Annotated in this window: 211 protein-coding genes, 2 tRNA genes, 1 other RNA gene and 2 pseudogenes (2 of these 216 only partly in view); 107 read left to right on the top strand and 109 right to left on the bottom strand. The window is 57.2% G+C overall.

Annotated elements, in window-relative coordinates:
• Positions 1–23, top strand: the end of a protein-coding gene (gene dapE / locus OVA03_RS14105) for a succinyl-diaminopimelate desuccinylase (protein ID WP_420710428.1). 1,135 nt of this gene lie to the left of the window's left edge; 23 of the gene's 1,158 nt are visible here — the last part of the coding sequence; the start codon falls outside the window, past its left edge; the stop codon is at positions 21–23.
• A 75-nt stretch (positions 24–98) separates the two neighbouring features.
• Here dapE and truA read toward each other — a convergent pair whose 3' ends face one another.
• From truA to OVA03_RS14085, 4 genes are all read right to left on the bottom strand, one after another.
• A complete protein-coding gene (gene truA / locus OVA03_RS14100; RefSeq protein ID WP_267525674.1) occupies positions 99–872 on the bottom strand; it encodes a tRNA pseudouridine(38-40) synthase TruA in 774 nt (257 codons plus the stop codon).
• The gene (gene fmt, locus OVA03_RS14095; RefSeq protein WP_267525673.1) at positions 872–1,801 is read right to left on the bottom strand and encodes a methionyl-tRNA formyltransferase; all 930 of its coding nucleotides are present in this window, start codon (positions 1,799–1,801) and stop codon (positions 872–874) included. Before fmt ends, truA begins: the two co-directional genes overlap by 1 nt.
• A 73-nt stretch (positions 1,802–1,874) precedes the next feature.
• Positions 1,875–2,384: a peptide deformylase gene (gene def / locus OVA03_RS14090; RefSeq protein ID WP_267527732.1), complete on the bottom strand. Its 510-nt coding sequence runs from the start codon at positions 2,382–2,384 to the stop codon at positions 1,875–1,877.
• A 42-nt stretch (positions 2,385–2,426) separates the two neighbouring features.
• Positions 2,427–3,683: a DNA recombination protein RmuC gene (locus OVA03_RS14085; RefSeq protein WP_267525670.1), complete on the bottom strand. Its 1,257-nt coding sequence runs from the start codon at positions 3,681–3,683 to the stop codon at positions 2,427–2,429.
• A gap of 74 nt (positions 3,684–3,757) precedes the next feature.
• Between OVA03_RS14085 and OVA03_RS14080 the strand changes: the two genes are divergently transcribed.
• On the top strand, positions 3,758–4,330 hold the full coding sequence (locus OVA03_RS14080; protein WP_267525668.1) for a VUT family protein: 573 nt from the start codon (positions 3,758–3,760) through the stop codon (positions 4,328–4,330).
• Here OVA03_RS14080 and OVA03_RS14075 read toward each other — a convergent pair.
• The 5 genes from OVA03_RS14075 to OVA03_RS14055 all read right to left on the bottom strand — a co-directional run bounded on the left by OVA03_RS14075 (position 4,299) and on the right by OVA03_RS14055 (position 8,295).
• On the bottom strand, positions 4,299–4,718 hold the full coding sequence (locus tag OVA03_RS14075) for a metallopeptidase family protein (protein ID WP_267525666.1): 420 nt from the start codon (positions 4,716–4,718) through the stop codon (positions 4,299–4,301). The two genes, OVA03_RS14080 and OVA03_RS14075, sit on opposite strands and share 32 nt — an antisense overlap.
• Positions 4,719–4,839: 121 nt before the next feature.
• Positions 4,840–5,655, bottom strand: a complete 816-nt coding sequence (locus tag OVA03_RS14070) for an enoyl-ACP reductase FabI (RefSeq protein WP_267525664.1) — start codon at positions 5,653–5,655, stop codon at positions 4,840–4,842.
• A gap of 21 nt (positions 5,656–5,676) precedes the next feature.
• Complete coding sequence (fabB, locus tag OVA03_RS14065) at positions 5,677–6,900, bottom strand: beta-ketoacyl-ACP synthase I (RefSeq protein ID WP_267525662.1); 1,224 nt, start codon at positions 6,898–6,900, stop codon at positions 5,677–5,679.
• A gap of 57 nt (positions 6,901–6,957) precedes the next feature.
• Positions 6,958–7,476: a 3-hydroxyacyl-[acyl-carrier-protein] dehydratase FabA gene (fabA, locus tag OVA03_RS14060; protein ID WP_267525660.1), complete on the bottom strand. Its 519-nt coding sequence runs from the start codon at positions 7,474–7,476 to the stop codon at positions 6,958–6,960.
• 252 nt (positions 7,477–7,728) lie between these two features.
• Positions 7,729–8,295 carry an SH3 domain-containing protein gene (locus OVA03_RS14055; RefSeq protein WP_267525657.1) on the bottom strand — a complete coding sequence of 189 codons (567 nt, stop codon included), beginning with the start codon at positions 8,293–8,295 and terminating at the stop codon, positions 7,729–7,731.
• A gap of 191 nt (positions 8,296–8,486) precedes the next feature.
• Here OVA03_RS14055 and OVA03_RS14050 point away from each other — a divergent pair, with 191 nt between their 5' ends.
• A complete protein-coding gene (locus OVA03_RS14050; protein ID WP_267525655.1) occupies positions 8,487–9,473 on the top strand; it encodes a 2-hydroxyacid dehydrogenase in 987 nt (328 codons plus the stop codon).
• Positions 9,474–9,704: 231 nt separating this feature from the next.
• Here the strand turns inward: OVA03_RS14050 and OVA03_RS14045 are convergent, their stop codons facing one another.
• Complete coding sequence (locus tag OVA03_RS14045; RefSeq protein ID WP_267525653.1) at positions 9,705–10,697, bottom strand: adenosine kinase; 993 nt, start codon at positions 10,695–10,697, stop codon at positions 9,705–9,707.
• 50 nt (positions 10,698–10,747) lie between these two features.
• Here OVA03_RS14045 and OVA03_RS14040 point away from each other — a divergent pair, with 50 nt between their 5' ends.
• Positions 10,748–11,626, top strand: a complete 879-nt coding sequence (locus OVA03_RS14040; RefSeq protein ID WP_267525651.1) for an ATP-grasp domain-containing protein — start codon at positions 10,748–10,750, stop codon at positions 11,624–11,626.
• A gap of 37 nt (positions 11,627–11,663) precedes the next feature.
• On the opposite strand, the gene OVA03_RS14035 is transcribed toward OVA03_RS14040, so the two are convergent.
• Both OVA03_RS14035 and tsaD read right to left on the bottom strand, forming a co-directional pair.
• Positions 11,664–12,686 carry an NAD(P)H-dependent glycerol-3-phosphate dehydrogenase gene (locus tag OVA03_RS14035; RefSeq protein WP_267525649.1) on the bottom strand — a complete coding sequence of 341 codons (1,023 nt, stop codon included), beginning with the start codon at positions 12,684–12,686 and terminating at the stop codon, positions 11,664–11,666.
• Positions 12,683–13,840: a tRNA (adenosine(37)-N6)-threonylcarbamoyltransferase complex transferase subunit TsaD gene (tsaD, locus tag OVA03_RS14030; protein ID WP_267525647.1), complete on the bottom strand. Its 1,158-nt coding sequence runs from the start codon at positions 13,838–13,840 to the stop codon at positions 12,683–12,685. Before tsaD ends, OVA03_RS14035 begins: the two co-directional genes overlap by 4 nt.
• Positions 13,841–13,942: 102 nt before the next feature.
• Between tsaD and hemC the strand changes: the two genes are divergently transcribed.
• The 7 genes from hemC to OVA03_RS17080 all read left to right on the top strand — a co-directional run bounded on the left by hemC (position 13,943) and on the right by OVA03_RS17080 (position 18,996).
• Entirely contained in the window at positions 13,943–14,887 is a 945-nt protein-coding gene (gene hemC, locus OVA03_RS14025; RefSeq protein ID WP_267525645.1) for a hydroxymethylbilane synthase, read from the top strand.
• Positions 14,888–14,890: 3 nt separating this feature from the next.
• Positions 14,891–15,634 carry a uroporphyrinogen-III synthase gene (locus OVA03_RS14020; protein WP_267525643.1) on the top strand — a complete coding sequence of 248 codons (744 nt, stop codon included), beginning with the start codon at positions 14,891–14,893 and terminating at the stop codon, positions 15,632–15,634.
• A gap of 126 nt (positions 15,635–15,760) precedes the next feature.
• A complete protein-coding gene (locus tag OVA03_RS14015) occupies positions 15,761–16,735 on the top strand; it encodes a COG4223 family protein (protein WP_267525640.1) in 975 nt (324 codons plus the stop codon).
• On the top strand, positions 16,732–18,264 hold the full coding sequence (locus OVA03_RS14010) for a heme biosynthesis protein HemY (RefSeq protein WP_267525638.1): 1,533 nt from the start codon (positions 16,732–16,734) through the stop codon (positions 18,262–18,264). Before OVA03_RS14015 ends, OVA03_RS14010 begins: the two co-directional genes overlap by 4 nt.
• A 114-nt stretch (positions 18,265–18,378) precedes the next feature.
• Positions 18,379–18,454: transfer RNA gene (locus OVA03_RS14005), tRNA-Thr, on the top strand.
• A 163-nt stretch (positions 18,455–18,617) separates the two neighbouring features.
• Entirely contained in the window at positions 18,618–18,815 is a 198-nt protein-coding gene (locus OVA03_RS14000; protein WP_267525636.1) for a hypothetical protein, read from the top strand.
• Complete coding sequence (locus OVA03_RS17080) at positions 18,736–18,996, top strand: integrase arm-type DNA-binding domain-containing protein (RefSeq protein ID WP_420710510.1); 261 nt, start codon at positions 18,736–18,738, stop codon at positions 18,994–18,996. The genes OVA03_RS14000 and OVA03_RS17080 overlap by 80 nt, the downstream gene beginning before the upstream one ends.
• Before the next feature lie 4 nt (positions 18,997–19,000).
• Here OVA03_RS17080 and OVA03_RS13990 read toward each other — a convergent pair whose 3' ends face one another.
• Positions 19,001–19,354, bottom strand: a complete 354-nt coding sequence (locus OVA03_RS13990; protein ID WP_267525630.1) for a hypothetical protein — start codon at positions 19,352–19,354, stop codon at positions 19,001–19,003.
• Positions 19,355–19,561: 207 nt separating this feature from the next.
• Between OVA03_RS13990 and OVA03_RS13985 the strand changes: the two genes are divergently transcribed.
• The 16 genes from OVA03_RS13985 to OVA03_RS13910 all read left to right on the top strand — a co-directional run bounded on the left by OVA03_RS13985 (position 19,562) and on the right by OVA03_RS13910 (position 39,306).
• A complete protein-coding gene (locus OVA03_RS13985; protein ID WP_267525628.1) occupies positions 19,562–20,386 on the top strand; it encodes a beta-1,6-N-acetylglucosaminyltransferase in 825 nt (274 codons plus the stop codon).
• A 266-nt stretch (positions 20,387–20,652) separates the two neighbouring features.
• Positions 20,653–21,081, top strand: coding sequence for a serine O-acetyltransferase (locus OVA03_RS13980; RefSeq protein ID WP_267527731.1), 429 nt, complete (start codon positions 20,653–20,655; stop codon positions 21,079–21,081).
• Between the two features lie 3 nt (positions 21,082–21,084).
• On the top strand, positions 21,085–22,188 hold the full coding sequence (locus tag OVA03_RS13975; protein ID WP_267525626.1) for an NAD(P)/FAD-dependent oxidoreductase: 1,104 nt from the start codon (positions 21,085–21,087) through the stop codon (positions 22,186–22,188).
• Positions 22,189–22,377: 189 nt separating this feature from the next.
• Positions 22,378–23,421 (top strand): NAD-dependent epimerase/dehydratase family protein, encoded by a 1,044-nt coding sequence (locus tag OVA03_RS13970; RefSeq protein WP_267525624.1) that lies wholly within the window; start codon positions 22,378–22,380, stop codon positions 23,419–23,421.
• Between the two features lie 113 nt (positions 23,422–23,534).
• A complete protein-coding gene (gene rfbF / locus OVA03_RS13965; protein WP_267525622.1) occupies positions 23,535–24,317 on the top strand; it encodes a glucose-1-phosphate cytidylyltransferase in 783 nt (260 codons plus the stop codon).
• A 2-nt stretch (positions 24,318–24,319) separates the two neighbouring features.
• A complete protein-coding gene (locus tag OVA03_RS13960) occupies positions 24,320–25,669 on the top strand; it encodes an NAD(P)H-dependent oxidoreductase (RefSeq protein WP_267525620.1) in 1,350 nt (449 codons plus the stop codon).
• On the top strand, positions 25,666–26,217 hold the full coding sequence (gene rfbC, locus OVA03_RS13955; protein WP_267525619.1) for a dTDP-4-dehydrorhamnose 3,5-epimerase: 552 nt from the start codon (positions 25,666–25,668) through the stop codon (positions 26,215–26,217). Before OVA03_RS13960 ends, rfbC begins: the two co-directional genes overlap by 4 nt.
• A 65-nt stretch (positions 26,218–26,282) precedes the next feature.
• Positions 26,283–27,206: a glycosyltransferase family 2 protein gene (locus tag OVA03_RS13950; RefSeq protein WP_267525616.1), complete on the top strand. Its 924-nt coding sequence runs from the start codon at positions 26,283–26,285 to the stop codon at positions 27,204–27,206.
• Between the two features lie 476 nt (positions 27,207–27,682).
• On the top strand, positions 27,683–28,258 hold the full coding sequence (locus OVA03_RS13945; protein ID WP_267525615.1) for an RNA polymerase sigma factor: 576 nt from the start codon (positions 27,683–27,685) through the stop codon (positions 28,256–28,258).
• Positions 28,259–28,353: 95 nt separating this feature from the next.
• Positions 28,354–29,280, top strand: coding sequence for a FecR family protein (locus OVA03_RS13940; RefSeq protein WP_267525613.1), 927 nt, complete (start codon positions 28,354–28,356; stop codon positions 29,278–29,280).
• A 109-nt stretch (positions 29,281–29,389) separates the two neighbouring features.
• The gene (locus OVA03_RS13935) at positions 29,390–32,344 is read left to right on the top strand and encodes a TonB-dependent receptor (protein WP_267525611.1); all 2,955 of its coding nucleotides are present in this window, start codon (positions 29,390–29,392) and stop codon (positions 32,342–32,344) included.
• Between the two features lie 100 nt (positions 32,345–32,444).
• The gene (locus OVA03_RS13930) at positions 32,445–33,635 is read left to right on the top strand and encodes a Ca2+-dependent phosphoinositide-specific phospholipase C (RefSeq protein WP_267525608.1); all 1,191 of its coding nucleotides are present in this window, start codon (positions 32,445–32,447) and stop codon (positions 33,633–33,635) included.
• Between the two features lie 323 nt (positions 33,636–33,958).
• Positions 33,959–35,332 carry an IS1182 family transposase gene (locus OVA03_RS13925; protein ID WP_267525607.1) on the top strand — a complete coding sequence of 458 codons (1,374 nt, stop codon included), beginning with the start codon at positions 33,959–33,961 and terminating at the stop codon, positions 35,330–35,332.
• A 419-nt stretch (positions 35,333–35,751) separates the two neighbouring features.
• Entirely contained in the window at positions 35,752–36,978 is a 1,227-nt protein-coding gene (locus tag OVA03_RS13920; RefSeq protein WP_267525606.1) for a glycerophosphodiester phosphodiesterase family protein, read from the top strand.
• A 74-nt stretch (positions 36,979–37,052) separates the two neighbouring features.
• Positions 37,053–38,849 carry an amidohydrolase gene (locus OVA03_RS13915; RefSeq protein ID WP_267525604.1) on the top strand — a complete coding sequence of 599 codons (1,797 nt, stop codon included), beginning with the start codon at positions 37,053–37,055 and terminating at the stop codon, positions 38,847–38,849.
• Entirely contained in the window at positions 38,836–39,306 is a 471-nt protein-coding gene (locus OVA03_RS13910; RefSeq protein ID WP_267525602.1) for a hypothetical protein, read from the top strand. Before OVA03_RS13915 ends, OVA03_RS13910 begins: the two co-directional genes overlap by 14 nt.
• Positions 39,307–39,401: 95 nt before the next feature.
• On the opposite strand, the gene OVA03_RS13905 is transcribed toward OVA03_RS13910, so the two are convergent.
• Positions 39,402–42,152, bottom strand: a complete 2,751-nt coding sequence (locus OVA03_RS13905; RefSeq protein ID WP_267525600.1) for a TonB-dependent receptor plug domain-containing protein — start codon at positions 42,150–42,152, stop codon at positions 39,402–39,404.
• A gap of 216 nt (positions 42,153–42,368) precedes the next feature.
• Here OVA03_RS13905 and OVA03_RS17000 point away from each other — a divergent pair, with 216 nt between their 5' ends.
• Positions 42,369–44,288, top strand: a complete 1,920-nt coding sequence (locus OVA03_RS17000; protein WP_324291007.1) for an isoaspartyl peptidase/L-asparaginase — start codon at positions 42,369–42,371, stop codon at positions 44,286–44,288.
• Between the two features lie 16 nt (positions 44,289–44,304).
• Here OVA03_RS17000 and OVA03_RS13890 read toward each other — a convergent pair whose 3' ends face one another.
• The 7 genes from OVA03_RS13890 to OVA03_RS13860 form a co-directional block, all read right to left on the bottom strand.
• Positions 44,305–45,558 carry a dicarboxylate/amino acid:cation symporter gene (locus tag OVA03_RS13890; protein WP_267525598.1) on the bottom strand — a complete coding sequence of 418 codons (1,254 nt, stop codon included), beginning with the start codon at positions 45,556–45,558 and terminating at the stop codon, positions 44,305–44,307.
• Positions 45,559–45,620: 62 nt separating this feature from the next.
• Entirely contained in the window at positions 45,621–46,064 is a 444-nt protein-coding gene (locus OVA03_RS13885; protein ID WP_267525597.1) for an Lrp/AsnC family transcriptional regulator, read from the bottom strand.
• A gap of 20 nt (positions 46,065–46,084) precedes the next feature.
• Positions 46,085–47,788: a thiamine pyrophosphate-binding protein gene (locus tag OVA03_RS13880; protein ID WP_267525595.1), complete on the bottom strand. Its 1,704-nt coding sequence runs from the start codon at positions 47,786–47,788 to the stop codon at positions 46,085–46,087.
• Positions 47,785–48,924 (bottom strand): CaiB/BaiF CoA transferase family protein, encoded by a 1,140-nt coding sequence (locus tag OVA03_RS13875; RefSeq protein ID WP_267525593.1) that lies wholly within the window; start codon positions 48,922–48,924, stop codon positions 47,785–47,787. Before OVA03_RS13875 ends, OVA03_RS13880 begins: the two co-directional genes overlap by 4 nt.
• A 220-nt stretch (positions 48,925–49,144) precedes the next feature.
• Complete coding sequence (locus OVA03_RS13870; RefSeq protein WP_267525591.1) at positions 49,145–50,308, bottom strand: acyl-CoA dehydrogenase; 1,164 nt, start codon at positions 50,306–50,308, stop codon at positions 49,145–49,147.
• Positions 50,301–51,812, bottom strand: a complete 1,512-nt coding sequence (locus OVA03_RS13865; protein ID WP_267525589.1) for an aldehyde dehydrogenase family protein — start codon at positions 51,810–51,812, stop codon at positions 50,301–50,303. The genes OVA03_RS13870 and OVA03_RS13865 overlap by 8 nt, the downstream gene beginning before the upstream one ends.
• 133 nt (positions 51,813–51,945) lie before the next feature.
• Positions 51,946–53,220: an NAD(P)/FAD-dependent oxidoreductase gene (locus tag OVA03_RS13860; RefSeq protein ID WP_267525588.1), complete on the bottom strand. Its 1,275-nt coding sequence runs from the start codon at positions 53,218–53,220 to the stop codon at positions 51,946–51,948.
• A 138-nt stretch (positions 53,221–53,358) separates the two neighbouring features.
• On the opposite strand from OVA03_RS13860, the gene OVA03_RS13855 reads away from it, so the two are divergent.
• From OVA03_RS13855 to OVA03_RS13840, 4 genes are all read left to right on the top strand, one after another.
• Positions 53,359–54,255 carry a LysR family transcriptional regulator gene (locus tag OVA03_RS13855; RefSeq protein WP_267525586.1) on the top strand — a complete coding sequence of 299 codons (897 nt, stop codon included), beginning with the start codon at positions 53,359–53,361 and terminating at the stop codon, positions 54,253–54,255.
• Between the two features lie 9 nt (positions 54,256–54,264).
• Positions 54,265–55,155 carry a quinate 5-dehydrogenase gene (locus tag OVA03_RS13850; protein WP_267525580.1) on the top strand — a complete coding sequence of 297 codons (891 nt, stop codon included), beginning with the start codon at positions 54,265–54,267 and terminating at the stop codon, positions 55,153–55,155.
• Positions 55,156–55,241: 86 nt separating this feature from the next.
• Complete coding sequence (locus tag OVA03_RS13845; RefSeq protein WP_267525579.1) at positions 55,242–56,156, top strand: ABC transporter ATP-binding protein; 915 nt, start codon at positions 55,242–55,244, stop codon at positions 56,154–56,156.
• A 168-nt stretch (positions 56,157–56,324) separates the two neighbouring features.
• Positions 56,325–57,086, top strand: coding sequence for an ABC transporter permease (locus OVA03_RS13840; protein ID WP_267525577.1), 762 nt, complete (start codon positions 56,325–56,327; stop codon positions 57,084–57,086).
• A 28-nt stretch (positions 57,087–57,114) separates the two neighbouring features.
• On the opposite strand, the gene OVA03_RS13835 is transcribed toward OVA03_RS13840, so the two are convergent.
• Positions 57,115–58,539, bottom strand: a complete 1,425-nt coding sequence (locus tag OVA03_RS13835) for an HD-GYP domain-containing protein (protein ID WP_267525575.1) — start codon at positions 58,537–58,539, stop codon at positions 57,115–57,117.
• Positions 58,540–58,693: 154 nt separating this feature from the next.
• Here OVA03_RS13835 and OVA03_RS13830 point away from each other — a divergent pair, with 154 nt between their 5' ends.
• Positions 58,694–59,533, top strand: a complete 840-nt coding sequence (locus OVA03_RS13830) for an alpha/beta hydrolase (protein WP_267525573.1) — start codon at positions 58,694–58,696, stop codon at positions 59,531–59,533.
• Positions 59,534–59,538: 5 nt separating this feature from the next.
• Here the strand turns inward: OVA03_RS13830 and OVA03_RS13825 are convergent, their stop codons facing one another.
• Complete coding sequence (locus tag OVA03_RS13825; RefSeq protein ID WP_267525571.1) at positions 59,539–60,717, bottom strand: Yip1 family protein; 1,179 nt, start codon at positions 60,715–60,717, stop codon at positions 59,539–59,541.
• 177 nt (positions 60,718–60,894) lie between these two features.
• Here OVA03_RS13825 and OVA03_RS13820 point away from each other — a divergent pair, with 177 nt between their 5' ends.
• From OVA03_RS13820 to OVA03_RS13805, 5 genes and pseudogenes are all read left to right on the top strand, one after another.
• Positions 60,895–61,593, top strand: coding sequence for a glutathione S-transferase family protein (locus OVA03_RS13820; RefSeq protein ID WP_267525569.1), 699 nt, complete (start codon positions 60,895–60,897; stop codon positions 61,591–61,593).
• A 137-nt stretch (positions 61,594–61,730) separates the two neighbouring features.
• Complete coding sequence (locus OVA03_RS13815) at positions 61,731–64,124, top strand: PAS domain-containing protein (RefSeq protein ID WP_267525567.1); 2,394 nt, start codon at positions 61,731–61,733, stop codon at positions 64,122–64,124.
• A gap of 75 nt (positions 64,125–64,199) precedes the next feature.
• A pseudogene (locus OVA03_RS17075) lies at positions 64,200–64,637 on the top strand (ATP-dependent zinc protease); the annotation flags it as partial.
• A gap of 69 nt (positions 64,638–64,706) precedes the next feature.
• Positions 64,707–65,630 carry a 30S ribosomal protein S6--L-glutamate ligase gene (gene rimK / locus OVA03_RS17070; RefSeq protein WP_420710509.1) on the top strand — a complete coding sequence of 308 codons (924 nt, stop codon included), beginning with the start codon at positions 64,707–64,709 and terminating at the stop codon, positions 65,628–65,630.
• Positions 65,631–65,633: 3 nt separating this feature from the next.
• Complete coding sequence (locus tag OVA03_RS13805) at positions 65,634–66,218, top strand: Smr/MutS family protein (protein WP_267525563.1); 585 nt, start codon at positions 65,634–65,636, stop codon at positions 66,216–66,218.
• A 143-nt stretch (positions 66,219–66,361) separates the two neighbouring features.
• Here the strand turns inward: OVA03_RS13805 and OVA03_RS13800 are convergent, their stop codons facing one another.
• A complete protein-coding gene (locus OVA03_RS13800; RefSeq protein ID WP_267525561.1) occupies positions 66,362–68,410 on the bottom strand; it encodes a glycoside hydrolase family 97 protein in 2,049 nt (682 codons plus the stop codon).
• A gap of 120 nt (positions 68,411–68,530) precedes the next feature.
• Between OVA03_RS13800 and OVA03_RS13795 the strand changes: the two genes are divergently transcribed.
• Together OVA03_RS13795 and OVA03_RS13790 are read left to right on the top strand one after the other, a co-directional pair.
• Positions 68,531–69,349: a DUF6807 family protein gene (locus OVA03_RS13795; RefSeq protein ID WP_267525559.1), complete on the top strand. Its 819-nt coding sequence runs from the start codon at positions 68,531–68,533 to the stop codon at positions 69,347–69,349.
• Positions 69,350–69,370: 21 nt separating this feature from the next.
• Positions 69,371–69,496, top strand: coding sequence for a hypothetical protein (locus OVA03_RS13790; RefSeq protein ID WP_267525556.1), 126 nt, complete (start codon positions 69,371–69,373; stop codon positions 69,494–69,496).
• A 1,102-nt stretch (positions 69,497–70,598) separates the two neighbouring features.
• Here OVA03_RS13790 and OVA03_RS13785 read toward each other — a convergent pair.
• The 3 genes from OVA03_RS13785 to OVA03_RS13775 form a co-directional block, all read right to left on the bottom strand.
• Positions 70,599–70,673, bottom strand: a tRNA-Gly gene (locus OVA03_RS13785).
• Between the two features lie 133 nt (positions 70,674–70,806).
• The gene (locus OVA03_RS13780; protein WP_267525555.1) at positions 70,807–71,223 is read right to left on the bottom strand and encodes an MAPEG family protein; all 417 of its coding nucleotides are present in this window, start codon (positions 71,221–71,223) and stop codon (positions 70,807–70,809) included.
• Complete coding sequence (locus tag OVA03_RS13775; protein WP_267525553.1) at positions 71,220–71,966, bottom strand: HesA/MoeB/ThiF family protein; 747 nt, start codon at positions 71,964–71,966, stop codon at positions 71,220–71,222. The genes OVA03_RS13780 and OVA03_RS13775 overlap by 4 nt, the downstream gene beginning before the upstream one ends.
• A gap of 102 nt (positions 71,967–72,068) precedes the next feature.
• On the opposite strand from OVA03_RS13775, the gene OVA03_RS13770 reads away from it, so the two are divergent.
• The 4 genes from OVA03_RS13770 to hslU are packed head-to-tail and all read left to right on the top strand — an operon-like array spanning position 72,069 to position 75,286.
• Positions 72,069–72,830: a YoaK family protein gene (locus tag OVA03_RS13770; protein ID WP_267525551.1), complete on the top strand. Its 762-nt coding sequence runs from the start codon at positions 72,069–72,071 to the stop codon at positions 72,828–72,830.
• Positions 72,831–72,871: 41 nt separating this feature from the next.
• Positions 72,872–73,429 (top strand): ATP-dependent protease subunit HslV, encoded by a 558-nt coding sequence (gene hslV, locus OVA03_RS13765; protein ID WP_267525549.1) that lies wholly within the window; start codon positions 72,872–72,874, stop codon positions 73,427–73,429.
• Positions 73,426–73,950, top strand: a complete 525-nt coding sequence (locus tag OVA03_RS13760; protein ID WP_267525547.1) for a GNAT family N-acetyltransferase — start codon at positions 73,426–73,428, stop codon at positions 73,948–73,950. Before hslV ends, OVA03_RS13760 begins: the two co-directional genes overlap by 4 nt.
• Before the next feature lie 34 nt (positions 73,951–73,984).
• Positions 73,985–75,286 carry an ATP-dependent protease ATPase subunit HslU gene (gene hslU / locus OVA03_RS13755; RefSeq protein ID WP_267525545.1) on the top strand — a complete coding sequence of 434 codons (1,302 nt, stop codon included), beginning with the start codon at positions 73,985–73,987 and terminating at the stop codon, positions 75,284–75,286.
• On the opposite strand, the gene OVA03_RS13750 is transcribed toward hslU, so the two are convergent.
• Positions 75,283–75,555, bottom strand: a complete 273-nt coding sequence (locus tag OVA03_RS13750; RefSeq protein WP_267525543.1) for a DUF3144 domain-containing protein — start codon at positions 75,553–75,555, stop codon at positions 75,283–75,285. The two genes, hslU and OVA03_RS13750, sit on opposite strands and share 4 nt — an antisense overlap.
• 34 nt (positions 75,556–75,589) lie before the next feature.
• Positions 75,590–76,069 (bottom strand): low molecular weight protein-tyrosine-phosphatase, encoded by a 480-nt coding sequence (locus OVA03_RS13745; RefSeq protein WP_267525541.1) that lies wholly within the window; start codon positions 76,067–76,069, stop codon positions 75,590–75,592.
• Between the two features lie 126 nt (positions 76,070–76,195).
• Here OVA03_RS13745 and OVA03_RS13740 point away from each other — a divergent pair, with 126 nt between their 5' ends.
• Entirely contained in the window at positions 76,196–76,534 is a 339-nt protein-coding gene (locus tag OVA03_RS13740; protein WP_267525540.1) for a phosphoribosyl-ATP pyrophosphohydrolase, read from the top strand.
• Positions 76,527–77,171 (top strand): endonuclease III, encoded by a 645-nt coding sequence (gene nth / locus OVA03_RS13735; RefSeq protein WP_267525537.1) that lies wholly within the window; start codon positions 76,527–76,529, stop codon positions 77,169–77,171. Before OVA03_RS13740 ends, nth begins: the two co-directional genes overlap by 8 nt.
• On the opposite strand, the gene OVA03_RS13730 is transcribed toward nth, so the two are convergent.
• The 3 genes from OVA03_RS13730 to OVA03_RS13720 form a co-directional block, all read right to left on the bottom strand.
• Positions 77,168–77,344 (bottom strand): hypothetical protein, encoded by a 177-nt coding sequence (locus OVA03_RS13730; RefSeq protein ID WP_267525535.1) that lies wholly within the window; start codon positions 77,342–77,344, stop codon positions 77,168–77,170. The two genes, nth and OVA03_RS13730, sit on opposite strands and share 4 nt — an antisense overlap.
• 154 nt (positions 77,345–77,498) lie before the next feature.
• Positions 77,499–78,035: a GNAT family N-acetyltransferase gene (locus tag OVA03_RS13725; RefSeq protein ID WP_267525534.1), complete on the bottom strand. Its 537-nt coding sequence runs from the start codon at positions 78,033–78,035 to the stop codon at positions 77,499–77,501.
• Entirely contained in the window at positions 78,032–78,808 is a 777-nt protein-coding gene (locus OVA03_RS13720) for a creatininase family protein (RefSeq protein ID WP_267525533.1), read from the bottom strand. Before OVA03_RS13720 ends, OVA03_RS13725 begins: the two co-directional genes overlap by 4 nt.
• Positions 78,809–79,080: 272 nt before the next feature.
• Between OVA03_RS13720 and acs the strand changes: the two genes are divergently transcribed.
• Complete coding sequence (gene acs / locus OVA03_RS13715) at positions 79,081–81,030, top strand: acetate--CoA ligase (protein ID WP_267525532.1); 1,950 nt, start codon at positions 79,081–79,083, stop codon at positions 81,028–81,030.
• Positions 81,031–81,130: 100 nt separating this feature from the next.
• Positions 81,131–82,498, top strand: coding sequence for a hypothetical protein (locus OVA03_RS13710; protein ID WP_267525531.1), 1,368 nt, complete (start codon positions 81,131–81,133; stop codon positions 82,496–82,498).
• A gap of 53 nt (positions 82,499–82,551) precedes the next feature.
• On the opposite strand, the gene OVA03_RS13705 is transcribed toward OVA03_RS13710, so the two are convergent.
• The 6 genes from OVA03_RS13705 to OVA03_RS13680 form a co-directional block, all read right to left on the bottom strand.
• Positions 82,552–83,385, bottom strand: a complete 834-nt coding sequence (locus OVA03_RS13705; protein ID WP_267525530.1) for a peptidase — start codon at positions 83,383–83,385, stop codon at positions 82,552–82,554.
• 18 nt (positions 83,386–83,403) lie between these two features.
• Entirely contained in the window at positions 83,404–83,862 is a 459-nt protein-coding gene (locus OVA03_RS13700; protein ID WP_267525529.1) for a DUF350 domain-containing protein, read from the bottom strand.
• A gap of 144 nt (positions 83,863–84,006) precedes the next feature.
• A complete protein-coding gene (rlmN, locus tag OVA03_RS13695) occupies positions 84,007–85,218 on the bottom strand; it encodes a 23S rRNA (adenine(2503)-C(2))-methyltransferase RlmN (protein ID WP_267525528.1) in 1,212 nt (403 codons plus the stop codon).
• 220 nt (positions 85,219–85,438) lie between these two features.
• Positions 85,439–88,918: a hypothetical protein gene (locus tag OVA03_RS13690; RefSeq protein WP_267525527.1), complete on the bottom strand. Its 3,480-nt coding sequence runs from the start codon at positions 88,916–88,918 to the stop codon at positions 85,439–85,441.
• A 281-nt stretch (positions 88,919–89,199) separates the two neighbouring features.
• The gene (locus OVA03_RS13685) at positions 89,200–89,589 is read right to left on the bottom strand and encodes a hypothetical protein (protein WP_267525526.1); all 390 of its coding nucleotides are present in this window, start codon (positions 89,587–89,589) and stop codon (positions 89,200–89,202) included.
• A 70-nt stretch (positions 89,590–89,659) separates the two neighbouring features.
• Positions 89,660–89,989 carry a DUF1491 family protein gene (locus OVA03_RS13680; RefSeq protein ID WP_267525523.1) on the bottom strand — a complete coding sequence of 110 codons (330 nt, stop codon included), beginning with the start codon at positions 89,987–89,989 and terminating at the stop codon, positions 89,660–89,662.
• Between the two features lie 100 nt (positions 89,990–90,089).
• Here OVA03_RS13680 and OVA03_RS13675 point away from each other — a divergent pair, with 100 nt between their 5' ends.
• The gene (locus OVA03_RS13675) at positions 90,090–91,028 is read left to right on the top strand and encodes a hypothetical protein (RefSeq protein ID WP_267525521.1); all 939 of its coding nucleotides are present in this window, start codon (positions 90,090–90,092) and stop codon (positions 91,026–91,028) included.
• Between the two features lie 3 nt (positions 91,029–91,031).
• Here the strand turns inward: OVA03_RS13675 and OVA03_RS13670 are convergent, their stop codons facing one another.
• Together OVA03_RS13670 and OVA03_RS13665 are read right to left on the bottom strand one after the other, a co-directional pair.
• The gene (locus OVA03_RS13670) at positions 91,032–91,754 is read right to left on the bottom strand and encodes a DUF1428 domain-containing protein (RefSeq protein ID WP_267525520.1); all 723 of its coding nucleotides are present in this window, start codon (positions 91,752–91,754) and stop codon (positions 91,032–91,034) included.
• Positions 91,755–91,858: 104 nt separating this feature from the next.
• Positions 91,859–93,238 (bottom strand): PLP-dependent aminotransferase family protein, encoded by a 1,380-nt coding sequence (locus OVA03_RS13665; RefSeq protein ID WP_267525518.1) that lies wholly within the window; start codon positions 93,236–93,238, stop codon positions 91,859–91,861.
• Positions 93,239–93,343: 105 nt separating this feature from the next.
• Here OVA03_RS13665 and OVA03_RS13660 point away from each other — a divergent pair, with 105 nt between their 5' ends.
• The 3 genes from OVA03_RS13660 (at position 93,344) to OVA03_RS13650 (ending at position 96,197) form a co-directional block, all read left to right on the top strand.
• Entirely contained in the window at positions 93,344–94,231 is an 888-nt protein-coding gene (locus OVA03_RS13660; protein ID WP_267525516.1) for a DMT family transporter, read from the top strand.
• A gap of 86 nt (positions 94,232–94,317) precedes the next feature.
• Entirely contained in the window at positions 94,318–95,484 is a 1,167-nt protein-coding gene (locus OVA03_RS13655) for an acyltransferase family protein (protein ID WP_267525514.1), read from the top strand.
• A 149-nt stretch (positions 95,485–95,633) separates the two neighbouring features.
• Positions 95,634–96,197: an OmpA family protein gene (locus OVA03_RS13650; protein ID WP_267525512.1), complete on the top strand. Its 564-nt coding sequence runs from the start codon at positions 95,634–95,636 to the stop codon at positions 96,195–96,197.
• Positions 96,198–96,316: 119 nt separating this feature from the next.
• Here the strand turns inward: OVA03_RS13650 and OVA03_RS13645 are convergent, their stop codons facing one another.
• Together OVA03_RS13645 and OVA03_RS13640 are read right to left on the bottom strand one after the other, a co-directional pair.
• A complete protein-coding gene (locus OVA03_RS13645; protein ID WP_267525510.1) occupies positions 96,317–96,820 on the bottom strand; it encodes a DUF6998 domain-containing protein in 504 nt (167 codons plus the stop codon).
• 21 nt (positions 96,821–96,841) lie between these two features.
• Entirely contained in the window at positions 96,842–98,728 is a 1,887-nt protein-coding gene (locus OVA03_RS13640; RefSeq protein WP_267525507.1) for a sensor histidine kinase, read from the bottom strand.
• Between the two features lie 225 nt (positions 98,729–98,953).
• Here OVA03_RS13640 and OVA03_RS13635 point away from each other — a divergent pair, with 225 nt between their 5' ends.
• Together OVA03_RS13635 and OVA03_RS13630 are read left to right on the top strand one after the other, a co-directional pair.
• Entirely contained in the window at positions 98,954–99,754 is an 801-nt protein-coding gene (locus OVA03_RS13635; RefSeq protein WP_267525504.1) for a sensor histidine kinase, read from the top strand.
• A gap of 39 nt (positions 99,755–99,793) precedes the next feature.
• Complete coding sequence (locus OVA03_RS13630) at positions 99,794–100,204, top strand: SufE family protein (protein WP_267525503.1); 411 nt, start codon at positions 99,794–99,796, stop codon at positions 100,202–100,204.
• Between the two features lies 1 nt (position 100,205).
• Here the strand turns inward: OVA03_RS13630 and OVA03_RS13625 are convergent, their stop codons facing one another.
• The 6 genes from OVA03_RS13625 to cysK form a co-directional block, all read right to left on the bottom strand.
• Positions 100,206–100,682 carry a DUF6456 domain-containing protein gene (locus tag OVA03_RS13625; RefSeq protein ID WP_267525501.1) on the bottom strand — a complete coding sequence of 159 codons (477 nt, stop codon included), beginning with the start codon at positions 100,680–100,682 and terminating at the stop codon, positions 100,206–100,208.
• A gap of 62 nt (positions 100,683–100,744) precedes the next feature.
• Positions 100,745–101,176, bottom strand: coding sequence for a helix-turn-helix domain-containing protein (locus OVA03_RS13620; RefSeq protein ID WP_267525500.1), 432 nt, complete (start codon positions 101,174–101,176; stop codon positions 100,745–100,747).
• A gap of 252 nt (positions 101,177–101,428) precedes the next feature.
• Positions 101,429–101,947: a PAS domain-containing protein gene (locus OVA03_RS13615; RefSeq protein WP_267527729.1), complete on the bottom strand. Its 519-nt coding sequence runs from the start codon at positions 101,945–101,947 to the stop codon at positions 101,429–101,431.
• 254 nt (positions 101,948–102,201) lie between these two features.
• Positions 102,202–102,630 carry a MucR family transcriptional regulator gene (locus OVA03_RS13610; protein WP_189484442.1) on the bottom strand — a complete coding sequence of 143 codons (429 nt, stop codon included), beginning with the start codon at positions 102,628–102,630 and terminating at the stop codon, positions 102,202–102,204.
• A 181-nt stretch (positions 102,631–102,811) separates the two neighbouring features.
• Positions 102,812–104,050, bottom strand: a complete 1,239-nt coding sequence (locus OVA03_RS13605; protein WP_267525498.1) for a DUF2336 domain-containing protein — start codon at positions 104,048–104,050, stop codon at positions 102,812–102,814.
• 163 nt (positions 104,051–104,213) lie between these two features.
• On the bottom strand, positions 104,214–105,179 hold the full coding sequence (gene cysK, locus OVA03_RS13600) for a cysteine synthase A (RefSeq protein WP_267525497.1): 966 nt from the start codon (positions 105,177–105,179) through the stop codon (positions 104,214–104,216).
• Positions 105,180–105,402: 223 nt separating this feature from the next.
• On the opposite strand from cysK, the gene chpT reads away from it, so the two are divergent.
• From chpT to OVA03_RS13555, 9 genes are all read left to right on the top strand, one after another.
• Positions 105,403–106,101: a histidine phosphotransferase ChpT gene (gene chpT, locus OVA03_RS13595; protein ID WP_267525495.1), complete on the top strand. Its 699-nt coding sequence runs from the start codon at positions 105,403–105,405 to the stop codon at positions 106,099–106,101.
• Positions 106,102–106,181: 80 nt separating this feature from the next.
• Positions 106,182–107,819: a S41 family peptidase gene (locus tag OVA03_RS13590; protein WP_267525493.1), complete on the top strand. Its 1,638-nt coding sequence runs from the start codon at positions 106,182–106,184 to the stop codon at positions 107,817–107,819.
• Between the two features lie 14 nt (positions 107,820–107,833).
• Complete coding sequence (locus OVA03_RS13585) at positions 107,834–108,202, top strand: hypothetical protein (RefSeq protein WP_267525490.1); 369 nt, start codon at positions 107,834–107,836, stop codon at positions 108,200–108,202.
• 152 nt (positions 108,203–108,354) lie between these two features.
• Positions 108,355–109,251 (top strand): hypothetical protein, encoded by an 897-nt coding sequence (locus OVA03_RS13580; protein ID WP_267525488.1) that lies wholly within the window; start codon positions 108,355–108,357, stop codon positions 109,249–109,251.
• 202 nt (positions 109,252–109,453) lie between these two features.
• On the top strand, positions 109,454–111,829 hold the full coding sequence (locus tag OVA03_RS13575; RefSeq protein WP_267525486.1) for a chemotaxis protein CheA: 2,376 nt from the start codon (positions 109,454–109,456) through the stop codon (positions 111,827–111,829).
• Complete coding sequence (locus tag OVA03_RS13570) at positions 111,826–112,269, top strand: chemotaxis protein CheW (RefSeq protein ID WP_189484448.1); 444 nt, start codon at positions 111,826–111,828, stop codon at positions 112,267–112,269. Before OVA03_RS13575 ends, OVA03_RS13570 begins: the two co-directional genes overlap by 4 nt.
• 28 nt (positions 112,270–112,297) lie before the next feature.
• Entirely contained in the window at positions 112,298–112,663 is a 366-nt protein-coding gene (locus OVA03_RS13565; RefSeq protein WP_267525483.1) for a response regulator, read from the top strand.
• Between the two features lie 111 nt (positions 112,664–112,774).
• Positions 112,775–113,938 (top strand): protein-glutamate methylesterase/protein-glutamine glutaminase, encoded by a 1,164-nt coding sequence (locus OVA03_RS13560; protein WP_267525482.1) that lies wholly within the window; start codon positions 112,775–112,777, stop codon positions 113,936–113,938.
• Positions 113,935–114,813 carry a CheR family methyltransferase gene (locus OVA03_RS13555; protein WP_267525480.1) on the top strand — a complete coding sequence of 293 codons (879 nt, stop codon included), beginning with the start codon at positions 113,935–113,937 and terminating at the stop codon, positions 114,811–114,813. Before OVA03_RS13560 ends, OVA03_RS13555 begins: the two co-directional genes overlap by 4 nt.
• Before the next feature lie 138 nt (positions 114,814–114,951).
• On the opposite strand, the gene recR is transcribed toward OVA03_RS13555, so the two are convergent.
• The 4 genes from recR to ffs form a co-directional block, all read right to left on the bottom strand.
• Positions 114,952–115,554, bottom strand: a complete 603-nt coding sequence (recR, locus tag OVA03_RS13550) for a recombination mediator RecR (protein ID WP_267525478.1) — start codon at positions 115,552–115,554, stop codon at positions 114,952–114,954.
• Between the two features lie 169 nt (positions 115,555–115,723).
• Entirely contained in the window at positions 115,724–116,053 is a 330-nt protein-coding gene (locus tag OVA03_RS13545; protein ID WP_267527728.1) for a YbaB/EbfC family nucleoid-associated protein, read from the bottom strand.
• Positions 116,050–117,882 (bottom strand): DNA polymerase III subunit gamma/tau, encoded by a 1,833-nt coding sequence (locus OVA03_RS13540; protein WP_267525476.1) that lies wholly within the window; start codon positions 117,880–117,882, stop codon positions 116,050–116,052. Before OVA03_RS13540 ends, OVA03_RS13545 begins: the two co-directional genes overlap by 4 nt.
• 93 nt (positions 117,883–117,975) lie before the next feature.
• Positions 117,976–118,071: signal recognition particle sRNA small type (ffs, locus tag OVA03_RS13535), an RNA gene on the bottom strand.
• 140 nt (positions 118,072–118,211) lie between these two features.
• Between ffs and OVA03_RS13530 the strand changes: the two genes are divergently transcribed.
• Complete coding sequence (locus tag OVA03_RS13530) at positions 118,212–118,412, top strand: hypothetical protein (protein WP_267525474.1); 201 nt, start codon at positions 118,212–118,214, stop codon at positions 118,410–118,412.
• Here the strand turns inward: OVA03_RS13530 and OVA03_RS13525 are convergent.
• Genes OVA03_RS13525 through OVA03_RS13515 form a run of 3 tightly spaced genes read right to left on the bottom strand, consistent with a single transcriptional unit; the run spans position 118,409 to position 120,755 of the window.
• Positions 118,409–119,170 carry a class II glutamine amidotransferase gene (locus tag OVA03_RS13525; RefSeq protein WP_267525472.1) on the bottom strand — a complete coding sequence of 254 codons (762 nt, stop codon included), beginning with the start codon at positions 119,168–119,170 and terminating at the stop codon, positions 118,409–118,411. The two genes, OVA03_RS13530 and OVA03_RS13525, sit on opposite strands and share 4 nt — an antisense overlap.
• A gap of 12 nt (positions 119,171–119,182) precedes the next feature.
• On the bottom strand, positions 119,183–120,028 hold the full coding sequence (locus tag OVA03_RS13520; protein ID WP_267525470.1) for a prephenate dehydratase: 846 nt from the start codon (positions 120,026–120,028) through the stop codon (positions 119,183–119,185).
• A 1-nt stretch (position 120,029) separates the two neighbouring features.
• Positions 120,030–120,755, bottom strand: coding sequence for a 3-deoxy-manno-octulosonate cytidylyltransferase (locus OVA03_RS13515; RefSeq protein WP_267525468.1), 726 nt, complete (start codon positions 120,753–120,755; stop codon positions 120,030–120,032).
• A gap of 222 nt (positions 120,756–120,977) precedes the next feature.
• Between OVA03_RS13515 and OVA03_RS13510 the strand changes: the two genes are divergently transcribed.
• Positions 120,978–121,646 (top strand): c-type cytochrome, encoded by a 669-nt coding sequence (locus OVA03_RS13510; RefSeq protein ID WP_267525466.1) that lies wholly within the window; start codon positions 120,978–120,980, stop codon positions 121,644–121,646.
• A gap of 152 nt (positions 121,647–121,798) precedes the next feature.
• On the opposite strand, the gene OVA03_RS13505 is transcribed toward OVA03_RS13510, so the two are convergent.
• The gene (locus OVA03_RS13505) at positions 121,799–122,665 is read right to left on the bottom strand and encodes an NlpC/P60 family protein (protein ID WP_267525463.1); all 867 of its coding nucleotides are present in this window, start codon (positions 122,663–122,665) and stop codon (positions 121,799–121,801) included.
• Positions 122,666–122,780: 115 nt separating this feature from the next.
• The gene (locus OVA03_RS13500) at positions 122,781–124,205 is read right to left on the bottom strand and encodes a leucyl aminopeptidase family protein (RefSeq protein WP_267525461.1); all 1,425 of its coding nucleotides are present in this window, start codon (positions 124,203–124,205) and stop codon (positions 122,781–122,783) included.
• Between the two features lie 109 nt (positions 124,206–124,314).
• Between OVA03_RS13500 and OVA03_RS13495 the strand changes: the two genes are divergently transcribed.
• The 3 genes from OVA03_RS13495 (at position 124,315) to OVA03_RS13485 (ending at position 126,789) form a co-directional block, all read left to right on the top strand.
• Positions 124,315–125,127 carry a tetratricopeptide repeat protein gene (locus OVA03_RS13495; RefSeq protein WP_267525459.1) on the top strand — a complete coding sequence of 271 codons (813 nt, stop codon included), beginning with the start codon at positions 124,315–124,317 and terminating at the stop codon, positions 125,125–125,127.
• 241 nt (positions 125,128–125,368) lie between these two features.
• Positions 125,369–126,415, top strand: a complete 1,047-nt coding sequence (locus OVA03_RS13490) for a ribonucleotide-diphosphate reductase subunit beta (RefSeq protein WP_420710427.1) — start codon at positions 125,369–125,371, stop codon at positions 126,413–126,415.
• 53 nt (positions 126,416–126,468) lie between these two features.
• Positions 126,469–126,789, top strand: coding sequence for a hypothetical protein (locus tag OVA03_RS13485; RefSeq protein WP_267525456.1), 321 nt, complete (start codon positions 126,469–126,471; stop codon positions 126,787–126,789).
• A 14-nt stretch (positions 126,790–126,803) separates the two neighbouring features.
• On the opposite strand, the gene OVA03_RS13480 is transcribed toward OVA03_RS13485, so the two are convergent.
• On the bottom strand, positions 126,804–127,079 hold the full coding sequence (locus OVA03_RS13480; protein ID WP_267525455.1) for a hypothetical protein: 276 nt from the start codon (positions 127,077–127,079) through the stop codon (positions 126,804–126,806).
• Between the two features lie 157 nt (positions 127,080–127,236).
• Here OVA03_RS13480 and OVA03_RS13475 point away from each other — a divergent pair, with 157 nt between their 5' ends.
• Entirely contained in the window at positions 127,237–128,088 is an 852-nt protein-coding gene (locus OVA03_RS13475) for an alpha/beta hydrolase (protein WP_267525452.1), read from the top strand.
• Here OVA03_RS13475 and OVA03_RS13470 read toward each other — a convergent pair whose 3' ends face one another.
• Positions 128,089–128,508, bottom strand: coding sequence for a translation initiation factor 2 (locus OVA03_RS13470; RefSeq protein WP_267525451.1), 420 nt, complete (start codon positions 128,506–128,508; stop codon positions 128,089–128,091). It abuts the gene before it with no gap.
• A 202-nt stretch (positions 128,509–128,710) separates the two neighbouring features.
• Here OVA03_RS13470 and OVA03_RS13465 point away from each other — a divergent pair, with 202 nt between their 5' ends.
• Positions 128,711–130,213, top strand: a complete 1,503-nt coding sequence (locus OVA03_RS13465) for an AMP nucleosidase (RefSeq protein WP_267525449.1) — start codon at positions 128,711–128,713, stop codon at positions 130,211–130,213.
• A gap of 351 nt (positions 130,214–130,564) precedes the next feature.
• A complete protein-coding gene (locus OVA03_RS13460) occupies positions 130,565–131,992 on the top strand; it encodes an anthranilate synthase component I family protein (protein WP_267525447.1) in 1,428 nt (475 codons plus the stop codon).
• Between the two features lie 9 nt (positions 131,993–132,001).
• Here the strand turns inward: OVA03_RS13460 and OVA03_RS13455 are convergent, their stop codons facing one another.
• Genes OVA03_RS13455 through OVA03_RS13445 form a run of 3 tightly spaced genes read right to left on the bottom strand, consistent with a single transcriptional unit; the run spans position 132,002 to position 133,567 of the window.
• Positions 132,002–132,574: a TadE/TadG family type IV pilus assembly protein gene (locus tag OVA03_RS13455; protein WP_267525445.1), complete on the bottom strand. Its 573-nt coding sequence runs from the start codon at positions 132,572–132,574 to the stop codon at positions 132,002–132,004.
• Entirely contained in the window at positions 132,574–133,137 is a 564-nt protein-coding gene (locus OVA03_RS13450; RefSeq protein WP_267525443.1) for a TadE/TadG family type IV pilus assembly protein, read from the bottom strand. Before OVA03_RS13450 ends, OVA03_RS13455 begins: the two co-directional genes overlap by 1 nt.
• A 4-nt stretch (positions 133,138–133,141) precedes the next feature.
• The gene (locus OVA03_RS13445) at positions 133,142–133,567 is read right to left on the bottom strand and encodes a pilus assembly protein N-terminal domain-containing protein (RefSeq protein ID WP_267525441.1); all 426 of its coding nucleotides are present in this window, start codon (positions 133,565–133,567) and stop codon (positions 133,142–133,144) included.
• 375 nt (positions 133,568–133,942) lie between these two features.
• Here OVA03_RS13445 and OVA03_RS13440 point away from each other — a divergent pair, with 375 nt between their 5' ends.
• The 10 genes from OVA03_RS13440 (at position 133,943) to OVA03_RS13395 (ending at position 143,454) form a co-directional block, all read left to right on the top strand.
• Positions 133,943–134,143: a Flp family type IVb pilin gene (locus OVA03_RS13440; RefSeq protein WP_267525439.1), complete on the top strand. Its 201-nt coding sequence runs from the start codon at positions 133,943–133,945 to the stop codon at positions 134,141–134,143.
• Positions 134,144–134,252: 109 nt separating this feature from the next.
• Entirely contained in the window at positions 134,253–134,444 is a 192-nt protein-coding gene (locus OVA03_RS13435) for a Flp family type IVb pilin (RefSeq protein ID WP_267525437.1), read from the top strand.
• Between the two features lie 56 nt (positions 134,445–134,500).
• Positions 134,501–135,019, top strand: a complete 519-nt coding sequence (locus tag OVA03_RS13430; protein WP_267525435.1) for an A24 family peptidase — start codon at positions 134,501–134,503, stop codon at positions 135,017–135,019.
• 312 nt (positions 135,020–135,331) lie between these two features.
• Positions 135,332–136,246, top strand: coding sequence for a Flp pilus assembly protein CpaB (gene cpaB / locus OVA03_RS13425; RefSeq protein WP_267525433.1), 915 nt, complete (start codon positions 135,332–135,334; stop codon positions 136,244–136,246).
• Positions 136,243–137,673 carry a type II and III secretion system protein family protein gene (locus OVA03_RS13420; protein WP_267525431.1) on the top strand — a complete coding sequence of 477 codons (1,431 nt, stop codon included), beginning with the start codon at positions 136,243–136,245 and terminating at the stop codon, positions 137,671–137,673. Before cpaB ends, OVA03_RS13420 begins: the two co-directional genes overlap by 4 nt.
• A 9-nt stretch (positions 137,674–137,682) precedes the next feature.
• Positions 137,683–138,336, top strand: a complete 654-nt coding sequence (locus tag OVA03_RS13415) for a CpaD family pilus assembly lipoprotein (RefSeq protein ID WP_267525429.1) — start codon at positions 137,683–137,685, stop codon at positions 138,334–138,336.
• Between the two features lie 12 nt (positions 138,337–138,348).
• Positions 138,349–139,917 (top strand): cellulose synthase operon protein YhjQ/BcsQ, encoded by a 1,569-nt coding sequence (locus OVA03_RS13410; protein ID WP_267525427.1) that lies wholly within the window; start codon positions 138,349–138,351, stop codon positions 139,915–139,917.
• A gap of 8 nt (positions 139,918–139,925) precedes the next feature.
• The gene (locus OVA03_RS13405; protein ID WP_267525425.1) at positions 139,926–141,500 is read left to right on the top strand and encodes a CpaF family protein; all 1,575 of its coding nucleotides are present in this window, start codon (positions 139,926–139,928) and stop codon (positions 141,498–141,500) included.
• 4 nt (positions 141,501–141,504) lie between these two features.
• Positions 141,505–142,482, top strand: a complete 978-nt coding sequence (locus tag OVA03_RS13400) for a type II secretion system F family protein (protein WP_267525423.1) — start codon at positions 141,505–141,507, stop codon at positions 142,480–142,482.
• Positions 142,483–142,485: 3 nt separating this feature from the next.
• The gene (locus tag OVA03_RS13395) at positions 142,486–143,454 is read left to right on the top strand and encodes a type II secretion system F family protein (RefSeq protein WP_267525421.1); all 969 of its coding nucleotides are present in this window, start codon (positions 142,486–142,488) and stop codon (positions 143,452–143,454) included.
• 134 nt (positions 143,455–143,588) lie between these two features.
• On the opposite strand, the gene OVA03_RS13390 is transcribed toward OVA03_RS13395, so the two are convergent.
• The 4 genes from OVA03_RS13390 to OVA03_RS13375 form a co-directional block, all read right to left on the bottom strand.
• Positions 143,589–145,409, bottom strand: a complete 1,821-nt coding sequence (locus tag OVA03_RS13390) for a ribonucleoside-diphosphate reductase subunit alpha (RefSeq protein WP_420710508.1) — start codon at positions 145,407–145,409, stop codon at positions 143,589–143,591.
• A gap of 290 nt (positions 145,410–145,699) precedes the next feature.
• Entirely contained in the window at positions 145,700–146,065 is a 366-nt protein-coding gene (gene panD / locus OVA03_RS13385) for an aspartate 1-decarboxylase (RefSeq protein WP_267525417.1), read from the bottom strand.
• A gap of 70 nt (positions 146,066–146,135) precedes the next feature.
• Entirely contained in the window at positions 146,136–146,684 is a 549-nt protein-coding gene (locus tag OVA03_RS13380; RefSeq protein ID WP_267525415.1) for a DUF924 family protein, read from the bottom strand.
• On the bottom strand, positions 146,665–147,333 hold the full coding sequence (locus tag OVA03_RS13375; protein ID WP_189484483.1) for a TetR/AcrR family transcriptional regulator: 669 nt from the start codon (positions 147,331–147,333) through the stop codon (positions 146,665–146,667). The genes OVA03_RS13380 and OVA03_RS13375 overlap by 20 nt, the downstream gene beginning before the upstream one ends.
• Positions 147,334–147,656: 323 nt before the next feature.
• Between OVA03_RS13375 and OVA03_RS13370 the strand changes: the two genes are divergently transcribed.
• On the top strand, positions 147,657–148,730 hold the full coding sequence (locus tag OVA03_RS13370) for a glycosyltransferase family 4 protein (protein WP_267525412.1): 1,074 nt from the start codon (positions 147,657–147,659) through the stop codon (positions 148,728–148,730).
• A 70-nt stretch (positions 148,731–148,800) separates the two neighbouring features.
• Here OVA03_RS13370 and OVA03_RS13365 read toward each other — a convergent pair whose 3' ends face one another.
• The 6 genes from OVA03_RS13365 to OVA03_RS13340 form a co-directional block, all read right to left on the bottom strand.
• A complete protein-coding gene (locus tag OVA03_RS13365; RefSeq protein WP_267525410.1) occupies positions 148,801–149,022 on the bottom strand; it encodes a hypothetical protein in 222 nt (73 codons plus the stop codon).
• A gap of 12 nt (positions 149,023–149,034) precedes the next feature.
• Complete coding sequence (locus tag OVA03_RS13360) at positions 149,035–150,087, bottom strand: PstS family phosphate ABC transporter substrate-binding protein (RefSeq protein WP_267525408.1); 1,053 nt, start codon at positions 150,085–150,087, stop codon at positions 149,035–149,037.
• 122 nt (positions 150,088–150,209) lie between these two features.
• Positions 150,210–151,256: a substrate-binding domain-containing protein gene (locus OVA03_RS13355; RefSeq protein WP_267525406.1), complete on the bottom strand. Its 1,047-nt coding sequence runs from the start codon at positions 151,254–151,256 to the stop codon at positions 150,210–150,212.
• 83 nt (positions 151,257–151,339) lie between these two features.
• A complete protein-coding gene (phnE, locus tag OVA03_RS13350) occupies positions 151,340–152,167 on the bottom strand; it encodes a phosphonate ABC transporter, permease protein PhnE (RefSeq protein WP_267525404.1) in 828 nt (275 codons plus the stop codon).
• A 9-nt stretch (positions 152,168–152,176) separates the two neighbouring features.
• Positions 152,177–153,223, bottom strand: a complete 1,047-nt coding sequence (gene phnD, locus OVA03_RS13345; protein ID WP_267525402.1) for a phosphate/phosphite/phosphonate ABC transporter substrate-binding protein — start codon at positions 153,221–153,223, stop codon at positions 152,177–152,179.
• On the bottom strand, positions 153,223–154,044 hold the full coding sequence (locus tag OVA03_RS13340) for a phosphonate ABC transporter ATP-binding protein (RefSeq protein WP_267525401.1): 822 nt from the start codon (positions 154,042–154,044) through the stop codon (positions 153,223–153,225). The genes phnD and OVA03_RS13340 overlap by 1 nt, the downstream gene beginning before the upstream one ends.
• Before the next feature lie 401 nt (positions 154,045–154,445).
• Between OVA03_RS13340 and OVA03_RS13335 the strand changes: the two genes are divergently transcribed.
• The 3 genes from OVA03_RS13335 to OVA03_RS13325 all read left to right on the top strand — a co-directional run bounded on the left by OVA03_RS13335 (position 154,446) and on the right by OVA03_RS13325 (position 157,306).
• The gene (locus OVA03_RS13335) at positions 154,446–155,714 is read left to right on the top strand and encodes a type III PLP-dependent enzyme (protein WP_267525399.1); all 1,269 of its coding nucleotides are present in this window, start codon (positions 154,446–154,448) and stop codon (positions 155,712–155,714) included.
• A gap of 8 nt (positions 155,715–155,722) precedes the next feature.
• Entirely contained in the window at positions 155,723–156,043 is a 321-nt protein-coding gene (locus OVA03_RS13330) for a hypothetical protein (RefSeq protein ID WP_267525396.1), read from the top strand.
• A gap of 195 nt (positions 156,044–156,238) precedes the next feature.
• Positions 156,239–157,306, top strand: coding sequence for a 1,9-bis(guanidino)-5-aza-nonane synthase (locus OVA03_RS13325; protein ID WP_267525395.1), 1,068 nt, complete (start codon positions 156,239–156,241; stop codon positions 157,304–157,306).
• A 252-nt stretch (positions 157,307–157,558) separates the two neighbouring features.
• Here OVA03_RS13325 and OVA03_RS13320 read toward each other — a convergent pair whose 3' ends face one another.
• The 4 genes from OVA03_RS13320 to OVA03_RS13305 form a co-directional block, all read right to left on the bottom strand.
• Positions 157,559–159,004 (bottom strand): hypothetical protein, encoded by a 1,446-nt coding sequence (locus OVA03_RS13320; protein ID WP_267525393.1) that lies wholly within the window; start codon positions 159,002–159,004, stop codon positions 157,559–157,561.
• Positions 159,005–159,058: 54 nt separating this feature from the next.
• Positions 159,059–159,928 (bottom strand): N-carbamoylputrescine amidase, encoded by an 870-nt coding sequence (gene aguB, locus OVA03_RS13315; protein WP_267525391.1) that lies wholly within the window; start codon positions 159,926–159,928, stop codon positions 159,059–159,061.
• Positions 159,929–160,085: 157 nt separating this feature from the next.
• Entirely contained in the window at positions 160,086–161,153 is a 1,068-nt protein-coding gene (locus OVA03_RS13310) for an agmatine deiminase family protein (RefSeq protein WP_267525389.1), read from the bottom strand.
• A 188-nt stretch (positions 161,154–161,341) separates the two neighbouring features.
• On the bottom strand, positions 161,342–163,798 hold the full coding sequence (locus tag OVA03_RS13305) for a TonB-dependent receptor (RefSeq protein WP_267525386.1): 2,457 nt from the start codon (positions 163,796–163,798) through the stop codon (positions 161,342–161,344).
• 303 nt (positions 163,799–164,101) lie between these two features.
• On the opposite strand from OVA03_RS13305, the gene OVA03_RS13300 reads away from it, so the two are divergent.
• Entirely contained in the window at positions 164,102–165,742 is a 1,641-nt protein-coding gene (locus OVA03_RS13300) for an ArnT family glycosyltransferase (protein WP_267525384.1), read from the top strand.
• On the opposite strand, the gene OVA03_RS13295 is transcribed toward OVA03_RS13300, so the two are convergent.
• The 3 genes from OVA03_RS13295 to acnA form a co-directional block, all read right to left on the bottom strand.
• A complete protein-coding gene (locus OVA03_RS13295) occupies positions 165,743–166,081 on the bottom strand; it encodes a DUF2794 domain-containing protein (RefSeq protein ID WP_267525382.1) in 339 nt (112 codons plus the stop codon).
• 422 nt (positions 166,082–166,503) lie between these two features.
• Positions 166,504–169,086 (bottom strand): bifunctional aconitate hydratase 2/2-methylisocitrate dehydratase, encoded by a 2,583-nt coding sequence (acnB, locus tag OVA03_RS13290; protein WP_267525380.1) that lies wholly within the window; start codon positions 169,084–169,086, stop codon positions 166,504–166,506.
• Positions 169,087–169,197: 111 nt separating this feature from the next.
• On the bottom strand, positions 169,198–171,888 hold the full coding sequence (acnA, locus tag OVA03_RS13285) for an aconitate hydratase AcnA (protein ID WP_267525378.1): 2,691 nt from the start codon (positions 171,886–171,888) through the stop codon (positions 169,198–169,200).
• A gap of 222 nt (positions 171,889–172,110) precedes the next feature.
• Here acnA and ccmA point away from each other — a divergent pair, with 222 nt between their 5' ends.
• Genes ccmA through OVA03_RS13260 form a run of 5 tightly spaced genes read left to right on the top strand, consistent with a single transcriptional unit; the run spans position 172,111 to position 174,895 of the window.
• Positions 172,111–172,767: a heme ABC exporter ATP-binding protein CcmA gene (gene ccmA / locus OVA03_RS13280; protein ID WP_267525377.1), complete on the top strand. Its 657-nt coding sequence runs from the start codon at positions 172,111–172,113 to the stop codon at positions 172,765–172,767.
• Entirely contained in the window at positions 172,751–173,440 is a 690-nt protein-coding gene (gene ccmB, locus OVA03_RS13275; protein ID WP_267525376.1) for a heme exporter protein CcmB, read from the top strand. Before ccmA ends, ccmB begins: the two co-directional genes overlap by 17 nt.
• A gap of 39 nt (positions 173,441–173,479) precedes the next feature.
• Positions 173,480–174,199: a heme ABC transporter permease gene (locus tag OVA03_RS13270; RefSeq protein ID WP_267525374.1), complete on the top strand. Its 720-nt coding sequence runs from the start codon at positions 173,480–173,482 to the stop codon at positions 174,197–174,199.
• Positions 174,200–174,209: 10 nt separating this feature from the next.
• The gene (gene ccmD, locus OVA03_RS13265) at positions 174,210–174,377 is read left to right on the top strand and encodes a heme exporter protein CcmD (protein WP_267525373.1); all 168 of its coding nucleotides are present in this window, start codon (positions 174,210–174,212) and stop codon (positions 174,375–174,377) included.
• Positions 174,374–174,895 (top strand): redoxin family protein, encoded by a 522-nt coding sequence (locus OVA03_RS13260; RefSeq protein ID WP_267525371.1) that lies wholly within the window; start codon positions 174,374–174,376, stop codon positions 174,893–174,895. The genes ccmD and OVA03_RS13260 overlap by 4 nt, the downstream gene beginning before the upstream one ends.
• A 9-nt stretch (positions 174,896–174,904) precedes the next feature.
• Here OVA03_RS13260 and OVA03_RS13255 read toward each other — a convergent pair whose 3' ends face one another.
• Complete coding sequence (locus OVA03_RS13255; protein WP_267525369.1) at positions 174,905–177,661, bottom strand: Tat pathway signal sequence domain protein; 2,757 nt, start codon at positions 177,659–177,661, stop codon at positions 174,905–174,907.
• Positions 177,662–177,862: 201 nt separating this feature from the next.
• Positions 177,863–181,771, bottom strand: a complete 3,909-nt coding sequence (locus tag OVA03_RS13250) for a TonB-dependent receptor (protein WP_267525367.1) — start codon at positions 181,769–181,771, stop codon at positions 177,863–177,865.
• A gap of 767 nt (positions 181,772–182,538) precedes the next feature.
• Here OVA03_RS13250 and OVA03_RS13245 point away from each other — a divergent pair.
• Positions 182,539–184,503, top strand: a complete 1,965-nt coding sequence (locus OVA03_RS13245; protein WP_324291005.1) for a rhamnogalacturonan lyase — start codon at positions 182,539–182,541, stop codon at positions 184,501–184,503.
• A 91-nt stretch (positions 184,504–184,594) separates the two neighbouring features.
• Here OVA03_RS13245 and OVA03_RS13240 read toward each other — a convergent pair whose 3' ends face one another.
• From OVA03_RS13240 to rhaI, 3 genes are all read right to left on the bottom strand, one after another.
• Complete coding sequence (locus OVA03_RS13240) at positions 184,595–185,926, bottom strand: oligogalacturonate lyase family protein (RefSeq protein ID WP_267525365.1); 1,332 nt, start codon at positions 185,924–185,926, stop codon at positions 184,595–184,597.
• 80 nt (positions 185,927–186,006) lie between these two features.
• A complete protein-coding gene (locus OVA03_RS13235; RefSeq protein ID WP_267525363.1) occupies positions 186,007–186,753 on the bottom strand; it encodes a DUF1961 family protein in 747 nt (248 codons plus the stop codon).
• 11 nt (positions 186,754–186,764) lie between these two features.
• On the bottom strand, positions 186,765–188,072 hold the full coding sequence (gene rhaI / locus OVA03_RS13230) for an L-rhamnose catabolism isomerase (RefSeq protein WP_267525361.1): 1,308 nt from the start codon (positions 188,070–188,072) through the stop codon (positions 186,765–186,767).
• Between the two features lie 298 nt (positions 188,073–188,370).
• On the opposite strand from rhaI, the gene OVA03_RS13225 reads away from it, so the two are divergent.
• Together OVA03_RS13225 and OVA03_RS13220 are read left to right on the top strand one after the other, a co-directional pair.
• A complete protein-coding gene (locus OVA03_RS13225) occupies positions 188,371–189,753 on the top strand; it encodes an FGGY-family carbohydrate kinase (RefSeq protein WP_267525359.1) in 1,383 nt (460 codons plus the stop codon).
• 180 nt (positions 189,754–189,933) lie between these two features.
• Entirely contained in the window at positions 189,934–190,755 is an 822-nt protein-coding gene (locus OVA03_RS13220; RefSeq protein WP_267525358.1) for a DeoR/GlpR family DNA-binding transcription regulator, read from the top strand.
• A gap of 33 nt (positions 190,756–190,788) precedes the next feature.
• Here OVA03_RS13220 and rhaM read toward each other — a convergent pair whose 3' ends face one another.
• Together rhaM and OVA03_RS13210 are read right to left on the bottom strand one after the other, a co-directional pair.
• Positions 190,789–191,106: an L-rhamnose mutarotase gene (rhaM, locus tag OVA03_RS13215; protein ID WP_267525356.1), complete on the bottom strand. Its 318-nt coding sequence runs from the start codon at positions 191,104–191,106 to the stop codon at positions 190,789–190,791.
• Between the two features lies 1 nt (position 191,107).
• On the bottom strand, positions 191,108–192,445 hold the full coding sequence (locus OVA03_RS13210; protein WP_267525354.1) for a rhamnogalacturonan acetylesterase: 1,338 nt from the start codon (positions 192,443–192,445) through the stop codon (positions 191,108–191,110).
• A 194-nt stretch (positions 192,446–192,639) separates the two neighbouring features.
• Here OVA03_RS13210 and OVA03_RS13205 point away from each other — a divergent pair, with 194 nt between their 5' ends.
• The 3 genes from OVA03_RS13205 to OVA03_RS13195 all read left to right on the top strand — a co-directional run bounded on the left by OVA03_RS13205 (position 192,640) and on the right by OVA03_RS13195 (position 199,487).
• Positions 192,640–196,536, top strand: coding sequence for a beta-galactosidase (locus OVA03_RS13205; RefSeq protein WP_267525352.1), 3,897 nt, complete (start codon positions 192,640–192,642; stop codon positions 196,534–196,536).
• A gap of 25 nt (positions 196,537–196,561) precedes the next feature.
• Positions 196,562–197,737 (top strand): glycoside hydrolase family 88/105 protein, encoded by a 1,176-nt coding sequence (locus tag OVA03_RS13200; protein ID WP_267525350.1) that lies wholly within the window; start codon positions 196,562–196,564, stop codon positions 197,735–197,737.
• Positions 197,738–197,882: 145 nt separating this feature from the next.
• Complete coding sequence (locus OVA03_RS13195; RefSeq protein ID WP_267525348.1) at positions 197,883–199,487, top strand: MFS transporter; 1,605 nt, start codon at positions 197,883–197,885, stop codon at positions 199,485–199,487.
• 63 nt (positions 199,488–199,550) lie between these two features.
• On the opposite strand, the gene OVA03_RS13190 is transcribed toward OVA03_RS13195, so the two are convergent.
• From OVA03_RS13190 to rhmD, 8 genes and pseudogenes are all read right to left on the bottom strand, one after another.
• Entirely contained in the window at positions 199,551–200,009 is a 459-nt protein-coding gene (locus OVA03_RS13190; RefSeq protein ID WP_267525346.1) for a hypothetical protein, read from the bottom strand.
• A complete protein-coding gene (locus OVA03_RS13185) occupies positions 199,939–200,505 on the bottom strand; it encodes a Panacea domain-containing protein (protein ID WP_267525344.1) in 567 nt (188 codons plus the stop codon). Before OVA03_RS13185 ends, OVA03_RS13190 begins: the two co-directional genes overlap by 71 nt.
• A gap of 91 nt (positions 200,506–200,596) precedes the next feature.
• Positions 200,597–201,733 (bottom strand): FMN-dependent L-lactate dehydrogenase LldD, encoded by a 1,137-nt coding sequence (gene lldD / locus OVA03_RS13180; protein ID WP_267525342.1) that lies wholly within the window; start codon positions 201,731–201,733, stop codon positions 200,597–200,599.
• Between the two features lie 90 nt (positions 201,734–201,823).
• Positions 201,824–202,903, bottom strand: a complete 1,080-nt coding sequence (gene rhaT / locus OVA03_RS13175) for an L-rhamnose/proton symporter RhaT (RefSeq protein ID WP_267525340.1) — start codon at positions 202,901–202,903, stop codon at positions 201,824–201,826.
• 72 nt (positions 202,904–202,975) lie between these two features.
• Positions 202,976–203,881: an amidohydrolase family protein gene (locus OVA03_RS13170; RefSeq protein WP_267525338.1), complete on the bottom strand. Its 906-nt coding sequence runs from the start codon at positions 203,879–203,881 to the stop codon at positions 202,976–202,978.
• Between the two features lie 131 nt (positions 203,882–204,012).
• Entirely contained in the window at positions 204,013–204,759 is a 747-nt protein-coding gene (locus OVA03_RS13165) for an SDR family NAD(P)-dependent oxidoreductase (RefSeq protein ID WP_267525337.1), read from the bottom strand.
• 15 nt (positions 204,760–204,774) lie between these two features.
• Positions 204,775–205,647, bottom strand: coding sequence for a fumarylacetoacetate hydrolase family protein (locus tag OVA03_RS13160; RefSeq protein ID WP_267525334.1), 873 nt, complete (start codon positions 205,645–205,647; stop codon positions 204,775–204,777).
• A gap of 59 nt (positions 205,648–205,706) precedes the next feature.
• Positions 205,707–206,904: pseudogene (rhmD, locus tag OVA03_RS13155) on the bottom strand (L-rhamnonate dehydratase).
• A gap of 149 nt (positions 206,905–207,053) precedes the next feature.
• Between rhmD and OVA03_RS13145 the strand changes: the two are divergent.
• The 3 genes from OVA03_RS13145 to OVA03_RS13135 all read left to right on the top strand — a co-directional run bounded on the left by OVA03_RS13145 (position 207,054) and on the right by OVA03_RS13135 (position 208,761).
• Positions 207,054–207,461 (top strand): helix-turn-helix domain-containing protein, encoded by a 408-nt coding sequence (locus OVA03_RS13145; protein WP_267525326.1) that lies wholly within the window; start codon positions 207,054–207,056, stop codon positions 207,459–207,461.
• 103 nt (positions 207,462–207,564) lie between these two features.
• Positions 207,565–208,326: an SDR family NAD(P)-dependent oxidoreductase gene (locus OVA03_RS13140; RefSeq protein ID WP_267525324.1), complete on the top strand. Its 762-nt coding sequence runs from the start codon at positions 207,565–207,567 to the stop codon at positions 208,324–208,326.
• A gap of 111 nt (positions 208,327–208,437) precedes the next feature.
• The gene (locus OVA03_RS13135) at positions 208,438–208,761 is read left to right on the top strand and encodes a hypothetical protein (protein WP_267525322.1); all 324 of its coding nucleotides are present in this window, start codon (positions 208,438–208,440) and stop codon (positions 208,759–208,761) included.
• A 51-nt stretch (positions 208,762–208,812) separates the two neighbouring features.
• On the opposite strand, the gene OVA03_RS13130 is transcribed toward OVA03_RS13135, so the two are convergent.
• The 8 genes from OVA03_RS13130 to OVA03_RS13095 all read right to left on the bottom strand — a co-directional run bounded on the left by OVA03_RS13130 (position 208,813) and on the right by OVA03_RS13095 (position 214,964).
• Positions 208,813–209,466: a MarR family winged helix-turn-helix transcriptional regulator gene (locus OVA03_RS13130; protein WP_267525319.1), complete on the bottom strand. Its 654-nt coding sequence runs from the start codon at positions 209,464–209,466 to the stop codon at positions 208,813–208,815.
• A 119-nt stretch (positions 209,467–209,585) separates the two neighbouring features.
• Positions 209,586–210,218, bottom strand: a complete 633-nt coding sequence (locus OVA03_RS13125) for an inner membrane-spanning protein YciB (protein ID WP_267525317.1) — start codon at positions 210,216–210,218, stop codon at positions 209,586–209,588.
• Between the two features lie 4 nt (positions 210,219–210,222).
• Positions 210,223–211,170, bottom strand: a complete 948-nt coding sequence (gene ftsY / locus OVA03_RS13120) for a signal recognition particle-docking protein FtsY (protein WP_267525314.1) — start codon at positions 211,168–211,170, stop codon at positions 210,223–210,225.
• Positions 211,171–211,182: 12 nt separating this feature from the next.
• Positions 211,183–212,520, bottom strand: coding sequence for a tRNA (N(6)-L-threonylcarbamoyladenosine(37)-C(2))-methylthiotransferase MtaB (mtaB, locus tag OVA03_RS13115; RefSeq protein WP_267525311.1), 1,338 nt, complete (start codon positions 212,518–212,520; stop codon positions 211,183–211,185).
• Positions 212,513–213,355, bottom strand: coding sequence for a diaminopimelate epimerase (dapF, locus tag OVA03_RS13110; RefSeq protein WP_267525310.1), 843 nt, complete (start codon positions 213,353–213,355; stop codon positions 212,513–212,515). Before dapF ends, mtaB begins: the two co-directional genes overlap by 8 nt.
• 53 nt (positions 213,356–213,408) lie before the next feature.
• Complete coding sequence (locus OVA03_RS13105; RefSeq protein WP_267525308.1) at positions 213,409–213,795, bottom strand: type II toxin-antitoxin system death-on-curing family toxin; 387 nt, start codon at positions 213,793–213,795, stop codon at positions 213,409–213,411.
• The gene (locus OVA03_RS13100; protein ID WP_267525306.1) at positions 213,792–214,013 is read right to left on the bottom strand and encodes an AbrB/MazE/SpoVT family DNA-binding domain-containing protein; all 222 of its coding nucleotides are present in this window, start codon (positions 214,011–214,013) and stop codon (positions 213,792–213,794) included. The genes OVA03_RS13105 and OVA03_RS13100 overlap by 4 nt, the downstream gene beginning before the upstream one ends.
• A 39-nt stretch (positions 214,014–214,052) precedes the next feature.
• Entirely contained in the window at positions 214,053–214,964 is a 912-nt protein-coding gene (locus tag OVA03_RS13095; RefSeq protein WP_267525304.1) for a hydrogen peroxide-inducible genes activator, read from the bottom strand.
• Positions 214,965–215,115: 151 nt separating this feature from the next.
• Between OVA03_RS13095 and OVA03_RS13090 the strand changes: the two genes are divergently transcribed.
• The 3 genes from OVA03_RS13090 (at position 215,116) to ahpF (ending at position 218,183) form a co-directional block, all read left to right on the top strand.
• Positions 215,116–215,685 carry a carboxymuconolactone decarboxylase family protein gene (locus tag OVA03_RS13090; RefSeq protein ID WP_267525302.1) on the top strand — a complete coding sequence of 190 codons (570 nt, stop codon included), beginning with the start codon at positions 215,116–215,118 and terminating at the stop codon, positions 215,683–215,685.
• Positions 215,686–215,782: 97 nt separating this feature from the next.
• The gene (gene ahpC / locus OVA03_RS13085; protein WP_267525301.1) at positions 215,783–216,346 is read left to right on the top strand and encodes an alkyl hydroperoxide reductase subunit C; all 564 of its coding nucleotides are present in this window, start codon (positions 215,783–215,785) and stop codon (positions 216,344–216,346) included.
• Positions 216,347–216,590: 244 nt separating this feature from the next.
• Entirely contained in the window at positions 216,591–218,183 is a 1,593-nt protein-coding gene (gene ahpF, locus OVA03_RS13080; protein WP_267525299.1) for an alkyl hydroperoxide reductase subunit F, read from the top strand.
• A 3-nt stretch (positions 218,184–218,186) separates the two neighbouring features.
• On the opposite strand, the gene OVA03_RS13075 is transcribed toward ahpF, so the two are convergent.
• A complete protein-coding gene (locus OVA03_RS13075) occupies positions 218,187–219,113 on the bottom strand; it encodes a TraB/GumN family protein (RefSeq protein ID WP_267525297.1) in 927 nt (308 codons plus the stop codon).
• 32 nt (positions 219,114–219,145) lie between these two features.
• Entirely contained in the window at positions 219,146–220,012 is an 867-nt protein-coding gene (locus OVA03_RS13070) for a glutamate racemase (protein WP_267525295.1), read from the bottom strand.
• A gap of 144 nt (positions 220,013–220,156) precedes the next feature.
• Here OVA03_RS13070 and OVA03_RS13065 point away from each other — a divergent pair, with 144 nt between their 5' ends.
• The 3 genes from OVA03_RS13065 (at position 220,157) to OVA03_RS13055 (ending at position 224,681) form a co-directional block, all read left to right on the top strand.
• Positions 220,157–222,274: a M3 family metallopeptidase gene (locus OVA03_RS13065; protein WP_267525294.1), complete on the top strand. Its 2,118-nt coding sequence runs from the start codon at positions 220,157–220,159 to the stop codon at positions 222,272–222,274.
• Positions 222,275–222,349: 75 nt separating this feature from the next.
• Positions 222,350–222,475: an entericidin A/B family lipoprotein gene (locus OVA03_RS13060; protein WP_189484540.1), complete on the top strand. Its 126-nt coding sequence runs from the start codon at positions 222,350–222,352 to the stop codon at positions 222,473–222,475.
• A gap of 37 nt (positions 222,476–222,512) precedes the next feature.
• Positions 222,513–224,681: an FdhF/YdeP family oxidoreductase gene (locus OVA03_RS13055; protein WP_267525291.1), complete on the top strand. Its 2,169-nt coding sequence runs from the start codon at positions 222,513–222,515 to the stop codon at positions 224,679–224,681.
• Here the strand turns inward: OVA03_RS13055 and OVA03_RS13050 are convergent, their stop codons facing one another.
• Complete coding sequence (locus tag OVA03_RS13050; RefSeq protein WP_267525289.1) at positions 224,682–225,167, bottom strand: FKBP-type peptidyl-prolyl cis-trans isomerase; 486 nt, start codon at positions 225,165–225,167, stop codon at positions 224,682–224,684.
• A 127-nt stretch (positions 225,168–225,294) separates the two neighbouring features.
• Positions 225,295–226,497, bottom strand: coding sequence for a threonine ammonia-lyase (locus tag OVA03_RS13045; RefSeq protein WP_267525287.1), 1,203 nt, complete (start codon positions 226,495–226,497; stop codon positions 225,295–225,297).
• Positions 226,498–226,778: 281 nt separating this feature from the next.
• Here OVA03_RS13045 and OVA03_RS13040 point away from each other — a divergent pair, with 281 nt between their 5' ends.
• Positions 226,779–228,812 (top strand): NAD(+) synthase, encoded by a 2,034-nt coding sequence (locus OVA03_RS13040; RefSeq protein WP_267525285.1) that lies wholly within the window; start codon positions 226,779–226,781, stop codon positions 228,810–228,812.
• Here the strand turns inward: OVA03_RS13040 and OVA03_RS13035 are convergent.
• The 3 genes from OVA03_RS13035 to OVA03_RS13025 form a co-directional block, all read right to left on the bottom strand.
• Positions 228,803–229,969, bottom strand: coding sequence for an SGNH/GDSL hydrolase family protein (locus tag OVA03_RS13035; RefSeq protein ID WP_267525283.1), 1,167 nt, complete (start codon positions 229,967–229,969; stop codon positions 228,803–228,805). The two genes, OVA03_RS13040 and OVA03_RS13035, sit on opposite strands and share 10 nt — an antisense overlap.
• Entirely contained in the window at positions 229,969–230,274 is a 306-nt protein-coding gene (locus OVA03_RS13030) for a hypothetical protein (RefSeq protein WP_267525281.1), read from the bottom strand. Before OVA03_RS13030 ends, OVA03_RS13035 begins: the two co-directional genes overlap by 1 nt.
• Positions 230,275–230,355: 81 nt before the next feature.
• Positions 230,356–230,686, bottom strand: the 3' end of a protein-coding gene (locus tag OVA03_RS13025; protein ID WP_267525280.1) for a serine hydrolase domain-containing protein. It continues 1,091 nt past the right edge of the window; 331 of the gene's 1,422 nt are visible here — the last part of the coding sequence; its start codon lies beyond the right edge, outside the window — the gene reads right to left on this strand; it ends in the stop codon at positions 230,356–230,358.

Here is a 230,686-nt window from a genome sequence, read left to right as displayed (position 1 = left end):
ATTTCGCGCGGTTCGCCGCCTAAGAACTCCCCCCTGTTGCAGGGGGAGCTTTTATTTGATGAAAACGTCAAATAAAAGAGGGGGTAATTACCCCCGCCCTATATCGAACTGCGCCCCTCAAAATCCGGCTCCGCCTCATAGGTCACATGGGTCAGGAACAGGCCTTCCGGCGGAGCAACCTGCCCGCACGCCGTGCGGTCTTTCGCCTCTAACGCTGTCTTCACATCGTCAATATCCCAGCGCCCGATGCCGACCTCCGCCAACGTCCCGACCATCGAGCGCACCTGACGATGCAGGAATGAGCGCGACGCAAACACCAGATGCACCTCATCGCCGACGCGGGCGACACGGGCAATATCCAGTGTCTTAATGGGCGATTTCGCCTGACATTCTACATGGCGGAAAGTGGTAAAATCATGCAGCCCGATCAGAGCTTTCGCTGCCGTCTGCATGGCAACCGCATCCAGCGGTTTCTTGACATGCCACACCCGCCCCAGATCAAGTGCTGGCGGCGCACGGCGATTAAGGATACGGTACAGATACATCCGCCCGGTCGCTGAAAACCGCGCCGAGAAATCGTCTGGCACCTTAGCGGCCTCCAGCACCGACACCGGCTCCCCCATGAGGTGGGCATTGAGCGCATTGGCGACGACCTCACCGCGATAGGTTTTCTCTAAATCAAACGTCACCACCTGCCCGGTGGCATGGACGCCGGTATCGGTCCGCCCCGCAGCCGTCAGCCGCAGGCGTTCACCGGAAAATTTGAAGATCGCCGCCTCTATAACCCCCTGCACGGTCGGCAAGTTTTCTTGCGCCTGAAAGCCTTTATAGGGCCGGCCATCATACTCAATAAGGCAGGAATAACGCGGCATTAATTCAGACGATCCCCGACCTTCAAGCCCGCACCATTCAGAAACGACAGCGTATCCTGCGCGCCCTTGCCTTCGCGTTGGACGCGCAGCAATTCGATCACGCCGTCGCCGGTCGCGATGCTAAGTCCATTGCCAACAAAGGTTCCGTCGGGCTGATCTGTGGTCATGTCCGATACCCGCGACATCAGAACCTTTAATCGTTGCGGACCCTTGGGCGTTTCCAGCTCACACCAGGCACCGGGAAACGGCGACAGACCGCGTATGTGATAATCCAGGTCTCTGGCCGAACGGTTCCAGTCGATGCGCGCCTCAGCGGGCGTGATCTTGGCGGCATAGGTAACCTTGCCAACCTGCTCAGTGCCCGCGGCCCCGCCCCGTTCAATCGCCGCCAGCGCCACCGGCAACAATGCAGCACCCGTGTGGGCCAGCTTATCGTGCAGGGTCTGGGCCGTGTCATCGGGAGTGATTTCGACGCGTCCGGACAATATGATCGGGCCTTCGTCCAGGCCCTCACTCATGCGCATGACCTGCACGCCGGTATAGGCATCGCCCGCCATGATCGCGCGTTGAATGGGGGCCGCGCCGCGCCAGCGCGGTAGTAACGACGCGTGCAGGTTAAAACACCCAAGACGCGGGTGATCGATCACAGCTTTTTTCAGAATCTGACCATAGGCGACGACGATACAGGCATCGATATCCAGCGCCTGAAACTCAGCAATGGCATCCAGCGATTTCATCGATGCGGGCGTGCGCACTTCGATGCCCAGACTTTCGGCGAAAGCATGAACGGGCGACGGTGACAATTGCTGGCCACGGCCCTTGGGCTTTGGCGGCTGAGAATAGACGCACACGACCTCATGACCTGACGCCACCAGTTCGGCCAGGGCCTTCACCGCAAACTCAGGCGTTCCCATGAAAGCTAATTTCATCACGCGTCCTCAAAACAAAAAGCGCACCGTTAAGATGCGCTTCTTTGGAATATATTGTGCTGCGGATCAAGGCTTATGCAGCGCGCTTAAGCTTCTTGACCTTGGTGATAGCACGGTCGCGCTTAAGCTTGGACAGATGGTCGATAAACAGCACGCCGTTCAGGTGGTCCATCTCATGCTGGATGCAGGTCGCATAAAGGCCGTCGGCATCTTCGATAATCTCTTCGCCCTGATAGTTCAGATACTTGATCTTGACGCGCGCCGGACGCTCCACCTCATCATAGACTTCCGGCACCGACAGACAGCCCTCATCATAGGGTGCCGTCTCTTCCGACGCCCAGACAATTTCCGGGTTCACGAAATAGCGCGGCAGCTTTTCTTCGTTTTCCTGAAGGTCCATGACGATGATGCGGATCGGCTCACCGATCTGGATCGCCGCCAGGCCAATGCCGGGGGCATCGTACATGGTTTCCAGCATGTCATCCATCAGGGTGCGCAACGCATCCGTCACGCCGCCTTCGACGGGCTTGGATATCTGCTTCAGCAGAGGATTAGGAACGGTTATGATTTCACGTATGGCCATAGCGTAAAAATAAGGATCGCGCCGCATAACGTCAAGCGGTGTTCATTCCACCGATGACGATTCCAGTTTATTCAATAGCTTAGTTTGCACTTCAAGCTGGTTTAACTCCGGCAAGGTCTTGCCTTCGTGGTCTACGCTTAAATCCTCGAACCGGCGCGCCTGGGTCAGAACCTTGGTCTCCAGCGATCCCACGAACTGATTATATTTGCCAACCGCGGTATTCAGTGACTTGCCCAGATCGGCGACATGCCCCCCCATGACCGACAGGCGCGCATAAAGCTCACGACCCAGTTCGGCCACGGACTGCGCGTTTTTCATCTGATCTTCGACACGCCAGCCATAGGCCACCGCCTTACACAGCGCAAACAGGGTTGTGGGCGTCACAATAATGACCTTACGGTCCATAGCTTCATTCATCAGGTTCGGCAGCCGCTCCAGCGCCGAGGCCAGAAAGCCATCGCCGGGAATAAACATGGCCACAAAATCGGGCGAAGCGTCCTTAAATTGATCCCAATAGGCTTTCTGTGACAGGTCACGGACATGGGTTTGCAGGGCGCGGGCATGGCGCATCAGGTGCATTTCGCGCGCCTCATCGTCAACCGCTTCCATCGCCTCAAGAAAGGCGGTCAGATTGACCTTGGCATCAATGACAAACACCCCGCCGGGCAGTTTCACGGTCACATCGGGCCGCCGACGCCCTTCTTCGGTGTCAAGATTATGCTGCTCAGTAAAATCAAAGCGCGTAAGCCCTGCCGCCTGCAACACATTGCGCAGGGTCTCCTCACCCCACCGGCCCTGAACGCCCGCGCCGCGCCGCAAGGCATTGGCCAGCTTCGCCGTCACGTCACGCGTGGCGGTAGACGCCGTCATCAGATGTTCGATCTGTTGTTTCAGACCGCCGGTGTCCTTATGACGGTTTTCTTCCATGGCTTTAACCTGAGCCTCAAAGCGCGTGAGCGTTTCCGACACCGGTTTTAAGCTGGAATCCATACGCTCCAGCGCCAGCTTTTCACGCGCCACAAACGATTCTTCGGCACGTTTCAGCAACCCGTCCGCCGTCTGCTCCATCGCCTGAAATGACGCCGCCTTGAAATGCTCGCTCATCGCCGCCTTGGCGTCTTCTAGGTTTCGTGCCCGCTCCTTGACCTGCGCCAATTCGCCGATGGCCGACAGCAAACTGTCGTTCAGGTCTTCGTTTTTAGCGCGCAAACGCCGGTTGTCAGCCACGCTGACATACCATCCGCCCGCAAAGGCCAGCGTGACCACGATAAGAATCACGGGTAAAATAATTTCGTTCATGTTACGTTCTTATTTGATTTTTCCTGATATTGCAAGCATGGTTAAACGGATTCTGAGTATGGGGCGAATGACAGATGCACACGGCTGAATTTTTAAAGAAGGTCTTTAGCGGCCGCACGCCGTGGACTTATTTTTACGTCTTTCTGATCCCGTTTGTGAACTGGTCGTTCGCCCATGTGCCGTCGATCCCAATGCCCGACGGCGGGGCCTGGCCACCACTGGCGATCGTCACCGGCTTTATTCTGGTGGCGCGCGATTTCGCTCAGCGCGAAGTCGGTCACCACATTTTCGTCGCCGTTTTTATCGGCATGGCGGTGTCGTTTCTGATGGCGCCCCCCGCGATTGCCTTTGCGTCTGCAGCCGCCTTTTTAGTGTCGGAAGTGGTAGACTGGGCGATCTATACGTTCAGCAAACGGCCTTTGTCCGAACGGGTGCTGATATCGTCGGTCGTCGCCGCCCCGCTCGATACCACTCTGTTCTGGGGGTTGGCATCTTTGAGCGCTGAGGCTTCTGGTACATTTACGCCGTTGACGCTTGTGACCGCCGCCGCGTCAAAACTGGTCGGGGCCTATGTTGTCTATCTGCTTTTGAAACAGCGTGAGAAAAAAGCCGCGATCACACAGGAAAAATTGCCGGATTTGTTTTAACTTTCAGCGTTGCTTCCAGCCATTCCATATCGTCGTCGGACAGGCCGAAATGATGACCGGCTTCGTGGATCAGGACATGGCTGACAAGGTGATTGAGGTCCACGCCGGTCTCGATCCATTCCTCTAAGATCGGACGGCGGAACAGGTGGATCATGGCGGGCATATCGCCGGTCATCGCCTCAGTCTCGGCCGGTCGTCCGCTATAAAGGCCAGTCAGTTCAAACGGATCCTCAATGCCCAGATCGGCCAGCAGATCTTCGGCCGCAAAGTCCTCAACGATCAGGATGACATCTTTGAGGTAGCCCGCAAACGGTTCGGGCAGCCTCTTTAAAGCTGCCCGCGCCATAAATTCGATATCATCAAGTGAAGGCGCGGAACCAAACTTCATCTTTTAACTCCGCGCTGAAAATCGTGAGATTTGAGTGGAGTAATAGCTGGCAAGCGACGCGGGTATGATTGATACCCGCAAGCGCTGACCGCGTATTAATCCAGCAAAGACCGCGATTTTCCTAAGAAATGTCTTCAGGGAGACCAACCGCATGAAAGCCCGCATCGACGTGGATGACTTCGCCGGTCGTGGAAAAACCGAGGTCGGACGCCAGCCACAGGGCCGCCCCAGCAACCCCTTCCATTGAGGTTTCTTCCTTCATCAGGGAGAACTGGCCGGACTTTGCGTGCAGGCCGCGACCACCGGAAATGCCGGCCAGCGACAGGGTACGCATGGCCCCGGCTGAGATGGCGTTGGCGCGGATGCCCTTGGGGCCGAGGTCGCGGGCGATGTAGCGGGTTGAGGCCTCAAGCGCCGCCTTGGCCACGCCCATGGTGTTGTAGTTCGGGATGACGCGCTCTGAGCCCAGATAGGTCAGAGTCACCAGCGAGCCACCGTTGGGCATGAGCTCGGCGGCGCGGCGCGATACGTCCACAAACGAAAACGCTGAGACGTTCAGGGCCAGCAGGAAGCCTTCGCGGGTGGTGTTTTCAACGAAGGACCCTTGCAGTTCGTTCTTATTGGCAAAGGCCACCGAATGGATGACGAAATCGATCTCGCCGTAGATTTCTTTAAGCTTGGCAAAGGTTGCGTCCATCGAGGGATCGTTGGTGACGTCACATTCGATCAGGTGCTTGACGCCGATCGAAGCGGCCAAAGGCTCAACCCGGCGCAGCAGGCTGTCGCCCATGTAGGAAAACGCCATGTCGGCGCCTTGCGCTGCCAGTTGCGAGGCAATGCCCCAGGCGATGGACTTGTCATTGGCCACGCCCATGACCAGGCCCTTTTTGCCCTTCATCAGGTCGCCCTTGGGGAATTTCCAGCCATCTTCAGACATGTATAAACCTTTGAATTATAATTACAGATCGGCCTGCGACAGGATCAACGACCCGTTGGTACCGCCAAAGCCAAACGAGTTCGACATGATCGACTCCAGCGCACCGTCACGACGTTCGCGTAAGATCGGCAGGCCTTCAAACGCCGGATCAATCTCATCGATATGGGCCGATTTGGTCGCAAACGATGAGCGCATCATCAGCAGGCAATAGATCGCTTCCTGCGCCCCTGCCGCCCCCAGACTATGGCCCGTCAGAGACTTGGTCGAGGAGATCAGCGGCATGGCCTCACCGAACACGTTTTTGATCGCGCCGATTTCACGCTCATCGCCAATCGGTGTCGAGGTGCCATGCGGGTTGAGGTAGTCGATCTTACGGCCACCCGCCATGTCCAGCGCCATCTTCATGCAGCGCTCAGCGCCTTCGCCGCTTGGGGCCACCATATCATAGCCGTCGGAATTGGCGGCATAGCCGACGATTTCAGCCCAGATATCGGCACCGCGCGCCTTGGCGTGCTCATATTCTTCGAGCACCAGCATACCGGCCCCCCCGGCGATCACAAAGCCGTCGCGGTTTTTATCATAGGCACGCGACGCGACCGAAGGGGTGTCGTTATAACCGCTCGACATGGCGCCCATAGCGTCAAACAGGTTGGATAGCGTCCAGTCCAGTTCTTCGGTGCCGCCGGCAAACATTACGTCCTGCTTGCCCCAGGCGATCTGCTCGGCCGCAGCACCTATGCAATGCACAGAGGTAGCGCAGGCTGATGAGATCGAATAGTTGACGCCGCGGATTTTAAACCAGGTCGCCAGCACGCCCGACGGGCCAGAGCACATGGCTTTGGGCACCGCGAACGGCCCGATGCGCTTGGGCGAGCCCTTTTCGCGGGTGATATCAGCGGCTTCGACGATCGCGCTGGTTGACGGGCCACCGGCACCGAAAATAATGCCGGTGCGGTCATTGGAAATGTCTTTTTCTTCAAGACCCGCCATCGCAATGGCTTGATCCATCGCGATATGGCCATAGGCCAGACCCGGCGACAGAAAGCGGGCAGCGCGACGATCGATCAATTGCGTCCAGTCGCCGATCTTTGGGGCGGCATGAACCTGACACTTAAAGCCGCGATCCTTATATTCCGGAGCGGCTATGATACCGGAGCGGGCTTCACGCAAAGATGCGGTGACCTCATCAGCACCCGTACCAATGGAGGACACAATCCCAACACCCGTTACGACGACTCTACGCATATTCAATTATCCTCGCTGATCCTAAATCAATGCTCAGTTTGAGGGTTAATAAGCAAATTATACCAGATCTTTGGCGTCAAACAGACCGACCCGCAGGCCCGACGCGCTGTAGATCAGTTTGTCGTCGGCATAGACCGAGCCGTCGCCAATACCCATGATCAGCTTACCGGCCATGACGCGCTTCATATCAATCTTATAGGTCACTTTTTTAATGGCTGGCGTCACCTGTCCGGTAAATTTCACGTCGCCTACGCCCAGGGCGCGGCCACGGCCCGGATGGCCCGACCAGCCGAGGAAGAAACCAACCAGTTGCCACATGGCATCAAGGCCCAAACAGCCCGGCATGACCGGATCGCCCAAAAAGTGACAGGCAAAGAACCATTGTTCCGGCGTGATATCCAGTTCCGCTTCGATATAGCCCTTATTGAACGCCCCGCCGTCTTTGGTGATCAGGGTGATGCGATCCATCATCAGCATCGGCGGCGCCGGAAGCTGCGCATTACCATGCCCGTACATCTCACCACGGCCACAGGCCAGCAAAGCTTCATAATCAAACGACGAAGGACGATCGGACATACGGCAATAAGACTCCGGGGGCGGCACCGCACCTGCATCACAGGTTGAGGGCGAACCGCTCAGGTTTGTAAGAACACGAAATGATGCGTTACACGACCGCGCGCGTCGTCTCAACCCTTTTTAGTAAGTGGCAACTTACAATTCCCGCTCAAGCCGCCACCAGCGGCGCGGCCAAGGGGGCGGATGCCCCCGCCCGGCGAGGGACTAAAGTAAAGCTGGATCACTATGGTTTTTATTTAAAATCATAGTGATCTAGCGGGCGGCAAAGGGATCGGGCCGCTTACAGACCGGCTGGGTTTGCGTGCCCCACAGGCTGTCCTGGGGCACCCAGCCGCGCTCAGACCCGACCGAAATCCGGCACCAGCCGTCCTTGCACTTATCCAGCGACGCCAGAGCGCGTGGCCGGATAATCGCCTTGGTACGGGACTCTGACTTAGGCGAGGCCTTGAGTTCCAGCTTATGGCCCTCCGGCGTCAGGGCATTGGTCTTACCCGACAACAGATTGGCCGCCACCCAGCCGGTATTGCCGTCCGGATCGCAAATCAGCCGCCATTCGCGGGTCTCAGATATAATCTGCACCGGCAGGCCTTTGACGCGGTAAGCCCACAGGATTTTATGATCTTTGGACGGCCCGGCGCGTGTATAGATCTTGTTAGATCGCATAATGCCCCAGCGCGGCACCGGATTGCCCGACGGCGTATCAGTTGTGACAGCGCTATCATCGGCCAGAGCCAGACCGCCGGATAGGCTCGCCAGCATAAAAATCGCCGCCACAGCCAACATCCGGTTGATTTTCTTGCGAAATAGCAGGTTTTGCACGCTTAAGTCTCGACGGGCGGGGTAAGATTGATTAAGGACTGTAGCAGAAGTTTACGCAACGATGGGTCATTGGGGCTTCGGTCAGATTTAACGGCCGCAGGTTCAGATTTGGTTAACATAATCATAATAACCCGCCACCGGATGACTTCGGCCATTGCTTGCGACTACCACCGGAGCCACAAGACCTCATCATGAGCGCCAAAAAGCTTAAAGTCTTCGTCACCGTCAAACTGCCCGACAGTGTGGAAACGCGCCTGCGCGAACTGTTCGACACGACCCTGTGCCCGGACAAGCGCCCCATGCCGCGCGAAAAGCTGCTGGAGGCGGCACAATCCGCCGAAGTGATCATCTCATCCATCAATGATCAGATCGATGCCGATTTTTTTGCCGCCGCCGGTGAACCGCTCAAAATGGTCGCTAATTTCGGCGTCGGCTATGACCATATCGATATCCAGAGCGCCGCCGACAAAGGCATCATCATCACCAACACCCCCGGCGTCCTGACCGAAGACACCGCCGAGATGACCATGGGCCTGATACTCGCCGTGGCGCGCCGCTTCGTCGAAGGCGCCGAAACGGTTCAGCGCGGTGAGTTTTCCGAATGGTCGCCGACCTTCATGATGGGTCGGCGCATCTATGGCAAACGACTGGGCATTATCGGCATGGGCCGCATCGGTCAGGCGCTGGCTCGCCGCGCCAAGGCTTTTGGCATGAGCGTCCATTACCATAACCGCAAGCCGGTCAGCGCCCGCATCGCCGAGGAAATTGGTGCGACCTACTGGGACAATCTCGACGACATGCTGCCGCGCATGGATGTGGTCTCGGTCAATTGCCCGCGCACGCCGGAGACGTTTCATCTGCTGAACGCCGAACGGTTGGGGCTGTTGTCGCCCAACGCTATCATCGTCAACACGGCGCGCGGTGAGATTATCGATGAGACGGCGCTGGCCCATCTGCTGCGCGAACATAAGATCGCCGGCGTCGGCCTTGATGTCTATGAGCGCCTGCCGGGGATTAATCCGGAACTGTTCGGCCTGCCCAATGCGGTGCTGCTGCCACACATGGCGTCATCAACCATCGAAGCCCGTCAGGACATGGGCGACCGGGTGATCCTGAATATCAAGACCCTTCAGGACGGCCACCGTCCGCCCGACCGGGTTATTCCGGCGATGATATAGGGCCTCGGAGAAAAGTCCTTCGCTCCGCTCAGTGTACTTTTCTCCGCAAGTTTAAGAGAGCCTAAATTTATACTCCCCCGGCGTGCCGGGGGAGGTGGCGCGGCGCTTTAGCGACGTGACGGAGGGGGGCAACGAGCCACCCCCAACGGTGGGGTTAACGGTCGCAAGTTTACCCCCTCTTTCATTTAAGCAAAGCTTAATTGAAAGCTCCCCCTGCAACAGGGGGAGTTCTTAAAGCAGTCCGTACTGTCCGGCTAAATCCTTAAGCGACACCAGCGGCCGCGGGCCATAGTGGCCAATGACCTCAGCCGCCGCCATAGCCCCCAACCGCCCGCAGGTATAAAGATCAAGCCCACGCGACAGGCCAAACATCGCCCCCGCCGCATACTGATCACCGGCACCGGTCGTATCGACCAGACTATCGACATCAAACACCGGCACCAGAACCGTGTCATCCTTGGTCAGAATCACCGAACCCTGATCCGAGCGGGTCACAAAGGCCAGATCTACCTTGCCCCGCAGAGCAGTCTGGGCCGCGAAGAAATCATCGGTTTCATACATGGCCAGCAATTCGGATTCGTTCGCGAACACGATGTCGATGTGCTGGTCAATGAACGGCAGCAAATCCGCGCGCCAACGATCAACCACAAAGCTATCTGACATGGTGATCGCCGTTTTACGGCCTGCCGCGCGCGCCAGTTCGGACGCCTTGACAAAAGCCTCGCGCCCGGTTGGCGTATCGAACAGATAGCCTTCGAGGTAGACAATGTTTGAGGCCTGAATCAGCGCCGGATCAACATCGGCAGGGCCGACTTTCGCCGCAGCCCCTAAAAACGTCGCCATGGTGCGCTGAGCGTCCGGGGTGATATTGATAAGGCAACGCCCCGTGGCGATATCGCCATCAAACACCGCCGTGTCAAACTGTACGCCCTGCGCCTTCATATCGTGGCGGAAGACCTTACCCAGTTCGTCATCGGCGACCTTACCGATATAGCCACATTTGCCGCCCAGCGACGCCGCCCCGGCGATAGTATTGCCGGCCGATCCGCCTGAGGCCAGTTCCGCCTGCGCCATGACGCCGTAAAGGCTTAAGGCGCGATCCTGGTCGATCAGGGTCATCGCCCCTTTGGCCAGATTTTGTGCGGTCAGAAACGCGTCATCGGCGGGGGCCAGAACATCGACAATGGCGTGGCCGACGGCGGTGACATCATAGGGTGCAGTCATGTGATAATATCCGTTTGATTTTCGCTTCCCTCATGCGCATAAAACGCCTCATGAGCAAGTCTTTATTGATCCTGACCCCAAACCCTGACCACCCGTCCCACCACGGGCGCTGGCCCTATGTGCTGGAGGCCCTGCGGGCAGCGCTGTATGACCTTGATCTGGATGTATTCGATCAACCGTGGTCTGAGCCGGTCATCACGCCCTATGATCTGATCTGTCCACTGGTGGCATGGGGCTATCACAATGCGCCGGATGATTTCAGACGTGCCCTGGCCCAGATCAAGGCCAAAGGTCACCGTTTTCTGAACCCCGCCGAGATCGTGGCCTGGAATGTTGATAAGCGGTACCTGCGTGATCTGGCGCAGGCCGGTGTGCGCACCATTCCGACCGCCTTTGTTGATCAGGTAACGCCGGAAAATATGGCCGCCGCGCGGGCTGATTTCGGCCAGGACGCTTTGGTGCTTAAACCCGTAGTGTCAGCCGGTGCTAAAAACACTCTGATCTGGGAAGGGGCTGATGTGCCTGCAGATGCCCCGCAATCTGAGGCCATGATCCAGCCCCTGATGCGGGCTATTCAGACCCAGGGCGAATGGTCTTTGCTGTTTTTCGGCGGCGACTTTTCTCATGCCGTCCTGAAAACGCCCAAGGCTGGCGATTTCCGCTCACAGCCTGATTATGACGCCCATCTGCGGGTTGAAACCCCGCCGGAGGCAGCCCTGCAACTGGCCCATGATGCGCTTGAGTTTGTGGGCCGCGATAGCGTGCTCTATGCCCGCGTCGATATGGTGCGCGATGAGCAAAACCGGTTCTGCCTGATGGAACTGGAACTGATCGAGCCAGATCTGTACTTAAAGTATGATAACGACGCGCCGGAGCGACTAGCCAAGGCCTTCGCCGCCGCCCTGCATATCGGCTGTGGGTGTCACTGAAAACAACTCTGAAATCAAAGATTTCAGAGTGAGGTAACTATATTGCACTCTCGAACTTGAGCGGGCGCGACATCAGGGCCGAAACCGTGTCCTCGACCCCCGCCTCACCAGCCAGAATCGCCGCCACCGCCTCGCAGATCGGCAGTTCGACCCCCAGCTTTTTCGCCAGATGCACCACGGCAGGGGCGGATTCGACCCCTTCGGCGACTGAGACCTTACCGGCCAGGGCCTGCTCAAGCGTCTGACCACCGCCCAGCGCCAACCCGACACTCATATTGCGCGACTGCGGTGACGAGCAGGTCAGCACCAGATCACCCAGCCCGCACAGCCCCGCCACGGTTTCCTTTTTCGCCCCCAAAGCCACGGCAAAGCGCAAAATCTCGGCAAAGCCGCGCGTGATCAGGGCGGCATGGGCATTCCGCCCCAGTCCGCGCCCTTCGGAAATACCGCAGGCAATCGCCAGCACATTTTTCAGCGCGCCCGCCGCTTCCGCGCCAATCATGTCGTCGGAATGGTAAGGCCTGAAGGTCGGCGTCGCCAGGGTGTGAATAATCTGCGCCCCCAGATCGACATCGGGACAGGCCAGGGTCACCGCCGCCGGTAACCCCCGCGCCACTTCGGCGGCAAAACTCGGCCCCGACAGGACGGCGGGCCTCGCATTGGGCAGGGTCTCCGCCAGCACTTCGTTCATCAATGCGTCCGTGCCGCGCTCGACCCCTTTGGCGCACAGCACGATCGGCACACCATCGCTGATGAACGGGGCCAGAGCGTTTAAGGTCGACCGCATATGCTGGGCCGGCGGCACCGCCAGTATCAATTCACACTCTGCCAGATCAGAAAGGTTGGCGGTCGCTCTGACCTGCGGCAACAGGTCGATGCCTTTCAGGTAAATCTCATTGCGTTGGGCCGTGTTGATCGATTCCACCACCTCAGCTTCGCGAGCCTGCAAGATCACCTCGCGACCGGCACGCGCACAGACCTGCGCCAAGGCCGTCCCCCACGCCCCGGCGCCTATAACGCCAACTCGATCAAAATGATCGGCTAATTTAAGTTTCTTCACGCTTTCGCTCCCTTGCGACCGCTTACCTTATGGACGGGCGATGATGCCGCCGCCGCCTCATCCAGCGGCCAGCGCGGCCGCGCCACCGTGGCCATTGATCCCATCATGTCAGCACGTTCAGCCGCATCCATCAGGCTGAACCGTTCCAGTCCGGCCAAGGCAATCATAGCCGCGTTGTCGGTGCAATAGGCCATCGGCGGGGCGACGAACCGAAAGCCATGCTTATCCGCAAGTTTAGTGAGTTCAGCCCGCACAGTTTTGTTGGCCGCCACACCACCTGCCACCACAAAGGCCGGTTTGCCGTCCCCGTGTGCGAAGGCCGTCATGGCCCGTTCCGAGCGCTCACACAATTGCCGCGCAATCGCGGCTTGTACCGAGGCACACAGATCGGACCGGTCCTGCGGGGTTTTAACCTGATCGGTGGCGACCTTGGCGGCGGCAGTTTTCAGGCCCGAAAATGAGAAATCGCAATCCTTGCGGCCCAGAAGTGCGCGCGGCAGGGTAAATCGCGTGGCATCGCCATCCGCCGCACATGCCTCCAGCGCCGGCCCGCCGGGATAGCCCAGCCCCAGAACCTTGGCGATCTTATCAAAAGCTTCACCGGCCGCGTCATCAATGGTGGTGCCAAGGCGCTGATAATCGCCGATACCGCGCACGTTGAGCAACTGACAATGACCACCCGAAACCAGCAGCAGCAGATAGGGAAACGCGACCGGCTCGGCCAAAAGCGGCGACAAGGCGTGGCCCTCCAGATGATTGACCCCGATCAGCGGCAAACCCCGCGCCAGCGCAAAACCTTTGGCAAACGACAGCCCCACCATCACCCCGCCGATCAGACCGGGGCCTGCGGTGGCGGCCACCGCATCAAGCTCGGCCTCATCAAAGCCTTTGGTCTTGGCCTCACTCAGCGCCCGGCGGCACAGGTCATCGATGGTTTCGACATGGGAGCGGGCGGCGATTTCCGGCACGACTCCGCCATAAACCGCGTGGGCGGCGATCTGCGAATGAATGACCGACGATAAGACCTCGACCTGCCCGCCGCGCTTACGCACCACCGACACGGCGGTCTCATCGCAGCTTGATTCCACGCCTAATACGCACAGGTCATCATCCGGTGCGGGCTTTTGCGATGGATCGGAGATTGCTAAGGTCATAAGGCTCTTGTAACGGGGTACATATTATAGATTGGCCACTGTCTTTCCCGTCAGATGGGCGTGCGTCAAGCGTTTTGCCAGCTTTTTTGAGTTTAAGATTCCATGATACGACTGAAAATCGGCACCCGCGGCTCCAAACTGGCCACCACGCAATGCGCACTCGTCCAGCGTCAGATTGTCGCGGCGTTAGGCGAAGATGTGGCCCGCGCCGATGAGATTGCGCCGCTTACCATCATTTCGACCCAGGGCGACCGCATTCAGGATCGCCGCCTGATCGAGGCCGGTGGCAAGCAGTTGTTCACCAAGGAAATCGAAGATGCCCTGCTGCGCGGTGATATCGATGTCGCCGTCCATTCGCTCAAAGACATGCCGGCCAATGAGGTTGAGGGCTTAAGCATCGCCGTCTTTCCGGTACGCGAAGACCCGCGCGACGCCTTTGTCAGCGTGAAATATCAAAGCCTGATGGATATGCCCGCCGGTGCGAAACTCGGCACGGCCAGCCTGAGACGGCAAGCTCAGGCGCTTCATGTGCGACCCGATATCGAGGTCGTCATGTTGCGCGGCAATGTCGATACCCGCCTGAAAAAGCTAGAGGCCGGGGACTGCGACGCTATCCTTTTGGCGGCGGCGGGACTTAATCGTCTCAGCCTGTCGCACCACATCAAATCCTATATCGATCCCGATCAGTTCGCCTGCGCCCCTGGTCAGGGCGCCTTGGCGGTGCAGTGCCGCACCGCCGATATCGATCAGGACTGGATCCGAAAACTGCACCATGTCCCGACCCATATCTGCATCTCGGCCGAGCGTGGGGCGCTGGAGGCACTCGAAGCCTCCTGCCGCACGGCGGTGGGTGCCTATGCCAAACTCAGTGATGACCATACCCTGACCCTGTTCACTGAGGCCTTAAGCGCCGATGGCACAACCCGCTGGCAAAGGCGGGCGAAACTGGCCAACCCGACGGTCGAAAGTGCGCGCACTTTAGGGCTCCGGTTGGGGCACGAAATCCGCGAGGAAGCCGGTGACGATCTCATTCAGTATCTGGGTTAGGCCATGAAGGTATGGGTCACGCGGACGGCTAACCGGGCGCACAAGACCGCCGCCGCGGTTGAGGCGTTGGGGTTTGAAGCCCTGATTGACCCGGTGCTCAAGGTTGAGCGCCTGCCGACTCCGCCCCTACCTGATGTGACTGACGCCATAGCCTTCACCAGCCGCAGCGCGGTTGAGATATTCGCCAAAACCTATACCTTACGCACTGCGACGACGTTTTGCGTTGGTGACGCTACCGCCGATGCGGCCCGCGATCAGGGTTTCTCTACGGTGCTGAGTGCGGCGGGTGACGGACGCGCTGTGTTTGAATTGATCTGTCAGCACAGGCCGCAGGCCGTGATCGTCTGCGCCCCCGAAACCCCCGCCGCCCCCCTGACGCAGTGGTTGACTGACGCAGGCATTAGCGCCCACGAATTACCGCTTTACCGCACCATCACGATCACGCCCCATGCAGCTCTGAACGCCATAGACGACATAGATATTATCCTGCTGCATTCCGCAAAAGCGGCACGGTTCATCGGTGAAATGCTGCGCACAAAAACAGGCCCTGACACCGCAAAACGCCTGACGTTTATAGCCATTTCCAAAGCCTGCGCTGAGGTACTTAAAACTGGCCTAAACCCTCCCTCGGATAGCCACAGTGCCATTGAACGCGAAAATGTGTCTGAAAATTCGCCTAAACTACTGATTTCGCAGTTCCCAGACGAAGCCTCTATGCTTATGCTCCTGAGCGATATCCCGCGTTAGAGCATATTTCGATCAAATTGATCCGAAATATGCTCTAAATATTTGTTTGGTCGCTCTTTCTTATCCAATAAGTGAAGACACTTATTGGGAAAACGCTCTAACCCTTTAAAGATACGCGAAGCCTTGATGACTGACCCAGATACTCCGCCAGTTGATGCTATGTTGCCCACGGGGCCTGATGCGGCCAATCAGAACAGCCGCGCCGTCCTGAAAGAAAAATGGGCGCGCACGCCACTGATGATCGCCATCGCCATACCGCTGCTGTTCATTGTCGCGGCCTTTGTGTTCATGGGGCTGGGCATATTCAAGGATGTGGGGGGCAAATCCGCCCCCGCGACCGATGTTCAAACTCAGGCAGCGATCGCCGAATTGCGCGCCCAGGTTCAGGCACTTAAGGCCCCCACGCCTGCGGTCAACCCCACGACTACCCAAACCACTCCAGCGCCCCTCGATGCCCCTGCCGCCCCGGTCTACAGCGACCCCTCAGCTTTGGCGCGCCTGTCGCAGCGCATTGATGAACTCGAAGCCCGCCAGCGTGAAGTGACCTCTGCCGCCGCCGCCGTTGAGGCTGCCACCGCCCTGCAACTAGCCGCCCGCAGCGCCCAGCCGTTTTCCGCCCAATTGACGGCGGCGGAGCGGACCCTGACCGACCCGTCACCACTGGCCGCCTTACGCCCCCATGCCGACAAGGGTGTCATGTCCGAAGCGGCGCTGGCCATCGAATTCCCGGCCTATGCCGCCAAGGCCCACGCCACGGTCAAGGCCCCCGAAGACCGCAACACCATCTGGAGCGGCGTGCTGGATGCTATTGGCTCTGTGATCTCCATCCGTCCCCTTAACCGCGTCGAAGGCAGTGATGTCGATGCCACCTTGCGCCGCGCCGAACTGCGGCTCAATCAGGGGGATCTGAGCGGTGCCATGACCCATATCGACGCCCTGCCCACCCCGGCCCAGCACGCCCTGTCGCCGTGGCTGGATCAGGCCCGCGCCCGCCTGTTGATTGATGCGACCACCCGCCGGATCAGTGAGACCGCCCTTAAGCAATTGTCCGCGACCGCGCCGCAAACCTCAGCAGCCGCAATCCCCGGAGGCACCCTGTGATCAGAACCTTTCTCATTCTTCTGGCCATTACGGTTCTGGTCACCTTGGGGATTGGGGCGGCCGGCGAAGCAGGCACGGCCAGCCTGATCTGGATGGGTTACCGCGTTGATACGTCGGCGACCGCCGCCATTATCCTGATCGGTTTTCTGGCCCTGACCGCCGTCTGCTTCTGGAATCTGGCCCTGTGGCTGTCGCGTTCCCCGCAGCGTCAGGCCCGCGCAAAAGCTGAAGCCCGCCGCCGTCAGGCTGATGATACTTTAAGCAAGGGCTTTGTCGCTATTGCCGCCGGTGACGGGGCCGAAGCCCGCCGTCATGCCGTCAAGGCTATTGATCTCAGCGACAATGTGCCTCTGGTGCGGGTCTTAGGGGCGCTGGCCGCCGAAACCGCTCAGGACGATGTCGCCACCAAGGCCGCCTATTCGGCCATGCTGAGCGTGCCGGAACTGAAACTGGCGGGCCTCAAAGGGCTGATGACTCTGGCGCAAAAGCAGGGCGACCGCCTTGAAGCCATTCGTCTGGCCGAAGAGGCCTACAGCCAGACCAAACCGGCCATGTGGGCGTTTCGCACCCTGTTTGAAGCCCGCCTGACCGCCGGGGAGTGGGCCGAAGCGCTTGACCTGATCGAAGGCGCTTTGGGCCGCAAGCTGATCTCACCGATATATGCCGAACGGGCGCGGGCCTCACTGATGGCCGCGTCGGCTGCCCGCATGGAAACGGCGGCAGATACCGCCACCCGCGAGCAGGCGCTTGATTACGCCGTGCGCGCCGCCAAGCTCCAGCCGCAGTTCGCCCCCGCCGCCATCATGGCCGGTCGTCTGCTGGCCGCCCACAATAAGCTGGGTCGGGCCGAAGATGTGCTTGAGGCCGCCTATGCCGCCCAGCCCCATCCGGCGATCTGGCTGGCGTACCGCGATCTGGTCAATGACGAGACCCCGCGTGACCGTGCCCGCCGTCTGCAAGGGCTGGTCGACCGCAATCCGGCCCATCGCGAAAGCCGCCTGCTTAACTTAGAGCGCGCCCTGATGACCCACACCAAGGCCGATATCCGCACGGCCATGGCAGCCTTAGAACCCGATCTGGCCGAAGAGGTGGTGACCCGGCGGGTGTGCGGCCTGATGGCCAAGGCGTGCCTGGGGCTTCAGGACATGGACGGGGCCCGCAACTGGGTCGCCAAGGCGTCTCTGGTCAAGGCCGAGCCGGACTGGTCCGACCTTGATCCAGAGGGCAAGGCCTTTGCCTATTCGCCCGCTGACTGGGCGCAACTGGTGTTAAGCTATGCCGAAAAAGGCACGCTGGTGCATCCACGCTTTGAGCGGGATGAACGCACCCTGTCCGAGCTACCCGATCTGGTGTCGCGCTATATGCCGTCCATGCCGTTCGTCAAGGCGGCACAAAAGGCGGCGACCTTCGTGCCCCTGCCGGATGATCCGGGTATCTATGATGACGCCCTGCGCGGCGATGATGCGGAGGCACCGCCGGTCCCGGCTCCCAAACCGCGCGCGAAACGGGCACCTGCCAAAACCAAATAAGAAATCCCGATAAAAATGAGCGCTGCGGCCTTGGCAAAGACCACGGTCATGTGTAAAGAAACGCCCCTGTCGACTGGCCGGGGCGTTTCTTTTTATTCCCCGCCTGCGCAACGTGCCGCATTAGCTCAGCTGGTAGAGCACCGCATTCGTAATGCGGGGGTCAGGTGTTCGAGTCACCTATGCGGCACCACTACCTTGTCCAGCAAAATCCGAGCAAGGTTGAAAAATCCAACAAAATCTGTTACTTTAGGCGTTAGGTGGCCACTAGCGTCCGCCCTCGTCCGCCTGCATTTTGGCGAATTTGGGGGCCTCCGTGGGGGCCTTTGCAAATTGCGAAAATGAAAGGCCCCCAAATGGCACTCACCGATATCGCGTTGCGTAATGCCAAGCCGATGGCAAAGCCCTACAAACTCACCGACGAAAAGGGCCCTCTATCTTCTCGCCACACCTTCGGGTGGACGATTATGGAAGCTGAAATTCAGAAACAAGGCGTGCGCTGGGAAAAAACTCTCTCTCGGAGCGTACCCGGAGGTCAGCCTGAAACAAGTTAGAGAGCGGCGGGACGAAGCCCGGCGCATGCTTTCCAACGGCGTTGACCCTGCTGAACAGAAACGCGTCGATAAGCACACTGCTGAAATCAGCGCCGCCAACACATTCGACGTTGTGGCCAAAGCCTATATCGCCAAGAACCAACGCGACGGACTGGCGGAAGCCACGATTCAAAAGCGATAGTGGTTTAGCCATATTTGACCGTCTCGCTGTCCGGATTGGCGGCCTCTATAATCCGGTTCAAAGGATCGAAACTATTCTGCCAGGTCTTGCCACGCCCATCGACCGTCTGTTTCAGGTTGCTGACCTTGTCATAAGCCAACTGGGTCGGGTTCGTACTTGCTACTCCCAAGGTTTGGATTACCTGAGTGGGCAGATCGAAAACCGTACTCCACGTCGTATTGGTGGTCCGCGCAGATGGTGTACCAAAACCTTCAATAGTCTGAGTAACTTGGCCCTTGGTGTTGCGAGTAAATTTAGTTATCCGCCCCTTGTCATCAGTGGATTGGGTAACCTGATAGTTGGCGTTGTAGGTAAGCAATTACACGCTCGTGGGGTGAAAATTCGCTATACCAATATTGGTCATGCTAAGTTCGTCCTTGAAAATATTGTTAACCATCCCGCCAACAGTTAATGGGTATAGCGCCTTTTTTTATAATATTATAATCGGACAAACGATTGCTACATTTAGGAAAATGCATAACAATGGTAAATATTTAAGGACTATTATAACTTACGATAAGGCACCATGAAGATCGCCGCTATCATAAGGGCACATCATAAACCAGATTTGCTCAAAACCTTGGTGGACCGGCTGTCCGTCACCGGAATGTGGTCGATTTACATTCATGTAAACCGGACTTCAAACATTACAAAATTTCATGACGTTATTGATAAATCTCTGTTTTTAGATTCTCGGCTCACGGTGAGGTGGTCCGGATTCAGTATGGTAGAGGCCACTTTGCTATTGCTCAAAACAGCCTACGCCAATTCGAAAAATACCCACTTTTATCTAATGAGCGGTCAGGATTTCCCCCTCAAAAGTGACGCATACATTCGCGATCATCTCGCGGACAAGGCGTTTGGAAATTTTATACAGGTTTTGCCCATGCCACAATGGCACAAGCCACTGGACCGGCTCAATCGCTGGCATTTTCGCGACCTTCCCGTTATTGCCCCTCAATCGTCCATTCGCGCACGGTTGCGAAGGTTCTCGCCGCCTCGCAACATGGACAATCTATTACGGGGGCTCATACCCTTTGGCGGTTCAGCCTGGTGGTTATTGAGCCGTGATACAGTGGGCAAGATGCTCAGCTATATTGAAAAGAACCCTTGGTACCTTAAGGCGTTCGCGTTCTCGGCGTTTGCTGACGAAATGTTTTTCCAAACCTTATTCGTCCATCTGGATTTGAAAGCTGAGGATGCCGCCCCCACGTCTGCGTACTGGCTGCCCGGGCAGTCAAACCCGGAAATCATCACACATGATATCTATTTTCATATGCAGGAGGGCTGGCATTTCATGGCGCGTAAGTTCGACGAAGTTTACCCCTGGATGTTACCTCTGAACCTATAATAGGACGCCCTGATCATCGCTTCAACAGCAGCAATATAGTCATTTATTCATGTGTAAACATTGTATAAAATTTCACCTAATACGGAAGGGTGCGACACGATATGAGGCGTTGGGAAAACCCACTAATTGAAGCGGTCGGCTTACGAGACTTACTCAAAGAAGACTTCAGGCAGCATCATCGTGACTGGACCCGCCCCGGCTTTCGGGCGTTAGCCGTTTACAGATTTGGAACCTGGGCCCGAAGCCGCGGATCAAAGCCTGTGCGTATGGTATTCTCGCTGCTACATCTGCTCATGTTCCGGCATGTTCGCAATCACTATGGTATAGAAATCTCTTACAAATGCCGGATTGGCCGACGCTTTGAGATCGGTCACCAGCATGGCATCGTCATCCATGAATACGCGACGATTGGCGACGATTGCGTGATCCGGCAGGGTGCCACCCTCGGCATCGGCGGCATCTCCCGCGGTACGCCTGTAGAAGATACAGGGCCCATCATCGGCGACCGGGTTGATATCGGTGCCGGTGTCATGATTATTGGCAAGGTCACCATTGGCAGTGACGTTAATATTGGCCCTAATGCGGTGATCCTCAGCGATGTTCCCTCAAACACCACGGTGCTGGCACCGTTTCCCAAGATTCTGCCCCGCCGCACGCCCCCATCCGCCTCTGACACAACCGCTCAGGCTGAATGACCAATGACTCAGGTGGATACAGTTGTGATCGGCGCCGGCGTTATAGGCCTGGCTGTGGCGCGGGCACTTGCACTGAATGGGCGTGAAACCCTTATTTTGGAAGCCGAAGATAGCTTTGGCACCCAGACCTCCTCGCGCAACAGCGAAGTCATCCATGCCGGGATCTATTACCCGCCCGGCTCCCTCAAAGCCCGGCTATGCCGTGACGGTCGCACACAGCTTTATGACTATGCCAAAAGCCGCAACATTGAGTTTAACCCCTGCGGTAAGCTGCTGGTGGCGACCACCGAGGCGGAACTGCCCAAACTCGAAGCCATCGCCGAAAACGCCCGCTTAAGCGGCGTACATGACCTGATCCGGCTATCCGCAGATGAAGCTCATACGCTGGAACCAGAAGTGACGTGCGTAGGCGGTTACCTGTCACCTTCCACCGGCATTATTGATGTGCATGGGTTTATGCTGGCCCTGCTAGGGGATTTTGAAAATGCCGACGGCACGCTGGTGTGCGGCACCCCCGTCGTAAGTTGGGCCGTTGAGGCCAATGGGTTTGTGCTTGAGACCGGCGGGGCCGATCCGATGACGCTTAGGGCGCGCAGGGTGATCAATGCCGCCGGACACGGTGCGCCGCGTCTGTTGCAGGACTTGAGCGCCTATGCCCCGCCCTGCCCTCAATACTTTGCAAAGGGCAATTACTTTTCCCTGACAGGTCGCTCACCCTTTAAGCGGCTGGTCTACCCGATGCCGGAAGCCGCCGGTCTTGGGGTTCATGCGACGATTGACTTAAGCGGACGGGTAAGGTTTGGCCCGGACGTTGAATGGGTGGCCCATGATCAGGATCTGAAGGTTGATCCCGCCCGCGCGGAGGTTTTTGCCGCCGCCATCAGACGTTACTGGCCAAACCTGCCGAACGGGGCACTGATACCCGACTATGCCGGGATCAGGCCTAAGATACACGCGCCCGATCAACCCATGCCAGATTTTCGCATCGAAGGGCCGCAAAGTCACGGCATCAGCGGGCTTATCAACCTGCTGGGCATCGAAAGCCCCGGTATGACGTCGGCGCTGGCTTTGGCCGCCCATGTGGCGGGTATGCGTTTTGAGACCTGAAGGCTTTAGTTTGGAAAATACGCAGATACCAATTCTTAAGGCTGATATTTAAGTTTTTCTGAAGCATTTGGCCTCATGTCAGGTATGAGTATTGCATTGCATATAAATCAGAAGTTTCGTGTCACATCGGTGTTACGAAACGATCCATTTAAGATAGATTTCCAATCGGGCGCAAAGGGGCGGCTGCCAATGAGAATTTTAATTGCCGGAAACATGGGTTATGTCGGGCCCACCGTAGTACGCCACTTACGCGCCACTCATCCCGATGCCATCCTGCATGGTTTTGACAATGCCTATTTTGCCCATTGCCTGACCGGCAGTGTGACCTTACCGGAGCGGGCTCTGGATGAGCAGTTTTACGGCGATGTCCGCACCCTGTCGGCAGAGCGCCTGAGCGGCTATGACGCCGTGGTCGAACTGGCCGCCATCTCGAACGATCCGATGGGCAATCAGTTCGAAGCCGTGACCTTTGACATCAATCAGGGCTGCGTGGTCTCTATCGCCAAGGCCGCGGCCGCAGCCGGTGTCAAAAACTTTGTCTTTGCCTCTAGCTGTAGCGTCTACGGCATTGCGGCAGGTGGCCCGCGCTCTGAGACCGACCCGCTCAACCCGATCACCGCCTATGCCAAGTCCAAGATCGGTGCCGAAGGGGAACTGTCAGCCCTTGAGACCGACATGGTCATCACCTCGCTGCGCTTTGCCACGGCCTGCGGTATGTCGGATCGCCTGCGGCTTGATCTGGTGCTCAATGATTTTGTGGCCTGCGCCCTGTCGCAAGGCGAAATTACGGTATTGTCCGATGGCTCGCCCTGGCGCCCGCTAATCGATGTGGCCGACATGGCTCGCGCCATCGATTGGGCTGCGACCCGCTCAGCCGATAACGGCGGGCAGTATCTGGCCATCAATGCCGGCTCCAACGACCGCAACTATCAGGTGCGTGATCTGGCCAAGGCCGTGTCCGAAGCCGTACCCGGCACAAAGGTCTCCATCAACCTAGATGCCCCGGCCGACAGCCGCTCCTATCAGGTCTGTTTTGACCTCTATAAATCCCTGGCTCCGAACCATCAGCCGCAGGTTAACCTGAAACAATCGATCGAAAACCTGATCGAGGGCCTGACGCGCATGAACTTCAAGGACGCGCAGTTCCGCAATTCCGAGCTTATGCGCCTGAAGGTACTCCAGGGGCATATTTCGCAAAACCGCCTGAACCTGGCGCTCGAGTGGCAATCCTGAAATACGCCGTCCATAATTGGACCCACAATTCATAAGTACAAGCGTTCCCATCCTTAGCCGCACCCCATAAGCCTTAAACATCCGGGGATGCACAAAACCGCAAAGGGAATAAAGTGGTAAAAGTGGCATTACTGGCCGGGGGCTTTGGCACCCGTCTGAGCGAAGAAACCAGCATCCGGCCAAAGCCTATGGTCGAAATCGGCGGCCGGCCGATCATGTGGCACATTATGAAGCTCTATGCCCATTACGGGCTGAACGATTTTGTGGTTCTGGGCGGCTATAAGGTTGAGTTCATCCGCGACTATTTCCTGCGTTATCAGTCGATGGTCAGCGATTTCACCATCGATCTAGGCACCGGCAAGGTCGACTGGCTGGAGGCCCGCACTGAAAACTGGCGCGTCACTGTGCTCGATACCGGCCCCGACACCATGACCGCGGGCCGCATCAAGCGCGCGCAGGCGCACCTCGGCAATGAAACCTTCTGCCTGACTTACGGCGACGGCGTGGCCGATGTAAATATTGCCGAACTGCTTGAGTTCCATAAAAACCAAGGGCGCTGGTGCACCGTCACTGCCGTCACCCAGCCGGGCCGGTTCGGGGCACTGTCCCTCACGGACGACCGCACCCAGGTGCGCGGGTTCCGCGAAAAGGGCACCCATGACGGCGGCCTGATTAATGGCGGCTTTTTTGTGTGCGAGCCTGAAATTTTCAGCGTCATCGATGGCGATCATCAGATGTGGGAAGAAGCCCCGATGGACCGAATCGTTGAGGCCGGGCAACTGTCCAGCTATCATCACCACGGCTACTGGCAGAGCATGGATTCCCTGCGCGACAAGATGACCCTCGAAAACATCTGGTCGTCGGGCAAGGCGCCGTGGAAGGTGTGGAAAGACTAAGCATGATCATCGTCGATACCGCCCTTAAAAAACGTCACGCCGACAATAATCCGATCCGCGTCGCCATAGTTGGTGCCGGTTTTCAGGGGCGCGGCATAGCGCTGAAAATCATCTCCGCGACCCCCGGCATGGTTCTGGCGGGTATAGCCAACCGCAATATCGACCCGGCGCTGGCGGCCTATCGTGAGGCCGGAGTCGAGCCTGCCACAGCCTCTACAAAAGCCGAAATCGAAGCCCTTATCCGTGAGGGTAAGCCGGTCGCTACCACTGACGCCATTGCGCTCGCGACCGCCGACGGGATTGATGCCGTGGTCGAAGTGACCGGCTCGCTCGAATACGCCGCCCATGTCGTGGTCGCGGCCCTTGAGGCCGGTAAACATGTCGTGCAGATGAATGCCGAACTGGATGGCACCATCGGCCCGATCCTGAAAGTCAAGGCCGATGCCAAGGGCGTGGTCTATTCGTTCTCGGACGGCGACCAGCCGGGCGTGCAGATGAATCTGGTGCGCTTTGTCGAAGGTCTGGGTGTCAAGCCCGTCCTGTGCGGCAATATCAAGGGCCTGCACGACCCCTATCGCAACCCGACCACCCAAAAGGCCTTTGCCGAAAAGTGGGGGCAAAAGCCGGCGATGGTCGCCTCCTTTGCCGACGGCACCAAGATCTCGTTCGAGCAGGCCATTGTCGCCAATGCCACCGGCATGACGGTCGCCAGACGCGGCATGGTAGGCCCTGATTTTTCCGGCGGCAATCCCGGCGCGCCTCTGGTGCCGCTGGAGGATACGGTCAGCGCCTTTGCCGAACATCTGGACCGCGTATTGGCCGAAGGTGGCGAAGGCATAGTTGACTACGTTGTGGGCGCGCGCCCCGGCCCCGGCGTGTTCGTGCTGGGCACGATCGACAATGCCCGTCAGCAGCACTACCTCAATCTCTATAAGCTCGGCACCGGCCCGTACTATTGCTTCTACACCCCCTACCACCTCTGCCATTTCGAGGTGCCGACCTCAGTGGCGCGGGCGGTTCTGTTTGATGATCCGGTATTGACCCCAAAGGCCGGACCGGTTGTGGGAGTTATCGCTTTGGCTAAAAAAGACCTTCAAGCCGGTGAAACGGTCGAAGAACTGGGCGGCTATGAAGTTTATGGTGTGGCGGAAAATATCGATGTCATCCGCCGTGAAAACCTGATCCCCATCGGTCTGGCGCTAGGTGCCACCTTGCGCCGTTCTGTCCCAAAAGATCATGCGCTGACCTTTGATGACCTCGATCTGCCGCCGGGCCGCCTGATCGATCAGCTCTATGCCGAGCAGGAAGCTATGTTTGCGCCCCAAATGGCCATAGCCGGAGCCGCCCAATGATATTTCATGAGACCACGCTCAAAGACGCCTGGCTGATTGAGTTGCAAAAACGCGGTGATGAGCGCGGCTTTTTTGCCCGCACCTATTGCGAAACCGAGTTTGCGGCCCACGGCCTTGTGACCCGCTATGTTCAGCAGAACACGTCGTTTTCCAAGGATAAGGGCACCCTGCGCGGGATGCATTTTCAGCGCGCAGATGCCGCCGAGGCCAAGCTGGTACGCTGCCTGCGCGGCGCAATTATGGACATCATTGTCGATCTTCGTGGCAGCTCGCCGACCTATATGCAGCACGAAGCCTTTGAACTGACCGACGAAAACCGCCATCAGCTCTATGTGCCGCCGGGCTTTGCCCATGCGTTTCAGACCCTGACAGATGATGTCGAGGTCAGCTATCTGGTGTCATCGCCCTATACGCCATCGGCCGAAGGCGGCCTGCGCTATGACGACCCGGCATTAGGTATAAACTGGCCGGTGCCCGTCAGCGTGATTTCGGATAAGGATCGCGTCTGGCCGTTACTGTCGGCCGATGCCGAACCGATTTTTGCGTAAGCGCCGAGGAACTAAAAGCGATGGGCGGCAACTTCCGGTTAATCAGTGATACAGCGGCAAACCCTGTGGGCACAGGGCAGCCTCTGATCACGATCGCTGTAACCACAAACAACCGCTCCCAAAAGGCTGCGGAACTGATCACCGCCCTGCGCCCGCAACTGGACCCTGAGCGCAATGAACTGCTGATCATCGACAGCGGTTCAAATGCCCAGCACGCCCAGACATTGATTGAAACGGCGCAAATGCCGGGATCGAACAGCGCGCGTGTGCGGCTGATCCGGCTGGATGTTTCAGGCTCATCGCGCGCCCGCAATCTGGCGCTGGCCTGCGCGAGCGGAAAATGGGTGGCGTTCATTCATGACGACGCCCTGATCTCCGATGACTGGGTGCAGGCCTTATTCCATGCCATTAACAGCGTACCGGAAAACTGCGCCATCATCGGCGGACCGGTCGTGCCGGAATTCGATGGCGACACCTCTCACCTGACCGATGCGTGGCGCATCCTGATCTACCCCTACCCCGCCCGCGAAGGCGACTGCACCCAAAACCCAATGATCACGGGTGCAAACCTGATGGTGCGCCGTGATGTCGCTATTGCGGTGGGTGGCCATGATATGACTTTGGGGCGTCACGGTGACCTTTTGATGAGCGGCGATGAACGCATCATGGTCAACCGCATGATCGCCAATGGCTGGCGGCTGTGGGTGTTTGCCGAAATGGCCATCCGCCGCATAATTCCCAGCGACCGCCTGACCCTGAAATGGGCGAAACAGCGCATGTTCTGGGAAGGCGTCACTGAGCGCCGCGAAGCGCACCTTATGGGCACTAATCCGGGACTGGGGCGCAACCTGTGGCTAGGCCTGAAACTTGCCGGACACTTCCTGATGTGCCTCATGCCCATAGAAGCGACCAAACACCACCTCAGTCTGGCGTGGCATGAAGGCTATATTCACGAATGGTTGTTCCCCGCTAAAATCCCGCCGGCCTGAGAAGTGTACAAGATCGATATCCCTACAAGTCAAAATGACTGATACATATGCAAGGTATTTACTCTTAAACTGATAACTACAACCGTCACACACAAGTAAATTTGTGGCATCTATTTATTTCACATAAAACTTCAAACCACTGCCCCTCTGGAGCATGCTTCATTCAGACAGAACATGTGGCCTAAAGAGGGAGTATCTGCCCCTGCGCGCCCGGTGCAGACATTCGTCAAAAGCCAAAAAATCCCATTACCGGGCTTTCACGGGATCCACTTCTAGTTCCGCCCGATAGCGAGTATCCGCCCATCAGTTTGTCAACTCGGATGTACTAAATGGCGGGGGGCGATGTCGCTAAACACCTAATCTCCAACTCAGACTATAAACTTTTTCACGCGCGCTTAGCTGTCGCAAAATCTTCATGCACTTTTTCAAAATACTTACTTATAAGCGATCCGCCGCTTGACAATTTGGACGCACCTGTGTCGGACATCCGCGATATAGATATTTGGTTTATCGATGAGGTATTGCCCCATGAGGCGCGTTATCTGTCGATCGCGGCACGATTGACCGGTGATCCTGACGCCGCCGCCGACCTTGTGCATGACGCTTATGCCCGTCTGTTTGAAACCGACGCATGGCGAGTTATAGACAGTCCGCCCGCCTATGTCATGCGCATGGTACGCAATCTGGCTATTGCCAAGCTGAGACGATCACGCATTGTTAAATTTGAGGCACTGAGTGAAACCTACGCCCTGGAAAGTGCGGACCCGACGCCAGACCCATATGAAATTACCAGTGCCCGGCAAAGTCTGCGCCATGTTGCCCACGCGATAGCCGGACTTCCTCAGCGCTGTCGGGAGGTCTTGGAGTTGCGCCGGTTTCATGATTTGACGTCGCGTGAGATTGCCATACATCTTGGACAGAGCCTGTCTACCATTGAAAAGCGACTGGCGCGGGGACTGTTTTTGTTGGCGCAAGCCAAGCACAAACCGCGTTCAAAAGACGGCAAAACAACCCGTACTCGCGCCGATCCTGTAAACAAGTCCATACTTTAGTCAAAAACGCGCCCAAATTTGGCGGAATCGGCTTGTTCAAGCGTCTAACTTATGAACAGTACACGGAATCCTCGCGCCATAGGACACGCCTTCTCTTGAACGATATTCCAGTGCACAAATCGCGGTTGCGCGCGATAGAAGAAGCCGCCGAATGGCGCGCACGCATTGACAGCGGACGTGCCGATCTGCCGGCGTTTGAACGCTGGCGAGCAGACCCCTATAATGCCGCGGCCTATGCGCGTATTCTTGGCACCTGGCGCGACGCTGGCGATGTCGCGCCGACGGCTTCAGTGCGAACGCCCAAACCACCTATATCGCGCCGTGCCGTATTAATGGCCGCTGCAGGACTTGCCGCCGCGGGGGTGAGCGGCACCTTCTGGTTTGCTCAGCCCCGGCCAAACCAAGTCGCAACGGCCATTGGCGAAAGCCGGACCTTGGTGTTGAGCGACAATGTGCGCGTCCAACTAAATACCGATACCGTCATGCGCTGGCACAAGGGTGGCGAAGGCATAATCCTTGAGTTGTTACGCGGTGAAATCGCGGTAACCCTGGGGCAAGGTAGTTTAACGCTGAGAACCATTCAGTACGCGGCTGTGCTCCTCGAAGGCCTGTTCAATCTGCGCCTGGACTCAGAAGCGCTTGACCTCACCGTTATGACGGGACGGGCGCGGCTCGGGAATAGACGTCATTCCGCAACGACGGACGCTCACACGGGTCAGAGGCTGCGGGCCACAAACGCGGGGATCACGCTATCCTCAGTCTCGCCCGATCAGATTCTGGCCTTGGCCGGGTGGCAAAAAGGCGAAATCGTCCTTTTGGATGCCCCCCTGAGTGCCGCCGTTAACGAGTATAACCGGTACTTGTCGCGCAAATTGATAATAGGCGATACCCGGATTGCGGCCTTGCGCGTTGGGGGGCGCTTCAACGCCTCTGATCCCGAGAGCTTTCTAAATGCGCTTGAGGCGTCATTGTCTGTCAAGGCCACCCCTTCTGCTGAGGGCATTATATTAAAGGTCGTATAAAATATGCCGTCATAAATATTTCGTATTTTTTTTTGGCGGCACTGACGGGCCCAAGCATCCTCTATTCAGCGGCGGCAAACACTGTGCCGTTGGGATATGGGGTAATTTAATGGCTATTCGAACTCGCAATACCTGCCTGCTATGGGCATTACTAAGTGTCAGCCCACTGGCTCTGACATTTCCGCTGACGGCACAGGCGCATGAGTCGTCCCAAACCGTCATCTTTTCAATACCCGCGCAAGACCTCGGGACGGCTTTAAACCTTTGGGCCGCCCAGTCGGGGCAGCAGATTTTCTACCCCTCGGCACAGATAGCCGGGCGTAAGGCACCGGCCGTATCCGGAAGCCTGACGCGTGATGAGGCTCTGAAACACCTGATCGCCGGTTCGGGCCTTGTCATCGCCAGGCAGGACCGGGGAATGGTTTCCCTGCGCATTGCCGCAAGGACTGAGACCCCTGTAAAGACGTCATTCGCCGCCCCGCCCTCAGACGTCGATGTACCAATTGAAGAGGTCGTCGTTGTCGGTGAACGCGCCGTAGATCAGGCGAACGTTGCCCGCAAGTATCAGATCGATGAAATCTACGACTCGGTAAACGTCGATGAAGCCGGCCAATTACCTGATTTCAATATTCCTGACGCGATGCGCCGGATATCGGGCGTTTCAGCTATTTTTGATGAGGATGAAGGTCAGTTCAGCACGGCGCGCGGCCTGCCCCTGTCCTATAATCTGACCACCTTTGATGATATGACGGTGGCAACAGTCGGTGGCTATGGCGACGGGTCGCGCAATGTGAATATGCAGGCCATACCGGCCACGGCTCTGTCACGCCTTGAAGTCTATAAATCACACATGTCCGACCAGGACCTGGGCTGGATCGGGGCCCATTTTAACATCAATAGCCGTTCGGCCTTTGATGCCAAAGGCCGCTATCTCGTTGCGCGTGGCAAACTGAACAGCTTCAGTGATGATAAGACGCCCACCGATGTCCAGATCGGACCTGGTAACCATAAAAGTACGCAGGGCAGTCAGGCCGAATTCACCTGGAGCGATCGGTTCGGCGACAACGACCAGTTCGGCGTCATGTTTGCCGGCAGCTATTATTACAAGAGCCGTCACCAGCAAAAAACCCAATACAATACGATGTATTATACGGGAACTGATAGTAATGGCGACGGGGTGGGAGACACACCCGTGGTCGCAGAAATGCGCGCCTACGCCTATACCAACGTCGTCGAAAGATACGGCGGAATGCTCAAGCTGGAATGGAAGCCCTCGCCTCAGACCTACCTGTCCTGGAACAGCTATGTCTATACCATGTTCGAGTCCGAAAACCGCTTCATGCACGGTATTCGCGGCATAAGCCTGGCAAATACGACGGTGACAAGCCCCACAACCGGAACCTTTACTAAAGGCTACGGCGAAATTCAGGCCGCTTATTTCCCCAACGACCGGCGCCAGTCAGGCACCAAGCTTTATGGTGAACATCGCTTCGCCAATGACGGTGAGTTAAGCTTCGATTTAGGGATAAGCCATCACCTTTATCAGGACGATAACTTCCCCGATATCAGCATCCGGACGGCCACGAATCTGGCGGGCACCTACGACACCTCGCAAGACTTAATGACGCTGACCCCGAATGCGACCTCCACGGCGGATTGGTACAATGCGGCTAAATATGTCAATGTTACCGCAAATGATATCCGCTCCCGTGAAAGCCAGGAACGGGTAGTCGATTTCAAAGCCGACTACGACTGGCATACGCGAGGCTACGACGGTTGGGGCTTTAAAACGGGTCTCAAGGTCACCGACCTTTACCGCAAGCGCGACGACGGACGTATACGCGGCAAGCGCGGCACCAGCACGGGCATAAGCGCTTACGATTTCACCTATTTAAGCAATCTGGAAATCGCCGGTCGCGAAGGGCAGCCGCTTCTCATGCTCGATTACAGTCGCTGGCAAGAGGTGATGGGTAAGGTTGAGGATACCGACAGCACCTATGCCTACAACCTTCAGGACGATAATGCCTACAGCGAGACCATTTCAGCCGCGTACGCCATGACAACCTTTACCGGCGAACGCTTCAAGTTTGCGGGGGGACTGCGCTACGAAGATGTCGATGTCGGCGGCTGGTACTATGCCGTCGAAGAAGCGGGCGCACGGGACAACTATAACCGCCAGAGCATAAAGGGGGGCTATAGCGCTCTTAAACCCAGCCTGAGCCTGCGCTACGGCGTCACCGACAATCTCCGGCTCAAGCTGGCCTACAGCGAAACCCTGGGACGTCCAAGCCCGGATCAGGTTTCCATATCCGGCGAGACGGTCTCATTCAATCTTGATGATGAATTGGTTTCCGCCACACGCGGCAATCCTGATCTGAAACCACGTCAGTCGTCTAACTATGACGCCGCTTTGGAATTCTATCCGAATGGGCGCAAAAACCTGATGATGGTCGGGGTCTTTTATAAAGACATTAAGGATGAGATTGTCACCCGAAAACGCGTGATGGACATCGTTTATGACGACATGCTTTATGAAGATGTAACGGTCAGGCAACCTGAAAATGTCGAGAGCGCTTCAGTCCTGGGGGCCGAGGCCCAAATTATTCTCTCCGACATGAGCTTTCTGCCCGCGCCGTTTGACCGGTTAAACTTCAATGCCAACGCTTTGGTGACTGAGGCCGAAATGCAGTACAGCGATACGCTGAAACTGAACTTTCTGCCATATCAGTCGAAATTCGTTGCCAATGTGTCAGTCAGCTATGACTGGACCAAAGCTCTGTCGACCCGTCTCGCTTACAACTATCTTGGCGGTTATCAGGACGGCATCAGTCTGAACACGGATGAAACAGCGGTCGATCTGACGAAGCAAACCCGTTGGAGCAACTGGGAAACCATAGATTTAAAAGCCCAGTATAATCTGAACCGTCAGCTACGTTTTGAATTCGAGATAAAAAATCTGACTGATGCCAACCGCCGCAAAATGCAGGGGCCTGGTTTCAATTACGTCTACGAAGAAAACGAATTTGGGCGGTCCGTCTTCCTTGGCGCCACTTACCGCTATTAACGGTTAAAACTAAAGCTCCGTTCCGTGCCAATCGGAACGGAGCTTACGCTTTGCGCGCTGGCTTTTAACGCTAGCCCAACATTTTTCTGGAAAATCAGACATGCGTAAATACTTTTCGCTCATGGCCCTCACGGTTTGCCTACCGGCATCACTGTGCGAGGCACAAACACCACCCGCCGCCTGCGACCACACGGCCGATATTGAAGGTGTGTGCGCTGCGTGGTTCGACAGCCTGCCTATGAACGCCATTCAAGCCATCGGCTCCCACAACAGCTATCATGTCCGCCCGACTGCGCCGGAACTCAAACTGATTGAGCACCTGCGTCCGGGTAATTCTGCGGGCTGGGATTACGGTAACAAACCCCTGAAGACGCAACTCGATCTCGGTCTCAGGCAAATTGAGCTCGACCTTTATTACGATCCGAAGGGCGGTCGCTACGCCGATCCGCTTGGGCCCAGACTGACCGCTAATACCCGTGGATTTGAGCCTTATGACGCCCGTCAGATGACCGCACCAGGCTTCAAGGTCATGCACATGCAGGATATCGACGTGCGATCAACCTGCCCCACCCTTAAGCTGTGCCTGGGTGAAATCCGCACCTGGTCCGAGACGCACCCTGACCATGCCCCCCTGTTGATCATGTTCAATACCAAGCAGGAAGAGATTAGTTACGACGGCGTTGTCAAACCACTCGCCTTCGACCTAAGCGCTTTCGCCGATCTTGAGACCGAAATTGCATCGGTTTTTTCACGCGACCACATACTCACGCCCGACGACGTTCGACGCGGCGAAGCCACATTACCATTAGCCCTGAAAACGTACGGCTGGCCGACCCTTCGCGAGACCCGGGGCAAGGTTTTTTTTCTGATCGATGAATCCGAAACCGTTACCCGCACCTATATGGGACGCCATAAGGCCCTTGAAGGTCAGCTTTTGTTCGTGAAATCAGTGTCCCCGGAGGCCGCGCATGCCGCTGTTTTCGTAGAGAATGATCCGCTAAAATCCTACGAAAAGATCAAGGGTCTGGTGAGTTCAGGGTTTATTGTGCGTACCCGCGCTGATGCCAGTCTGAAAGAGGCCCGCGCCAATGATCCGACCCGCAAACTGGCCGCCCTCAATTCCGGAGCTCAATATGTTACAACTGACCTTTATCAGCCTCGGACTGACCTGAGCGACTATGTTGTGACGCTTCCCGGGGGGCAGAAGGTGCGGTTAAATCCGCGCGTGCCAGAGGCGACGGCGGCGGGCGCTCACCTGAGTCCTCACCTCCCCAAAAGCGTGCAACAATAGACATGATGGCCGCGGGCGTTCGGCAGCCGGATACCGCCGCATGTTCCGCGGTCACCGCGCCAGGTTTTGCCAATTTATGACCATTCTCGCGGAAAGGGTAATAATCGTGAAAGTGAGCCGCCGAGGATTTGCCGGAGGCCCTAACTCGTGAGTAGATAGGGCTATGACAAAAAAACAATCCCGCTGAAAGGGGGCAGAACGTCCGCTTTTTGCACTTTCAGCACGAACGCTCATGTCTCTTAAGGGCCGATATTGTTGAAAAGTCGGTCTTGCAGTCGGGCTGAAGTGCTGATTCACTCCTTGTGTAACAAGGAGATGCGACCATGATGGGCGAACGGACGGTGATGCAGGCGGCGCTGTTTTACGAGTTCGACCTCGAACGCCATGTACCGACGCATCACCTGATCCGCTCTATCGACCGGTTCGTTGACCTCTCCGGCATTCGGGATCATCTAAGGCCCTTCTATAGCGACATGGGGCGGCCTTCGATTGACCCAGAGTTGATGATCCGCATGCTTTTGGTGGGTTACTGCTTCGGCATCCGATCTGAGCGTCGGCTGTGCGAAGAGGTTCATCTCAATCTGGCTTATCGCTGGTTCTGTCGATTAGGCCTGGACGGCGATGTGCCGGATCATTCGACCTTCTCCAAGAATAGACACGGGCGCTTCCGAGATAGCGACCTCTTGCGCGAGCTATTCGAGATGACGGTGCAACGTTGTATCGATGAAGGCCTCGTCGGTGGCGACGGCTTTGCCGCCGATGCCAGTTTGATTAAGGTTGACGCCAATAAGCAGCGGTCTGCGGCCGCAGCCGATGAAGTCGACTGGCAAGGCCTGGCGGCAACACGCCGTTCGGTACAGGAATATCTTGATGTGTTAGATGATACCGCCTGGGGCGCGGCCAGCGAGACCAAACCGAAGTTCGTGTCAAAGTCTGATCCGGCCGCACAATGGACGGGCGCCATGAAGGGCTTAGCTTTCTTCGCATACGCCACCAACTATCTGATCGATCTGAAGCATGCCGTCATTGTCGATGTCGAGGCTACACGGGCAATACGACAGGCCGAAGTCGGGGCCGTGCGCACCATGATTGACAGGGTCGATGAGCGTTTCGGTCTCTATCCGGAGAGGCCGGCTGCGGACACGGCTTACGGATCAGCCGAGATGCTGGGCTGGCTTGTGTATGAGAAAGGTATCGAACCGCACATCCCGGTGTTCGATAAGTCCCAAAGGGAAGACGGTACGTTCAGCCGCGCCGACTTCGTGTACGACCACGAAAACGATCTCTACCGCTGTCCCGGCGGCAAGGCACTGCGATCGAGCCAGCGAACCCGCGGTCCAACGATCGATGAAGATGGTGTGATACGCTATCGCGCGAGTAAGATGGATTGCAGTGCGTGCGAGCTAAAACCACGGTGCTGTCCAAATACGCCGATCCGCAAGGTGCCGCGATCTATCTATGAAGGCGCGCGTGACATGGCCAGAGACATCGCCGGAACGGACGCCTATGTGACATCCAGGCGAGAACGGAAGAAGGTCGAGATGCTGTTTGCTCACCTGAAACGGATTCTAAGGCTCGACCGGCTGCGCTTGCGCGGCCCGAATGGTGCCAGAGATGAGTTCCTTCTGGCAGCCACAGCCCAAAACCTGAGAAAACTGGCCAAGGTGCTGCCAATACGGCACCCTCAACCCGCCTGAGAGAGCGGTCGCCACGCCCGAGCGACAACCCGAATGATATCAAGGCGACTACAAAACGACTTTTTCAACAATATCCGCCAACTCCAGACGAAAATTGTCGATCTTCACGGGGTAACACAACTCGCACCGACCGTAGAAACTGCTACAAAGGACAGGCTTGGACATTGGTGGGTAGGAATGGATTCGGGACTGTAGCCCGAACAACACATAAGAGATGGGGGCTTATTTGGGGGCTTCGACAGAAATTCGATTACGTTTAGAAAATTGAATTCAAAGGCTTATTCGGGCAATTCGAGTCACCTAAGCGCACCACTTTCCCGTTAAATAATTATGGCTTTTTACGACCAGCTAAGTGACAATTCGCGTCACACACGCGTCACGGCCGCATGTTAAGGACAGGTTTTTGCCGGAGCTTTTAGATGTCCCTCGCCCACACCCGCGCGATCGGTCTGGTGGCCGTCCTGTTTGTGGCCGCACCCGCTATGGCAGGGGAAACCCCGGTTGAGGTCGGTGTGCGTCCCCTCTATCTGATTGACAAGATGGCCGACGGCCCGCTCAAGGACGCCCTCAAAGCCTGTATCGGCAAGCCTGTGCATCGCACCCTGTTTTCAATCGGACACCGCGGCGCACCGCTGATGTTCCCGGAACACACGGTCGAATCGAACCGTGCCGCCGCCTGGCAAGGCGCCGGTATCCTTGAGTGCGATGTCACGTTCACGAAGGATAAGGAACTGGTCTGCCGTCATGCTCAGAATGACCTGCACACCACGACCAATATCGTGACCACGGATCTGGGGAAGAAATGCACACAGCCATTTGTGCCCGCCTCCGGTACGAAACCGGCTCAGGCCGAATGCCGGACTTCTGACATAACGCTGGCGGAATTTCGTCAACTGACGCCCAAGATGGACGGCGCCTATGTGAGCGCCACCACCGCCAAAGATTATCTGAGCGGCACCCCGAATTGGCGCACCGACCTTTATGCGGCTGAACCCGCCAAAACCATGACCCATAGAGAGTCTATCGAGTTGTTCCGCTTTCTGGGGGCCAAATTCACGCCGGAGCTTAAGACACCCGTCGTTGCCATGCCGTTCGACGGTTTCTCGCGGGCTGACTATGCGCAAAAGCTGATCAACGAATATAAGGCCGCCGGTGTTCCGGCCGCCGATGTCTGGCCGCAGAGCTTTGATATTGCCGATATTCGCTACTGGATCGCCCATGAGCCCGCCTTTGGCGCACAGGCGGTATACCTGATCGATGACGAAACTATCCCCGGACTGGACGGCATGAACCCGTCAAGCTGGGGGTTCGATCCGAAGGCCCTGAAGCGTGAGGGCATCAACTATGTCGCCCCGGCCATTACGTTCCTGCTGACGGTGGACGCCAACGGCAAGATCGTGCCATCGCGGCTGGCCTTAGCCCTGAAGGCAGCCGATATCAAGATCATCGCCTGGTCTATGGAGCGTTCCGGCCCCCTGACGGACGGCGGCGGATGGTATTTCCAGAGCGTGGCCAAGGCCGTGCGCGGCGGCGGGGATTATTACACGGTTCTGGATGTGCTGGCTAAGGATGTCGGCGTGACGGGCGTGTTCAGCGACTGGCCGGCCACGGTCAGCTATTATGCCAGTTGCCAGGGCCTGAGATAACTCCCTGAAATAGCCCTTGGCCTGAGCCGCCCCGTCATGCTTCACTTGGCAGGCAGATTCAGAGGGGCAACAGTATGACGGGCGGCAAAAGGTTAAAGGTCAAGGGGCTTGCCCTTATGGCCATGGCGATGGTCAGCAGCCATGTCTGGGCCAAGCCGCCCAAGCCTGCTGATCTGATCCTCACTAATGGCAAAATCTATACGGCCAATGCCAGCGATGCCGTCATGGAGGCCATGGCCATTACCGATGGCCGGATTGTTTATGTCGGTAATCCCACGGACGCCAAAGCGTTTGCGGGTAAGGCCACCCGCACCATCGACCTGAAGGGGCGCTTTGTCATGCCCGGCCTGATCGACGGCCATATGCATCCGCAGTCAGGAGGCCTGCGCACGCTGGGGTGCAACCTCAACTATGAACGCCTGACGCGGGCGGATTTTCTGGCGCGGATAGAGGCCTGTCTCGATGCGGAAACCACAGCCAAACCCGATCAGTGGCTGACGGTGATCAACTGGTTTCAGCAAGACATGATCCCGACCAGCTATGCGCCGACCCGGCACGATCTGGACACTCTAAAAACTCAGCGCCCGGTGATGGTACGCTCATCGTTCGGCCATTCTATTCTGGTCAATTCGCGCGCGTTAGAGGTCGCAAACATCACTCGCGCCACCGCTGATCCCAAGGATGGCAAGATTGTCCGCGACGATAAGGGCGAGGCGACCGGCCTGCTGGAGGAGGGCGCGCAAGGATTGGTGCGCGACCTGATCCCGCCGCCCGATGCCGCCACCAACCTTAAGGCGGCACAGATTGCGCTTAAAATTATGAACGCACAGGGGATCACCAGCTTTCTGGATGTCTATACCGACCCGGAGACGCTGACGGCCTATACGACGATTTATAAGGCGAACGAATTGACGGCGCGGGCCGCCTTTGGCGTGCTGATCGATCCGGTCGAAGGCTATGATGCCGATAAGGCCGTGAATGAAGTCCTGCGCCAGAAAAAACAGTATGAGCAGGTAGCCTTTGGCGCCGCGCCCGGCCTGCGCATCCATACCGCCAAGCTGTTTTTGGATGGCGTGATCGCCGCCCCCGCCTTTACCGGCGTGATGGTTGAGCCCTATTTCGTCAATACCGGCACGGCGGATAAGCCCGTGTGGCGGCCTGGCGAGCATCGCGGGCCAGCGCCTTATTTCACCGCCGCACAGCTGGAAACAACCCTGCTGAAGCTGACCGAGGCAGGTATCGATCCACACATGCATGCCGATGGTGATGGCGCCGTCAGGCAAGCGCTGGATGCCATTGAGGCCGTGCGACGGGGGCACCCGCAAGCCAATCTGCGCCCAGCCATTGCCCATGCTGAGATCGTTGATCCCACCGATTTTGCGCGTTTCAAAGCGCTTAACGCCCTGCCGGTTTTGTCGTTCCAGTGGCAGAAACCGGCGGCAGACACGGTCGAGGCGGTACGCGACTATATGGGCCCTTATCGTCACGCCATTATTGAACCGGCGGGCCTGCTGGAGATTTACGGCGCTACCATAGTCTACGGCAGCGACTGGCCCGTCGATGCGCTCAATCCGTGGTTTGCCCTCAAAGTCGGACTGACCCGTACCGCCAGCCCCGCCGATGCCGCCAAATATCCCGGTCGCTTAGGCATAGATCCAGGCCTGTGCCTGACGACCGCGCTAAAGGCCATGACCATAAATGCCGCCTACAGCCTGCGGGCCGAGACCACCACCGGATCGCTGGAGGTCGGGAAATTCGCAGATATGATCGTGCTCGACCGCGACCTGTTTGCCATAGCCCCAGATAATATCGCCGACACCAAGGTGCTGATGACTATGGTCGGCGGTAAGGTGGTTTATGAGCGTAAATAAAGCCTCCGTCCTGTGGGCACTGGCCATTAGGACGCGCAACTTCCTGCTTCCGGAATGGGCGGACTGGCAGAAGCGGCGCGGCCTGTCGCCACCCGTGCCTTCGACATGGACGTGCGTTCGGTCCAGCATGTTCCTATCGCGCGTTTTAAATGCAGAAGGTTATGACGCCACATGGGTCAATAATATACCGCGCCTGTCAGAGGACGCGCCGGAACTTGGCCCTTACGGCTACTTCACAGGTACGCGCTGGGAAGCCCACGCCTGGGTAATGTATGACGGGTGGATTGTAGACATCACGGCCGATCAGTTTGGTGGCGATGAGGTAACTATTACCGGATTGGAAAACCCACTCTATGGGCTGTCAGGTGTGGATACCGCGCCTGATGAAACAAAGGTAAGTCGGGAAGCGGAAATAGACGCACTTTGGCTCCGGTGGCACCTTATAGGCAACAAGTAAAAAAGCCGGAGGTTTCCCTCCGGCTTTCTTATTTATCAGACGCGCATTTGATTCCGAAAACCGTGAACCTTTTCGGCATACGCTTTAATGCGCTTTTACTTGAACTTATAGGTCAGTTGCAGGAAGCCTGACCGGCCAATGCCATCGTACCAGTTGGCATTATAGAAAGGATATCCGGTCCAGGTTGCATCGCGGATCGGCTGCTCGTTGAACAGATTGGTGATCGCCAGCGACACCTTGGCCTGAGCGTTGATGTCGTACTGCACCGAACCGTTCCACAGGTAATAGCCCTTCACATAGGCGTCTTCGTCATAGTTGGGCAGCTTACCCAGCCATGTGCCATCCACCGTGAATTTCCATGCCCCTGTGGCCAGCGAGGTCGACAGGGACGACTTATCGCGCGGGATATAATAGCTGGAATCGGCGGCGAACTTATTCAGATAGTCATCGCCATCAAAGCGCTGATAGTCGTGGACAAAGGTATGGGTGTGGCTGCCGGACATCGACAGCTTACCAATCGGGGTATCGAACTTGACCCGCACCGCGACGTCGATACCGTCGGTGTCTTCGTTGGCGACGTTGATCGGGTTAATCAGCAGGGTGCGGATATCGCCCGCCTGAGCCCCGGTCGTATAGCGCACGACGCGGGCGATGGCGTCCTGACAGGTCGGGGAGGCGATATCCTGCTGCCCCAGACGACATTCGGCTTCGTTGCGCACTACGTTTTCGGTATCGAGGTCTTCGACCTGATTGGACATCTCGACCTTGAAGTAGTCGAGCGAGATATCAAACATCGATGACGGTGCCCAGACGATACCGGTATTGAACGACTTCGAGGTTTCCGGTTTCAGATCGCGGTTGCCGTCGCGGCGCACCGACACGCGGGTAGTATCGCAGTCGGACGGGTCAGTGGTCGGATCATCGCTGAAGCAGGTATAATAATCCGGTACGCGCCCTTCGACAAAGCCGGGGCCGGAATAGACATAGTGCAGGTCAGGGGCGCGGAAGCCGGTGCCATAGGCGGCCCGGATCAGCAGCGTCTTAAGCGGACGGTATTCCAGCCCGGCATTATAGGTGGTTTCACCAAACTCGCTGCCGGCAAAGCTATAGTTATCATAGCGTGCCGCCAGACCCAGTTGCAGGTTTTCCAGCAGCGGTGCCGAGATTTCACCGCCCAGCGCATAGTGGGTGCGACCGCCCTTACCGTCAGAATCCACCCAGCTAAAATAATAGGGTGTAAGCGCCTTGGGGTCAGGGTTGAGGTTATAACCCTGACGGCCATATTCGGCGACCGCAGCAAAACCTACTGGCCCGGCGGGCAGGCTGAACAGTTCGGTCTTGTTGATGCGGGCGGTCAGTTCGCTGGTCCAGGCCTTGGGCTTATAAAGGCTGGTGGCGGTGATCGACTTAAATTCCGCCGGCGTCAGAGGGGTGTAATAACGGGTCGGGTCGGCATTAAAGATAGCGTAGCCGTCCGAGTCCGTGCCTTGCTGAGCGCCCAGATAGAGCGCATTGGCGGCATCGACCACCACCATCGGGAAGCTGATTTCCGACTGATAGATCGAGGCGTTGAGGGCCACTTCATAGTTCCAGTCGGCGCCGAACGATCCGCGCACGCCCGGCGTTACGGTCAGGGTCTTGGAATCGACCTTACGCATGGCGTTTTGCAGCCCGCCCATTTCTTCGGGCGTGAAGATGCGGTACCAGTTGTCATAGCGATCATCGAAGCTGTTGTAGAACAGGCCGGTGTCATCGCCGGTCGCATCCTGGTACGACCATGACAGCGGGCGTTTCAGCAGCTTTAGTTCCGAAATGCCAAACTGAATGTCGGTAAACAGTTCGATCCGGTCGGTAAGCTGATAGCTGAGGGCCGCATAGCCGTTGAAGCTTTCGCGATCCGAAACAATGGTGCGGTACGCGATCGAACGGTCCGACCCGCAGTAGTAACCGCCGTCGCCGTAATAGTTATAATAGTCGTCATAGGCCCGAACGGTCGTGCCTTCGTTGGTGGCCGCCGTCAGATTGCACTGGGCTTCAGTTGGGTTGATGGAGTCGTCATAGTCATCGGTACGCAGCCAGTTATAGTTGGGCACCTGATTGCCGTCTCCCGGCGCATCGGTGGTCGAGTCCTGACGCGAGCGCTCATAGCCATAGATCGGGTCCTGCTTGGCATATTCGCCGCCAAATACGGCTGAGAACTTATCCTTAGAATAGCCCGTCGAAAGGTTCAGGCGGTTCGATTTGCCGCCGCCATCCTCGGTCCAGCCATAGCGGTAATCGACGGTTGTGCCATCGACCTTTTTCTTGAGCTTGAAATTGACCACCCCGGCAATGGCGTCCGAGCCGTAGATGGCTGACGCCGAGCCCGCCAGGATTTCGACCCGCTCGATCATGCCCAGCGGAATATTGGACACGTCGGTGAAGTTCGATTCGCCGTTATAGGGCATGGGATAATCGGCGATACGGCGGCCATTGATCATGACCAGCGTGTGGTTGGGGCCAAGGCCGCGCAGGTTCACTTGCTGCGCGCCGGGGGAGAAATCAGCCGCATTACCGCTTTGCTGGGACTGGGTTTCGCCACCGTTTTGCGTTACCGTGCGCAACAGGTCAGGGACATTGGCGTAACCACCGGCGCGAATGGCCTCAGCGTCAATCACGGTAACCGGCGCGGGGCCCTCTTTTTGAGTACGCGGAATGTTGGAACCCAGCACCGTCACCGTGGTGATTTCCTCATCCGCGGCGGGGGCGGCTTCCTGCGCCACGGCGCTCAGGCTGATCAGGCTGCAACCCGCCAGCAGACCAAATTTTACCGACGTTCTGAACCGTCTGAAGTTTTCATTTGCCATTCGTCTAAATCCCCTTAGATATGTACATATGCACCGTTGTGATCACGACCGTGCGCGCCCTGCGCCTATTGCCAAACTGCGAAAACTGGCCAATAAGTTGATGAATTGTGATCACAATCTGTACGCATCTGCAAACAATATGTCCTAAGCGCGCTAATTGCGCCCCAAGTGACACATAATTGTAACATTGCGGCAGATCATTTCAGGGGATACCTCATGGGGAACTGGCTCAAAGCTATAGTGGTTGGTCTTACCGCCTTGTGCGGTGCGTTGTCACCGGCCACAGCGCAGGTGCCAACTGATACAGGCTATCAGACCTTTATCATCGGCAAAGAGACGGCCAAACGTACCGGCAAACCGACCCCCGGCGTGCTGATGAGCGGCGGCGGCGAATGGCCCTATGAGGCGTTCCGCTGGTTTGCCAAAAAATCCGGCAACGGTCATATCGTCGTTTTGCGCGCATCAGGTACAACCAGCACAGCCGATGAAATGTACGACAAGATTGGCGGTTTTGCCTCGATCCGCACCTTTGTGTTCCATGACCGTAAGGCCGCTTTTGATCCGGTCATTCTGGCGGCGCTCAAATCGGCTGACGGTATTTTTCTGGCGGGTGGCGATCAGGCCAACTATGTCCGCTTCTGGCGCGACACCCCGGTTCAGACGGCCCTCAACGCCCATATCAAGGCTGGAAAGCCGATAGGCGGCACCAGCGCGGGCCTGGCCGTACAGGGCGAATATCTTTACGGCGCCATGGACGGCGGCAGCGTCAACAGTCCCGAAGCTTTGGCTGATCCATTGGGGCCTGCGGTCACCATCGAAGGCGATTTCCTGCATATTCCTCAGCTTAAAGGCGTGGTCACCGACAGCCACTTCAAGGAGCGTAACCGTCAGGGCCGATTGGTCGCGTTTCTGGCCAAGGCTCAGACCATGACAGATAAGCCTCTGGTCGGTTTAGGCATAGATGAACAGACCGTTCTGACGGTCGAAGGCGACGGCACGGCGCGCGTTTACAGCAATATCGGCGGCTATGCCTGGCTGTTTGAGCCGGTCGATGCCAAAGCCGCCAAGGCCAGCACACCGCTTAGCGTCGATAATATCAAAGCCACCGGCATAGGGGCCGACAGCACATTCAACGTCGTTACCCGTAAAGTGGCGAAACCGGCTTTTGAAAAACGCTATACCGTCACCAATGGCGTGATGCGCGAAAAACAGCTCTGGTCTCTGGCCATCCATGGCGGCGCCGGCGTGATCGAACGCGGCGACCTGACGCCTGAAAAAGATGCCGCCTATCGCGCCAGTCTTAATGAGGCGCTGAAAACCGGACAGGCCATTCTTGAGCGCGGCGGCACGGCCCTTGATGCGGTCGAAGCCACGGTGCGCGTACTGGAAGACAACCCTCTGTTCAATGCCGGTAAGGGCGCGGTCTTCACCGCCGAAGGCATCAACGAACTGGACGCCGCTATCATGGATGGGGCGACGCAAAAAGCCGGAGCCGTGGCCGGTGTGACCCGCACCAAGAACCCGATTACTCTGGCCCGCCGTGTCATGGAAAAATCAGGCCGGGTCATGCTGGCGCGCGATGGGGCGGATAGATTTTCGGTCGAACAGGGACTTGAGCAGGTCGATCCGAAATATTTCTTCACGCAGGAACGCTGGGATCAGCTTAAGGCCTGGAAACAGAAAAACATGGCCGCTGTTGATAACACGCACAAATTTGGAACCGTTGGGGCCGTGGCGCTGGATCAAAACGGCAATCTGGCGGCGGCGACCTCAACCGGCGGCCTGACCGGTAAGAAATGGGGCCGTATCGGGGATTCGCCGATCATAGGTGCGGGCACCTATGCCAAAAACGGCGCGTACGCGGTATCGGCCACCGGATCAGGCGAATATTTCATCCGTGATAGTGCCGCCCGTCAGGTTTGTGATCGCGTGGCCTGGAACCGTCAGGACATCGCTTCGGCCGCCCAAGATACCATCATGTCGGTCGGTGCCATCGGCGGCGACGGCGGTCTGATCGCCATGGACGCCGCCGGTGAGCCTGCCTTCGGGATTAATGATCTGGGCATGTATCGCGGTTTGGTTTCCGCGACCAAATCTGCCGCCACCGCCATCTATGCCGATGAGGTGTTGAAGTAACCTGATCAGGCAGTGCCTAAACCTTCTCAGGCGCCGGCACCTCGTCCTTATCAAGCTGCCCTTCCCATTTAGCCACAACGGCGGAGGCGACCGTATTGCCGACGACATTGGTGGCGGAACGGCCCATATCAAGCAGGTGATCGACCGCCAGCACCAACCCGATCCACGCTTCGGGATAGCCGAAATAGGTCAGGGTCGCCATGATGACCACCAATGACGCGCGCGGCACACCGGCGATACCTTTGGACGTTATCAGCAACAAAAACAGCATGGCGATGATCTGCTGCACCGACAACTGCACGCCGTGGGCCTGCATGATGAAAAGGGTCGCAAAGGTGCAATACATCATCGAACCGTCGAGGTTAAACGAATAACCCAGCGGCAGGACGAACGAGACGATCTTGCGCGGCACACCTGATTTCGGCAGGGCTTCCAGCAACTTAGGATATGCTGCCTCACTTGATGCCGTTGAAAACGACAACAGGGTGGCTTCGCGGATATTGCCAAACAGCCGGAACGCGACCTTACCGGTGATCAGCAGCGCCAGCAGGAACAGCAAGCCCCACAACATCCCCAGCGACAGGTAGAACCCGCCGACAAACTTGGCATAGGTGACAAGCACCGGCAGGCCCTGTTTCGTCACGGTCGCGGCAAGGGACGCAAAAATCGCAAACGGGGCAAACTTCATGACCAGTTCGGTCACTTTCAGCATAATCTCGGCCATCTGCTCAACCAGATGCATGATCTGCGGGGCCTTGTTGTCGAGCATGCTGACCGCCGTGCCGACAAAGACCGCAAACACCACGATCTGCAAAATCTCGTTCCTGGCCATGGCATCGATGATCGACGACGGCACCAGATGAGAGATAAAGCCGGAAACGCTGAAAGTCGTGGCCGTAGGCGCTGTCAGGCCCTCACCGGCGGCGGCGGCCATCTGGGCCATTTCCGCCCCCGGCTGAAGCCATTCGACCATGAGTATCCCCATGACCAGCGACACGACTGAGGCCCCTAAGAACCAGGCCATGGTCTTGGCACCGATGCGCCCGACGGCGGCGGCGTCTTCCATGTGGCCAATCCCGGCCACCAGCGTCGTCAGCACTAACGGGGCGATGATCATCTTGATCAGGCGCAGGAAAATGTCGGTGATGGTCTTGAAGGTCTCAAGCGCTGTGGCGGTATCGGCCTCGCCCAGATACTGATTGCAGTAATAACCAACCCCGACGCCCAGAACCATGGACGCCACCACAAACAGCGCAAACTTGTTTTTCACGAACGACTCCCGACACTTCAATCCTTAACCGTGGCATATAACCGATTGCAGGCGCAACGGTTTTATCGCTCCAGCTTGGTCGCCAGTATCACCGAGGTCGTGGTCCGCTCAACCCCCTCCAACGCGCCGATACGGTCCAGCAAATCATTCAGTTCGACACTGTCCGCCGCCTCAACCATAACGATGACATCATAGACGCCGCTGATGGCGTGGATGGCGCTTATTTCTGAAATTTCAGCCAGTTCGACCGCCACCTGAGCGTTAAATTTCGGCAGGCATTTGATCATGACATGGGCGCGCATGCGGGCCTTGGAAAAGGCCGCCCCTAACCTGACCGTATAGCCGGCAATAATGCCGTCGGTTTCAAAGCGCTCCAGCCGCGTATAGACCTGAGTGCGGGGGATATCGAGTTCCTTGGCCAGATGCGAGATGCCGTGGCGCGAATCTTCACGCAGCATGGCCAGCAGCTTTCGGTCCGTCTCATCCAGTTTCAGCGCGTCGGTCATGGGGCCCTCTCCATGCCAACTTAACCTCCTTCGGAAACCTGTTGCAAGGTCTTAGCCGGTGTAATGGCCTGCGGATCGATGAAACAGTGAATGATGGCCGGTTTTCCGGACGCCTGCGCCCGCTTAAAGGCCGGAGCGAACTCTGCCGTCGTGCGCACGGCTTCACCATGGCCGCCAAAGGCGCGGGCATAGGCCGCGAAGTCCGGGTTTTTCAGGTCTGTCCCGATCGGCCGGTGCGGATATTCCCGCTCCTGATGCATGCGGATGGTGCCCCACATGCCATTGTCTATGACGATGATAATGACGGGGATATCGTATTGCACGGCCGTTGCGAATTCATTGCCGTTCATCAGAAAGCAGCCGTCACCGGCAAAGGTCACTACCGGCACATCCGGGCACTGGCGCTTGGCCATAATGCCCGCGGGCACCGAATAGCCAACACTGCCTGATGTGGGGGCAACCTGCGTGAACGGTTTGTCATGCCTCCAATAGCGATGCACCCAGATCGCATAGTTACCCGCGCCATTGGTGATGACCGTCTCCGGCGGCAGGTTTTCCCGCAGCCAGACCATGACCTCACCATACTGAAACGCACCGGGGATCTGAGCGGGTGTCGTGGTCCAGCCCTGCCAATCGGCATGGGCAACCGCCGCCCTTCCCCCGCCCTGATGATCCAGTGAGGGGCCTAACGCGGTCAAGGCTTTCGCAAACTGATCCGGCGCGCTGACGATGCCAAGTGTCGGCTGATAAACCCGCCCAATCTCTGCGGCATCGGGGAAAACATGCACCAGTTTTTGACGGGGTTTGGGCGCATCGATCAGGGTATAACCATTGGACGGCACCTCGGCCATCCGCGCGCCCAGCAGGATCAGCAGGTCTGCGTCCTTGATCCGTTGCGACAGCTTCGGATTTTGCCCAAAGCCCAGATCACCGGCATAGCCAGGATGGTGAGCCGGAAATAGCGACGTGCGGCGAAACTCGGTCGCCACCGGCACATCAAAAGCTCTCGCAAACTCAGCCACCGCAGCACACCCTTCGACCGTCCAGCGCGATCCGCCCAGGATGATCAGCGGATTTTCCGCACCGTCCAACAGATCGGCAAAGGCCTGCATATCCGCGACCGATGGCGCGGCATCCACCGGCTCAACAGGCGGGGCATCCGCCACCTCGGCCATTTCGGTCAGAATGTCTTCGGGCAAGGACACTACCACCGGCCCCGGACGGCCCTGCAGGGCCTCGCGAAAGGCACGGGCGACCATTTCCGGGATGCGCCTGGGATCGGAAATCTCCACGACCCATTTGGCGATACCTTCAAAAGCGCGCACATAGTCCAACTCCTGAAACGCCCCGCGCCCTAGAAAGGCGCGCTCGACCTGCCCGACAAACAGGATCATCGGCGTGCCATCATGCTGCGCAATATGGACGCCGTGGGCGGCATTGGTCGCCCCGGGCCCACGCGTCACAAAACAGATGCCGGGCTTACCCGTAAGCTTGCCATAGGCTTCGGCCATCATCGCCGCCCCGCCTTCGTTGCGGCAGATCAGCACGTCGATATCAGCATCGTACATGGCATCAAGGGCGGCCAGATAGGATTCCCCCGGCACGCAGGTGATGCGCTCCACGCCGTTGATCTTCAACTGATCAACCAAGATTTGTCCGCCGGTACGCATACGCTCCCTCTCCCCGCCTGCGGGGAGAGGGCTGGGGTGAGGGGCGTTCTTCATGTTAGCGTCTCCCAATCCGATTTCCCCTGTCCCAGTTTTGGCGATGGCCCATCGGCCACCATGCGCTCGCCATTGATAACAATCGGCGATGCCACGCCGGACACCGCCCCCAACTCCAGCTTCATGCCGCGGTGAATAACCTGCGGGTCGTTAAACACATCACCGATGCGATTGATCGGCCCGGCCGGTACGCCCGCCGCCTCCAGTTTGGCGAGCAACTCTGCCCGCGTGTGCATCATCATGAAGGGGGTAAGTGCGGCCTCAAGCTGCACGCGCGCGGCCACCCGTCCGGCATTGGTTTGATATGCAGTGTTTTCAGCCACATAGTCGGCCTCCAGCACCTGACAGAACCGCCGGAACTGATGGTCGTTGCCAACCGCGACAATGACGTGGCCGTCTTTGACCTGAAACACCTGATAGGGCGCAATATTGGGATGGGCATTGCCAAGCCGCGACGGCGATATCCCTGATGTCAGATAATTCATCGCCTGATTAGCCAGCATGGCGACCGCGCAATCCATCAGGGCCATGTCGATATGACTGCCCTCACCGGTCATATCGCGCTGACGCAAGGCCGCCAGAATAGCCGTTGAGGCATAGACACCGGTGAACAGATCGACCACCGCCACGCCGACCTTTTGCGGTTCGCGGTGCGGCTCACCGGTAATATCCATCAGGCCCGACATACCCTGAATGATGTAGTCATAGCCCGCACGGTGCGCATAGGGTCCGTCTTGTCCGAAGCCGGTGATCGACACATAGACCAGACGCGGATTGACGGCTTTTAAGGCGTCGTAATCGAGGCCGTATTTTTTCAAGCCGCCGACCTTGAAGTTCTCAATCACCACATCGGCGTCGGACACCAGCCGCTTGATCGCGTCCTGCCCTTCGGGTGTCGCCATATCTAGACAGACTGAGGATTTGCCGCGATTGGTGGCATGGAAATAGGCGGCCCCCCAGACGCTGCCGTCGGTGTCATGGACAAACGGCGGGCCCCAGCCACGGGTGTCATCGCCCTCAACGTGGCGTTCAACCTTGATGACCTCGGCGCCCAGATCGGCCAGCACCTGACCGGCCCACGGCCCCGCCAGTATCCGCGCCAGTTCTAAGACTTTGATGCCGGAGAGGGGTTTCAAAGCTTATCTCCTCCCCTGCGATCGCGGGGGAGGTAGCAGCCGTAAGGTTGACGGAGGGGGCACGGCTGTAAGTTTCCCCCCTCCACCGCTACGCGGCCCCCCTCCCCCGTAAACGGGGGCGGAGAAAGATGAACACATAATATCATTATCCGTTCCTAATTCTTCCCTTACAGGCAAAAAGTACACTGAGGGCTTTGCCCGAAGGACTTTTGCCTGAGTTTCAATAAAACGCCTGAAGGCCCGTTTGCGCACGACCGAGGATCAGCGCATGGACATCGTGGGTGCCTTCGTAGGTATTGACGCTCTCCAGGTTCTGGGCGTGGCGCATGACGTGGTATTCTTCATGGATGCCGTTGCCGCCGTGCATGTCGCGGGCGTGACGGGCAATCTCCAGCGCCTTGCCACAATTGTTGCGCTTGATGAGCGAGATCATCTCAGGCTGCATCTGTCCGGCATCAAACAATTGCCCCACCCGAAGCGCCGCCTGCAGGCCCAGCGTAATCTCGGTCTGCATGTCGGCCAGCTTCTTCTGGAACAACTGCGTCTGCGCCAAAGGCCGGCCGAACTGCACCCGGTCAAGGCCGTATTGCCGCGCCCGATGCCAGCAGTCTTCCGCCGCGCCCATCACGCCCCAGGCAATCCCATAGCGCGCCCGGTTCAGACACCCGAATGGCCCTTTGAGGCCGGAGGCATCGGGCAGAATGGCGTCGCCACCAACCTCGACATTGTCCATGACAATCTCACCGGTGATCGAGGCGCGCAAGGACAGCTTGCCGTGGATTTTCGGGGCGCTCAGGCCCGTCAATCCCTTGTCCAAAACAAAGCCGCGGATCACCCCGTCCAGCTTAGCCCAGACCACAAACACATCGGCGATGGGGGAATTGGAGATCCACATCTTGGTGCCATTCAGCACATAACCGCCGTCAGTTTTGCGTGCCACAGACCGCATCGAACCGGGGTCAGAGCCGGCATCCGGCTCCGTCAACCCAAAACAGCCGATCCATTCGCCCGACGCCAGCTTGGGGAGATATTTCTGCTTTTGCGCCTCAGAGCCATAGGCATGGATCGGATACATGACCAAGGATGACTGCACGCTCATCATCGAGCGATAGCCGCTATCGACCCGCTCGACCTCACGCGCGATCAGACCGTAAGCGACATAACTGGCCCCCGCGCCACCGTATTCCTCCGGCAGGGTCGCCCCTAACAATCCGCGTTCACCCATCTCGGTGAAGATGGCGCGGTCGGTATCTTCTTCGGCATAGGCTTTCAGCACCCGCGGCATCAGCGACGATTGCGCATAGTCATGCGCCGCATCCCGGATCATCCGATCTTCATCGGATAGTTGAGCGTCGAGCAAAAACGGATCGCTCCAGTTAAACATCAAACTTGACCCCCTGAGCCAAGGGCAGGGTCGTGCCGTAGTTGATGGTGTTGGTGGCGCGGCGCATATAGGCGCGCCACGAGTCTGAGCCCGATTCACGCCCGCCGCCGGTTTCTTTTTCGCCGCCAAACGCCCCGCCGATTTCCGCCCCCGATGGCCCGATATTGACATTGGCGATACCGCAATCGGAACCTGCGGCCGAGACAAACAATTCGGCTTCGCGGATATCGTTGGTAAAGATCGACGACGACAGGCCCGCCCCCACGGCGTTTTGCAGATCAATCGCGTCACGGATATCCGAATAGCGCATGACATAGAGGATCGGCGCGAAGGTTTCCCGCAGAACCGGCCCCATGTGGGCATCCATTTCGACCAGCGCCGGACGCACGTAATAGCTATGAGCACCGTTAATATCGACGCGCTCACCGCCGGTCACCTTACCGCCGACACCGCGCGCTTCATCCAGCGCTTTCTCAAAACCCTGAAACGCGTGCGCATCGATCAGAGGCCCGATCAGAGTGCCGTTTTCGAGCGGATGACCGACCTTGACGGAGCCATAGGCTTGCTTCAGGCGCGGCACGAAGGCATCGTAAATACTGTCATGGACAAACAAACGGCGCAGGGTCGTGCAGCGCTGACCGGCTGTACCCATGGCCGCAAACGCTACCCCACGCAGCGCCAGATCAAGATCAGCGGAGGGGGCGATAATCGCCGCATTATTGCCGCCCAGTTCCAGCAGAGCGCGGGCAAAGCGGGCGGCCAGTTTTGGCCCAACCGCACGACCCATGGCCGTCGATCCGGTGGCCGATACCAGCGCCACCTTTTCGTGATCTACCAGAGCCTCGCCGACCGCTTTGCCACCGATCAGCAGCGCCGACAAACCTTCGGGTGCGGTGAAACCCGCGGCCTTATATTTGGCCAGTGCGCGCTCAAACAGGGCATGGGTGGCCAAGGCAGTCAGCGGTGTTTTCTCCGACGGCTTCCACACGATCGCATCGCCGCACACCAGCGCCAAGCAGGCATTCCACGCCCACACGGCAACCGGGAAATTAAACGCCGAAATAATACCGACGACACCGAGCGGATGCCAGGTTTCCATCATGCGGTGATCGGCCCGCTCCGTCGCAATAGTCAGGCCGTACAGTTGCCGCGACAGGCCGACCGCAAAGTCGCAGATGTCGATCATCTCCTGCACTTCGCCCAAGCCCTCGGAGGTGATCTTACCCGCTTCGACCGAGACCAGCTTGCCCAGAGCGTCCTTGTGCGCCCGCAGTTCTTCGCCGAACAACCGCACCAGTTCGCCCCGCTTGGGCGCCGGAATCAGCCGCCATTGCAGATAGGCCTGATGGGCGGCGTCGATATGCGCGACGGTTTGCGACACTGAGGTTTCGACCACCTCCGCAATCAACTCACCCGTATTGGGCGAATGAACCTTCAACGTCCCGCCCGTGTGGCCAGACGTAACCCCAAGGCTTTCCAGCAAAATCCGTGTATCCGCGCTCATTCTGTCTTCCTTCCATAACCCCCTCTCCCCGCGTGCGGGGAGAGGGCTGGGGTGAGGGGCAACCCCAGTGACGGCCCCTCATCCGGCTTTCGCTACGCTTCAGCCACCTTCTCCCCGCCAGCGGGGAGAAGGATTAAAGCCTGTGCTCAACCGCATGCAGCATTGCCGCACCGGCTTCGTAATAAATCTCTTTTGCGGCCCGTAAGTCCGCCGATTTCGCCGTTGTCACCGGCAAGGGCAGATCGTCTGCGTGCAAGTCTCCGGCGACATGTTCGGCCAGCACGCGCCCCATGACTGTGCCCGGCGCGATGCCACGACCATTATAGCCTGACACCCCCACAGCCCGGTCGGCAAAGCGATGAAAGCGCGGCAGATTATCATCGGTCATGCCGATCCAGCCAAACCATTCATGCTCAAAACCGATACCTTTGAGTTGCGGATAGACCCGCGTCATGGCCCGTTTCGCCCACTCGCGATGCACGCCGCGCGCCCCATGTCTGAGCGCCCCTACCGAGCCCCAGACCAGCCGTCCCTGCGCATCCATCCGAAACGACGACAACACTTCAGCCGTATCCCACGCCCCCTGACCTTGCCGCAAAATGCTGCGCCGGATATCCTCCGGTAAAGGGATCGTCGCCATATTGAAATAGGGCAGATGCACCTGCTCTGTCCGGATAATATCCCACGGTCCTTTGGCATAGGCATCGGTCGCCATGATCACCCAGTTCGCCGTCACCGATCCGCCATCGGTTACCACGCGCCACTGATCGCCCGCAGCTTCAATCGCACTGACCGGACTGCCGGTAAACACCTTAGCCCCCGCCTCAATCGCCGCCCGCGCCAGACCGCGCACATAGGCCAGCGGCTGGATAGTTCCGGCCCGCAGATCCAGCAGCGCCGCCGGATAGGCGTTTGATCCCATCTTTTGCGCGGTTTCCGCCGCATCCAGCAACCGCACAGCCGCCCCCCGCGCCTGCCATTGTTGCGCCCGCTGCTGCAATTCCTTGATACCCGATAGGCCAACCGCACAATGCAGGGTGCCTGCCGTTTGCAGTTCGCAGTCAATGTTGTGCTTAGCCACCCGCGCAAACACTTCCTGCGGCCCGTCACCCAGCACGCTCAGCAGGCGCTCACCATGCACGGCCCCAAGCACCTTCGGCAACTCATCAGGCATAACCCACATACCGGCATTAACCAGGCCGACATTGCGGCCCGCCCCGCCAAAACCAATGTGTTTGGCTTCGATTACCGCCACCGACAGGCCCCGCTCCGCCAGATTAAGCGCCGCCGACAATCCGGTATAACCCGCCCCGACAATGGCGACATCGACTCGCACATCACCCGTCAGCGTCGCCGTGTGCGGGGCATCAGGTGCCGTAGCCTGCCAAAGTCCGTGGGTGAGTGACATGTCGGTTTCCCCGGTGCCCCTGAGATTGGGTTTATACGCAAGATCATTCGCTTGCGTAATGTTACAACCTGTTTTACGCTGACGAAACGCTAATAACAATGACTGTTTTGGCAAAAGATCATTCTGAAATGGCATAACATGCTGTCACCCCGCCGCTTCCTGCCGTCACTGTCGCTCCTGTCGGCTTTTGAGGCCACGGCCCGCCTGGGCTCAATCACCGCCGCCGCGCGTGAACTGAACCTGACCCAGAGCGCCGTCAGCCGCCAGATCGCCGCGTTAGAGGCGCAACTGGAGGTCAATCTGTTCCATCGGGAACGCCAGACCGTGCGCCTGACTTCCGGCGGGGAAACCTATGCCCGTGAAATTCGCGAAGCGTTGAAAACCATCCGTACGGCCTCGCTTAATCTGCGCGCCAATCCGATGGGCGGCACACTCAACCTCGCCATCCTGCCGACCTTTGGGACGCGCTGGCTGGCGCCGCGCCTGCCGACCTTTCTGGCGCAGCATCCAGGCATTACGCTCAACCTTAAGACCCGCATCAACACCTTCGATTTCCGGCTGGAGACCATGGACGCGGCCATTCATTTCGGCCACGCCAACTGGCCCGGCACGGAAATGGCCCTGCTGCGCACCGAAGAGGTCGTACCGGCGTGCAGCCCGCAGCTTAAGGCCCGCTATGATTTCCGCGAGCCCAATGATCTGCGTCAGGCGCCGTTGCTGCACCTAACCTCGCGGCCTGATGCCTGGGAGCGCTGGCTGGCAGCCTATGGCGCGGGGGCTGAAAGCGTGCAGGGCATGTTGCTCGATCAGTTTGCCACAGCCGCTCAAGTGGCCCGTTCCGGCCTTGGGGTGGCGCTTCTGCCGACCTTTCTGATCGAGGAAGAGTTATCGAGCGGCCAACTGGTGCGCGCGCTGGATCTGCCGCTTAAGAGCGAAGAGGCCTATTATCTGGTCTGGCCGTTTGAGCGCGCCCAGCATCCGCCGCTTACGGCCTTCAAGCAGTGGCTGCTCAATGAAACCGCGTCGTTCAGATAGGGGAAAACCATGCGCATAGTCACCGCCGAAGAGGTTCGCCAAAAGCTTAGCTATGACCGTCTGGTCACCGAACTGCCGCCGCGTTTGCGCGCCGAAACCCAAGTGCCCGCCCGCAGCCAGATCACCATCCCGCGCGAGGGCGAAGACGATGCCACTCTGCTGCTTATGCCCGCCTGGAGCCCATCGGTCGGGGGCCTCAAAATCGTCCACGTCACCCCCGGCAATGCCGCCCGCCATAAGGTCAGCGTCAATGCCTCATACCTGGTGTTTGATGGCACAACCCATGAGCATCTGGCCCTGATCGATGGCGCAGAACTGACCGCCCGCCGCACCGCCGCCGTGGCCGCCATAGCCGCCAGCCGACTGGCCGCACCCGATGCCAAACGTCTACTGCTGATGGGCTCCGGACGGATCGCCTCGGAACTTGCCTATGCTTACCGGGCCGTGCGCCCGATCACGCAGGTCAGCGTCTATAGTCCGACCCGCGCACATGCCGAAACTCTGGCCGCAAAACTGAGCGCGGACGGCTTTGAGGCAAGGGTATGCAACGACCTGCCTGCCGAGGTCGCCCGCGCCGATATCATTGCCTGCGCGACCTTAAGCCATCAACCCATAATTCTGGGTGAGTGGCTCAACTCCCATCAGCATCTGGCCCTGATCGGCGGCTTTACGCCGGACATGCGCGAAGCGGATGATGCCGCCCTCCGCAAAGGCCATGTCTTTGTCGATACCCTGACCGCCCTGTCTGAGGCTGGGGATGTCAAGGACTTAAGCTTTGATGACATCAGGGGCACTTTGCGCGACCTGTGTGATCCCGATTTCGATCCGCCCGCAGGCTTTACCGTCTTCAAAAGCGTCGGTGAAGCCTCGCAGGACCTAGCGGCAGCCAGTCTGCTGTAACAAGTTTATTGTAAATTGCGCATTGCGTCTGCCGCCCGCCGCCTTATATTTATCCGAACCGGTACATAATCATATAAGGGGCGGCCGTGGATTCGATTATCGCTATCAAGGGCCTGGAGAAAACCTATGCCAGCGGCCATAAAGCCCTCAAAGGCATAGATCTCGATATCCGTCGCGGCGAAATATTTGCGCTGCTGGGGCCAAATGGCGCGGGTAAGACCACCCTGATCGGCGCGGTATGCGGCTTGGTGCGCCCAACCGGTGGCACGGTCATCGCCGATGGCCATGATATATCTAAGGATTTCAGGGCGGCCCGCGCCAAGATCGGACTGGTGCCGCAGGAACTGGCCACCGACATGTTTGTGACAGTCTGGAACACGGTTGCCTTTAGTCGCGGTTTGTTTGGCTTGAAACCCAACAAAAAATACCTGGAAAAAATCCTGAAAGACCTCAGCCTGTGGGACAAGAAGGACGCCAAGATCGCCACCCTGTCCGGCGGTATGAAGCGGCGTGTGCTGATCGCCAAGGCCCTGTCGCATGAACCGAAAATCCTGTTTCTGGATGAACCGACCGCTGGCGTCGATGTCGAACTTCGGCGCGACATGTGGCAGATGGTCCGCCGCCTGCGTGAACAGGGCGTGACCATCATCCTGACCACCCACTATATCGAAGAGGCCGAAGACATGGCCGATCGCATCGGGGTGATCAATAAGGGTGAGATCATGCTTGTCGAAGACAAGACCGCCCTGATGCGAAAACTGGGGCGCACCGAAGTGGTCATCGGCCTGAAAGAGCCGACCTCGGCGGCACCGGCCATCGACGGTCACACGCCGCTAATCTCTGCGGACGGGCTAACCCTGACCTATGTCATTGACGGCGACGAAAACGACGAAGCCCCGGCCGATCTGATTAAACGGCTGGCCCAGTCGGGCATGGATTTCACGTCCATAAATATGAACCGCTCCTCGCTGGAGGACATCTTCGTCACGCTAGTGCAGTGATGCGGACATTTGATCCACGGGTGCCCCACACTCGATATCAAATGTCCGCATCGTAAACTGCGCTAGAATTAATTAGTTAATAGTGCACTTTTGCCTCATTCATTTGCTCTCAAGGCAGCCGCAAGCTTTAGCAAATGAATGAGGCAGTGCACTAATGGAGGACAAGGCATGAACCTGCACGCCGTATCTGCAATCTACGCCTTTGAAATGGGACGGTTTTTGCGCACCATTTTCCAGAGCATCGCCTCACCCGTTCTGTCGACCTCGCTCTATTTCATCGTCTTTGGCTCAGCCATCGGCAGCCAGATGACGCAGATCGGCGGCGTATCCTACGGCGCATTTATTGTGCCGGGTCTAATCATGCTGACCGTGCTCACGGAAAGCGTATCCAACTCATCCTTTGGCATCTATCTGCCGCGTTTTACCGGCACCATCTATGAGGTACTGTCTGCCCCCATAGCGGTCGGCGAAGTGCTGCTGGGCTATGTGGGTGCTGCCGCTACCAAGTCAGTGATTATCGGCACCATCATCCTTGGCACCGCACGCCTGTTTGTGCCGTTTGAGATTATCCATCCGCTGGCCACCGCCGGCTATCTGGTGCTGATTGCCGTCACGTTTTCACTGTTCGGGTTTATCTTAGGCATACTTGCTGACGGGTTTGAAAAGCTGCAGATCGTGCCCATGCTGATCATCACGCCCCTGACCTTTCTGGGCGGGACGTTTTACTCCATCAGCATGTTGCCACCCGCCTGGCAAACCGTCACCCTGTTCAATCCGATTGTCTATCTGGTCAACGGTTTTCGCTGGACATTCTATGGCAAGGCCGATGTCAATATCGCCGTAAGCCTTGGGATGACGGTGCTGTTCATGGCGGTTTGTGTGGGTATCATTTCATGGGTATTCAAAACCGGCTACCGCCTGCGGACGTAACATCCGTTTGCAGACTTTTGACACCGTTTCAGGCCACCTTCATAACCGGGGCCTGACCGTTGATGATCAGGGTGTCATCAATGCCGTTGCGCTCGATCAGGTCTATGGCGCGTTTCAAGGCTTCATAGCAGACCGGATCGATGGCGGTGCCCACGCTTTCACCAATGATATCGAGCGCCTTGCCCACCGGCATGGCGGCCCGGTAAGGTCGGTCGGCGGTCAAAGCATCAAAGAAATCCGCCGTAGAGATAATGCGGGTTTCAAAGCTGATCTGGTCAGCCGCCAAACCATGCGGATAGCCCTTGCCGTCAAGGCGCTCATGGTGGGCACCGGCGATCTGCGCCAGCTCAGCAAAGGCCGAAATGCGCGACAGGATATGCTCGGTATAGAAGGCGTGATTTTGCATCTGCACCCACTCATCGCCGTCCAGCTTGCCCGGTTTATCAAGGATCGTGTTGGAAACCCCCAGCTTTCCGACATCATGCAGCAGAGCCGCCCGCTTGAGCCAGCGCCGAACGTGGGCATCCAACCCCAAGACCTCGCCCATCATATCGGTATAGAGCGCCACCCGCGCCGAATGGCCGGCGGTATAGGGGCTTTTGGAATCGACCACCTGCCCGAAGGCGATGGCAATATCATCCAGAAAGTCTTCGTCCAGTTCAACTTCATGATTGGCAGGCTCAAGGCCGTAAACGTGTGCGTTCACACCCGGATCGGACAGGCCCTCCCAGAAACCGGGTCGCGCCGAAGCCTCAAGAAACGCGTCGGCCATTTCCGGCTCAAACCAGGTGCCCGCTCGCTTTTGGACCTCATTAACCGCCGCTAACCGGCCGTGACTGCTGTGGAACACATCGACCACCTGCGTCAAAAGCGCCATACGGGCATAGGGGGATATCTCGCGGCCTTTGAGTTTTTGCGGCTGGCCCTTACCATCCCAGTGCTCATCCAGATCACGAATACCAATGGCCACGGCTTCGGAAAACCGCAGTTGGCGCGCGATATCGGCACCGCGGGTACAACGCGTCTCAATCAGTTCGCGTGACAGCTCCCCGCCATTCTGAAAGATATTGATCGTGGCGCGAAACCGGGCGGCCAGATCGGCCTTCAGCCCGGTGTGCGACATCACAAAGCCCAAAATATTGGACAGGTCGGAATCGATTTCCTTGAAGTCGCGCTTAAAGCTTAAGTCATCGGTCAGATAGAGCTGGCAGATACGCGCGGCATTGGACGAACAGCCCAGATCCTTGAGCAGCAGGACGTAATATAGTTCCCAGCGCTGAAGATCGTTCAGTTCCAGCTCATCGGCCATGTGCATGCCGATATAGGCACAGCGCACGCAATGACCTTCGGGCTGGCCTTCGGTCATGTCAAGCGCGTGCGACAAGGCCCCCAAAAGCTCCGACAGCTTGAGGCTTTTTGCCGCAATATCCGGCAATTTCGGTGCCTTATGCACGATATGACCTTCCCCACCGCAAAGGTTTTTTGAGTTCACAAACCTGACATCTTATCCTGTCAGGCTTAAGATTAGTTTACCCCTATCGCCTGATGCGCCGGCACACGATTCAGGCTATGGACAACCACCGCTTCTTGTTCTCACGGATATACGCATGCCCCGTCATCGCTCAGGTTTTTTGAAAGTCCTGTTTCTTACCGGACGGATCGCCCTGGTGGCGGCGCTTGGGGTCTATCTGCTTATTCTGGGCTATCTCTACGTCAATCAGCACAATATGCTGTACGAGAGCGTCACCACCGTCACGGCCCCCAAGGTTGACGGCGTGCCGGGCATCGAAGATATCCGCCTGAAGACCCCCGATGGTGAGACCCTGCGGGCCTGGTATCTGCCGCCGGAAGAGGGCAAGCCCCTGATGCTGTTTTTCGGCGGGCAGGGTTCCGGCATACACGAACACAAATGGCGTTATATCCGCATGTACAAAGAAGGGGTCGGGTTTCTCGCCCTATCTTATCGCGGCTATGCCGGATCGACCGGCACCCCCAGCGAGACGGGGTTATTCACCGATGCCGCCACGGCCTATGACTGGCTGGTTACGCAAGGTTACACCCCGGAACGGATTGTGCTTCATGGCCATTCGCTCGGCTCAGGCTTGGCCACATGGCTGGCGACCCAACGCCCGGCCCGCGCCCTGATACTGGAAGCGCCGTTCACCGCCGCCTCGGATGTGGGCCAGGAGCGCTATCCCCTGCTGCCGGTATCGTTCCTGATGAAGGACAAATACCTGTCGCGCGACCGGATCAAGGATGTGCATATCCCGGTGCTGATAGCGCACGGCGACCGCGATACGGTGATACCGTTCCACCACGGGGTCAGGCTATATGACCTTGCCAATCAGCCCAAGACCTTTGCCCGCTATGAGGGCTCAGACCATTCGACGCTGGTGCGCGATGGTCTTTATGAGCGCAGCATCTGGCCGTTTCTGGGCGTGAAGTAACCAGCCTATTGGATAAGCTTTTCAGCGCGGGTGAAACCGACCGCATCAACGGCACTTTTCAGGGTGGCCATCTCGACATTATCTCCCTCGGCCTCGATCAATATCCGCTCGGCCACCAATACCGAATATTTGCCATGTTTGGTGTCGGCATCATAGGATTCCGAGACTAACCGGCCATTTTCAGTAGTGATTTTCTCATAGGACTCACCGACCTTACGGCTGGAATTGACGTTCATGGCCGTACCCAGCGCCGCCATAGCGCCCATGGCCCCAATATCCGTGACCTTGACATTGAGATTGCCGTCTTCGATCAGGTACTGAGCCTCGGCGCTTGAGCCGGAATATTGCCCGGCCGAATTGGCGCTGGTGGTCACTTCGCCCCGCGCCGCACCGGCCACCATCGCCGGCATCAGGCCTTCGAGGACGTTCGGGTCCACAACCTTGACCGCCTCGGCGTTCTGCATCTTTTCGGCAGCATCTTCCATCTTGCGGGCGGCGGCCTCCAGGCCCGTCACATCGACGGTTTTGCCATTAATCGTCACTTCGGAAGGGGCATTGGCGGCGATATTGGCCCCGGCGCCGCTAACCAGCCCCATAACCGGGGCCACCACCGCAAACAGCACCAGATTAACGACAATACCGACCACCACCACGGCCAGCGTAAAGGTCGTTGATTTCTCAACCGGCGACTTCATCAAACGGGGCAGGCCGCGATAGAGCAGATAAATGCCATAAAGCCCCAGCAGCCCCAGCACCCCCAGATGCGGTATCAGGCTGAAAATACCGGCCAGCCATCCCGGCGTGTTGCTGTAGGCCGCAACCTTATAGGCCTGTGCCGGGTTCTTTTCGCCCTGAAAGGTCGGGGTCAGGGCATTGATAACCAGTGACAATACCCACACCGACACCAGCGACAACCCGTAGACCAGCACCGCCGTCATGACCGACTGCCACAGAGGCGGCTTAACGCTGAACAGGAAGGCATTGACGCCGAAAATCTGACTGCCGATCAGGGTGGCCAGAGCCGGGATAGCGGCCAGTATCAGCACATAGCGGCTGAATACCTCCTTGGCCGTTGTGGTTTCCTGCGCGATTTTATCCCATTCCACTGACGGCTGGAGCAGGATATTACGGATGCGCGCCACAAGCGACGTGGCGGCTGTATCGTTGTCTTCAACCGTGTTCATGCTATCCCCATTGCCCTGAATTTATCCGGTTAAACATGACCAATAAGCGAGAAGGGGTCAATGCGGATACGGTAAATTTCGCGTAACCGGTGAAACGGCCCGCGTTCATTCGGCTTGGAGCGACGGCCAAAGCGTAATATAATTACCTGAATTCAAACTTTTACAGGGTGCGGGCCTATGTACAATCTCTACATCGCCAATAAGAACTATTCGTCATGGTCGCTGCGCCCATGGGTTCTGTTAAGCGAACTGGGTATCGAATTTGTCGAGCATATGAACTTCTTCAAAGGCGGGTACGGCAAAAATACCGAATTTCTGAAGTTCTCACCAACCGGCCTTGTGCCCTGCCTGACCGAACACAGTGTGACGGTGTGGGATTCGCTGGCTATCGCCGAATATGTCTATGAGCAGCACCCGTCCGTCTGGCCGAAAGACCATGCCGCGCGGGCATGGGCGCGCTCTGCCGCCGCCGAAATGCATTCGGGGTTTTCGGCGCTTCGCAACACCTGTTCGATGAACTGCGGCGTGCGTATCAAACTGCGTGAAGTCACCCCAGCGCTTCAAAAGGATCTCGACCGGCTTGAGGCCCTGTGGCTGGACGGGTTGAAGCGTTTTGGCGGGCCGTTTCTGGCAGGCGATAAATTTACGGCGGTCGATGCGTTTTTCTGTCCGGTCGCGTTTCGGGTGCGCAGCTACGGCCTTAAATTGTCGCCAAAGTCGATGGCCTATGTCGAGCGCCTGCTGGATCTGGAATCGATGCAGAACTGGTACGAAGCGGCTTTGGCGGAAAAGGCCCGCGATCCGGACCATGAAGCCGAGCTTGAGGCCGCCGGTGACGTAATTGCCGACTACCGCGCCCAACCTGAATCTGTATAGGCGGGGCCTGCATAATTCGCTCGTCAGGCGTATAGGTACAGTTCTTGCTAAAACTGACAACTGAAGGGGGTAGTGTGTCGTAAATGCACACCGCGCCCCCGAAGATCAGGTTCGCGTGTGCGGTAAAAGGGGTTGTTATGTTGCTGGAGACTGAAGCCGATCTGGTGATGGTGCTGGGTGCCGCCGCCGGTATTCTTCTGTTTCTGGCGCTGGCCTGCGGCGTTATCGCGACGTTGAAAACCTTTCAGGTGCGTCAGTTCCAGACCCTTTTGCACAATTCGGAACGCAAGGTCGATAACTTAGAGCGCCGCATTTTCAACGTGCTCAATGCCGTGCCGGTGGCACTGGTTGAAACCGACCTGACCGGCAAATTTACCTTTGCCAACAAGGCCGCCCATCAGTTGCTGGGCCGCAAGGACTCTGAGCTGATCGGGCTTCGGTTCCATTCCGCGACCTGGGGCATAACCTATCCCGACGGCCGCATGATCCCGCCGGATTTGCTGCCGATCGCCCGCACCCTGCGCGGCCAGACGGTTAAGGGCTTTCAGCACATGCTGGCCCATCCGGTCACGCGCGGTAAGGTGCTGATCTCGGTCACCTCAATGCCGATCGTCAGCCCCCACGGTGAAATCACCGGCTCAAGTGCGGCCTTTGTCGAAATCGAATCTCAGGCTGGTGAAGGCATTGGCGACATCACCGGCGTATGGCGCGGCCACTGGTTCACCGCCGCCTCTGTGCCGTTCTGGGGGCTTGATCTGGCCGGTAAGGTACTGGATCTCAATGGGGCCGCGGTCGATGTTTTGTCGACCACGCGCGATGACAGTCTGGGTCAAAGCTGGGCCCAAAGTTTTGTCAGCGATACAGATTTTCAGCGTGCCGTCGATTATCTGGCCGAGGTTCAGGCCGATGCCGCCGCCCATAACCCGCCCGCCCCGCTGAGCCTCAGCCTCAAACGTGCGGATGGCACGGCGCAGACGGTTATGGTCAGCGCGTGGAAAGTCCGCACCCCTGACGGCGCCGATCAGGGCCTGACGGTTATGGCCGTGCCTGCGCCCGCATCCTTAGCGGTGCCTGCACCAAACCCATTGGATGATGACGCCGCACAGGCGCTTGAAGATCTGCGTCAGGCCGAAAAAGCCCGCGCTGATCTGGGCGTCGGGGTGTGGGTCTATGATCGCGACGCCGACACCATTGTCGAAGACGAAGGTATGCGCCGCCTGATCGGCCGCGAAACCCCAGGCGGCCCAACCCTGATTTCCGATGAGGATCAGGCTATTGCTGACAAGGCCTTTGCCGCCCTGATGGCCGGGGAGACCGATACCCTCGATATCGAACTGCGGGTCGGGCCGAAAGGTCAACCGCTTCGCTTTATCAACCTTAAGGGCCGCGCCGAAACCCGTGACGATGGCACCCGCGACGTATCGGGCATAGCGCTCGACATCAGCGACTACCGGACGCAAATCGCTGATGTGGCGGCCCCCACTGAGCCTGCTGAAACCATCGAGCAGATCGAAGCCCGCTTGCGGCCCGCCCTTGAAGCTGAACTGCTGAACCGGGCCGAAAGCGATATCGCCGGGCAGATTGAGGCCGCCATAACCTCTGAGCGCACCCGCATGGAGCAGGTCATGGCGGACGCCGTGTCTGCGGCGCAAGAGACAGCGACCGCAGAGGCTCAATCGGCGTTGATGTCTGAGATCGAAGCCCTGAAAGCCCGCCCTGAACCAGAGCCCGAACCGGAACCGGTAGCCGTGCCGTCCGCCAGAGATGTCGCCCAAACCCTGGCCAAACTGACGCGCGTTTGGACGTTACGCAGCGGCACACCGACCCTGATCAGCCTGTCGGCCGACTGGCATGATCTGACCGGCCTGATGGCCCACGAATTTATGGGCGAAGGCTTCCTCGACTGCGTGCACCCTGACGATCAGACCGAACTGTTTGATACGCTTAAAGATTTCATGACGAGCAGCCGCGGCGGTCAGATCAGCTACCGCGTTCGTAATAGTGAGGGCAACTATGTGCGCCTGATCGAGCAGGTCACGCCGTCATTTGATAATGGCGTGTTTGACGGCCTGATCGGCATGGCGTTTGAGATAGAGCATCTTATGCCCGCGCCCGTCATCGAGGCTGTGCCCGAAGCCGCGCCCGAACCGGCGGAGCCCCCGGTTCCCGCCCCTGTTGCCGCCGCCGACGTGGCCGAGCTTGCCAAACTGCGCGACGAACTCGATGATCTGCGCCAATCCCTCAATTCGGCCATCGCCAGCAAGGCTTCGCTTGAGGAAAAAGCGCGCAAACTGGACGAAGCCCTGCAACAGGCCCAGAAATACGAAACCGCGGGCCGCCTGACCTTTAATGTCGCTAATGATTTCGGCCAGATGCTGCATGTGATCAACGGCGCGCTCGACATGATGCAAAAGCAGTCGAACAATCCTGAGAACATCCGCCGCCTGTCGGAAGCCGCCCTTGTCGCTGGTAAACGCGGCGAGCGCCTGACCCGCCAGTTGCAGGCGTTTACGCAATCGGATGAAGACTAGCGCTCAAAGTCAAAAATCCGTCATGGATCATCGCTAAGGCCAAAGGTAGAATAGGCCGTAGCCAGAGGATTTTTCATGACTGATGCCGCCCAGAATCCATCACTCAACGCCCCCCTGACCTTTGGCTGGGAAGAATGGCTGGGCCTGCCCGATCTGGGACTTCCGGCCATCAAGGCCAAGGTCGATACGGGTGCGCGCACCTCATCCCTGCATGCCGTCGATATTGAACCGTTCGGCACGCAGAACAGGCCGCGCGTGCGTTTCGTAGTCAACCCGATCGCCGGTCGCCATGATGTCGAAGTGGTCTGTTCCGCCGACATCATCGGTCAGCGCGAGGTGACCTCATCAAACGGCGAAACCGAATTGCGCTATTTTATCGAAACCCGCCTCGATGTCGAAGGCCGCCTGATCCCCATCGAAGTGTCCCTGACCAACCGCGAAGGCATGGCCTATCGCATGTTATTGGGGCGCCAGGCGCTGGAGAGCATGGGCGCGCTGGTCGATCCGGTACGCTCGCAGATCCTGCCGCCCCGCTCCTATGAGGTCTATAGCGGCACGGAAACCCCCGCCGTGCGCCGCCCGCTGCGGATAGCACTTCTGACCCAAGACGCCCACAACTATTCCAGCCGGTCCATAATTGAGGCCGCCCAAAGCCGCGATCACGTCATTGAGGCCATTACCACCTCGCGCTGCTATATGAACATCAATGTCCTGCGCCCGGAAGTCCATTATGACGGCAAGCCCTTGCCGCAGTTCGATGTGATAATCCCGCGCATTGGCGTGCCGATGACCAGCTATGGTCTGGCGGTGGTGCGGCAGTTTGAAACCACCGGCGCCTATTGCCTCAACCGCTCCAACGCCATTGCCGCCTCACGCGATAAACTCCATGCCTTACAGGTTCTGGCGCGCAAGGGCATCCCTATGCCGGTCACCGCCTTTGCCAAATCCCCGAAAGATACCGACTATGTGGTTGATCTGGTTGGCGGTGCGCCGCTGGTCGTCAAGCTGACCAAGGGCGCGCAGGGGCGCGGGGTCGTACTTGCCGATACGCGTCTGGCGGCATCGTCCGTTATTTCGGCCTTTCGTGACCTTGATGCCGAACTGCTGACGCAGGAGTTTATCAAGGAAGCCGACGGCGAGGACCTGCGCTGTTTCGTCATCGGCCATAAGGTGGTGGCCGCCATGATGCGCCGCGCCAAGATCGGTGATTTCCGTGCCAATCTCCATCAGGGCGGCGATGCGCTCAGTGTGGACATTTCGCCCGAAGAAGCTCAGATTGCGGTAAAGGCCGCCCGCGCCTTGGGCTTACAGGTGGCGGGCGTCGATATTTTGCGTTCCAAAACCGGCCCGAAGGTCTTAGAGGTCAATTCCTCACCCGGCCTGCAAGGGATTGAGAAGGCATCGGGTGTGAAGGTCGCCGACCTGATCATCGGCCACATCGAAGGCCGGATGCGGCCGATACAGCGTTTGGGGGCCAAAAGCCCAAGGTTATTGCGGAGAGAGTAAACGGTGGCGAAGGGCTCAAAAAGCGAAGATCAAAAGCTTTGGGCCCTGGTGACCGCGACCGTGCGGCCCTATATTTCGCGCAAAATCTCCCGCAAAATAGCCCCCGCCAAACCCGCCGAGCCCGAAGTGCTTAAGGTTCGCGACATGCCGGATATGGTCGCTAAACCGCTGCGGAAGGCCGAGCCTCTGACGCCGTTTAAAATCGGTGATGCCATTAAGGCTGATGGCGGCTATCGTCTGGTGCGCGCCACATCGTTTGAACCCGATCCGATTGAGCCGAAACGCAAGCGCCGCATTACCCGCGAACGCGACCCGATCGAAGCCCGCCTTGACCTGCATGGCCTCAACCAGCTCGCCGCTGAGGCCCGCCTGAAAGCGTTTGTGCAACAGGCCTACGCCAATGATTACCGCGCCATCCTGGTCATTACCGGCAAAGGCATGGCGGAAAACGGCATCCTCAAACGCAACGCCCCGGAATGGCTGGCCGATCCGGCTATGTCATACATGGTTGCCGGTATATCCCAAGCCCACGCCCGCCACGGCGGCTCAGGCGCGTTGTATGTGGCGCTTAAGAAGCGTCAACGGTAAGGCAAAAGAGGCCCCCACCTTCCGGCCCTGTCGGGCCTCCCTCCTCCCCAACAAGTTGGGGAGGTATGAAGTCGTAATTTTATACCTCCCCGGCGTGTCGGGGAGGGGGACCGTTTTGCGTAGCAAAAGGGTGGTGGGGGCTCTTACTTTTTCTTCCCAAGCGGACTAATCTTCACCACGCCCCCGCCATTGGCCGCGAGTTTCAAAGTCAGAGACCCCGCCTTATCCACCTTGGTATCGCTCACGTTCAGGGTCGAAATCGTGGCCCCGTCCTGCCAGAGTTTGGCGCTGTGCGCACCCTCACCTAAGAACCCCAGCGGCACCGTCACCTCGCGGGCCTGATCATCGGTCATGGCCCCGACATACCAGTCCTTACCCGACCGGCGGGCGATCACCACGCTTTGGCCGATCTCACCGGCCACAAAGCGCGTTTCATCCCATGACGCCGGAACGCCCTTGATAAAATCAACGCCGTCCTGCCATGCCCCATCGGCCTTACGATACGCAGGTGGCGAATCCGAGACCATGCCAAACGGGCTCTCATAGACCACATACATGGCCAAGGCCGCCCCGCGCGTCGTCATGACATAGGGGTTGATAAAGCTCTGCTTTGACGGAAACTCAGCCGGTGTCGCGTGGCGAAACCCGCCCGGTGTATAGTCCATCGGCCCCAAAAGCCCGCGGGTATAGGCCAGCATAATATTATGATGCGCGGTAATCCGGCGGCTCCATTTGTTGTTCTCCGCCCCCAGCACGCCTTCCTGCGTCATATAGTGCGGATAGGTGCGCGTCAGCCCCGCCGGCGGGAACGCCCCGTGCAGATCGACCATGAGCTTATGTTGGGCGGTCTTGGTCAGGATGCGCTGATAATAGTCCATAATCTCCTGATCGTTGCGGTTCAGGAAATCGACCTTGATGCCCTTGATGCCCCACTTTTCATAGGTCGCCAGCGCTTCATCCATCTGGTTATCCAGTTGCTGCCATTGCAGCCAAATCCACACGCCCACGCCCTTGGATTTGGCGTAACGGACGATCTCGGCCATATCCATTTCGGGCTTGGGTTTGGTGACATCAGCCGCCGCATTGGGCTCGACGGTCGAGCCCACCGACCAGCCTTCGTCGATCAGGATATATCCCAGCCCCAACTCAGCCGCAAAATCGGTATAGGCCTTATAGGTCGCGGTATTCATGCCGGATTTTTGGCCGTTCGCATTGTGGGGCGCGGGCAAAGGGAAGTCATTGCCGTTCCACCAGTCCCAGGCGGATAATCCCGGCTTGATCCACGACGTATCCTTGACCACCGATGGCTCGCCCAACGCATTGATCAGGTTGGAGTCAATCAGGTTTCCGGGTTGATCGCCCAGCATGATCACCCGCCACGGCGTTTCAAAGCCATTCGTTGCGTCGATGCGGGCGGCGCGGGTGTTAAAGCGCGCGCCGGGGTCATTATCCTTGCGCGGGGTCAGCACGACCTTCATGCCGTAACTGGCGTCGCTCAGCGCGGTATAGTAAGCCCCCGGATAGGCCTTAAGGTTAGATTCCGCGATTGCAAAGGCCGCGTCGCCGGTATCGCACACGACGGGGGCCTGAAACAGGTGAAACACCCGCATCTGAGACGCCTTGATGGCGTCATGTTCGCCCTCAAAACTGTTTTCGAACCGCCCTTGGTTGAGGCCCCAGCAGTCGTAATCGGCGGCGAAATTAAACGCCGTCATCTCGTCCTGAAGGTCAAACGCCCCCACGCCGTCTTGCTTGGGGATCACATATCTGAACGCCACCCCGTCATCATAGGCCCGCACAATCAGCTTCAGGGTTGTCACATCGCCACTGGCCGCGCTTAAAGTAAACTCAGTTTGATTATACCGGGCGTTTACGGACTTTACCTTGCCGACAGGAAGCGTAAACTGATCGGCACCGGAGGTTGTTTTCTGATCGACCAACGTAAACCCGCCCGCCCCGATGGCGGTGCCAAATGGCGGACGGTTTTGCAGGGTGAGACCAAGGCTTGACGGCGTAATGACGGCCTTGCCATTGCGGCTGACGGCATAGGTCAAACCGCCATCTATCAGGGTCACTTCGATACGGTTCGTCTGATCCGGTGAGGCGGCGGTAAAGGTTTCCGCCGACACCTGAGTGGCGCATAGGAGTGTAAGTAAAGCGCACCCGCGCAAAGTTAAGGTTTTTACAGCCATGATCGCTTCCCTGACGTTGTGCCGTTCGGCATTTATTTTTGATGGAGCGTAAGGCACCTTAAACTTGGGCGCAGGTCAAGACTAAAATTGTAGGACAATTCGTTTTGTAAGGAGGTTGTGATGGCAAACGCGGTATTGACGGGCTGGAAAGCCGAACAGGGCCTGACCTATGTGCGCCTGTACCACCGCAACAAGCCGGTCATAACCTACCATTTCGCGCCGTGCCGCAATTTTGAGCCGTGGCGGATGAACTATATCCACCCCGTGCATGGCCTGTCGGGTGCGGTGCTGACCGAAAATACCCCCGAAGATCACCACCATCAGCGCGGCCTGTTCTGGGCGTGGCGGGAAATCTACCTGCTGGGCGAAAAGATCGCCGATGGCTGGGAAGGCCACAACATCCGCTTTGAACCGTTGAGTTTTGAACATGCCGAAGACCTGAGCGGCAATTATACCTTACTCGGCCATTACCGCTGGTATTCGACTAAGCATGACGCCGATTTGCCGATCATGGATGAGGCCGTGGTCATTACACTGCACCCCGATGATGAGCATGGCCGCCGGTTCAGCGTAGATATCACGTTGAAGGCACTAGTGGCGGGCCTTAGTCTCGGTGGCACACCGGATAAGGGCTATGGCGGGCCAAGCGTGCGCTTCCTTCATTCCGAAGACATCACCATCCGCACCAAAGGTCAGGCGGTGACGGCCCAGTTTGCGGCGGTTGAGACGGGCGATAGTGTGGCCTTTAGCTGGCCCCTGCGGCCCGACATGCCCGATGAGATTGAGCTGTCCTGCCTGATCAATGGCACGCCGTGGACCACCTGGGTGCTGCGCCAGGAAAAGAGCATGCAAAACGCGGCCTACCCCGGCTTAGGCTCTGTGCCGGTCGATATGGAGGTCCCACTGAATATACGGTTAAATTGGCGGCAGGCCGTCTAAGATCACATCCGGGGGGAGATCATGAATATCTGGAGCATAGCGATCGGGCTGATTGTGTTTCTGGTGGCGGCGCTGGTGTTTACCTATGCCCTGTTCAAAAACATCCCCGACGAGCCCAAGAATGATGATGACGAACTGTGGAAGTAGAGGCGCTTAAACGTCGGCAAATATTTTTGCTGAACGCAGCCGCATCTCAATCGGTATAGCCGAGGCTATGGCCAATTAATGGGCGGCTGCGCCGAGGTGGCTCAAGTTAGAAGCTTGGCGGCCTAGCCTCCAAGTTTGTTACCATTGCGTAGAGCTTGCGAAAGAAAGTTGTTATATCTTGGAGGCCCCCTTCGTATATAATCCGCAAGAACATTCCGGACAGGCTGGCCTATTCCCAGCATGATACGGACTAGCTTCTGCTGGTCGCCATCCTTTCCACCGGATCGAACGTCAAGAATTTTGACTTTAGACAGATCATAACTGTCCAATCTGGGATCAAGCACTCGGCCTATGGCTAGGTTGATTTGATCCAAAGAGTATTCGCTATTGAACGTGAACGACGATGTTAATTCGTGCCTCACTTCACCCGATGCTAGACGAAATACCGTCTCAATAAGGTTTTGACGGCGCACCCCGTATTGAGGGGTGGATGCGTTGCCTAAACGCGACACAAGGCAATATGTGTGCATGTGTAACTCCACAAATTTGCACGAGGCACTTGCCAATAATCCGCTCGGAGCGTACCACTCTGTTAGCAAGACGGGAGTGATTTGCTTTTTTACTCCAAGAATACCCAAGTGCCCCAGAAATGGGAGAGCGCAGGTCAGTTATTGGCCTGTGCTCTTTTGGCGTGTATATTAGGGGGCGCTTCGTTCTGATTTGTCCAGCCCTCCATGCCGAATTTACTAAATATCATTAACCATATTGATAAGTGGTACAAAACGGCAACACGTTCGTTCGGCCTGTTAACGTAGCTTGATGACCTCTGGGACGCCACTGCCCTGCGCATCTACAGCATTCAGCACATAATGGCCTTGAAACTACGGTCTCGTGGCGTCCCGGCATGGGATGTCAGCGGCCTAATATGCATAGATTAAAGGTGAACCAGATACATACGTGAGTCTCAGCCCGAACCACCCAAGCGCAGGCATCAAGGCCATAGACGACCATTTCAGTGAGCTTGGAGCATCACTAGCTTGTCACACTGAGTTAGGCTAAAACCTACTCATGTCCAAGACTCTATCAAATTAATGAGAGTGTTTGGAGCGGGCGAAGAGGATCGAACTCTCGACATCAACCTTGGCAAGGTTGCGCTCTACCGCTGAGCTACGCCCGCTCATCTGCGCGGTCATGTTCATGTCCGCCGAAGAGGTGCGCCTTATAGACATTAAGCCCTTGGCCTTGCAAGCCCTCTTTTTGAAAAAATCCGATTTTTCCACATGGTTTGCGCCACATGGTTTGCAAACGGCTTAAGTGAGCGCGATCCACGCCACGCGGGCCATCAGTATCACAACCCCTGCAAAGTTGATCACAAACACCATCCCGCGCAGAGGCACATTGCGGGTCAGGGTCTGCACCCCCGTATGGATCACGCGCCCGAACAGAAACAGCCACGCTGCCGCCACATCGATCAGCGCGACCTCCCCCGACAGATAGATAAACAGACCGGCAAATAGCGCAAATACCGGCAGTTCAAACTGGTTCGACAGGTTGCGGGTGACGCGATTTGATCGCTCAGGATCGGCCCCGGCCCGGATAAAATCAGCGATGCGAACCTCACCCTTGGCGACCGCTGACTGGCGCTCAATCGTCAGCCAGACATAGAGCAGCGCCACCCAACCGAAATGGGCCAGAAACGCCAGAATAAACACCTGATCAATTGTCATATGCCCCCCTTTGCGGCACAGACCGGACAGTCAAGCTCAGCCGGGATGCGGATGGTGCGGCTCTCTCCCGACAGGCCGTCATAGATCAGCAACCGCCCCGTCAAGGCCTTACCTGCGCCGGTGATCAGTTTCACCACCTCTAACGCCGCCATCGACCCCATGACACCGGCCAGAGCGCCTACGACGCCTACCCGTTCGCAGGTTTCCGCATCGGGCGGGATGTCCGGCACAAAGCACTGATAGCAGGGCTTACCTGCAAAGATCGCCACCTGCCCGCTCCAGCGCCCAAGGGCCGCCGACACTAGCGGTTTGTTCAGGTCTACGCACACCCGGTTGACCATAAAGCGCGTCTCGAAATTATCGCAGCCATCCAGCACGATATCGTAAGCGCCGATGATGTCTGCCGCATTATCCGCCGTCAGTCGCACCGGATGGACGGTACACTCCACATGCGGATTGAGCCCTTCCAGATGGGCCTTGGCCTGCCCGGCCTTGGACGCCCCGATATCGGAGGTCGCATACAGCACCTGCCGCTGAAGGTTTGAGACCGACACCTCATCATCATCCAGCAGCCCAAGCGTGCCCACGCCTGCCGCCGCCAGATAAAGCGCTGCCGGTGAGCCTATGCCGCCCATGCCCACCAAGAGCACCTTCGCGCCCTTAAGCCGCATCTGCCCCATGCCGCCGATTTCCTTAAGGACGATATGGCGGGCGTAGCGGTCGAGTTCATCATCGTTGAGCATGAGCAGTTCCAAGGTAATGTCACTCTATATGGTCAAACCCGCACCAAAAGAGAATAGCGAAATGGACTTGCGGGGCCATGACGCGCGCGCCTATGCTCACCCATGGCCCTACGATTTTTGCGACAACTCAGCGGTAAACGACGCTCCGTCAGGGGCGACCGGCGGCTGGGCGTCATTCTGGCCTTTACAGCCGGGGCCATCAATGCGGGCGGTTTTCTGGCGGTCGGGGTCTATACCTCGCATATGAGCGGGCTGGTGTCGTCCTTTGCCGACTTTCTGATCCTGCATAGCTGGGCCGCGGCGGGACTGGCGATCAGCTATGCCATCGCCTTCTTTTTCGGGGCTGTGACCGCCAGCCTGATCATCAACTGGGCGCGGCTAAAGAAACTGCACAGCGAATTTGCCATCGCCCTGATGCTGGAGGCGGTTCTGCTGCTGGTGTTTGGTGCGCTGGCGACCCATGCTGATGTGCGCCTGACCCTGCCGGTGACCATTGCCGTTTTGTGCTACATTATGGGCCTGCAAAACGGGCTGATCACTAAGATTTCCCATGCCGAAATCCGCACCACCCACATGACCGGCGTCATCACCGATCTGGGGATTGAGGCCGGACGGTTCCTGTTCGGGCAGGCGATGCACACCGACGCCCGTTTTCATCCGGCCAAAACCCGGTTGCTGGCCGGTCTGTTACTGGGCTTTATCATCGGCGGGATTATCGGGGCGTTCCTGTTCAGCCGTCTGGGCTTTGGGGCCGTCTGGCCGTTTGCGGCCCTGCTGACCGTGGTCGCCGCAGGCCCGATCAGCGACGATCTGCGCCGCCGAAATAAGCAAAGGCCGAGGAAGAAAACGGCTTCCGTGCCATAGCGCTCTTGAAAGCCGCGCGCAAAACCGCCAATTAGGGTCTTATGAGCGAACACAATTCCCCGTTTCCGAACTGGCATGGCACCACCATCGTCGCCGTGCGCCAAAACAATAAGACCGTGATTGCCGGTGATGGCCAGGTCTCCATGGGCCCGACCATCGTTAAGGGCGGCGCGCGTAAGGTGCGCACGCTGGCGGGCGGTAAGGTGCTGGCTGGATTTGCCGGGGCAACGGCAGATGCCTTTACCCTGCTGGAGCGGCTGGAGGCCAAGCTTGAGCTATATCCGGACCAGTTGGCGCGAGCTTGCGTTGACCTGGCTAAGGACTGGCGCACGGATCGTTACTTACGCCGTCTTGAGGCCATGCTGCTGGTGGCCGATAAGAACCATATCCTGACCGTGACCGGCGTCGGCGATGTGCTGGAACCCGAAGACGGTGTGGCCGCGATTGGCTCAGGCGGCACCTATGCCCTGTCGGCGGCGCGGGCTTTGCTGGAGTACGAACAGGACGCGGAACAGATTGCCCGTAAGGCCATGAAGATCGCGTCATCCATCTGCGTCTACACCAATGATCATCTGACGTTGGAGACCCTGAACCCGTGATTGCCTTTCGCCCGCTAACCGATGATGATGCCGGATGGCTGCTGCTGTGGATGGCCTCACCGCATGTACAGCAGTGGTGGCTCTCCTGTGGCCAAACAGCCGAAGATGGCGTCGAGGATGCCCTGGCCTATATCGGGGCCGCCAATGCCACAGCCTTCATCATCACCTATAACGATCAGCCGATCGGCTATTTCCAGTGCTATGAATGTAACCCGGACCACGAACCCGACAGCCCGTGCTACAGCGAAAACCCCAGGGGCACATTTTTGTTCGATATGTTTATCGGGGACGCCTCACACCTCGGTGACGGCTTAGGGGCGAAAGTCCTCAGCAAGGCCGCCGACGGCCTGTTTTATAAGGGCGCTCAGTGCCTGCGGGCAGCGCCCCATGCGACCAATATCGCCGCCGTCAAATCGTGTGAACGCGCAGGCTTTACCGCCACCGATCACACCCGCGCCAATGGGCTGGTGCTGATGGTGCGGGCGCGCGATGTGGCGCCCGACGCTGTGAAATCGGCCTGAACCGGCCCGCTATCCCCAATTGGACTTTAAATTCATGTCTCATACCTTTTCCCCGCGTGAAATTGTCTCAGAACTGGACCGCTATATTATCGGTCATAACGACGCCAAGAAGGCCGTGGCCGTGGCGCTGCGCAATCGCTGGCGTCGCAAGCAAACCAGCGATGACATTCGCGATGAGATCACCCCGAAAAACATCCTGATGATCGGGCCGACCGGCGTCGGTAAGACCGAGATAGCGCGCCGTCTGGCCAAGCTGGCCAACGCGCCGTTCATTAAGGTCGAAGCCACCAAATTCACCGAAGTCGGTTATGTCGGGCGCGATGTCGATCAGATTGTGCGTGATCTGGTTGAAGCCGCCATGCTGATGGTGCGCGAAAAGAACCGCGCCGGTGTGCGCGCCAAGGCCGAGGCCGCCGCCGAAGAACGTCTGCTCGACGGGCTGGTCGGGGTCGGGTCGTCACCGGCGACCCGCGACAGTTTCCGTAAACGCTTGCGGGCGGGTGAACTGGACGATAAGGACATTGAAATTAGCGTCAATGAAAGCACCTCCCCCATCGGGGTGTTCGAGATTCCGGGCCAGCCGGGCGGCAATTTCAACATCGGTGAAATGCTGTCCAAGGCCATGGGCAGTAAGCAAAAAACGGTGCGGTTGACCGTTAAGGCCGCCCAACCGATCCTGCTATCCGAAGAAAGCGATAAACTGCTCGATCAGGAATCTGTGACGGCAGAGGCTTTGAGCCTGGCCGAAAACGAAGGCATTGTCTTTCTGGATGAAATCGACAAGGTGGCCTCGAAATCCGAGCGCGGTGGGGCAGATGTGTCCCGCGAAGGCGTGCAGCGCGACCTGCTGCCGCTGATCGAAGGCACCACGGTGTCGACCAAGCACGGGCCGGTCAAGACCGACCACATCCTGTTTATCGCGTCGGGCGCGTTTCATGTGGCGAAACCGTCGGATCTGCTGCCCGAATTGCAGGGCCGCCTGCCGATCCGCGTTGAGCTTAAGGCACTGACCCAGGACGATTTTCGCCGGATTTTGTCTGAGCCCGAAGCCAATCTGATCAAGCAAAATCAGGCGCTTATGCAGACCGAAGGCGTTGATCTGCAATTTGATGACGGCGCGATCGCCCAAATGGCTGCGGCTGCGGCGCAAGTAAATGCCAAGGTCGAAAATATTGGCGCGCGCAGGCTGCATACCGTGATTGAAAAGGTGATGGAGGACATTTCCTTCACGGCGTCTGACAAATCCGGTCAGACCATCCTGATCGATGAAGCCTATGTCAAGGAACGCCTGGGCGAGATCGCCGGTGATGCTGACCTTAGCCGATATATTCTTTAGGGCTTAACAGCTTCCTGAACATAGCCATCATAATGCTGGCTCAGAAACTCGCGGAACTGCCCCACCAGATGGTCGATATGCTTATCGCGGTCGCCAGACATTTGCGCAGGCGTCAGGCTTTGCGAGACCATAAACGCATTATAACGGGCGGCGGCATGGCTTAAGGCGATGGCGACCAGTTCGTAATCGGCGTCTTTGCTGTGGGCATTGGCCAGATCGATATGACCCGATGCCATCTTAACGAAAAGTTCCTGATTGTTATCCGACATGTCACGCCCTGCTCTTTTATGATTGATATTGATCTTATGTGGCGGTGAAATCCGGGCCTGTCAATTGTTTAAGCAGGGCGGTGCTGGCCTCTTCGCATAGACGGTAAACCGCCTCAAAGTCCCTTGGGCCGCCATGATAGGGATCGGGGACGTCCTTGCGAACCCCCAAAGCCTCTTCCAGATAAAGCCCTGTGCGCGCCGATGATCCAACGGGTTGAAGCCTGCGAATATCACTCAGGTTTTGCTTATCAAGGCCTAGGATAAGGTCAAAGCGATCGAAATCTTCGCGTACCAGTTTTCTGGCGCATTGCTCATGGATGGCGATACCATAACGGGCCGCCACGGCAATGGAGCGCGTATCCGGTGCAGCGCCAATATGCCAGCCTCCCGTGCCGGCGGAATCGATGAAAAAGTGCGCGTCTAAACCGGCTTCGGTGACCTTATGACGGAATACGCCCTCAGCCAGTGGCGAGCGACAAATATTGCCAAGACAGACAAACAAAACAGAGATCATGACAGGGTTATAGGCGTTGCCTCATGGCGGAATCAATCTATGAAATATGTTTCCTTGTCGCGCATCCTGTCCGAAAACCGCTGCACACTTTTCGGGATGCGCTTATACGAACATAGGATGAACACCATGTCCCAGCCTCTCCCCGAACTGGAAAGCTTTATAGACCGGCTTAAGGCCATCTCGGATCGCTATGGCCGGGTGTACGGCGTCGATCGCGGTGGCGACTGGCATATCCTGAAGCTTCAGGAAGAGATGGGTGAACTGACCCAAAGCTATCTGGCCATGACCGGAAGGTCACGGCGCGATGAAGCGACCGCACGGCACGATGTGGCTATGGAAATGGCCGATGTGATGTGCATGCTGCTGCTGATGGCGCGAGCTGAAAACATAAACCTTAATGCCGCCATTACCGAAAAATGGCTGAAGTGGGAAACGGTGATGGCCGCGGAATCTCATAATGCCTGATCCCCTCCTGCCTGATCCCCGCCTTATCGAGAAACTGTTTACACGTTTTGAGGCCGATAAGCCCGACCCCAAGACCGAGCTTGATTTCATCAATCCCTATACGCTGGTGGTGGCGGTAGCCCTCTCAGCCCAGACCACAGATAAGGCGGTCAACAAGGCCACCAAGCCGTTGTTTGATCTTGCCTATAATCCGTTCGATATGGTGGCCTTGGGTGAGGAAAAACTGTCGGCCATGATCGCCTCAATCGGGCTTTACCGTACCAAGGCCAAGAACGTTATCAAGCTGTCGCAGATCCTGATCGACAGCTATGGCGGGCAGGTGCCGCTCAATCGCGACGCCCTGATGGCCCTGCCCGGCGTGGGCCGCAAGACCGCCAGCGTGGTGCTGAATGAGCTCAATATCGAACCGGCCATTGCGGTTGATACCCATGTGTACCGTGTGTCGCACCGCTTAGGCATTGCGGATGCCACCACGCCCGATAAGGTCGAGGCTCAGTTAATGGCGATTATTCCGCAAAAGTGGCTGACACGGGCGCATCACTGGCTGATCCTGCACGGACGCTATACCTGCGTGGCGCGTAAGCCCATTTGTGAGAGTTGTATCGTCGCGGATTTATGTCCGAAGATCGGGGTTTAGCGGCAAATGCCCGAAGTGACGGCGGCGTCCTGAGTGACCGACACGCAGTCATTGGCTGACATCTTCACCAGCGTCCGGCCCAGCGAAAACCCGACCAGTACCAGCACGGCCAGAAGAAAGATCATGGCGTAGATATTGACCGATTTGGTATCATTAGTGTTGAACAACGCCATATAACCCTCCCGAATAGCTGAGTAGAAATACGCCCGTTACGCGAATGACCAGCGGCGAAAGCTAATCGCAATGTTTACAATTGTAAACATAAGTTTAACGGAAATACGCTCACGAAGCTATAACAGTCATGTGAGCCATGATGTCGCACCGGGTTTAACCTGGCCGTAAGCGCTCGAAAACACTGGCAATTTCGCCGTGATAGGTCACATCATGACGGTAACGAAAGCCTGCCTTGCGCGCCAATTTCCGCGAGGGTTCATTATCATGGCTGATCATGCACAGGGTGCGATCCAGCGACAGATCGCCATCGGCCAGATCCAGCACCGCGCTCACCGCTTCCCGCGCATAGCCATGGCCGTGATGGGCCGGATCGAGCCCCCAGCCCATCTCCGGGGCATCAAAGGCGGGTTCAATATCGCGCATATAGTTGAAAATCCCGACACTGCCGATCCAGTCACCACCATCTTTCAGGCGGCCACCTGCTTTCAATCTTATAGACCAGTTGCCATAGCCAAAGACCTGCCAGTGGCCGATGTCGCGCAACAGCCGCATCCACACCTCTTCCGGTGTCAGGGGGCGGCGGGTGATATCGCGCACGAAATCCTCGTTACTCCATAGGGTACATAACGGCTCGAAATCATCCGCTGTCATGGGCATCAGGATCAGGCGCGCGGTTTCAATCCGGTTCACGTCGCAGCCTTTGGCGGCAAGGCTTCCGCGCTGAAACGGGCGATGTCTTTTAGCAAGCTTTCAGCGGCGGCATCGATCAATTGCCGGCCTTTTTCGATGCTGGCCAGCGTCGGGTCAGACCCAATCCGGCCATCGGGGAAGCGCGCGCGATAGTCGGCAGCTTCGCGGATCGGGCCGGTCGGGGCAATTTTCGGCTCCGGCACCACATCGCGCACCTGATCCGGATAGGCCGCATAGGTAATAGCGATTTCCGACGGCGTGGCATGGCTGCCGTGGCCGGTCGGGAACATGACCGAACACATCTTGCCAATGCCAGCCATATCCCACCAGTTGGTGAGTTTCAGCGCAAACGGACACACCTCGCCGCGATAGGAATAGCGCGAATATATCTCCGAAAAGGTCGCCTCAATGGTCGCGATATTGCCGCCATGACCATTGAGGAAATAGATGCGCTCAAAACCGTGCCGCGCCAGCGACATCACCCAGTCTTCGATCGCCGCCATAAAGGTCGAGGGCCTGAGCGAAATCGTCCCCGCAAAACCGAGATGATGCTGGGCCATGCCGATATTAAAGGTCGGGGCGATCAGTATCGGCTCACCCTGTTCAGCCGCCCGTTTTTCCGCAGCATGGGCGATGATTTCCGGACACAGCCAGTCTGTTCCCAGCAGGCCGGTCGGACCATGCTGCTCATTGGAGCCGATAGGAATAATCACGGTTTTCGAGACGTTTAAAAACCGCTCGATTTCCGGCCAGGTCGATACATACAGGATCATATCAGCTACTCTTTAGTCATTACCGCACAGCCCTTGATGAACAGATGGCGGCGCCTGACGGAATTTGCGACAGTTTGGGCCTGGAAAGCTAATGTTTTTTTGCGTTTTTTAACATTGGTTCTCTCGACTCTGCCCCGATTTCATCCCATGTTCCGGGGGAAAACAAGACGCAGGCTGTTAAACCTGTGCCGTGCCAAGTGCATTCCAAAAAGTGTGATGCGGTTTTTGGATAAAATGCACGTCAAAAAAAGACCAGTTAAGGAACGCCACAGATGAGTGATCAACAACTCTTTCCCGTCCCCGCAGACTTTTTGCGCCCCGGCACCCTCGATGCCGCAGGCCTTAAGGCACAGCATGATCTGATAGCCACCGATGAAAACGCCCACTGGAAGACGCTGGGCGACGCGCTGGACTGGATAGAACCGTTCACCAAAACCAAGGATGTGTCGTTCAACCGCGATGATTTCCGCATCCGTTGGTATTATGACGGCAAGCTCAATGTGTCGCAGAACTGCATCGACCGGCACCTGAAAGAGCGCGGCGATCAGGTAGCCTTCATTTTTGAGGGCGACGATCCGGGCACCTCATACAGCGTCACCTATAATCAGTTGGCGGTTGAGGTGAATAAGCGCGCCAATCTGATGAAGCAGTACGGCGTCAAAAAAGGCGACCGGGTGACCATCTATATGCCGATGGTGCCTGAAGCCGCCTATTTCATGCTGGCCTGCACCCGTATAGGTGCTGTCCATTCGGTCGTGTTCGGCGGCTTTTCACCTGACAGTCTGGCGGGCCGGATTCTGGACTGTAAGTCGGAATATGTTGTCACCACCCATGAAGGGGTACGCGGCGGCAAGAAAATTCCGCTCAAGGCCAATACCGATCTGGCCCTGCTGCAATGCCCGGACGTCAAGCATGTGTTTGTGGTGGCCGATGTTTGCGATGTGATGCTGATGCACGGTCAGCGCGACATCAATATCGCCTGCGTCCTTGATGAGATGAGCGCGGAGTGTCCGGCAGAACCCATGGGTGCCGAAGACCCGCTATTCATCCTCTATACGTCCGGCTCGACCGGCAAACCTAAAGGCGTGCTGCACACCACCGGCGGATATCTGGCGTGGGCCGCCTATACTTTTAAGACCGTGTTTGATTATCAGGCCGGTGATGTGTTCTGGTGTACCGCCGATGTTGGCTGGGTCACGGGACATTCCTATGTCGTCTATGGCCCGCTGGCCAATGGGGCGACCTCGCTGATCTTTGAGGGCGTGCCGAATTACCCGACCGTTAGCCGCTTTTGGGAAGTGATCGACAAGCATCAGGTCAATATTTTCTACACCGCCCCCACCGCCATCCGCGCCCTGATGCGCGAAGGTGATGAGCCGGTGAAAAAGACCTCACGCGCCTCCCTGCGGGTGCTGGGCACGGTGGGCGAGCCGATCAATCCCGAAGCGTGGATGTGGTATTATAATGTTGTCGGTGAGGGCCGCTGCCCCATCGTAGATACCTGGTGGCAGACCGAAACCGGCGGTCATTTGATCACGCCAGTGGCGGGGGCAACTCCGCTTAAGCCCGGTTCGGCCTCGCAGCCTTTGCCGGGGGTGAAACCCGTCATCGTCGATGCCGAGGGCAAACGGCTTGAAGGGGCCACCGAAGGCAATCTCTGTATCGCGGATTCCTGGCCCGGTCAGATGCGCTCGATCTACGGTGATCATGCCCGCTTTATCGAGACCTATTTCTCGACCTATCCCGGTATGTATTTCACCGGCGACGGCGTTAAGCGCGATGAGGACGGTTACTACTGGATCACCGGCCGCGTCGATGATGTGCTCAATGTCTCCGGCCACCGTATCGGCACGGCAGAGGTCGAAAGCGCGCTGGTGGCGCACGAAACCGTGGCCGAAGCGGCGGTCGTCGGTTTTCCCCACGACATCAAGGGCCAGGGCATCTGGTGCTTTGTGACCTTGGTGAAGGGTGTGGAGCCGACCGATGAGTTGAAGGTCACTTTGCGCAATTGGGTGCGCCGTGAGATTGGCCCGATCGCCTCCCCCGATGTCATTCAGTGGGCGCCGGGCCTGCCCAAAACCCGCTCCGGCAAGATCATGCGCCGGATTTTGCGCAAGATCGCCGAGGATCAGCCGGAAGCGCTGGGGGACATCTCGACCCTTGCCGACCCGTCGGTCGTGGCCGATCTGATCAAGGGCGCAAATTTGAAAGTGGATGCATAAAAGGTAAGCTTTCTAACCTTTGAGTGGTATGATGTTGCGGCATTGTCACCCGCCTGCTAAGCCTTCCGGCGATTGATCTATCTTTTCGCCGGGGGCTTTCATGACTAATTTTAAATCCGCAAATCTGCGATTGCTTTACCTGCCACTCGTAGCGTTAATGCTTTACGCCTGTGGAGGCGGAGGTGGGGGTGGCGGTTCAAGCGGTACGGGCGGTGGCTCGTCGTCATCTTCGTCGTCGTCATCTTCCAGTTCCTCTTTGATCGGTTATCGCTCAGGCGTCGAAACCGTTATACGACCGGCCAATCACGGTATTGTCGGTTCCCCGAGGATCACAGGGCTTAAAAACGGAAACTATGCCGTGGTCTGGACGGATAGCACTCAGCCCTCATCTTCAGATCAATCCGGTATGGGCGTCTATTATCGTGTCATAAATGCGCAAGGCGATGGCGCAGGAACGATACAACTCGCCAATACCTCTATCTCTGACAACCAAAGTTCTCACGTCATATCGGCCCTGGCGAATGGCGGTTTCGTAATCGCTTGGGAGGATCGCAGTCAGACCTTTGGGGACACAAGCGGTTCCAGCACCAAACTGCAACGTTTCAACGACGAAGGCGCAAAAATCGGCGGCGAAGTCTTGGTAAACAGCACCACAGACGGCGACCAGATACCCAGTCAGATTGTCCCGATCAGTAATGGCGGATACATTGTTGTCTGGTTAGATTATATCGCCAATATGGGGGGCATGGGCCCCGCACCCAAAAGCAATGTCATGGCTCAGACCTTTGACGTTGGCGGCAACAAGGTGGGTGGAGAATTGACCCTCAAGGCATTTCCGGGTGGTGGCACGGTCCCTGGTTATAACCTGACCGCACTCAGCAACGGTAATTTCATTATTACCTGGACCTTTAATGATAGTCGCCCAGGCAGCACAGTCGGGCCTCACCTGTCCGCACAAATCTATTCCAGCGCCTTGGTTCCTGTCGGCTCTGAGTTTTTCATCAATGCTGCGGAAAACTCCACCTGGAACTTCGATGTACAAAATCTGACGTCTGGTGGCTTTGTCGCCGTTTGGGACGGTCAGACACCAGGCGTAGGCGCAGGACAATTCAGCCAGGGCATCAGGGCACAAGTGTTTAATGTCTCCGGAACCAAAACGGGTACCGAAAAGCTCCTGTCCAATGATCCGGCATCGCCGCGCAATCTCAGCGGTGTAGCGGCCCTGACCGCCGGCGGCTTTGTCGTCCTGTGGAGCGAAACCTCGAGGTATGGAGGCATGGTGATCGATAGCGCTGGCAATAACTTTCCAAGCGATCTCGATACGCCGACCTCCTCTCTCATGGTCGGGAGCCATGTTGCCGCCAATTCACAAGGCGGCTTTGCCATCGTGGGTATTGAAACCAATAGCCTGAACGGTCAGTCCACGATTAAGGTGCGGCCCTTTACACCACGCATGTCAGGGACTTGACCTTAAGACGGGCGCAGCTTTTGAGTTGCGCCCGTGTCTCAACCGCTGTGCGATTACGTCCGTAAACACCCGACCTGCGCCACCCGATATTCGCGACGGAAGCTATCGGACACTGTGCCGTAATTGCGGCGCGTAATGACCTCTTCGCGGTCATAGTCCGGGCGGCGCGAGGGTGGATTAGCCAGGGCGTGCAGGGTCTCCGGCGTCGAGGTATAGATCCGGCCCCGGCGCGGGTTGTGGCGCAGGGTAATGCCGATCACCTGAGACGACGTATTGACCGCCGGACCGCCGATAAGCTGGTTCAAGCTGCCCTTAAGCTCATGGGTATGGCCCGACTCCGCCCAGGCCAATACGGATTCATTGGCCTCAAAGCGCTTGGATTTTGACAAGGTGGTGCGCCCGATAAATCGTGCGGTCGCTTCACCGACCTCACCACGCGGGAAACCCGGCATAAAGGCGCGCTGCCCCACTTTGAGCGCCGCCGGATCGGCCAGAGGCAAAGGCCGTGTGCCACCGGACGTCACCGCAATCTCATAATTCTCATGCCCCGCCGCTTTGCGGATTTTGAACGGCACACCCAGATTGCCGCCGATGTTCAAAAACGGGTAGGCGCAGTTACGGATGCTGTCGCGGGCAATAATCCATTCGCCGGACTGAGACACCGAAAAGGCTGTGCCGGTATAGTCGATCTGGGTGGCGACGCCCTGACCGCTCGGCAAGCTGATGATCGAGCCTTGGGCAAAGGGGCTGAAACTGGCCAGCAGGGAAATTTCGGAGGCGCTGGGCGGCGGCGGCGCGGGCGGCGCCATAGACCGGTCACGCCAGTTGACGGTGACCATTGTCCCCACCGCCAGCGCAACCCCATAAAGCAGCCAGTCGAGTTTCACCTGCTGCCCCTTCTGGTCTTAGCCCGCCACGGCGGCGGCGAGAATAATGGCGCCTGCCAGCTTGGCCGCCACCAGCAGCACCGCAGCCGACACTTCGCCTTCGTTGATGCGCTCAGGCAGGCCCGACAACAGAAAATCGACCATGCGGAACACGAACAGTTGCAGCAGTATGGTCGCCCCGCCCCAGATCACAATCTCACGGATCGAGGTTGAGGCCGACATCGACGTCGCCAAAGGAATAGCCAGACTGATGATCACCCCGCCAAAGCCTACCGCGGCCGCCGAATTACCGTCGCGGATCTGGTTGATTTCCTTATAGGGCGTGAGAAAGGCATAGACGGCCGTGCCGATCATCAACATCAAAAGCGTCACACCCGCATGAAGTAAGGTGACGGGAAACCCCGTACCAAACGCCTGAAATTCAGGGCGTAAGGCCTCCGGGATAAGGAATTCCGGGTTCAGAAAATCAGGTATCATAAAGCTTCGCCCCGCCGCTTTGATAATCTTCAAGACCGTTTCATCCGCGCGCTCAGACCATGACGCGTGATGGGCCTTTGTCAATCATTTCAATATAACCGGAAATTCCTAAGATATTGCGACGGTTTTCTCCCCAAAACGGGTTTAATCAGCGTCCTCGACCAGGTGCCCAAACGGCAGGCCGTCGATATGGTCAACCATAACCACGCCATCTCGCACCTGCCTGCGGGTTTCACTGGCACGTTGTTTCTCGCTCTCGGACTTAAGCTGACCGCAGGCCGCCAGAATATCACGCCCGCGCGGGGTGCGAATGGGGGAGGCGTAGCCGGCGCGGTTAAGGATGGCGGCAAAGGCTTCAATCGTCTTCCAGTCAGAGCACTGATAATTGGTTCCCGGCCACGGATTGAACGGGATCAGATTGACCTTGGCCGGTATACCTTTGAGCAGATTGATCAAAGCGCGCGCTTCGGCGGGTGAGTCATTCACGTCCTTCAGCATGACATATTCAAACGTCACGCGCCGCGCATTTGAAATGCCCGGATAGGTGCGGATACCGGCAATCAGGTCTTTGAGCGGATATTTCTTATTGAGCGGCACCAGCATGTCGCGCAGCTCATCATTGGTGGCGTGCAACGAAATCGCCAACATGGCTTGCGTGCGTTCGCCCAGAGCCGTCAGTTCCGGCACCACCCCAGACGTAGACACGGTGATCCGGCGGCGCGACAGGGCAATGCCTTCGTTGTCAGAGATAATGTCGATGGCATCGGCCACGCTGTCGAGATTATAGAGCGGCTCACCCATGCCCATAAAGACGATATTGGACAGTTTACGCGCCTCACGCGGCGACGGCCATTCTTCAAGGTCGTCGCGCGCGATTTGTACCTGCGCCACGATTTCCGCCGCGGTCAGGTTACGCACCAGCTTTTGCGTGCCGGTATGGCAGAACGAACAGTTGAGCGTGCAGCCAACCTGCGACGATACACACAAGGCCCCGGCGCGGCCCACGCCGGGAATAAAGACGCTTTCGACCTCAATGCCGGGCGCCATGCGGATCAGCCATTTGCGCGTGCCGTCGTTGGATATCTGGCGTTCAATGATTTCCGGCCGATCGAGCGAGAATTTTTCCGCCAGAGGGCCGCGTTGATCCTTGGCGATATCGGTCATCAGATCGAAACTGGTGACCCCGAAATGATGCACCCAGCGCCAGATCTGCGTGGCGCGCATTTTGGCCTTACGCGGCTCCACGACGCCGGAGTCTGCCAGAGCCTCTATCAGCCCCTGACGGGTCAGGCCGGTGATATTGACGCGGGCAGGTGCGACGGCAGGTTTGGAACTCAGGTCAAGCGTATAGGCCACGGGCGGGGATTCTCAAGGCTGTCGGGAAACTAAAAAAGGCAGGGGCTTGTAGTCGCGCATTTGGATCTGAAAACCGCTTCACACTTTTCAGAATGCACGTTAGCCCTGCTAAGGGCTGCCTTATAACTGAAAACAGGCTTGTGCGCAAATTTAAGGTTCGCGCAAAAAAGCGCCTCCACCGGATGATGGAGGCGCTTTTCTGTTTTCAGCGGTAGGACAATTACTTCAGGCGATATTTCACGCCCGCGCGGACCGTCCAGCCGTTAAGCGTATCGCCCAGTCGCGCATCCGCCGTAAGGTGGCCCGACAGGTTCTCATTCGATCGCGACTGCGCCGTAACACCCATCAGAGCCTGACCGAACGGCCCGGTACGCTGACCGGCCAGCCAGACCGCGCCGGTGCCACTTTCCGGCACATAAGCGGTCTGTGTCTTAGCGGCATCTTCCTGCCAGGCGTTGAGTTCACCGTAAGGCGTCCAGATCACCCGCTCAGTCGACAGAGATGTACCGACACGGACACCGGCCCGGATGAGCTGGCTTTTCAGCTCAGCGATTTTCACGCTGCCCTGATCAACGGGGATATCCAGCGTATCGGCATCAACCTTGGTCGTCATATAGCCAATGACCGGCTCAACAAACAAACTGTTGAGGTCATAGCGGTTGGACAGGGCCACCGAGAACGTCTCAGAGCGGGCCTTAAGGCGGCTGTTCGACAGGCCAAGTGCCGGATTGGTGACGTCGGCTTTCAGGATTTCGTAGCGGTTCTGAACCGACAGGCGAAGGCCTTTGTGAGTCAGGGCGGCGTAGTGGCCATAGTTCGGGGCGTCGATTTTGACGCTTGAGCCTGACAGGGTTTCATCCGTCACCTTGGCGTCGGTCGAACCGCCCATGAAGCCGGCACGCAATGAGACGCCGGTGCCGTGGATGTTATAGACACCCGCGTCGAAGCCGTACTGCACGCCGTCCTGAGACGACTTGGCCTTGGTGGTTGTGCCCGACGAATAGGCATCCGAAGTCGTGAAACCCGACTTGAGAGACAGATCACCGCTATAGGCGCGCGCCCAGCTATTGGCCATCCACTGGTTGACGCCGTAGGTGCCGTCACGGACGAACACCTCTTCGGGCAGGTCAGCCAGATTGAGGTTCTGAGCCGTCACATAGGCCGTCAGGCTGGCGCTCAGACTGGTCAAAGATGGCGTATTCAGGCTGGAGACAATGCCCCAGTCATTGGTGCCGGCGATTTTGGCCAGACGGTAGCTCATCAGGCTCTGGCTGCCCAAAACTGCCGCTGTCCCGATATCGGTATCGGCCGTCAGAGTGCCGTCACCACCACCGGAAGCCACCAGCACCACAGGCGCGCTCAAGTACGTCCGGCCTGCGGCTGAATTATAGAGGCGCACCGTAGACGTGCCCGACAATGTACCGACATTCAGACGGTCGGCCTGACCGGTCAGCATATCGACATCGAACGACAGAACCGAACCGGCGGTGCCCGTATAGGCACCAGTAATGTTAATGACATCACCTGTGTGGCCATTGACCATGTGGACGTCACCGGCATTGGTCAGGCTGGTGGCGTTCAACAGCCCTATGCTACCGAACCCTCCGACCCAGATTTCCCCGCCAGCCGCATTGGTGACCGCACCAAAACCGTTAAAGCCATTGTCATCGAGCCTTAAAGTACCGGAATTATTGAACGCCGAACCATTACCGGTCAAATTCCCTTGCAGCGTAAAGGTGCCGGTGTTAGTCACCGCGCCATTGATCACACCATAAAGATAGGCTTCGCCGCTGGTATTTAGGGTTCCGGTAAATGTCCCTGTACTAACAAATTCGCCCGCATTCGTGACATCGCCGTTCCAGGTTCCGGCATTGAAAACCGTCCCGGAGTTTGCCGTAACTGCGCCGTTCCAGGTTCCGGTGCTGTAGATCCAGTCCGCATTGCTCAGGACATCACCATTTAGCGTGCCTGAGTTCGAAATTGAACCGGCGTTGCTGACGTTGCCGTTCAGCGTTCCGTTCGTGCGGATACTCAGTTGCCCGTCCGTCCCGTTGACGAACTGAGTGTTCAATGTGGCATTATCCAGAATGGTCAATCTACCGCTATTGGATACGTCATCTATCGTTGCGCTACCTGCAATGAAGGCCGATCCAGCCGTAGCATTGGTCAGGATACCGTTAATCGTGCCGGTAACCTGAGCCGTGCCGGTATTAGTCAGATTACCGTTTAGCGTGCCTGCATTGACAAAGTCGCCCGCCGTCGTGATGTTACCGTTCCAAGTGCCGATGTTAGTCAGCGAATTTGTATTACTGAGGACATCGCCGTTCCAGGTGCCGTCCGAGTAGATATCGCCACTCGTGGAAATCACCTCACCGTTCATTATGCCTGAGTTCGCAATGTAGCCGGCATTACTGCGGACATCGCCGTTCCACGTTCCGGTAGCCAAATTCAGGATTCTGCCCGTATTGGTGTTGACGATGGCGTTATAGGTACCGGCGTTTTCGACATCACCGGCGTTGTCCAGATCATCCGTGACCGTGGCGCCCTGCTCGATGAACAACTGCCCGCCCAACTCATTGGTAATGTAACCGGCGGTGATCGCCCCGCCGCTACGGACGATGACAAGGCCGCCATTTTTGATCTGAACGTGTGAGGTATTATTGATCGAACCATTAAGGCTGAGGAATACGTTATTCTCAATCGTTGTGGAGCCGGTATAGGTGCTGTTGCCGTTCAGAAGGATCGAGGTCTGGCTGTTGCCGGTATTGGCAAAAATGATCGAGCCGCCGGTGGTCTGATCGGTCAGATTACCGTCCAGATTTACCGAAACGTCCCTGAGATCAATCGTATTGGTCGCCGAATTACCCAACTGAAAATTCTGAGAAAAAGCGCCAGGCGTCGTGAAATAAAGCGTGCCACCGGCAAAGACCGCATTCAGGGTCGAACCCAACTGGCTGGCGTCATATCCGCCGGGCGCGGCGGTGTCGATGTCGGTCGAAGTGGGGGTAGGTGTCGCGCCCGATGTGCCAACGGGTGTGCCGGTAAAGCTGCCAATAACAGACGACACATAAAGGATCGGACTTTGGCTGGTATCAAGGCCGTTGAACCCGCCAAAGCCCAACTGATAACTACCCGCTGTAGACACGCTAAAGGACGCTGTGATCCAGGGTGTGTTGCCATAGCTTTGCAGAATAAGCGCGCCAACCGGATAACCCGCGCTGCCCGGCACGATTGTGCTCTCACCATTGCGGGCCAAAATATTGAACTGGGATAGCCCCTGCCCACCGACTGAGAAGAAAACACCATCTGAATAGGGCAGATAATCCCCGGCTGAATAGGCCCATCCGAAAGTATAGGTGCCGGCTGCCAGACTGAATGATTTGGTGATTAGGCCAAAGTTGGTGGAGCCGCTGCCAATGGCCGCAGTAGCCGTACCGTTTGCCAGACCCAAAATGGAATCGACGGCGCTAACGTTTATCGATGAGCCGTCAGCCTGGATCTTGACCATCGCCTGACCCGTTGCCGGGGTCAGTGTAAAGGGACTTCCGCCAAGGTTAGACGTTTCGGTCGTGGTCAGCAGCGTTGTGGTGCCGCTGGTGGTCCAGCCCGTCAGGCCGGAATTCACATCCAGAAAAGTATCTGCCGATGCTATGGAAGGTGTAATGACCGCAATCGCCAGCGGCACACTCAGGGCTGCCATAAAAGCCTTTGGAGCTATACTGCCCAACAGTAACGCCTTAATTGAGACGCCGCAAACGAACCGCTTACTCACTTTAGATACAGAACTCAAATTACGCATTTTACGCCTTCCTATGCCTACTGCACATTTATTACTGCATTAGTACAAGAGAGGTCTTAAAGCGTGGTTTATGAAATATTTACAAAGCGCTAACTTTGAAAATTAGGAAGATCATTTGTGGACAAGTCTAATGTTACCGCACGGCACTAACAGGTATGATCACCATGTAGTTGCGTCGCCAATTACGCGGCTTGGCGGTGCCAGACCGCCTGATCGACCTTGGAGGCATTAAGCGCGCCCGCCATCTGCTCCTGATACATCATGCCCACGACGATTTCATTGAGCGACTTAAAGCTGGCGTCGATGTCTTCGACCCGGCCCTGATCGGACATGGCAAAAAACTGCACGGCATTCACGCGCGGCAATTTTAGCTGGATCAGATAGCACAGACGGCGCGCCCGCTCAGGGTTTTTGCGGTGGGCCTGCGGGTCTTGCGCGAACATTTCCTTACCCAGTTGGGCGATGTAATCAAGGCTTAAGGCCTCAAAGCGTTCGGCCTCCAGCGGGTGCATCATGCGCGCGGGTTCAAGCTCAAGGACCAGATCGTTCAGCAGAAAAAACAACAGCGACACCTTCCTGAAACCCGTAATACTGAGCCCTACCCTACACCCAAGGGTTTTATATCACGTTGAAGAACAGGGTTTACAAATCCTCAACTTTCTCAGTTAAGAAATGGCGGCCTTCGCGGTCCTCGATCTCCACGACCCACAGGTCAGGATCGAATTTTATCTGCCTTTGCAGATAGCTATCGATTTCCGCCTCATCTTCGGTCTTGATCGGCCGCATCCACACGGCCCCGTCAGATGTCTGAGCCTCACGCAGCAGATAGCCTTGGCGGGTCATCAGGTTAATCACCTTAACAATGACCCCGCCCGCTTTTGCATCGCCTTTTTGCGCAATATAGCCAAATCCGCCGCCCTGTTCGATGCGCCGCAACAGGGCTCCGACCCAAAAATCCGTCGATAATAACACGCTGTTTACCTTCTTTGGAAACGGAGCCTAAAGCCTGATCAGCTTATACTGCCCTTACAAATGGGATTTGGCATAAGCTTTCGGGTCAGGTGTAATTTTCGTGTCCGTCTATAAAGTATTATCGGCTCTGATCATAGCGTCAGGCCTGCTGTCGGGTGCGGCCCACGCGGCGGCCCCCACCGACATGGTCGAAACCCTGACACGTCGCCAGTTCATGGTAAGCGCTGACAAACGCTGCCACCTGCTGGATGCCCCCGCCGTGACCGCCCTCAATGCCGGCCTGGTGCAATCGCGTAATCACCTGGTGCGTGCCGGCATTTCGGCCACCAACATGCGCGCGGTGTTAAGCCGCGCCCGTGAGGCCGGAGAGCGCGTCGATTGCGCCTCGTCTGCCCTGCAATCCGAAGCCGAGACCGTGCGTGGCGCCTACCGCGCCTTTGTCGCCCAGCCGCGTCTTGAACTGCCGACTGACCGCACCCACTGGCAGGCCACCCGCAGCCATGCCTCAGATCGCATGTGGCGGCTGGTGCAACATCAGGACAGCCGCGACGCCCGCCTGGCGTTCGGGCTTTACGGCACGCTGACTGGGTTTAACCTGACCGTGATGGCGCAGTTCAATGCTGAGGAAACGCCTTACGGTGCGCGTCTGCTGCTGCGCGATCCCAGACTAAACCCGACCGGCGTAATCACGCGCGGCGGCTACACCTTAAGCCGCGACCTGCCGAAGGGATTTAGCGAGACCTACAGCCGCAGTTTCATGGCCTCTCACCGCAATGACCTCCATATGGCTTTGGGGGCGGATCGCCGGGTTAACTTTGCGGGCTTTGATCCATCCGGTAAGCGCGTCGGCACGATCGAACCCAAGCCCACCGTGCGCTTTGATTTTCCGCGTGAAATTATGACCGCCATGGCCGGTCTTGACCCGCGCGAAGACGTAATTATCGCCTTCGATTTTCAGGACGGTCCCCGCTATGCCCGCTTTGAGATCGGCGATTTTATTACATGGCGCGGGGTTTATCGCCCTGCCGTCGCCCTATAGTAATTAGACATCGACGATAACCTCAAACCCACCGTAAACGCGCCGCATCTGGCCATCGGCCGGCAAGGCTGAGGCATCGTCTTCAAAGCGCGGATCGCTCATCAGTTTGCCCCAGGCCGCGTCTCGCACCGCTCTGGACGGCCATTCGATCCAGTTATAGGTGACCACCTCACCGGGGTTGAGCAGCACCGCACCCTTATAGTCCGTCGCCTTGCCATCGGGCACATCATCGCCCCAGGCCCCGACCACCCGCAGGGCGCCCTGCTCGATAAAGGCCTGCGCCTGCGCCACCGACTGAGCACGGTACGCGTCTTTCCCGGCCTCCGGCACGGGCAGCAATGAGCCATCGACATAGGCTGGCTTGCCTCCCGGCCCTTCATCGATGATCACCTCGAAACCGGCATAGATCATGCGTGACGCATCAAACGGCATATCCTGCATCATCGCTTCCATGCGCGGATCGTCCATCATTTTTTCATTGGCGGCATCACGGGCAGCACGGTCAGGATATTCAAACCATGAGAACAATACCACCTCATCGGGCTTTGCCTTGACCGTGCGCTTAAAGTCAGTGAGCTTGCCGTCCGGCACCTGATCACCCCAGCCTTCAAACATCCGTGACGCCCCCAGTTCCCGGATCATTTCCCCGGCTTTTTCAGCGTGGTGAATGTAGATATCCCGGTTGTCAGCAGGCACTGCGGTAACGAAACCTTCTACATAGGCCATGTCCTGTCTCCGTGTTCAGGTGGTTATCGGTTGCCCCTTTTTACCACTCAGATCACGACCGCATAGTCACGTTATTTCAAATCTGAGTATTGCCAGTTTCCATTTTAGATCCGCACACGGCTCTTTAAAAACGCGAACAGGCGTTCATCCTGTGACTGGGCGATGTTAAAGCGCATAAAACGGGTCGCGGTTTGATTGACGCTGAACGCATTGCCGGGTGCCAGCACGATGTGTTCATTCAGTGCCTGCCGCGCCAGATCGGAGGCATCATAGCCTTCCGGCAATTCGCACCACAAAAACATCCCCGCCTGCGGGCGCAGCCACGGTTTCAGCCCCAACTTATCCAGCCGCTCCGCCGTAGGCCCCCGCACGGCCGCCAGTTTCTGGCGCAGAGTATCGAGGTGCTTACGATAATGGCCATCGCTCAACACCTGACAGACCAGTTCGGCGGCAAAGGTCTGGCTGGAAAACAGGGTGGCAATTTTAAGATCCGTCAGAGCTTCGATCCAGTCCGGTCGGGCGGCGATATAGCCCAGCCGGATCGATGCCGACAGCGCCTTTGAGAACCCACCGACATAGACCACCCGCTCAAACCCGTCGAAGGCCGACAGGCGCGGGCCGGGCTCCAGCTCAAAGTCGCTGTAAATATCGTCCTCGATGATGGTCAGGTCATAAGCTTCGGCCAGTTTCAAAAGACGATGGGCGTTGATCGGTGACAGGCTGGCGCCGGTCGGATTGTGCATCGACGTATTGGTCAGGTACAAGCGCGGCCGGTGGGTTTCCAGCGCCGTGGTCAGCGCCGCCATATCCGGCCCGTTCGGCGTATAGGGCACGCCTACGACATTGACCTTATGGGCGCGTAACTTGGCCAGAAAATTAAAATAACACGGATCATCCAGCAGAACTGTATCGCCGGGCTTGAGCAAAAACCGGCACAGCAGTTCTATGGCCTGGGTGGCCGAATCCATCAGGATGACCTGAGCGGGGGATACGTCGATATCCTTTTCAGCCAGCCGCCGCGTCAGAATCTGGCGCAAACCTGCGTGTCCCGCAGGCGTCGAATAATCGAGCAGATCGGCCTTCGGATTACGGGCCAGTGCCCGCAGCGCCCGACGGATATCATCTTCCGGCATCCATGACGCGGGCAGCCAGCCACAGCCGGGTTTGAGGTAATCACGCGTCTCCAGCGACTGGCGCGACACCCACAAAGGATCGACCTGTCGGTCAAGGCGCGGGCCGATTTCCGCCAGCGACAAGGGGGCAGATGCCGCCGCCACATAGTAGCCCGAACCGCGCCGGGCGGTGATCACCCCTTCGGCCAGCAGCCGGTCGTAGGCTTCGACCACGGTCGATTTCGACACCTTTTGCGCCTCGGCAAAGGCCCGGATCGACGGCAAACGCGCCCCGGCCGATAACTGGCGGCGGGCGATCTGGTCACGGATCACAGTCATGACCTGCTGGGTCAGGGTAAGGTCGAACGCCATAAAGTGTCCTGCAATTTGTATCGGTACAGTTTAGTGCAATTTTAGCCGAATGTATCTGTTCGCGCCAGCCCCCGCCCTCCATAACCGTGGCCGGAGACACTTATTATGACCACCACAACCCTTACCCAAACGAGCGTTCGCAACGATGCCTGGATCAGCGGCGGCCTCGCCGTTGTGGCTTTCAGTGGCTCACTGCCCGCCACGCGCATCGCCGTACTCGACATGTCGCCCTGGTTCCTGACAGGGGCGAGGGCCACGATTGCGGCCGTTCTGGGGGCCCTGTGCCTGTGGGCCTTTCGCGCCCCGTGGCCAAAAAAGAGCGAGATCGGGTCGTTGTTGATCGTCGCGGGCGGCACCGTGATCGGCTTTCCCCTCCTGACGGCCATCGCGTTGCAAACGGTCTCTTCAGTTCATTCGATCGTCTTTACCGGATTGCTGCCTCTATCGACCGCCTTATTTGCGACCCTCCTGGGTGAAAAGCGTCCGACGACGATGTTCTGGCTGTTCTCAGGCCTTGGGGCCGCGTGCATACTGGCCTTTGCCGCCGTTCAGGGCTTTGCCGTCTCGCCCATGGGCGATCTTCTGATGCTGGCGGCGATCATCGTGTGCGGACTGGGCTATGCCGAAGGCGGGCGACTCGGGCGCCGTCTGGGCGGGTGGCAGGTCATCTGCTGGGCACTACTGATCGCCCTGCCCGTCATGGGCCCGGTGATGATGCTGACCCTGCCGGCTGATATGGCCGCGATCTCATGGCCCGCCTGGCTAGGGCTTGGCTATGTCGCCATATTTTCGATGCTGATCGGGTTTTTCTTCTGGTATCGTGGCCTGTCGCTGGGGGGGATTGCCGCGATCGGTCAGTTGCAGTTGATCCAGCCGTTTCTGGCGCTCATTTTGGCGGCACTGCTGCTGAAAGAACCGGTCGGACTGTCGGTCGTGGCGGTCATGCTGGCCATAGTCGCCTGCGTCTTCGGTGCCCGCAAATTTTCAGGTTGATAACCTGACGCAGGACACAAAACGCCCGCAATAATGGTATCCGATTTGCAATCCGTCCGGTGCAAAGCATCAAAACGGGACGTCACATGAGTACCTCGGCCACATCGGCATCGGCAAAGCCTGCCAAAGCGGCCAAGCAAAGCTCAGTTGGCGATGTCGCCCGCGGCATCAGCATTCTGCTGGTTCTGCTGGTCCACTGCATCGTCATTTTCAACTACCCCGGCACTGTCCGCCATACGGATGCTTCAGCAGCCGAAGCGGGCCGCATCATTTCAACCTTTATCATGCCAGCCTTTTACTTCATTTCGGGACTGTCGGCCCTTGGGTTGGCGTCACGGTCTATGCGTAAGATCACTACATCAGCTCTGCGCTTTATACTTCTGGCTTTTGTGACCCAGCTACTGGCGGCGCCTTTGCTGTTCATAGCCAACCCCGATATGGACTGGCTGACCCTAAGCGTTAAGGTCATTCGCCCCTTGCTGACCGGAAAAGACTTTATACTGGTGGTGACATGGTTTTTTGTGTCTCTGGCCGGAGTGCAAGTCTTGGCGTGGCTATATCTGCGCCAAAGCCTGTGGCTCAAGCTGGGCGTGGTCGCCACCGTCATCGCCGCATACCTGATGACCGCCCTGACCGGAAAAACCTGGTTCATGATGCATACCTGGGCGATTGGGTTGCTGTTCTTTCTGGCCGGGCGCGCATATGCCAAAAGACCGGTGACAAACCTGAAACCGCTCTATGCACTGGCGACATCCATCGCCTGCGTTTTATTGCTAATGCTCACCTATAATTTGAATAAGGGCTGCGCGTTCAGCCCGACTGAGGTCTGTGAGATCCCAAGCGGCTATCCCCGCTTTTATATTGATGTCGTCTATGGCCAGTTTGGCTTCATGCCCTATTTTCTGCTTTGCGCCATAATCGGCATCATAGGCCTGATGACCTTGTCTATGTGCCTGAGCCACACGAAATACGCGCCGAACATCGCCCGCATAGGCAAGAATACGCTGGTGCTGCTGATGATTAATGGCGTGTTCGTGGCCCTGTCGCCATCGCTGCTGGCCGACATCATACCGACCCTTCCGGATACCTGGATATTGTCGGTGGCGTTAGTCGCCGCCCAGGTAGCGCTCTACCCCATTATGTCCAAGCCGATCAATAATTTGCTGCACATATGCTCGAACTGGGCGGATCAGGCCACTCATCTGGTGATCAGTAACTCCCCAAAGCCGATACAGGCCCTGCTGTCCAAATAGGTGCCCCTAAAACCGAACTCCTCCGCGGTATCCGGTTGCGGCATAGGGGCCTGCGCCCAAAGCTTTGCCTTTTTTCGGTCGTTTTTCTATCATTTATGGTTAAGGCAAGACTGGGATCGGGGAGACATAACGACCAGAGAGAATATTAGATGAAACATTTTAAGCCTGTCGCCGCCCTGATTGCCCTGCCGCTGATGCTCAGCCTCACGGCCTGCGCCAGCCATAAGTATGTCGACGAAAAGATCGGTGCCGCCAACAGCCGCATGGATCAGCAGGACTCCCGTCTTACGCAACTCGATGCCACCACTCAGGATGCGCTCAACCGCGCCACCGCCGCCGGTAAGCTGGCGGAGGGTAAGTTTGTCTATTCGGTGGTGCTGACCGACGATTCCGTCAAGTTTGATACCGGCAAGGCCGTCCTGTCCGATCAGGCCAGGGCGACGCTTTCGCAACTGGCCGAACGCCTCAAGACTGACAATAAAAACGTCTATCTTGAGGTTCAGGGCTATACCGATTCCACCGGTACGGATGATATCAACTACAGGCTGGGGGCCGAGCGCGCCGACAGCGTGCGCCGCTTCCTGAACAGTCAGGGCGTGGCACTGAACCGGATGTCGTCAATCTCCTATGGCTCGGAACAGCCTGTGGCCGGAAACGATACGTCTGCGGGCCGCGCCGCCAACCGCCGCGTGGTGATTGTAGTTCTGTCGTAAGACTTTAAAACGCCAATAGGTATAAAGCCCGCGTCCGGTTAACCTCGGACGCGGGCTTTTATTTGCTTAGTACCTAAAGATGATAGACTTAGATGCTCTAAACGTAAATTTGGACGCCACTAATCTTTTAAATCTCTAATCATGGGGAGCCTAGCAGCATCACTCACAGTCTCATCAGCTTTACAAATTTGCATTCGCGTTAGGGATCTTTGTCCGGTAAAAATATCGGGTAAAAACCTTGTTGCAATATGCTCTGGGCCATTGAATACAACCGTCCCGCAGCCGCCCTCAAAATCAAGGTCGAAGAATAAAAGGTGATCGGCACGCGTTTCGGTTAGCCTAAAAGCTGGGCCTCGACCTGTACCAGTCGCCTTAATTTGAACTGATCGACCATCAGGAGCACAGCCATCTATTCCGGCATACGATCTGGTTTCGACAAGGCGAATACCGAAAAGTTCCACAGCTACGGCTTCACCTATATCTCCCACGAGATTGCCGTCCAAAGTGAACTTCAAATCTATTTGGCTACCAGTAGCTTGCAGCACAGATTTATAGTGCGCTCTTAGTCGATTACGGGCGTCCAACAAATCTGCAATTGCATGTGGAAGTTTAAACGTAAGCAAAGTGTGCCCTATTTTAGAACTCTACGACCGCGGGGGGCGGATGATAAAGTCGGAAAAGCCGCCCGGATCGGGCTGAGTTCCGCCCTCGGCGGAGGCGGTAGACGTGCTGACGTGATCCAGTATGCGCGTGCGGACATGGCGTGCATCAAAGGCGGTTATGGCGTCATCGCCGACCTGTGAGGCAGTCGATACCGCATTGATCTCGACCGGCCCCGCCTCTTCGGAAATGATGGGCAGGATAACACTGACGCTGGTGCCGACGCCGAGCGTGCTCTCAATCGTCATCGACCCGCCATGCAGATGGGCCAGAGATTTGACCAGCGATAGCCCAAGCCCGGTGCCCCCGGCTTTTTGGGCGTTCGATCCGCCCTGCTCATAGGGCTGGCCCAGACGGGTCAGGTCGGCGGGGGAAATACCGGTGCCGGTGTCGGTGATATTGATCTCAAGCCTGTCGGCGCCTACCACATTGAGCATCAGGGTTACCTGCCCGCCTGCCGGGGTAAAGCGCACGGCATTGGTCAGCAGGTTCAGGCATATCTGTTTCAGGGCGCGTTTATCGGCCTGAACCGCAATCGGACTGTGGGGCAGGACCGACTTGATGCGTACCCCGCCGGTGCCCTCAGTTGCCCCCGGCTCAGCCATGTTCTGAACCATGTTCTGGGCTTGCGCGCGCACAATGCGCAGGGCTGCCGACACCGGTTCGCGGGCATCAAACGCCTCGATCGACAGCGTATATTTCTGGGCCTCAATCTTTGAGACATCCAGCACATCATTGATCAGATCCAGCACATGCTGGCCCGACTCGAAGATAAGCTGAGAATATTCAGCATATTTCGCCGACAAAGGCCCGAACATCTTTTGGCGCATGATGTCGGAAAAACCGATGACGGCATTGAGCGGCGTGCGCAGTTCGTGGCTCATACTGGCCAGAAACTCGGATTTGGACTGATTAAGGCCCTCGGCCTCGACCTTGGCTTGCTCCAGCGCGACCTCACGACCGTGGGTGAGCGAAGCGTCGCTCATCACCCCGTAAAGCCGCCCGTCCGGCCCGCGCCGCAAATTAAGATGCAGATAATGGTCCAGCGCCGCATGGGGCGTAAAGCCGACCTCCGATCGGCCAAGGCTGGTGGCCTGCTCGACCGACAAGGCCACCGCCACCCGGTCAGGCACATGGGCGCAGGCGGTCAGGCCGTGCTCCATCATCAGGCGGATATCAAGGCCCGCCGGGGCCTCCCCATAGGCCGACAGCACCTGCCCGCCTTCGTTAAAGGTCAGAATCAGGCACGGCTGCTCGGTCAACTGGGTCAGCAGACGTTCATGGGCATCTTCGGCGTCGCGCGCCCGTTCCACCCGCGCGCGCAGGGCGGGCATCAGCGCCAGCGACAGCCCGACCGTCACACTTAAGAGCGACAGGAACGACAGCCAGAACCCTTCCTGATCATCGGGAATGCGGATATTTTGGGAAACGCTCAAAAACGTCGCGATCAGCAGACACATGAACGACAGGCTGGCCCCCAGCGAGATCAGCACCCGCTGATTGAACGCCACCGCCGCCGCCAGAGGGGCCGCCACCCACACCGCCAGAGGGCCGGCCACGCCGCCGGTTAAGCCCACGGCGATCAGGCTGCACAGGCTCCAGATCCACAGCAGAATCTGACGACGGCGCAAGCTATCGTTCGACAGCAGGAATATACCGCACAGGCCGGGAATGGCCCCGGCCACCATCGCACCGACCACAAATGAGGTCGTGGTGAGAAACAGCATCCCCGCCAGCCCCATCAGGGCCAGGGTCGACCACCCCAGATGCCACAGCACGACACTGACCCGCAGCGGGTTGCGGGCCACAGTCAGGCCAGTCAAAGGCGACGTCGATGAGGGTTTCGGCGCATCAATCATAAACTTAAGCACACCACAGAATCTGTGATAAGGCCACCGCCGGTTAAGCTTAACAGAGGCGCAATATCTTATTTTTAACAGATGTGACATTAACGAACAAAGTTGAATACAGCCAAAACTCTCACTCATTGGGGGAAAGCGGCGATATATCCATGCCCGCACTTACCCACCGCTTACCCCCGCAAAAATTGGCCGCAGCTTAAACCCCATTTAAGCATGTTGTGTTAGGGTGCCCTCATGTCTTTATACCTGCGACACCTTCAGGCACCGGAAATTACCGATAATGCCCCCGCTGCAGAGCCCGGTCATCGCGCTCAACCCGGTCATCTGGCCGGCGATGATCCGGCCGATGGCGGGCGCGCCTTTTTGCGCATGGTAAGCCACGAACTGAGGACACCGCTCAATTCGATCATCGGTTTTTCCGAAGTGCTGCGTCACGAACATTTCGGCCCGTTGGGGTCGCCGCAATACCATGAATATGCCGGGATCATCCACGACAGCGGCCGCAGGCTGCTGGGGCTGTTTGATGATGTGCTTGAAATCGTGCGCCTGCAAGGCGGCAATGCCGATCTGATCTGCACGACACAGGACGTCATGCCCTGCCTGGAAGAGGCCCTGCTCAGTCATGCCGGACGAGCCGAGGCGCGCAATGTGCGCTTTAGTCTGCGACTCAAGGATGAGGGGTTGTGCGGCCATTTCGATGCCCGCGCGGTCGGCATCTGCCTTGATCACCTGATCGACAACGCCCTCAACCACGCCCCCGAAGGCTCGCTGATCGAGGTCTCGGCCAAGGCGGTCGGTGAGGCTATCGACATCTGGGTGTTCAATGTCGGGGCGGCCCCGGCCATGGAAGAGATTGACCGGCTGATGAAACCGTTTGAACTGGGCTCAAACGGTCCCGGCCGCAGTCAGCCCGGTGCGGGCCTCGGCTGGGCGATCGTGAAGCTCTATTGTCAGGCCATGGGCGGCGAATTCAAGGTCACGACTTCGCCCGGTCTGGGGCTTAAGGCCACTTTGCGCTTGAAATCACAGCCCTGAAGGGTCACATCCGGGGAAAGTATATAGGTTCCCCTGAATATGTCTGAATTTACTGCGCGCCTTGATGACCTCTATGATGAGTTTGAACTCTTCGATGACTGGGAAGAGCGCTACAAATATATCATCGATCTGGGCAAGGACATGGCCCCTCTGACTCTGGCCGAAAAGACCGAGGCCCATAAGGTGCGCGGCTGCGCCAGTCAGGTCTGGCTGGTCATCGATGATGCGCCGGATGGTATCCTGCGTTTTCGCGGCGATTCCGACGCCTTTATCGTTAAGGGCCTGATTGCGCTGTTGTCGCGTTTACTGAACGGTTTGTCGCACGAAGAGATTCAAGGTTTTTCGATCCGCGATACGCTGAATAAACTCGGCCTGAACGAAGCCCTGTCGTCCCAGCGCACCAATGGGCTGATGTCGATGGTCGAGCGCCTGAAACACGCCACGGCCTGAATTATAACCCATAATAGGTTGCCAGCCGCTCCAGCGCGTCGCGCACGGCGACCTTGCCCTGACCGCGCGGCAGGCTGTAATCGCGTTCCAGCACCGGCAAGGTCAGGCCTTCCTGCATCAGACGGCGGATCATGTCGCCCGACGGATGGCCCAGATGGCAGATCGCCCCTTCATAGGCCGCCCGTGCCTTAAGGCGGAACATCGGCTCATCGACCCTTAAGCGCGCCGGATTACCATCGGCGCCAAAGGCCCGCCAGTCCGTCCCTGCCGGAGCGGTAACAAATCCGGCCCGAAAATCGCGGGCTAGTTGCTCAAACGCTGCCTTATGCCGCATCTGTAGCAAGGGCCCGCCTTCGGCGCTTTTCAACCGCGCCAAGGCCGACAAAGGCCGTGGGGCCAGGATTTCCGATGGCGCGGCTTCGGGCGGGAGCGGCTGAGCGTCACGGCGCTGCCCGATCGATTGCAACAGTTTAAACATGACACCCGCTCGTCTTAAAATCTGTGATTTATCATAGGCCAAAGAGGTTAATTTTTAGGCCCTCAGCACACTATGGCCAAAGGTTCCGGCGCGTTTTTCAGGCACGCTTCCAGCTTATCCAACTCAAGGTCAAAGCGGCGATCATCACGTAAATCCTCGATCAGGCGGCACGCATGACCCGCCGTCGTGCGATCGCGTTTGAATGCCGCCCCAATCCGCGCCAACGGCCACTGATAGGTGATATAGGCCAGATACATGGCCACCTGCCGCGCCCGCGCCGCGCCCGCATGATTACGCGATGACGATAAAATCTCAGCCGCCGGTATGCCCGTGGCATGTGATACCACATCGATGATAAACAGGGCCTTGGCGCGATCCTTCAGCGCCTGCATATCCTGCCCGGTCAGGCGCTCCACAGACGGCACTGCCCCTTCGCCCCGCACCGCGACCGCCGCCCTGGCCGCACGGGCGGCACTGAAAATCCCAATTGTCATTATCACACCATCTTTTATTAAGGCGGCCCGGAGCCGCGGTACAAACCACAGCATAGACACGCCAAAAGATTAGAGGATAACTTTCCTATATAAAATAAAAAATAGGCTTAAAAGCCTAAATTTTATTCACGCATAGATTGCCAATCGATTCAAAATTAATGAAAAACAATTTTTGATAAATAAAAAATAGGCAAAAAATCCTAATACGCACCTGCGGATGATCTGATCATAAGATCTGTGATTCGCCGTGATTCAGGCCGCGCGAATCCCGCTGGTGGGGGCTTCCAGACGCCCGATCATGGCATCATGGCCCAGAATCATATCGACCTTAACCCCATCGCTGGCCAGCGGCAGACGCAGCCAGAACAGGCTTAAGCCCCGTGCACCGCGCCAGGCCATGGAGTGTAAACCGACATTGGGCTTACGGGTGGTGGCAACCAGCGACAATTCTTCGGCCCAGTATTGCGCCTCTTCGGCGGTATAGATTTCATCGAAAGTCTTACCGGTGATCTCTGTGCCGTAGGCGCTGAAAAGCTCAGTACCGGCCAGCCGTTGACGGAAGGCTTCCGGCGGCAGAACGTGCAGCCCATTGGCCAGATAGCTGTCGGAAACATCAATCAGGCTGATGGTCGGCAGGAGTTTACGCAGGGCACACGGGTCAATGTCGGCGCGGGCGGGCAGACGCCCCGGCTTACGAAGGCTCTTCCAGTAGCGGAAGATGTCTTCGTGGCCGCGCAAAGCCGATGCCATTTCAGCCGCTATACCCGCCATAACAAAACGCGCCACTACCCCTTTTGCACGGACGATACCCACCGCCCGTCAACCTGCCCCGAATCGCACGAATCACCAGTATCCGCGCACGATCAAAACGAATCACCTGAATTTACCTTCTCTTAAGGGGTGATTCTTTGGCAAGCAAAAAAGGGTTAACGCGACCTCTCTGATGGTAAAAAGACACAAAAAAGCGCCCTAACTTCAAGTTAGAGCGCTTTTGACATCAAAATGCGATAATTACTCTATCGCCTTTATTTCACGACGCGGGTCTTGCGGGCGACCTGACGGCCACCCTGGCCCAAGCCCATCTTTTTGGCCAGATCCGAACGGGCCTTGGCATAGTTTGGCGCGACCATCGGATAGTCCTTCGGCAGGCCCCACTTGGCGCGATATTCTTCAGGTGACATATTGTACTTAGTGCGCAGGTGACGCTTGAGCGACTTGAACTTGCGACCGTCCTCAAGACAGACAATATGATCAGAAGAAATCGACTTCTTTACCGAAACCGCAGGCTCTTTCGGCGCTTCGATCTTGGTTTCTTCACCGGTAGTTATGCTGTTGAGGGCGGCATATACATTCTGGATCAGGGACGGCAACTCACTGGCCGGCACAGAATTATTACCAACATAGGCTGAAACAATGTCCGCCGTCATATCAATGGTGTCTGTCTTGTTGTCCATTACACAAATCCCGTGAATTCGCCTGAAATATCAACTTTAGTTCGCGCTTTAACTAAGCCATGACTTTTGATTATTCAAGTCTTCAGCAGAAAAAATATTCACATCGTGGTGAATATGGGAATGCATTACTTACAAAAACCGTAAGTTGACGCAAGGTCACTCTGCGTAAAAATCATCACCCTCAGGCTTTCAGATCCTGAGCAAAGGCCAGCATCGCCGCCCGTTCCGGCACGGTTAAGCCGTCCAGATCGACCTCTTCGCCTTTACTCAGGGTACGGATCAGAGTGGCACTTAAGGCCGAAGACAGCGACCAGTTCCAATAGCGCAATACAGTCTGCGCCCGATCGGTCGCCAGCACGTCAAACGTAATCAGCACATGCTCAAGCTCAGGATGGATCGTCCCATCAGCCATCTGGGACGGGCGGCGCAGGGCCTGCCACAGGGCGCGTAAGGAAGCCTTGGGCAAGCCCGTCGCCTTACACAGTACCGCCAGAGGCTCGCCGCCCCGATCACGCAGCATCTTAGCGCCGGTTGAGGGCTTTATGCCCGCAAGGTAAGATATCTCTTCGGCCAGATGACGGGTCATGCCGATACGGGCGGCCTCAGTTATCGCCGCCTCCAGACTGTCGAACGGACTGCGCGCCAGAGCCGCCCGGTTGCGCTGCCGCCGCTCAATAAACTGGAGCGCCTTGCGCGACAGGGCGTCCTGCCAGCCTTCGTCAGCGGCCATGGCAAACACATCCGAAGCCGCATCCTGCATCACTTCGCGGTTGACCGCAAAGCGGCTGAGAATCACGCGGCGCACCTCGGCATCCGCCCACCAGAACATTACATAGGCCGAACTGGGTCGGATTTCCGGACGCTTTATAATCAGCGGTATCAGTTGCGGCTGGGACTGACTTAGGACCACCACAGCTTCAACCGCCATTTGCGACAGGGCGGCGCGGGTGTTTTTCAGAATGACTTCGATGACCCGCACGTCCTGCTGTTCGATCAGAATTTCGGTCAGGATGGGGGCCAGATTCTTTCGCGCGGCCAGCAACATCCGGTGCTCATGGCCGCCATTGCGAGCGCAGTAACTGAGATCGGAGTCGTTCAGCGTTTCACAGTCTTCGATCAGGGCGCGGGCGACGCGCACCTCATCGATGATCAGGCGGCGCACCAGCGAGTTCGGCACTTCGGTCAGATGGGACAATCGTTTGGCGACGCGGGCGCGGTCCTCGACACCGGCCTCACTGAGCATTTCCACCAGCAAATCCGCCGTCACCGCCCGCTCAAAGGCATTGATGCGGCTTTCCGGCAGACACACCACATCCGCCAGCCGCTTAAGCAGGGTCTGGCGCGACAGGCTCACCCGCACGGGCACGCCTGTCACTTGCGCATCCAGATCTTCTATGTAACGGGACTGAGACTCAGACATGCGCCATCATGCCCCGTCAGGCGTTAATCTTTTGTTATGGGGAATTTCTAGCGCTCAGGTTTTAACGCCAAAGCCATGAGTCAGATAATAGCTGGCAAGCGCCGCAGGTACAATTCGTACCTGCAAGCGCAGACCGCGTATTAGATGACCGTGGCTTTGGATGTTAAAGGCCGTCGAAGAGGGCGGTGGATAGATACCTTTCCGCAAAGCTTGGAATGATCGCCACAATCGTCTTTCCGGCATACTCATCCTTTGCCGCCAGACGGAAGGCGACCTCTAACGCGGCACCCGATGAAATACCCACCGGCAGACCTTCGGTGGCGGCGGCTTTGCGGGCCATAGCAAAGGCGGCGTCGTTCGAGACGGTCTCAATCCCGTCAATGACACCACGATCGAGAATACCCGGCACAAAGCCCGCGCCAATGCCCTGAATCTTATGCGGGCCAGGCTCACCACCCGACAGGATGGGCGAGGCTTCGGGTTCAACGGCTATCATCTTAACGGAGGCTTTTTTCTCTTTCAGGGCCTGACCGATGCCGGTGATAGACCCCCCGGTGCCGACACCGGAAATCACCGCGTCGACCGCGCCATTTGTATCATTCCAGATTTCCTGAGCCGTGGAAATGCGGTGAATATAGGGATTGGCGTCGTTTTCAAACTGCTGCGGCATGACCGAACCCGGCGTGGCCTCAATGATTTCCAACGCCTTGGCAATCGCACCGCGCATGCCTTTTTCGGCCGGGGTCAGCTCAAGTTGGGCGCCCAGCAGGGCCAGCATCTTACGGCGCTCCAGCGACATGGATTCCGGCATACACAGGATCAGCTTATAGCCCTTGGCGGCGGCGACAAATGCCAGCGCGATACCGGTATTGCCCGATGTTGGTTCGACTATAGTCGCACCGGGTGTCAGCTTGCCCGAAGCCTCCAGCGCCTCGATCATCGAAATGCCGATCCGGTCTTTGACGGACGACAGCGGGTTAAAGAACTCAAGCTTGGCCAGCACGTCAGCCTTAGAGCCATATTCCTTCGACAGGCGCGGCAGGCGCACCAAAGGCGTATCGCCCATGGTATCAAGAATGGACTCAAAAATCTTACCGCGTCCAGAACGCGACAGTGTGGATTCGGACATGGGATGAACCTCCGGTTAGTCTGTGTTTTCGTTGCGCCGTGATAGCGTACAAACACAAACGGGTAAATGCGAATGGCTGTGAAAGAAAGCTTAGGCGGGGCAGCGCGTGCTGTAGCCGCCGTCAAACAGACTGAATTCTTGCCACCTTATCGCTTAAAATGTTTGCTGATAAGGCAAATCACCTCACATATGGCGTCAAAGAATCTAAACTGAGGACATGGGCATGACCTTCCCTGAAGCCACCGTAGCCGACACAATTGACACCGACGGGGCTGAGACCACGCCGCCCAACGCGCTGCCGAACCCTCATGAACTGGCGACCCAGTTGATCGCCAAGTTGTGCCATGATTTTATATCGCCGACGGGGGCGATCGTGTCTGGCCTTGACCTGCTTGAAGATCCGTCCGCGCAGGACATGAAGGAAGACGCGATTAACCTGATTAAGGCGTCGTCAAAGAAGCTGGTGTCGATCGTCTATTTCGCCCGCGTGGCGTTTGGCGCTGCGACCACCGCTGAGGATTTTTCGGTCAAACAACTGCGCAAGATTCTGGATGACATGTTTTCGACCATGCGCGCCACTCTGGATTTGAATATCGACGATGAGATCGTGCTGGAAAAGCCGGTGGCGCGAGCACTTGTCAATCTGGTCTATATTGCCGGAGGGGCCTTGCCCTTGGGTGGGACGGCCACAATCGATATGGCAAAAGACGGCGACGCAATCACCTTCACCGCCCTGTCCACCGGCAAAAAGGCCCGCCTGAAACCCGAAGCGGTTGAGGGCTTAAGCGGTGATCCGCTCGGTGACGGCCTGTCCGGGCAGTGGATTCAGCCCTTCTGGCTCCACAGCGTGGTTACGGAAGCGGGCGGCACCCTCACCTTCACCGCCGAAGAAGACCGACTTGAGATCATCGTAAAAATGTAGAAACTCCCGCCAGCGGAGGATTTGACTCTTCTGTAACCTGCGGTATCGTCCGGCTGATTAGGTTCAGGGGACTAAAGTTCATGTTTTACTTTAAAAACGTCGCAACCCTTGGGCTGATGATCGCGGCAACGGCCCTGACCGGATGTGGCGGAGGCGGTGGCGGTGGCTCCACAGGCGGAGGGGCAACGGTCACGACGCCTGCAGGTTGGGTATCGGGGGTATTTTCCGCCGCCAGCACTTTTAAGAACCAGTGCCAGAGCGTGCGCACCGGCGTTGACATAGAGGGCAATGCCTATCCCGACAGATCCGGAACTGAATTGGCCGAAAAAAACTGGCTCAGGTCGTGGACGCGCGAAACCTATCTGTGGAACACCGAAGTCACCGACACCAATCCGGCCAACGGCGGTACGCGCACCGAATATTTCGCCACGCTGAAAACACTAGCCCTTACGGCGTCCGGTGCGCCCAAAGATCAGTTCCATTTCAGCGAGCCGACGACTGAGTATCTGGCGCGGCGCAATGCGGTGGCCAGCGCCAGTTACGGGGCCGAGTTTGCCATATTGTCCGGCAGCGTCCCCCGCGATGTGCGGGTGCTCTATACTGATCCGAACTCTCCAGCCGAAGAGATAGCGGGCGGGCAGAAACAACTTATCCGCGGCACACAGATTTTGCGCGTCAACGGCATTGATCTTGTCAACGGCGGCAGCACTGAGGCTGAAATTAATACGCTCAACAATGGCCTTTTCCCGCCGACCGTCGGTGCGACGACGACGATGGAGGTGCGCGATCCCGGCACCACCACCATCCGCACGATTACCCTGACCGCGCAGAACCTTAGCGCCAAGGCCGTCAACCGCACCCGTGTGTTAGATGACGGGGCGGGCGGCAAGATCGGCTATGTTTTGTTCAATACTTTTAGCCCCAATGCCAGCGAAGCCGAACTGGCCGGGGCCATGACGACTATGCGCAACGAAGGGGTGCGCGATATGGTGCTTGATCTGCGTTATAACGGCGGCGGGTTATTAGCCGTGGCCTCGCAACTCAGCTACATGGTCGCGGGCGATGCGCGCACTACCAACCGCAATTTTGAGAGCCTGCGCTTTAATGCCCTGGCCGGAAACCGAAATCCGGTGACGGGTCAGGCCAATAATCCGGTGCCTTTCTATAACACTGGCTTAGGGTTTAGTCTGGCCCAAGGCACGGCCCTGCCGATGCTCAACCTGCCGCGCGTGTTTGTGCTGACGACCGGCGCCACATGTAGCGCCAGCGAAGCGGTGATCAATGGCCTGCGCGGCATTGGCGTTGAGGTGGTGCAGATCGGCGGGCGTACCTGCGGCAAGCCTTATGGTTTCTACCCTCAGGACAATTGCGGAGAGACCTATTATACCATTCAGTTTCAGGGTGTGAACCATGCCGGTTTTGGCGACTATGCCGAAGGGTTTGTGCCGGTCAATGCGTCAACCTCAACCGGCGTCAAGATCGCGGGCTGTGCGGCCAATGATGACCTGACGCGCGAACTGGGCGACGACACCGAGGGCTTGCTGAGGGCCGCGATAGGTTATGCCACAACGGGGGCGTGCCCGACCCCGCCGCCGGTCGCCACCGCCGCCGTGCAAAGCGGCGCGTTCAGCAGCCGTAACGCGGGCGGATCGCTAAAGCTCGAAGCGCCGGACAAAGGGATCATGCAAACCAATCGCGACATGACCATGACCCGCTAAAAGGGAGACCTACGATGACGTTAGTAAAACTGGCCTTGGCAGCCTTAGTGTTAGGATTGAGCGCGTGCCAGACAAAGGCCGGATCATCGGCTGCCGATCGGACCGCCACTGTTGATCTGAGTGTGCCTGAGATACGCGCGGCGATTAGCGCCGCTCTGGCCAAGACGCTAAATCGCGGGCGGGTAGAACTTGGGGTCACAGCGTCGGATCAGACCTCAACCGTCACCGTTCTACCGCCGCCGCTGGGGCCGCATGAAACCCACTCAACCGCTGTGCCGATCCGGTTTGATATCATCCGCCGCAAGGGTGAATGCTTGGCCGTGCGGGCCGATGATGGGTCGGTTAACGCCCTGCCGGGGGTAACTTGCGAGGTGGTGAGGTAGTTTGCCCCCTCCGTCACGGCGCCAATGCGCCGCGCTACCCGCTCCGGCGGCTCGGTCCCCCGGCAGGCCGGGGGAGTAAAAATGTATCTCTACAAGCTCACTGGCGAGCGGGGCGATCGCCGTCAAAGCTCCCCTGTTTTAATGGAGATCAAATGGCACAGGTGGAGTTTGGCTTTTATCCCAATACCTTCAACTATTCAGGCGATAAGATAAAGATCACAACACTTCCCGACTTGAAACATAAAGTGGATTATGTTGCGTCGTGGACGTCTGTTTACAATGGTTGGATTTATGCTCCGAGACTCGAATTAGAGAACGGTGGAGAGGTTACACAACTCCCTTATACAAACCGTTATTTTGGAATGCCGATGACTCATACAATTGAGCATCAGGATAGCGATCCTCACCGATTATGGTTTCTTGTGTGGGTATTCGGATTTCTAGCCGGGATGAAAATGATGCCAGAAGGTCATCTTTTCTTGGACTCGACACCACTTAAATCCGGAAGCCTGAACGATTTTTATGCCAGCAATAAGGAGCTTAAAATCGGATTGGAATGTGCCGATGCCCTTTGGGATAAGCACGGGGCAAACAATTTGGGAATTCAAAATTTGGAAGGTGCTATTCATGCGTTATGGTTAGCCAAGCGACGTAACCTCCTCCAATTTGAGGAATTTACATACGCCTACCAAGCCTTAGATGCTTGTTGGCGTGCAAGCGCAGAAATAAAGGGCCTTAGTTCTGTTAATTCGGCTCATGCTAATCGCTTAGAGGCGATGGCCATACATTTTAATATTGAAAAACCTGAATGGTTGGACCTTCCCAAGATCAGAAACTCATTATTTCACGAAGCACTGATTAGCGATGGCTCACGCAAACTCCCATTAGGATATGCAAATATTCCTAGCGCAAGAAATCCTTCTATTCCGTTTTCCTACGAGATGCTTTGCTTTGTACGCCGAGTAATTGTCGGCCTTCTGGACATGCCTGCAAAAAAGTACATTCAATCCTCAATGACATCGATGCAACAGCAAGCTCTCCTCGACTAAATCCGCTCTCCACCGTTTCATCGGGAAGGAGATACAGAACCAAATCCTACCGCATTACCCGCAACCCTTTAAAACCCTAGATTTATTTCTCATTAATCTTTTGCCAACGGTCTCTTAACCAAACCCTGTCTATAAAGTTTATCCGGGGCCAAAGTGCGTTTGCAAAAAGCACGGGCGGCTTAGAAAACTGACGGGGTATGCTGTGGACGATTTGATTGCCGAATTCCTGACCGAGACCGCCGAAAGCCTTGAGGTGGTCGATAGCGAACTGGTCAAGTTCGAAGCCAACCCTAATGAGCGCAAGACGCTCGATAATATTTTCCGCCTGGTGCACACCATCAAAGGCACCTGCGGGTTCTTAGGCCTTGGGCGCCTTGAAGCGGTTGCCCACGCCGGAGAGACCCTGCTGGGCCGTTTCCGCGATGGCAAGCTGGAGGTTACCTCCGATGCCGTGACCCTGGTGTTGCACTCTATCGACCGCATCAAGTTCATTCTGTCGGGTCTGGAATCGACCGGCAATGAACCGGACGGCGACGACCATGACCTGATCGCCCAACTGGAAGCCATGGCCGAAGGTCAGGCCGTTGATATTTCCGCCGTGCAGTCTGTCGACGTGCCGGATCGCCCGATTGGCTCTGAGACTGATCCGATCCTGGCTCCCGAGGTGGTGCAAAAAGAACCTGAGCGCAATTTACGTCCCGGCGAAGTGTCCGAAGCTGAACTCGAAGCCGCCTTTGCGGCTGCCGAAGCCCCCGACTGGATGAACGAAGCCGTCGCCGAGGTTGAGCCTGAGCTGAGCGTCTCCGAAGTCGCCCCGGCACCGGTTGCTGCGACTCCTGTCGCTGCAAAAGCCGCCCCCACGTCCTCGGACGCCCCCGCCCCGATCATGGGTGAAGACAATGCCATCGCCACCACCCAGTCGATCCGCGTGTCGGTTGACGTGCTGGAAGGGCTGATGACGCTGGTGTCGGAAATGGTTCTGACCCGCAACCAGTTGCTGCAGATTTCGCGCAACCGCGAAGATTCCGCCTTTGCCACCCCATTACAGCGTCTCTCAACCCTGACCGGTGAGTTGCAGGACAGCGTGATGAAAACGCGCATGCAGCCGATTGGCGCAGCGTGGAAAAAGCTGCCCCGTCTGGTGCGCGACTTAAGCCACGAACTGGGCAAGAAAATTGATCTGGTCATGGACGGTGAAGGCACCGAACTTGACCGGCAAGTGCTGGAACTGATCCGCGATCCGCTGACCCACATGGTCCGAAACTCGGCTGACCACGGTTTGGAACCCACGGCTGAGCGTATCGAACTGGGCAAGCCTGCCGCCGGTACGGTTAAACTATCGGCCTTCCACGAAGGCGGCTATATCGTCATCCGTATCGCTGATAACGGTCGCGGCCTCAACACCGCCCGCATCCGCGAAAAAATCATTGAAAAGGCGCTGGCCCCGCGCAACGAAGTCGAAGCCATGTCGGATCAGCAGATCCACCGCTTCATCTTCGCGCCCGGCTTCTCGACCGCCGCAAAGGTCACCAACCTGTCGGGCCGCGGCGTCGGCATGGACGTGGTGCGCACCAATATCGAGCAAATCGGCGGCCAGATCGATCTGGTCTCGGTCACAGGTCAGGGCACAACCTTTACCATCAAGATCCCGCTGACCCTGGCTATCGTGTCTGCCCTGATCGTCGGGGCCGGGCGTCAGAAATTTGCCGTGCCGCAAACCTCAGTTATGGAACTGGTCCGCACAGGCCCCAATGCTGAGCACAGAATAGAAAAGATCAATGACGCGCTGGTCCTGCGTCTGCGCGATAAACTGCTGCCGCTGGTGCAATTAGGCCCAACCATGCAACTAGAGGCCGCCCAATCTGAGGACCCGACCTTTGTCATGGTCATCCAGGTCGGTGAGCGCCGTTATGGTCTGGTCGTCAATGACGTTCTCGATACCGAAGAAATCGTGGTCAAGCCGCTGGCCGGAATCTTACGCTCAGTTCAGGCGTTTTCGGGTGCCACCATCCTCGGTGACGGCTCGGTCGTGCTGATTCTCGACCCGAACGCCCTGTCGGAATATGCCGGCAACATCATCGACGAGAAATCGGCCGAAGACGGAGACATCGTTGTCGCGTCGGTGGAGACTGAAAAAGTGGCCATGCTGCTGTTTAAAGCAGGTGCAGGCGCGCCCAAGGCGGTTGAGCTTGAGCACATCACGCGCCTTGAGCACATCGAAGTCGAAAAGATCGAGCGCATGGACGGCCGCGCCGCCCTGCAATATCGCGGCAAGCTGATGCCGATCTTGAACGTCAGCGAAGGCTCCGGCCTGATGGCCGAAGGTATTCAGCCGCTGCTGGTCTTTACCGGCGAAGGCTACGCCATGGCGCTGGCGGTCGATGAGATCGTCGATGTGGTCGAAGATTCGTTGTCGATCGAACTGTCACCGGATCGTCAAGGTGTCCGCGGCACTGCCGTCGTCGCCGGTCGCGCCTGTGAAATCCTCGATGTCGATTACTACCAATTCCGCGGTCTGGCTGAACATGCCCGCAAATCTACCAATACTGACTCCGAAACCGGAAAGGTCGCCGCATGAGCATCCGTGATTATGTAACCCTGCGTGTCGGTGGCCAGTTGTTCGGCGTCGATGCTGCGCGCGTCCATGACGTGTTCCATCCGCGCGGCTTAACGCCTGTGCCATTGTCGCGCTCTGAAATCGCTGGTGTGCTGAACCTGCGTGGCCGGATCGTGACCGCCGTGTGCGCCCGCAGACGCCTGGGTCTTGGCCCGCGCGAAGAGGGTGCGCCTGAGCCTCTGGCGATTGGTCTCGAAGTGCATGGTGACAGCTATGGCCTCGTGATCGATTCCGTTGATGAAGTCCTGAAACTGGATGACGAAAAGTTCCACGCCGCCCCCGGCAATTTACCGCCGCGCTGGGCAGAAATAATTGTCGGCGTTTATCAATTGGAAAAGGAACTTCTGATAGTGTTGGATCCACACACGCTTTTGGATGCCGGGCATCTCAAGGCCGCTTAGTTTAGCGTAATTTTAGGGGCTTTTTAGAATGAAAACCTGCCTTGTTGTTGATGACAGCCGCGTCATCCGTAAAGTCGCCAGACGTATTCTGGAGAACCTTCAGTTTGAAGTGCTTGAGGCCGCCGACGGTCAGGAAGCGCTGGATGCCTGTAAGGCCGCCATGCCGAACGCGGTTCTTCTGGACTGGAACATGCCGGTCATGGACGGGATCACCTTCCTGCGGGCCTTACGCAAGGAACAGGGCGGCAAAGACCCGGTCGTCGTGTTCTGCACGACCGAAAACGATCTGTCCCACATTACCGAAGCCCTGACCGAAGGGGCATCCGAATACATAATGAAGCCGTTTGACGGCGACATTCTCGAAGCCAAATTCCAGGAAGTCGGCTTGATCTAGGCGTTTTTACAACGCCTATTTTTTTGACGGTATCCGGTAACCATAATATGAAACAAGCCTCATATGTCAGCTAACCCCCATCCTGCGGCCTCGTTACGGCCCCTGAAAATCATGATCGTCGATGACTCGGCGGTGGTGCGGGGTCTTGTCACGCGCTGGATCGAGCAAGAATCAGACATGGTTCTGGCTGGTTCCGCCACCGACGGGGCCAAGGCGGTTGAGCGCGTCAAGGACATCCAGCCCGATGTGCTGATCCTCGACATCGAAATGCCGAACATGGGCGGCCTTGAAGCCCTGCCTAAGCTGATTGCCGCAAAGCCGGGCTTGAAGGTTCTGATGGCCTCGACCCTGACGACGCGCGGTGCTTCGGTCACCATCCGCGCGCTCGAACTGGGCGCTGCGGATTATGTCCCTAAGCCCGATTCGTCGCGCATTGGCGGTGCCGACGGTTTCCGCACCGAACTGCTGACCAAGATACGCGCCCTGTGTGGACGCACCCGTTTGTGGCCAGTTCCTCCGTCAGCGACGCCTGATACCAAGTCTGAGCCCGCACGGCCATCGTCGCTCGCGCCGTCAGTCACGCCATCATTGGCAGCAACGCCCGCACCGGCACCGCGTGCGGCCAATATGGCACCGCTGAAAACCGGACATGTGGCCGCGCCCTTGCTGCGCCCGCGTACCGGCCCCAAGCGCATCGACCTGCTGGTGGTTGGCTCCTCGACCGGCGGCCCGCCCGCCCTGCGTAACTTCCTGTTGGCCCTTGGGCCTGACTGGAAGATCCCGGTGCTGATCGTGCAGCACATGCCCGCGACCTTCACCACCATTCTGGCCGAGCACCTCGATAAGGCGCTGCCGATGACGGTGCGCGAAGCCAAGGACGGGATGCTGATTGAATCACGCAATGTTTATATCGCCCCCGGCGACTGGCACATGACCATCAAGAACGATCCGATCGTCAAGCAGATCAAGCTCGACCAGAGCCCCCAGGTCAACTGGTGCCGTCCGGCGGTCGATCCTTTGTTCCGGTCCGCCGCCGAAGTCTATAGCCACCATGCCCTCGGCGTTGTGCTGACCGGCATGGGCCATGACGGCCGCGATGGTGCGCAGGCGCTTGTCAATGTCGGGGCTACCGTAATGGCGCAGGACGAAGCCACCAGCGTCGTCTGGGGTATGCCGGGCGCGGTCGCAGAGGCTGGCCTTGCCGAACTTATTAAACCTATTGAAGGGCTGGCGCAGGCCTGTAAGACTTTTGCGCGCGGGGAAAGACCACAATGACACCTGAAGACATCGAACATCTGGCCGCCCTGCTCAAAGCCCGCTCCGGTCTCATCCTGGGGGCAGATAAGACCTATCTGATCGAAAGCCGTCTGGCGCCAATCGCGCGTAAGGAAGGCTTTGCCAATGTCGCGGGCCTGCTGACGGCGCTTCGCACCCGTCGCGACGAAAAGGTCATTCTCGCCGTGGTCGATGCGATGACGACCAATGAGACCTTCTTTTTCCGCGACAAAACTCCGTTCGACCAGTTCAAGTCCGACGTCCTGCCCGCCTTTGCTAAGTCGCGCGTTTCCGGCGACATCAAGGTATGGTGTGCGGCCTGTTCGACCGGTCAGGAACCCTATTCGCTGGCCATGATGATGGATGAAGCCCGCGCGCAGTTTCCGCGCATCAATCTCGATATTCTGGCGACCGACATTTCCGATCGCTGTCTGGAAAAAGCACAGGCCGGACTCTATACACAGTTCGAGGTTCAGCGCGGCCTGCCCATCACCATGATGGTCAAGAACTTTGAAAAAGTTGATGAAATGTGGCGTATCTCGCCCAAGATGCGTCAGGGTGTCCGCTTCCGTAAGTACAACCTGCTGGATGATCTGCGCGGCCTGGGCCGGATGGATGTCATCTATTGCCGCAACGTGCTGATCTATTTCGACATTGCCACCAAAAAGCGGGTGCTGGAGCAAATGGCCACCATGTTGGCCGACGATGGTTTCCTGTTCTTAGGGGCTGCCGAAACGGTGCTTGGGATTACCGATGCGTTCAAACCGTTGCAGGGTACGCGCGGTCTTTATGTCAAGAACATGAGCGCGTCGGCCTCCTTGCGCCCATCCGCAACTTCAAGCGCGCCACCGCTGCGCGCCGCCGGTGCGGCTTAAAGCCACAAATTATAAATCGTGAGATTACCGCTCTGATGAAAGCCGTCAGTTTGGATGAGATGCTAGGCGTCTAGCGCCGCAGGTACACTTAAGTACCTGCCAGCGACGACAACGCCGCAGATCGCCAAACTCACGGCTTTATCGGCGTTGCTTGAAGGCGTGGGAAATAGTCCCATCATCCAGCCAGTCCAGTTCACCGCCTACGGGCACGCCGCGCGCCAGATAGGTGATCTGCACGCCATTATTAAGCGGCCTTAAGCGATCGGCGACATAATGGGCGGTGGTCTGTCCCTCGACGGTCGCGGGCAGGGCCATGATGACTTCGGTGATGTGACCGGCGCGCACCCGCTCAACCAGTCCGTCGATGCGCAGGTCTTCCGGCCGAACGCCGTCCAGCGCCGACAACAGCCCGCCCAGCACATGATAACGTCCGCTGAACGCGCCCACCCGTTCCATCGCCCACAGGGCTGAGTCTTCTTCGACCACGCAGATCATGGTTTTGTCGCGGGCCGGATCAGCGCAGGTCGCACACGGATTTTGAGTCGATAAGGCCCCGCATATCCGACAAGATTCCACCTTATCGGCGGCGTCTTGCATGGCGTTGGTCAGCGGGATCAGTAGTTGCTCGCGCCGCTTGAGCAGCGCTAACGCGGCCCGTCTGGCTGAGCGCGGCCCAAGCCCCGGCAGCTTAGACAGCAGCGCCATCAATCGCTCAATTTCGGGACCTGCGCCAATCGCCATGAACGGTTTTTCCTGAACAAGAACTCCCCCTGTTGCAGGGGGAGCTTACGCCGGTAAATCCGGCGTAAGAGGGGGTAAATGGCAGCAACTAAACCCTAGTCACCCCACCCGCCCTTCGGACACCGGCACCGGCCGCCCGGCTCCCCTGCATCAGGGGAGGTTCTAAGATTTAAAATATCTTGGGCATGCCAGGGAAAGCCCCCATCCCGCCAAAGGGACCAGCGGCATCTTTCATCAGGTTGGCATTGACCTCATCCAGCTTTCGGCGCGCATCAGCATGGGCCGCCACGATCAGATCGCTCAGGATTTCAGGGTCTTCGGACAACAGGCTGGGGTCGATTTTAAGCGACAATAATTCGCCCGCCCCTTTGAGATCCAGATTAACCAGCCCGGCCCCCGACGTACCGGTCACGACCGTGGCGCTCATCTTGTTCTGGGCTTCGGAGAATTTCTGCTGCACGGCCTGAGCCTGCTTCATAAGATTATTAATATCCATCAGTCGTCATCCTTATCGGGAGTTTCATCGGCAGATGTAGGAATTACGGGCGTGGTGTCAACCGGCTTGGGCTTCTTGCGGAACCCGGTCATTTTAGCCCCAGGGAAGGTGGCCATAAGCTGAGTCATGAACGGATCAGCCAGAACCGCGGCGCGCGCTTCATCGGCTTCACGCTTATCGCGCTCATAGATGGACTCAGCCCCGCCCTGCCCGTCGGTGGCGATCAGCCATCGCTGCCCCGTCCATTCCTTAAGGCGCAGGGACAGTTTGCGCACCAGATCGGCCGGCATGTTGGGCGCAGGCTCAAAGGTGATCGCCCCCGGCATAAATGACACCAGCCGCACATAGCGTTCAACATCAACACGCAAACCGATTTCGCGCTTTTGTTCGATCAGGGCCATGACATCGGCAAAAGAGTTTAACTCGATCTGGAGTGCTGTCTGCACCTGCGGGCGCATCATCACGGCGGCATTACTGTTGGCACCGCGATACTGAGACGTCACCCCGCCCCCGCCGCCGGACGGGCCTTGAGGCGCACCACCGGCCAGCAGATCTTCGCCATTTTGCAGCCGTTTCAGCAGGGCTTCCGGCCCCGGCAGATCAGACACGTAGCAGAACCGCACCAACGCCATTTCGGTCGCGGCTGCCGGATCAGGTGCACGTCGCACTTCCTCAAACGCCTTAAGCATCAGCGTCCACAGGCGCGACAAAGTCCCCGCCGATAAGGCCGCCCCCAGCAGGGTCACGCGCTCAGCCGTTTCCTTAGGCAAGCGGGTCGCTTCGGCCCCTAAGACCTTGGCGACAGAGCAGGCATGGCAATATTCCAGCATATCGCCCATGATTTGCGACGGATCGGCACCGTAGCCATACAGCGTCCTGAACCCCAGCAAAGCGTCCTGAATCTGACCGGCAATGATATTTTCAAACAGACTAAGCGTGGCCGAACGGTCGGCCAGCCCAAGCATGTCGCGCACCAGTTCGCCGGATACCGGCTGGCCCTCATCGCCCTGCACCAGCGCCTGATCGAGCAAAGACAAACTGTCGCGCACCGAACCCTCAGCCGCACGGGCGATCAGGGCAATGGCGTCGGGTTCGATCTGCGCGCCTTCGAGGCGACAAATTTTCTCCAGATGCGGTATAAGCGTCTCCGGCTCAACCCGGCGCAGGTCAAAGCGCTGACAACGCGACAGGATGGTGACCGGAACCTTGCGGATTTCAGTGGTCGCAAAGATGAACTTAGCGTGGGGCGGCGGTTCTTCGAGCGTTTTCAGCAGGGCGTTGAATGCACCTGTTGAGAGCATGTGAACTTCGTCGATCACATATACCTTATAGCGCGCCTCAACCGGGGCATAGCGCACGCTCTCCAGCAGTTCGCGCATGGCATCGACGCCGGTGCGCGACGCGGCATCAAGCTCCAGCACGTCGATGTGACGGCCTTCGATGATCGCCTGACAGTGAATACCAAAGGTCGTCAGATCGACGGACGGGCCATGCACGGTTTCGGATTCATAATTGAGCGCGCGCGCCAGCAACCGTGCGGTTGTGGTTTTCCCGACCCCGCGCACGCCGGTCAGCATAAAGGCGTGGGCGATCCGGCCGGTGGCAAAAGCGTGGGACAGGGTGCGCACCATCGCTTCCTGACCGATCAGATCCTCAAAGGTGCGTGGGCGGTATTTTCGCGCCAGCACCGTATAGGCTTCGGAAGTAAGCGGGGCCGGGGCCGCCACGGCCTTGACGGGTGCCGTCTCACCGAAAATATCCGCCGTGAGGTCATCGCGCTCGAACTCAGGTTCAGCACCAAACGGATCATCGGTTTCAGGAAAATCGGACATAGCTAGGGTTATATATCCAAACTCAGGCTTTTCCAGCACAAAGCATACGCAGCGATAAGCCGTGTGAGGTGGTCTGTGGAAAATTTCTGGGAATAAGGTGAGACCGCGCGACCCGAAGGTGAATTCGTTGTGGCTGCTGCCTTCCGGCCCTGACCAGATTGGCGAGGCCTTCGCCCGCGCGATCTCAAGGGCTATATGCTTATTTTGGAGCGTGGATGCAAGAGGGAATCTGAAACCTCGGACTTACAGCCCGCTTACACCGATCACGAACATGCGTCTTAAAGCCTTACGCCGATGGGCGTATCATGGGCAAAATAAGGAGGACGACCATGACCGAACATGCCCATCCCAATAATCAGGACAATATCATCGTCGAAAACTACGATGTCGAGCCGGCCCATTTCAATGAGGATAAGCTGTCGCTGAAACGATCCTATCTGGAATGGATCGGTCTGGGCCTTGCGGTTACGGCGACCGCGTTTCAGGCGGTATTTACGGTCATTTTTCTTAGCCATTTCCTGACGGTCTAAATAACCTCACCACCGCGTAAAATCAGCATGCTATCTGGCACAACCAACGTCCATGCTTCGTCCTGCGTCAGGGGCTGAGTGGCGATAACGATGACCTTATCGTCGGGCGTGGTCTCAGCCGCAAAATCTACCTGCACATCCTCATCAATCAGGGTCGCCCGACCAAACGGCGCTTCGCGTTTGATATAGCACAGCTTTTTCGAGCATGAGGCATACATTGACCGCCCATCGGTCAGCAGAGCATTGAAGACGCCAAGGCCGCGTAATTGGGCGAACAGGTCTGAAATTTCCCGATCCAGAACCTTGGGCGGCGGGCAGTCAGGGAAGGTCTTGACCAGATAATCCATGACAAAACAAAAGGCATACTCGGAATCGGTTGTGCCAATGGGCCTGAAAAAACTTAAGGGGAGTTCCTTCACACCCTTAAGCTGGCCATTGTGCGCAAAGGTCCAGGCCCGCCCCCACAGTTCGCGGGTAAAGGGATGAGTATTTTCCAGCGCCACCCGCCCGCGGTTGGCTTTGCGGACATGGGCGATGACCATGCGGCTTTTGATTGGATAGTTCTTCACCAGCGCCGCCAGTTCTGACTGGGCCGATGGGTTCGGGTCATGAAAACTGCGGCAGCCTTTGTTTTCATAAAAGCTGATGCCCCAACCGTCCTTGTGCGGGCCGGTTTCACCGCCGCGCTTCGCCAGAGCGGCAAAGCTGAAGCGGATATCGGTCGGCACATTGGCGTTCATGCCCAGAAGTTCGCACATGGTTTAGGCCTGTTATTTCCTGCGAAATTCGTCCTGCGGATAGACGCCCAAAATCTCGACATCGGTGGCAAAGAATTTCAGTTCTTCCATAGCCAGTTGCAGGGCGCGATCAGAGGGGCGCGCCTCAACATCGGCATAGAAAAACGTCACCGAGAACGAACCGTTTTCCGAATAGCTTTCCAGCTTGGTCATATTGACGCCGTTGGTGGCAAACCCGCCCAGCGCCTTATAAAGCGCGGCTGGTATTGAGCGCACCCGGAACACAAAGGTGGTGACGCAGGGCACTTCCGGGGCCGGATCGACCACGCTCTGCTCGCCCGTCAGCACCAGAAAGCGCGTGGTGTTATGGCGCGCGTCCTCAAGGTTGGGGCGGATGATCTCAAGGCCGTAAAGCTCTGCCGCCACTTCCGGGGCAATCGCCGCCCGGTCCATAGCGCCGCTGTCTTTCAGCGCGCGGGCCGACCCTGCCGTATCGTGAAACACTTCCGGCAGAATGTTGAGTGCGCGCAACGAATTGCGGCACTGCATCAGGGCCATAGGGTGAGAAAACGCGACCTTAATATCGGCAAGTTTCGCGCCCTTATTGACCATCAGGTTCATCTCGATCGGCAAAAAGCGCTCACCGATGATCTTCAACCCCGAATGGGGCAGCAGGTGATGGACATCCGCCACCCGCCCGGCCAGCGAATTTTCGACCGGAATCATACCGAGGTCACACTCACCGCTACGCACCGCCGCGAAGGCTTCCTCAAACGTCGGGTGCGCCACCGCTTCGGCACCGGGAAACCAGCGCTTTATGGCCTGATGGCTGAAGGCGCCGGGTTCGCCCTGAAAAGCGATTCTTTTAGGATGTGACATGTTAGAATCCGTGGGAATTGGCATAGGCAATTGCGGCATCAAGGTCTGCCGGATTATCAACCGACAGGGGCGCGTCCTCTACCACCAGCGCATAGATATTCATATCTATTTCGAGGGCGCGCAGTTGCTCAAGCTTTTCAAGCACCTCCAGCGGTGACGGCGGGGCCGCGGTAAAGGCCTCCAGCGCCGCCCTCCGGTAGCCATAGATGCCGATATGGCGCCAGATCGGCGCGTTACCAAACAGGGTCGAGCGGGTGAAATATAGTGCCTTGCCTGATGTTGTTAGCACCGCCTTGACCACATCCTTGTTGGTGCGGTCGGCAGAGGAATGTTCGGGTGCGACCAAGGTGGCAATGTCGGCCTTGGGCTGATCTTTTAACAGGGCCACGGTGCGGCTGATGACCTCCGGATCGACAAACGGCATATCGCCCTGAAGATTGATCACAATGTCATGGCGGCCTTCCGGATCGACGGCCCTGAGTGCGGCCATGATTCGGTCAGATCCCGACGGCAGGGCCGGATCAGTCAGTACGGCTTCTCCCCCGTGGACCACAATCGCATCGACAATGGCCTGATCACCGGCGGCCACGACGACACGTACATCGCGGGCTTTTTGCGCCTGCTTCATCACCCGCACGATCATGGGCAGGCCCGCAATATCGGCCAGAGGCTTATCCGGCAGGCGCGTAGCGGCCATGCGGGCGGGGATAATAACCAGTGATGTCACCTTGCAAAAACCTCCGGAGTGCGACGATTTGACACAGCTTAGGCCCTTTTTCGGCAAAAAGCCGCAAACGCGCCTTGCGTCTTTTGCGGTAGCGTGTCAGACAGCCAGAGGCAAGCCAAATGCAATATTATGCGCCAATGGCGGAGGAACATAGTTTTAAGGAATCATCCGATAAAGCTATGGTTGCCACAATGATAAACATATGAGGACGTTTGGGCCCCCATGAGCGGTGATCTTAAACTGAATATGATAATGGGTGCGGGCCTTGCGGCCGCACTGGCCATTATGGGTGTACGTATCGGCGCCGATGCGCTTTACCACACCGAAGCCCCCGAAAAGCCCGGTTATCTGATCGAAGTGGCCGAGGTCGCCGAAGGTGGCGAAGCGGCGGGCCCTGAAATTCTGCCCGACTGGGGCACGGTTCTGGCGACCGCCGATCTGGCCGCCGGTGAAGCCCAGTTCAAGAAATGTATGTCCTGCCACCAGGTCACGGATGCCAATGGCACCGGCCCCGGCCTTAATGGGATTGTCGGTCGACCGACCGCGGCCCACGCTGGGTTTGCCTATTCCGACGCCATGAAGGCCCACGCCGGCCCCGCGCCCAACTGGACCTATGATGAGCTTTATCACTTCCTCGGCGCACCGGGTAAGTGGGTCAAGGGCACCAAGATGGCCTTTGCCGGCATCAAAAAGCCTGAAGACCGCGTCAACCTGATTGCCTGGCTTAAGACTCATGGCTCGGCCGGTTATGCGGTGCCTGCGCCCGATCCAACCCGCCAACCGGGAGCCGCGACCACCGCTGCGGCTCCGGTCGAAGGCGCACCGGCTACGGCTCCGGCTGAAACGCCCGCGGCTACGGCAGCGACACCCGCCGCAACCCCTGCGGCGTAAGGCAAAAGATATCGAGATAAAAAAGCCCTGTGGAGCGATCCACAGGGCTTTTTAATGACATAACCAGCAAAAGACCTTTCACTATGCCTCCCTGCCTGTGGTGGGGAGGGGGACCATGAACTGAGTGAATGGTGGTGGGGGGCTTTTTTACTTTACAGGCGGCGAAACCCAGTAGGCTGTCCTGAACCCGAAGCCTCAATGCGAGCCACAGCGTCTTTCAGGGGTTCAATGGCCGTCTTCATGTGAAAGGCATTGGCGTGAATGATGGTTTGCGCATCGCGCATGATCGCGACATGGCCTTTCCAGAACACCAAATCGCCGCGCCTGAGCCCGCTCAGGTCAGCGTCAACCTCAATCTCATCGCCAAGCTCGGCCGATTGCATGTAGGTATCGCGCGGGCATGACCGGCCCGTGGCGTAAAGCGCCTGCTGCACCAGCCCAGAGCAATCAACCCCGATGCTTTCGCGGCCACCCCACTGATAGGGCGCATGCAGGAAGGTTTCGGCCACCGCCACATAATCGTCTGCAAAACGATCAAAACCGCTTAAGTGCGCCGAATAGACCCAGCCCAGATCGTTAATGAACGAAAACTTGCCTTCTTCGCGCGTCACGCTGACCAGCGAATTGAGGCTCAAAATCTTCTTGATCTGTGACTTGATCGACGTATCGGCAAACACAAAGGTGCGTAAGGTCGCAACAAAATGCGTCGGCAAATGCCAGTCCGGCGTGAAGGCACCGGCATGGACGTAGCCGACATAGCCGTCACGCATCGACTGACCCCAGACATAATCATGCTTGCGCTCAATGACCTTAAAACGCTCACCAAACAGGATCTGGTTGGATTGTTCGGCGTGCGCTCCCGGCTCATCCGACATGGCGGCTGAGGTGACATTGCAGGTCAGAAGCTCACCCACCACATAGCGCGCCGCCGTAATGACGCCTTGCAGGGCAATCTCGGCTACACCGTCCTTATAGGGGGTGAGACGCGGGTCAAATCGGGGGTCACGTTCATGCGCCATAAAGCGTCCAAACCTTCTGCTTAAGCTGTACTCTTCAGCCTCCACCATAGCCGAAGGATACGAAAACCCCGTTAACAGCCAGCCTTAATTTTGTGTGATCACGAGCGAGGTAGGATCACAGCCCTTTGATAAGCCGGTAAACGGCCCTTAGCGTATGGGCCGCCGCCCCCGGCGGATAGCCCGGCACACCGCGCGGGTTCCAGCCATAGATATCAAAATGCGCCCATACGCCGGTTGTGGGGGCGAAGCGTTGCAGGAACAGGGCTGCGGTTACTGATCCGGCCTGCGCCCAGCCTTGCGGATCGTTGCGGATATCGGCAATGTCGGATTCGAGCGCGTCCTTATATCCCGCCCACAGTGGCATCCGCCATAACGGGTCATGCTCGGACAGGCTGGCGATTTCCAGACGGCGAACGATCTCTTCGTCATCACAATAGAACGGCACCACTTCCGGCCCCAGCGCGATCCGCGCCGCTCCGGTAAGCGTTGCAAAATCGAGCGTCAGGTCGGGGTTGATCTCCGATGCTCGCGTCAGACCATCGGCCAGCACCAGCCGCCCTTCGGCATCGGTATTGCCAACTTCGATGGTCAGCCCCGCCCGCGATGACAGTACATCGCCCGGTCGGAAAGCCTCCCCGCCGATCGAATTTTCCGCCACACATAACAATATCGACAGCTTCACCGGCAGATGGGTCGCCATGATCCAGCGCCCCAGCGCCAGCACATGCGCCGCCCCGCCCATGTCCTTTTTCATCAGGGCCATACCGGCCCCGCCCTTCATGTTCAGCCCGCCGGTATCAAAGGTAATGCCCTTGCCCACCAGCGCCACGGTCGGAAGGGGCAAGCCCTCACTGCCGATGGGCGACCAGGTGATCTCTATAAAGCGTGGCGCACGTTGTGGCGGGGCGGCCCGCCCGACCGCATGAATGGCCGGATAGTTTTGCGCCAGCAAATCATCGCCGCTGATAACCGTAATGGCCGCGCCACACTCATCAGCCACCGCACGAGCGGCGGCCTCAAGCTCAGCCGGGCCCATATCCTGTGCCGGGGTGTTGATCAGATCGCGAGCCAGATTATGGGCGGCGACCTCATGACCCACCGCCTCAATCTGCGCGGGCGTCAGATCCGTGGTATCGAGTTTGACCTCATGCCTCTGGTGTTTACCGCTCTCGCCCTTATAGCGGTCAAAGCCGTAGACGCCTAAGCCCCACGCCGCATGGATAGCGCAGCGATCAAGGCCAGCATCGGCCTTCAGCACCCAGTTGCCCTTGGGCAATTGCGCAGGCAAGGCGCGAAACAGCATCGGATTATAGGCCTTGCGCGCGCCTAAGCCGTACCAGGCCGTCACCCCCTTGCCTTCCGGCAGCAGAATGAGCGTGCCTGCACGGGCCGCAAATGCACGAGCCGCCGCATAGGCACGGGTCGCCGGTGACGCCTCAGACAGCCGGGCCGCCAGTTCATCCTCGAACACCGCGATGATCTGGTGTTCAGGGGCAGATTTGCCAGAGGCATTTGACGTGGATTTCAGCGGCTTGGCCATGAGGGGCTCTCGGTATGAAGGCGTTTTTAACGGTTTTAACCCTATCTTCATCGCTGTCACTGAAATCTTAACGCCGCTACTCTTTTTGAGTCGGATCGGAACCTTGCGCATGGCCTTATTCAAATCCGTTGTCATCGGGGCCGCTGCCGGATGGATGGTGATGGTGCCCACCGTCATGGCCTTTCCGTTTGGTCAGAAAAAAGCCGAAGCACCCGCCGCAGCCCCTTCTAACAAGGCCATGCTGCCGGTTGATCGCAATGAAGCCCTGCGCGCCGACCCGCTTAGCCGTTCAGCCTATTTCGCCCGCGCCTTTGAGCGTAACCCCACCGATGCTCAGGCGGGGATCGACCTCAGCCATGCCCTGCGCGCCCTTGGTCGGTTTGATGAGGCCGCCGATGTCGCCCACCGCGTCCTGTTGTTTGCGCCTAATAATGTCGAAGCCCTGACCGCCGCCGCCCGCGCCCATATCGCCAGCGGCAACGGCTTTTACGCCATTGAACCACTTGATCAGGCGCTGAAACTAAAACCCAATGACTGGCAAAACTGGTCGCTGATTGGGGTAGCCTACGATCAGTCCAAACGCGGCGCGGAAGCGCACACCGCATGGGATAAGGCACTTACCCTGTCACCAGAAAACCCCACCGTCCTGACCAATAAGGCCATATCGGCCGCATCGGGCGGCAAACTGGCTGAGGCCGAAGCCTTGCTGCGTCGCGCGGTGGCGCGTCCCGAAGCGACCTTGGCCATGCGGCAAAATCTGGCACTGATCTTAGGGCTTGAGGGCAAGATGGCCGAGGCTGAGGCCCTGCTGCGCCGTGATCTGCCGCCGGAGATTGCCGATGCCAATCTGGCCTGGCTGCAACACAGCCTGAGCGGCCCCGCCAATACCCGCACATGGGAAGCCCTTAAGGCCGGCAGCTAACCGTCAATAATTATGGTCGCCGCCCCAAAAATCCGGATGCACACCGTGATCAGCCGTGTTAACGAATAGCCGAATTGATCCGTGGGCTAAATTAAGTCCGTATGATCACGGCGGATAAAATTATCCCCAAACCAGACCGACAAACACACACAATATGTAGATATTAACCTAGCCTTAACTACAAAATGTGGTGATATAGACGACAGTTTAATCGCGTCGCTTACGATTCGGGATATAGTTCATGAGCCTCATCACATCTGCTTCTTCTTTGCCTGGCCTGCTTACCCCTTCGGCGGCCTATAAGCCGTTCCGTTATCCGTGGGCGTTTGATTACTGGCAAAAGCAGCAGCAAGTCCACTGGCTGCCCGAAGAAGTGCCGCTGGGCGAAGATTGTAAAGACTGGGCGTCCAAGCTCAATGACAATGAACGCAACCTGCTGACCCAGATTTTCCGCTTCTTCACCCAATCCGACATTGAGGTGCAGGACAACTACATGGAAAAATACGGTCGCGTGTTCAAACCGACCGAAATCAAGATGATGCTGGCCGCGTTCGGTAATATGGAAACCGTCCATATCGCCGCCTATGCGTTGCTGCTGGAAACGATCGGCATGCCGGAATCGGAATTTGGCGCCTTCATGCAGTATCAGGCCATGCGCGATAAGCACGATTTCATGCAGAAATTCGGCGTTGAAACCAATGCCGATATTGCCCGCACCCTGGCCATGTTTGGCGGCTTTACCGAAGGGCTGCAACTGTTTGCATCGTTCGCCATGCTGATGAACTTCCCGCGCTTCAACAAGATGAAGGGCATGGGTCAGATCGTGTCATGGTCGGTGCGGGATGAAAGCCTGCACTGCGAAGGCATCATCAAGCTTTATCACGCCTTCAACAAGGAAACGGGTGCAGTCACCAAGGCCGTAGCCGATGACATCGTCGATTGCTGCAAGAATGTGGTGATGATGGAGGATAACTTCATCGATCTGGCGTTTGAGATGGGTCCGGTTGAGGGCATGACGCCGCACGATATCAAGCAATATATCCGCTATATCGCCGACTGGCGCCTGCGTCAGTTGGAGCTGCCGGAAGTCTACGGCGTCAAGGAAAACCCACTGCCGTGGCTGCAGGTGCTTTTGTCGGGCGTTGAACACGCCAACTTCTTTGAAGCCCGCGCAACGGAGTATTCCAAGGCCGCCACCAAGGGTCAATGGACCGGCGGTGAAGGGGTCTGGGGCGCGTTTGATCAGTTGATGAAAAAACGCTCCGACGCCACGCTGGGTACGAACTAAACAAAAAAGCCTCCGGAAACGGAGGCTTTTTACGTTGTCTATGGAACCTGAATATGAATGACGAACGGCGTGAAAAATTAACTGAGGATATGGAGCAATTAGGGGAAAGCGGAGTCCGAAAAAAACTGACTGCGGGTTATTACGGAGAGGACAAACGCCCATACGTTAAAGCTTGGTTAGAGGAAATTGAAAATGATCGCCTCAATGAAAGAGAACACGAAAACACTCTACATCTAAAGGATCAGGCATCAGCGAGCCAAAAATCTAATCGCATAGCTATGCAGGCACTTCAAAAGGCCGAAAATGCAAATAAAATCGCGATTGTATGTGTATGCGTTACTTTATTGGGTCTTTTAATTAGCGCCCTCAAATAAATCCCTCCCCCGCTTCACAGGGGCGGAGAATTGTTCTGCGAAAACAGCATCAGCCCAAACAGCACTGCGGCACCGATTACATAGCCGACCTTGACGGAGGCAAAGCGCGGCGTCAGCAGGGCACGCGCCACATGCAGGGCGATCACCAGTCCCAAAAGCTGAAACGACAGGCCGGCATTGAATCCGAACGACGTAAAGGCCACAAACACATAGATCAGGCTCAACAGCCAGAACAGCGTCACCGACACCACCGTCAGCGAATGCCAGAGCGCTTGACCTAATTCTTTCATGACCATCCTCCGTGACTGTGCGTCATATAGACCATCCCGCTAACAGGCACAGCCCCTGTCGCGCGCAGGTTCTCATCGCTTTCTTACGAACGCCGACTTAGCGTGGACGTATATCACGGCCATAATCCAAATCCGTCCCCGACACGTAAGCTTTTATATGAATAAACGCAGCTTCTTATCGCTTATCGGCCTGACGGGATTAGCCAGCGCTTTAGCCGGTTGCAACACCTTAAGCGCGTTCAATACCTTAACGCCCAAGGACGCAGACAGCGATCGTCTGGCCCAAAACATCGCCTATGGCGACGGCCCGCGCCAAACCTACGATGTTTACGGCCCGCGCAAAGGGGCCCGTAACCTTCCCGTCATTGTGTTCTTTTATGGTGGCGGCTGGAATTCCGGCTCAAAAGACGACTACGCCTGGATGGGCCGCGCGCTGGCGGCTTTGGGTTATATCGTCGCCGTGCCCGATTACCGGCTGGTGCCGCAGGTGCGCTATCCTGATTTTCTGACCGATAGTGCCGCCGCCGTCCGCCACGTCACAAGGCACATCCACGAACAGGGGGGCGATGCCGGGCAACTGATTCTGATGGGCCATTCGGCGGGGGCCTATAATGCCATGATGCTGACGCTGGATAAGGCGTACCTGCCCGATATCGCCGTCAAGGCCACGATCGGCCTTTCCGGGCCTTATGATTTTTATCCCTATGATGTCGACTCGACCATCAACGCCTTTGGTCAATGGCCACGCCCGCAAGAAACCCAACCCATCCATCATGTGCGCACGCTGGATACGCGCTTTTTGCTGATCCACAGCCGCGCCGACACTATTGCCCGTGTGCGCAATTCCGAGGTCATGGCGCAAAAACTGAGCGCGTCAGGCAATAAAGTGACGCTAAAACTCTATGATGAGATCAGCCATCAGGACACGGCCGCCGCCTTTTCGGTACCGTTTCGCAATAAGGCGCCGGTACGCAAAGACGTGGCCGATTTCCTGATGGCTATGGGTTAGTTACTGAACGGCCGCAACCGCCGGAACCTCATCAGCTTTTTCAAGCTTGACGGTCAGCGGATTGGGCACCAGATCCTTCATGGCCCCGGATGATCCATCAACCGCCGCGCCTATAATCCCGCCGACCAGCACATTGCCGGCCATCGCCGCCCCGCCGCCGCCTGAGATTTTATTGGTCACATGGCCTGTCCAGGTCTTGTAACCGGCCTTGGTGATGGTGACATCGAACTCAGATTTACGCGGCATTTTGAACGAACACGGCGTCGCGTCGCAGGCAAAGCCGTGCGTGGTCTTAACCGCAGCCCCAATCGGATCGGTTTCAACGACGAACACATCATTGGTGCCGCGCGTGATGGTGGCGCAGCCCGACAAAGCGGCCAGCGCAGCACCTGCTGCGGCCACGAGAACTAATTTTTTCATGTTTATAACCCCTTACGAGCCCTGCCCCAAACCCTATGTATCGAATCGGGCCCACGGGAGAGTGCTATCAGAGCCTATAATACCGCGCCAACGAATTTCCCTCAGAAGCTGCATATTAATAATAATCGCGCCATATGACGGAGACATATTCAGCGTAGCTTAGGCTACTGGTCAAAACTTAAGGCCTGTGATAGGTATCGCCATGACACTGCAAAATATAACACCACACGCAACGGCCCATGACGCCGTAACTCACCTTAAAACCCTGTATCAGACGTCGGTGACGCAGCTTCAGGGCGATCTTCAGGCCTACCTGGCTGATAAGACCAAGCCGAATAAGGCTCTGCGCGCCGAGGGCCGCTATTGCTACCCCAAGCTTATCGTGACCTGGAACGGCGTCGATCAAGACGACGACGAGGACACCCCGGTGCTGGGCCACCGCCATCCGTTCGTCAACCGCGCCTTTGCTCGCTTTTCGCGCCCCGGCGTCTATGCCGGCTCGATCACCCGCCCGGACCTTTATGGCGACTTCATCGAAGAACAGATCGAACTGATGCAAAAGGATTACGACATCACGATCGAAGTCGGGCTGTCGGATCAGGAAATCCCCTACCCCTATGTGCTGGATGGCGCCGACCTTGACCTCAACAGCGTTTCCGCCGTTGATCTGGCGCGCTTTTTTCCGGCGACCGAACTGGCTCTGATCGGCAACGAAGTCGCTGACGGACACGAAGTTCGCAATGCCGATGGTTCACACCCGCTGTCTTTGTTTGACGGCCTGCGGTCCGATTTTTCGCTGGCGCGCCTTAAGCACTACACCGGCACCCCGGCGGAACACACACAGGGCTATATTCTGATGACCAACTATCATCGCTATGTCGATGTGTTCGTCAAATATGCACTGGAGCAGCTTCGGGATCCCGACAGCCCCTACACAGCCTTATCGTGTTGCGGCAATCTGCTGATCACGCGCGATACTGAAAACCCACTGGAACTCATTGCCAACTCCCCGTGGCGTAAACATCAAATGCCGGCCTATCACCTGCTGGCGCCGAACCGTCAGGGCATTACCTTGGTCAATATCGGCGTCGGGCCGTCGAACGCCAAGACCATTACCGACCATCTCGCCGTCACCCGTCCGCAGGCCTGGCTGATGATCGGCCACTGCGGGGGCTTGCGTCCGTCGCAGAGCATTGGCGATTATGTGCTGGCCCATGCCTATCTTCGTGACGATCATGTGCTGGATGATGTGCTGCCGGTCGAAATCCCGATCGCCGCCATTGCCGAAGTTCAGGTCGCTCTGCAACAGGCCTGCGTCGAAGTGACCGGCGAAAACCCCGATCAGCTTAAGCGACGCCTGCGCACCGGCACGGTCGTCACCACCGATGACCGCAACTGGGAACTGAGATATTCGCTAAGCGCCATTCGCTTTTCGCAGTCGCGCGCGGTCGCCATCGACATGGAAAGCGCCACCCTGGCCGCGCAGGGGTATAGGTTCCGTGTGCCCTACGGGACGCTGTTGTGCGTGTCGGATAAGCCGCTGCACGGCGAGCTGAAATTACCCGGTCAGGCTAACCATTTCTATGAACGGGCGATTTCGGAACACATCGACATCGGCATCAAGACGATGGATATCCTGCGTGATGCCGGATCGCGGCTGCACTCGCGTAAGCTTCGCGCGTTTGACGAACCGCCGTTTAGGTGATGCTCGCAAAAAAGTTTTGCCGCTTTGCGTCAAATACTGTTTTTGCGTAATTTTAGAAAAGACAAATTTGATCGAAGAACCGCTGCTAAGCTCAGCTTTCGAGATCAAATTTGACCTTATAGTTCCATGAAAAATGTATTCGGCGCAAAGCGGCGAAACTTTTTCATGAGTTTCAAAAAATATGCGCCCAAAATCGGCTATGATTTGGGCGCACACAAGGATCAATGGACCTCCATCCATAGGCTTAAGGACCGATACGACAATACCAAGAGAGGGCAGTTGCGGACAGGGGCTTTAACCTAGTATTAGTGTGATCCTTCAAATGCTTATAATCGAATCAAGTTGTTGTGAATGTCGGCTTTTGCCACGCCCCTGACCCACCTGCATGTGATCCGGCTGCCGTTCGTGGCGCCGGAGACTTTGTTTGAGGCGTGGTTTGAAACCGACCATAGTGTGGGCCTGATTTCCGATGGCGGCCCGCAGGGGCGGTGGTCATATCTTGGCTGCTATCCTGACGGCGTGACTACGCTGGAGTTTGAGGACGATACCGACCCGAAAACGCTTCTGAAACAAGCCATTGCGCCGTTTAAAGCGGCTCCCCAACCCGCCCATATCAGCGGTGATGCCGTCACCGACCTGCCACCCTTTACCGGCGGGGTGATCGCGCTGGCGTCATTCGAGATGGGGATGCGCTTCGAAGCCCTTAAAAAACGCCCGTTCCGTGTCGAAGGGCGTAAGGCCTGGCCCGAACTGCATATCCTGCGCTATCCGGCGGTGCTGGCGTTTGATCACAGGACGCGCACGCTTTTGTCATTGGGCCGTGGGCGGGACGACTATGCCGCCCGCAATGCCGCCGATACGATGCGTAAGGCCTTTAACGCCGCGCTTAAGCATCCGGCGACCGGCCTGATCCGCAACGGCCCGCTGGTTTGTGCCCCGCTGACGCTTGAAACGGCCGACGAAGTGCACGAAGGCAAGGTCGCCTCGCTCATTCAGCAAATCCACGCCGGCGACCTGTTTCAGGCCAATCTGGCCCGCGGCTGGCAAGGGACGCTGAAAGATGATGTCACTCTGGGCCGGGTGTTGCGTGATCTTAATCGGGCAGGGCCTGCGCCCTTCGGGGCGGCACTGCGTCTCAAAGGCCGCGCCATCATTTCCAACAGCCCGGAACGGTTCATAAGTTTAAGCCCCGACGGCCATCTGGAGACCCGGCCCATCAAGGGTACACGTCCGCGCGGGGCCACCCCCGCCGCCGATAAGACCTTAAGTGACGCCTTGCTGAAAAGCCCCAAGGACCGGGCCGAAAATCTGATGATCGTTGACCTGATGCGCCATGACTTGTCCAAGGTCAGCGAGGTCGGATCGGTCAAGGTGACCGCACTTAATGCCTTAGAGACCTACCCCAGCGTTCATCATCTGGTCTCGACCGTGACGGGGCAGCTTTCACCCGGTCTTGATGCCGCCGATGTCATCTGCGCCACCTTCCCGCCGGGCTCGATTTCCGGCGCGCCCAAGGTGCAGGCGCTTAAGGTCATTCAGGAATTAGAGGCCCCGCGCGGGCCTTATTGCGGGTCGCTGATGGTCATCGATGCCGAGGGCGGCATGGACTCCAGCGTGCTGATCCGCACCATAGCGCTTGAAAAAGACGACCACAGTGTCTGGCATTTGCGGGTGTGTGCGGGCGGCGGCATCGTCGCCGACAGCGACCCGCATGATGAGCGGATCGAGACGGAGACCAAGCTTAAACTGATCCGGTCGGTGCTTGAGGGCACGACCTGACAGAGAGCCCTAAGACGTTTTTCTCACCACCACGCTGCCGTTGCGGGGGTGGTGGTAAAAGGTATCCGTAAACTGGGTTTGCGCCGGCAAAAAGCTGTGCAGCGGCGAGTCGTAGTCATACTCGACCTCAGTCACGATCAGGCTCTGCCCCACCGGAAGCTGAGCCGTGGTAATCGCCGCCACGACGGGCGAGTCATTGGTGTTTTTTTCGGTCCAGACATGCGGATCACTCCAGATGACCTTGGCCTTATTGTCGGTCTTATCCATGGTTACGCAGGTCACGCGCACCCTTAAGGCACTGCCGCCGTCAAACGGGGCGATGATGCGGTCGCCAATTTCAAACAGATCAGTCATATTGGCATTGGTCAGGCTTTCTGACTGCGCCGCCAGATCACCGATTGAAGCCGCCAGGTGCGACGCCTTACGGGCCGCCATCATCCCCATCGTCAGTTCCGCCATACCCAGATAAAGCGTAATCAGGATCGGCGCGATCAGCGCAAATTCCACCGCCGATACACCCCGCCGGTCTTTGGCGAACCGGCGCAGTGTATTTAGCGGATTAAGTGCGCGTAAAATACCCATCAGAACGGCTCATTTCTAAAGACGACCTGGGTGGTCAAAACCGCGTCCCCGTTCGACAAGGTCGACATGCCGGCACTCAGGATCGGCGTGATCAGGCTGTAGGAATAATAGGCGCTGACCAGTTGGATCTGGCTGGACCCACCCAGATCGTAGCTGAAATTGGCTTCCTCAAACTCCCCCTCCTCGATCGGCGGGGTCAGGTCAACCATCGCGAAATTGTCGAAGGTTTCGACATCGATCTGAAGGTCTTCCATGCAGGTGGCCGCCGCGACCCAGCCCATATTGTCGCAGATTTGCTGACGAAAGCTGGTGGCATCGGAATTCTCGCCGGTTAGTATACCCATACGGATTTCACGCGCTGCCGACTGAGTGGCATTATCCAGCATCACGCTAACGATAATAAATAGCGCCAGTTCCAGACAGCCGAAAATCAGCAGGATCAGCGGCCCGGCGATCAGGGCAAATTCGACCGCCGCACTGCCTTTGCGGTCGCGCAGTCCCGCACGCGCCCGTACCCGCGCCGCTGTCAGCCATGATCTGTAACGCCGCACTACTGCAAACATGGGTTTATGGGACCGAGGCCACTTCGGTGGAGCTCACCACGCCTGACATATCGTCCTGGGTCTGGCAGGTGGCGGCGCAAACGACCGATGACGATTTCAAGCCCTTATAGACGGTAACGACGCCCTTGGCGTTTGAGGCCTGAGCCACGACGACATCGCCGTCAAAGATCACCCGGCCATACTTATCGGTGATGGTGACGCCTGAGCGTCCAAAGCTGCGCCCGACGATGAATATAGTGCGCGTATCGACCACGGTGACATCGGCGATATCGGGATTGCCGACAATGACATTGCCCGCGGGCGCCGATAAGGCGATGCGGGTGGCATGGTTCTTTTCGATCTGAAGCTTTTGCGCCGCCTGCACCGGAGCCGCCGCCATAAGGGCGCAGACACCAAACACAGATAGGGCCGCTTTAAGTTTACGGGTCATATAAGACTCCATTCTGGTCTCAAAAAGGCCCCCCTTCGGGTGGGCGCGTGATGTGATAATAGCCCGAACCCCTAAGCGTCCGGTTTAGAAAAAGGGTAAACAAAAAATATTTAAAAATACTAAATGTAATATTAACACGAAAAATACGATTTAATTCATGCGTAAACATGTTTAATGGAAATTAAGATTAATAGATCTTCATAGTAAACACCTGTTAACTATAGAAAATTTTGCAAAAATCTTATTTATTTACTCGCAATTAATCACGCTGCGCTAAATTCAATCTCGTGTTCGGGAGACATTGACCCATTTACAGGGCCCCGAAACAAGTAAATGGATCAACAACTCCAAATCTAACCTTTAAGGAACTTCCTCATGATCAAGTTTGTAAAGTCTTTCGCCAAGAACGAATCCGGCGCTACAGCCATTGAATATGGTCTGATCGCTGCCCTTATCGCCGTAGCCCTGATCACGGTTCTGGGCACAATGAGCACTAAGCTTCAAGATACGTTCCAAAGCGTAGAAGACGCTCTGCCAGGCAACGAAGCCGCTGCACCTGAAACTCCGGCCACCTAATAGCGACTACATCTATAGTTGGTGGGGCCGCAGATACGCAGGTGTCTGCGGCCTTTGCTTTATAGGCGTGTGCGGCGCACTCCTGCTTTCAATTGACAGAGAAGGCCTCATGATCACTAAATTCACTCGTGATGATCGCGGTGCAACAGCCATAGAATATGGACTAATAGCGGCAATAATTGCTTTAGGGATATTCACGGCAATTGGTGCCGTAATTAATAAATCGAATGGTATTTTTTCTTTCATTTCAGACTCGCTTCCAGTCGAAACAAGTGAAACGCCCGAAAACCCGCCATCTTAAGTAAATCTTCAACGGATAGATATATCAACTGATCCGTAATTTCTGAGAAGCCCCTTATGAACTCGATGATGATCGCTGGTATTGTCTTTCTCCTTATCTTTCCGGCCTGCCTGATCTGGGCGGCGATCAGCGATCTGCGCACCATGACCATTTCCAACCGCCTGTGCCTTATTCTGGCCGGCGGTTTTTATCCGGCCGCCTTGTTGCTGGGTCTGAGCCCGGTTATGATCGGCCTTCATACCTTACTGGCGTTTATCGTGCTTTTGGCGGGTATGGGCATGTTCGCGGCCGGATGGATGGGCGGCGGCGACGCCAAGCTGATGACGGCGGCCAGTTTATGGCTGGGCCTGAGTGCCGCCCTGCCGTTCGTGTTCTATGTCGCCCTGATGGGCGGGGCACTGACCTTGGTTTTCCTGATCCTGCGCAAGCTGTTTAAACGCCACACCGACACCATGTCCGGATGGCAGCAGCGCCTGATGACCGATAAGGGCGGCATACCTTATGGGGTCGCGATCTTTGCGGGGGCCCTTATGGCCGCCCCCAGCGGCGCGTTATTCAAACTGGCGGGGCTGTAATCCTCCTCCCCATATTATGGGAAGGTGGCAGCCTGTTAAGGCTGACGGAGGGGTATATGGCCGTCCGTACCCCTCCGTGTCGTAAACTCGACACCTCCCCACGCGTGGGGAGGAGAGGCTCCCCCGCAACAGGGGAGGTTCTTAAGATACAGCCGAAAAACACCATCAAATTAAGAAATTAACGTATCGCCGTCTTTCTTTAGGCAGACGTTAACCAACCTTAAGACATGGTCAATCTGAATTGATTCACCTGTGCGCCATAGCTCGGTCCACAGCCCAAGGGGAACTAAGGGCAAACTAGGGATAGACTTCATGAAGGCATCACGCATCGTCGTGTTCGGGGTGGCTGCGATTGCAGCCCTACTGCTGGCCTTTGTCGTGCGCGGACTGGTCGCCGGTAAGGGCTCGAAAGCTGCCTCGGCTCAGGTCGCGGTCGCCGCTGTGCAGGTGCCGACCGTCAAGGTTCTGGTCGCCGCCCGCGATCTCAAGCCCGGTGAACGTCTGGCCGAAGCCGACCTGACCTGGATGGAATGGCCCGAGGCCTCATTGACGCCCGCCTATGTCACTGATGGCCACGTCACCACGCCCTTGCCGCCCGAAGAAGAAACCAAGGTCGAGGCCAAGGTTAAAACCGCCGCTAAAAAAGCCGGTGACGCCGCCGAAAAGGCCCTCGCCCCCACGGCAGGCATGGAAGCTTACCTCAACGGCGTCGTGCGCGAAGAGATCACCAAGAACGAGCCGATCACCGACCGCAAAATCGTGCGCGCCGACGAAGGCGGCTTCATGGCGGTTATGCTGGAATCCGGTAAGCGCGCCATGGCGGTGCCGATTTCGGCTGAAAATGCCGCGGCGGGCTTTGTGCTGCCGGGCGACCGCGTTGACATCATGGTCAGCCGCGAAATCCAGCGCCCTAACGGCGGCGGCAACCTGCAGGTGGTTGAGCCGGTCCTGCGCAATATCAAGGTTCTGGCCATCGATCAGAACCTTCAGGCGGCTGCCGATCAGCAAACCGTCATCGGTGCTACCGCCACACTGGAGCTTAGCCCCGAAGATGGTCAGGCTCTGGCTCTGGCCCGCTCTCAGGGGTCTTTGTCGTTGATGCTGCGCTCATATGCTGATGCCGGGGGTGCCAGCGGGCGGGTAAATTCTCAGGAAACGCAGATGGCCACCAACACCGTGCGCGTCTTCCGCAACGGTCAGGCATCGGAGGTCTCAGTCGCCCGATGAATAAGTTGAAACCCTTCACGATTACCGCTTTCATGGCCGCCGCAGCTCTCGTCTGCGCCGGTCATTCGGCGTCTGCCCAATCGGGCCTTGGGGTCACGACCCAGAGCGGCAACGTCAAATCTCAGGTACTCAACCTACCCAAGGGCCGCTCGGCCATTGTCGATCTGCCGGTCGAAGCGCGCGATGTGTTCGTGTCCAACCCCGCCGTGGCTGATGCCGTGCTGAAAACGCCTAAGCGCATTTTCGTGCTGGGCGTGGCACCCGGTCAGTCTGACGCCATCTTCTTTGACGGTCTGGGCCGTCAGATCCTCAACCTCAATATCCGCGTCGATGCGCCGACCGATCAGTTGAGCGACACGATTTCGCGCTTGTTCCCCGGCGCTAAGGTCGAGGCCCAGAGCCTTAATGGCAAGATTCTGTTGTCCGGTCTGGTGTCCAGCAATGGTGAGGCCGAACAGATACAGCGTCTGGCCGCCTCCTTCGTGACCAAGCCCGAAGACGTGATTAATATGCTGTCCATCCGCGGGCAGGATCAGGTGATGCTTAAGGTGCGCGTGGCCGAAGTCCAGCGCTCAACCATCAAACAATTGGGCTTTGATACCAATGCCATTATCGGACGGCTGGGTGGCGATAATTTCACCTTCTCTAACAGCCCCGGTTACAGCATCAACGGCACCTTATCGGGCGGCGCGGCGGGCAACTATGTCAAGACCGATCCCAATACCACGGGCTTGAGCGGCGTCGATGCTACTATCGAAGCGTTCGAACGCGTCGGCCTGTTGCGCACCCTGGCCGAACCGAACCTGACCGCCGTATCGGGCGAAGCCGCCAAGTTTTTGGCCGGTGGTGAATTCCCTGTGCCAACCGGTCAGGACAATCAGGGCCGCGTGTCAGTTGAGTTCAAGCCTTTCGGTGTGGGCTTAGGCTTCACGCCGGTCGTGCTGTCCAGCGGCCGCATTTCGCTTAAACTGTCGACCGAAGTGTCTGAACTGTCCGCCAACGGATCGATCTCAATCACCGATACCTTAAGTGTGCCCGCTATCTCCGTGCGCCGGGTTGAGACCAGTGTTGAAATGGCCTCCGGGTCTTCGCTGATGATCGCGGGCCTCCTACAATCGGAATATCGCCAGGCGATTGATGCCCTGCCCGGCATGACCACCCTGCCGGTCATCGGGACCCTGTTCCGGTCGCGCGACTTTCTGAACCGTGAAACCGAACTGGTTGTGATTGTAACGCCTTATCTGGTGTCCCCGACCCAGCCTGATTCCCTGCAAACCCCGGCCGATAATCTTCAGGCTGCCCACGACCTGTCCACCGCCTTTATCGGCAATATGAACAAGGTCATCAAGGATCGCGGTGGCCATCCGCAATCGTCTGCCCCTTCCGGTGCCGCCTATCAGGCGCCGGTTGGCTATGTGATCGAGTAGGAGATCAGGATGAAAACCCTATCACTCCCGGCGATTATTCTTGGTGCCATCACCCTCACCGCCTGCGCCAGTGATGGGCAGCCGACTGCAGTGGCCCCGCTTTTGCCAACCTCACAATACAGCTTAGACGCCGAAGCCCGCGAAGAGGCGCCGGTGCATTTGCGCTTTTCGGTGGATCGCCTGTCGATCAATCAGATGACCGCACTCGATAAGCTGAGCACGCGCGCGGCGGCGACCGACATCATCATCACCACCGGCCCGCGCCCCACGTCGGAAGGCTATGGCCGACTGGTCACTGATTATCTGGTGGCACAGGGCGTCGATCCGCGCTCAGTCAGCTACCGCACCGTGACGGAACATCCCGCCGATATCGTCTCGCTGACGCTGGTCAGCTACCGCGCCCGTAACCTTGACTGCAACCGGTCGTGGGAGAACCTGTCGCGCACGGCCAGCAACACCCCACACAGCAATTTCGGCTGCGCCGTCACGGCTAATATGGCAGCTCAGATTGCTGACCCGCGCGATATCGCTACACCGGTCGCCACGACACCTGCCGATGCGGGCCGTAAGACCACCGTCATCGATAAATACCGTAAGGGCGAAGTCACTTCCTCTGCCGATAATGCCGCCGCCGCTTCGGCCATTTCCGACGCGGTCAAGTAAGGTAAGTCAATCATGTCTGTGAAACCCCAGTCTGTCAGCTATATAAAACCCGACAGCCGCATAAAAGACCCCTTCGACGATGATGCCTTTGGCGGCGTCAGCGGCACGCCCGATCCGTTCGGCAGCTTTGACGAAAGCCTGACCCTGCAAGCGGGGGCGACATCGCATTATGCTTTCGACGAATCCTATGACGGCGATCTTGATCTGATTACGCCTGACCGCCCGGTTGAACTGGCCCCCCAAGCCTTATCCCGCGTTGAGAGCACTACCCGCAATGGCATTGTTGATCCGTTTGCAGACGAATCCCTGATGCCACTGAAATCTCAGGCACAACCGGCAGCCTACACCGCGGCGGCGATCAATCCGTTCATGGATGATGACGATTACGACACCGTATCGATCCCGCGCATCGGCATCCATTTCTTTCTGGAATCTGACGACAGCGCTCAGGTGTGCGAGACCGTATCCGCTGACCGCCGCATGACCCGCGCCCAGTGTATGGTGCGCCAGGGTGGGGTTGCCGAAGCCATCCATACCTATGGCGATCAACCGACCCCGTCGCTAATCATCGTCGAAAGCCATTCGCGTGGCCGCGACCTGATGAACGAACTGACCGATCTGGCTCAGGTTTGTGATGCCGGCACCAAAGTCGTGGTTATCGGCGCCCACAACGACATCCAGCTTTACCGCGAACTCATGCGTCAGGGCGTCAGCGAATATATGGTGGCACCGGTACAGCCGCTGCAAGTCATCAAGGCCATCGCGTCACTGTTTACCGATCCTGATACCCCGTTTATCGGACGCGCGATTGCCTTTGTCGGTGCACGCGGCGGGGCCGGATCATCGTCACTGGCCCACAATTTTGCCTACAACCTGTCGGAAAGCCTTCAGGCCAACACGGTCATTGTCGATTACGACCTACCCTTTGGCACCGCCGGTCTCGATTTCAATCAGGACCCGTTGCAGGGCATGGCCGATGCGCTCAATGAGCCCGACCGCCTCGATTCGGTGCTGCTCGACCGGATGCTGACCAAGTGCGGAGAGCGCCTGTCACTGTTTTCCGCCCCTGCGTCGCTCGATCAGGACTATACTGCCGGCGAAGACGCCTATGAGGACGTGACCCGTAAAATCCGCTCATCCGCCCCCTATATTGTCATGGATCTGCCCCATGTCTGGACGCCGTGGCTTAAGAAAAACCTGATTACGGCTGACGATGTGGTCATTGTGGCGACACCCGATCTGGCGTCACTGCGCAATGCCAAGAACATTGTCGACCTCCTGAAAACCTACCGCCCCAATGACGCCGCCCCTAAGCTGGTGCTCAATCAGACCGACATGCCGGGCCGTCCGGAAATTCCGGTTAAGGATTTCACCGCCGCCATTGGCCTGACGCCTTCCGCCGTGATTCCCTTTGATGCCAAGCTGTTCGGTCAGGCCTCCAACAACGGTCAGATGATTGCCGAATGTGCCCCGACCTCAAAAGTGCATGAGGCCATGACCCAGTTGACGGCGATGCTTACCGGCCGCCAGGTCGAGGTCAAAGCCCCGAAGTCCCTTTTCGCCAAGCTGTTCAGGAAGTGAGCCTTTAAGTGTTCGGAAAGCGTCCCGGCGACCAGGTAAAGACCGGCTTCGGCAGCAAGCCCACACCCTCGGCGGCAGGCGCCCCCGTGGCTGTGGCCGAGCCCAAGCCTGCGCCGGAACCTGCGGCCACACGCACCCAAGCTTTGGGCGGAAAACCCTCTGTGGAAAAAGCCACAGCGCCCGAAAAGCCTGTTCGCAAGCCGGACGCGGCACCTGAAAAACGTGAAACCGTCCCCGCGACCGCTAAACTCGCGCAAGGCCTTGATCAACTGCATAAGGCGCAGGCGGTCACCGAGATCGTGCGTGAACAATCCGATTACTATCACGCCACCAAGACGGCCATTTTCAACGCCCTACTTAATACAATTGACCTGAGCCAACTGGCACAGTTGGATCATAAGGCCGCCGCCGAAGAAATCCGCGATATCGTTGCCGAACTGGTCGCCATCAAAAATGTGTCCATGTCGGTGTCCGAGCAGGACAACCTGATTCAGGACATCATCAACGATGTTCTGGGTTACGGGCCGCTGGAGCCACTTCTGGCGCGTGATGATATCGCCGATATTATGGTCAACGGCGCCCAGCGTGTGTTCATTGAAGTCGGCGGTAAGGTGCAACTGACCAATGTCCGTTTCCGCGACAACCAGCAACTGATGAACATCTGCCAGCGGATCGTCTCTCAGGTCGGTCGCCGCGTTGATGAATCCTCGCCCATCTGTGACGCCCGCCTGCCGGACGGGTCGCGGGTTAACGTCATCGCGCCACCGCTGGCGCTCGATGGCCCGACGCTGACCATTCGTAAGTTCAAAAAAGACAAGCTGACCATGCGCAATCTGGTGGAGTTCAAATCCATCAGTCCCGAAGGCGCGCGCGTTTTGGGCGTCATTGGCGCCTCGCGCTGTAATATCCTCATTTCCGGTGGTACGGGTTCGGGCAAGACCACCCTGCTTAACACGCTGACGGCGTTCATCGATCCGACCGAGCGGGTCGTGACCTGCGAAGACGCCGCCGAACTGCAACTCCAGCAACCGCACGTCGTGCGCCTTGAAACCCGCCCGCCCAATCTTGAGGGTCAGGGCATGATTTCGATGCGCGACCTCGTTAAAAACTGTCTGCGGATGCGGCCTGAGCGCATTATCGTCGGCGAAGTCCGTGGCCCCGAAGCGTTCGATTTGCTGCAGGCCATGAACACCGGTCACGACGGATCGATGGGCACGCTGCACGCCAACTCACCTCGGGAAGCGATTTCGCGGCTGGAATCGATGATCACCATGGGCGGCTACGGCCTGCCGTCGCGTACCATCCGCGAAATGATCGTCGGCTCGATTGATATTATTGTGCAGGCCGCCCGTCTGCGTGACGGCTCACGCCGGATCACCCATGTCACCGAAGTCTTAGGCCTCGAAGGCGATGTCATCATCACCCAGGATTTGTTTGTCTATGAGATCGAAGGCGAGGACAAGGACGGCAAGATCATAGGCCGCCACCGCTCCACTGGCATCGGTCGCCCGCGCTTCTGGGACCGCGCCCGCTATTACGGCCTTGAGCGCGAACTCGCTGAAGCTTTGGACGCGGCGGAGTAATCCCATGTTGATGACCCTGCTCATCGCCTTTCTAAGCTTCATCATTCTGGCCAGCCTGGGTTATGTGTTGACGGCGGACGGCGATGGTTCTCAGGTTGCCGCCAAACGCGCACAGGCGATTGCCGCCGCTGACCCGACCCGTGCCAAGCGCCAGAAAAGCCAGAACCGCACGCCCGAAGAACGCCGCAAGCAGATTATGCTGCAACTTAAAGAGTCAGAGCGCAAAGAACGTAAGGCCCGCCTGACCCTGACCGCCCGTATGACCCATGCCGGTATTACGCCGAACCTGACGCGGTTCTGGATCATTAGTGGCGTATTAGGAGTGGTATGCGCGGTCGGTGTATTTCTGCTGAAACCCAATGCCTTGGTGGCCTTGGGTGCGGGCTTTGCCGCCGGCTACGGTCTGCCACGCTGGGTACTCGGATTTATGGCCGGCGGTCGTCAGAAAAAGTTCACCCGTGATTTCCCGGACGCCCTCGACATTCTGACGCGCGGCATCAAATCGGGCCTGCCCATTCACGATTCGATCAAGGTGATCGCCCGCGAAGGGGCCGCCCCTCTGGGTCCTGAGTTTCAGCGACTGGTCGATAATATCGGTGGCGGCCGCACCATTATCGAAGCGCTCGATATCATGTATGAGCGTATTCCGACGGCGGAGCTTAAGTTCTTCACCATTGTTCTGGCCATCCAGCAAAAGACCGGCGGCAATCTGGCCGAAGCGCTCAACAATCTGTCGTCCGTCCTGCGCGCCCGTAAGATGATGCGCGAAAAGGTTAAGGCCCTGTCATCCGAAGCCATTGCCTCGGCCGCGATCATCGGCTCTTTGCCGCCGGGGGTGGCGGTCATGATCTTCCTGTCGAAGCCTGACTATATTCGTATCATGTTCACTGATCCGCGCGGCCAGATGATGCTGGCGGCGGGTGTGGTGTGGATGCTGCTCGGCATTTTGTCGATGCGCAAGATGATTAACTTCAAGATGTAAATCATGACCGAATTTGCCGCCCTCATAATGGAACCAGGCAACCTGATCGCGATCGGGGTGGCGGTGCTTGTGTTCTTTACGTGCCTGACCATCGGCAAGAGCCTGATTACCGGTCAGGAACTAGATAAGCGGATGAAGGCCGTCGCCCATCGCCGCGACGAACTGCGTCGCCAGTCGCGCCTGAATATAAACAAGGACTCTGGTCTGCGCCAACGGGATGAGGGGCTCTACAAACAAATTGTGGAACGGCTGAACCTCAAAACCCTGCTGGAAGACCCAAAGGTGGTCGATAGTTTGGCTATGGCCGGGTTTCGTGGCCCACGCCCGATTTCGACCTTTTACTTCTTCCGCTTTGTCATGCCGTTTGTACTGGCGGCAACCGCGGCGCTTTATGTGCTGGTGATCAATCCGGGCACGCTTCAACCAAACATTAAGCTTTTGATTATCGTCGGCGCACTGGTCGCCGGCTATTATGCGCCAAATATTTATATCCAGAATCTGGCCTCAAAGCGCCGGGATTCGATTGTGGCGGCCTTTCCCGATGCGCTCGATTTGCTGCTGATCAGCGTCGAGGCCGGTATGTCCGTCGAAAGCGCTATTCAGAAAGTGTCTCAGGAAATCGGCGCAAGTTCAATCGAGTTGGCCGAAGAATTATCCCTGCTGGTGGCAGAACTATCCTACCTGCCAGAACGGCGTATGGCCTATGAAGGCCTATCACGCCGCACCAATCATCCCGGTGTCAAATCGGTATGTACGGCTATGATTCAGGCTGAGAAATTCGGCACCCCTCTGGGGTCGGCTTTGCGGGTCATGGCCAAGGAAAACCGCGAGATGCGCATGTCGGCCGCGGAAAAAAAGGCCGCTGCCCTGCCTGCGCAGTTGACCGTACCTATGATCGTGTTCTTCCTGCCGGTGCTGTTTCTGGTGATCCTCGGCCCGATCGCACTCAAAATCATAGATATGAAGAAATGATCCCATCTCAAAGTTTATGGCCCTTCGGGCCAAAATACTTTGAGATGGGTCAATAACGAAAAAATCCCCTCGGGACGGCCCTTCGGGGATTCTTGCTTTTTGTTATGTGGTGTGGGGTCTGCGACCCCACGACTTTATTGACACGCTAAACACTCTTCATAGTCAGTCTTGGCGGCATCAATCATCGAAACGCTAGCCGCCTTAGCCTCACCGCCGGCGAACGCCGCCCGTTGCACCGACTTGGAGCGCAGATAATAGAGCGATTTGACACCCTGCTCCCACGCGGTCCAGTGCAGCATGTGCAGATCCCACTTATCGACATCGCCGGGCAGGAAGATGTTGAGCGATTGCGACTGGCAGATTTCAGGCGCGCGGTCAGCCGCCAGCTCAACCACCCAGCGCTGATCGATTTCAAACGCGGTTTTGAAGATGTCTTTCTCATCGGCGCTTAAGGCATCCAGATGTTGAATCGAGCCTTCGTGCTCAACGATCGAATCCCAGATTTCGAGCGTATCAAGACCTTTTTCTGCCAGCAGCGCCTTAAGGTACGGGTTCTTGACCGCAAATGAGCCCGACAGGGTCTTATGGGTATAGATATTGGCCGGGATCGGCTCAATGCCCGCCGAAGTGCCACCGCAGATTATCGAGATCGACGCGGTCGGCGCGATGGCCAGCTTGTGCGAGAAGCGCTCCATGACGCCGCGCTCGGCGGCATCAAGGCAGGGACCGCGCTCTTCGGCCAGTTTGACCGACGCCTTATCGGCTTCGCGGCGCAGGTGCTTGAATAGGCGCAGGTTCCACGACTTGGCCATGGCCGATTCAAACGCAACCCCTTGCGATTGCAGGAAGGAGTGAAAGCCCATCAAGCCCAGACCCACTGAGCGTTCGCGTTGGGCGGAATAGATCGCCGCTTCCATAGAATTGGGTGCCGACTGGATAAAGTCCTCAAGGACGTTGTCGAGGAAGCGCATGATATCCTCAACAAAGCGCGGATGATCGCGCCACTCAAGGAAGGTCTCGGCATTGACCGACGACAGGCAGCACACCGCAGTACGGTCGCGACCAAGATGGTCGGCACCGGTATGCAGCATGATTTCGGCACACAGATTGGATTGACGCACCTTCAGGCCCAGCTCACGCTGGTGCTGCGGCATGGCGCGGTTAACGGTGTCGGCAAAGATCAGATAGGGCTCGCCCGTCTGCATGCGGATTTCGAGAATTTTTTGCCACAGGGCGCGGGCATCGACGAACTTGATGACCTCATTGTTCTTAGGCGAGCGCAGACCAAACGGATTGCCGTCGCGCACCGCTTCCATAAACTCGTCGGTGATCGAAATGCCGTGGTGCAGGTTAAGCGCCTTACGGTTAAAATCGCCTGAGGGCTTACGGATTTCGAGGAATTCTTCGATTTCAGGGTGGTGAATGTCGATATAGACCGCCGCCGAGCCGCGGCGCAGAGAGCCTTGGCTGATCGCAAGTGTCAGCGAATCCATCACGCGGATGAAGGGGATGATACCTGATGTCTGACCGGCGCCCTTGACCTTTTCACCGATGGAGCGCACGCCGCCCCAATAGGTGCCGATGCCGCCGCCGTTCGACGCCAGAGCGACGTTTTCGTTCCAGGTGCCAACAATGCCTTCAAGGCTGTCTGGTACCGAGTTCAGAAAGCACGAGATCGGCAAGCCGCGCGACGCACCGCCGTTCGACAGCACCGGCGTGGCCGGCATGAACCACAATTGCGAAATATAGTCATAGATGCGCTGGGCGTGTTCGGCATCGTCGGCATAGGTGGTGGCCACACGCGCGAACATATCCTGATAGCCTTCGCCCGGCATCAGGTAGCGGTCATCGAGGGTCTTCTTGCCGAAGTCAGTCAATACCGCATCGCGCGACGGATCGGTAACCACCTGTTTTACAAGCTTGAATTCGGCGCGCGCCTTGGGGCGCACATCCATAAAGGATTTCATCATCGGCACGGATTCACGTTTGACGGCATCATTTACGGACATATAACTCACCCAGATAAGCAAAAATCGCTCCAGCCCGGAGCCCACGAAGACCATAGCGTTAACACTATATCTAGTGCCGACCCCAACTGCCCGAACCAAATATGGGGCCTGATGGGCCGTTTCGTCAAACGGTTTTTGGTTAAAAAAGTCCTAACGCGGTGCATAACCCTGTGGGCGCTTGAGCCAGGCCTGACAGGGCTTGGGATCGCCTAAATTCCCCTGTGGCGGGTGTGGCTTTACAGAATCGTCGAGGGCGTTTCCGACAGGTACCGGTCAAGCTTGTTTTCACGGTCAACCAGTACGACTCTGGGGACAATCGGCTCCGAGGTCAATTCGAAACCCATGATGATGATCTGCTCGGATTCGGCGATCAGGTGCGCCGCCGCGCCATTCATGGCGATCCTGCCCGATCCGCGCTCACCCGTAATGACGTAGGTTTCAAGCCGGGCGCCAGAGGTGTTGGACACCACCAATACCTTTTCACCTTCCCACAGGCCCACCGCGTCCATCAGGTCTTCGTCAATGGTGATCGAACCGATATAGGCCAGATTGGCTTCGGTCACATAGGCATTGTGGATTTTGGAACGGAGCAGGAAACGCATGAGAGCCACAGGGTCTGATTAGGAAAGGGGCCGGAAATACCAGCTATGCCCCGTTGAGGCCAGCCGTTTCTCAGCCCGCAAAACCGCCGTCAGCCAGAAACGCCGCTTCTTCCGGCGTCGTTTCGCGCCCCAGCACCGCGTTGCGATGGGGAAAGCGCCCAAACCGGACAATGATATCGCGGTGCTCAATGGCGTAGGCCAGACTGTCCCCGCCCAGAGGCTCATTCAGCCCCACACTGCGTTCCTGATCAGCAAGGTCTTCTGAATGCATAAACGGCAGATAGACAAAACCGCGCAGCAGGGGCTCAATCTCCATATCCTGACCGGCGGCAATGGCTGTGTCCGCGACCGTGCGCGCCAGCGGGTCCGTGGCAAACATATGGGCCGTCCCGCGAAAGGCATTGCGCGGATATTGATCAAGCAGGATCAGCAGCGCCAGTGTACCGTCCGCTGTCTGCGTCCAGCCATCCAACGTGCGCGCCGCCGCTTTCATATGCAGATCGTGGCAAAAGGCCGTAAAGCGGGCATCGAAGTCATCGTTTTTGGCAAACCATGCCTGCGGCCCGGCTTCGCGCCAAAACTCGATGACCTGTGAGGGCTTAATCAACCCAAAGATCATGCACATCGCCCTTACGGTTGAGCATATGCAGGGCGCGCTTAATGACGTTGATCAGGTTCTCAACCCGTTCGGGCTGATCATAGGTCAGGGCCGCACGGTGGAGGCCGTCCAAGGCAAAGCGCGCCAGATCGCGGCTGGCCTGAAAGCGGGCATCGATCCCCGCCGTGATAAAGCCCGGTGTGGCATTGCCCATGGCGCCCTGATCGAAGGCTTCCTGAGCCGGACGAATGGCCTTGGCGACGTCGGCATCCTGACGGGCCGCGCGCTCCAGCGCCAGAAAGGCCGAAAACGGCACGGACGACAGCAGGCGCCAATAGGCATCTACGGCCCCGTCAAGCGCGTCTTGCCCCGGTTTAAGCTTGGCGGCCTCAGCCTCGAACATAGCTTCGCGAGCGGCGTGAATATGCCAGGCCGCCGCCTCAACCAGAGCTTCACGCGTCGGAAAATGATACAGCATCGCCCCGCGCGTCAGGCCGCAGGCTTCGGCGATGGCGGCATTACCAGCGCGGTCATAGCCAAGTTCGGCAAACAGCCGCATTGAGGTGTCGAGAATCTGCAACCGCGTACGACGCGACTTCGGCGTGTCCCGCGGGGTCACATCCTTCGAAGCCGGATCCTTAACGGGCATGTCTTTACGGCGATCGCTCATGGCAGTTCTTTGAAACAACTTTCTTTAGGGCTTGTACCACATTATACCGATGTCGCGGCTAAATTTACATATTGTGCAGTGCAAACCTTGGCTTATCCTTTCTAAATAAGGCATTTGCGCGGTGTGGCAAGCTTGCATTTCAACAAATTCACACGCAACTGCCGCTTTATGCGCATTTTCAGTCTACCCTATGTCGTAAATATGAGAAATAACTCTGACATAGCGGATCATCTTAAGCTATACGACGGGGGACATCGTGATGTTACAAACTGTATCTATCTTCGTCGTCGTGTTCATTTCGGGTGAGAGGGAAGCTTAAAGCCTTGCGTATCTTGCTGGCCACCGATGCATGGGAACCCCAGGTCAACGGGGTCGTGACCACATTGAAGCGCACGCTCGACGAATGTCGCGCTCTGGGTCATGACTTTGAAATCATTCAGTACAATGAGTTCAAAACCGTTTCCTGGCCTGATTACAAAGAAGTCAAGCTGGCGCTCGGCTGCTACGAAGAGGTGCGCGAGCGCATCCTGATGTACGCCCCCGATGCCGTTCATATCGCCACCGAAGGCCCGGTAGGGCTGGCCGCGCGCCGGGTGTGCGTGGAGTGGGGCCTGCCGTTTACCACCAGCTATCACACCAAATTCCCGGAATATGTCTCCGCCCGCCTGCCGCTGCCGCTAAGCGTTGGCTATGCCTATATGCGCTGGTTCCATAAGCCGTCAGGCCGGGTCATGGTGGCGACACCGACCCTGCAAAAGGATCTTGAAGCCCACGGCATCAAAAACGTCTCCCCGTGGACGCGCGGTGTCGATACCGTCATGTTCCGTCCTGACCTTGAGCCCATCTATGGTGATCTGCCCCGGCCGATCATGGCCTATGTCGGGCGTGTGGCGGTCGAAAAGAATATCGAAGCCTTTTTGTCGCTGGATGTCCCCGGCACCAAGGTGATTGTCGGCGGCGGCCCGCAGCTTGAAGAACTTAAGGTCAAATATCCCAAGACCGTCTTTACCGGCCCGCGTTTCGGTGACGAACTGGCGCGATCCTATGCCGATGCCGATGTCTTTGTGTTCCCTTCTCTGACCGACACCTTTGGGCTGGTGATCCTTGAGGCTATGGCGACCGGCACGCCGGTGGCGGCCTTCCCGGCCCATGGACCGATCGACATCATTCCGGGCTCAAATGCCGGTGTCATTAATGATGACCTGAAAATCGCCATCGAAGAGGCGTTAACGCTCGACCCGAAAAACGTGCGCGCCTATGCCGAGAAGTTTTCGTGGAGGGCCTGCGCCGAAGAGTTTGTGCGCAATCTCCAGCCCCTGCCCCAGCCGGAAAAAGCCCGCATCTGGACACGGCTTAAGGCGCTCAATCCGATCCGCAAACGACGGAAGACGGCTTAATTTTGTGCGATTTAACAACGTTATGAAATTTTTTGCTTGAATTTCGATGAGGCGATGAGCCTTTCAAAATTCACGTCGACGTTTGATTAAATTTTTCTACCAAGGACTGAATTTGATCAGCTGTATACATTTCTCCAAAGCCAAATATCATTCCATCATCAATTGGCTTTAAGTATGTAGTAATGCCGCATTTTTCAGTTAGATAGTCATCAAATTGGTCTGCGGTTTCAGTATTTTTCACTGAAAGCTCCGCTCCATGTTTGGTCATTACTATTGTAAATTCTACTTCCATGAATAACACCTGCTAATGGCTCTCAGGCGCGCTCATCACCACCTGCATGCGGGCAGCCTGCTTGACCTTATCATGCAGGCTGTCATCGAGCGCGATCAGCCCGCGCCCCTTGAGGTAGCCGGCCTTACTGGCGGCGGCATCTGACACGAACTCGTTCATGTAGCCTTCAAGGCCCGGCACGAACTTTAAGTGCGCCTTCTTGACGTAGATGAACAAAGACCTGGCCAGCGGGTAACGCCCTGAGGCAATGTCCTGCGGGGTGGGCATCACACCGTCAACCTTGGCGACCTTCACCTTGTCTTTGTTTTCCTCATAGAAGGAATAGCCGAATACACCGAGCGAATCCGGCGTTTTGGTCAGCACGCTTAAGGTCGCATTGTCGTTTTCACCGGCATTGACGTAGCGGCCATCTTCGCGGATCGAGCCGGTCAGTTGCTTAAAACGCTTTTCATTGCGGCCCTTAATGTCCTTGAGCAGCGGATAGGCTGCCCCGCCGCTTTCCATGCCCAGTTCCACAAAGGCATCGCGCGTACCCGATGTTGACGGCGGGCCGTACACCAGTATCTTGCGATCCGGCAGACCCGCCGAAATCTGGCTCCAGCGCACATAGGGGTTGGGATCGAACGCGCCGTAGCGCAGCACATCCTTCGACAGGGCCAGATAAAGCATATCCAGCCGGAAATCGTAGTCAGGGTTTTGCTTATTCATGGCAATGACCACGCCGTCATAACCAATCTGAAGCTCTATAATTTCCCCCACGCCGTTCTTTTGGCACATCTCGTACTCGGACGGCTTCATGGGCCGAGACGCATTGGCAACGTCCGGGGTATGGCCGCCCAAGCCTGAGCAGAACAGCTTGATGCCGCCGCCGGTGCCGAGCGATTCGATCTTGGGGGCCTTGGTGCCGTATTTGCGCATGTAATATTCAGCCACGCGCGTGGCGAACGGAAACACGGTCGATGACCCCGCCGCCCACACATAGTCACGCTGCATCTGCGCTGAGGCTGAAACCGGCGACATAGCGACCAGAGCGGCAGCGCAGAGAGACAAAAGCGGCTTATACATAGGGCAGCGATTCCGTGAGTGAGGCCGCTTCATATGACAGTTTCGTGACAAAAACCAGCCACAGAAAAAAGCCGCCCCCACCACACGGCAGGGACGGCTTTAATTATAAGCTCAAGTCGCGCTCACGACTTAGGACGCGCCATTGGCTTCAAAGTCTTGATGCCACCCTTGATGGCCGCATGTTCGGCGGCCGGCAGCGGGATCAGACCACGCTGTTGCAGGTAACCGCCCTTACCCGTCGCCGCATCCGAAACATATTCGTTGATGAAGGCATCAAGGCCCGGCGTCACGCCGATATGGGCCTTTTTGACGTAGATATAGAGCGAACGCGACACCGGATATTTGCCGGTGGCGATGGTTTCCGGGGTCGGGGCCACACCGTTGATGGTGGCCACCTTCACCTTATCCATATTTTCTTCGTAGAAGGAGTAACCGAACACGCCCAGAGCGCCCGGCGTCTTGGTCAGGGTGCCAATGATGGCGTTATCGTTTTCACCGGAATCGACCCACACGCCATCTTCGCGAATGGCCGAACCCATTTCCTTGAACTTCTTCTCGTCCGAAGCCTTGAGCGCCTTCAGCGCCGGGAACTTGGCGGCACCGGCTTCGAGCGCCAGTTCGTTCCAGGAATCGCGCGTACCGGAGGTGGTGGGCGGCCCGTACATCAGTATCTTGCTTTTGGGCAGGTTCGGATTGATCTGATGCCAGCCCTTATAAGGGTTCTTCACATACTGACCGTAGCGCAGCACATCCTTGGACAGGGCCAGATAGAAATCGACATCGCGGAAAGCATAGTCCTTGCCCGTCTTGGCGGTGGCGATAACGATGCCGTCGTAACCGATCTTGATTTCCAGAATATCGTTGACGCCCTTGGCCTTACAGGCGTCGAATTCCGACTTTTTCATCGGGCGTGAGGCGTTGGCGATGTCCGGCGTGCCTGCGCCAATACCGGCGCAAAAGGCCTTGAAACCGCCACCGGTACCCAAAGATTCAACCTTCGGGGCCTTGGCGCCGCTCTTGCGGCCATAGTTTTCAGCGACGCGGGTGGTGAACGGGAACACAGTCGATGAGCCAGCGGCCCAGACGTAATCGCGCGAGGCCTGCGCAGAGGCGGAACCGGCGACGGCAAAGGCGGCCAAAGCGGCAGCGGCCAAAATGATCTTTTTCATGGAAGTCTCCTGATGAAACGGGTTCTACCCTTGTAATATGACGTTAGAATGAAAGCTTACCGTACCCCTGGCTGACAATTGAGTCACAAAAGACGCTTTCGGATCGCCTGCGAGAGGAAATCGATGGCGGTAACGGCCACAACGATCACAATCGCAATGGCTGAGGTGCGCGCATAATCAAAGCTGTTCAGATTATCGAACAGCACCTGCCCGATGCCGCCCGCCCCGATCAGGCCGAGCACCGTGGCTGAACGGGCGCTCGATTCAAAGCGGTACAGCGCAAACGAGGTCCATAGGGGTGCGACCTGCGGGAACACCCCCCAGACGATTTCATGCAGGCGATTGCCGCCGGTGGCGCGCACGCCCTCGACCGGAGCCTTATCAATCGCTTCGACCGCTTCGGAAAACAGCTTGGCCAAAACCCCGGCATTGTGCAACGATAACGCCAAAACACCCGCCAAAGCGCCAGGCCCAACTGCTACGAGAAATAATGTAGCCAAAACCAGTTCATTGACCGAGCGCAAGATATCCATCAGGCGACGGGCGATCTGCACGATCCACTGCGGGGCTATGTTTGAGGCACATAACAAACTAAACGGTACAGCCATAATGACGGAAGCCACCGTTCCCCAGATGGCAATCTGGATCGTCAACCACATCTTATCGACATAGTTGCGCCAGTCCGAGAAGTCGGGATGCATGTACTCTTTTAAAAGAGTCTGGGTGTTGGCAGAATTGGTAAATAGCTTAGGGAGATTATCCATCTCCACAGCCTTGAAACTAATTGCAAGCACAAATATCAGCACGGCCCAGCCGCCATATGTAATCAGGCGCGACGAAAACGAGGTTTGCGGCGGGGCCAAGGTGGCCATATTCAGGGAGGCTTGGTCAGACGCAGGCGTTTTGGACATTAGGCTCTCTTATTGAACCGACGCGGACGCATCCGCCTTAGCCTGAACCGGCGGCGCTTTTTTGATATAGGCAGCCTCTTCGACCTTGATAGCATCGTATGCGGCCTGAGCCTTGTCTATCGCCGCCGCATCCCCGGCATTTTTGGCCTGCTGCAAGGCCTGGGTAGCCTCCATCAAACGTACCGGAATAAAATGGTTATTGTCGTCCGGCTTAAAATTACCGAAATACAGTTTCCGCAATACCGCCCGTTGACGATCGGCCTCGGCACCTTCGCCCGTACCATAGGTGAGGAAAAACGAGCGCAGCTTTTCCTTGGCGGCGGGATCAAGATCCTTACGGTAGATCAGCACATCATTGGGCAGAACCGGCGAATTCCAGATCACCTTGATCTTATTGAACTTTTCCGGATTGGTTTCTTCCAGTTCCCACAAGGCGGTCGAATTATTGGTCGCCGCATCGATAACACCAGCGGCCACCGCTTCGATATTGGCCTGGTGGGAAGCGGAGCGGACATTCTTAAAGCAGGTATTGGGCTCCTTGCCCGCGGGCAGGAAGAAATAGGTCAGCGGTGCCAGCGTACCCGACGTTGACTTCACATCGCCCATGCCAAAATCGAGCGTCTTATCGCATGTCAGCAACTGATCCGCCGTCAGCGTCGATTTGGCGGGGACAATGATAACCGAAGTATAGCCTTCGACCCCGTCCGGATAGGTCGAGTGAGCAAAGACCTCGCCTTCGGCCCGGCGGATGGCCTCAAGCCCGGCGGCATTGGAGAACCAGCCCGCCTGCACCTGATTAAAGCGCATCCCCTCGATCAGGGTGGTGTAGTTCGACGAATAGAACGGACGGATATTCAGGCCGGTTTCCTTACGCATATCCTCAAACAGCGGCGTCCACAGCTTCTCAAGGTCCTGCGCCTTTTCGACCGACAGCACCGAGAACGCAATTTCAGGATTAGTGGTCGTCTCCTCGGGTTTGGAGCAGGCCGACAGCCCCACAGCACCCGCCCCCATCAGGGCGATCAGGGCCCCCACAATCTGTTTGCGACGGATCATCACGACACAGTTCCTTCCCAATAGGCGTCCTCAATCTCGGCGCCGTAGATTTCCTTAAGTTTATCTCCGCTCAGGCCCCCGGCAGGGCCATCATAGACGATAACCCCATCCTTCAGCGCCAGTATCCGGTCACAATAGCGTTTGGCATAGTCAACCTGGTGCAGGGTGACGATCACGCCGACTTTGTCCTCAGTATTGACCTTGACCAGCAGTTCCATGACCTTGCGCGCGGTCACGGGATCAAGCGAGGCCACCGGCTCATCAGCCAGAATGACCTTGGCGTCCTGAACGATGGCACGCGCAATAGCGCCGCGCTGCTGCTGACCGCCGGATAAGGTATTGGCGCGTTGATTGGCTTTTGAGGCCACCCCGACATGATCCAGAGCGCGCATTACCGCCATTTTCTCATCCCTGGACCACAGGCCGAAAAAGCCGCGCAGGCCACCCATCTTACCCAGATGGCCGAGGGCAGCATTGGTAAATAGCGACAGCCGCCCGACCAGATTGAACTGTTGCGCGATCATCCCCAGATTCATGCGCGCCTGACGGACATTCGCAGCCAGACGGCCTTTTGACTGAATGGCCTGCCCCATGACCCTGATCTCACCGCTGGATGCATCATCAATCAGCAGACCACCGATCGAGCGCAAAAGCGTTGATTTGCCTGAGCCCGACGGCCCGATCAGGGCAATGCGCTCAGGCTTATCCATGGTGAAGGAGACATTGTTGAGGGCCTTAAGCGTTCCGCGCGGTTTGGCACCGTCGGCCTTGATCGTATAGGTTTTGGAGACAGCGCTCACCTCGACCAGCGGCTGCGGCATATTTATACCCCCAAATTCCACGCAAAACCACGCTGTCGTTCACTGTACAGCGTCACCAAATGATTAACGTCCCTACCCTTGCCCAAGTTTTGTACTTTTGGCAACCACTTCGGTATATCAGCCCGCCAAAAGCGTCACCGCGCTACATCGAAAACTTGGGCCAAAACCTGCGAACTTTCAAAAGCGGATCATAGGGTTAATTGAATAACATCGTTATATGAAACTTCACATTTCAGCCCTTTACACCGGGGCCTATATCTATATATTCCGCGCTTCCGGCGGACCCCGAAACATGCGGTCTCATGTGGGTCCAGATACGTTGATAAGGTATCTGGCATGAGACTAGAGAAACACTCTGCTAACGTCGGTCTGGGTTTAAACTTTATCTTGGGTGTCTGTGGATGGAAATCTTCCCTACGGCCCTGGACCTGGTCCGCAAGCAGTCTCCGGAACGTCCCGTCGCTATGGTGCGACGTGCTGCTGTTTCCGTCGCGGCCCAATGGTTTCAGGCAAATTTTAAAGGCGATGTCTTTTATGCCGTTAAGGCAAATCCGTCAGCGTGGGTGATTGAAACCCTGCACGATGCGGGGATTTCGTCGTTCGATGTGGCCTCACTCGGCGAAGTCGAACTGGTGCGCTCCATTGCCCCCGAAGCGCGCCTCGCCTTCATGCACCCGGTCAAGAGCCGAACAGCCATCACCCGTGCCTATTTTGACTATGGCGTGCGCACCTTCAGCCTCGATACCCATGATGAGCTGCGCAAGATTCTGGACGCCACCGGCAATGCCAAGGATCTGAACCTGATCGTGCGTCTGGCGACCTCCGGCGAAGGCTCGAACCTGCCGCTGACCAATAAGTTTGGCGCTCAGGCGCACGAAGCCCCAGCCCTGCTGCTGGCCACCCGTCAGGCGACACAAGACCTGATGGGCATTTCGTTCCATGTCGGTTCGCAATGTATGCGCCCGACCGCCTATGCGGCGGCGATGTCTGCCGCCTCGCGCTCACTGGTGCGGGCAGGTGTGTTTGCCGATATCGTCGATGTCGGTGGCGGCTTCCCGTCGGTTTACCCCGGCATGGTGCCCCCGGCTCTGGCTGAATATATGGATGTCATCGACCGCGCCTTTGAGGACATGAAGGTGCACGAAACTACTGAGCTGTGGGCCGAACCCGGTCGTTCGCTGGTGGCAGAATCAACTTCGGTGCTGACCCGCGTTGAACTGCGCAAGGGCGATGCCCTGTACCTCAATGACGGTTCCTACGGCACCTTGTTTGACGCCACCCACGCCAAATGGCCGTTCCCGGTCAAACTGGTGCGTGCCGATGGCACTGACGCTGAGGGTGAACTGCGCCCGTTCCGTTTCTATGGCCCGACCTGTGACTCCATCGACCACATGCCGGGGCCGTTCTGGCTGCCGGCCGATGTGCGCGAAGGCGACTATATCGAAATAGGTATGCTGGGCGCTTACGGCGTGGCTATGGCGACCGGCTTTAATGGCTATGGCCAGACCGATACCGTGTTCATGGACGATGCGCCGATGGCGTCGCTGTTTGGCCTTGGCCCGCGCCATATCTCGACTCCCCGCAGCGCCTATGACACCTATGAAGACAATAAGGTCGTGCGCCTGAACCGCCCCAAGGGCGGCAAACGCGGCAAGAAGCGGAGTAAGTAGGCTAAGCGATGAAACCGCTGCATACGTACATTGTATTTGGCGTAAAATCCTTATTTAAGGTTTTTTTCTACCTATGGCTTTCTATAGGCGGAGTTATAACACTTTTCGCTTTGCTTCGTTACGTTCAGCATGGATTCCAGCCTGATGACTTTTTAGGCATCCTTAGCTGCCTTGCCGTTCTTGGTATAGGTGCAATAAACTTCTTTGCCCTGTCTTGGTTTTTTAAAAACTTTTTCAACCCCTCACGTAGAACAGTCGCTACAGAAGAAGACATAGAACACGCCACACAGGTCATGTACGGCCCAATGAAGGACGATCCTAAAACGTAATGAAACCTTGATTTGCCAATGCGGCCCCTTTGCTCTATAGGGGCCGCAGTTTTTGAATTTGCCTCCCCATCGCGCCGTCTGGGGGATTACGGGCACTCCCTCTCCGCAAGGGGAAGGGGGCGCATGGGGGAAACTGATTTCACCCATGATGTAATGACGGGCGTCCACCTTAATCTCCTCTCAAAGGACCAAGAGATGAACGCTGATACCCCCCAAGAAAACAAAAGAATGGCAAACACCAAAGCCGCCCTGCTCGCTGAAACGGTTGAGCACGTCGATATGACCGCGTTCGACGCGCGCCCGATTATTGATGCCATGCGCAAGATGTCGTTTTCGTCGCGCGATACTGCCCGCGCCGCCGATATCTTCAACATGGCCCTCGAAGACAAGGCCTGCTCGCCCTGGCTGATCCTGGCCGGTTCGACCTCGGCTGGCGGCTGCATGCACGTCTACCGCGACATGGTGAAGTTCGGCATGATCGACGCGGTTGTGGCCACGGGCGCCTCGATCGTCGACATGGACTTCTTTGAGGCCCTCGGCTTCAAGCACTATCAGGCCGCCGGTCAGGTGGACGACAATGTCCTGCGCGACAACTATATCGACCGCATCTACGACACCTATATCGACGAAGAAGAGCTTCAGGCCTGCGATCACACGATTCTGGAAATCTGCAATCGCCTTGAGCCGCGCGGCTATTCCTCGCGTGAGTTCATCTGGGAAATGGGCAAGTGGCTGTCGGAAGGCAATGCCAAAAAGCCCGGCTCACTGATCCAGACCGCCTACGAGAACAATGTGCCGATCTTCTGCCCGGCCTTTGTCGACTCATCCGCCGGTTTCGGTCTGGTAAAGCACCAGAAAGAGCGCATCGCCGCCAAGCGGCCTTACCTGATGATCGACGCGGTCGCCGACTTCCGCGAACTGACCGACATCAAGATCGCCGCGGGCACCACCGGCCTGTTCATGGTTGGCGGCGGCGTGCCGAAGAACTTTGCTCAGGACACCGTCGTCTGCGCCGAAATCCTCGGCGTCGAAGCTGATATGCACAAATATGCGGTGCAGATCACGGTCGCTGACGTGCGTGACGGCGCTTGCTCGTCCTCGACGCTCAAGGAAGCCGCTTCATGGGGTAAGGTCGACACCACCTTTGAACAAATGGTCTTCGCAGAAGCGACAACGGTCGTGCCGCTGATCGCCTCGGACGCCTATCACCGCGGCGCCTGGAAGACCCGCGAAGCCCGCAACTGGGCCAAGCTGTTCTTATAAAAATGTCATAAAAAATGAGGATTAACTCATTTTACCTCTTTCCTTTTTGGGATTAGGACTTATGTAACATCCATCGGCTATGATGTTTCGCAACGGCGAAATCTTCATCGCCCCTAAGTCAGTCGCCGGAATCATCCCCCCCCCCTCGAAACCGGCGACATGCGCGGCCGTCCTTGCCCCCCAAGGACGGCCGTTTCTATTTGCGGCGAGGCGCCGCTGCCATAACTTGGAGTGGGCGGATAAGTTAGCGCCTCACTCCACTTTTAAAATCACTAAACCATTAGGATGCCGTTCGACCACCAACGCCACCCGCTCACGGTTGGTCAGGTTCAGGCGTTCCAGTAACAAAGGCTCATCGGTCGTTTCGCTAATAAAGCCGTTATGCTCAACCCAGGCCACGATCCGGCAATTGATATCAGAGACATCGGCCACCTGATCTGAGCCCACCACCTTAAGGTCGGTGCCACGCAGCAGGTATTCGTAGGTAAACGGAAAAATCGGCTGCACCTTGGCGTCAGGGTAGGTCACGCCGCGCAACGTTTTTGAGGGACAGGCCTGCGCATTGGCCCGCACGACCTCAGCCCCGCGCCAGACGGGCTTGGCCGTCAGTTCCGACCACGACACCGGCAGGCTCATCACCACAGGGATCAGCACAAGTATGGCCCCCGCCCCTTTACGCAACTGCGACGGCTCCGAGCGCCAGACCTCACACACCGCCATTGCCAGCAGCATCATCAGCGCCGGAAACCCGGCCGCAAAATAACGATAATGCAGGATCGGCACCTTGGCCGAAATCAAGAACGGCCCGATCAGAAAGATCAGCGCCACCACCGTCACCATCAACCCGGACCGGCGAAACACGGGCGAACTTAAGGCCACGATTAGCGCCATCGTCCAGATGATCACCACCCAGACCGGCCCGATAAATACCCGCACAATCCCGTCGATCGTGCTTTTGATATGCTCCGGCGCAAAGCTGATCCAGCCGATATTGCGCAGGTTTCCGCCTTCCTGATGACTGACACCCGCAAACCAGATCAGGAACGGCACACTGCACGCCGCCCCAAGGATCAGGCCCGCCCGCCAGACCTCCGTCCGCCGAGACACCACACCTTCAATCACCAGTGCCGCCGCCAAGGCCCCCGCAAACAGTGCGCCGTAAACATGGCTTAAGCCCGCCGCCGCGCCGAGCGTTGCCAGCACCATAACTGGCCCGCGTCGCTGCGTCCTAAACCGCATGACCAGTACGGCAAGCACCGCACAAAGTCCTATCGCCAGCATATAGGCACGCACCTCCTGCACATAGATGAGCGCAGCACTATTCAGCAAAAACAGGCTCGCCAGCCCATAGCCCAAAAGCGCCCGACCATCACGGCGCATAGTCATGACAATCGCGGCTACCGCGGCCACAACCACCGCAACATTCAGGATCAAACCCGCCAGACGCGCATCCGGAATGATCTGTCTCAGGCCATACAGCAGCCAAAAATGCAGAGGCGGATTGGTCTCATAGCGCAGGCGGTCAAACTGAAGCTGCCACGGGCTGATCGCCGGATCAGTTGCCCAGACCGTGAACAGCTCATCGGTCCACAGTCCGCCACGGCGGGCATTGACCACGAACAAAACACAAAAAACGGTTCCGGCCAGAACACACAGCCCCAGCCAAAACCGCTCATCATTTATGCTTTTGCCATCCATGCCCTGAGCATTTCTCAGGGCTGGCGGGAAAGCAATATAAATTAAGCCAAATACCTAAGCCGGACGACCCGACGCCAGCGCCCCATAAAGGTCGGTGCGGCGGTCACGGAAGAAGCCCCAGGCCGCACGATGGGTATGCAGGTAATCCAGATCAAGGCTATGCACCAGCACGCCTTCGTCCTTAGGCCCGAATTGTTCAACCAGATCACCGCGATGGTTGGCGATAAAGCTGTGGCCATAAAAGGTCTGCCCCGCCTCAGTCACCTGCTCATGGCCGATGCGGTTTGAGGCCACCACCGGCACCACATTAGACACGGCATGGCCCTGCATGGCGCGCTGCCACGGGGCGGCGGTATTGAGCGAGGTATCGTGCGGTTCCGACCCAATGGCGGTCGGATACATCAAAATCTCCGCTCCCATCAGCATCATCGAACGCGCCGTTTCCGGGTACCACTGATCCCAGCAGATACCGACACCGATCTTGGCGAATTTGGTGTCCCAGACCTTGAAACCGGTATCGCCCGGCCGGAAATAATACTTTTCCTGATAGCCCGGCCCGTCAGGAATATGGCTTTTGCGATAGACGCCAAGGGCTTCACCGCCCGCGTCGATCATGACCAGACTGTTGAAATAGTGCGGGCCTTCGCGCTCATAGATCGAGACCGGAATGGCGACGTTCAGTTCGCGCGCCAGGTCTGCCATAGCGATCACCGCCGGGTGAGTGCGCCATTCATAGGCGGTCGCGAACCATTTTTCTTCCTGAGAGACGCAGAAATATGGCCCCTGAAACAGCTCCGACGGCAGGATGACCTGCGCCCCTTTGTTAGCGGCATCGCGTACAAAGGCTTCGGTCTTTTTGATATTGGCAGCCATGTCATCGCCGTAAGACGTCTGGATGGCGGCAACGGTAAGGGTGCGGGTCATGCAGTAGTTCCTTAAACTCTCTCCGCCCCACATTGTGGGGAGGGGGACCGCGAAGCGGTGGAGGGGTATAAAACCGTAGTTCCCCCTCCGTCATCTTCGCCTTTGGCTCGATGCCACCTCCCCATCTGCGCCCAGAGGCTTGATAGGGAGGAGATTTCTACGCGCGGATTAACGGCACTTGCTGGCTGATGCAGTGGAACGATCCGCCGCCGGTCAGAATGGCTTCGGACGACAGCCCAAGCACCGTCCGCTCCGGGAACAGGCTCTGGATCGCCTCTACCGCCATTTCGCCGGGACGGTCATTATAGATCGGCACAACCACGCAGTCATTGGCGATCAGGAAGTTCATATGGGAAGCCGGAATGATTTCGCCATCTTCATCCAGCGTTTTTCCAGGCGACGGGATGCGCACGACCTGAAGCGGCATGCCGCGGGCATCGGTTTGCTGGCTGAGGAACTTGGCCGTAGCGTCGTAGATTTCGGCATTGGGGTCATCCACGCCAAACGCGACCGGGCAGGCCACTACGCCGGGCGCCACAAAGCGCGCCAGATTGTCGATATGGCCATCGGTGTGGTCATTGAGCAGACCATCGCCCAGCCAGATAACCTTCTTGGCCCCAAGCGCCTCGGCCAAGGCCAGCTCCGCGGTCGATTGCGTCCAGTCCGGGTTGCGATTGGGGTTGAGCAGGCACTGACGCGTTGTCAACACCGTGCCAAAGCCATCGTGATCCAGCGATCCGCCTTCCAGAATAAACTCATGCAATTCAGAGGCATGGCCATCGGCCGTGGTGATCTGAGCGGCGACCTGATCGTCATATTTCAGGTGGTACTTTCCCCCCCAGCCATTGTTCAGAAAGCTGATCGGACGGGCGGCGTGATGATCCTTACCGTCCTTGTCGATTGAGACATAGATCGGGCCGGTATCGCGGAACCAGATATCACCGAACTTGCCGTCGATAATCTCAACTTTTTTGAGGTCACCCAGCATGTCTTCGGCAGCTTTACGGGCCGCATCGCCCATGACCATCAGCTTGACATGTTCATCACCGGCTTCGGCCAGCACCCGCGCCAAGGCGGCCACTTCGGCTTGGGCCGGGATCAGGTCTTCCTGCCACAGGTTTTCATGGCTGGGGAAGCCCAGCCACATGGCCTGATGCGGTTCCCACTCCGCCGGCACAACGCGATCGTCGGAAAAGCCGTTGGCGGCGGGCACATTCTTGGTCATTCAAAATCCGGTTTAATGCAGGTCGATATGGCATCTTCGTTTAAGCGCCTCATACACTTAAGAATTGGCCTTGCCTATGGCCAGAGCGGCGGACGCACAAAAAAACACAAGTGCGTGTCCCCGCTGCACAAAAAAGCGGCCCCTGCGAAAACAGGAGCCGCTGATTTTAGGTCAGAGATCAGGTGATCTTAGAAGGCTGCGCGAAGCGTCAGCATAACCGTACGCGGAGCGCCTTGGTTGTACTGAACCGTGCTAGCTGACTTAATGACCGTGCCGCTTGGCGTGCTGATCGCATTGGCATTCGCTTGTGTGCTTATGTTGCCATAGTAACGGGCATCAAACAGATTTATCGCGTTCAACTGAAGGTAAGTACCTTCCTTAAGCCATGGCAGATCATAACGCAGGCTGGCATTCCAAGTGGTGTAGCGCTTGGCCTTCAGATCGTTTACGTCGGTTGCCCAACGCTCACCGACGTACTTACCATCAAGGCGGAGGTGCCAGTTTTCGGTAATGTCGAAGCTACCGCCATAGTTAAACATCCACTCCGGTACTTCTACCAGTTTCTTACCGGCAGTCGGCAGGAACAGCGGCGTTCCGACAGTGTCTGTCCCGCGTGCCACAGTCACTTCACCGTTCGGCGTATCACTCTTAACTTCGGAATCCGAGTAGGTCACGCCTGAGTAAAATGAAATCTTTTCGACGGGGCTGAAAGCCAGCGAGGCGTCCCAACCATTCATATCTACTTCACCCACGTTGCGGTCGAAATAGGTGTCCGTAACGGTGTCATAAGACGAAACGATGCGGTCTTTATATTGACGAGCCCAGATGGCGCTGGAGAAGGTGACCATAGAGGTGTTGTAGCGGAAGCCACCTTCCAAGAACTTAGTGGTTTCCGGCTTAGGGTTTGCAACCTGAATGGCGTTGGTGGTTGGGTTAACAGTGACTGCGTAATATTGATCAGTACGCGGCGACGACAAGGATTCTGAGTAGCTGGCGTAGAACTGGCCATTACCGAAAACCTTATAGCTGACGTTCACGTTCGGCAGAACCTTATCAAAGCTCACGTTTGCCTTGTACGGCTTAATGAAACTGCCGGTGTTATTAGCGAACGTAACGGTTCCGTTCGTCGCGTTCGTTGTTGCCGGTGCCTGAGTTGTACAGAACGGAGCCGTACCACCCGTGCCCGTCGTCAACGAGTAGCAGCGCTGATCAAGATCGCGTTCCAACTTCTGGCTACGGACGCCAACCGATAAGAACAGGTTGTCTTCCATGAACTTGCCACGATATTCAAGCGAGATCACATCGACATTTGCTTTAGAGAAGCGGTGGCGGCGTTGATACATTGAACCGTCACGACCATAAAGGCCGATACCGTCATCATCCTTAGCGCCAAACACGTCGAGAACAGAGCCGTCAGCATTTACGAAGGTGCCTTCGCCCGTTTGCTTTGTGCGAGCGCGATCCAGAGACACACCAAGACGAACAGTGTGCTGGTCATTAAAGCGATAAATGGCGCTGGAGTTCAAGCCCAGACGGTTGGTTTGCGTGGTGTTCGGGTTATGGATGGTGATATTTGACGTGCTGATGACGCGGTCACCATTCAGGTCATAATTACGGAAGTTAGCATTGGTCCAAGATCCGATACGACCTGTAGACTCGTTAACCGTAGAAGTACCACCACCGTTAGCCATTACGTACTGGAATGAGGCGTCAGCAGTAATGGTAAGTTTCTCGGTCAGATTCCACTTCGAAAGCCACTTCACATTGCCGGTATCGGAGGGATTGATGTTGGCGCGCGAAATGCTGTTGTAATCCCAGCCTTCGGTCGCAAACGTCGCTGGCGATTGGCCGAAGATAAAGTGGTTGCGGTTTTCGTTGTAGTGCGCAAGCAGGCTTACGAAGCTGCCGTTGTCAAAGTCCTGACGGATTTGAGCGTTGATCTGCTTCTTTTCAAGCTCACCTTCGTCATTGATCAATTTGTCATTGGTGAAGGTGTCGTACTTTTGCTGAGAGTAAGCGATATAGGCCGTGGTTCCGAATGGGCCGAATTCGCCCGTGTTTACACGAACGAAACCGCGCGAATAGTTGAAATCACCGACCGAGGCGGTCAGGTCAACGCCAAACTCTTTGGTCGGCTTACAGGTGGCGAAGTTAATCGTGCCGCCCGTAGCAGACGCCGACATGGAGTCGATATCCGTAGCGCCGGTGAGAACAGAAGCCTGACACAAAACCTCACCGTCAAGCTGCTGGTTGGTGTAGATGGCGTAGTTGCCAGCATCATTTAGTTGAACACCGTCAACCGTCAGCGATACGCGCGAACCGTCAAGACCACGCAGGAACAGATCACCGCCCGACGAACCATAAGGGTCGTTATTTGTGAAGTTGTAGCCCGGAACCACGTTCAGGGTTTCGGCGATCGTCTGGCCTGCCGAAGCGGCGGAAATGGTCAATTGATCGATAACGATCTTCGTTTTCGCACCGGTTTCCTTGTTGATAGGGCCTACACCCTTTTTGCTGGCCGAGATGACCACTTCCTTGACGTCTTCGACGTCCTGAGTAGCGGTCGACTGGGCCATTGCCGCGTTGGAAACAAACAGACCCGCCAGAGCCGAGCTGGCCAAGATCAGTGATTTATTGAATTTCATGGTAGGAGTATCCCCTCTCCAAGGTTATAAAAATTAACTAAAAACTACACCGCACCCGCGTGGAGATGGCGACCGGGAAGGATCACGCCACCTCGCAGGTGCAAAACGTGTTAATCCTTTAGTAGCTTTTCAGCCGCTTTTTGAGCGAAAACTGCAAAGGTTTTGTGACGATTGTGACGTTAGAAACCGGATGCGCCTTTATTGTCACATATTCCCGCCACAAGATTGCCCCAAGGTTACCCGTTGAAAGCGGCCTGCGTTTAGGTTACGCCTCACGCACACTTTCTATATAGCGATGTGCCCATGACGCCCCCTCCTTTCACTACGCGCCTGTCCCTCACGCACATCTGCTTGCTGATGATTGCCGCCCTCACCGTCGTGCGCGTGGCCTTGTTGTTTACGACCTATCTTGATCTCTATCCGGATGAAGCCCAATACTGGCTGTGGTCGCGGGAGCTGGATTTCGGCTACTATTCAAAGCCGCCGATGATTGCGTGGGTCATTCACCTCGCGACCGCCATCGGCGGCAATGGCGAGACGTTCGTCAGGTTATTTGCGCCGTTGTTGCATGCAGGTTCCGCCACAGCCTTATTGTTTGCAGGTAAGCGGCTCTATAACGAAAAGACGGGGGCGCTGGCGGCGCTGATCTACAGCCTGATGCCGGGCGTTGTACTATCTTCGGGTGTCATTTCCACCGATGCCTGCCTGCTGTTTTTCCTGTCGCTCAGCCTGCTCGTCTATGTCGAGTTTTTGCATGGGCGCGGCAAGCGCCCGCTGTTTCTGGCCTTATTGCTGGGGCTGGCGTTCGGCGGGGCGTTTTTGAGCAAATATGCCTGTCTCTATTTCCTGCTGGGCGCGGTCATTCACGCCGCTTTTGATCCGCGTGCCCGCACGCGCTGGTCATGGCAAGCCCTGCTGATCTGGGCATTGACCTTCGCCTGCGTGATTGCGCCCAATATCATCTGGAACGCCACCCACGGCTTTCAGACGGTGGCCCACACCGCAGACAATGCCAACTGGCAGGCAGATTCGCTGTTCCATCCGCTGTCGATGCTAAGATTCCTTAGCCATCAGTTCGGCGTATTCGGCCCCGTGCCATTTGGTATGCTGGTCATCGGGCTGATCGCCTTTGCCCTCAACCGCGCGCCAGTGTCGCCGGATACCGAACTGGGGGGCGGGTCACGCAACCGCGATCTGATGCTGATCTGTTTTGCCCTGCCGCCGCTGGTGTTCGTTACTATTCAAGCCCTGCTGTCGCGCGCTCATGCTAACTGGGCAGCCTCAAGCTATGTGCCGGGCAGTCTGCTGGCGGCGACCTGGCTTTACGGGGTGATCACCTCCCTGCCCTACCGCCGCAAGGGCCTGATGAAAACGGCAATCGCCGTGGCCTTATGGAGCGGGCTGGCGTTTCAGGTCTGCGTCATGGGCGTGTTCATGTACGGGATCACTTCGCCCGAAGCCACCCAGGCTATGGGTATGGCATCAGGCATGAAGCGCGCCCGCGGCTGGGAGGCGGCCACCCAAACCGTCCTGACCGAGGCCGAAGCGGCCTTGGCGCGCGGCGAACGCTTAAGCGCCATAGCTGTTGATGACCGGTTCCTATATAACTCCATGGCCTATTACGGCCGCGACTGGTTTAAGGCCCATCCGGATATCCTGCTCAAAAACTGGGTGCGCGAAATCAACCCGCATTCCCACAGCGAAACCCATATGCCTCTGACGGCAGAGACGGGACAGCATGTGCTGCTGGCCAATCTGACCGAGCGCTTTGTCGTTGATATGCGTCAGGATTTTGCGCGCACCTCAGAGCCGCGTCTGGTGCAGGTGCCGATTGACCATAAGCGCCTGCGCGATGTCCGGCTGTTCTATGGTTATGATTTTACCCGCGCGCCGCGTGATCCGGCGACCGGCCACCCGATTGTCGATGGCAAGGTTCACGAATAGTCAGAGCACGTTCAATTTCGTTTTATCGAGCACGGCCAGAACCGGCGCCAGTTCGCGCCCGCGTTTCAGGATCAGACCGGCCTGATTAAACACCGCAAACGCCCCCTGTTTACGGCTTAAGGCCGGACGTTTTTCGATGCGGTACAGCGGCGCCTCGCTGGTGCGGCGAAAGACATTAAACGACACCGCGTCGGCAAAGGTGTCGATGCCGTAATCGCGCCAGTCGCCCGCCGCCACCTTTTGCCCGTACAGGCGCAGGATCAACTCAAGCTCCTTGCGTTCAAAAAACACCGGGCCGCGCGGGGTGGGATGGGCGACGCCCAAATCCTGAATACTCATGCCGGATCAGACCTGTCGTGGGAATACAGACCCATACAGTACGCCCTAAGTCGCTCAAATTGGCAAGACATTCACAGGCAATTTGAAGCGCCAAAACCACGTTTCAAAACAAAATGAAGCTAACAATAAATGACCTTAATTTGGCCGTTCATTTGCCCGGATGGGGCGTAAATATATGTGTGTCGGTTGGGACGCCAAGAGCGGGTTCCCCCCTGAACAGCCCCCCACAGCCCGAACCTGTTAGGGGCGGCTCAACCGATATATTTAGAGACCCTCTTTAACGCATCATGCCCTCAAGCAGCAGAGCGGTAGGGCAACTAAAACAACGCCTGTGCTTCATCCCCTTGGCACAGGCGTTTTTGCGTTTTCAGCTCATAGAAAAAGCCCCACCGTTTCCGATGGGGCTCGATTTTAAGTCCCTGCTAAACGTAGGCCTTGGCCGCTTCGGCATATTCTTCGATCTGATCAAAGTTCATGTAACGATAGACGCTGGTACCCGCCGCATTCACCACGCCCATATCGGCATGATATTCCTCTAAGGTCGGCAAACGGCCAAGCTTTGAGGCAATCGCCGACAGTTCCGCCGAGGCCAGGAACACATTGGCGTTCTTGCCCAGACGGTTCGGGAAGTTGCGGGTTGAGGTCGACACCACGGTTGCCCCTTCACGCACCTGCGCCTGATTGCCCATACACAAGGAACAACCCGGCATTTCCATACGCGCGCCAGCCGTACCAAGGACGTTGTAATGGCCTTCCTTGGTCAGTTCAGCGGCATCCATCTTGGTCGGCGGTGCGACCCACAGGCGGGTCGGGATGTCCTTCTTATCCTTAAGCAGCAAAGACGCCGCCCGGAAGTGGCCGATATTGGTCATGCACGATCCGATGAACACTTCATCGATGTGCGTGCCCGCCACTTCGGACAGCAGGCGCGCATCGTCCGGATCATTCGGCGCGCATAGGATCGGCTCAACGATTTCATTCAGGTCGATGTCGATGATGTGGGCATATTCAGCATCAGCATCAGGCTCCATCAGCACCGGATCAGCGATCCAGTCTTCCATCGCCTTGATGCGGCGCGACAGGGTGCGGGCATCGGCATAACCATCGGCGATCATGTTCTTCATCAACACGATGTTGGAGGTCATATATTCAATGATCGGCTCTTTGTTGAGCTTGACGGTGCAGCCCGCGGCCGAACGCTCCGCCGAGGCATCGGACAGTTCAAACGCCTGTTCCACTTTCAGGTTCGGCAAGCCTTCGATTTCCAGAATCCGGCCTGAAAATTCATTGACCTTACCGGCCTTGGCGACCGTCAACAGACCCTGCTTGATGGCGTAGTACGGGATGGCGTGGACCAGATCACGTAAAGTAATACCCGGTTGCAACGCGCCTTTGAAACGCACCAGAACGGATTCCGGCATATCGAGCGGCATAACACCGGTCGCCGCCCCAAAGGCGACCAGACCAGACCCCGCCGGGAACGAAATCCCGATCGGGAAGCGGGTGTGCGAGTCGCCACCGGTGCCGACCGTATCGGGCAGCAGCAGACGGTTGAGCCAGGAGTGGATCACCCCATCGCCGGGACGCAAGGCAACCCCGCCACGGTTGGAAATGAACGCGGGCAATTCGCGGTGGGTCTTCACATCGACCGGCTTCGGATAGGCGGCGGTATGACAGAACGACTGCATCACCAGATCCGCCGAGAAACCAAGGCAGGCGAGGTCTTTCAACTCATCGCGGGTCATCGGGCCGGTCGTGTCCTGAGAGCCGACCGTCGTCATCTTGGGCTCGCAATAGGTTCCGGGACGGATGCCTTGGCCTTCGCCCAGACCGCAGGCCTTACCGACCATTTTCTGCGCCAGCGTAAAGCCTTTGTCCGAACCCGCAGGCGGCACCGGCAGACGGAACTCCGTCGAGGCGGGCAGGCCCAGAAACTCACGCGCCTTGGCGGTCAGTGAGCGGCCAATAATCAGATTGATACGGCCACCGGCCTGAACTTCATCAAGGATAACGTGCGATTTCAGCGAAAAATCGGCGACCTTGACGTCATTCTTTTCAATCTTGCCGGCATAGGGATAGATGTCGATGACATCGCCCATGTGGAAGTCGGTGACATCGACTTCGATCGGCAAGGCGCCGGAATCTTCCTGCGTGTTGAAGAAGATCGGGGCGATCTTGCCGCCCAGGGTCACGCCGCCGAAACGCTTATTCGGCACATAAGGAATGTCTTCGCCGGTCGCCCAGATCACCGAGTTGGTCGCCGATTTGCGCGACGAGCCGGTACCGACCACATCGCCGACATAGGCGACCAGATGGCCCTTCATCTTGAGGTCTTCGATGAACTTGATCGGCCCGCGCTTACCGTCCTCTTCGGGAGTGATGCCGTCGCGGGTGTTCTTCAGCATGGCCAGATAGTGCAGGGGGATATCCGGACGCGACCACGCATCCGGCGCAGGCGACAGGTCATCGGTATTGGTCTCACCGGTGACCTTGAACACGGTCACGGTTATGCGCTCGGCCACCTTGGGGCGCGAGGTGAACCATTCAGCGTCAGCCCACGACTGCACGACCTCTTTGGCATTGGCGTTGCCGCCCTTGGCCAGTTCGGCGACATCGTGGAAGAAGTCGAACATCAGCAGGGTTTTCTTGAGCGCCTCACCGGCGATCTTGCCGACCACCGCATCGGTCAACAAATCAATCAGCGGCTTGACATTATAGCCACCAACCATGGTGCCGAGCAGTTCTGTCGCACGCTCACGGCTGATCAGGTCTACCGGAAAATCACCGTGCGCCACCGCAGACAAAAACGACGCCTTGACCTGAGCGGCATCATCCACGCCGGGGGGGACGCGGTAAGTGATCAGGTCCAGCAGGAAATCGGCCTCACCCGCAGGCGGATTTTTGATCAGTTCGATCACTTCGGCGGTTTGAATGGCGGTCAGCGGTAAGGGCGGAATACCCAGAGCGGCGCGTTCGGCTACATGGGCGCGGTAAGCTTCAAGCATGGGAGAAAACCTTGAATGAATGTCGGGCACGGATCATCCATGCCATATCGCAAATGCGAAAAGTTGAACAGGAAAAACCCCGCACGGCGCAAACCGGCGGGGCTAAAAGACTTAGTCGGCGGAAACGCGCGCGAGGTTTCTCAGGACATAGGGCATGACGCCGCCATTGCGGTAGTATTCCAGTTCCGTCGGCGTATCGATGCGGCAACGGACCGGGAAGCGGGCCATCTTGCCATCAGATGGGCGGAACAGTTCAACGATCAGTTCCTGACGCGGCTGGACGTTTTCAAGCCCGCGAATGGTGACGATTTCCTCACCGGTCAGGCCAAGCTTGGCCCAACCATCGACCTTGAACTGCAAGGGCAGTACCCCCATGCCGACAAGGTTCGAGCGGTGGATACGCTCAAACGATTCCGAGATCACCGCGCGCACACCCTGAAGACGCGTACCCTTGGCGGCCCAGTCACGCGACGAGCCGGTGCCGTATTCCTTACCAGCAAAGATCACCAGCGGACGGCCTTCGCCCTTATAACGCATAGCTGCGTCATAGATCGGCATGACATCGCCCGACGGGAAATGCTTGGTGACCCCGCCTTCGATTTCCAGCGTGATCTTGTTGCGGATGCGGATATTGGCAAAGGTGCCGCGCATCATGACTTCGTGGTGACCGCGACGGGCGCCGTAAGAGTTGAACTCCGACGCCTCAACGCCGTGCTCGGTCAGCCAGACGCCAGCAGGTGAGGTCTTCTTGATCGAACCGGCGGGGGAGATGTGGTCGGTGGTGATCGAGTCGCCAAAGATGCCGAGCACGCGGGCTTCGACAATGTCCGTGACCTTTTCCGGGGTCATGGTCATGCCTTCAAAATAGGGCGGGTTAGCGACGTAGGTTGAGGAACCTTCCCAGTCGTAGGTCTGACCGCCGGAGACCTTAATGGCCTGCCAGTGCTCATCGCCCAAGAACACGTCCGAATAACGCGACTTGAACTTATCGAGCGTGACATGGGCGCGCTGGATGTCTGCGATTTCCGCGTTCGATGGCCAGATGTCCTTAAGGTAGACCGGCGCACCATCTGAGCCGGTGCCAATCGGGTCAACGGTCAGATCGACATTGAGCGAGCCAGCGATGGCATAGGCGACCACCAGCGGCGGCGAGGCCAGATAGTTGGCGCGCACATCCGGATTGACGCGGCCCTCGAAGTTACGGTTGCCGGACAGAACCGACGCAGCCACCAGATCGCCTTCGGTAATGGCGGCCGATACGGCTTCCGGCAGCGGGCCGGAATTGCCGATACAGGTCGTGCAGCCATAGCCGGTCAGGTTAAAGCCGAGCGCATCCAGATCCGCCGACAGGCCGGACGCATCGAGATAATCGGTCACGACCTTAGAGCCGGGTGCCAGCGAGGTCTTGACCCACGGCTTAGACGTCAGCCCCAGAGCGCGGGCCTTGCGCGCCACAAGACCAGCGGCGATCAGCACCGATGGGTTCGAGGTATTGGTACACGACGTGATGGCGGCAATCACGACGTCGCCGTGGTTGATGCTATAGTCGGTGCCCGCGACGGCGACTTCTTTGGAGGCTTCGCCGCCCTTACCAAATTCACCGGCCAGGGACTTGGCAAATTCTGACGCGGCCTCAGTCAGCAGCACGCGGTCCTGCGGACGCTTCGGGCCCGCCAGCGACGGCACGACGGTCGACAGATCAAGCTCTAACGTGTCGGTGAATACCGGATCGTTTTCCGGATCGAGCCACAGGCCTTGGGCCTTGGCATAGGCCTCAACCAGTGCCACGCGCTCAGGCTCACGGTTAGAGGCGGTCAGATAATCAATCGTCGCCTGTGAGATCGGGAAGAAGCCACAGGTCGCGCCATATTCCGGCGCCATATTGGCAATGGTCGCCTGATCTTCGAGGGTCAGCGACAGCAGGCCATTACCGAAATATTCAACGAACTTGCCGACCACGCCTTTTTTGCGCAGCATCTGGGTGATGGTCAAAACGAGGTCGGTGGCGGTGGCCCCTTCCGGCAGCTTACCCGTGACCTTAAAGCCGATCACTTCGGGGATCAGCATCGGGATCGGCTGGCCCAGCATGGCGGCTTCGGCTTCGATCCCGCCGACGCCCCAGCCCAGCACGCTCAGGCCGTTGATCATGGTGGTGTGCGAGTCGGTGCCGACGACGGTATCCGGATAGGCAATCGTCTTGCCCTCGGCCACATTGGTCCACACGGTTTGCGCCAGATATTCCAGATTGACCTGATGGCAGATGCCGGTGCCGGGAGGTACCACGCGGAAATTGTTAAAGGCCGATGAGCCCCAGCGCAGGAAGTTATAACGCTCGATATTACGCTCATATTCGCGCTCGACATTCTTTGTGGCCGCATCGGCCGTGCCGAAATAGTCGATCATGACCGAGTGATCGATCACCAGGTCAACGGGGTTGAGCGGGTTGATCTTGGCCGGATCGGCCCCAAGCTTGACCATCGCGTCGCGCATGGCCGCAAGGTCAACCACGGCGGGGACGCCGGTAAAGTCCTGCATCAACACACGCGCCGGACGGAAGGAGATTTCGTGCTCAACCGAGCCCTTGTTATCGACCCAGTTGGCGATGGCCTGAATGTCGGCTTTGGTGACCGATACGCCGTCTTCGTTGCGCAGCAGGTTCTCAAGCAGCACCTTAAGCGACGCGGGCAAACGCGACACATTGCCAAGGCCTTCGGCTTCGGCGGCAGGCAAACTATAATAATCGTAGGATTTATCGCCAACCTCTAGGGTGGCATGCGACTTAAAGCTGTCGAGTGAAGACATTTTAGCTTCCTTTTCAATGTGACCGCCCCTACAAACAGCCCCGATGGCCATTTCTTGTCTCTTGATCGCGCGCATGAAAGGGGAACTCACAGGGTTCCACGCTTACGCGACGCGATGCCAAAGTCAGGCGGTCAATTGCCCTTCTAAACTTGTTATGGCTTTTCGTCTATTAAGGCCCCAACATATTTTCGGGTTATTTTGGGTGAACGGGACGTCGTTTTCATGTCTCTGAGGGTGATACTTGACAAGATTAGCCTGAAAAAAGGCTATAACCTTCTGATTTCAAATCTGAATCTGGAAGTCAGAAGTGGCGACGCCATAAGTCTGACCGGTCAAAACGGCGTCGGCAAAACCACGCTCCTGCGGGCCATTGCCGGTTTTTTTTCACCTCACACGGGTAAAATCTCGGCCTCTGACGCGGGCGGCCCGATTGAGCCTGTAAGATTTCGCACAGAATTCACCCACTATCTTGGTCATCAGGATGCGTTAAGCCCAACCCGTACCACAGAGCAGGAGCTACGGTTTCAGGCGCAATACTTAAACGCAAATGAGAATAATTATCAATTTGCAGTCCAATACTTGAACCTGTCGCCTCTGCTGGATCTGGAAACCCGCCTGTTGTCTGCCGGTCAGAAACGCCGTGTATCCTTGGCACGACTGCTGATGGCACCGCGCAAACTCTGGCTTCTGGATGAGCCGATGTCGCCGCTCGATATCGGTCAGCGTGATTTAGCCGCCCGGCTGATGCAGGACCATGTGAGCGATGGTGGCATCATCATTGCGGCCATCCATGACCGGCTGCCGTTTGAGACCCGCACCGTCCACCTGACCCGCCCTGACATATCCGCGCAGGAGGCAGCCCTTGTCGACCAAGATTAATGCCGCCCCCCATGCGGCCCTGTCCCTGCTCAAGCGCGATCTCGGCCTGTCCCTGACCCGTGGCGGCGGGCCGCTTCTGGCGGTCGGGTTTTACCTGACCCTGATGGCCATGATCCCGCTAAGCCTAGGTTCCGACAGCGGCACGTTGTCGCGGGTCGCCCCCGGCCTGACCTGGCTCAGTCTGGCGCTGGCCTCGCTGCTGTCGCTGGAGCGGCTGTTTGAGCGCGACTATGAGGACGGCCTGTTTGATATATTGCGCCTTGGCCCGCTGCCTATGGAAGTCATCGCTCTGCTGAAATGTCTGGCCCAGTGGCTGGGCACGGGGCTTATGCTGGCGGTACTCACACCTTTTGTCATGATTATTCTGGGCGCGCCGGTGGACGCGGCTTTTATCAGCCTGATCGCGGCTATTCTGGGCAGTTTAAGCTTTGCCATTATCGGCGGCATCGGGGCGAGTTTAAGCCTCGGCACCCGCAAGGGCGGGGTTCTGATCGCACTTTTGGTTTTGCCATTCTATGTGCCGCCGGTCATTTTTGGTGCGGGTTTGATGCAGGCCTACCTAGCCGGCGCGCCGGTGGTTCAGGCCTTGAGTTTGCTTACCGCCTACGCCTTGTTTGCGCTGGCGCTGGGGCCGATCGCCATGGGGGCGGCGCTCAAAAGCGCGCTCTCTTGATATCTTGTCTTAACCCTGCAAAAGCCCTATGTCGAAACCATGATCACCTGGCTGGCTAACCCTGAGCGATTTACGCGCGTCTTTGCCCCGATCCGCCCCTATATTGGCGGACTCGCGGCAGTGTTGTTCGTGTGGGGGCTATACCTCTGCTTTGCTTCACCCGAAGACTATCAGCAGGGCGATACCGTGCGCATCATGTACCTGCATGTGCCCGCGGCCTGGATGGCGATGGCGGTTTACCTGATCATGGGTATCGCCTCATTCTTTGGACTGATTTTCCGTCATGCGCTGGCCGATGCCGCCGCCAAGGCCGCCGCCCCCATCGGCGCTGTCTTTACCGCTCTGGCTCTGATCACCGGTTCTTTTTGGGGCAAGCCGATGTGGGGGACGTGGTGGGAATGGGACGGGCGCATGACGTCGGTGCTGGTACTGTTTTTGTTTTATATCGGCTATATCGCCCTGCATGCCTCGATCGACGATGAAGTGCGGGCCGCGAAATCGACAGCCATTCTGGCGCTGGTCGGGTTGGTCAATTTGCCGATTATCAAGTTTTCCGTCGATTGGTGGAACACCCTGCACCAAGGGGCGTCGGTTGTCCGTATGGACGGCCCGACCATTGCCCCTGACATGCTGTGGCCGCTGCTGGTCATGGCGCTGGCGTTCAAAGTTCTGTTCGTCTGGCTGTGGCTGGTGCGCATAGATGCTGAGATCATCACCCGCCGCTACCGCACCCTGCGGGCGCGTTTAAGTTTCCAGTAAAGGTACTCGCATGGATCTCGATATGGGCAAATACGGGTTCTACGTCTGGGGTTGCTATGGTGCGACCGCTGTGGCCCTAACCGCGCTGGTGATCGCATCTCTGCGCGCCCGCAGCGTGCAAAAGACAAAACTCGACGCCCTTCAGGACGCGCTGAAAGACGTTAAATCCGAAACATGAAACGGCTGTTGGCTTTCATTCCGCTGATCGTGCTGGCCGCTCTGGTGGGTGTGTTCGGATATTTCAATTTCCACAAAAAAACCGAATACCAGCCGCGCGAACTGGTTGGCCAACCTGTGCCAATCCGCGCCCTGCCCGATCTGAAAACCGCCGAACTGCGCGACCTTAAAACCATTGCCGCGACTTACGATAAACCCATCGTGGTCAATATTTTTGCGTCCTGGTGTACGCCCTGTCTGGCCGAACATCCGTTTCTGCTCGATATGAAATCCAAAGGTGCGGTCATCATCGGCATTGCCTACAAAGACACGCCGGTGAACAGCCTGAATTATCTGGTCAAACACCGTGATCCCTATGCTGTGGTCATCAGCGATGAACCGGGCGATATGGGACTTGACCTCGGCATTTCCGGTGTGCCCGAAACCTATATCGTGCACCCGGATGGGGTGATCATCGATAAGGTCACCGGCCCATTGGATCAACAACGGGCCGATGAATTGATGACGAAGATCAACTAAGCCTTTGGTTTATTTTACGATGCCGACAAGGACCGCGGCCTCCTCAAGGCTGTCGCCGATCAGGGCCATGTTCTGGATCGCCGCCAGCCCCCACTGGGCGGTACCATTAGTTGACAGGCTGTTGTCCTCATCGAGTGGCCGCAGCGTCGCCACCCCGTCAATGCGGGTGGTACGGCGGCCTAAACCACCGTCAGATTCGCGCCCTTCAGCGCCAAAGAACTCGCTCCACGCCCGCAGGGCCAGCGCTTTGTCGTTTTCATGATAGGCCGCATAGGCCGTCAGGCGCGAATGGGAATCGCGCAGGTTACGCCCGCGTGGCACGGTGCCAAGCAGGGCCTGCAAGTCATCGTTCGGCGCATTATAATAGCGGCAATATTCCAGCCAGGCCTTACGGTAAAGCGGCTCATCAATCAGCGACAGCAGCTCAGAACTCATCTCCACCACGCCGAACACGCCGTTAAGGTGAGACACGGCGATATAGTCGCCTTCGCCCAGGAACTTGCCCGTCTTGAGATCATAAGGCGCCGATGACGCAAACCAGCGGCGTTTCAAACCGCCAATTGTGACCATGCCGTTGATGATACGATCGCGCCATTTGGTATCGCCGGTGCGCTCCCACTCGGTCAGCCAGGCCGAAATAAACGAGCCCCACGACGTACCAAACGATGAGTTGACGATGCCATCCGGCGTTTCACGCTCTGGTGACGGTGGCAGTTTACGCGAAATATCGACATTCTTGAGCGAGAAATCGGATTCATTAAGGTCACGCATCAGATCACCGACCCGCTCATCGGCAGTCAGGAAGTAAAAAATCCGGCGGTAGGCAGCGTTGGACACCCGCGGCTGCTTGGACGAATCCGACCACGGCTGAACCCCGTGACGGGTGCCAAAGCCTTTGAAGCGCCCCAGATGATAGACATCGACCTCGCCGGTCTGGCGCGTCATGGCTTCACCGAACTTAAAGACATCGGCCCGCCCGGTTCTGAGGAATGTGTACCAAATCCACAGATCGGTCGACAGCTCGGAATTGTCCCACGCATAGCCGCCGATATCATAGCGCCACATGTGCCGGTCGGCATCATAGGTGTGCATGACATCGCCGTAGGTCCAGAACCCGTACCAGCGATGGGCTTCGACCTGCTGCATATAATAGTCGATCTGATAGGTCAGACGGTCTTCGAGGATTTTGCGTGCCGGCGTCGTGGCATTGACCACATCCCAGTCACCAAACACACCGGCGGCATGGATGCGCTCCGGTGACACCATCAGGCGCGGCGGATTGGCGACACTTTCGGCCATGCCGGAAAAGACCTCATGGCTCGGCGTCGTGTTCAGCACCCACAGATTAAGCTCGGACGTGCGCGCCACGCCGTGCGCGGTATCCCAGCCTTTTTCATAGTCCTCATAGGTGATGTTCAGCCCTTCGATCTCTTCGGGATGGGTGTCCATTTCACCGGCCGAGCGATAGGGGCGCACATCCATGGCCGGGGCGTCCGGCGACCACAGCCAGGCGGTAATTTCCGCCAGATCGGTATGGGCATTACGGATATCAATCGCGGTCGGAGCGCGTTGCCAGAAATCCTTAAAACCCAGCGCCACGCCGCCTGCGGCCCCACCGACATAGCCCAATCCCTTGGTGCGCGTCCCGGCATTGGAATCGATCCAGGCGTGACCTTTTTCGGTGCGTTTTTTAAGCGTAAAGCCATCCGGCGTCAGTTGCGACAGCGAGAAATCGCCCCATTCCGGAATCCATTTCAGGCCATCCTGAACGGGCTTGCCGATGTCCTCAATCTTCACCGCTTCACCGGCGATCTGGGCGGCCTGAGCCTTTTTACCGGCCGGACGACGCAGGCCGGTCAGCGGCTTGACCGCCTCACCCCACACACCGACACCTTCACCCGACAGGCGGATATGGCGGTTATAGGTCTCGTCCGACATGGCGACCTTGGCCGTCACCCCAAGGCCACGGATAAAGTCTTTGAAAGGGGCGCCGTCAAAGATGAAGCTATGGACGATACGCACACTTTCAGAGCCCGCATAGAAATAGAGGCGCACTGAGAACGGCAGCCAGTCGCGCCCGCCACCACTGTGCGTTCCTTCGACCTTAAGCACCGCGCGTACCGGTCCGGTCTGTTCGACCGTGACCTTGGTGACTTTCGAGGTAAATTGCGATTGGGTGACAGAACCCGTCGCCTCCAGATCCGCCTGATCCTGCGACCGCGCCACCAGCTTCATATCGCGCAGGGTCGTGCGCCCGCCCTTGGTGGCAGAGGCGATCAGGGCCTCGCCTGATGTTGGCACCTGCCAGGTCAGATCACCGGATTTGACCGTAATCAAGGCCGGTGTCTGGGTGACGCGCACGGCATTGGCCGGTACTTTAGGCTTACCCATCACGACTGATGCGCCCGCAAGACCTTCGGAACCTGCGACCGCATGGGCCGACCATTTCAACGACCCGTCCGGCCAGTAGGCCAGCGGCCACGACTGCGATGCCACTTCCTGCCCATTGGCGTCGGTAAGTTTCAGCGCCTGGGTGGCCTTCACCGTCCCGCGCGGCCACGGCACACCTAAGGTCGTGCCGTCAAAGCGCGTCGGCGTCACCTTATCCATCCATGACAAAGACGTGGCCGATACCGGCTTGCCCTTGCCAGAGACCTGTCCGGTGGCCGCTCTGGCCGACATGGCATTACCAGCGGCATAAGCCACCGCGCCTAAGGCGGCCGCCGACTGCAACATGTGACGACGTGAGATGATGTTTGATGCCATGTGTCCTACCCTAGGTTCCGCGGTTATGGTTTATACGCAGCATAGGCGCATTTCCGGCGTAAGAATGGGTTATACCATTGGCCGATCTTGATTAAAACAGACGCTACTGCGCAACTTATGTCAACATCAATCAACAAAAAACCGCCGCCTGATCTCTCAGGCGGCGGCAGTCGGGTTACGATGTACGCTTACTAACTCGAACTATTGCATGCGGTAGGTGACACCGAAGGAGAAGGTACGACCACCATAGTTCAAGTTATGAACCGTAGGCGTCCCGTCTGCAAACGTACGATCGGCACCGTTCGAAGTGGTCGTGCCTTGCTTCGTCAGGTTACGGCCTTCAACATAGAATTCCACATTCGGGCGGAACTTATGGGTGATCTTTGCATCAACATATTTAGTTTCATCCTGCCAGACGGCATTACCAGGCTGATAAGGCGCAGGACGGGCATCAAAACCAATCTCGCTCGGATAATTGTTCCGACCATTACTACCGCAAGATTCAATACAGATGAAATACTCACCACGCGCCTGATAGGTGATGCGGGCATTGGTTTTACCGTCATCATACCACAGCGACAGGTTTGCAAAATAATCTGACTCTCGCTGCGGCGGCATGACCTCACCCGTGTTTGGGTTGATGATATTGGTCGCTCCTTTAGACTCTAACTTAGAATAGTTGAAGTCCGCACCAGTGTAACGGAAATACCAAGGCAGGAAGGTAAATGCCGTTTTAGAGGTAAACTCCCAACCTGTACGTTCAATACCTGGAGCATTTTCATACGTTGGATACGTAAATTCCAGATCAGCCAAAGCCTGTCCCGTTACAGGGTCGACATAGTCAGAACCGGCAAACAACTTACCTGTGGCGCTGGTCCCAACAACATTCCCAATAAGGACGTCCAATTTATGGGTGGCCAGAGAGAGCATGGTGTCACGGTTAGGATACCATTCCACACTCAAGTTCTGGTCCCAGGCCGTATACGGCTTCAACTCAGGGTTACCTACGCGGACACTACATGAGTTGTCGCCGTCAAAACCGATGACATCCAATTCACGACGCTCATCGACGGTGCAGGTACCGGCCGGTAACATGAAGTTAACGCCAGGACGCGAAATCGTCTTGCCCTTGTAATAGCGGACGACGACTTGATCCGGCACAACCCATACACCGACGTTGTATGTCGGCAAATAATCGCGGGTGGTACGCGTAAATTCAACCTGCTGCGTATAGCTTGTAGTCACGATACCCGCAGCCGCAGTCGGGTTAAGCGGATCAAATGCCGCTGTCGTACGGACGGATTGCAGGGTGAAGGCTCCCTGACCCGTGGCTTCGGTTTCAACCGCCCGCAGACCAAAGTTACCAACCAATTCCATACCCAGCGGCAGAGGCTGTTCAAACTCTGCCATATAGTAGGCAGCAGTAATCTTTTCGTCATAGCCCTGGAAGAACTGATCATACACCTTGCCATCGCTGGCAACACAGCTCTTCATACAATTGAAGTTGTAGTTCTGGGCGGAAGGCACAAGGCTAACCAACTTTTTAACGTCAATGCCCTGCCAGTTTTCCATATTCTCCGCACCTTCATAGTCATTGAAGAAATTGGAATCTGGCTGTGAAATGGTTGCTGCAATCAGAGCCTGCATTTCGGCAGGGGTGTATGTCGTCACGCCCGTCAGAGCGTTAAACATATTGCTCGCCGGCACATAACCATAGTTACAGGCCTCAATCGACGTTGCCGTTGGCTGACAAGCACGGAACGACCCGCGCATCAAAGTCGACGGCAAGACCACCGCGGGTACGTAGTTCGGGTTTACAACACCCCCCACCAAATAACTGCCAACAGCGTTCGAGATTGTACGACCGCCCGGACGCGACCAAGCCTTACCTTGTGGATTACGCTGGCTCACACCGATCTTGAAAGCGCTGAAGAATGGCAATTTATCTTCAAGATTATAGGTAACATCTATCTTTGCGGTGGTTTCAGTAGACTCCCCAATCCAAGCGTCAAAGTTCAAAGCAAAGCTGTTTGACACTAGCGGACGTTGCGCAACGGTTCTTACCGGAACGCCTGCTGGCACTTCATACGTAGGAGCCACAGCCGTCGTGATTGCCGCCTGAGAATTTAACTGCACGTAGTTCGCAGGATTGGTCTCATCGTAGCTGCCTAAAATCTCATGCGACCACAAACCACTGGGCTGCACAAAGAAGCGCGCCGCACCATAATTGAAGGAGCGGTTTGTTGAGATATTGAAGCGTTTATAATCGGCTTCAGACTTACCGACCATAAACTCGACCTTCAACGGTCCGCTATTATAATTGCCTCCAAACTGAGCAAATGTATTGGTTGTTTCGAACGGCTCCCACGATTGAGTAATGTTCGAACTGGCATCTGTCAGCACATACTCAGTCACAAAGTGATTCTCATCGACTTTGACCGTGGACGGATCAATGCCAACAACATTACCTATAGCCGGGTTATTGTTGTAGATACCAACGCCATCATAGAGGAAATACTTCCCAGCAGCCGTCGGTGAAACGACCCGTTGTTGGTATGGTGAACCGGCTGCAATATTCCATACGCCGTTAGGATTGCCCGCTGTCGTATAAATATTGCCGGGGTTAATCGGTGTTTCTTGCCCGCCCTGAAGGCTACGCCAGCGATACTGGCGGTCAACCTCGCGCGTTGATTTGTTATATTTGGCAAATACGGTAAAATTATCGCTGATTTTGTAATCAAAGCGAATGTCAGCAGAGAAACGCTCATCCAACTGCGTATTATCGTAGCTGCGAACCAAATTTGGCTCAAGATCGTTCCATTGATTTAGACAAGTCTGAAGTTCGTAAACGCGTTGGTTCTTGACGTTGTTTGATCCCGTCGTCAAGAGCGGAAATGCCGTGCTACAGTCGGCTTTGGTTTGCGCCGAAGCTGATCTTTCGACAATTTGACGCGGTGTAAAACTTGAATTGGCTAGCAGCGTATCCGGGTTCAAAGTTGCACCAACGCCTGTGCCACCCACGGTCGAGGGGTTGAACTCAAACGTCTTTTCCGCAGAACCATCGAAATCAAGGCGCCCCAGATATCCGGTATTGTTAGCCGATGTCCCCTGTGAACTGGAATTGTTCTGATAGTTGCTGCCAGTTAGGCTCAAAACAACACCCAGGCGATCATTCAGGAACTTGCGCGAGGCCACCAGATTATAATCTGGCTTCCACTGCTCCCCAAGCGAGTTGCGGCGTGCACCGACGCGAAGCGACAGATAAGGCTTTTTGAAATCAAGCCCTGTACGGGTCTGAATTTTAACACCACCGCCAAGTGACCCTTCGGTCATGTCAGCCGTAGATCCTTTGATGACATCCACACTTTTAATAAGATCAGATGGCAGCGCCACCATCTCAGCGCCGCGAGCATTTTGTGTGCCGCTCAAGGCAAAGCTGGCGTTACTGACCCCCATGCCGTCCAGTTCAACGCGCGTCTGCTCTGCAGTATTGCCACGGATATCGATTCCACTACCTTCACCGAATTCGTCACGCTGCAGCGCTACGCCAGCGATACGCGAAATCGCTTCGTTCAGGTTTTTGTCAGGGAAAGCGCCAACATCATCTGCGACGATGGAATCCATCGCCGTCTTGGCGCGTTTTTTGCGATCATTGGCCGATTGCTGGGCGGCGCGGGCGCCGACGACGACGACTTCCTGAATGTCTTCGTCAGCAGCGGCGGCGACCGGCGCGCCGGCCTGGCTAGACGAGACAATCGCGTCCTGAGCCACAGCCACGCCCGACAGCGCCATCATGGAAACAAGAGTCATGGCCGTGCCGTGCTGCAGGGCTTTGGCAAATGACCGGTTACGGTTGGTAAACATCAAAATAGTCCTCCTGGTGCTGGCTTTTTTAAAGCCCGGCGCCTTGTGTCGGCACCTGCCCCAGAGGTTGAAAAGAGAACGCAATCCGCACAGGTCAGCTATGCTGCCGCCCGTACTTGATGTTACTGATGACCGTGAAAAAATACCGCTGACGGCTGGCTTGAAATGCAAAACCGGCCCGGCATTTGCCGTGCGGGCGCACTCTTTATCAAAGCCCTTCCGCAAGCGGACGGTTCCCTGTGTCATCTCCCTTTTGCTGGGCCGTTAATCGGCCTCATTTATCAACCCCTTGTGGGATGCCTTAACCTTTGTTGATTGATTGTGGCAAGTCAAGATACATTTTGATCATTTGCGCCATATTGTCCGTCAATATGGTCAAATAGGTGCGCTTGCGTTACAAAAAGAACACAATTTTTCTACCAAACCGCCACAATCTTACGCTCTCGGCACCCACGCGATGCGCGCCCATTAAGCCTTTCATGGGCCACACCAAGCCATGACATAATCGAATAACCGGTAACATATTGAATAATATGAAACTAATGTTTACGCTTCACATATGCAGTTTTTATAGACCGGCAAAAAAATGATAGCGCTAACAGCGCGCTTGTTAAAAATCGATTTTGATTGTTATTGCGCAATTGAGATTAATATCGTACTATTATGTTCAGCATGACACTTGTGTTCATTTCAAGCGTTTTGCCGGCCACGCTGTCTTGTGATTTATGGCGCATATTGCCCTTAAATTGCGCGAGGCAACTTCCCGAGATAGCTTCCGGGCGCGTCCCCGAAGTTATTGACTTACAGCGGTGACAGCCATTCCCTTGGCTCTCACCGTTTTTTTTGCCTCACCCTAATACCGCGATTAATATCGCGCACGATCGATCAAATTGCGCTTGTCTCGCTCACGGCAAAGGCGTAGCCTTGCACACATAATAATAAGGCACCGCGGTTGTACCGATCCGACAGGGCCAGCCTTTAACCGGGGAAACTGAACTCAAGGATATAATCAGATGCATGATCTGAAACGTCACCTTCGCCGCACAGGCGCCCTTATACCTGCGCTGGCTGTACTCACCATGTCAGTGCCCGCCCTGGCACAGGCTGGTCCGCGCCTGATGGAAGCCCTCGACCGCGGCGTAGTCGCCGTTCCGGCCACAAAGGGCGTGCTGGTAAGCTGGCGACTGCTCGGCAATGATGCGGATAAAACCACTTTTAATCTGTATCGTGACGGTAAGAAAATCACGCCAAAGCCCATCAGTGCGACAAATTTCGTCGACGCCAAGGGTAGCGCCACCTCGGTCTATAAGGTCGCAGCGGTCACAGGCACTAAGGAAACCAGCACATCCGCCGATGCGCGCGTGTGGGCGGCAGGCTATCTCAATATTCCGCTGAATAAGCCCGCCGACGGCACCACACCGGACGGCCAGACCTATAGCTATACCGCCAATGACGCTTCGGTCGGCGATCTGGACGGCGACGGGCGTTATGAGATTATCCTGAAATGGGATCCGACCAATGCTAAGGATAACTCTCAGGGCGGCTACACCGGCAATGTTCTGCTGGACGCCTATACGCTTGAAGGCAAACAATTATGGCGCATCGATCTGGGGCGCAACATCCGCGCCGGGGCGCACTATACGCAGTTTCAGGTCGCCGATTATGATGGCGACGGCAAGGCCGAGCTGATTGTCAAAACCGCTGATGGCAGTACGGACGCGCAAGGCAAGGTTATTGGTGACGCCACTGCCAACTGGGTCGAAACCGGCGGCGAGGTTCAGCAGAATGACCGCACCGGATCGCGCGTGACCGAAGACGGTCGCCTGATGGCGCGGATGCAGGGCCGTATCCTCAAGGGCCCGGAATACCTAAGCGTATTCGAAGGTGCCACGGGCCGCGTAATCGATACGGTTGATTTCGCCAATACCCGCGGCCCGAACGGACATGAGGCGACGCCCGATGAAATGAAAGCGCGCTGGGGCGATGCCTATGCCAACCGCTCCGACCGGTTCCTAGCGGGCACCGCATGGCTGGACGGCGTTCACCCCACCGCCATTATGGCGCGCGGCTATTATGCCCGCACGACGCTTTCGGCCTATGACTTCAAGGACGGCAAGCTGTCGTTGCGCTGGTATTTCGATTCCGAAGCTGACGGCGCGCCGGACGGTTATTCCCATCAGGGCAACCACCAGCTTTCGGTCGCCGATGTCGATGGCGACGGCAAGGATGAAATCCTTTATGGCGCCATGGCGCTGAGTGCCGAAGGCAAGGCCCTGTGGACCGCTAAGCTCGGTCACGGCGATGCCATGCACGTTTCTGATCTTGACCCGTCTCGTCCGGGACTTGAAAAGTTCGGCGTCCATGAAAGCATGCGTGACAGCGGCAACCGCGGCTCGGCCATGCTCGATGCCAAAACCGGTGAAATTCTGTGGTCTACCCGCGCTGACAAAGACACGGGCCGCGGCGTCTCTGCCGATATCGACCCGCGCTTTATTGGCTCGGAGAACTGGGCATCTAACTCAGGCCGACTTTATAATGCTCAAGGCAAGGTTATTGGTGATAAACGGCCACGGTCGATGAACTTTGCGATCTGGTGGGACGGCGATCTGACCCGCGAACTGCTGGACGGCAATAAGATCTTTAAGTGGGACTGGAAGACCAACGATTCGCCTGCCATTTTTGAAATGGCGGATACCACCTCAAACAATGGCACCAAGTCCAATCCGGCGCTTCAGGCCGATATCCTCGGGGACTGGCGCGAAGAGGTCATCATGCGCACGACCGACAATACGGCCTTACGCATCTATTCGACCAATATTCCAACAACCTATCGCTTCACCACCCTGATGCACGATCCGGTATATCGTGCCGCGATCGCCTGGCAGAATACGGCCTATAACCAGCCGCCCCATGTCAGCTACTATCTGGGAGAAGGCATGAAAACCCCGCCCAAAGCCAATATCAAAATCGGCAAATAACTGGCGCAATCCAAAAAGTGGATGCCGATTTTTGTAACAATAGAGCGTCAAAACGAAAAGCCCCGGAGTTTCGCTCCGGGGCTTTTTTGGCTTATGCCGATTTTTCAACCTCTAGCGCGTAGGTGTGGATGGGGCCGTGCATGTTTGAGCGGAACAGCAACCATTTGCCATCTGGCGTGAATTGCAGGTTAGGCTCGACACGATAGTCGTGCTTGGCCATGTTGAGAATCTTTTTTGATCTCAGCACGCCTGGCCGCACCAGATCGGCGGCGTTAGGTGCGGACACGCCTAAGTCCTCGATGATCTCCGGCTCGAACAGATAAAGCCATTTGCCGTCCCTGGCCTTAGCGACCATTTCCTCATCGCCGCCGTCACCGGCAAACAGCTTGCCGTCGCGCGAGATCTGGAAATGCACCGACCATTCGTTGCGCTCCATGTGGTACCAAATACGCTTGCCGGTCTTAAGGTTATAGGAGGCCAGCCAAAAGTCCTCACCGCGCGGGGTTTGCAGATCATACAGAATCTGCTCGCCATCGAATGAGAAGAACTCATGACCGGCGATTTCCATATTCATGGTGCGCTTATGGATGTCGCGCTTATCCGTACCATCGGCACGGATCGTCCAAATGCGGTCCACCATGTGCCACGGCCCTTCGTGGCAGTACATGATCTGCTGAGGGTCGGTCGGTGAGAACTGAATGTGGTTCAGCCAGTCAGTTGAGGCCGTCACCACCTTGCGCTCACCGGTCTTGATATCGAGCGTGAAGATTTCCATCGGAATGTTTTGCGCCAGCCGGTCGGCCATGCGCACTTCCTTGGCGGCGGCAAACGACAGGGGCTTACCGTCCGGGCCAATGGCATTATAGCCGCCATCGGTGCCCGCAATCTTCGGCCCCGGCTGAAGCTCATAGTGCCGCTCAGCCCACACCCCCAGCAGCAGGGTATCATCGGCATTGACCGACCCGATCCAGCCGCCGACGTTTTTAGCAATCACGGTCGCTTTGCCGGTATTGATATCGACGGCATAGTAATCAAGGCCGTCCGCGCCCTTACCTTGACCCGCGACCTTGGCCTGACGGACGTAGACGATCGGTTTGGTGCGCGACACCATGATCACTTCGAACAGGTGGGCGTTTTTGACCTTGGTAAGTGCCGAAACCTTCCAGGTGCCAATCTCGGCCTTCATGACGCCGTTCGGGCCGTTGAAAACCATCCACTTGCCGTCGCCGGTAAAGGCATTGTCGTGGAAATAGAGGAACTTGGAATTATCCTCGGTTGAAACGCGGCACACCCGGTGGCCGGTGTCGGCATCGACCCATTCGACGGGAATATCTTTGGTTGGCGTTGGGGTTTGCGCCTGTGCTGGCATGGCCGACAGCGCGGCCAGAGCCGCAGCGCCCGTCAGAAAAGTGCGTTTTTGCATCAATAATCCCTGCTGAGTGTTATTAGGCTTTCAGCCTTTTGCCTGAACACTAGCGCGAATTTCACAACAATCAATCACAATCACGCAATTTTGCGCACCGTCAGATCCGCGTAATCGGCAATCAAAGGCGCCATCTGCCGGAACCCAATCGACCCTGATGCCGGACTGCCGGGCGTTACATCCCAATGTACGACCGGCAGCTCATTGATCAGGAAATCGACGGCCTTAGAAGTCTTGTGGATTTTGATATCATAGGGCGGGGTTGCATCTTCGACATCCGGCAACGGATCAGCACCCTGCGCCAGCAAATGAAACCCCGGCGCACGGCGCAGGTTGGCCAGATGAAAGGCCCGCTCTTCCGGCCACCTGCGACGGAAATAGGCGATTTGCAGCGCATCAACATCGCTCTGTGTATACTGATCATAGATACCGGCGCGGGGATTGAGGCCTTTATCGAGTACATGCACCCGCTTGCCATTCAATATCCCACCCGCCGCAAAAAACAGAATGCATAGGCCCGGTTCGGCCACCGGCCAGAATTTCCAGCTTATCTCGACATTGTCCGGGAATGTTTCCGGACACCAAAACACAAAGTTCGATGCCTGCCCCTCGGACGGATCGCGCGCGTTTTGCAAGGTCATGCGCCCGCGCTCAAAGCTGATTTTCGCCTCGCCTTCCAGTTTAAACGCCGCGATATCTTCGGGTTTGGACAAGGGGTTGTGGTAGATGATGTCGCCCACCTTGGCCGCCTGCGCCGCCACGGTCGTGCCGGTCCCGACCAAACCCAAAGCGCTTAAACCGCCTGCCAATTGCCGCCGCGAAATCATAGCTTACTCCCTTAGACTATCCCGCCACCGCTGGCACCCTGAACGGTACGCACCTGCGCTTTGTGCGCCCGATAACCTGACGCCCGATAAACCCCAACCGGATCGATGGCCGCCCCCGCCCGCAAGCGCCCCATTTTTAGGATTGGGCGCACATCGGTGTCATAGGCCTCTTTCAGCGTGGCATGGGCCATCAGCGGGTCATTGCCGTCCTGATAGCCGCGCAGTGTCACACGATCAATCAGCAGAGCCCTGGTGAAAGCCTGCAGGATCGACCCCACCGACATCATCAGGCTCTCGATCGGGTCGGTGATATTGTGCGACTGATCCAGCATATAGGCCGGATCAAACCCGTGAGGATCGCGACCTTTAGCTTCCACCAGTTCATTGAACACCAGAAACAACTGGAACGGATTGACCGAGCCGGCATCCAGATCGTCATCGCCATATTTGGAATCGTTGAAGTGGAACCCGCCCAGCTTACCGAACTGCGACAGGCGCGCCACGATCATTTCGATGTTCACATTCGGCGCATGGTGGCCCAGATCGACCAGGCACTGCGCCTTGGGGCCAAGTTTTTGTGCGCACAAAATCGATGTGCCCCAGTCCTGAATCACCGTCGAATAAAAGGCTGGCTCATAGAGTTTGTGCTCCATAAACACCCGCCAGTCATCAGGCAGACCAGCATAAACCTTAGCCATGCTGTCGAGATAACGCTCCAGCGCACGCGTAAAATCGCTCTGGCCCGCGAAGTTGGAACCATCGCCAACCCAGACCGTCAAGGCTTTTGCACCCAGTTTCCGGCCGGTCTCGATGCACTCCAGATTATGGTCAATCGCCTGCTGGCGCGTGGCCGCATCGGCATGGGTCAGGGAGCCGAACTTATAGGACAGGGCCTGCCCCGCCTGATCCTGAAAGGTGTTGGAATTGACCGCGTCAAAGCTTAAGCCCTGCGCCGCCGCAAAACCCTTCAGCTCACTATAATCCTTGACCTTATCCCACGGAAAATGCAGCGACACACGCGGCGTGGCCTTGGTCAATTGCTGGATGACGGCGCAGTCTTCGATCTTTTCAAACAGAGTATTCGGCCCGCCCGCAATCGGATAACGGCCAAAGCGCGTCCCGCCGGTGCCCAAACCCCAGCTTGGCACCGCGACGCTAAACGCCATGACTTCAGCCAGAATATCCTCGATATCCACGCCCCGGCGCGCAAGCTGCTCACCCAGATGCGCATAGTCGCGGACGGCCTCAGCCTCCAGACGGGCATTGCTGGCGTCTATCTGATCCGGGGCAATGGCAGGCGTCGCCGCTACGTTCCTCATGACCTGGCCTCATCTTTTGATCCCGCTTCACATACGGGTGCGCATTTTTTACACGCGTCTTATGGCGGCAACCGGTCGGTTTGTCAGTCTTTTTTCATGTCTATGGTATTTATATAACATGAGGCGGCTTATTGACACCTCACTGTCATAAACACGCAGCGTTGATTGCGCCCTTTGCGGCTATACTATAATCTGAGGGGCTTAAGCCGTCGCAGAACGGTGACACAAAAGATGGTAACGGGAAACGATAAGAGGCCACAGGTTGGGAGACATCCGGCAAAAAGACACGGTTTGCGTCGTGTTGGACATCGGCAAAAGCTTTGCCAAGGTCAGCCTCATCAATCATGAAGGTAAGATCCTTAGTGAGCGCCGGGTGGTGACGCCGCGCCTGCATGCGCATCTTTATGCCGCCTATGATGTTGATCGCCTCCATAGCTGGTTTTTAGGGCAGTTGCGCGAACTGTCGGTGCGTTACGACATCGACAGGATTGTGCCGGTCACCCACGGCGCGACCTGCGCTTTCCTGAGCGAAGACGGCCAGTTGCTGCAACCGATTCAGGACTACGAAGCCGCTATCCCGCAGCTTTACCGCGAAGCCTATAATGCCATCCGCCCGCATTTCTCACATACCCTGTCGCCCAGCCTGCCCAACGGGTTGAACATGGGCTGCCAGATCTATTGGCATGCCCGCAGAGACCCGAAGTTTTTCGAGCGGGTGCGCTGGATACTAAGCTATCCGCAATACTGGACCTGGCGCTTAAGCGGAGCGCTGACCACCGAAGTGACCTCAATGGGTTGCCACACCGACCTATGGGCACCCTTACAAAAAACCTATTCGTCCATGGCCATCCGTCAGGGCTGGGTTGAGCGTTTCCCGGAGCTTAAAAACGCCTGGGACGAAGCCGGGCCTTTGCGCCCCGACATTGCCGATGCCACGGGGTTAAGCCGTGACTGCAAGGTGCTGGTCGGGCTGCATGATACCAATGCGGCGCTGGCTTCGGTTATTGTGCGTCAGCACCGCGATCCGTCATTTGTTCCCCCCGCCATGTTGTCGACCGGCACATGGTTCATTGCGCTGGCGCCCGAAATCTCGGTCAGCGATCTTAAGGCCGAACGCGACTGTCTGGCCAAGGTCGATGTGTTCGGCAATCCGGTCGCCTGTTCCCGCTTTATGGGTGGCCGGGCCTATGATCTGATCACCCACGGCATGACCGCAACTGATGTCGATCCAGCGATCACTCAGGCGGTGATGCGTGACGACGCTCTGGCCCTGCCCAGCTTCGATGATGCCGGCGGGCCGTTTCAAGGCAGGCGTGGTGAAATCCGCGGCCTCAAGGTCGATACGCCCGCCCATCGTGCGGCTCTGGGCCAGCTTTATCTGGCCATGGTCAGCGACACCTGCCTGAACCTGATCCATGCCGACGGTCCGTTGCTGATCGAAGGGGTGGCCGCCCGTCATCCCCATCTGTGCGCCCTGATCGCCTCGGTGAGGAACACGCCGGTCTATGTCAATGACACCTCAAACGGCGTCACCCTGGGGGCCGGAGCCATTGCCTATTACCATGAGGCCACCCCGCCTGCGCCCAATTACCGGCGCATTGACCCGCTGCTTAAGGACGAGGTTCTGAAGTACCGCTCGGTGTGGTCTCAGGCCTTGCTGGAGACGGGAAAAGCCGCATAGATCGCCGCATAGGTGGCGGCGTAAACGTGCCGCGAGTCCCATATTGTGAACAGACATTCGACAAGCGCGAAAAACCTGTTTAATATCCAATCATCTTTAATCATGATTCCCGTCCGTGTCTGGACACATAGGCTTTGCGTCGCCGTTCGGGACAATAAAAACCAAGGGGACGAACCGTACATGCATTTTCAGGATCGCTGGAAACTGATCATTGATGAGCTTAATCATGACCGGGTCACCTCTGTCGATGAATTGACGGCGAAGCTTGGGGCCTCACCCGCCACCATCCGTCGCGATCTGAACGAACTGCATGAACTGGGTCATTTGCTGCGCGTCCGTGGCGGGGCCATGCGTATCGAAGGCGCCCATATCGGCCTTAAAGTCACCAGCGACGACCGCCGCAACAGCCTGACCGGTCAGGCGCCGTTTTTCGAGAGCGTAATCCATTATGCGCCCGCGAAAAAGGCCATTGCCCGCGCCGCGCTTGACCTGCTGAAGCCCGGCATGTCGATGATCATCGACGGCGGTACGACCACCTATATGCTGGCGTCGATCATGCCGAACGACAGCTATAATGTGCTGACGACCTCGATCCCGATCCTGCAAAGCCTGCTGGATCGCACCCGCATCCGGGTTACCCTGCCCGGTGGTGAACTGTTCCGTGAGCAGCGCATTATCCTCAACCCCTATGAGGACGGTATGCTGCAGAACTTCGCGGCCCAGCGCATGTTCATCGGCGCGCAGGCGATCACGCCCAACGGCCTGATGCAGACCGACACCCTGCTGGTACAGTCAGAGCGCCGCCTGATTGAGCGCGCCCAGCAGGTCGTCGTGCTGGCCGACTCATCAAAGATCAATGCGCCCGCGTCATTGTCAGTGTGCCCTTTGACGGAGATCGATATTTTGATCACCGATTCCGGCCTGAGCACCCGCGATAAGCTATGGCTTGAAGATGCCGGCATCGACGTCCGCGTCGTTGACGTACTTCCAGAAGATCAATAAGCAAAAACCCCGGTGAAAGCCGGGGTTTTTAACTTATGCCATATAGAAAACGTGCTTGAGATCTTTGGCGACCGGCGAATTGTCCGGGTTAGTGTCCATAATATCGGCCATATAGGCCCACCATTTTTTCATGATGGGCAGGCTGGGCAAGTCGGCCATAGTGTGATCGTCGGTGCGTTTCAGAACCCCAAACAGGGTCAGCGTCTCCGGATCGAGAAAGATCGAATAGTCCGACACGCCCGCCTGATGCAAAAGGTCAGACAGTTCCGGCCAGATTTCATCGTGGCGCTTTTGGTACTCAGCCTCAAAGCCGGGCTTAAGCTGCATTTTAAAACCGTGAATTTGGGTCATCTTAGTTCCCTGAGATTTTGGTGACGACGTCGCGCATGACGGGCCAGTCGGTGGGTTTAAGTTCAAAATTTTGCGGGTCAGCCGGTTTTGACGGATCAAAGGCCACAAAATCGGGCGCAGCCTTGAGGTCAAGTCCGCTCTGTGGGTCGGTGATCGTCTGCGCAACTAAGTTTGCTATCACAAACGCTCCATAAGCATTGTGGTGCGTGCCGTCCTTGCCGCCATTACCAAACGCCTGCGGACTGACCTGCGGCCCTAACGCCTCATAGAATGTCGCCGTTTTGGCGGTCAGATCGATAAACGCAACATTTAGCTCGGCAGCGACTTTACGCACCGCATCGTCATAACCAGCCAGGGTATTGGTGATCTTGCCGTCCTTGAACGTCCGGCGCGAGACCGGCGAGATTAGCACGACCTTCATACCGTGCGCCTGCGCATCGGATGCGAAAGCTTTCAACCACGCCGGATAGGACTGCTCAGCGCTGACATAGGTGCGCGGCCATTGTTTTTTCTGGTCGTTATGGCCGAACTGGATCAGCAGCACGTCCCCTGCCCGCGCCTCACTCAGCAGCTTATCCCAGCGCAGGCTCGTGACGAACGATTTCATGGTCTCGCCCGACCGGGCATGGTTGGCGACCGATACGTCGGCTTGCAAAAACCGCGGCAGCATCTGCCCCCACGACGCATAGTCCGTCCCGCCCTGATCGGTGACGGTGGAGTCCCCGGCCATAAAGAGACGGCGTGCGCTTGCGGGCGCGATTTCGACGGCCTGTACGGCTGGCGCACTGCCGGAAAACGCCACCGTCAGCTTATCGTCCCAGGTACGGCTTTCGGTTGCTTCATCACCGCGCAACCCAACCTTGGGGGCCTTCGCTGCGTCCTGCTCAGAGGTTGCCAGTGACGCATTGCGGACATTGACTATAAATTCGACGGTTTTGAACTCGCCTTTTTTCAGAGTGACGGGCGCCATCATCAGGCGGCGATCCTCGGCCCAGATCGAGGTGCGGCTGGCGGCCTTTTTGTTGCCTAAGGTCACGCGCACACGGTAATCACCGGGGGCGACCTTGACCGCCAACGCCTGCTCATTGCCGTCTTTGGTATTGGTGAAGCCATAGCCTTTAGTGTCATCATAGGTCTGCGCCGGGGTCAGACTAACCGCATCAGCGCCACCTTTAACGGCCGGATCGAGGGTGAATTTATAGCTGACGGCGGGCGCGCTCACAGGGGCCGTGGCACCTTGAGCCAATACTGCACCAGAGGATATGGCCACAATCCCGGCACTCAGCATCAGCGCCGTCCACAGCGCTTTAGTCCCATTTTTTTGATTATTTTTGATCATAATTATGAAATTCCGCCCTGATTTCAGCACTAAGATGCTCGTTTATGATATTTTTTCATTGATATGATCATTAGTCAATGTCATCTTAATAGATGAATTGACGACCGGCAGGATTGGCGTGGGCGCTTAAGACCCATAGGTTTCGTAATCTCCGGCCCGTCGCATGAGGAAACCTAAGTCACAGAGGACTCTAAATGCCCTACCCCAAGTCGCTGCGCAAACGTGCAGCCCTTTCGCGTGTTTCGCAAATCGGCCTCCTGACGGCGCTTATGGGAACGCTGGCCTTTGGGTCATTTGCGCAGGAACTGGGCATCCCGCAGGCGTCTGACGCCCAAAAAGCTGCGGCTCAGAATGCCGCCCAAAATGCCGCAAAAGACGCACCCGTCTTTATAATGTCGAGCTTTATGGCGACGTCGCAGAACACGCTCAGCCTGTTTACCTCGCCTGATGGCATCACCTTCAATACGCTGGCGTCCGAGGTCTATACCCCCGAAAAGCGCCTGCTGCGCGACCCGTCGATCATTCGTCATTCAGACGGCTATTACTACATCGTCTACACGACCGACTGGAATGGCTCTGATTTTGGGATTGCCCGCTCGAAAGACCTGCGCGACTGGCAACTGGTGCGCGAAGTCAAGGTCACCCTTACCGACGTGACAAATACCTGGGCACCGGAATGGTTCCGCGACAAGGACGGCTCGCTGAAAGTGGTCGTCTCCCTGTCAAAAGGCGGCACCAAAGGCCCGTTCGGGGCCTATGTGATCGAACCCAATGGCGATTTCAGCCAATGGTCCGCCCCCAAGCCGATGCAGGGCCTGCAAGGCAATTTTATCGACACGTTTGTAGTCTCGACCGACGGCGGCTATACGGCGTTTGTCAAGAACGAGACGACCAAGTTTATCGAACTGGCGACCGCTAAATCCCTGCTGGGGCCGTGGAAGCTGGAAAAGACCGGCGACTGGGCTGGTTGGGGTAGCTGGCGCGAGGGTCAGGCGCTGGTGAAGCTGCCAAATGGTGGTTACCGCATCTATTTCGACGACTATATCACCAAGCATTATTGGTATTCCGACAGCCACGACGGCTTCAAGACCTGGACCCCGAAAAAAGAAATCGGCGGCGTGTCGGGCGTGGTGCGTCATTTCACCGTCCTGTCTGAAGACCCTAAGGCCTTTGCCGAAGCCACCAAACCGCAAGATGCAGGTAAAACAATCACCTGGGATAAGAACTCCCTGATGATTGATGGCGAGCGTATCATGGTCTGGTCGGGCGAAATCCATCCGTTCCGCCTGCCGAACCCATCTTTGTGGCGCGATGTCATCCAAAAGATGAAAGCGTCGGGCTTTAACGGTGTCGCCTTCTATTTCGACTGGGGTTACCACTCGCCTTCGCCGGGTGTTTATGACTTCTCCGGCATCCGCAATGTCGAACGCGCCCTGCAAATCGCCAAGGAAGAGGGCATGTACGTTATTGCCCGTACCGGCCCCTATGTGAACGCTGAACTGACCGGTGGCGGCTATCCCGGCTGGATGCTGCGGCAGCGCGCCGAAGCCCGCACCGATGACCCGCTCTATCTGGCCGCCACCGATGAGTGGATGACCCAGATCAACGCCATCATCGCCCGCTATCAGGTCACCAATGGCGGCGGCACGGTTATCGCCTATCAGCTTGAGAACGAACTGGGCAAGGTCGAGCCTAAGCACGTACGTCAGATGGAGCATCTGGCCAAAAAAGCGCGCGCCGATGGCATCACCGTGCCGTTCTTCCATAATGCCGCCGGCCGTCTGCCCGACTGGACGCCCAAGGATTCGACCGCACCGTGGGCCAATCCGGGACCAACCGACATCTATGCCTTTGATGGCTATCCCGGCGGCACCTGTAATGTCCATGCCGACGCGTCCGGCCCGAACAAAGCCCCGGATTGGGGCATGTATGGCACGACCCCGCCCAAGATCGGCGCGTTGTCCTCACCCAAGACACCCGGTTTTGCCGCCGAACTGGGCGGCGGCTGGTTCGACTACTGGGGCTCAAACGGCACCTACGACTGCACGTCTCAGCGTCAGGGTAAGGGTTATCAGCGGGTGTTCTACGGCACCAACCTGATCAACGGCATTTCGATCCATAACGTCTATATGACGTTCGGCGGTACGTCCTGGGGCTGGCTGGCCGGGCCGGTGGTCTATACTTCCTACGACTATGGCGCGGCCATTTCCGAAGACCGCGGCCTGCGAGAAAAAGCCTATGCCTTGAAACAACAGGGCATGTTCGTTCAGGCGGCTGAGGCAGCACTTGCCGAAATGGACAAGGGGCCGGTGCTTAAGATCTCGAACGATAAACTTAAGGTCTATCACAACGTCAATCCGACGCTGAAGACGCATATCCTGTTTGCGGTTCATAATCCGTCGGATGCCATCACCGATGATCGCGGCACGTTTGACGTGACCACCAAGGACGGCACCTACAAAATTCCGGTGCGCGTCAATGGTCAGGATGCCAAGATGCTGCTGGCGTCTTATGCGATGGAGCGTCAACACCTCGTCTATTCCAACTCCGAAATCCAGACCCACTTCAAAAACGGTGAACAGGATATCGCCCTGCTGCATGGCCGCAACCTTGAGGACGGCGAAACCGTCCTGCGCTATACCTCCGCGCCCAAGGTTGAGGTTCTGTCGGGCAAGGTCACGTCGAAGTTTGATGCCCGCAAGGGTGACCTCAAGCTCAACTACACCCATGACGGCCTGACCCGCGTGCGTATCTCCGGCGGCGGTCGTCCCCCGCTGCTGCTGTTGCTGGCCGATGAGACGACCAGCTTCAATATGTGGCGGCAGGACACCGCTCAGGGCACCGTGCTGCAACACACGCCTGCCCTTGTGCGCACCGCGAAAATCGACGGCGGCATGCTCAACCTGACCGGCGATACATCGGCGGACAGCGCTTTTGAGATCTGGGGCCCCGCCGTCAACGCCGCCACCTTTAATGGTGAGGCCCTGACCCTGACCGCCCAACCTGATGGCAGCTATAAGACCTCAAACGTGCGCGGGCCGGATACCGTAACCTTGCCTGATCTGGCGACCGTCGAATGGTCCCGCCGCATGGACTCGCCCGAAGCCCAGCCCGGTTTCGATGACAGCACCTGGTTCAAAGCCGATACCCGCCCCTCCGCCGCCCAGACCTGGACGACGCCGGAGCGCGGTCAACCGACGCTCAGCATGAGCGACTACGGCTTCCACCACGGCGATGTCTGGTATCGCGGCCATATCGACCTTACCGATGTCAAAAATGATCAGCTTGAGCTGTTCTACGGCGGCGGTGGCGCCGGCATGATTCAGGTCTGGATCGACGGCAAGTTCGTCGGTCAGGATGAAATGGATACCGGTCGCTCCTTCCCCGAAACCACCGACAGCGTGAAATTCACACTACCCGACCTGACGCCGGGCAAGCATGTTATTGCGGTCATGGTGCGCAACAATTCGCACAACTGGAACCTGATGGCCGATGATTATCACCGCGAAGCGCGCGGCCTGATTTCAGCGTCCCTGACCTCAAAGGGCGGCAACCGCTTTGCCGTGCCGATCGACTGGCGGATTCAGGGCAATAAGGGCGGCGAAAAGATCGCTGATCTGGTGCGCGGCCCAATGAACAATGGCGGCCTATATGGTGAGCGCGAAGGCTGGTATCTGCCCGGCAAAAAGGCTGATTGGGATAAGGCCAGCCCCACCGCGGCCCCACCCGCGCCCGGCACCTATTGGCTGAGCACGACCTTTAACCTCGATCTGCCCAAGGATCATGACGTGCAACTGGGTCTGGCCTTTGGCGATACGACAAAGCCCCGCTCAGATCGCACCAATCGCGCCCTGATCTTCGTCAACGGCTGGAACATGGGTCAGTTCATCGCCAATATCGGCCCGCAGCGCACCTTTGTTATCCCGCCGGGTATCCTCAACCCCAATGGCGAAAATACCATCAGCTTTGCCGTGACAACCGACGGAAAAGCTGAGAATGCTCTGGAGCCGGTAAAGCTGGTCAATCTGCGTACCGCCCGCGGCGGGGTGCCGCTGGAGATCATGCCTGCCCCGAAAAATCTGCAACGCTAACGTCCTTCCCCGTAAGGTTTGTCACATGCCCGTAAATACTAAAAACCAGATCCTTAAGCCGACCGATCCGTTCAACATCCATCCGCTGCTGCAACATCAATCGGCGGCTCTTGATGCTGACCGCGACGATTACCGCCACGCGATCGACCTGCTGATCAACAATCTGGTCAATATCGAAGATACTTCGGGCGAGTTTTTGCTGCGCCTTACCGATGGCCGCGTCATCGATACCAAGGCCTGGCATGGCTTTGAGTGGACCCAAGGTGTCGGCCTTTACGGTATGTATAAGATCTGGGAAATGACCGGCGACAAACGCGCCTGGGACATCATGATCAACTGGTTTGAGGATCGGTTTGCCGAAGGCTCGCCCTCGCGCAATATCAACACCGTCGCCCCATTCATTACGCTGGCCTATTTGTTTGAGCGCATCGGCGACCGCCGCTATCTGCCCTATCTCGATGTCTGGGCCGAGTGGGTCTATAACGAACTGCCGCGCACCGAAGAGGGCGGGTTCCAGCACATCGTCTATAATTCGGTCAACAACCAGCAACTATGGGACGACACCCTGATGATGTCGGTGCTGCCGCTGGCCAAGATCGGCCTGTTGCTCAACCGTCCGCACTATGTCGAAGAAGCCAAGCGTCAGTTCATGGTGCACATTAAGTACCTGACCGACCGCAAGACCGGCCTGTGGTTCCACGGCTGGACGTTTGAAGGCCGCCACAACTTTGCCAACGCCCTGTGGGGTCGCGGCAATTCATGGGTCACCATCGTCATCCCGGAATTTATTGAACTTCTAAACCTGCCCAAGGACGATGCCTTCCGCATGTTCCTGATTGAAACCCTCGAAGCGCAAGTCAAGGCGCTGGCACAATATCAGGCTCCGTCGGGCCTGTGGCGCACGATCCTCGATGATGAGACATCGTATGAAGAAGCCGCCGCGTCCGCCGGTTTTGCCTATGGTATCCTCAAGGGTGTGCGTAAGGGCTATCTGCCTAAATCCTATGAAGCGATGGGCATCAAGGCAGCCAAGGCTGTTCGCGCCCATATCAATGCTGAGGGCGAACTGACCCAGGTGTCGTTTGGCACGCCGGTGTTTAATTCCATTCAGGAATATAAAGACATCCCGCTCACCTCCATGCCGTTCGGTCAGGCTATGGCGCTTCTGACCATGGGCGAGTTTATGTATCGGTTTATCTAAGTGGCTCGCGGAAAGGTTTCTGGCCCCTTCCGGGCCAGAATACATTTTCCGCGGGGTCTGGTTTGAAAAAATTTCTTACGCGCGGCCCTTCAGAAATTTTTACTTTTTAAAGTGGTGGCGTCATATGGCCGCAGGGAGTTAAAACATGGCAGGTGAAACCGCCGTTCGTAAACCGAAATGGTATAACTACTGGGGCTGGGGCTCCGGCGATATGCTGGGTGCCGGCGCTCAGGCCGTCATCACCGGCTGGCTGTTCTATTTCTTTGTGACCTTCTGTGATTTGACGGCGGTTGAGGCCGGTTTGATCCTAGGTCTGCCGCGCCTGCTGGAAGCCATCACCTGCCCGCTGATCGGCTATGTTTCGGACAATCTGCGCCACACCTGGATCGGCCGTAAGATCGGACGGCGCAAGATTTTCCTATTAATCACGATCCCGCTGCTCCCAAGTTTTGCCCTGATCTTCGTGACGGGACAGACCTTCTGGTACTACCTGCTGACCTTTATCTTCTTTGAATTCCTGTACACCATGTTCCTGATCCCGTGGGAAACACTGGCCGCAGAAATGACCAAGGATTACAAAGAGAAAGCCAAGTTCGCGGGTGCGCGTATGATTATCGCGCAGTCCTCGGCGATCCTTGCGTCCTTCCTCCCGATTCTGATCAATAAATTCGACACGGGCTCATCGAATACGTTTTTAATCATGGCGACCGTATTTGGCCTGATATTCTCGCTGGTTGTCACTCTGGTTGTCTTCCTGTCGTGGGAGCGCCCCTATACCGAAGACGAAAAATTGATTCAGCCTGAGCCTCTGAACTTCAAAGGGGCACTTCTGATACCGGTTAAGATGTTCAGCGACCTGTTTTCGACGCTTAAACTCAAGGCCTTTCGTCAACACCTCAGCATCTATTTGGGCGGCTACCTGTCGCAAGATATCTTCAATACGGCCTTCCCGATTTTCGTCGCCACGGTTCTGACCGCAGGCACCATCTTCACCAAAACCGAGACAACAACACTGATTTCGGGCATGATGACGGTGATGTATATCGCGCAGCTTGTCTCAGTGATGGTCGCTATCCAAGTGGTCATCAAAACCGGACCGACACTCGCTTACCGCATCGCCATCAGCTTCGTAGCCGCATCTTTGGCTTTGTTCCTCGCCTTCTACCTGACGCAACCCGCAGGCTTTGCTGCCGGCCTTAACGGCCTCAATGGCGATATGTTTTCGGCCTTCAGTCAGTCGAATTTCGGCGTTATTTTCTGGCTGTTCGTGCCAATCATTCTGGCTGGCCTAGGCCGCGGCACGCTGAATTTTGTACCTTGGTCAGTCTATAACTATCTGCCTGATATTGATGAGGCGGTCACCGGTCAGCGCCGCGAAGGTATCTTTGCCGGGGTCATGACTCTGGTGCGTAAGGTTGCGCAATCAGGGGCCATCGTCGTTACCGGCTGGATCATTAATCAGGGTGGTTATGTATCCCAACCTAAAGATCAGGTCGAACTTGTGCAGCAAACACCGGAAGCCATCCATACTATCGTCTTGCTGCTGATATGTGGGCCTCTGGTGGTCATGCTGCTGGGCATGATCATTTCATGGAGCTTCGGGCTTAATGTTAAAAGCCACGGAGTCATCGTCCATGAAGTTGAGCGTCTGCGCGCCGGGGCGACCGAGCCTGAAACGCCTGAAAGCGGTAAGGTCGTCGAAGACCTGACCGGCTGGAAATACTCCACGCTGTGGGGGCGTGGCCGGTAGATAACAGACACGAAAAAGGGCCGGGAAACCGGCCCTTTTTATTATGCGCACTATTCTTTTCATTTACCTACGTTTTGCGCCACCTGAGGGAAATAGGTATTTCCCCACCAAATAAGCAAATCCGAAAATTGAAGTCGTAAGACCACCAAAAACAAGCTTAAAGGTCAATTCATCAAGTTCAAATCCCCACGGGTCACCCGGCGGTTCTTTCACAGCTTGTAACCAAATAATCGCCAAGAGGGCCAGAACCCAAGCTCGGCCAATAAAATATGCAAATTTGGCGAACCTTTTCTTTTCATCTATGTCGTTTTGGAAATCATCATTATCCAAAAGTTTTCGCCTGACTTCAGGGTCTTGCCAGTTTTCAGGGCGATAGATGTTTGGGGTGGTAAAGGCTGTATCTTCCTCAGCCGCTGTAGGAGTATTGTCTAAAGGAATACGGCCATCACTATTAGGTGCTGGCTGCTCCGATAAGGCCTTCAGAACTAGCCAAACTCTTGAAATACGATTTAAAAATTTCATTGTCGATTTCCAAGTGCGTAGGCACACGATAGCTATACCGTTCTGCCATAACCTGCCACGGGGTTCCTCTATTGTGTGTCATGGTAGAGAGGTCACCGCCACTGTATTGGCCATAGCGGTTCCAAATCCAATCAACTAAATCAGCATCTTGCTGTCTCTGAATAATGCCCTCGTTATTAGAGAATGGAGAAGGTTTAACCGGCTTCTGTATCGGTTGCCCTCCATAAACATTCAAACGATCATATAGCGATCTATATACAGGGCCATATCGCCAAACTTGAGGCAACTCATTAACAAGTGTTTGATCAAAGGCTTTTGACCATCCATCCGCAAAAAAAACTAATTTTTGTAGCTTCATATGAGTAAGACCGCCTTCTTGGCCATACCTATCGATGAAGGTGTTCGCAACAATTAGTGGGGTATACATAACTACCTCCTTTCGAATCGCAAAAGCGGCTAATGCCGCTACAAGTTTCCAATTTGTTCCGATATCCACAATATGGCGCTATGATACTTTTAATGCAATAGCGATATTTGCATATCAAAAATACCCGTGTTTAAATTAACACGTTTATTAATAAGCCCATTTAAGCCTTGGTGAGTAACTCCGGTGTGATATCGGCAATTGACTTCGCCCCGGTCAGCACCATCGCCACCCGCATTTCTTTCTCGAACAGGTCGAGCAGGTTCGTAACCCCCGCCCCACCGGCGGCCGCCAGCGCATAGATAAACGCACGACCCAGTAACACGCCGTCCGCCCCAAGGGCAATCATGCGCACGACATCGAGGCCGGTGCGGATGCCGGAATCGGCCAGTATGGTCAGGCCGCCCTTAACGGCGTCCGCTATGGCCGGCAGGGCCCGCGCTGACGACAGAACACCATCAAGCTGACGTCCGCCGTGGTTCGACACCACAATGCCGTCCGCGCCGAATTTGACCGCGTCTTTGGCGTCTTCGGGGTCGAGGATACCCTTGATGATCATGGGGCCTTTCCAGAAATCGCGTATCCATTCCAGATCAGACCACGAAATCGACGGATCGAAATTATTACCCAGCCAGCCGATATAATCGGCCAATCCCGTTGGCTTACCCATATATTTTGAGATATTGCCCAGATCATGGGGGCGCCCCATCAGCCCGACATCAAAGGCCCAGGACGGATGGGTCGCCGCCTGCCACAGACGGCGGATTTCGGCATTTGGGCCGCTCATACCGGAATGGGCATCGCGGTAGCGCGCCCCCGGTGTCGGCATATCGACCGTGAACACCAAAGTCTCAATGCCCGCCGCCTGCGCCCGCTCAAGCGCGTTTTTCATAAAGCCGCGATCCTTCAGCACATAGAGCTGAAACCAGATCGGAGACGGACATTGCGACTGCACCTCTTCGATCGGGCAGACACTGACCGTCGACAGGGTAAACGGGATGCCCTTGGCGCAGGCGGCCTTGGCGGCCTGAACCTCACCCCGCCGGGCATACATGCCGGTCAGACCCACAGGGGCCAGCGCGATCGGCAGGGACTGCTTTTTGCCGAACAATGTCGTCTCAAGGCTAAGATCCGACATGTTCTTCAGCACCCGCTGGCGCAGGGCGATGTCGGCCAGATCCGACACATTGCGCTTCAGGGTATGCTCAGCATAGGCCCCGCCGTCGATATAGTGGAACAGAAACGCAGGCAGCTTGCGCCGGGCGGCTTCACGATAATCGGTCGAGGCGGAGATAATCATAGGTCTATTCCAAACAGGTTTATGCCCCCGCCACACGAGCGGGGGCAAAACAGAGAGTAAAACCTGACGCCAGAACTTGCGTCAGTGAAATTAGTGGCCGCCGCCCGCACCGCCGATATAGTTACCGTAACCGATAACGACGGTCGAGGCGATCAGCAGCAGCAAGCCCGCAAACACATAGGTCAGGGTCTTACGGCTGGAGCCCTTCCATTCCTTAAGGGCAAAGCCCCACAGGCTGGAAAAGATGATGATTGAGGCCATGTGCAGGGTCCAGCTTGAGAAGCCATAAGACCCCATCTGGCTTTCGCCCATGGTGTAGAAGAAGAACTGGAAATACCAGGTCGTCCCCGCTAGCGCACACAGAAGATAGTTCAGGCCTATCTTGGGCCGCGTGCCATCTTCACGCACATGGGTTTGGGTGACTTCACCGGCGGTCTTGTTCTTGAGGATCAGATAACCACACCAGACGATATTGGTCAGCGCCCCGCCCAGCAAAACCATGCATAGCACCGGCAAGCCGACAAATAGCGGATCAGTACCTGCCGCCGCCGACAGTTTCTGCACCGGCGCACCCGACGCCAGACCATAGGCAAAACACGACGACATCAGGCCGCAAAAGACCGCGACCCAGATGCCTTTTTTCAGGTCAAATTCTTTCAGCACTTCACGGCGTTTTTCTTCGGTAAGGTCGTTGTTTTTGCTGGCCCCGCCCATGCCGATAACACAGATCCCGGCCAGACAGAGGAACAGGCCAAACAGCACGATCTGCCCGTGTGTGGTCGGCAGGATCTCGGTAAAGAAGCTACCGTCCACTATGGGCGGCATCAGGGTGCCGAAAAACGCACACAGCGACAGGGCGATGGCCGTGCCCAAGCCTAAGCCCAAATAGCGCATGGTCAGGCCGTAAGTCAGCCCGCCCATGCCCCACAACAGGCCAAACATCACGCACAGGCCCCAGATATCAGCGGGCGCGGCTGACAGCACGCCGAGCAGGTCTTTGGTTTGCAGCGACGCGAAAATCCACGGGGCAAATACCCAGCTAAACAGGCCGCCGATCAGCCAGTAGATTTCCCACGACCAGCCGCGCACGCGCCGGTACGGAACATAAAAACTGGCCGAGGCAAAGCCGCCGATCCAGTGAAACAGTACGCCTAAAATCGGATTTGGCACTTAAGTCTCCCTTGGGTTCATGTGCATTATCTCCCGGTTATCATCCGGCCCTTAAGAGCTCTGGCTAATGGTTTAAAGATCAAGATTCAGGCGATAAGCGCGGTTGGCATTGCGGCCAAACATATCCCGGCGCTCATCGTCCGAAAAATCGCGGGTAATCTCATCAAAGGCATTGATGATGGTGGCGTAGTCGGAAAACAGTTTATCCGTCGGCACGTCCGAGGCGAACATGACGCGATCCGTGCCGAAAATCTCGATAGCTTTGAGCACGATCGGGCGGATCGACGCCGTCGTCCAGGTGCGTTCGACAAAGCCCATCCCCGAAATCTTGGCCCAGACATGGGGCTGTGCGGCCAGCAATTTAATACCGGCTTCCCAGCGGACCATGTGGTCGACGCCGTCTTTTACCGGCATACCGGCGTGGTTGAGCATGACCGGAATATCAGGATGTTTGGCGGCAAGCTCGGCGGCCTGCGCCATCTGGTTGGCATAGATTTGCAGATCAAACGACAGGCCATATTTGGCCAGTTTGGCATAGCCCGCCTGCCACTGCGGATCATCGAGCCAATTGGCGGGGGTATAGCTGAAAAAAGCGTCCGGATGCCAGTTAAGGATATGACGGATGCCGCGCACGGATTTATGGACGGCATGGGCCTCCAACAAGGCGTCGACATTGGGGTCATTCAAACCCGCAAAGGCGACCAATGCGGTCGGCAGGCCCTCAGAATCGGACAAGCCTTGCAACCACTGCGTCTCATTCAGCGCCTGATCGGCACGCGCTCCGGCATCGACATGAACCGTGCCCCGGACATCAAAACCCGTGGCATCTGCCAGATAGTCCGCGGGCAAATAGGTCTGGGCAATCGCTTCGGTCGAGCCATTGACGCCGGTATCGTCAAACGGGGGGGACAGCCAGTCGTAACGCAGTTTATCCAGATCCCACAGGTGGATATGAGCATCTACGAAGGGCAGTTTCATGCACGTTTCCCCATTTATTTATCTCCTCCCCCGCTTTGCAGGGGAGGAGGATTTAAAAGCTCCGTTCGGCCGCCCATGCCCTCAAGCAGCGAAGCGGTAGGACAACCACGAAACGGAGGGAGAAGAACGACCTAGTAGGTCGTTCTACCTCCCGACGTATCGAACACCGACGCCGTGGTGAAGGAACACTCTTCCGAGGCCATAAACGTCACCATCGCTGCTGACTCATCGACAATGCCCAAGCGTCCCATAGGGATTTTTGAACGCATGTAATCGACCTGAGACTGCGGCAATTGCGCCAGGATCGGCGATTCAAACGTCGCCGGTGTCAACGCATTGACGATCACGCTCTTGCCCGCCAATTCCTTACCCAGAGACTTGGTGAAACCAATCACGCCGGCCTTGGAGGCCGAATAGGCCGAAGCGTTGGGATTTCCTTCCTTACCGGCGACCGAAGCCACATTGACGATCCGACCATAGCCGTTTTGCAGCATGTACGGGATGATCTCACGGTTGCAGTAGAACAAGCCATTGAGGTTGATATCCATGACCTTGAGCCAGCTATCGACCGGGAATTCCCACACCGGCACCGTAGCGCCAGTGATGCCTGCCGAGGCGATCAGGATATCGATCTTGCCCAAAATTTCAGCAGATGTTTTGGCCGCCGCGGAGACTTCCTCAAGCTTTGAGACATCCAATGCTACGAAACCGGACGCGCCGATTTCAGTAGCGGTTTTTTCCAGAACTTGCGCATTCAGATCCCACAGGACGACCTTGCCACCTTCGGCAATAATGCGAACGGCAGCAGCCTTACCCAGACCACCCGCGCCGCCGGTGATGACCGCGCAACGGCCTTCGTAACGATTAGCGTATGTCATTAACCAATGATCTCCTTAACCTATAATCTCTTGGCCTTCGAGCGAGAACGCCACGACCGTCTGGCGCTGCTCACCCAGCTTTGAGACGCCGAGGTGCATCTTATCGCCAACATTGAGATAGATCGGGTCAGGCTTCTTGCCTTCGCCCACGCCCGGAGGCGTGCCGGTGATGACCAGATCGCCCGGTTGCAGGGTGATGAAGCGCGAAATATAGGCAATGGCTTCCGCGACCGGGAAAATCATGGTGCGGGTATTGCCGGTTTGCATGCGCACGCCGTTGACATCAAGGAACATGCCCAGTTCCTGCGGGTTGCCGACTTCGTCAGCGGTCACCAGCCACGGGCCGGTCGGACAAAACGTATCGCAGCCCTTGCCCTTGACCCATTGGGTGCCGCGCTCTTTCTGGAAGGCACGCTCGGACACGTCGTTGACCAGCACATAGCCGGCGACGTGGTTGAGGGCTTCAGATTGTTCGACATAACGGCAGGTCTTACCGATGATGATACCAAGCTCGACTTCCCAGTCCATCTTGGTGGCATCACGCGGCTTCATGACATCGTCGTTGGCACCACAGAGCGAGGTAATCGCCTTGGTGAAGAAGATCGGCTCAGGCGGCACCGGCAGGTTGGATTCCGCAGCATGGTCAGCATAGTTCAGGCCGACCGCGATGATCTTACCGATATTCTTGACCGGCACGCCGTAGCGAACATCGCCGTCTACCACCGGCAGAGCGGCGACATCAGCGGCCTTCAGGCCCGCCAGTTTCGACAGGCGCACCTCTTCGGAGGTGATGTCGGCCACAACCGACGACAAATCGCGCAGATTACCCTCGGCATCAACAACACCGGGCTTTTCCTGGCCCTTGGGGCCAAAACGGACGAGTTTCATAGAGTTATCCTTAAAATAATAATCCACCCCAAAACGCTAAAGCATTTTGGGGTGAGGCATCAGTGCTCATAAGGGCGATAAAGCTTCACTTCGGGGTTCAGTTCAACCCCAAAGCCCGGCTTATCCAGCGCCGTAACTTTCAGGCGGCCGTTTTCCGGCACCGGCTCACCCAGCAATTGCGGATGGAACATCGGGGCGACATGATCGGCCTTGGGGGCCATCATCAGGAATTCGGCAAACGGCGAGTTATGACGGGTGATGACGAAGTGATAGCTGTAGACCGATGAGCCATGCGGGACCACAAGCGTGCCATTGGCATCGGCCAGCGCCGAAATCTTAAGCAGTTCGGTCACGCCGCCGCACCAGCCGACATCCGGCTGAATGATATCGCAGCAGCCCATGTCCATCAGCATCTTAAAGCCCCAACGGGTGCTTTCATGCTCACCGGTCGTCACCAGCATACCTTGCGGCACGTTTTTCTTGAGTTGCTGATAGCCCCAGTAATCGTCCGGGTTAATGGCTTCTTCGATCCACTTCAGGCCATACTCATGGCACTTATGGGCCAGACGGGTGGCATAATTAACATCGAGCGCCATCCAGCAGTCGTACATCAGCCAGAAATCATCGCCGACTTTTGAGCGCATATCCGCGACCAGTTCGACGTTTTTCTTGAGACCTTCATCGCCTTCGATTGGGCCATGATAGAGCGGCATCTTACCGCCGATGAAGCCCATTTCCTTGGCCAAATCGGGGCGTGCGCCCGTGGCATAGAATTGCAGTTCGTCACGCACCGCACCACCCAGCATGTGATAGACCGGCTCGCCACGCAGCTTACCCATCAGGTCCCCACAGGGCCAGATCGACGCCGGAGATGGCGTTCACGACCAGGCCCTTACGGCCATAATATTGCGAACCGAAATACATCTGGTCCCAGATGCGCTCATATTCAAACGGGTTGCGGCCTTCGAGGAAGCGCGCGAAGTGCTTTTCGACCATATAACAGGCGGGCTCGCCACCCGTCGTCACCGCAAAACCAATCGTGCCGTCATCGGCTTCGATTTCAACGACCAGAGTGCCCAGTACGTTGATACCAAAGCTTTTGCGCGACTGGCGATATTCAGGATAACGCCCCATCGACGTCGCAATATGATTGTCGATCCAGTGGCCTTCGCCCTGATCGTGATAATCCGCGCCCCCGCCGCCTTCGCCGCCCTTAATCACATAGGCGCGAACCTGCTTAATCTTCGGGAATGTCATGAGTGTCGTCCTTGGCCTGCTTTGGAATGATTGGAAATTCGTAAATTTGAGCAATTATGCTCATTTCCACGCTTGTCAATCTTTTAGTTCCAATATATGACTTGAATGACTATATTACAGAGCAAAAAACGTCAATCTCGAAAATGATAATGCGCAGTGAGGACAAGGCCGACGCAAAACCAATCACGGGCAGTCAGACTCTTATCCGGGGCCTGAACATTATCGAAGCCGTGAGCCGTGGGGCTTCGTCGCTTAATGCACTGTCAAATGATCTGGGGCTGACGCGCTCAACGACCTACCGGCTGGCCTCAGCCCTGGTGGAGCGCGACTATCTGGTGACCGTGCCGCGTAGCGGTTATGCCCTTGGCCCGCGTCTGCAAGCGTTGCGGCCAGAGCCGGGCTTAAGTGCCGCTGTCATGTCCGGCGGGGCTCAGGTGGCGACACTTGAGCTATGCCGGTTCGCCCTGCCGGTAAGTACGGCGCGGATGGAGGTTTTGAGTGAGGCGATGCGTCTATGTGCAAAGACCATAGGTGATCGGCTAACTCAGGATGACTAACTAAAGAGTGAGGGCATAAGGGCGAAAATCCCCGATGCCAATGAGACAGGGACAACAGGACGTTTCAGAGCCTGGGACGGTTGAGACAACGAAGAGAGATAAAATGCTGCTTGAAAACAAAGTCATGCTGATCACCGGCGCCTCAAAAGGGATCGGTCGAGGCATCGCCGTCGGTGCCGCGAAGCATGGCGCTAAAATCGGTATCAACTATGCCGGTGACGATGCCGCAGCCTCGGCCACGGTCGCTGAAATCAAGGCCGCGGGCGGTGAGGCCTTTGCGCTTAAGGGCGACGTCTCCGATCCGCAATCGGCCAAGGACTTTATTCAGGCCGGTGTGGATCACTTCGGCAAGATCGACAGCTTTGTGTCGAACGCGGGTATCTGCCCGTTCCATGCGTTCCTTGATATGCCGCAGGAGGTGCTGGAGCGCACCCTGCGCGTCAATCTGCACGGCGCCTGGTATATGTCTCAGGCCGCCGCTAACCAGATGGTCAAGCAGGGAAATGGGGGTACACTGATCGCCGTATCCTCGATCTCTGCCCTTGTCGGCGGTGAGTTCCAGACCCACTACACCCCCACCAAGGCGGGCGTCCTGTCGCTGATGCAATCGACCGCTATTGCCCTGGGCAAGCACGGCATTCGCTGCAACGCACTACTGCCCGGCACCATCCTGACTGACATCAATAAGGACGATCTGGCCGACGACGCCAAGCGCAGCTACATGGAGAGCCGCACCTGCCTCGGCCGTCTGGGCCAACCCGAAGACATGGCGGGGCCTGCGGTGTTTCTGGCGTCCGATCTGGCAGGCTATGTCACGGGTGCGTCCCTGCTGGTAGACGGCGGTTTGTTCGTCAATCTGCAATAGCCCACAACCACCGTACAAATCTTTTGCCACCCGAAGTCCTTTCGGGTGGCAAAGTTTTATGAGACGGTTTATTAACCATATAACCACTGATTTTCATGTAGGTTTGCGGTTATGGCCACCCCGATTCGCCCGTCTCTTGCTGAGGCTTTGCGCGCCCGCCCCAATGCGAGCCCAACGTCTGCGTCACCCGTGAGTGCCGAGACCGCGCGCCTTAATGCCCAGCGGGCCTTTTTCCAGAAAGCGCTGGGTAATACGACCGCACAACCGGCGGCCAACATTCAGCCAAGCCCTTTGGCTACCGTCGCACCATCGCGCACACAGGTGCAGCCCGCCGTGACACCGGCAACTTTCAAAGCCGCAGATGTCGCCATCAATGCAGGCGCTGAAAACCTGACGCCTTTGCGTCCCGGTTCACTTTTGAATATTATCGTCTAAATGCTTGATTGGTCGCGATATTTTAGCCGAAACGAAGTTCGGCATATCGCTCTAGACTTCCGGCTCTTTGACCAGCTCCGGCGCTTCAGCTTGGGTCATATCAGCGCCTTCGCTGAGCGGTGGAAACGGCAGTTTTTCGTCGGCTTTTTTCGCCTTCTTGCCGTCTTTTTTAGGCTTCTTGTCTTTTTTAGGCTTATCGGCCTTAGCCGCCTTTTTGGCCGCTTTCAGGGCCAGCTTTTCCTCATCACTCAACGGCGCAGGCGCACTGAGTTCCGTCTCACGCGCTGAGGTGATTTTGCGCAGCAATTTGACAAAGCTCTCACGCTTCGGCGGGGCCAGCAGCGACAGGATCTTCTCATCGGCAGCCAGAACCTTGGGCGTCATATCGGCCAGCGCGGCCACCCCGTCATCAGCCAGCCGCACCAGATTGGCACGGGCATCAAGGGCGGACTTTTCACGCGCCAGCAGTCCCTTGGTAATCATCCGCGCCACCATATCGGCCAGTGTCGAGCGGTCAATGCCGGTGGCCCTCACCAGATCGGTCTGCGTCAACCCGTCAGAACCGTCCAAAGCCTTTAGCAGAGCATATTGACGCTGGGTCAGAGCGCTGCCGCCGGTTTCCGAACCATAGATATCTAGGGCAATCTGCAAAACCCGGTGCAGGAGATGGGACGGCGAATCTTCGAGAACGCTTTTCGCGGACATTACGCGCTTAACCTTATGCTTTTTCATAGATTCCCCACCACGAAACCAATCATGGAGGTATCTAAGCAGCATTATATATCAAAATTACGACATTACCATCCGCACACGGACAACCGGCCCTATTCCTTATCTATTCCGACCATATTTTTCATCAGGAACGGCGTTAGCGCCAGTGAAAAGCCGATGGTGACAAAAAACAGCGAGGCTTTCCACACCACCCAGAAATCATTGGATTGAGTGCGCCAGATGATCTCATTGGCGATGGCGACCACAAAAAAGAACAGGGCGTAATAGAGCGTAAGCTTACCCCATGCGGCTTCTTTCAGTTTCAGCGTCTCACCCAGTAAGGCTTTAAGCGGCTGCTTTTTCATCACCAGTCCGCCGATCAGCACCGCGCCAAACAACGCATTGAGAATGGTCAGCTTGATCTTGATAAAACTCTCATCCTTAAGATAGATCGTCAGCCCACCGAAGATAATGGCCGCCACACCGGCAATCAGCGGCATGATCGCCAGCCGTTTTTCCAGCACAAACCCGGCTATCAGCGCAATCGCCGATCCAGCGACCAGTACGGCGGTCGCCCAGATGAAATTCTTGGTGGTGAAAAACACGGCGGCGAAAATCAGGGGCGCCCCGAAATCGATTGCCATCTTGACCCAGTTGGTCGCCACAGGTGCCGGTGCGTCCGCATCGACCGGCGTGATAACGGGTTCGATTTCCGTCGTTTCGTTATGCTTCAGCGGTTCAGACATAGGCTTATCCCAAGGGCTCAAGGCCGACCATGGAGCGGGCAAACTCCCGCGCCTTGAACGGCTGCAAATCATCAATATCTTCGCCCACCCCAATCAGCTTGATGGGCGCATCCGACGCCTTGGCGATCGGCACCAGAATGCCACCGCGCGCCGTGCCGTCAAGCTTGGTCATCACAAGGCCCGATACAAAGGCCTGACGGCCGAAAATCTGCTCCTGCGCCAGGGCATTGCGCCCGACGGTGGCGTCCAGCACCAGCAGCGTCTCATGGGGCGCGCCGTCGATGACCTTCTTGATCACCCGCACGATTTTGAGCAGTTCATCCATAAGCTGCTGCTTGTTTTGCAGACGTCCCGCCGTATCGATCAGGACAACATCATAGCCTTCATCCTTAGCCCGCACGCAGGCGTCATAGGCCAGCCCTGCCGCATCGGCACCTGTTTTACGGCCCATGAAATCGGCACCGGCCCGCTGAGCCCAGACCTTAAGCTGCTCAACCGCGGCTGCCCGGAAGGTATCGCCCGCCACGATCAGAACCCGCGCCCCTTTGGAGGTCAGGTCTGCGGCAATTTTGCCGAGCGTGGTTGTCTTGCCCGAACCGTTCACCCCGACAAACAGGACAATGTAGGGCTTAGGGCCGGACAGGGCATCAAAGGTGTCCTCACGCCCTTTCAGCTCATCGGCAATGGCGTCGGCCAAAGCCGCCTTGATGGCGTCGGTGTCCTTGGGATCATTGAATTTTTGCTGCGACAGTTTTTGCGCAATATCGGCGGCGATCTGCGGGCCGAAATCGCTTTCGATCAGCAGATCTTCGAGGTCTTCAAGCGCTTTTTCGTCCAGCGGCTTTTGCGTGAAAACAGACGTGATTTGCTGGCTGATCTCAGTCGAAGTCTTGGTCAGCCCTTGCGTCAACCGCGACAGCCAGCCGCCTTTTTTGCTTTTATCGTCGCTCATAAATATCCAGACTTAAATAAGCTCAGCGCCAATAAGCTTAGCATGGGCGCGTTTACCGTCATGGCCGGTTATGCGCAATCGTGCAAGCCCGCCGACGGTCGCCTCACCCGTAAAGGTCACTTCGGTAAAATCAGGCGCGCGCGCAAAACCGGGCTTTTCGACCACCGCTATGACATCGCGATCTGTTTGCCGATCAAGGTGACGGATCAGGGCTTGCGCCCCCTTGGCCCGGAGTTGTTCGGCGCGGGCCTTGATCAGCGGGCGCGGATGCTGGGGCATCTTGGCGGCGGGCGTTTGCGGACGCGGGCTGAACGGAAAGACGTGCAGGAAACTCAGGTCACAGGCGTCAACCAGTGACAGGGCACCTGCAAAATGCTCTTCGGTCTCGGTCGGGAAGCCCGCGATCATATCGGCCCCGAAGGCAATGTCGGGCCGCACCAACCGGATTTTTTCGACCAAGGCAATACTATCTGCACGACTATGACGACGCTTCATGCGCTTAAGGATCATGTCGTCACCATGCTGCAACGAAAGGTGCAGATAGGGCGCCAGACGTTCCTCTTCAGCAAAGGCCTTAAGCAAGGTATCGTCAATTTCCGCGGCATCGATCGACGACAGGCGAAGCCGCTTAAGCTCCGGAACATGCTTTAGGATACGCGCCACCAGATGGCCCAGTTGCGGCGTACCGGGCAAATCCGCGCCCCAAGAAGTCATGTCGACACCGGTGAGGACGACTTCGTTATAACCCTCCCCCACCAGTCGCTGAATTTGGCCGACGACATCGCCGGCGGCGGCTGATCGTGAATTACCACGCCCATAGGGGATGATGCAGAAGGTGCAGCGGTGATCGCAGCCGTTTTGTACCTCGACATAGGCGCGGGCACGATCTTTCAGGCCATCAATCAGATGCCCCGCCGTTTCCTTTACTGAAAAGATGTCATTGACGACGATGCGCGCGCTGTCGGGCGTCAGGGTGTAAGACCCCGATTTGGCCTTATCGCCATTGCCGATCAGGTAATCGACTTCCGGCATGTTGGCGAACGTGTCCGGATCGGTCTGGGCCGCGCAGCCGGTGACAATCAACTTGGCGTCCGGGTTTTCCTTACGGGCGCGGCGAATAGCCTGACGCGCCTGACGGACTGCTTCGTTGGTGACGGCGCAGGTGTTAAAAATGATCGCGCCGTCCAAACCGTCACTTGCAGCGGTTTTGCGGATCACTTCGGATTCATAGGAATTAAGCCGACACCCGAACGTCACGACTTCTACGCCGGTCGCGACATTTACCGGCGTGTCGGGCGTCTCATTCAGCGCCTCATGTTCGTGGTGATGCGGATGCAGGGTGTCAGCCATCAAGCTGGCCCTCAAATTCAACCTCAACCGGGCCGGTCATGATGACATGATCATCCGATGCGCGCCACAGGATATGCAGCGGCCCGCCGTCCATGATGACATTGCCGTGCCGCTCTGTCAGGCCACGGCGCGCCGCCGCCACCAAAGTCGCACAGGCACCAGTGCCACAGGCCTTAGTGATGCCGGCTCCACGTTCCCACACCCGCATACGGATGGTATTGCGATCTATCACCTGCGCGAATTCGACATTGACGCCTTCGGGGAACAGCGGGTGATGCTCGATCAGGCTGCCCGAGCGTTCAACATCAACCGCCATGACATCATCGACAAAAAATACCACATGCGGATTGCCCATGCTGACTGCGACCGGCGTGTGATAGAGCGGTGCGTCGATCGGCCCGATTTGTAATTCCAACCTAAGCGTATCCATCTCTTCGCCTAAGGGGATTTGAGCCCAGTCCAGCCGCGGCTTACCCATATCGACGCTGACCATGCCGGTGCGGGCATCCGCCTCCAGCACCTTGGCCGTCGTTGGTCCGCCCAGAGTATCGATGGTCAGTTCGCCGCTATCGCTCGCCTTATCCAGCACCCAGCCAACACAGCGCAGAGCATTGCCGCAGGTCTCGACCGTACCGCCATCGGAATTCCACACCCGCATGAAGGCATCGCCGGTCTCAGACCCTTCGATGGCGATCAACTGGTCAAAGCCAATGCCGGACGCACGGTCACCCCACGCGCGGATATCTTCCGTGCGCGGTGCAAAGCCAGCGTCGCGGGCATCAATGACAACGAAATCATTGCCAAGGCCATTCATCTTTAGAAACGGGCGCGTCATAGGCGGCTATATAGTCGCAAATGATGGAAAAATGTAGGGGTTTGTTTAAAAAGCTAAGCTTGCCTGAGATGCACCCTGATCCAGTCTGCAAAATCAGCCTCGGTAATATCACCGCTCGCAACATTCAGCATAGTCAGCACACAGACAGCATCATCTGCCGTTAGCTCAAAACCATTTAAAAGCAGAAAGAGTTCGACCGACACGAAAGCTGTGCGCTTATTACCATCCAGAAAGGGATGATTGCGCGATATGCCATAACCATAGGCCGCTGCCAATTCGGCAATATCGGGCTGCCCATAATGCATGATCTGCTGCGGACGCGCCACTGCCGACTGCAAAAGCTTCAGATCACGAATCCCTGACAGCCCGCCATGTTCGGCAAGTTGTTCGTCATGAATGGCTAAGAGCGTATCTTCCCTGAGCCAGCGATATTCGCTCACTTAGCCAGTTCCCGCAGCACATTACGGCGCTTTTTCATAATAGCGCGGGCGGCATCCATTTGGACGCTAAATTCGGGATCGTAAGGCGTTAAGGTATAACCTGCCGGAGATTCATTTAACCACAGGCTGTCGCCCTTATCGACCTTAAGGTGCCCAGCGACTTCTTTGGGCAGAATAACCCCCAGAGAGTTTCCAATTTTCGTAATTTTGAGTTCCATGACACACCTCGTTATAACAAAAGTTATAACAAAATTTCATCACGCTTGCAAGGTCTTGGCCAGCAACCGCGCTTCGGCGGCGCGCGATGACCCGGCGCGCCAGATGACGACGATATCGCGGAACGCCTTATCGGATGACAAGGGCCGGATCGAGACTTCGCTGCCACCGGCAAGGCCGGCCTCAACCGCCATGGCCGGCAGGAGCGACACGCCAAGACCGGAGCCCACCATCTGCACCAGCGTATTGAGGGATGTCGCGGCAAAACCCCCGGCCAGGGTCTGCGGGCCGGTCATATCGACATTACTGCCGCCGCTCCACTGACAGGCACCCAAAGCATGATCGCGCAGGCAGTGACCATCCTCCAGCAGGATCAACTCCTCGCTTTTAAGATCATCCGGTGAAATGCTGGCACCACGCGCCAAGGGGTGATCGCTCGGCATGGCCGCCAAAATGGCGTCCCTGCAAATAAACGCATGATCAAGCCCGCCCAAATCGTAGGGCAAGGCGATAATGGCTGCATCGAGCGAACCGCTTTTGAGGGCCGTAATAAGCCGAGCCGTCTGGTCTTCGCGCAGGAACAGCTTCAACTGCGGAAATTCTTTGCGCAAAGACACCAGTGCCTTGGGCAGCAGATAGGGCGCTACCGTGGGTATCACCCCCAATCGGAACCGGCCCGACAGTGGGTGATTGGCCGCCTGGGCTGCCTCGACCAAATCTTCGGCTCGCGCCAGAATATCCTCGGCGCGTTTAAGGGTCTCTTCGCCGACCTTGGTCAGGATGACCTTTCCGCGCGCCCGGTCCACCAGCCGCGCGCCCAGAATTTTTTCAAGCTCAGCTATGCCTGACGACAAAGCAGGCTGCGAGACATGGGCGGCTTCGGAAGCCGCCATGAAGCTTTGGTGATGGGCCAGAAGCTTGAGGTACTGAAGTTGTCTAAGGGTCGGTAACATAATTATCCATATAAGGCGGATTTATCGCAGATGCAAAATCAATCAATTAATTTTTACCGGTCGATCCTTTATGCCGCATCGTCAAGCCCTGCACAAAGCGCACAAAAAGGCCTATATTACCCGCAACAAAGACAGCAGAGGAACACAGGCTATGTCCGTTCAGTCGCTAACCCAGCTTATGCCCGCCTATGCCGGTGACATTGCCATCAACCTCACCAATCTGGCCGAAGAGACCTTGCTTACCGAACAGCAAAAGTGGGGCACGTTTCTATCTTGCGCCCACGCGATAGGGGTCGCCGAGGTGATCCAGCACATTGAGGCGGCAAGTGCGGCAACCTTATCGGACGAAGCCGCCGATGCGGCCCGCTCCGTCGCGGCGATAATGGCCATGAACAATGTCTATTACCGGTCGCTGCACCTTATGCACAATCAGGAATATGCATCCTTGCGCGCCAGTTTGCGTATGAACGTGCTGGCCAATCCGGGTGTGCCTAAGCTGGATTATGAGCTATGGTCGCTGGCAGTATCAGCCATAAATGGTTGCGGGCTATGCCTGGATTCCCACGAAAAAGTCCTGCGCGGCCATGGCATGACCAATCTGCAGGTTCAGGCAGCTTTGAAAATCGCGGCTGTGGTCAATGCGGTCTCGTCGGTCATCCGCGCCGAAAGCGCACGCACAGCCCCCTTGTCTCTGGTAAATGTTCCGCATGCGGCTCAATAAGTAAAATCTATAATAATTTAAAATAAAATAGATTTGATTTTTGTGACGCGATTGGGAATAACCGTGGCTCTGCACTGCACAATCACGAGGAAGACCAATGGCCCTTATCAACACCCCCATCAAGCCGTTCAAAGCCACCGCCTATAAAGAAGGCAAGTTCGTCGACATCTCCGACGCCGACACCAAAGGCAAGTGGTCGATCTTCTTCTTCTATCCGGCTGACTTTACCTTTGTTTGCCCGACTGAACTCGAAGATCTGGCCGGCATCTACCCGACCCTGAAAGACATCAATGTCGAAGTCTTTTCGGTCTCGACCGACACGCACTTCAGCCATAAGGCCTGGCACGACACGTCGCCTGCCATTGGCAAAATCAACTATTTCATGGTCGGTGACCAATCGGGCACCATCACCAACAACTTTGATGTGATGCGTCCGGGCGTTGGCTTGGCTGACCGCGCCACCTTCCTGGTTGACCCTGAAGGCATCATTCAGTTCATGGAAATCACCTCCGAAGGTGTTGGCCGCAACGCCTCCGAACTGCTGCGTAAGGTTAAGGCCGCGCAATACGTCGCGTCTCACCCCGGTGAAGTGTGCCCGGCCAAGTGGGAAGAAGGCGAAAAGACTCTCGCGCCGTCTTTCGACCTTGTTGGCAAGATCTAGCCCACTCATGGGGGGAGACGGATCTCCCCCCATGTCCCCCCCACCTATTCATTTTCCATACCCAGGCTTTGCGGAGCCTGAATATAGACAATGAAAATCAACCCCGCCTCCGCCTAGAACCCGTCTTAAACAAGACAATATGTGAAAAATTTCCGTAGGGCCGCCCCAAGGAAATTTTTCTCCGAATAGGCAGGGGGCACATGGGGGAAAAGCTGTTTTCCCCCATGAGATTAAGGACGTGACCATGCTTGATGACGCAGCGAAAACGCAACTAAAAGCCTATCTGGTAAATCTGCGCACGCCGATCGAACTGGTGGCGCATGTCGATGACAGCTCAAAATCGCGCGAACTGGTTGACCTGCTCGAAGATATCGTCGCCGCCTCGGATAAGGTGACGCTTAAGGTATCATCAGGTGGTGAGCGCGTTCCGTCATTTGATATCGTGCGCGCTGGATCGCCGGATGTAGCCGCCACCTTTGCGGGCCTGCCGATGGGCCATGAGTTCACCTCGCTGGTGCTGGCCCTGTTGTGGGTTGGTGGACATCCGCCCAAGGTCGAGGCCGATGTGATCGAGCAGGTCAAGGCGCTCGATATCGACGGCGAACTGCGCTTTGAAACCTATTTCTCCCTGTCGTGCCAGAACTGCCCGGACGTGGTGCAGGCGCTTAATCTGATGAGCGTCTTAAACCCCAAAATCAAGCACGTCGCCATTGACGGCGCGCTGTTTCAGGCCGAAGTTGAAGCCCGTCAGGTCATGGCCGTGCCGAGCATCTACCTCAACGGCGAAGTCTTCGGTCAGGGCCGTATGGGCCTCGAAGAAATTCTCGCCAAGATCGACACCGGCGCTCATGCCCGCGAAGCCGAAAAGATCAATGCCAAGTCGGAATTTGACGTGCTGATCGTCGGCGGCGGCCCGGCCGGTGCAGCCTCGGCCATCTATGCGGCCCGCAAAGGCATCCGCACCGGTGTGGTCGCGGAACGCTTCGGCGGTCAGGTGCTCGATACCATGGCGATTGAAAACTTCATCTCGGTCTCCCACACCGAGGGCCCAAAGCTGGCAAGCGCGTTGGAGCAGCACGTCAAGGAATATGACGTCGATATCATGAACCTGCAACGCGCCGTCGGCCTAGTGCCCGCCAGCGTCCCCGGCGGCCTGATCGAGGTCAAACTCGAAAATGGCGCCTCGGTCAAATCACGCACGGTCATCATTTCCACCGGCGCCCGCTGGCGTCAGATGGGTGTGCCCGGCGAAGATCAATACCGCAACAAGGGCGTGGCCTATTGCCCGCACTGCGACGGCCCGCTGTTTAAGGGTAAGCGTACGGCGGTCATCGGCGGTGGCAATTCCGGCGTAGAAGCGGCGATTGATCTGGCCGGTATCGTCGCCCACGTCACCCTGCTGGAGTTCGCGCCTGAACTGCGCGCGGACGCGGTGCTGCAACGCAAGCTTTACAGCTTGCCGAACGTCGCCGTCATCACCAACGCCCAGACGACCGAAGTTCATGGCGATGGCGCCAAGGTCAATGCGCTGTCCTACAAAGACCGCATCCATGACACGGCCCATACGATTGAACTTGAGGGCATTTTCGTCCAGATCGGCCTGTTGCCCAATACCGAATGGCTGAAAGGCACGGTTGCCCTGTCGCCGCGTGGTGAGATTGAAATCAATGACCGGGCGGAAACGTCTGTGTCAGGCGTGTTTGCCGCGGGCGATGCCACGACCGTACCCTATAAGCAGATCATCATCGCGATGGGTGAAGGCTCCAAGGCCGGACTGTCGGCCTTTGATCACCTGATCCGGACCTCGGCTCCGGCCGATACGATGGCAGCTCAGTAATATCTATTCAGGCGCGCTGATTTTCAGTCCGCGCGCCTGCAATTGATCCAGCGCGCCGCCTTGGCGCAGCAGCGGCGACAGCGGCACAATCACCACGGTTTTGCCCGGCGTTTGCAGACCGCTGTTGATGGCGCCCACTATATCATCGACGCTGCGCTCCAGCATGGCCGTCCCGACGTCGGAGCCTTCCAGGCAGGCGGCCATCGCCCCGCCCTGATAATTGGCACGCACGTTACGGATATCACCGACTGCCCAGGCGGCGGCGGCTTTGGGGGCGCGATCCATGTTGAAGTCGATATCGCCCAGCGTATAACGCAGGCAATCCTCGCTATCCTGATCGCTCAGGCGGTTCAGGTCTTTCAGCACCGGCCCGGTTTTGTACTTGCCCGCAGGTCTGACCGGCACGCCCTGTTTGCGGGCGATGCGTACAATCATATCGGTCGGCTCATCGGCGCTCAGGCGGCGCTTTTCCAGCACCTCACGCCGCAGTCGCGCCCCCGCCCAGACAGGCTTATCGCGTGCAAACGATTTGGCCGAAACCCCGGCCCGTTTGGCCGTCGCTTCAAAACGGGCATTGAGGTCAGGCGGCAAAACATCTTTCAGGGTCTGTTTGCCGGGCAACCCCTTAGTGCGTAAAACCCTCACCGCATCGCCCGCACTAGTCTTGGCATCGGGCGGGGTAATCAGCACCTTGGCCCCGCGCAGCGCATTCTCAAGCCGCTTCTGGCTCCAGCTCTGGGATTTCGGAAATACTGGCAAGACGCCGACGATCACCACCTCGGCCTCGCCCTTTTTGACGCGCCACAGGGCCGGGCCCGGCGGACGCTTAGCCGCCACTACGACCTCAGTGTGATTCCAGTCCTCAACCGCCGCCTGAACCGGCTGGGTTACAAAGACCATCAGGACGAAAATGAGCGCAATACGGAGCATAATCCCCTCATAAAGCCCATATGTGACCGTTTTTATGCAGCCGCGACCTGAGACGCCGCAAAGTTCAGAGGTGCGCCCCAAAAGGTTTCAATCAGGGCCGACTGGGTTTTCGGCTCACCCGTCGTCAGAAACACCCGCTTGCCCGAAGATCCGACATCGTACTCGGTGTGACGCTCAACATAGCGGCCCATCGCCGCCGCCACCGACGATGGCTGATGGATAAGGGGTGTCCCGGCAGGCAAGGCCGCCTTGAACAGGTCAGCCACAATCTCATAGTGGGTGCAGCCCAGAATAGCCCGATCCGGGAAGCGCCCGATCCGGGCCTTAAGCGCGCCCACATGGCCGTCAATCTTGGCCTTCAGGGCGTCATGATCCGCCCCCTGCTCGATCATATCAGCAAGGCCGGGGCAAGGTTCAGCAAACACCGCCAGATCCTGACGGCGCTTATCAATTTCGATCTCATAGACGCGTGAATGGGCCGTCGCACGGGTGCAGAACAGGCCAAGGATATCGAGATTTTCGATTTTCGGCCCGCGCCGCTCGGCCTCATGCTCCCACGGTAGTCCGGTCGCGGCTTCAATGGTCGGCACGATAATGCCCAGCACATTAACCGGCCGTCCAGCGGTTTTGCGATAGTCAGAAAGCCAGGTTGATTGCAGCCTCCGCAGCGCCACAGCCGACGCCGTATTGCACGCCAATATAACCAGAGACGCCCCCTGATCGAACAGGGTCTCGCAGCCCTGGCGCGTCAGATTGACGATATCTTCGCCCGTCCGTTCACCGTATGGGGCGTGTTTCTGATCGGCCAGATAGACAAAGTCAGCGGACGGCAAACGCTCAACCAGGGCCCGATGGATGGTAAGCCCCCCAACACCGGAATCAAAAACGCCAATCGCCATAATCTGAACTATCCGTAATTCGCCAAACCTATTGGGCCATGCTTAAGCTAAGCCCCGGTTCGCGTCCATATGTCTTGTGACTTGCCAGTACGGCGCCCATATGATTTCTATTGTGACGATTGTGACAAATAACGAGGATTATTCATGACCATCGACCGCCGCACGACTTTGGGCCTCATGGCCGCCGCTGCCGCAGCACCGACTGTTGGCTTTGCGCAAGGCGCCGCCCCTAATCCCCTGACGGCGGTATGGACCGGCCCCTACGGTGGCGTCCCGGCGTTTGATAAGGTCAAGGTCTCGGATTTCGAACCGGCCTTTGACGATGCCATGACGATGCAGCGCAAGGAAATTGACGCCATCACCCGCGTTAAATCCATGCCGACGTTCGATAACACCATCGTCGCCCTCGAAAAATCGGGGCAGGCGGTTGAGCGCGTCTACACTTATTACGGTATCTGGAGCGGCAATCTGTCCTCCCCCGAAGTGCAAGCGGCGTCCAAGGTCATCAGCCCTAAGCTGGCGGCCTTCAGCGACGAGATCAGCCAGAACGAAGCCCTGTTTCAGCGGGTCGAGAGCGTCTATCAAAATCAGGACAAAATGAACCTGACGCCGGAGCAAAAGCGCCTGTTGTGGGTGACCTATATCGGCTTTGTGCGCTCAGGGGCCAAGCTGTCGGCCGCGTCCAAGACCCGTATCGCTGAGATCAATAAAGAACTGGCCGGACTGTTTACTCAGTTCAGCGACAACCTGCTGCACGACGAAGAACAGGTCACCTACCTGACCAAGGCGCAGTTGAACGGTATGCCGCAGGCCTATATCGACAGCGCTGCCGCCACCGCCAAGAAAAACGGCAAGGACGGCCAGTATGGCATCGTCAATACCCGCTCCGCCGCCGATCCGTTTCTGACCTTTGCTACCGATCGTAGTGCGCGCGAAATCATCTGGAAGGCCTTCGTCAATCGTGGCGATAATGGCGGGGCGCACGACAATAACGCCCTGATTTCCAAGATCCTGAAGCTGCGGTTTGAGCGCGCCCAGTTGCTGGGCTATGCCACCCACGCCCACTGGCGGCTGGAAAACGCCATGGCCAAGACGCCGGACAATGCCACCAAGCTAATGGAGGCCGTCTGGCCTGCCGCCGTCGCCCGCGTCAAAGAAGAAGTGGCCGACATGCAAAAGATCGCGGATTCAGAAGGCGCCAAAATAAGGATTGCGCCGTGGGATTACCGCTTCTATGCCGAAAAGGTGCGCAAGGCCCGCTACGACCTCGATGAAAACGCCATCAAGCCCTATATGCAGCTTGATAAACTGGTTGAGGGTATGTTCTGGGCGTCGGGTCAGATTTACGGCTTTAGTTTTGAACCGGTGACCGATGTGCCGGTCTATCACGAAGATGTCCGCGTCTGGAAAGTCAACCGTGCCGGTAAGATGATCGGCCTGTTCTACTTCGATCCTTATGCCCGTCAGGGTAAGCGCTCCGGCGCGTGGATGAACGCCTACCGCTCGCAGTCGCGCATGGATGGTAGGGACATCCTGACCATAGTCTCCAACAACTCGAACTTCATCAAAACGGCCGATGGCTCACCCGTGCTGATTTCCTGGGATGACGCCTCGACCCTGTTCCACGAGTTTGGACATGCTATCCACGGCCTGTTGTCCAACGTCACCTATCCGTCGCTGGCCGGCACGTCGGTGGCACGCGACTATGTCGAGTTCCCATCGCAGCTTAACGAAGACTGGCTGGGCACGCCGGAAGTGCTCAACAAATTCGCCCTGCACTATGAAACCGGCAAGCCGATCCCGGCAGATCTGGTCGCCAAGATCGAAAAGGCTGACACGTTTAATCAGGGCTTCGGCACGGTCGAATATCTGGCCTCGGCCCTGATCGACATGAAGCTGCATCTGGCCGGTGGCGCGGATATCGATGCCGATGCGTTCGAGCGCGAAGAATTGACCAAGCTGGGTATGCCCTCTGAGATCGTCATGCGCCATCGCACGCCGCAGTTCGGCCATGTCTTCTCCGGCGATGGCTATTCGGCGGGCTATTACTCCTACCTGTGGTCGGACACCTTAACCGCCGACTGTGCCGAAGCCTTTACCGAAAAGGGCGGGTTCTACGACAAGACCGTGGCCGATAAGCTGGTCAAGGAGGTCTTAAGCCGCGGCAATACGGTCGATCCGGCTGAGGCCTATCGCAACTTCCGGGGTCGCGATGCGGGCATTGCGCCCCTGATGCGTAAACGCGGCTTCCCGGTCACGTAAGCCACCAAAATATATTGCTAATTCAGGGGCTCCGTCTTACCAATGGAGTCCCTTTTTTTATTCAGAGGTTGCCCCATGAAACGTCTGCTGATCATCGCCCTCATCGCCACCCTGCCGGTTCTGTCGGCCTGCAACACCGTCAAAGGCGTTGGCCGCGACATCGAATCGGTTGGTGACGCGATGGACAGGGCCACCAAGTAATTTTGCGTACACCATCCGTTGCGTGGCGGAGGATAAGATGAGCAAAGCCATCGTCGGCGGCGGCCCCAAAAAAGTGCTCTATGCGCTGAAAACGGCCCGCCGTATCGGCTTGGAAAATACCGCCAAGGCCCTGACCGCGCACAATACCTGCAAGGCCTGCGGGCTGGGCATGGGCGGCCAGAGAGGCGGCATGACCAATGAACTGGATGAGTTCCCGTCCGTCTGCAACAAATCAATTCAGGCCCAGTCGACCGACATCCAACCGGGCATTCCGGTTGAAGTCTTAACCCATGCATTGAGCGATCTGCGCGAACTGGATGGTCACGAACTGGAGCATCTGGGGCGGCTATCCACACCCATTTACAAATCCCGTCATGCCGACCGTTTCGAGCCGATATCGTGGGATGACGCGCTGGATCTGGCCGCGCGCCGGTTTTTAGCGACCACGCCGGAACGGACGTTTTTTTATTCGTCAGGCCGCTCGTCTAATGAGGCCGGGTTTGTGCTGCAACTGCTGGCGCGGGCTTTTGGCACCAACAATGTCAACAACTGCTCATATTATTGCCATCAGGCGACGGGTGTAGGGCTTGGCACCACCATCGGCACCGGCACGTCGACGGTTGAGTTAGAAGACTTAAGCCTGTGCGATTTCATTCTGGTGATCGGTGCCAATCCGTCATCGAACCATCCGCGCTTTATACATCAGCTAAAAAAATGCCGGGAACGTGGCGGCGAAGTGGTGATTATTAATCCTGCCAAAGAAGCCGGCCTGGTCAAATTCGCCATCCCCAAAAGCCCGAAATCCATGCTCAAGGGCGGGGATTTTATCGCCTCGGATTATCTGCAACCACGCATCGGCTCGGACATGGCCGTCCTCAAAGGGCTGGCCAAGGCGGTGCTGGCGGCAGGGGCTGAAGACACTGACTTTATTGCGCAGCATAGTCATGATTTCGCAGCCTTCCGCGCCGACATTGAGGCGACCGATTGGACAGGTATCGAGACCGCGACAGGGTTGACGCGCGCCGATATCGAGCGGGTTGCGACCCTCTATGCCAAGGCTAAATCGGCCGTGTTTGCCTGGGGCATGGGCATTACCCACCACCTGAACGGCGTCGATAATGTTGAATATATCGCTAACCTCGCCCTGCTGCGCGGCCAGATCGGACGTGTGGGTGCGGGCCTTCTGCCACTGCGCGGCCATTCCAATGTGCAGGGTATCGGCACGATCGGCGTTAAGCCGGTGCTGGCCAAAGAGGTCATGGCGAAGATGGAGGCGGCCTTTGGTCTGCCCCTGCCGAAAGAGACCGGCCTTGACACTATGGCCTGCATGAAGGCCGCCGCAGACGGTAAGATGGATGCGGCGCTTCTTATGGGCGGCAACCTCTATGAAGCCAATCCCGACAGTTCATGGGCCGCGAAAGCGCTCGGTCAAATCGGCTTTAAAATGTATCTAACGCCCACGCTGAATAAGGGCCATATCCACGGCATCGACAATTCCGAAGCCCTGATCCTGCCGGTCACCGCCCGCGACGAAGAATGGCAACCGACCACGCAGGAATCGATGTTCAACTATGTGCGCCTGTCCGATGGCGGCATCACGCGCCTGAAAACCGTGCGGCCCGAAAGCGATATATTGTGCGATCTGGCCACGCGGTTGATGCCGGTGACACCCGTCGATTTTCAGGCCTTTAAAGCCCACAAAACCATTCGCGAGGCCATTGCAGGCATCGTCCCCGGCCTTGAGGATCTGGCTGATATCGACGTCGCCAAACGTGAATTTCATGTGCGCGGGCGGCTGATGCACACGCCAGAATTTCATACCCCTGATGGCAAGGCCCGCTTTATAACCCGGCCTCTGCCGCCGGTACGAGGTGACACTTTGCTGCTGACCACCGTACGCTCAGAGGGCCAGTTCAATACCATCGTCTATGAGTACAAAGACAGCTACCGTGGCATGGACGACCGCTGGAGCGTGATGATGAACACCGACGATCTGGCGCAACATGGCTTAAGCGACGGCGATAAGGCGACCCTGACCTCCGATCATGGGATCATGGAAAACGTCACTGTGCGCGCCTTTGATATCGCGCGCGGCTCGGTCATGGCCTATTACCCCGAAGCCAATATCCTGACCGGCACGGCGGTCGATCCACGCAGTAAGACACCGGCGTTTAAATCCACGCCAGTGCGCATTCAGGCGGCCTGACTACTTAGGCTGAATATCGATCAGCTCAATCTTGAAGACCAGAACGCTGCCCGCCGGAATGGGGCCCATGGCCTGATCGCCGTAGCCCATTTCGGCCGGGACATAGAGCATCCAGGTATCGCCCTTATGCATCTTCGGGATGGCGATCTGCCAGGCCTTGACCAGCCCTTTGAGCGGAAATGCGGCAGGCACACCGCGATCATAGGACGAATCGAACTTGGTGCCGTCGATCAGCGTGCCTTCATAGTGCACCTTGACCGTATCGGTCACCGCCGGTTGCGGGGCGGTAGGGGCCGGCGACGACACCACCTTATAGTACATCCCGCCTTCCAGCGGCAGGACGCCCTCTTCCTTAGCGGTTTTCTCAAGGAAGGCTTTACCGGCCTCGGCATTGGCAGCCACCGCGACCGGATCAGGGCCTTTGTTGCAGGCCGACAAACCGGCCATCGACAAAACCGCCATCAACACTTTACCCGCCCAGTTCATAACCTTGACCCTTTAGATTAAAATGCGAAAAATGCCTGAAGAACCGCTTCAAAGGCATTTTTTTCGATATTGATATACGGGAGAAATGTATTTTTGCGCCAGCAAAAAACTTTCTCACGAAACAGGCTTAATCCATACGCAGCGCATAGCCCGTTCTCCGCAAAGCTTCTTCAATTTCATAGGCATGGCGGGCATCCTGGGTCTCGACCATGATGTCGAACTCGGCACCCTTGGCCGGAACATCCAGCACCAGACGATTGTGCGCCACATCAACAATATTGCCGCCCTTATCCGAAATCACATCGGCCATGCGCGACAACATGCCCGGACGGTCATCGCCCAAAATGCGGTAGGTCACGAGGCGCTTTTCACGCACCAGTTCACGCTGAAGCACAGATGCCAGCAGCCGCAGATCGATATTGCCGCCGCACAGAACCAGACCCACTTTCAAACCTGCAAAGCGTTCGGCATGGCGCAGAACCGCCGCAAGGCCCGTGGCCCCAGCCCCTTCGGAGACGGTCTTCTCGACATTGACGAACATGGCGATGCCGCGCTCGATATCGGATTCGTCAATCACGATGACATCGTCCACCAAGGGATTGGCGACCTCAAAGGTCAGTTCGCCGACTTCCTTGACCGCGATGCCTTCCGCGATCGTCGCGCCGCCTGAGACGACATTCTGACGGTTACGTTTGGCCGCAAAGGACGGATACATGGCCGCCTCGACACCGATGACCTTGATCTTAGGGTTGATCGCCTTGGCCGCGACCGCCATGCCGGCGATCAGCCCGCCGCCACCGACCGGCACCAGCAGCACATCCAGATCCGGCACAGCCTCCAGCATCTCAATCGCCAAGGTCCCTTGGCCCGCCATAACATCATAATCATCAAACGGATGCACATAAACGGCCCCGGCTTCGCGACACAGATCCTGCGCATGGGCCGACGATTCATCATAGCTGGCACCGGCGATCACCACCTTGGCACCAAAGCTTTGGGTCTTTTGGATTTTCACGAACGGCGTGCCCTGCGGCATGACGATGGTCGCCGGAATGCCTAAGCGCGTCGCGTGATAGGCCAGCCCCTGGGCATGATTGCCCGCCGAGGCCGCATAGACGCCGCGCGCGCGCTCGGACTCGGTCAACTGCGCCAGCTTATTAAGCGCGCCGCGTTCCTTAAAAGCCGAGGTCATCTGCTGGTTTTCGTACTTGACCCACAGGCTGACCTTGGTGACCGCACTCAGGCGCTGGGAATAGGCAAACGGCGTCTTTAGCACATGGCCTTCGATGCGCTGGGCGGCGGCCTTTACATCGTCAAACGTCAAACTCATGGGTATTCCGATTACGGTTGGGCAAATGAGGCCCTCCCTTAGCACCGGACTTTGCACGGCATCTACAAAAAATGCGGCATCGGTAGTCACTGGGGGCAGTTTTATAGATTGAATACAGGAAATGATATTATTTCAATTGATACCAATATTGCCAACATCATTTATTACACAGCATTTTCAGACCATTTAGCGTATTTATTGAGACTTATGGAGTATGATTTTATCCATAATGGCCTATAATTAGACAAATTCGGCTCGCCAATTATGTAGAAAGCCTAAAAATGCCCAAATTCGACATATCTTCGTCTCATGGCTTTGTGCGCATTGCCTGCGTGACGCCGAAAGTGCATCTGGCCAATCCGCCCGCCAATCTGGCTGAGCATGTGCAACTGGCCACGCGCGCCGACGAAGCTGGGGCCGATCTGGTGGTCTTTCCGGAACTCAGCCTGACCGGCTATTCGCTGGATGATCTGCTGACCCAAGCGACCGTGCTGGACGCTGCCCGTCAGGCGCTGATTGACCTTATGACCCAGACCGCGAATTTGCGCTGCGTTATTGTGGCCGGACTGCCGCTGACAGTAGGCGGTGCGGTTTATAATACCGCCGCCGTCGTGCAGGGCGGGCGTTGTCTGGGGCTGGTGCCCAAAATCTTCCTGCCCAATTACCGTGAATATTATGAAAAGCGCTATTTCGCTTCCGGCTACGGCCTGTCCGCCACCATCAAACTCGGTGGTGACGATGTGGTCGTTTCACCTGACCTGATCTTTGCCGGGGATGGCTTTGAGGCCTTTACCTTTGGCGTTGAAATCTGTGAGGATGTGTGGTCGCCGGATACGCCGTCGACAAAGCTGGCCTTGAGCGGGGCCACCCTGATCGTCAACCTGTCGGCCTCGCCCGTCGTGGTCGGCAAGTCGCGCGCCCGCAAGGCCCTTTGTGCCGCTGCCTCTGAGCGCCTGATGTGCGCCTATGCCTATAGTGCCGCAGGTCCCGGTGAATCGACCACTGATCTGGCCTGGGACGGGCAATCGCTGATCTATGAACTGGGGGGATTATTAGCCGAGAGCGAGCGCTTTACCTCTGATACCCTGACCCTGGCTGATGTTGATGCCGACCGCATCGTGCAGGATCGGATGCGCAACGGCACCTTTGCCGACGCCCGCCGGTTTCGCGGTGGGGCGGACATGACCCGGATAAGTTTCGATTACCGCCCCCATACCTTAAGCGATTTTCATCGTCATGTGCCGCGTTTTCCCTATGTGCCCGCCGATAAACATCGTCTTGATGAAGACTGCTATGAGGCCTTCAACATTCAGGTTCACGGTCTGATGCAGCGGCTGGAATCGACCGGCACCAAACATGTCGTCATCGGTATCTCTGGCGGGCTTGATTCCACCCATGCCCTGATCGTGGCGTGTAAGGCGTTTGATCGCTTAGGTATCCCGCGCGAAAACATCAACGGCTATACCATGCCCGGATTTGGCACGACACTCGGCTCCAAGACTGATGCCTTGAAGCTGATGCGGGCTTTGGGGATTAGCGGCGAAGTGCTTGATATCCGGCCCGCCGCCAAACGGATGCTGATGGATATCGGCCACCCTTACGGTGAGGGCAAGCCGGTCTATGATATCAATTTCGAGAATGTGCAGGCGGGCTTGCGCACCGATTTTCTGTTCCGTCTGGCCGGTGAGAAAAAGGGCTTTGTGGTCGGCACCGGTGATCTGTCAGAACTGGCGCTCGGCTGGTCGACTTACGGTGTCGGTGATCACATGAGCCATTACAATGTCAATTGCGGTGCGCCCAAGACCCTGATCCAGCACCTGATCCGGTGGGCGGCCACTAAGGAATTTGATGCGCGCACCGGCCGGATTTTGAAGTCGGTGCTGGAGCGCGAGATTTCCCCCGAACTGGTGCCGGTCGGAGCCGATGGCGCCTTGCAAAAGACCGAAGATAAGGTCGGCCCCTATGAGCTTCAGGACTTTACTCTATACTACATCACCCGCTATGGCCTGAAACCGTCAAAGGTCGCTTATCTGGCCTGGCAGGCGTGGAAAGACAAAGACGCCGGTGAATGGCCGCAGGACTATCCCGATCACAAAAAGCGCAGCTATTCGCTTGCCGAAATTAAAAAATGGATGGAGGTGTTTCTGTGGCGGTTTTTCACCACCTCGCAGTTCAAGCGCTCGGCCGTGCCCAATGGGCCAAAGCTGATCTCCGGTGGGGCGCTTAGCCCGCGCGGAGACTGGCGCGCGCCATCCGATGCCAACGCCAAAATCTGGCTGGATGAACTGCGCGCCAATGTGCCCGATCAGCTATAAATAAGATCAGCCACAGCGGTCGCGATCTGGGCATAACCGCTGACATTGGGGTGCAAGGTATCGCGCATCCAGCCGGCCCCATTGGCGATGACGTAGTCGACAAACCGTGTGCGCAGGTCAATGACCGGCACCTCGTTCGTGACCCCAAGCGCTAAAACCGCCACCGACAGCGTATCGAGATTGGCGGCATAGCTGCTGCCGATGGGGGTCGGGGCCATCAGAACCACATCCGCACCGGTCGCTTGGGCCGCTGTAATCACCGCCTGAACATGGCTGGAAAAAGTGGCCGTGGCGGTGGGTGACGCCTGATTAGCGTCATTGATCCCGATATTGATAATCACCAGATCCGGGTCATAGATGCTAATGGCATTGACCGGGCCATAGGCATAGGTGGAGCCATTGTTGAGATCGGAGGCCTTGGCACCTGACCAGCCCGCATTCAGAACCGATATTTCCTTGATCGCCGAATTATAGGCGATGATCCCGGCCAGATAGGTGGCCTCGGTATTTTGTGCGCGAATATTGAGTACGTTCGCACCCGGGGCTGTGGTCAGGGTATATTTTTCAAACTCACCCGGCGGCGATGGCGTCCGCATATTCGAGACCGTCGCCAGATCAGCGCCGTCATTGACGCTCAAAATCCACCCCCGCGCATTGCCGCCCGCCTTCGGGTTATAGACCTCAAATGTATCGCAGGCATTGAGCGGCGCGAAGTTATACTTAGACGGCGGATTATATCCCGACGCCATCGTGTGATAGCCGCCGAGGGTCGAGCCATTGACCCCGCTTGTCGTGGAAAACGCCCAGCCCTGCAAGGCCGGAAAGGTCACCCGGCTGTCGTAAAGGCGGCTGTCGGCGGCGTTATTATTGCCTGTGATCGAAGACCATGACGCCACACCGCCGCGGGTATTGATGATCTGCGCTAATTGGGTGGGCCAGGCACCGGCCTTATTGTTATCGCCCATTCCGGCGGCATAGGCCCCGTGTCCCGCCGTCGTGGAATCGCCGATGCACAAAATGCGGGCATTGCGCTCACCCGCCGCCACCGCGGCGCGGGCGGCGCGCCAGATAGGCAGGTCAGGCACGAACGGCCCGCTCACGCCCCGCCGGCGGCGGTAAGCAGCCACCTGCGGCAGTTTCAAACCGAGGGGCGGCATCAGTTATATAGGCCCCAGACCGTTGCCGTACCGGCTCCCACCACCGACAGTGCGGATACGCGACGCACGGAGGTATCCGAGACCCAGCCATCAGCCACTTCGACCGTCACGGTCTGAGCATCGTCGTTATCAGTTGGGATATAGGTCAGGCTGGCACGGCCGCCGCCGGTCACATGGATGACGATGGCCTTGGCATAAGGATCAAGGTCCGAAGCGCTTGGTGTAATCGGGTGTTTGCGCCGCGCCTGACTTTGCGGCGTCGGCATGGAGGATGGGAACTGATCGCGATCGCGGGAATAGGGCATGAATTAAGCCTCTGCTGGGAAAACAAGCCTTGAGGCTAAACGGCCCTTATGAAGCGGGGATCAAGTGGTGGATAAGCCTGATTAGGGTAAGACAGCGGCGCGCGCACCCATAAGGGCGGTCGCGACAGCTTTCTGAGTTTCGGGGTCGGCATCATTGCCCGCGCTGGCGCAGACCACACCGGCTTTCGGATCAACCATCACTTCGCCGTACCAGACGGTGTTGGAACCATTGTGCCACAGGCTACCGTCTTTGCGCACCACCCAACCCATAGCGTAGTCACGACCGAACGGCGGCGTATGCAGGGTTTGCCAGGATGCGGCTTTTAGGAACGCTTCCGGCTGGTCGCGGTGGGCGGACAAATAGGTGAGCATATCCGCCAGCGACATATGCACCCGACCGGCAGGCCCCAAC

It is taken from the genome of Asticcacaulis sp. SL142 (assembly GCF_026625745.1).
GTDB lineage: Bacteria > Pseudomonadota > Alphaproteobacteria > Caulobacterales > Caulobacteraceae > Asticcacaulis.
The sequence above is the reverse complement of the archived record's forward strand: the minus strand, read 5'-3'. Positions and strand labels throughout refer to the sequence as shown.

Bases quoted from the DNA above. Each gene is read 5' to 3' on its own strand.
- truA (WP_267525674.1), bottom strand. From the start codon at position 872: ATGCCGCGTTATTCCTGCCTTATTGAGTATGATGGCCGGCCCTATAAA.
- fmt (WP_267525673.1), bottom strand. From the start codon at position 1,801: ATGAAATTAGCTTTCATGGGAACGCCTGAGTTTGCGGTGAAGGCCCTG.
- def (WP_267527732.1), bottom strand. From the start codon at position 2,384: ATGGCCATACGTGAAATCATAACCGTTCCTAATCCTCTGCTGAAGCAG.
- OVA03_RS14085 (WP_267525670.1), bottom strand. From the start codon at position 3,683: ATGAACGAAATTATTTTACCCGTGATTCTTATCGTGGTCACGCTGGCC.
- OVA03_RS14080 (WP_267525668.1), top strand. From the start codon at position 3,758: ATGCACACGGCTGAATTTTTAAAGAAGGTCTTTAGCGGCCGCACGCCG.
- OVA03_RS14075 (WP_267525666.1), bottom strand. From the start codon at position 4,718: ATGAAGTTTGGTTCCGCGCCTTCACTTGATGATATCGAATTTATGGCG.
- OVA03_RS14070 (WP_267525664.1), bottom strand. From the start codon at position 5,655: ATGTCTGAAGATGGCTGGAAATTCCCCAAGGGCGACCTGATGAAGGGC.
- fabB (WP_267525662.1), bottom strand. From the start codon at position 6,900: ATGCGTAGAGTCGTCGTAACGGGTGTTGGGATTGTGTCCTCCATTGGT.
- fabA (WP_267525660.1), bottom strand. From the start codon at position 7,476: ATGTCCGATCGTCCTTCGTCGTTTGATTATGAAGCTTTGCTGGCCTGT.
- OVA03_RS14050 (WP_267525655.1), top strand. From the start codon at position 8,487: ATGAGCGCCAAAAAGCTTAAAGTCTTCGTCACCGTCAAACTGCCCGAC.
- OVA03_RS14045 (WP_267525653.1), bottom strand. From the start codon at position 10,697: ATGACTGCACCCTATGATGTCACCGCCGTCGGCCACGCCATTGTCGAT.
- OVA03_RS14040 (WP_267525651.1), top strand. From the start codon at position 10,748: ATGAGCAAGTCTTTATTGATCCTGACCCCAAACCCTGACCACCCGTCC.
- tsaD (WP_267525647.1), bottom strand. From the start codon at position 13,840: ATGACCTTAGCAATCTCCGATCCATCGCAAAAGCCCGCACCGGATGAT.
- hemC (WP_267525645.1), top strand. From the start codon at position 13,943: ATGATACGACTGAAAATCGGCACCCGCGGCTCCAAACTGGCCACCACG.
- OVA03_RS14020 (WP_267525643.1), top strand. From the start codon at position 14,891: ATGAAGGTATGGGTCACGCGGACGGCTAACCGGGCGCACAAGACCGCC.
- OVA03_RS14015 (WP_267525640.1), top strand. From the start codon at position 15,761: ATGACTGACCCAGATACTCCGCCAGTTGATGCTATGTTGCCCACGGGG.
- OVA03_RS14000 (WP_267525636.1), top strand. From the start codon at position 18,618: ATGGCACTCACCGATATCGCGTTGCGTAATGCCAAGCCGATGGCAAAG.
- OVA03_RS13985 (WP_267525628.1), top strand. From the start codon at position 19,562: ATGAAGATCGCCGCTATCATAAGGGCACATCATAAACCAGATTTGCTC.
- OVA03_RS13980 (WP_267527731.1), top strand. From the start codon at position 20,653: ATGGTATTCTCGCTGCTACATCTGCTCATGTTCCGGCATGTTCGCAAT.
- OVA03_RS13975 (WP_267525626.1), top strand. From the start codon at position 21,085: ATGACTCAGGTGGATACAGTTGTGATCGGCGCCGGCGTTATAGGCCTG.
- OVA03_RS13970 (WP_267525624.1), top strand. From the start codon at position 22,378: ATGAGAATTTTAATTGCCGGAAACATGGGTTATGTCGGGCCCACCGTA.
- OVA03_RS13960 (WP_267525620.1), top strand. From the start codon at position 24,320: ATGATCATCGTCGATACCGCCCTTAAAAAACGTCACGCCGACAATAAT.
- rfbC (WP_267525619.1), top strand. From the start codon at position 25,666: ATGATATTTCATGAGACCACGCTCAAAGACGCCTGGCTGATTGAGTTG.
- OVA03_RS13935 (WP_267525611.1), top strand. From the start codon at position 29,390: ATGGCTATTCGAACTCGCAATACCTGCCTGCTATGGGCATTACTAAGT.
- OVA03_RS13930 (WP_267525608.1), top strand. From the start codon at position 32,445: ATGCGTAAATACTTTTCGCTCATGGCCCTCACGGTTTGCCTACCGGCA.
- OVA03_RS13925 (WP_267525607.1), top strand. From the start codon at position 33,959: ATGATGGGCGAACGGACGGTGATGCAGGCGGCGCTGTTTTACGAGTTC.
- OVA03_RS13920 (WP_267525606.1), top strand. From the start codon at position 35,752: ATGTCCCTCGCCCACACCCGCGCGATCGGTCTGGTGGCCGTCCTGTTT.
- OVA03_RS13915 (WP_267525604.1), top strand. From the start codon at position 37,053: ATGACGGGCGGCAAAAGGTTAAAGGTCAAGGGGCTTGCCCTTATGGCC.
- OVA03_RS13910 (WP_267525602.1), top strand. From the start codon at position 38,836: ATGAGCGTAAATAAAGCCTCCGTCCTGTGGGCACTGGCCATTAGGACG.
- OVA03_RS13905 (WP_267525600.1), bottom strand. From the start codon at position 42,152: ATGGCAAATGAAAACTTCAGACGGTTCAGAACGTCGGTAAAATTTGGT.
- OVA03_RS17000 (WP_324291007.1), top strand. From the start codon at position 42,369: ATGGGGAACTGGCTCAAAGCTATAGTGGTTGGTCTTACCGCCTTGTGC.
- OVA03_RS13885 (WP_267525597.1), bottom strand. From the start codon at position 46,064: ATGACCGACGCGCTGAAACTGGATGAGACGGACCGAAAGCTGCTGGCC.
- OVA03_RS13880 (WP_267525595.1), bottom strand. From the start codon at position 47,788: ATGAAGAACGCCCCTCACCCCAGCCCTCTCCCCGCAGGCGGGGAGAGG.
- OVA03_RS13870 (WP_267525591.1), bottom strand. From the start codon at position 50,308: ATGTTTAACTGGAGCGATCCGTTTTTGCTCGACGCTCAACTATCCGAT.
- OVA03_RS13865 (WP_267525589.1), bottom strand. From the start codon at position 51,812: ATGAGCGCGGATACACGGATTTTGCTGGAAAGCCTTGGGGTTACGTCT.
- OVA03_RS13860 (WP_267525588.1), bottom strand. From the start codon at position 53,220: ATGTCACTCACCCACGGACTTTGGCAGGCTACGGCACCTGATGCCCCG.
- OVA03_RS13855 (WP_267525586.1), top strand. From the start codon at position 53,359: ATGCTGTCACCCCGCCGCTTCCTGCCGTCACTGTCGCTCCTGTCGGCT.
- OVA03_RS13850 (WP_267525580.1), top strand. From the start codon at position 54,265: ATGCGCATAGTCACCGCCGAAGAGGTTCGCCAAAAGCTTAGCTATGAC.
- OVA03_RS13840 (WP_267525577.1), top strand. From the start codon at position 56,325: ATGAACCTGCACGCCGTATCTGCAATCTACGCCTTTGAAATGGGACGG.
- OVA03_RS13830 (WP_267525573.1), top strand. From the start codon at position 58,694: ATGCCCCGTCATCGCTCAGGTTTTTTGAAAGTCCTGTTTCTTACCGGA.
- OVA03_RS13825 (WP_267525571.1), bottom strand. From the start codon at position 60,717: ATGAACACGGTTGAAGACAACGATACAGCCGCCACGTCGCTTGTGGCG.
- OVA03_RS13820 (WP_267525569.1), top strand. From the start codon at position 60,895: ATGTACAATCTCTACATCGCCAATAAGAACTATTCGTCATGGTCGCTG.
- OVA03_RS13815 (WP_267525567.1), top strand. From the start codon at position 61,731: ATGTTGCTGGAGACTGAAGCCGATCTGGTGATGGTGCTGGGTGCCGCC.
- OVA03_RS13800 (WP_267525561.1), bottom strand. From the start codon at position 68,410: ATGGCTGTAAAAACCTTAACTTTGCGCGGGTGCGCTTTACTTACACTC.
- OVA03_RS13795 (WP_267525559.1), top strand. From the start codon at position 68,531: ATGGCAAACGCGGTATTGACGGGCTGGAAAGCCGAACAGGGCCTGACC.
- OVA03_RS13790 (WP_267525556.1), top strand. From the start codon at position 69,371: ATGAATATCTGGAGCATAGCGATCGGGCTGATTGTGTTTCTGGTGGCG.
- OVA03_RS13780 (WP_267525555.1), bottom strand. From the start codon at position 71,223: ATGACAATTGATCAGGTGTTTATTCTGGCGTTTCTGGCCCATTTCGGT.
- OVA03_RS13775 (WP_267525553.1), bottom strand. From the start codon at position 71,966: ATGCTCAACGATGATGAACTCGACCGCTACGCCCGCCATATCGTCCTT.
- OVA03_RS13770 (WP_267525551.1), top strand. From the start codon at position 72,069: ATGGCCCTACGATTTTTGCGACAACTCAGCGGTAAACGACGCTCCGTC.
- hslV (WP_267525549.1), top strand. From the start codon at position 72,872: ATGAGCGAACACAATTCCCCGTTTCCGAACTGGCATGGCACCACCATC.
- hslU (WP_267525545.1), top strand. From the start codon at position 73,985: ATGTCTCATACCTTTTCCCCGCGTGAAATTGTCTCAGAACTGGACCGC.
- OVA03_RS13750 (WP_267525543.1), bottom strand. From the start codon at position 75,555: ATGTCGGATAACAATCAGGAACTTTTCGTTAAGATGGCATCGGGTCAT.
- OVA03_RS13745 (WP_267525541.1), bottom strand. From the start codon at position 76,069: ATGATCTCTGTTTTGTTTGTCTGTCTTGGCAATATTTGTCGCTCGCCA.
- OVA03_RS13740 (WP_267525540.1), top strand. From the start codon at position 76,196: ATGTCCCAGCCTCTCCCCGAACTGGAAAGCTTTATAGACCGGCTTAAG.
- nth (WP_267525537.1), top strand. From the start codon at position 76,527: ATGCCTGATCCCCTCCTGCCTGATCCCCGCCTTATCGAGAAACTGTTT.
- OVA03_RS13730 (WP_267525535.1), bottom strand. From the start codon at position 77,344: ATGGCGTTGTTCAACACTAATGATACCAAATCGGTCAATATCTACGCC.
- OVA03_RS13720 (WP_267525533.1), bottom strand. From the start codon at position 78,808: ATGATCCTGTATGTATCGACCTGGCCGGAAATCGAGCGGTTTTTAAAC.
- acs (WP_267525532.1), top strand. From the start codon at position 79,081: ATGAGTGATCAACAACTCTTTCCCGTCCCCGCAGACTTTTTGCGCCCC.
- OVA03_RS13710 (WP_267525531.1), top strand. From the start codon at position 81,131: ATGACTAATTTTAAATCCGCAAATCTGCGATTGCTTTACCTGCCACTC.
- OVA03_RS13700 (WP_267525529.1), bottom strand. From the start codon at position 83,862: ATGATACCTGATTTTCTGAACCCGGAATTCCTTATCCCGGAGGCCTTA.
- OVA03_RS13690 (WP_267525527.1), bottom strand. From the start codon at position 88,918: ATGGCAGCCCTGAGTGTGCCGCTGGCGATTGCGGTCATTACACCTTCC.
- OVA03_RS13670 (WP_267525520.1), bottom strand. From the start codon at position 91,754: ATGGCCTATGTAGAAGGTTTCGTTACCGCAGTGCCTGCTGACAACCGG.
- OVA03_RS13665 (WP_267525518.1), bottom strand. From the start codon at position 93,238: ATGGCGTTCGACCTTACCCTGACCCAGCAGGTCATGACTGTGATCCGT.
- OVA03_RS13660 (WP_267525516.1), top strand. From the start codon at position 93,344: ATGACCACCACAACCCTTACCCAAACGAGCGTTCGCAACGATGCCTGG.
- OVA03_RS13655 (WP_267525514.1), top strand. From the start codon at position 94,318: ATGAGTACCTCGGCCACATCGGCATCGGCAAAGCCTGCCAAAGCGGCC.
- OVA03_RS13650 (WP_267525512.1), top strand. From the start codon at position 95,634: ATGAAACATTTTAAGCCTGTCGCCGCCCTGATTGCCCTGCCGCTGATG.
- OVA03_RS13635 (WP_267525504.1), top strand. From the start codon at position 98,954: ATGTCTTTATACCTGCGACACCTTCAGGCACCGGAAATTACCGATAAT.
- OVA03_RS13630 (WP_267525503.1), top strand. From the start codon at position 99,794: ATGTCTGAATTTACTGCGCGCCTTGATGACCTCTATGATGAGTTTGAA.
- OVA03_RS13625 (WP_267525501.1), bottom strand. From the start codon at position 100,682: ATGTTTAAACTGTTGCAATCGATCGGGCAGCGCCGTGACGCTCAGCCG.
- OVA03_RS13620 (WP_267525500.1), bottom strand. From the start codon at position 101,176: ATGACAATTGGGATTTTCAGTGCCGCCCGTGCGGCCAGGGCGGCGGTC.
- OVA03_RS13615 (WP_267527729.1), bottom strand. From the start codon at position 101,947: ATGGCGGGTATAGCGGCTGAAATGGCATCGGCTTTGCGCGGCCACGAA.
- OVA03_RS13610 (WP_189484442.1), bottom strand. From the start codon at position 102,630: ATGGACAACAAGACAGACACCATTGATATGACGGCGGACATTGTTTCA.
- OVA03_RS13605 (WP_267525498.1), bottom strand. From the start codon at position 104,050: ATGTCTGAGTCTCAGTCCCGTTACATAGAAGATCTGGATGCGCAAGTG.
- cysK (WP_267525497.1), bottom strand. From the start codon at position 105,179: ATGTCCGAATCCACACTGTCGCGTTCTGGACGCGGTAAGATTTTTGAG.
- chpT (WP_267525495.1), top strand. From the start codon at position 105,403: ATGACCTTCCCTGAAGCCACCGTAGCCGACACAATTGACACCGACGGG.
- OVA03_RS13590 (WP_267525493.1), top strand. From the start codon at position 106,182: ATGTTTTACTTTAAAAACGTCGCAACCCTTGGGCTGATGATCGCGGCA.
- OVA03_RS13585 (WP_267525490.1), top strand. From the start codon at position 107,834: ATGACGTTAGTAAAACTGGCCTTGGCAGCCTTAGTGTTAGGATTGAGC.
- OVA03_RS13580 (WP_267525488.1), top strand. From the start codon at position 108,355: ATGGCACAGGTGGAGTTTGGCTTTTATCCCAATACCTTCAACTATTCA.
- OVA03_RS13570 (WP_189484448.1), top strand. From the start codon at position 111,826: ATGAGCATCCGTGATTATGTAACCCTGCGTGTCGGTGGCCAGTTGTTC.
- OVA03_RS13565 (WP_267525483.1), top strand. From the start codon at position 112,298: ATGAAAACCTGCCTTGTTGTTGATGACAGCCGCGTCATCCGTAAAGTC.
- OVA03_RS13560 (WP_267525482.1), top strand. From the start codon at position 112,775: ATGATCGTCGATGACTCGGCGGTGGTGCGGGGTCTTGTCACGCGCTGG.
- OVA03_RS13555 (WP_267525480.1), top strand. From the start codon at position 113,935: ATGACACCTGAAGACATCGAACATCTGGCCGCCCTGCTCAAAGCCCGC.
- recR (WP_267525478.1), bottom strand. From the start codon at position 115,554: ATGGCGATTGGCGCAGGTCCCGAAATTGAGCGATTGATGGCGCTGCTG.
- OVA03_RS13540 (WP_267525476.1), bottom strand. From the start codon at position 117,882: ATGTCCGATTTTCCTGAAACCGATGATCCGTTTGGTGCTGAACCTGAG.
- OVA03_RS13530 (WP_267525474.1), top strand. From the start codon at position 118,212: ATGACCGAACATGCCCATCCCAATAATCAGGACAATATCATCGTCGAA.
- OVA03_RS13525 (WP_267525472.1), bottom strand. From the start codon at position 119,170: ATGTGCGAACTTCTGGGCATGAACGCCAATGTGCCGACCGATATCCGC.
- OVA03_RS13520 (WP_267525470.1), bottom strand. From the start codon at position 120,028: ATGTCACATCCTAAAAGAATCGCTTTTCAGGGCGAACCCGGCGCCTTC.
- OVA03_RS13510 (WP_267525466.1), top strand. From the start codon at position 120,978: ATGAGCGGTGATCTTAAACTGAATATGATAATGGGTGCGGGCCTTGCG.
- OVA03_RS13505 (WP_267525463.1), bottom strand. From the start codon at position 122,665: ATGGCGCATGAACGTGACCCCCGATTTGACCCGCGTCTCACCCCCTAT.
- OVA03_RS13500 (WP_267525461.1), bottom strand. From the start codon at position 124,205: ATGGCCAAGCCGCTGAAATCCACGTCAAATGCCTCTGGCAAATCTGCC.
- OVA03_RS13495 (WP_267525459.1), top strand. From the start codon at position 124,315: ATGGCCTTATTCAAATCCGTTGTCATCGGGGCCGCTGCCGGATGGATG.
- OVA03_RS13490 (WP_420710427.1), top strand. From the start codon at position 125,369: ATGAGCCTCATCACATCTGCTTCTTCTTTGCCTGGCCTGCTTACCCCT.
- OVA03_RS13485 (WP_267525456.1), top strand. From the start codon at position 126,469: ATGAATGACGAACGGCGTGAAAAATTAACTGAGGATATGGAGCAATTA.
- OVA03_RS13480 (WP_267525455.1), bottom strand. From the start codon at position 127,079: ATGAAAGAATTAGGTCAAGCGCTCTGGCATTCGCTGACGGTGGTGTCG.
- OVA03_RS13475 (WP_267525452.1), top strand. From the start codon at position 127,237: ATGAATAAACGCAGCTTCTTATCGCTTATCGGCCTGACGGGATTAGCC.
- OVA03_RS13470 (WP_267525451.1), bottom strand. From the start codon at position 128,508: ATGAAAAAATTAGTTCTCGTGGCCGCAGCAGGTGCTGCGCTGGCCGCT.
- OVA03_RS13465 (WP_267525449.1), top strand. From the start codon at position 128,711: ATGACACTGCAAAATATAACACCACACGCAACGGCCCATGACGCCGTA.
- OVA03_RS13460 (WP_267525447.1), top strand. From the start codon at position 130,565: ATGTCGGCTTTTGCCACGCCCCTGACCCACCTGCATGTGATCCGGCTG.
- OVA03_RS13455 (WP_267525445.1), bottom strand. From the start codon at position 132,574: ATGGGTATTTTACGCGCACTTAATCCGCTAAATACACTGCGCCGGTTC.
- OVA03_RS13450 (WP_267525443.1), bottom strand. From the start codon at position 133,137: ATGTTTGCAGTAGTGCGGCGTTACAGATCATGGCTGACAGCGGCGCGG.
- OVA03_RS13445 (WP_267525441.1), bottom strand. From the start codon at position 133,567: ATGACCCGTAAACTTAAAGCGGCCCTATCTGTGTTTGGTGTCTGCGCC.
- OVA03_RS13440 (WP_267525439.1), top strand. From the start codon at position 133,943: ATGATCAAGTTTGTAAAGTCTTTCGCCAAGAACGAATCCGGCGCTACA.
- OVA03_RS13435 (WP_267525437.1), top strand. From the start codon at position 134,253: ATGATCACTAAATTCACTCGTGATGATCGCGGTGCAACAGCCATAGAA.
- OVA03_RS13430 (WP_267525435.1), top strand. From the start codon at position 134,501: ATGAACTCGATGATGATCGCTGGTATTGTCTTTCTCCTTATCTTTCCG.
- cpaB (WP_267525433.1), top strand. From the start codon at position 135,332: ATGAAGGCATCACGCATCGTCGTGTTCGGGGTGGCTGCGATTGCAGCC.
- OVA03_RS13420 (WP_267525431.1), top strand. From the start codon at position 136,243: ATGAATAAGTTGAAACCCTTCACGATTACCGCTTTCATGGCCGCCGCA.
- OVA03_RS13415 (WP_267525429.1), top strand. From the start codon at position 137,683: ATGAAAACCCTATCACTCCCGGCGATTATTCTTGGTGCCATCACCCTC.
- OVA03_RS13410 (WP_267525427.1), top strand. From the start codon at position 138,349: ATGTCTGTGAAACCCCAGTCTGTCAGCTATATAAAACCCGACAGCCGC.
- OVA03_RS13400 (WP_267525423.1), top strand. From the start codon at position 141,505: ATGTTGATGACCCTGCTCATCGCCTTTCTAAGCTTCATCATTCTGGCC.
- OVA03_RS13395 (WP_267525421.1), top strand. From the start codon at position 142,486: ATGACCGAATTTGCCGCCCTCATAATGGAACCAGGCAACCTGATCGCG.
- OVA03_RS13390 (WP_420710508.1), bottom strand. From the start codon at position 145,409: ATGGATGTGCGCCCCAAGGCGCGCGCCGAATTCAAGCTTGTAAAACAG.
- panD (WP_267525417.1), bottom strand. From the start codon at position 146,065: ATGCGTTTCCTGCTCCGTTCCAAAATCCACAATGCCTATGTGACCGAA.
- OVA03_RS13380 (WP_267525415.1), bottom strand. From the start codon at position 146,684: ATGATCTTTGGGTTGATTAAGCCCTCACAGGTCATCGAGTTTTGGCGC.
- OVA03_RS13375 (WP_189484483.1), bottom strand. From the start codon at position 147,333: ATGAGCGATCGCCGTAAAGACATGCCCGTTAAGGATCCGGCTTCGAAG.
- OVA03_RS13365 (WP_267525410.1), bottom strand. From the start codon at position 149,022: ATGGAAGTAGAATTTACAATAGTAATGACCAAACATGGAGCGGAGCTT.
- OVA03_RS13360 (WP_267525408.1), bottom strand. From the start codon at position 150,087: ATGTATAAGCCGCTTTTGTCTCTCTGCGCTGCCGCTCTGGTCGCTATG.
- OVA03_RS13355 (WP_267525406.1), bottom strand. From the start codon at position 151,256: ATGAAAAAGATCATTTTGGCCGCTGCCGCTTTGGCCGCCTTTGCCGTC.
- phnE (WP_267525404.1), bottom strand. From the start codon at position 152,167: ATGTCCAAAACGCCTGCGTCTGACCAAGCCTCCCTGAATATGGCCACC.
- phnD (WP_267525402.1), bottom strand. From the start codon at position 153,223: ATGATCCGTCGCAAACAGATTGTGGGGGCCCTGATCGCCCTGATGGGG.
- OVA03_RS13340 (WP_267525401.1), bottom strand. From the start codon at position 154,044: ATGCCGCAGCCGCTGGTCGAGGTGAGCGCTGTCTCCAAAACCTATACG.
- OVA03_RS13335 (WP_267525399.1), top strand. From the start codon at position 154,446: ATGGAAATCTTCCCTACGGCCCTGGACCTGGTCCGCAAGCAGTCTCCG.
- OVA03_RS13330 (WP_267525396.1), top strand. From the start codon at position 155,723: ATGAAACCGCTGCATACGTACATTGTATTTGGCGTAAAATCCTTATTT.
- OVA03_RS13325 (WP_267525395.1), top strand. From the start codon at position 156,239: ATGAACGCTGATACCCCCCAAGAAAACAAAAGAATGGCAAACACCAAA.
- OVA03_RS13320 (WP_267525393.1), bottom strand. From the start codon at position 159,004: ATGGATGGCAAAAGCATAAATGATGAGCGGTTTTGGCTGGGGCTGTGT.
- aguB (WP_267525391.1), bottom strand. From the start codon at position 159,928: ATGACCCGCACCCTTACCGTTGCCGCCATCCAGACGTCTTACGGCGAT.
- OVA03_RS13310 (WP_267525389.1), bottom strand. From the start codon at position 161,153: ATGACCAAGAATGTGCCCGCCGCCAACGGCTTTTCCGACGATCGCGTT.
- OVA03_RS13305 (WP_267525386.1), bottom strand. From the start codon at position 163,798: ATGAAATTCAATAAATCACTGATCTTGGCCAGCTCGGCTCTGGCGGGT.
- OVA03_RS13300 (WP_267525384.1), top strand. From the start codon at position 164,102: ATGACGCCCCCTCCTTTCACTACGCGCCTGTCCCTCACGCACATCTGC.
- OVA03_RS13295 (WP_267525382.1), bottom strand. From the start codon at position 166,081: ATGAGTATTCAGGATTTGGGCGTCGCCCATCCCACCCCGCGCGGCCCG.
- acnB (WP_267525380.1), bottom strand. From the start codon at position 169,086: ATGCTTGAAGCTTACCGCGCCCATGTAGCCGAACGCGCCGCTCTGGGT.
- acnA (WP_267525378.1), bottom strand. From the start codon at position 171,888: ATGTCTTCACTCGACAGCTTTAAGTCGCATGCCACCCTAGAGGTTGGC.
- ccmA (WP_267525377.1), top strand. From the start codon at position 172,111: ATGTCTCTGAGGGTGATACTTGACAAGATTAGCCTGAAAAAAGGCTAT.
- OVA03_RS13270 (WP_267525374.1), top strand. From the start codon at position 173,480: ATGATCACCTGGCTGGCTAACCCTGAGCGATTTACGCGCGTCTTTGCC.
- ccmD (WP_267525373.1), top strand. From the start codon at position 174,210: ATGGATCTCGATATGGGCAAATACGGGTTCTACGTCTGGGGTTGCTAT.
- OVA03_RS13260 (WP_267525371.1), top strand. From the start codon at position 174,374: ATGAAACGGCTGTTGGCTTTCATTCCGCTGATCGTGCTGGCCGCTCTG.
- OVA03_RS13255 (WP_267525369.1), bottom strand. From the start codon at position 177,661: ATGGCATCAAACATCATCTCACGTCGTCACATGTTGCAGTCGGCGGCC.
- OVA03_RS13250 (WP_267525367.1), bottom strand. From the start codon at position 181,771: ATGACACAGGGAACCGTCCGCTTGCGGAAGGGCTTTGATAAAGAGTGC.
- OVA03_RS13245 (WP_324291005.1), top strand. From the start codon at position 182,539: ATGCATGATCTGAAACGTCACCTTCGCCGCACAGGCGCCCTTATACCT.
- OVA03_RS13240 (WP_267525365.1), bottom strand. From the start codon at position 185,926: ATGCAAAAACGCACTTTTCTGACGGGCGCTGCGGCTCTGGCCGCGCTG.
- OVA03_RS13235 (WP_267525363.1), bottom strand. From the start codon at position 186,753: ATGATTTCGCGGCGGCAATTGGCAGGCGGTTTAAGCGCTTTGGGTTTG.
- rhaI (WP_267525361.1), bottom strand. From the start codon at position 188,072: ATGAGGAACGTAGCGGCGACGCCTGCCATTGCCCCGGATCAGATAGAC.
- OVA03_RS13220 (WP_267525358.1), top strand. From the start codon at position 189,934: ATGCATTTTCAGGATCGCTGGAAACTGATCATTGATGAGCTTAATCAT.
- rhaM (WP_267525356.1), bottom strand. From the start codon at position 191,106: ATGACCCAAATTCACGGTTTTAAAATGCAGCTTAAGCCCGGCTTTGAG.
- OVA03_RS13210 (WP_267525354.1), bottom strand. From the start codon at position 192,445: ATGATCAAAAATAATCAAAAAAATGGGACTAAAGCGCTGTGGACGGCG.
- OVA03_RS13205 (WP_267525352.1), top strand. From the start codon at position 192,640: ATGCCCTACCCCAAGTCGCTGCGCAAACGTGCAGCCCTTTCGCGTGTT.
- OVA03_RS13200 (WP_267525350.1), top strand. From the start codon at position 196,562: ATGCCCGTAAATACTAAAAACCAGATCCTTAAGCCGACCGATCCGTTC.
- OVA03_RS13195 (WP_267525348.1), top strand. From the start codon at position 197,883: ATGGCAGGTGAAACCGCCGTTCGTAAACCGAAATGGTATAACTACTGG.
- OVA03_RS13190 (WP_267525346.1), bottom strand. From the start codon at position 200,009: ATGAAATTTTTAAATCGTATTTCAAGAGTTTGGCTAGTTCTGAAGGCC.
- lldD (WP_267525342.1), bottom strand. From the start codon at position 201,733: ATGATTATCTCCGCCTCGACCGATTATCGTGAAGCCGCCCGGCGCAAG.
- OVA03_RS13170 (WP_267525338.1), bottom strand. From the start codon at position 203,881: ATGAAACTGCCCTTCGTAGATGCTCATATCCACCTGTGGGATCTGGAT.
- OVA03_RS13165 (WP_267525337.1), bottom strand. From the start codon at position 204,759: ATGACATACGCTAATCGTTACGAAGGCCGTTGCGCGGTCATCACCGGC.
- OVA03_RS13160 (WP_267525334.1), bottom strand. From the start codon at position 205,647: ATGAAACTCGTCCGTTTTGGCCCCAAGGGCCAGGAAAAGCCCGGTGTT.
- OVA03_RS13145 (WP_267525326.1), top strand. From the start codon at position 207,054: ATGCGCAGTGAGGACAAGGCCGACGCAAAACCAATCACGGGCAGTCAG.
- OVA03_RS13140 (WP_267525324.1), top strand. From the start codon at position 207,565: ATGCTGCTTGAAAACAAAGTCATGCTGATCACCGGCGCCTCAAAAGGG.
- OVA03_RS13135 (WP_267525322.1), top strand. From the start codon at position 208,438: ATGGCCACCCCGATTCGCCCGTCTCTTGCTGAGGCTTTGCGCGCCCGC.
- OVA03_RS13130 (WP_267525319.1), bottom strand. From the start codon at position 209,466: ATGTCCGCGAAAAGCGTTCTCGAAGATTCGCCGTCCCATCTCCTGCAC.
- OVA03_RS13125 (WP_267525317.1), bottom strand. From the start codon at position 210,218: ATGTCTGAACCGCTGAAGCATAACGAAACGACGGAAATCGAACCCGTT.
- ftsY (WP_267525314.1), bottom strand. From the start codon at position 211,170: ATGAGCGACGATAAAAGCAAAAAAGGCGGCTGGCTGTCGCGGTTGACG.
- mtaB (WP_267525311.1), bottom strand. From the start codon at position 212,520: ATGGCTGACACCCTGCATCCGCATCACCACGAACATGAGGCGCTGAAT.
- dapF (WP_267525310.1), bottom strand. From the start codon at position 213,355: ATGACGCGCCCGTTTCTAAAGATGAATGGCCTTGGCAATGATTTCGTT.
- OVA03_RS13100 (WP_267525306.1), bottom strand. From the start codon at position 214,013: ATGGAACTCAAAATTACGAAAATTGGAAACTCTCTGGGGGTTATTCTG.
- OVA03_RS13095 (WP_267525304.1), bottom strand. From the start codon at position 214,964: ATGTTACCGACCCTTAGACAACTTCAGTACCTCAAGCTTCTGGCCCAT.
- OVA03_RS13090 (WP_267525302.1), top strand. From the start codon at position 215,116: ATGTCCGTTCAGTCGCTAACCCAGCTTATGCCCGCCTATGCCGGTGAC.
- ahpC (WP_267525301.1), top strand. From the start codon at position 215,783: ATGGCCCTTATCAACACCCCCATCAAGCCGTTCAAAGCCACCGCCTAT.
- ahpF (WP_267525299.1), top strand. From the start codon at position 216,591: ATGCTTGATGACGCAGCGAAAACGCAACTAAAAGCCTATCTGGTAAAT.
- OVA03_RS13075 (WP_267525297.1), bottom strand. From the start codon at position 219,113: ATGCTCCGTATTGCGCTCATTTTCGTCCTGATGGTCTTTGTAACCCAG.
- OVA03_RS13070 (WP_267525295.1), bottom strand. From the start codon at position 220,012: ATGGCGATTGGCGTTTTTGATTCCGGTGTTGGGGGGCTTACCATCCAT.
- OVA03_RS13065 (WP_267525294.1), top strand. From the start codon at position 220,157: ATGACCATCGACCGCCGCACGACTTTGGGCCTCATGGCCGCCGCTGCC.
- OVA03_RS13060 (WP_189484540.1), top strand. From the start codon at position 222,350: ATGAAACGTCTGCTGATCATCGCCCTCATCGCCACCCTGCCGGTTCTG.
- OVA03_RS13055 (WP_267525291.1), top strand. From the start codon at position 222,513: ATGAGCAAAGCCATCGTCGGCGGCGGCCCCAAAAAAGTGCTCTATGCG.
- OVA03_RS13050 (WP_267525289.1), bottom strand. From the start codon at position 225,167: ATGAACTGGGCGGGTAAAGTGTTGATGGCGGTTTTGTCGATGGCCGGT.
- OVA03_RS13045 (WP_267525287.1), bottom strand. From the start codon at position 226,497: ATGAGTTTGACGTTTGACGATGTAAAGGCCGCCGCCCAGCGCATCGAA.
- OVA03_RS13040 (WP_267525285.1), top strand. From the start codon at position 226,779: ATGCCCAAATTCGACATATCTTCGTCTCATGGCTTTGTGCGCATTGCC.
- OVA03_RS13035 (WP_267525283.1), bottom strand. From the start codon at position 229,969: ATGCCGCCCCTCGGTTTGAAACTGCCGCAGGTGGCTGCTTACCGCCGC.
- OVA03_RS13030 (WP_267525281.1), bottom strand. From the start codon at position 230,274: ATGCCCTATTCCCGCGATCGCGATCAGTTCCCATCCTCCATGCCGACG.